The sequence below is a fragment of the Staphylococcus chromogenes genome, from assembly GCF_029024625.1.
Taxonomy (GTDB): Bacteria; Bacillota; Bacilli; order Staphylococcales; family Staphylococcaceae; genus Staphylococcus; species Staphylococcus chromogenes.
Map to the genome: position 1 here is coordinate 1960830 of NZ_CP118953.1, position 230686 is coordinate 2191515.

The 230686-nt window shown below is 38.7% G+C and carries 212 protein-coding genes, 10 tRNA genes, 10 rRNA genes, 1 other RNA gene, 1 pseudogene, 1 riboswitch and 1 other annotated feature (2 of these 236 only partly in view); of the genes and pseudogenes, 45 read left to right on the top strand and 189 right to left on the bottom strand.

The features are described 5' to 3' along the window. Positions 1-166: the 5' portion of a GNAT family N-acetyltransferase gene (locus PYW36_RS09550; protein ID WP_103159364.1), read on the bottom strand. Its footprint begins 284 nt before the window's first position; 166 of the gene's 450 nt are visible here — the first part of the coding sequence; it begins with the start codon at positions 164-166; the stop codon falls past the left edge of the window. A gap of 91 nt (positions 167-257) precedes the next feature. On the opposite strand from PYW36_RS09550, the gene PYW36_RS09555 reads away from it, so the two are divergent. Continuing rightward, positions 258-962, top strand: coding sequence for a DUF1129 family protein (locus PYW36_RS09555; RefSeq protein WP_103159333.1), 705 nt, complete (start codon positions 258-260; stop codon positions 960-962). Between the two features lie 202 nt (positions 963-1164). Here PYW36_RS09555 and PYW36_RS09560 read toward each other — a convergent pair whose 3' ends face one another. The 10 genes from PYW36_RS09560 to PYW36_RS09605 all read right to left on the bottom strand — a co-directional run bounded on the left by PYW36_RS09560 (position 1165) and on the right by PYW36_RS09605 (position 8797). Then, positions 1165-1653 (bottom strand): DUF456 domain-containing protein, encoded by a 489-nt coding sequence (locus PYW36_RS09560; protein ID WP_037572658.1) that lies wholly within the window; start codon positions 1651-1653, stop codon positions 1165-1167. Between the two features lie 18 nt (positions 1654-1671). Then, positions 1672-2874, bottom strand: a complete 1203-nt coding sequence (locus PYW36_RS09565) for a sugar efflux transporter (RefSeq protein ID WP_037572660.1) — start codon at positions 2872-2874, stop codon at positions 1672-1674. A gap of 18 nt (positions 2875-2892) precedes the next feature. After that, positions 2893-3759: a LysR family transcriptional regulator gene (locus tag PYW36_RS09570; protein WP_037572662.1), complete on the bottom strand. Its 867-nt coding sequence runs from the start codon at positions 3757-3759 to the stop codon at positions 2893-2895. Positions 3760-3846: 87 nt separating this feature from the next. Next, the gene (locus PYW36_RS09575; RefSeq protein WP_422784793.1) at positions 3847-4425 is read right to left on the bottom strand and encodes a ribonuclease FAU-1 family protein; all 579 of its coding nucleotides are present in this window, start codon (positions 4423-4425) and stop codon (positions 3847-3849) included. Between the two features lie 216 nt (positions 4426-4641). Beyond that, positions 4642-5355 carry a YebC/PmpR family DNA-binding transcriptional regulator gene (locus PYW36_RS09580; RefSeq protein WP_037572666.1) on the bottom strand — a complete coding sequence of 238 codons (714 nt, stop codon included), beginning with the start codon at positions 5353-5355 and terminating at the stop codon, positions 4642-4644. A gap of 74 nt (positions 5356-5429) precedes the next feature. Next, complete coding sequence (locus tag PYW36_RS09585; protein ID WP_103159331.1) at positions 5430-6428, bottom strand: ThiF family adenylyltransferase; 999 nt, start codon at positions 6426-6428, stop codon at positions 5430-5432. Then, a complete protein-coding gene (locus PYW36_RS09590) occupies positions 6428-7195 on the bottom strand; it encodes a thiazole synthase (RefSeq protein WP_037572670.1) in 768 nt (255 codons plus the stop codon). The genes PYW36_RS09585 and PYW36_RS09590 overlap by 1 nt, the downstream gene beginning before the upstream one ends. 1 nt (position 7196) lies before the next feature. After that, complete coding sequence (thiS, locus tag PYW36_RS09595; protein ID WP_037572673.1) at positions 7197-7397, bottom strand: sulfur carrier protein ThiS; 201 nt, start codon at positions 7395-7397, stop codon at positions 7197-7199. Further along, positions 7381-7980 (bottom strand): thiamine phosphate synthase, encoded by a 600-nt coding sequence (locus PYW36_RS09600; protein ID WP_103159330.1) that lies wholly within the window; start codon positions 7978-7980, stop codon positions 7381-7383. Before PYW36_RS09600 ends, thiS begins: the two co-directional genes overlap by 17 nt. Positions 7981-8038: 58 nt before the next feature. Further along, positions 8039-8147, bottom strand: a riboswitch (TPP riboswitch). A 14-nt stretch (positions 8148-8161) separates the two neighbouring features. Next, positions 8162-8797, bottom strand: coding sequence for a Bax inhibitor-1/YccA family protein (locus PYW36_RS09605; RefSeq protein ID WP_084275979.1), 636 nt, complete (start codon positions 8795-8797; stop codon positions 8162-8164). 281 nt (positions 8798-9078) lie between these two features. On the opposite strand from PYW36_RS09605, the gene PYW36_RS09610 reads away from it, so the two are divergent. Further along, entirely contained in the window at positions 9079-9900 is an 822-nt protein-coding gene (locus PYW36_RS09610) for a CHAP domain-containing protein (RefSeq protein WP_037572675.1), read from the top strand. Positions 9901-10126: 226 nt separating this feature from the next. Here the strand turns inward: PYW36_RS09610 and PYW36_RS09615 are convergent, their stop codons facing one another. The 3 genes from PYW36_RS09615 to PYW36_RS09625 all read right to left on the bottom strand — a co-directional run bounded on the left by PYW36_RS09615 (position 10127) and on the right by PYW36_RS09625 (position 13220). Further along, positions 10127-11128 carry an inorganic phosphate transporter gene (locus PYW36_RS09615; protein ID WP_037572676.1) on the bottom strand — a complete coding sequence of 334 codons (1002 nt, stop codon included), beginning with the start codon at positions 11126-11128 and terminating at the stop codon, positions 10127-10129. A gap of 14 nt (positions 11129-11142) precedes the next feature. Then, positions 11143-11760, bottom strand: coding sequence for a DUF47 domain-containing protein (locus PYW36_RS09620; protein WP_037572680.1), 618 nt, complete (start codon positions 11758-11760; stop codon positions 11143-11145). Positions 11761-12272: 512 nt separating this feature from the next. Further along, positions 12273-13220 (bottom strand): Rossmann-fold NAD(P)-binding domain-containing protein, encoded by a 948-nt coding sequence (locus PYW36_RS09625; protein ID WP_103159329.1) that lies wholly within the window; start codon positions 13218-13220, stop codon positions 12273-12275. A gap of 112 nt (positions 13221-13332) precedes the next feature. Here PYW36_RS09625 and PYW36_RS09630 point away from each other — a divergent pair, with 112 nt between their 5' ends. Next, complete coding sequence (locus PYW36_RS09630; RefSeq protein WP_037572684.1) at positions 13333-13839, top strand: GNAT family N-acetyltransferase; 507 nt, start codon at positions 13333-13335, stop codon at positions 13837-13839. Positions 13840-14068: 229 nt separating this feature from the next. Here the strand turns inward: PYW36_RS09630 and PYW36_RS09635 are convergent, their stop codons facing one another. The 9 genes from PYW36_RS09635 to PYW36_RS09675 form a co-directional block, all read right to left on the bottom strand. Beyond that, positions 14069-15109: an alpha/beta hydrolase gene (locus PYW36_RS09635; protein ID WP_103159328.1), complete on the bottom strand. Its 1041-nt coding sequence runs from the start codon at positions 15107-15109 to the stop codon at positions 14069-14071. A 42-nt stretch (positions 15110-15151) separates the two neighbouring features. Then, a complete protein-coding gene (locus tag PYW36_RS09640) occupies positions 15152-16219 on the bottom strand; it encodes a YkvI family membrane protein (RefSeq protein ID WP_037572688.1) in 1068 nt (355 codons plus the stop codon). A gap of 240 nt (positions 16220-16459) precedes the next feature. Beyond that, complete coding sequence (locus PYW36_RS09645) at positions 16460-17899, bottom strand: MDR family MFS transporter (protein ID WP_103159327.1); 1440 nt, start codon at positions 17897-17899, stop codon at positions 16460-16462. Positions 17900-18087: 188 nt separating this feature from the next. Further along, entirely contained in the window at positions 18088-18588 is a 501-nt protein-coding gene (locus PYW36_RS09650; RefSeq protein WP_037572694.1) for a hypothetical protein, read from the bottom strand. A 165-nt stretch (positions 18589-18753) separates the two neighbouring features. Then, the gene (locus tag PYW36_RS09655; protein WP_165806210.1) at positions 18754-19770 is read right to left on the bottom strand and encodes a FecCD family ABC transporter permease; all 1017 of its coding nucleotides are present in this window, start codon (positions 19768-19770) and stop codon (positions 18754-18756) included. Continuing rightward, entirely contained in the window at positions 19767-20726 is a 960-nt protein-coding gene (locus tag PYW36_RS09660) for a FecCD family ABC transporter permease (protein ID WP_051604946.1), read from the bottom strand. Before PYW36_RS09660 ends, PYW36_RS09655 begins: the two co-directional genes overlap by 4 nt. 64 nt (positions 20727-20790) lie before the next feature. Then, a complete protein-coding gene (locus PYW36_RS09665) occupies positions 20791-21597 on the bottom strand; it encodes an ABC transporter ATP-binding protein (protein WP_103159326.1) in 807 nt (268 codons plus the stop codon). 273 nt (positions 21598-21870) lie between these two features. Next, a complete protein-coding gene (locus tag PYW36_RS09670) occupies positions 21871-22704 on the bottom strand; it encodes a YitT family protein (protein ID WP_037572705.1) in 834 nt (277 codons plus the stop codon). A 552-nt stretch (positions 22705-23256) separates the two neighbouring features. Further along, positions 23257-24483 carry a NupC/NupG family nucleoside CNT transporter gene (locus PYW36_RS09675; protein ID WP_103159325.1) on the bottom strand — a complete coding sequence of 409 codons (1227 nt, stop codon included), beginning with the start codon at positions 24481-24483 and terminating at the stop codon, positions 23257-23259. Between the two features lie 270 nt (positions 24484-24753). Here PYW36_RS09675 and PYW36_RS09680 point away from each other — a divergent pair, with 270 nt between their 5' ends. Genes PYW36_RS09680 through PYW36_RS09690 form a run of 3 tightly spaced genes read left to right on the top strand, consistent with a single transcriptional unit; the run spans position 24754 to position 27150 of the window. After that, the gene (locus tag PYW36_RS09680; protein ID WP_103159324.1) at positions 24754-24990 is read left to right on the top strand and encodes a FeoA family protein; all 237 of its coding nucleotides are present in this window, start codon (positions 24754-24756) and stop codon (positions 24988-24990) included. Further along, positions 24983-26977 carry a ferrous iron transport protein B gene (gene feoB, locus PYW36_RS09685; protein WP_103159323.1) on the top strand — a complete coding sequence of 665 codons (1995 nt, stop codon included), beginning with the start codon at positions 24983-24985 and terminating at the stop codon, positions 26975-26977. Before PYW36_RS09680 ends, feoB begins: the two co-directional genes overlap by 8 nt. An 11-nt stretch (positions 26978-26988) precedes the next feature. Next, entirely contained in the window at positions 26989-27150 is a 162-nt protein-coding gene (locus PYW36_RS09690) for a FeoB-associated Cys-rich membrane protein (protein WP_037572717.1), read from the top strand. 50 nt (positions 27151-27200) lie between these two features. On the opposite strand, the gene PYW36_RS09695 is transcribed toward PYW36_RS09690, so the two are convergent. Beyond that, complete coding sequence (locus tag PYW36_RS09695) at positions 27201-28925, bottom strand: ABC transporter ATP-binding protein (RefSeq protein WP_037572719.1); 1725 nt, start codon at positions 28923-28925, stop codon at positions 27201-27203. Positions 28926-29182: 257 nt separating this feature from the next. Here PYW36_RS09695 and pbp4 point away from each other — a divergent pair, with 257 nt between their 5' ends. Continuing rightward, positions 29183-30466 (top strand): penicillin-binding protein PBP4, encoded by a 1284-nt coding sequence (pbp4, locus tag PYW36_RS09700; protein ID WP_103159322.1) that lies wholly within the window; start codon positions 29183-29185, stop codon positions 30464-30466. Between the two features lie 49 nt (positions 30467-30515). On the opposite strand, the gene tagD is transcribed toward pbp4, so the two are convergent. The 3 genes from tagD to PYW36_RS09715 all read right to left on the bottom strand — a co-directional run bounded on the left by tagD (position 30516) and on the right by PYW36_RS09715 (position 33132). Next, positions 30516-30914, bottom strand: coding sequence for a glycerol-3-phosphate cytidylyltransferase (gene tagD / locus PYW36_RS09705; protein ID WP_037572723.1), 399 nt, complete (start codon positions 30912-30914; stop codon positions 30516-30518). Positions 30915-31057: 143 nt separating this feature from the next. Continuing rightward, complete coding sequence (tarB, locus tag PYW36_RS09710; protein ID WP_103159321.1) at positions 31058-32149, bottom strand: teichoic acid glycerol-phosphate primase TarB; 1092 nt, start codon at positions 32147-32149, stop codon at positions 31058-31060. Positions 32150-32328: 179 nt separating this feature from the next. After that, on the bottom strand, positions 32329-33132 hold the full coding sequence (locus tag PYW36_RS09715) for an ABC transporter permease (protein WP_037573082.1): 804 nt from the start codon (positions 33130-33132) through the stop codon (positions 32329-32331). Between the two features lie 400 nt (positions 33133-33532). Here PYW36_RS09715 and tagH point away from each other — a divergent pair, with 400 nt between their 5' ends. Then, on the top strand, positions 33533-34327 hold the full coding sequence (gene tagH, locus PYW36_RS09720; RefSeq protein WP_037572727.1) for a teichoic acids export ABC transporter ATP-binding subunit TagH: 795 nt from the start codon (positions 33533-33535) through the stop codon (positions 34325-34327). Between the two features lie 153 nt (positions 34328-34480). On the opposite strand, the gene tarA is transcribed toward tagH, so the two are convergent. After that, positions 34481-35251, bottom strand: a complete 771-nt coding sequence (gene tarA / locus PYW36_RS09725; protein WP_037573084.1) for an N-acetylglucosaminyldiphosphoundecaprenol N-acetyl-beta-D-mannosaminyltransferase TarA — start codon at positions 35249-35251, stop codon at positions 34481-34483. Positions 35252-35543: 292 nt separating this feature from the next. Between tarA and PYW36_RS11390 the strand changes: the two genes are divergently transcribed. From PYW36_RS11390 to PYW36_RS09735, 3 genes and pseudogenes are all read left to right on the top strand, one after another. Continuing rightward, positions 35544-35651 carry a maltose acetyltransferase domain-containing protein gene (locus tag PYW36_RS11390; protein ID WP_105962920.1) on the top strand — a complete coding sequence of 36 codons (108 nt, stop codon included), beginning with the start codon at positions 35544-35546 and terminating at the stop codon, positions 35649-35651. Positions 35652-35926: 275 nt separating this feature from the next. Continuing rightward, positions 35927-36075: pseudogene (locus tag PYW36_RS11395) on the top strand (DapH/DapD/GlmU-related protein); the annotation flags it as partial. A 94-nt stretch (positions 36076-36169) separates the two neighbouring features. Continuing rightward, positions 36170-36916: a M50 family metallopeptidase gene (locus tag PYW36_RS09735; RefSeq protein WP_037572729.1), complete on the top strand. Its 747-nt coding sequence runs from the start codon at positions 36170-36172 to the stop codon at positions 36914-36916. Positions 36917-37491: 575 nt separating this feature from the next. On the opposite strand, the gene PYW36_RS09740 is transcribed toward PYW36_RS09735, so the two are convergent. Then, positions 37492-38142 carry a metal-dependent transcriptional regulator gene (locus PYW36_RS09740; RefSeq protein WP_103159320.1) on the bottom strand — a complete coding sequence of 217 codons (651 nt, stop codon included), beginning with the start codon at positions 38140-38142 and terminating at the stop codon, positions 37492-37494. Between the two features lie 120 nt (positions 38143-38262). Between PYW36_RS09740 and PYW36_RS09745 the strand changes: the two genes are divergently transcribed. Genes PYW36_RS09745 through mntC form a run of 3 tightly spaced genes read left to right on the top strand, consistent with a single transcriptional unit; the run spans position 38263 to position 40767 of the window. Next, the gene (locus tag PYW36_RS09745; RefSeq protein ID WP_103159319.1) at positions 38263-39039 is read left to right on the top strand and encodes a metal ABC transporter ATP-binding protein; all 777 of its coding nucleotides are present in this window, start codon (positions 38263-38265) and stop codon (positions 39037-39039) included. After that, positions 39014-39853, top strand: coding sequence for a metal ABC transporter permease (locus tag PYW36_RS09750; RefSeq protein WP_037572735.1), 840 nt, complete (start codon positions 39014-39016; stop codon positions 39851-39853). Before PYW36_RS09745 ends, PYW36_RS09750 begins: the two co-directional genes overlap by 26 nt. Beyond that, a complete protein-coding gene (gene mntC / locus PYW36_RS09755; protein ID WP_037573086.1) occupies positions 39853-40767 on the top strand; it encodes a manganese ABC transporter substrate-binding lipoprotein MntC in 915 nt (304 codons plus the stop codon). The genes PYW36_RS09750 and mntC overlap by 1 nt, the downstream gene beginning before the upstream one ends. Before the next feature lie 585 nt (positions 40768-41352). Here the strand turns inward: mntC and PYW36_RS09760 are convergent. From PYW36_RS09760 to PYW36_RS09795, 8 genes are read right to left on the bottom strand one after another with little or no spacing between them, the layout of a single operon-like run. Continuing rightward, a complete protein-coding gene (locus tag PYW36_RS09760; RefSeq protein WP_103159317.1) occupies positions 41353-41796 on the bottom strand; it encodes a Na+/H+ antiporter subunit G in 444 nt (147 codons plus the stop codon). After that, positions 41771-42073 (bottom strand): Na+/H+ antiporter Mnh2 subunit F, encoded by a 303-nt coding sequence (gene mnhF2 / locus PYW36_RS09765; protein ID WP_037572739.1) that lies wholly within the window; start codon positions 42071-42073, stop codon positions 41771-41773. Before mnhF2 ends, PYW36_RS09760 begins: the two co-directional genes overlap by 26 nt. After that, positions 42070-42552, bottom strand: coding sequence for a Na+/H+ antiporter subunit E (locus PYW36_RS09770; protein ID WP_037572741.1), 483 nt, complete (start codon positions 42550-42552; stop codon positions 42070-42072). Before PYW36_RS09770 ends, mnhF2 begins: the two co-directional genes overlap by 4 nt. Continuing rightward, positions 42549-44051: a Na+/H+ antiporter subunit D gene (locus PYW36_RS09775; protein ID WP_037572743.1), complete on the bottom strand. Its 1503-nt coding sequence runs from the start codon at positions 44049-44051 to the stop codon at positions 42549-42551. The genes PYW36_RS09770 and PYW36_RS09775 overlap by 4 nt, the downstream gene beginning before the upstream one ends. Beyond that, a complete protein-coding gene (gene mnhC2, locus PYW36_RS09780) occupies positions 44044-44388 on the bottom strand; it encodes a Na+/H+ antiporter Mnh2 subunit C (RefSeq protein WP_037572746.1) in 345 nt (114 codons plus the stop codon). Before mnhC2 ends, PYW36_RS09775 begins: the two co-directional genes overlap by 8 nt. Next, the gene (gene mnhB2, locus PYW36_RS09785) at positions 44385-44810 is read right to left on the bottom strand and encodes a Na+/H+ antiporter Mnh2 subunit B (protein WP_103159316.1); all 426 of its coding nucleotides are present in this window, start codon (positions 44808-44810) and stop codon (positions 44385-44387) included. The genes mnhC2 and mnhB2 overlap by 4 nt, the downstream gene beginning before the upstream one ends. Next, positions 44797-47181, bottom strand: a complete 2385-nt coding sequence (locus PYW36_RS09790) for a DUF4040 family protein (protein WP_037572750.1) — start codon at positions 47179-47181, stop codon at positions 44797-44799. Before PYW36_RS09790 ends, mnhB2 begins: the two co-directional genes overlap by 14 nt. Before the next feature lie 25 nt (positions 47182-47206). Beyond that, positions 47207-47758 (bottom strand): tyrosine-type recombinase/integrase, encoded by a 552-nt coding sequence (locus PYW36_RS09795; protein ID WP_037572752.1) that lies wholly within the window; start codon positions 47756-47758, stop codon positions 47207-47209. 144 nt (positions 47759-47902) lie between these two features. Between PYW36_RS09795 and sroA the strand changes: the two genes are divergently transcribed. Both sroA and PYW36_RS09805 read left to right on the top strand, forming a co-directional pair. Next, positions 47903-48106: a sigS mRNA-stabilizing protein SroA gene (sroA, locus tag PYW36_RS09800; protein WP_037572754.1), complete on the top strand. Its 204-nt coding sequence runs from the start codon at positions 47903-47905 to the stop codon at positions 48104-48106. A 14-nt stretch (positions 48107-48120) separates the two neighbouring features. Then, positions 48121-48336, top strand: coding sequence for a DUF2922 domain-containing protein (locus tag PYW36_RS09805; RefSeq protein ID WP_037572755.1), 216 nt, complete (start codon positions 48121-48123; stop codon positions 48334-48336). Between the two features lie 453 nt (positions 48337-48789). On the opposite strand, the gene PYW36_RS09810 is transcribed toward PYW36_RS09805, so the two are convergent. Further along, the gene (locus PYW36_RS09810; protein WP_051604942.1) at positions 48790-48975 is read right to left on the bottom strand and encodes a hypothetical protein; all 186 of its coding nucleotides are present in this window, start codon (positions 48973-48975) and stop codon (positions 48790-48792) included. 233 nt (positions 48976-49208) lie between these two features. Between PYW36_RS09810 and PYW36_RS09815 the strand changes: the two genes are divergently transcribed. The 3 genes from PYW36_RS09815 (at position 49209) to sarA (ending at position 52128) form a co-directional block, all read left to right on the top strand. After that, positions 49209-50132, top strand: a complete 924-nt coding sequence (locus tag PYW36_RS09815) for a DMT family transporter (protein WP_037572757.1) — start codon at positions 49209-49211, stop codon at positions 50130-50132. Positions 50133-50492: 360 nt separating this feature from the next. Then, positions 50493-51407, top strand: a complete 915-nt coding sequence (locus PYW36_RS09820) for a hypothetical protein (RefSeq protein ID WP_188351541.1) — start codon at positions 50493-50495, stop codon at positions 51405-51407. A gap of 349 nt (positions 51408-51756) precedes the next feature. Next, complete coding sequence (gene sarA, locus PYW36_RS09825) at positions 51757-52128, top strand: global transcriptional regulator SarA (protein ID WP_037566374.1); 372 nt, start codon at positions 51757-51759, stop codon at positions 52126-52128. A 190-nt stretch (positions 52129-52318) separates the two neighbouring features. Here the strand turns inward: sarA and PYW36_RS09830 are convergent, their stop codons facing one another. The 19 genes from PYW36_RS09830 to hemQ form a co-directional block, all read right to left on the bottom strand. Then, complete coding sequence (locus PYW36_RS09830; RefSeq protein WP_103159315.1) at positions 52319-53101, bottom strand: alpha/beta fold hydrolase; 783 nt, start codon at positions 53099-53101, stop codon at positions 52319-52321. Between the two features lie 158 nt (positions 53102-53259). Next, the gene (locus PYW36_RS09835; protein ID WP_037572763.1) at positions 53260-53976 is read right to left on the bottom strand and encodes a hypothetical protein; all 717 of its coding nucleotides are present in this window, start codon (positions 53974-53976) and stop codon (positions 53260-53262) included. A 163-nt stretch (positions 53977-54139) separates the two neighbouring features. Next, positions 54140-54646: an SA0570 family protein gene (locus PYW36_RS09840; protein WP_103159314.1), complete on the bottom strand. Its 507-nt coding sequence runs from the start codon at positions 54644-54646 to the stop codon at positions 54140-54142. A 92-nt stretch (positions 54647-54738) separates the two neighbouring features. Further along, positions 54739-55536: an alpha/beta fold hydrolase gene (locus tag PYW36_RS09845; RefSeq protein WP_103159313.1), complete on the bottom strand. Its 798-nt coding sequence runs from the start codon at positions 55534-55536 to the stop codon at positions 54739-54741. Next, on the bottom strand, positions 55536-56240 hold the full coding sequence (locus PYW36_RS09850; RefSeq protein WP_037572770.1) for an HAD family hydrolase: 705 nt from the start codon (positions 56238-56240) through the stop codon (positions 55536-55538). Before PYW36_RS09850 ends, PYW36_RS09845 begins: the two co-directional genes overlap by 1 nt. Before the next feature lie 96 nt (positions 56241-56336). Then, on the bottom strand, positions 56337-57302 hold the full coding sequence (locus PYW36_RS09855; protein WP_037572773.1) for a FecCD family ABC transporter permease: 966 nt from the start codon (positions 57300-57302) through the stop codon (positions 56337-56339). Beyond that, complete coding sequence (locus PYW36_RS09860; protein WP_037572775.1) at positions 57289-58173, bottom strand: ABC transporter substrate-binding protein; 885 nt, start codon at positions 58171-58173, stop codon at positions 57289-57291. The genes PYW36_RS09855 and PYW36_RS09860 overlap by 14 nt, the downstream gene beginning before the upstream one ends. A gap of 160 nt (positions 58174-58333) precedes the next feature. Further along, the gene (gene argS / locus PYW36_RS09865) at positions 58334-59992 is read right to left on the bottom strand and encodes an arginine--tRNA ligase (protein ID WP_037572777.1); all 1659 of its coding nucleotides are present in this window, start codon (positions 59990-59992) and stop codon (positions 58334-58336) included. Continuing rightward, positions 59979-60404, bottom strand: coding sequence for a YwiB family protein (locus PYW36_RS09870; protein ID WP_037572779.1), 426 nt, complete (start codon positions 60402-60404; stop codon positions 59979-59981). Before PYW36_RS09870 ends, argS begins: the two co-directional genes overlap by 14 nt. Before the next feature lie 110 nt (positions 60405-60514). Beyond that, positions 60515-61021 carry a YwhD family protein gene (locus tag PYW36_RS09875; protein ID WP_103159312.1) on the bottom strand — a complete coding sequence of 169 codons (507 nt, stop codon included), beginning with the start codon at positions 61019-61021 and terminating at the stop codon, positions 60515-60517. Positions 61022-61044: 23 nt separating this feature from the next. Next, entirely contained in the window at positions 61045-62346 is a 1302-nt protein-coding gene (locus PYW36_RS09880) for an HD domain-containing protein (protein WP_037572785.1), read from the bottom strand. Between the two features lie 21 nt (positions 62347-62367). Then, positions 62368-62850: a GNAT family N-acetyltransferase gene (locus tag PYW36_RS09885; RefSeq protein ID WP_037572788.1), complete on the bottom strand. Its 483-nt coding sequence runs from the start codon at positions 62848-62850 to the stop codon at positions 62368-62370. Between the two features lie 167 nt (positions 62851-63017). Beyond that, entirely contained in the window at positions 63018-63557 is a 540-nt protein-coding gene (locus tag PYW36_RS09890; protein ID WP_037572791.1) for a flavodoxin family protein, read from the bottom strand. Between the two features lie 388 nt (positions 63558-63945). After that, complete coding sequence (locus PYW36_RS09895; RefSeq protein WP_037572793.1) at positions 63946-64293, bottom strand: YuzB family protein; 348 nt, start codon at positions 64291-64293, stop codon at positions 63946-63948. 121 nt (positions 64294-64414) lie between these two features. Then, a complete protein-coding gene (locus PYW36_RS09900) occupies positions 64415-65956 on the bottom strand; it encodes an SLC13 family permease (protein ID WP_373368836.1) in 1542 nt (513 codons plus the stop codon). 702 nt (positions 65957-66658) lie between these two features. After that, entirely contained in the window at positions 66659-67126 is a 468-nt protein-coding gene (locus tag PYW36_RS09905; protein WP_037572799.1) for a threonine/serine exporter family protein, read from the bottom strand. Positions 67127-67130: 4 nt separating this feature from the next. Next, a complete protein-coding gene (locus tag PYW36_RS09910; protein ID WP_051604949.1) occupies positions 67131-67847 on the bottom strand; it encodes a threonine/serine exporter family protein in 717 nt (238 codons plus the stop codon). 78 nt (positions 67848-67925) lie between these two features. Next, on the bottom strand, positions 67926-69272 hold the full coding sequence (locus tag PYW36_RS09915) for an APC family permease (RefSeq protein ID WP_037572803.1): 1347 nt from the start codon (positions 69270-69272) through the stop codon (positions 67926-67928). Positions 69273-69503: 231 nt separating this feature from the next. Beyond that, on the bottom strand, positions 69504-70253 hold the full coding sequence (hemQ, locus tag PYW36_RS09920) for a hydrogen peroxide-dependent heme synthase (RefSeq protein WP_037572806.1): 750 nt from the start codon (positions 70251-70253) through the stop codon (positions 69504-69506). 248 nt (positions 70254-70501) lie between these two features. On the opposite strand from hemQ, the gene pta reads away from it, so the two are divergent. Both pta and PYW36_RS09930 read left to right on the top strand, forming a co-directional pair. Then, complete coding sequence (gene pta, locus PYW36_RS09925) at positions 70502-71491, top strand: phosphate acetyltransferase (protein WP_103159310.1); 990 nt, start codon at positions 70502-70504, stop codon at positions 71489-71491. Further along, positions 71491-72327 (top strand): lipoate--protein ligase family protein, encoded by an 837-nt coding sequence (locus PYW36_RS09930; protein ID WP_037572811.1) that lies wholly within the window; start codon positions 71491-71493, stop codon positions 72325-72327. Before pta ends, PYW36_RS09930 begins: the two co-directional genes overlap by 1 nt. A gap of 66 nt (positions 72328-72393) precedes the next feature. Here the strand turns inward: PYW36_RS09930 and PYW36_RS09935 are convergent, their stop codons facing one another. Both PYW36_RS09935 and PYW36_RS09940 read right to left on the bottom strand, forming a co-directional pair. Next, positions 72394-74142 carry a DHA2 family efflux MFS transporter permease subunit gene (locus PYW36_RS09935; protein ID WP_103159309.1) on the bottom strand — a complete coding sequence of 583 codons (1749 nt, stop codon included), beginning with the start codon at positions 74140-74142 and terminating at the stop codon, positions 72394-72396. Between the two features lie 18 nt (positions 74143-74160). Continuing rightward, positions 74161-74808 carry an HlyD family efflux transporter periplasmic adaptor subunit gene (locus tag PYW36_RS09940; RefSeq protein WP_037572817.1) on the bottom strand — a complete coding sequence of 216 codons (648 nt, stop codon included), beginning with the start codon at positions 74806-74808 and terminating at the stop codon, positions 74161-74163. A 125-nt stretch (positions 74809-74933) separates the two neighbouring features. On the opposite strand from PYW36_RS09940, the gene PYW36_RS09945 reads away from it, so the two are divergent. Continuing rightward, positions 74934-75491, top strand: coding sequence for a TetR/AcrR family transcriptional regulator (locus PYW36_RS09945; RefSeq protein ID WP_103159308.1), 558 nt, complete (start codon positions 74934-74936; stop codon positions 75489-75491). A gap of 267 nt (positions 75492-75758) precedes the next feature. Here PYW36_RS09945 and PYW36_RS09950 read toward each other — a convergent pair whose 3' ends face one another. From PYW36_RS09950 to PYW36_RS09970, 5 genes are all read right to left on the bottom strand, one after another. After that, positions 75759-76316 (bottom strand): GNAT family N-acetyltransferase, encoded by a 558-nt coding sequence (locus tag PYW36_RS09950; protein ID WP_037572822.1) that lies wholly within the window; start codon positions 76314-76316, stop codon positions 75759-75761. Positions 76317-76519: 203 nt separating this feature from the next. Continuing rightward, positions 76520-77971: an APC family permease gene (locus PYW36_RS09955; protein WP_103159307.1), complete on the bottom strand. Its 1452-nt coding sequence runs from the start codon at positions 77969-77971 to the stop codon at positions 76520-76522. A gap of 126 nt (positions 77972-78097) precedes the next feature. Then, complete coding sequence (locus PYW36_RS09960; RefSeq protein WP_037572828.1) at positions 78098-78460, bottom strand: DUF423 domain-containing protein; 363 nt, start codon at positions 78458-78460, stop codon at positions 78098-78100. Positions 78461-78476: 16 nt separating this feature from the next. Next, positions 78477-78821, bottom strand: a complete 345-nt coding sequence (locus PYW36_RS09965) for a DUF5327 family protein (RefSeq protein ID WP_103159306.1) — start codon at positions 78819-78821, stop codon at positions 78477-78479. Next, the gene (locus PYW36_RS09970) at positions 78814-79482 is read right to left on the bottom strand and encodes a uracil-DNA glycosylase (RefSeq protein ID WP_037572834.1); all 669 of its coding nucleotides are present in this window, start codon (positions 79480-79482) and stop codon (positions 78814-78816) included. The genes PYW36_RS09965 and PYW36_RS09970 overlap by 8 nt, the downstream gene beginning before the upstream one ends. Before the next feature lie 131 nt (positions 79483-79613). On the opposite strand from PYW36_RS09970, the gene thiD reads away from it, so the two are divergent. Continuing rightward, complete coding sequence (gene thiD, locus PYW36_RS09975; RefSeq protein WP_103159305.1) at positions 79614-80444, top strand: bifunctional hydroxymethylpyrimidine kinase/phosphomethylpyrimidine kinase; 831 nt, start codon at positions 79614-79616, stop codon at positions 80442-80444. A gap of 259 nt (positions 80445-80703) precedes the next feature. On the opposite strand, the gene PYW36_RS09980 is transcribed toward thiD, so the two are convergent. The 7 genes from PYW36_RS09980 to nagB form a co-directional block, all read right to left on the bottom strand. Next, positions 80704-80973 (bottom strand): hypothetical protein, encoded by a 270-nt coding sequence (locus tag PYW36_RS09980; RefSeq protein ID WP_103159304.1) that lies wholly within the window; start codon positions 80971-80973, stop codon positions 80704-80706. Next, on the bottom strand, positions 80973-81329 hold the full coding sequence (locus PYW36_RS09985; protein WP_037572843.1) for a hypothetical protein: 357 nt from the start codon (positions 81327-81329) through the stop codon (positions 80973-80975). Before PYW36_RS09985 ends, PYW36_RS09980 begins: the two co-directional genes overlap by 1 nt. Next, positions 81298-82443 carry a thiolase family protein gene (locus PYW36_RS09990; RefSeq protein WP_103159303.1) on the bottom strand — a complete coding sequence of 382 codons (1146 nt, stop codon included), beginning with the start codon at positions 82441-82443 and terminating at the stop codon, positions 81298-81300. Before PYW36_RS09990 ends, PYW36_RS09985 begins: the two co-directional genes overlap by 32 nt. Continuing rightward, on the bottom strand, positions 82436-83794 hold the full coding sequence (locus tag PYW36_RS09995; RefSeq protein WP_229717266.1) for an AMP-binding protein: 1359 nt from the start codon (positions 83792-83794) through the stop codon (positions 82436-82438). Before PYW36_RS09995 ends, PYW36_RS09990 begins: the two co-directional genes overlap by 8 nt. 134 nt (positions 83795-83928) lie before the next feature. Beyond that, the gene (hxlB, locus tag PYW36_RS10000; RefSeq protein WP_037572853.1) at positions 83929-84474 is read right to left on the bottom strand and encodes a 6-phospho-3-hexuloisomerase; all 546 of its coding nucleotides are present in this window, start codon (positions 84472-84474) and stop codon (positions 83929-83931) included. 1 nt (position 84475) lies between these two features. After that, positions 84476-85114: a 3-hexulose-6-phosphate synthase gene (gene hxlA, locus PYW36_RS10005; RefSeq protein ID WP_037572855.1), complete on the bottom strand. Its 639-nt coding sequence runs from the start codon at positions 85112-85114 to the stop codon at positions 84476-84478. An 83-nt stretch (positions 85115-85197) separates the two neighbouring features. Beyond that, complete coding sequence (gene nagB / locus PYW36_RS10010; protein WP_037572858.1) at positions 85198-85926, bottom strand: glucosamine-6-phosphate deaminase; 729 nt, start codon at positions 85924-85926, stop codon at positions 85198-85200. 236 nt (positions 85927-86162) lie between these two features. Between nagB and PYW36_RS10015 the strand changes: the two genes are divergently transcribed. The 3 genes from PYW36_RS10015 (at position 86163) to folE2 (ending at position 88178) form a co-directional block, all read left to right on the top strand. After that, entirely contained in the window at positions 86163-86522 is a 360-nt protein-coding gene (locus PYW36_RS10015; protein WP_037572861.1) for a YojF family protein, read from the top strand. An 11-nt stretch (positions 86523-86533) separates the two neighbouring features. Further along, a complete protein-coding gene (bshB2, locus tag PYW36_RS10020) occupies positions 86534-87223 on the top strand; it encodes a bacillithiol biosynthesis deacetylase BshB2 (RefSeq protein ID WP_103159302.1) in 690 nt (229 codons plus the stop codon). A 76-nt stretch (positions 87224-87299) separates the two neighbouring features. Continuing rightward, positions 87300-88178, top strand: a complete 879-nt coding sequence (folE2, locus tag PYW36_RS10025; RefSeq protein ID WP_103159301.1) for a GTP cyclohydrolase FolE2 — start codon at positions 87300-87302, stop codon at positions 88176-88178. Positions 88179-88235: 57 nt separating this feature from the next. On the opposite strand, the gene PYW36_RS10030 is transcribed toward folE2, so the two are convergent. The 3 genes from PYW36_RS10030 to tadA form a co-directional block, all read right to left on the bottom strand. Beyond that, complete coding sequence (locus tag PYW36_RS10030) at positions 88236-88802, bottom strand: NADPH-dependent FMN reductase (RefSeq protein WP_103159300.1); 567 nt, start codon at positions 88800-88802, stop codon at positions 88236-88238. 14 nt (positions 88803-88816) lie between these two features. Beyond that, the gene (locus PYW36_RS10035; RefSeq protein WP_103159299.1) at positions 88817-89686 is read right to left on the bottom strand and encodes a Cof-type HAD-IIB family hydrolase; all 870 of its coding nucleotides are present in this window, start codon (positions 89684-89686) and stop codon (positions 88817-88819) included. Between the two features lie 167 nt (positions 89687-89853). Then, positions 89854-90351: a tRNA adenosine(34) deaminase TadA gene (gene tadA / locus PYW36_RS10040; RefSeq protein WP_037572877.1), complete on the bottom strand. Its 498-nt coding sequence runs from the start codon at positions 90349-90351 to the stop codon at positions 89854-89856. Between the two features lie 67 nt (positions 90352-90418). Here tadA and PYW36_RS10045 point away from each other — a divergent pair, with 67 nt between their 5' ends. Both PYW36_RS10045 and PYW36_RS10050 read left to right on the top strand, forming a co-directional pair. Beyond that, the gene (locus PYW36_RS10045; RefSeq protein WP_103159298.1) at positions 90419-91036 is read left to right on the top strand and encodes a deoxynucleoside kinase; all 618 of its coding nucleotides are present in this window, start codon (positions 90419-90421) and stop codon (positions 91034-91036) included. Next, positions 91029-91694: a deoxynucleoside kinase gene (locus tag PYW36_RS10050; protein ID WP_103159297.1), complete on the top strand. Its 666-nt coding sequence runs from the start codon at positions 91029-91031 to the stop codon at positions 91692-91694. The genes PYW36_RS10045 and PYW36_RS10050 overlap by 8 nt, the downstream gene beginning before the upstream one ends. Before the next feature lie 36 nt (positions 91695-91730). On the opposite strand, the gene PYW36_RS10055 is transcribed toward PYW36_RS10050, so the two are convergent. Together PYW36_RS10055 and PYW36_RS10060 are read right to left on the bottom strand one after the other, a co-directional pair. After that, positions 91731-92420, bottom strand: coding sequence for an HAD family hydrolase (locus PYW36_RS10055; RefSeq protein WP_103159296.1), 690 nt, complete (start codon positions 92418-92420; stop codon positions 91731-91733). Positions 92421-92807: 387 nt separating this feature from the next. Continuing rightward, complete coding sequence (locus tag PYW36_RS10060) at positions 92808-93788, bottom strand: LacI family DNA-binding transcriptional regulator (RefSeq protein WP_037572892.1); 981 nt, start codon at positions 93786-93788, stop codon at positions 92808-92810. A gap of 86 nt (positions 93789-93874) precedes the next feature. Between PYW36_RS10060 and PYW36_RS10065 the strand changes: the two genes are divergently transcribed. Genes PYW36_RS10065 through PYW36_RS10080 form a run of 4 tightly spaced genes read left to right on the top strand, consistent with a single transcriptional unit; the run spans position 93875 to position 98073 of the window. After that, positions 93875-95113, top strand: coding sequence for a DegT/DnrJ/EryC1/StrS family aminotransferase (locus PYW36_RS10065; protein ID WP_037572894.1), 1239 nt, complete (start codon positions 93875-93877; stop codon positions 95111-95113). Next, positions 95110-95922: an HAD-IIB family hydrolase gene (locus PYW36_RS10070; RefSeq protein WP_037572897.1), complete on the top strand. Its 813-nt coding sequence runs from the start codon at positions 95110-95112 to the stop codon at positions 95920-95922. Before PYW36_RS10065 ends, PYW36_RS10070 begins: the two co-directional genes overlap by 4 nt. Then, positions 95915-96958 carry a Gfo/Idh/MocA family protein gene (locus tag PYW36_RS10075; protein WP_103159664.1) on the top strand — a complete coding sequence of 348 codons (1044 nt, stop codon included), beginning with the start codon at positions 95915-95917 and terminating at the stop codon, positions 96956-96958. Before PYW36_RS10070 ends, PYW36_RS10075 begins: the two co-directional genes overlap by 8 nt. 29 nt (positions 96959-96987) lie before the next feature. Then, entirely contained in the window at positions 96988-98073 is a 1086-nt protein-coding gene (locus PYW36_RS10080) for an MFS transporter (protein ID WP_259336263.1), read from the top strand. Positions 98074-98422: 349 nt separating this feature from the next. Here PYW36_RS10080 and PYW36_RS10085 read toward each other — a convergent pair whose 3' ends face one another. The 3 genes from PYW36_RS10085 to PYW36_RS10095 form a co-directional block, all read right to left on the bottom strand. Beyond that, positions 98423-99499, bottom strand: a complete 1077-nt coding sequence (locus PYW36_RS10085; protein WP_037572903.1) for a branched-chain amino acid aminotransferase — start codon at positions 99497-99499, stop codon at positions 98423-98425. Positions 99500-99768: 269 nt separating this feature from the next. Then, positions 99769-100728: an L-threonine 3-dehydrogenase gene (locus PYW36_RS10090; protein ID WP_103158760.1), complete on the bottom strand. Its 960-nt coding sequence runs from the start codon at positions 100726-100728 to the stop codon at positions 99769-99771. Between the two features lie 309 nt (positions 100729-101037). Next, entirely contained in the window at positions 101038-102228 is a 1191-nt protein-coding gene (locus PYW36_RS10095) for a glycine C-acetyltransferase (protein ID WP_103158761.1), read from the bottom strand. A gap of 108 nt (positions 102229-102336) precedes the next feature. Here PYW36_RS10095 and PYW36_RS10100 point away from each other — a divergent pair, with 108 nt between their 5' ends. Next, entirely contained in the window at positions 102337-103503 is a 1167-nt protein-coding gene (locus PYW36_RS10100) for a M20 family metallopeptidase (protein ID WP_103158762.1), read from the top strand. 546 nt (positions 103504-104049) lie between these two features. Here PYW36_RS10100 and tuf read toward each other — a convergent pair. The 30 genes from tuf to PYW36_RS10250 form a co-directional block, all read right to left on the bottom strand. Then, on the bottom strand, positions 104050-105237 hold the full coding sequence (tuf, locus tag PYW36_RS10105) for an elongation factor Tu (RefSeq protein WP_037572915.1): 1188 nt from the start codon (positions 105235-105237) through the stop codon (positions 104050-104052). Positions 105238-105427: 190 nt separating this feature from the next. Further along, positions 105428-107509, bottom strand: coding sequence for an elongation factor G (gene fusA / locus PYW36_RS10110; RefSeq protein ID WP_103158763.1), 2082 nt, complete (start codon positions 107507-107509; stop codon positions 105428-105430). Between the two features lie 143 nt (positions 107510-107652). Further along, entirely contained in the window at positions 107653-108123 is a 471-nt protein-coding gene (rpsG, locus tag PYW36_RS10115; RefSeq protein WP_014614746.1) for a 30S ribosomal protein S7, read from the bottom strand. Positions 108124-108205: 82 nt separating this feature from the next. After that, entirely contained in the window at positions 108206-108619 is a 414-nt protein-coding gene (gene rpsL / locus PYW36_RS10120) for a 30S ribosomal protein S12 (protein ID WP_037572921.1), read from the bottom strand. A 98-nt stretch (positions 108620-108717) separates the two neighbouring features. Then, on the bottom strand, positions 108718-108972 hold the full coding sequence (locus PYW36_RS10125; protein ID WP_103158764.1) for a ribosomal L7Ae/L30e/S12e/Gadd45 family protein: 255 nt from the start codon (positions 108970-108972) through the stop codon (positions 108718-108720). 137 nt (positions 108973-109109) lie between these two features. Then, positions 109110-112730, bottom strand: coding sequence for a DNA-directed RNA polymerase subunit beta' (rpoC, locus tag PYW36_RS10130; RefSeq protein ID WP_103158765.1), 3621 nt, complete (start codon positions 112728-112730; stop codon positions 109110-109112). Positions 112731-112872: 142 nt separating this feature from the next. Then, entirely contained in the window at positions 112873-116424 is a 3552-nt protein-coding gene (gene rpoB, locus PYW36_RS10135; RefSeq protein ID WP_103158766.1) for a DNA-directed RNA polymerase subunit beta, read from the bottom strand. 211 nt (positions 116425-116635) lie between these two features. Next, positions 116636-117244 carry a class I SAM-dependent methyltransferase gene (locus PYW36_RS10140; RefSeq protein WP_103158767.1) on the bottom strand — a complete coding sequence of 203 codons (609 nt, stop codon included), beginning with the start codon at positions 117242-117244 and terminating at the stop codon, positions 116636-116638. 81 nt (positions 117245-117325) lie between these two features. After that, the gene (rplL, locus tag PYW36_RS10145) at positions 117326-117691 is read right to left on the bottom strand and encodes a 50S ribosomal protein L7/L12 (protein WP_037572937.1); all 366 of its coding nucleotides are present in this window, start codon (positions 117689-117691) and stop codon (positions 117326-117328) included. Positions 117692-117745: 54 nt separating this feature from the next. Beyond that, positions 117746-118246 (bottom strand): 50S ribosomal protein L10, encoded by a 501-nt coding sequence (rplJ, locus tag PYW36_RS10150; protein ID WP_103158768.1) that lies wholly within the window; start codon positions 118244-118246, stop codon positions 117746-117748. Between the two features lie 45 nt (positions 118247-118291). Continuing rightward, positions 118292-118433: a sequence feature (ribosomal protein L10 leader region), on the bottom strand. A gap of 116 nt (positions 118434-118549) precedes the next feature. Further along, the gene (rplA, locus tag PYW36_RS10155) at positions 118550-119248 is read right to left on the bottom strand and encodes a 50S ribosomal protein L1 (protein ID WP_037572943.1); all 699 of its coding nucleotides are present in this window, start codon (positions 119246-119248) and stop codon (positions 118550-118552) included. Between the two features lie 205 nt (positions 119249-119453). Further along, entirely contained in the window at positions 119454-119876 is a 423-nt protein-coding gene (gene rplK / locus PYW36_RS10160) for a 50S ribosomal protein L11 (RefSeq protein ID WP_016424296.1), read from the bottom strand. A gap of 541 nt (positions 119877-120417) precedes the next feature. Then, positions 120418-120966, bottom strand: a complete 549-nt coding sequence (gene nusG / locus PYW36_RS10165) for a transcription termination/antitermination protein NusG (protein WP_037572959.1) — start codon at positions 120964-120966, stop codon at positions 120418-120420. A gap of 18 nt (positions 120967-120984) precedes the next feature. Further along, positions 120985-121164 carry a preprotein translocase subunit SecE gene (secE, locus tag PYW36_RS10170; protein ID WP_037572962.1) on the bottom strand — a complete coding sequence of 60 codons (180 nt, stop codon included), beginning with the start codon at positions 121162-121164 and terminating at the stop codon, positions 120985-120987. A gap of 86 nt (positions 121165-121250) precedes the next feature. Then, positions 121251-121394: a 50S ribosomal protein L33 gene (gene rpmG, locus PYW36_RS10175; RefSeq protein ID WP_084275986.1), complete on the bottom strand. Its 144-nt coding sequence runs from the start codon at positions 121392-121394 to the stop codon at positions 121251-121253. Positions 121395-121473: 79 nt separating this feature from the next. Next, a complete protein-coding gene (locus PYW36_RS10180) occupies positions 121474-122058 on the bottom strand; it encodes a sigma-70 family RNA polymerase sigma factor (protein WP_103158769.1) in 585 nt (194 codons plus the stop codon). A gap of 74 nt (positions 122059-122132) precedes the next feature. Further along, the gene (locus PYW36_RS10185; protein ID WP_103158770.1) at positions 122133-122657 is read right to left on the bottom strand and encodes an NYN domain-containing protein; all 525 of its coding nucleotides are present in this window, start codon (positions 122655-122657) and stop codon (positions 122133-122135) included. Then, entirely contained in the window at positions 122654-123409 is a 756-nt protein-coding gene (gene rlmB / locus PYW36_RS10190; protein ID WP_103158771.1) for a 23S rRNA (guanosine(2251)-2'-O)-methyltransferase RlmB, read from the bottom strand. The genes PYW36_RS10185 and rlmB overlap by 4 nt, the downstream gene beginning before the upstream one ends. Positions 123410-123415: 6 nt before the next feature. Beyond that, complete coding sequence (locus tag PYW36_RS10195) at positions 123416-123817, bottom strand: Mini-ribonuclease 3 (protein WP_103158772.1); 402 nt, start codon at positions 123815-123817, stop codon at positions 123416-123418. Beyond that, a complete protein-coding gene (gene cysS / locus PYW36_RS10200) occupies positions 123810-125210 on the bottom strand; it encodes a cysteine--tRNA ligase (RefSeq protein WP_103158773.1) in 1401 nt (466 codons plus the stop codon). Before cysS ends, PYW36_RS10195 begins: the two co-directional genes overlap by 8 nt. Then, positions 125194-125832 (bottom strand): serine O-acetyltransferase, encoded by a 639-nt coding sequence (gene cysE, locus PYW36_RS10205; RefSeq protein WP_258026740.1) that lies wholly within the window; start codon positions 125830-125832, stop codon positions 125194-125196. The genes cysS and cysE overlap by 17 nt, the downstream gene beginning before the upstream one ends. Positions 125833-126159: 327 nt before the next feature. Continuing rightward, a complete protein-coding gene (gltX, locus tag PYW36_RS10210; protein WP_103158774.1) occupies positions 126160-127614 on the bottom strand; it encodes a glutamate--tRNA ligase in 1455 nt (484 codons plus the stop codon). 76 nt (positions 127615-127690) lie between these two features. Then, positions 127691-128170, bottom strand: a complete 480-nt coding sequence (gene ispF / locus PYW36_RS10215; RefSeq protein WP_103158775.1) for a 2-C-methyl-D-erythritol 2,4-cyclodiphosphate synthase — start codon at positions 128168-128170, stop codon at positions 127691-127693. Next, positions 128163-128861, bottom strand: coding sequence for a 2-C-methyl-D-erythritol 4-phosphate cytidylyltransferase (gene ispD / locus PYW36_RS10220; RefSeq protein WP_103158776.1), 699 nt, complete (start codon positions 128859-128861; stop codon positions 128163-128165). The genes ispF and ispD overlap by 8 nt, the downstream gene beginning before the upstream one ends. Then, complete coding sequence (locus PYW36_RS10225; RefSeq protein ID WP_103158777.1) at positions 128861-129925, bottom strand: PIN/TRAM domain-containing protein; 1065 nt, start codon at positions 129923-129925, stop codon at positions 128861-128863. Before PYW36_RS10225 ends, ispD begins: the two co-directional genes overlap by 1 nt. A 16-nt stretch (positions 129926-129941) precedes the next feature. Next, complete coding sequence (gene radA, locus PYW36_RS10230; RefSeq protein ID WP_103158778.1) at positions 129942-131315, bottom strand: DNA repair protein RadA; 1374 nt, start codon at positions 131313-131315, stop codon at positions 129942-129944. Positions 131316-131441: 126 nt separating this feature from the next. Further along, the gene (locus PYW36_RS10235; RefSeq protein ID WP_103158779.1) at positions 131442-133928 is read right to left on the bottom strand and encodes an ATP-dependent Clp protease ATP-binding subunit; all 2487 of its coding nucleotides are present in this window, start codon (positions 133926-133928) and stop codon (positions 131442-131444) included. Positions 133929-133940: 12 nt separating this feature from the next. Beyond that, positions 133941-134945: a protein arginine kinase gene (locus tag PYW36_RS10240; protein WP_037573001.1), complete on the bottom strand. Its 1005-nt coding sequence runs from the start codon at positions 134943-134945 to the stop codon at positions 133941-133943. Further along, the gene (locus PYW36_RS10245; protein ID WP_051604952.1) at positions 134929-135435 is read right to left on the bottom strand and encodes a UvrB/UvrC motif-containing protein; all 507 of its coding nucleotides are present in this window, start codon (positions 135433-135435) and stop codon (positions 134929-134931) included. The genes PYW36_RS10240 and PYW36_RS10245 overlap by 17 nt, the downstream gene beginning before the upstream one ends. A gap of 44 nt (positions 135436-135479) precedes the next feature. Next, positions 135480-135941, bottom strand: a complete 462-nt coding sequence (locus tag PYW36_RS10250) for a CtsR family transcriptional regulator (RefSeq protein ID WP_103158780.1) — start codon at positions 135939-135941, stop codon at positions 135480-135482. Between the two features lie 164 nt (positions 135942-136105). Here PYW36_RS10250 and PYW36_RS10255 point away from each other — a divergent pair, with 164 nt between their 5' ends. Beyond that, positions 136106-137311, top strand: a complete 1206-nt coding sequence (locus PYW36_RS10255; protein WP_037573005.1) for a NupC/NupG family nucleoside CNT transporter — start codon at positions 136106-136108, stop codon at positions 137309-137311. Between the two features lie 186 nt (positions 137312-137497). Here the strand turns inward: PYW36_RS10255 and pdxT are convergent, their stop codons facing one another. Together pdxT and pdxS are read right to left on the bottom strand one after the other, a co-directional pair. Then, complete coding sequence (pdxT, locus tag PYW36_RS10260; protein ID WP_103158781.1) at positions 137498-138058, bottom strand: pyridoxal 5'-phosphate synthase glutaminase subunit PdxT; 561 nt, start codon at positions 138056-138058, stop codon at positions 137498-137500. Between the two features lies 1 nt (position 138059). Then, positions 138060-138947: a pyridoxal 5'-phosphate synthase lyase subunit PdxS gene (gene pdxS, locus PYW36_RS10265; protein ID WP_103158782.1), complete on the bottom strand. Its 888-nt coding sequence runs from the start codon at positions 138945-138947 to the stop codon at positions 138060-138062. A 109-nt stretch (positions 138948-139056) separates the two neighbouring features. Between pdxS and pdxR the strand changes: the two genes are divergently transcribed. Then, positions 139057-140472, top strand: a complete 1416-nt coding sequence (gene pdxR / locus PYW36_RS10270) for a MocR-like pyridoxine biosynthesis transcription factor PdxR (protein WP_103158783.1) — start codon at positions 139057-139059, stop codon at positions 140470-140472. A gap of 96 nt (positions 140473-140568) precedes the next feature. Here pdxR and PYW36_RS10275 read toward each other — a convergent pair whose 3' ends face one another. The 55 genes from PYW36_RS10275 to PYW36_RS10545 form a co-directional block, all read right to left on the bottom strand. Then, complete coding sequence (locus PYW36_RS10275) at positions 140569-142512, bottom strand: FUSC family protein (protein WP_229717265.1); 1944 nt, start codon at positions 142510-142512, stop codon at positions 140569-140571. A gap of 118 nt (positions 142513-142630) precedes the next feature. Continuing rightward, positions 142631-142745 (bottom strand): 5S ribosomal RNA (gene rrf / locus PYW36_RS10280). A gap of 117 nt (positions 142746-142862) precedes the next feature. After that, positions 142863-145789, bottom strand: a 23S ribosomal RNA gene (locus PYW36_RS10285). Between the two features lie 191 nt (positions 145790-145980). Continuing rightward, positions 145981-146057: transfer RNA gene (locus tag PYW36_RS10290), tRNA-Ile, on the bottom strand. Between the two features lie 98 nt (positions 146058-146155). Beyond that, positions 146156-147709 (bottom strand): 16S ribosomal RNA (locus tag PYW36_RS10295). 234 nt (positions 147710-147943) lie between these two features. Beyond that, positions 147944-148058: ribosomal RNA gene (gene rrf / locus PYW36_RS10300) — 5S ribosomal RNA — on the bottom strand. A gap of 242 nt (positions 148059-148300) precedes the next feature. Continuing rightward, a 23S ribosomal RNA gene (locus tag PYW36_RS10305) occupies positions 148301-151231 on the bottom strand. Positions 151232-151510: 279 nt separating this feature from the next. Continuing rightward, positions 151511-153061 (bottom strand): 16S ribosomal RNA (locus PYW36_RS10310). Between the two features lie 132 nt (positions 153062-153193). Further along, positions 153194-153269 (bottom strand) — tRNA-Ala (locus tag PYW36_RS10315). Between the two features lie 19 nt (positions 153270-153288). Continuing rightward, positions 153289-153362, bottom strand: a tRNA-Pro gene (locus PYW36_RS10320). Between the two features lie 9 nt (positions 153363-153371). Then, positions 153372-153448 (bottom strand) — tRNA-Arg (locus tag PYW36_RS10325). Between the two features lie 9 nt (positions 153449-153457). Continuing rightward, positions 153458-153546: transfer RNA gene (locus PYW36_RS10330), tRNA-Leu, on the bottom strand. 8 nt (positions 153547-153554) lie between these two features. Beyond that, positions 153555-153629: transfer RNA gene (locus PYW36_RS10335), tRNA-Gly, on the bottom strand. A gap of 18 nt (positions 153630-153647) precedes the next feature. After that, positions 153648-153720: transfer RNA gene (locus tag PYW36_RS10340), tRNA-Lys, on the bottom strand. 7 nt (positions 153721-153727) lie between these two features. Next, positions 153728-153803, bottom strand: a tRNA-Thr gene (locus PYW36_RS10345). A gap of 7 nt (positions 153804-153810) precedes the next feature. After that, a tRNA-Val gene (locus tag PYW36_RS10350) sits at positions 153811-153886 on the bottom strand. Positions 153887-153895: 9 nt separating this feature from the next. Further along, a 5S ribosomal RNA gene (gene rrf, locus PYW36_RS10355) occupies positions 153896-154010 on the bottom strand. Together the 16S, 23S and 5S rRNA genes with 9 tRNA genes alongside form the textbook arrangement of a ribosomal RNA operon. Positions 154011-154399: 389 nt before the next feature. Then, positions 154400-155887 (bottom strand): lysine--tRNA ligase, encoded by a 1488-nt coding sequence (lysS, locus tag PYW36_RS10360; protein ID WP_037576935.1) that lies wholly within the window; start codon positions 155885-155887, stop codon positions 154400-154402. A gap of 19 nt (positions 155888-155906) precedes the next feature. Next, positions 155907-156902, bottom strand: coding sequence for a tRNA dihydrouridine synthase DusB (dusB, locus tag PYW36_RS10365; RefSeq protein ID WP_037576937.1), 996 nt, complete (start codon positions 156900-156902; stop codon positions 155907-155909). 81 nt (positions 156903-156983) lie between these two features. Then, positions 156984-157463: a 2-amino-4-hydroxy-6-hydroxymethyldihydropteridine diphosphokinase gene (folK, locus tag PYW36_RS10370; RefSeq protein ID WP_037576940.1), complete on the bottom strand. Its 480-nt coding sequence runs from the start codon at positions 157461-157463 to the stop codon at positions 156984-156986. After that, positions 157456-157827, bottom strand: coding sequence for a dihydroneopterin aldolase (gene folB / locus PYW36_RS10375; protein WP_037576943.1), 372 nt, complete (start codon positions 157825-157827; stop codon positions 157456-157458). The genes folK and folB overlap by 8 nt, the downstream gene beginning before the upstream one ends. Continuing rightward, positions 157817-158608, bottom strand: a complete 792-nt coding sequence (gene folP / locus PYW36_RS10380; protein WP_037576946.1) for a dihydropteroate synthase — start codon at positions 158606-158608, stop codon at positions 157817-157819. Before folP ends, folB begins: the two co-directional genes overlap by 11 nt. A 313-nt stretch (positions 158609-158921) precedes the next feature. After that, positions 158922-159851 (bottom strand): cysteine synthase A, encoded by a 930-nt coding sequence (gene cysK, locus PYW36_RS10385; protein WP_037576950.1) that lies wholly within the window; start codon positions 159849-159851, stop codon positions 158922-158924. A 169-nt stretch (positions 159852-160020) separates the two neighbouring features. After that, complete coding sequence (gene hslO / locus PYW36_RS10390; protein ID WP_103159365.1) at positions 160021-160914, bottom strand: Hsp33 family molecular chaperone HslO; 894 nt, start codon at positions 160912-160914, stop codon at positions 160021-160023. A 144-nt stretch (positions 160915-161058) separates the two neighbouring features. Continuing rightward, positions 161059-163203: an ATP-dependent zinc metalloprotease FtsH gene (ftsH, locus tag PYW36_RS10395; protein WP_103159366.1), complete on the bottom strand. Its 2145-nt coding sequence runs from the start codon at positions 163201-163203 to the stop codon at positions 161059-161061. 145 nt (positions 163204-163348) lie between these two features. Then, complete coding sequence (gene hpt / locus PYW36_RS10400) at positions 163349-163888, bottom strand: hypoxanthine phosphoribosyltransferase (RefSeq protein ID WP_103159367.1); 540 nt, start codon at positions 163886-163888, stop codon at positions 163349-163351. Beyond that, the gene (gene tilS / locus PYW36_RS10405; RefSeq protein ID WP_103159368.1) at positions 163878-165161 is read right to left on the bottom strand and encodes a tRNA lysidine(34) synthetase TilS; all 1284 of its coding nucleotides are present in this window, start codon (positions 165159-165161) and stop codon (positions 163878-163880) included. Before tilS ends, hpt begins: the two co-directional genes overlap by 11 nt. A 71-nt stretch (positions 165162-165232) precedes the next feature. Continuing rightward, positions 165233-165610 carry a S1 domain-containing RNA-binding protein gene (locus tag PYW36_RS10410; protein ID WP_037576967.1) on the bottom strand — a complete coding sequence of 126 codons (378 nt, stop codon included), beginning with the start codon at positions 165608-165610 and terminating at the stop codon, positions 165233-165235. A gap of 219 nt (positions 165611-165829) precedes the next feature. Continuing rightward, entirely contained in the window at positions 165830-166219 is a 390-nt protein-coding gene (locus tag PYW36_RS10415; protein ID WP_037576970.1) for an FtsB family cell division protein, read from the bottom strand. A 24-nt stretch (positions 166220-166243) separates the two neighbouring features. Continuing rightward, on the bottom strand, positions 166244-166501 hold the full coding sequence (locus tag PYW36_RS10420; protein ID WP_037576972.1) for an RNA-binding S4 domain-containing protein: 258 nt from the start codon (positions 166499-166501) through the stop codon (positions 166244-166246). Then, positions 166488-167675: a MazG nucleotide pyrophosphohydrolase domain-containing protein gene (locus PYW36_RS10425; protein WP_103159369.1), complete on the bottom strand. Its 1188-nt coding sequence runs from the start codon at positions 167673-167675 to the stop codon at positions 166488-166490. Before PYW36_RS10425 ends, PYW36_RS10420 begins: the two co-directional genes overlap by 14 nt. Further along, positions 167672-169201 carry a polysaccharide biosynthesis protein gene (locus PYW36_RS10430; RefSeq protein WP_103159370.1) on the bottom strand — a complete coding sequence of 510 codons (1530 nt, stop codon included), beginning with the start codon at positions 169199-169201 and terminating at the stop codon, positions 167672-167674. The genes PYW36_RS10425 and PYW36_RS10430 overlap by 4 nt, the downstream gene beginning before the upstream one ends. After that, a complete protein-coding gene (mfd, locus tag PYW36_RS10435) occupies positions 169191-172691 on the bottom strand; it encodes a transcription-repair coupling factor (protein ID WP_371874994.1) in 3501 nt (1166 codons plus the stop codon). Before mfd ends, PYW36_RS10430 begins: the two co-directional genes overlap by 11 nt. An 11-nt stretch (positions 172692-172702) precedes the next feature. Next, positions 172703-173269, bottom strand: coding sequence for an aminoacyl-tRNA hydrolase (gene pth / locus PYW36_RS10440; RefSeq protein WP_037576985.1), 567 nt, complete (start codon positions 173267-173269; stop codon positions 172703-172705). A 144-nt stretch (positions 173270-173413) separates the two neighbouring features. Next, positions 173414-174088, bottom strand: a complete 675-nt coding sequence (locus PYW36_RS10445) for a 50S ribosomal protein L25/general stress protein Ctc (RefSeq protein ID WP_103159372.1) — start codon at positions 174086-174088, stop codon at positions 173414-173416. A 138-nt stretch (positions 174089-174226) separates the two neighbouring features. Continuing rightward, entirely contained in the window at positions 174227-175192 is a 966-nt protein-coding gene (locus PYW36_RS10450) for a ribose-phosphate diphosphokinase (RefSeq protein ID WP_037576991.1), read from the bottom strand. A gap of 75 nt (positions 175193-175267) precedes the next feature. Further along, entirely contained in the window at positions 175268-176635 is a 1368-nt protein-coding gene (gene glmU, locus PYW36_RS10455) for a bifunctional UDP-N-acetylglucosamine diphosphorylase/glucosamine-1-phosphate N-acetyltransferase GlmU (protein WP_103159373.1), read from the bottom strand. Positions 176636-176896: 261 nt separating this feature from the next. Continuing rightward, positions 176897-177211, bottom strand: coding sequence for a septation regulator SpoVG (gene spoVG, locus PYW36_RS10460; protein WP_037576996.1), 315 nt, complete (start codon positions 177209-177211; stop codon positions 176897-176899). A gap of 63 nt (positions 177212-177274) precedes the next feature. After that, on the bottom strand, positions 177275-177655 hold the full coding sequence (locus PYW36_RS10465) for a RidA family protein (protein WP_037576999.1): 381 nt from the start codon (positions 177653-177655) through the stop codon (positions 177275-177277). A gap of 17 nt (positions 177656-177672) precedes the next feature. Continuing rightward, positions 177673-178500: a pur operon repressor gene (gene purR / locus PYW36_RS10470; protein ID WP_037577001.1), complete on the bottom strand. Its 828-nt coding sequence runs from the start codon at positions 178498-178500 to the stop codon at positions 177673-177675. Positions 178501-178522: 22 nt separating this feature from the next. Beyond that, on the bottom strand, positions 178523-179371 hold the full coding sequence (gene ispE, locus PYW36_RS10475) for a 4-(cytidine 5'-diphospho)-2-C-methyl-D-erythritol kinase (RefSeq protein ID WP_103159374.1): 849 nt from the start codon (positions 179369-179371) through the stop codon (positions 178523-178525). A gap of 241 nt (positions 179372-179612) precedes the next feature. After that, positions 179613-179879: a biofilm formation stimulator Veg gene (gene veg, locus PYW36_RS10480; protein ID WP_037577007.1), complete on the bottom strand. Its 267-nt coding sequence runs from the start codon at positions 179877-179879 to the stop codon at positions 179613-179615. Between the two features lie 99 nt (positions 179880-179978). Continuing rightward, entirely contained in the window at positions 179979-180869 is an 891-nt protein-coding gene (rsmA, locus tag PYW36_RS10485) for a 16S rRNA (adenine(1518)-N(6)/adenine(1519)-N(6))-dimethyltransferase RsmA (RefSeq protein WP_103159375.1), read from the bottom strand. Positions 180870-180876: 7 nt separating this feature from the next. Further along, complete coding sequence (rnmV, locus tag PYW36_RS10490) at positions 180877-181416, bottom strand: ribonuclease M5 (protein ID WP_037577013.1); 540 nt, start codon at positions 181414-181416, stop codon at positions 180877-180879. 18 nt (positions 181417-181434) lie between these two features. After that, on the bottom strand, positions 181435-182214 hold the full coding sequence (locus tag PYW36_RS10495) for a TatD family hydrolase (protein WP_103159376.1): 780 nt from the start codon (positions 182212-182214) through the stop codon (positions 181435-181437). Positions 182215-182335: 121 nt separating this feature from the next. Further along, complete coding sequence (metG, locus tag PYW36_RS10500) at positions 182336-184303, bottom strand: methionine--tRNA ligase (protein ID WP_037577021.1); 1968 nt, start codon at positions 184301-184303, stop codon at positions 182336-182338. Between the two features lie 96 nt (positions 184304-184399). Beyond that, positions 184400-185236, bottom strand: coding sequence for a 16S rRNA (cytidine(1402)-2'-O)-methyltransferase (gene rsmI / locus PYW36_RS10505; RefSeq protein ID WP_037577026.1), 837 nt, complete (start codon positions 185234-185236; stop codon positions 184400-184402). Next, positions 185233-185487, bottom strand: a complete 255-nt coding sequence (locus PYW36_RS10510) for a GIY-YIG nuclease family protein (protein WP_037577030.1) — start codon at positions 185485-185487, stop codon at positions 185233-185235. The genes rsmI and PYW36_RS10510 overlap by 4 nt, the downstream gene beginning before the upstream one ends. Continuing rightward, positions 185480-186205 carry a tRNA1(Val) (adenine(37)-N6)-methyltransferase gene (locus tag PYW36_RS10515; protein WP_103159377.1) on the bottom strand — a complete coding sequence of 242 codons (726 nt, stop codon included), beginning with the start codon at positions 186203-186205 and terminating at the stop codon, positions 185480-185482. Before PYW36_RS10515 ends, PYW36_RS10510 begins: the two co-directional genes overlap by 8 nt. A 39-nt stretch (positions 186206-186244) precedes the next feature. After that, positions 186245-186598, bottom strand: coding sequence for a DNA replication initiation control protein YabA (gene yabA / locus PYW36_RS10520; protein ID WP_037577040.1), 354 nt, complete (start codon positions 186596-186598; stop codon positions 186245-186247). A 13-nt stretch (positions 186599-186611) separates the two neighbouring features. Further along, a complete protein-coding gene (locus PYW36_RS10525) occupies positions 186612-187415 on the bottom strand; it encodes a PSP1 domain-containing protein (protein ID WP_103159378.1) in 804 nt (267 codons plus the stop codon). 5 nt (positions 187416-187420) lie between these two features. Beyond that, a complete protein-coding gene (locus PYW36_RS10530) occupies positions 187421-188350 on the bottom strand; it encodes a DNA polymerase III subunit delta' C-terminal domain-containing protein (RefSeq protein ID WP_103159379.1) in 930 nt (309 codons plus the stop codon). 171 nt (positions 188351-188521) lie between these two features. Next, positions 188522-188851: a cyclic-di-AMP receptor gene (locus PYW36_RS10535; protein ID WP_037577055.1), complete on the bottom strand. Its 330-nt coding sequence runs from the start codon at positions 188849-188851 to the stop codon at positions 188522-188524. Between the two features lie 140 nt (positions 188852-188991). Then, complete coding sequence (gene tmk / locus PYW36_RS10540; protein WP_103159380.1) at positions 188992-189612, bottom strand: dTMP kinase; 621 nt, start codon at positions 189610-189612, stop codon at positions 188992-188994. A 1-nt stretch (position 189613) separates the two neighbouring features. Next, positions 189614-190954 (bottom strand): Orn/Lys/Arg family decarboxylase, encoded by a 1341-nt coding sequence (locus PYW36_RS10545; RefSeq protein ID WP_103159381.1) that lies wholly within the window; start codon positions 190952-190954, stop codon positions 189614-189616. 142 nt (positions 190955-191096) lie between these two features. On the opposite strand from PYW36_RS10545, the gene PYW36_RS10550 reads away from it, so the two are divergent. Then, positions 191097-191288 (top strand): hypothetical protein, encoded by a 192-nt coding sequence (locus PYW36_RS10550; protein ID WP_037577070.1) that lies wholly within the window; start codon positions 191097-191099, stop codon positions 191286-191288. Positions 191289-191533: 245 nt separating this feature from the next. Here PYW36_RS10550 and rrf (PYW36_RS10555) read toward each other — a convergent pair. The 15 genes from rrf (PYW36_RS10555) to gltB all read right to left on the bottom strand — a co-directional run bounded on the left by rrf (PYW36_RS10555) (position 191534) and on the right by gltB (position 211454). Further along, a 5S ribosomal RNA gene (gene rrf / locus PYW36_RS10555) occupies positions 191534-191648 on the bottom strand. A gap of 242 nt (positions 191649-191890) precedes the next feature. Next, positions 191891-194817: ribosomal RNA gene (locus PYW36_RS10560) — 23S ribosomal RNA — on the bottom strand. A 279-nt stretch (positions 194818-195096) separates the two neighbouring features. After that, a 16S ribosomal RNA gene (locus tag PYW36_RS10565) occupies positions 195097-196647 on the bottom strand. A 394-nt stretch (positions 196648-197041) separates the two neighbouring features. Then, positions 197042-197638: a recombination mediator RecR gene (gene recR / locus PYW36_RS10570; RefSeq protein ID WP_103158693.1), complete on the bottom strand. Its 597-nt coding sequence runs from the start codon at positions 197636-197638 to the stop codon at positions 197042-197044. Between the two features lies 1 nt (position 197639). Beyond that, positions 197640-197960 carry a YbaB/EbfC family nucleoid-associated protein gene (locus PYW36_RS10575; RefSeq protein ID WP_037564914.1) on the bottom strand — a complete coding sequence of 107 codons (321 nt, stop codon included), beginning with the start codon at positions 197958-197960 and terminating at the stop codon, positions 197640-197642. A 109-nt stretch (positions 197961-198069) separates the two neighbouring features. Further along, on the bottom strand, positions 198070-199758 hold the full coding sequence (gene dnaX, locus PYW36_RS10580) for a DNA polymerase III subunit gamma/tau (RefSeq protein ID WP_103158694.1): 1689 nt from the start codon (positions 199756-199758) through the stop codon (positions 198070-198072). Positions 199759-199823: 65 nt separating this feature from the next. Beyond that, a complete protein-coding gene (locus PYW36_RS10585; RefSeq protein ID WP_103158695.1) occupies positions 199824-200357 on the bottom strand; it encodes a GNAT family N-acetyltransferase in 534 nt (177 codons plus the stop codon). A gap of 179 nt (positions 200358-200536) precedes the next feature. After that, positions 200537-200806, bottom strand: an RNA gene (gene ffs / locus PYW36_RS10590) — signal recognition particle sRNA large type. Positions 200807-200899: 93 nt separating this feature from the next. Further along, entirely contained in the window at positions 200900-201625 is a 726-nt protein-coding gene (gene treR, locus PYW36_RS10595) for a trehalose operon repressor (protein WP_103158696.1), read from the bottom strand. Positions 201626-201640: 15 nt separating this feature from the next. After that, entirely contained in the window at positions 201641-203281 is a 1641-nt protein-coding gene (locus PYW36_RS10600; RefSeq protein ID WP_103158697.1) for an alpha,alpha-phosphotrehalase, read from the bottom strand. A gap of 16 nt (positions 203282-203297) precedes the next feature. Further along, positions 203298-204734: a PTS system trehalose-specific EIIBC component gene (treP, locus tag PYW36_RS10605; RefSeq protein ID WP_103158698.1), complete on the bottom strand. Its 1437-nt coding sequence runs from the start codon at positions 204732-204734 to the stop codon at positions 203298-203300. A gap of 301 nt (positions 204735-205035) precedes the next feature. Beyond that, positions 205036-205203, bottom strand: a complete 168-nt coding sequence (locus PYW36_RS10610) for a hypothetical protein (protein ID WP_157946084.1) — start codon at positions 205201-205203, stop codon at positions 205036-205038. Between the two features lie 115 nt (positions 205204-205318). Beyond that, a tRNA-Ser gene (locus tag PYW36_RS10615) sits at positions 205319-205411 on the bottom strand. Positions 205412-205477: 66 nt separating this feature from the next. Next, the gene (locus PYW36_RS10620) at positions 205478-206935 is read right to left on the bottom strand and encodes a glutamate synthase subunit beta (RefSeq protein WP_103158699.1); all 1458 of its coding nucleotides are present in this window, start codon (positions 206933-206935) and stop codon (positions 205478-205480) included. A 13-nt stretch (positions 206936-206948) separates the two neighbouring features. Beyond that, complete coding sequence (gene gltB, locus PYW36_RS10625; protein WP_103158700.1) at positions 206949-211454, bottom strand: glutamate synthase large subunit; 4506 nt, start codon at positions 211452-211454, stop codon at positions 206949-206951. A gap of 123 nt (positions 211455-211577) precedes the next feature. Here gltB and gltC point away from each other — a divergent pair, with 123 nt between their 5' ends. From gltC to PYW36_RS10645, 4 genes are read left to right on the top strand one after another with little or no spacing between them, the layout of a single operon-like run. Continuing rightward, entirely contained in the window at positions 211578-212453 is an 876-nt protein-coding gene (gene gltC / locus PYW36_RS10630; protein WP_103158701.1) for a glutamate biosynthesis transcriptional regulator GltC, read from the top strand. A 12-nt stretch (positions 212454-212465) separates the two neighbouring features. Beyond that, positions 212466-213578: a YibE/F family protein gene (locus PYW36_RS10635; RefSeq protein WP_103158702.1), complete on the top strand. Its 1113-nt coding sequence runs from the start codon at positions 212466-212468 to the stop codon at positions 213576-213578. Then, positions 213575-214405, top strand: coding sequence for a YibE/F family protein (locus PYW36_RS10640; protein WP_103158703.1), 831 nt, complete (start codon positions 213575-213577; stop codon positions 214403-214405). The genes PYW36_RS10635 and PYW36_RS10640 overlap by 4 nt, the downstream gene beginning before the upstream one ends. Beyond that, positions 214398-216659 (top strand): ATP-binding cassette domain-containing protein, encoded by a 2262-nt coding sequence (locus PYW36_RS10645; RefSeq protein WP_103158704.1) that lies wholly within the window; start codon positions 214398-214400, stop codon positions 216657-216659. The genes PYW36_RS10640 and PYW36_RS10645 overlap by 8 nt, the downstream gene beginning before the upstream one ends. A gap of 64 nt (positions 216660-216723) precedes the next feature. On the opposite strand, the gene isaB is transcribed toward PYW36_RS10645, so the two are convergent. After that, entirely contained in the window at positions 216724-217233 is a 510-nt protein-coding gene (gene isaB, locus PYW36_RS10650) for an immunodominant staphylococcal antigen IsaB family protein (RefSeq protein WP_037575569.1), read from the bottom strand. A 225-nt stretch (positions 217234-217458) separates the two neighbouring features. On the opposite strand from isaB, the gene PYW36_RS10655 reads away from it, so the two are divergent. Beyond that, the gene (locus tag PYW36_RS10655) at positions 217459-217731 is read left to right on the top strand and encodes a hypothetical protein (RefSeq protein ID WP_037575566.1); all 273 of its coding nucleotides are present in this window, start codon (positions 217459-217461) and stop codon (positions 217729-217731) included. Between the two features lie 235 nt (positions 217732-217966). On the opposite strand, the gene PYW36_RS10660 is transcribed toward PYW36_RS10655, so the two are convergent. Then, positions 217967-218578 carry a TetR/AcrR family transcriptional regulator gene (locus PYW36_RS10660; protein WP_103158705.1) on the bottom strand — a complete coding sequence of 204 codons (612 nt, stop codon included), beginning with the start codon at positions 218576-218578 and terminating at the stop codon, positions 217967-217969. Positions 218579-218722: 144 nt separating this feature from the next. On the opposite strand from PYW36_RS10660, the gene PYW36_RS10665 reads away from it, so the two are divergent. Continuing rightward, a complete protein-coding gene (locus PYW36_RS10665) occupies positions 218723-219970 on the top strand; it encodes a YhgE/Pip domain-containing protein (RefSeq protein WP_157946139.1) in 1248 nt (415 codons plus the stop codon). Positions 219971-220031: 61 nt separating this feature from the next. Here PYW36_RS10665 and PYW36_RS10670 read toward each other — a convergent pair whose 3' ends face one another. The 3 genes from PYW36_RS10670 to PYW36_RS10680 form a co-directional block, all read right to left on the bottom strand. Further along, complete coding sequence (locus PYW36_RS10670) at positions 220032-221033, bottom strand: LysM peptidoglycan-binding domain-containing protein (protein WP_103158707.1); 1002 nt, start codon at positions 221031-221033, stop codon at positions 220032-220034. Positions 221034-221328: 295 nt separating this feature from the next. Then, complete coding sequence (locus PYW36_RS10675) at positions 221329-222468, bottom strand: bifunctional cystathionine gamma-lyase/homocysteine desulfhydrase (protein ID WP_037575555.1); 1140 nt, start codon at positions 222466-222468, stop codon at positions 221329-221331. After that, the gene (locus tag PYW36_RS10680) at positions 222461-223372 is read right to left on the bottom strand and encodes a PLP-dependent cysteine synthase family protein (RefSeq protein ID WP_103158708.1); all 912 of its coding nucleotides are present in this window, start codon (positions 223370-223372) and stop codon (positions 222461-222463) included. The genes PYW36_RS10675 and PYW36_RS10680 overlap by 8 nt, the downstream gene beginning before the upstream one ends. Before the next feature lie 153 nt (positions 223373-223525). Here PYW36_RS10680 and PYW36_RS10685 point away from each other — a divergent pair, with 153 nt between their 5' ends. Together PYW36_RS10685 and PYW36_RS10690 are read left to right on the top strand one after the other, a co-directional pair. Then, positions 223526-223948: a GNAT family N-acetyltransferase gene (locus PYW36_RS10685; protein WP_103158709.1), complete on the top strand. Its 423-nt coding sequence runs from the start codon at positions 223526-223528 to the stop codon at positions 223946-223948. An 11-nt stretch (positions 223949-223959) separates the two neighbouring features. Then, positions 223960-225297 (top strand): carboxylesterase family protein, encoded by a 1338-nt coding sequence (locus PYW36_RS10690; protein WP_103158710.1) that lies wholly within the window; start codon positions 223960-223962, stop codon positions 225295-225297. Between the two features lie 92 nt (positions 225298-225389). Here the strand turns inward: PYW36_RS10690 and PYW36_RS10695 are convergent, their stop codons facing one another. The 3 genes from PYW36_RS10695 to ppdK all read right to left on the bottom strand — a co-directional run bounded on the left by PYW36_RS10695 (position 225390) and on the right by ppdK (position 230362). Further along, entirely contained in the window at positions 225390-226718 is a 1329-nt protein-coding gene (locus PYW36_RS10695; RefSeq protein ID WP_103158711.1) for a sodium-dependent transporter, read from the bottom strand. 211 nt (positions 226719-226929) lie between these two features. After that, entirely contained in the window at positions 226930-227736 is an 807-nt protein-coding gene (locus PYW36_RS10700; protein ID WP_103158727.1) for a pyruvate, water dikinase regulatory protein, read from the bottom strand. Between the two features lies 1 nt (position 227737). Then, positions 227738-230362: a pyruvate, phosphate dikinase gene (ppdK, locus tag PYW36_RS10705; RefSeq protein ID WP_103158712.1), complete on the bottom strand. Its 2625-nt coding sequence runs from the start codon at positions 230360-230362 to the stop codon at positions 227738-227740. Between the two features lie 212 nt (positions 230363-230574). On the opposite strand from ppdK, the gene PYW36_RS10710 reads away from it, so the two are divergent. Beyond that, on the top strand, positions 230575-230686 hold the beginning of the coding sequence (locus tag PYW36_RS10710) for an NAD-dependent epimerase/dehydratase family protein (protein ID WP_103158713.1). It continues 740 nt past the right edge of the window; 112 of the gene's 852 nt are visible here — the first part of the coding sequence; the start codon lies at positions 230575-230577; its stop codon lies beyond the right edge, outside the window.

Genomic DNA, 230686 nt, shown 5'->3' on the forward strand with positions numbered 1-230686 from the left:
CTACAAAGTCGTCACTCAAGTCAATCCGTCGTTGTATCATTTCTTCATAAAGGGCACAAGCCATTTTAGACTGGCGTGGCGCAAGAGGGTCATTCTGAAGCATTTGAACATGGATTTGTGCTATTTGTCGAATATATTCTATCTCTGTAGCAACCATTCTTTTCATTTCTTTTACTCCTTTAAGATTGATTTGTGGCTTCAAAATCGTCATAATATAATCATCTTAAATTATGCCATAATTTTGTAGGAGGTGTGTGATGAAGTCTGTCGAGCAATTAACACGTGATAACAATGTCAAAGCGTTACGCCTTAACAATACAGATAGACAAATTTTCGAAAGTTATATGACGTATGTCCGCGCCGATATGCGTGTCAATGCCTATGATTCTGAAAAAATGTTACAACAGATTTTGGAGCATTTATTAAAAGCCGAAGATAAAGGCACGCATGCGATGGACTTTTTCAACCACAATCCTAAAAAGCATGCGATACACACCATTAAAACGTTACCCAATCATACGATTATTAATATTTTTAGAACGATTTTGAAACATCTCATCTTACTACTTGGTGTTTTTTGTTTCCTAAAAGGGTTCCTCGGCTTTTTTATTAATGATACTCGTATTTACCTTTACACATTTCCTATTACCTTTTTAATAGGATTGTTTGTCTTATTTTTATTTATTTGGGCTTGTTATAAAATGGTGCAATTACAAGCCTTTAATTATTCAAGATTCTCGTGGTTTTTTGGCTATATTGTCATTATTGCTCTGTTTGTAACATTATTTTTACTCTTTTTCTTCCCTCAAAATTTTTTACAATGGGGGCCTTATATCAATATCGGTAACTGGACCTTTATACTCATTTCTTTTGTGATTGTTCCAATCGGTCTATATTTAAATGATCGTCAAGAAAAACAAAAAAGCACACAAACTGCTTCTTGGCGGTACAAAGGCACTTAAATCATGAATTTTAGGTAACCTATATTTTAGGCTTTTGTTTTAATCGGGTTAAAATTCCAATGAAAATTTCTTTATTAGAGAAAAGTTGTCCGAGGACCTCTTATTGTCTTAATTAAATTGTATTAAAAATAGCCATCAAAATTTATCTGAGAGTAAATTTTGATGGCTTTCTTGTTTAAGAAAGTGACAATTAAAAAATAATTCAGTTGATAAGTAAGGCATCGACAAAAAACCATATCACCATGATTAACATCACAAAAGCTTGGGTGAACGTACTTGAGAAGAAAGCGACTATAGACCCAAAGCTTGCTTTTAACGCTACATCAAATCGTTTTTGCTCTAGCATTTCAACAATAAGTACTAAAATAAAGGGAACAATAACAATTCCAAATGGTGGGAGAATAAATGATCCAAGAATCACACCGATTAATGCCGCCCATTCTCCTTTTTTGCTTCCTCCGAATCGATTAACAAAATAGCGATTCATTAATAAATCTGAAATGAAAATCAACAATGTTAAAAAAAGCATGCCTAGCCAAAATATCCAAGAGAGGGAAGTATCATCTATCCCCCATTGATAAATGATAAATCCTATCCATAAAAAGAGTACCGCTGGAATCACGGGTTTCAGTAATCCGATAAACGCGATAACAAAAGAGATTAGTACGAGAAGCCATAAAAGCCATATCAACTTTTCAACACATCCTTTCTATTGCATAGTGGGTTTAACGTTTGTTTTCGTTAACAAAATCAGAATAAATCCTAGCGCAAGCGATGATGCTGAAACATAGAATACGTTTCCTAAACCCACCCATTGGCTCATTGCGCCTCCTAATAAATTTCCGAGCAATTGTCCTACAACCATCGCATTCGCAAAAAGCGTAGAGGCATATCCAGGAAATTGAGGTAATATATCTTGGAAATAACTAATGCCAATCCCTAATAATACAGCTAAAAATGCGGCTAAAAATACTTGACCGATGAGCATCATCTTCACGCTATCAAAGATGCCAATACTTCCGAAAAATAAGCAACCACACACAGCAGCTATGGCAAGAAGTGTTTTCGTTTCAATTTTACTTGCGACCATCCCTAAAATAATCATAAACGGCACTTCCAGCCCAGCACATAAACTTGCGAGGTGGCCGACATATTTTTCGTCTTCATGAAGGTATTGTGTCACAAATAAAGGCATATTCAATGTGTACATCCATTGGCCAATATGTAATAAAATAAAAGCTAAAAATGGGATAATCAAATACGTATGCTTCAGCATGGAAGGCGCATTTTGTTCCATTTTATGCGTCCCTCGAATAGGTTTTTTGACTTTCGGTTCTTTAAAGAAAAACACTTGAAGGATTAATGTCATTAAAATAATTGCGACTGTCCCGCCAAACAAACCGTCGTAACCCCAAGACTGATTCAAAATATTTCCAACTAACGGTCCAAATAAAAAGCCGAATGAGAACATTGACCGTAGCACAGAGTTGGCAAATACTGCACGACTACTTGATGTTGATTGATTAATGGACTCTCTCGCAGACGCATATAGCTGAGGCATTGCTGGTGCAAATAAACCTTGAAACAGTGCATAAAGCACAATAAAAAGCGTAATATTATTCACAAAAAAAGGTAATGAAAAACTCAGTGCCCCCATGAATAAGGCGATAATAATGATGACTTTTCGATTGATGGCATGGGTATCTGAAAAACGGGCAACAATGGTATTCATGAGAAATTGGCAAATAGCGGCTAATGCCAATAGCAAACCAAACTGGTTGGTCGTCATTCCTAATTTATTTGTTGCGAATAAGACAAAAAACGGCACCGTCACCGCAATCCCCATACCAATGAGCATCATATTGACGATAAAGAGCTTGTAGTTTTTTATATGAAGAAGTTCCCGAAACATATTTTCCTCCGTTCATGATTATGTTGTAGGTCGACCTACGTGTTCTTTTAAAATATTAATAAATGAGCTCACTTGTGGGAGCTGTACCATACTCACATCATAACTTAAATAAGTAGAGCGAATTAAAGATTCTTCTTCGATATCGACTTTGACCATTTCAAATTCAGTTTCATCTAAGTCTTTAACCATGATTTCTGGTAAAATCGTAACGCCTACGCCACTTAAGAGTAGCGCTTTACATGTGGCCACTTGGTCAACTTTAATGCGTGCATGATAATCTTGAGACATATGATGATGGTACCATGTTTTGATTTGGTTAATATAGACCGGATCCGCTTGAAACTCAATAAACGGTAATTTTTGAAGTTCTTCTGCTTTATTTTTAGGATAAATAAAATAATGTTGATCATCCATTAAATGATCATTATGTAAATTCAAAAGTTGGTTCCCGCGAACAATCATTATATGATAATCGTTATGATGGGCTTTAATATGCTCACTCGAACCTACTTGCAATTGGATTTCAACGTTAGGAAATTCAGCGGTATATTTAGAGAGCACTTGAGGTAGCACTGTCTGACCGACTAGAGAGGAACACCCGATGGATAATGTCCCACTCACTGAACCAATATGGGCTTTAATTTTGTCTTGAAACACACGTTCTCGCTTGAGCATTTCCTTCGCATGTTCAATGACCATAGCCCCTTCAATTGTCGTAATCAGTTGTTTTTTTGTCCGTATAAAAATCTCTACACCAAAATGACGCTCAATAGATTTCAAACGTTGCGTGACAGCAGGTTGTGATATATAGAGGCGTTCTGCCGCTTTTCTTAAAGTTCTTGTTTCGTCTAGTGTAATTAACAATCGATAATCATCAATTTTCATGGTCACCCTCCTTATAAATAAAAAAGAAACACTAGACATCGAGTGTCCAGTGTGCAGAAGTCATCACGTAATATTATTCATATGAATTTAAGGTGTGTGATGTTTATCGCTGCGAACTTTTTCTATTTTGTGGTATTTTCGATTTATTTTTCTGAAGCAGTACATCGCTTTGTCGTGAATACTTTCAAAATCTTCATCGATTTGGATCATGAGTTGATGTGCGATAACATACGCTTCATGATATTGCTTTCGGGTAATTTGTTTGGATTTTAAGGCACGTTCTAAATCATCTTGATCCACAAGTTCATATTTCCCATTCGGCAGAACCAACACATCTAAACATAAATCTACCGTGCGAGCACGCCCTTTTTGTGTTATATTTTTCAAATTAATATCAAAGTAATACTGTAAAGGTTCTCCTTTATCGTTAAACATCACGGTTATACTATAACGTTTTTTTTCGGGTAAAATCTGTAGCCACTGAAAATGATCGTTTGCGACAACCATTTGTTTTCCAACAACAGTCACCTCCAAAGGTTCTTTCACCTTATTCATCGTTATCAAACCGATAATACCTTTAAACTTATTATTATTAACTTTGACTTCGATATAATCCCGATCTATGAGGCGACGCCAGTGACGTTTATCAATGTACTTTACTTTCACAGTCACCAACTCCCTTTTGTTCATTATATATAAAGTTCAGGATGATGTCACTAAAGAAAGGTCTCGGTCGATAGATTACGCCAAGTTTTATTCTTTTCCTTTTAGTCATAAATACCTATTTGAAGTCCTTTAAAGTAAAAAAACTGTCGACAAAGTACATGCCTTTGTCGACAGTGAAAACTGAGGTAACGTCCTGTGAACCTCTTTCGTTATTCATTAAAGTTCCACATTGTGGAAAACGTGTTGCACATCTTCTAAATCTTCTAATACATCAATCAACTTTTCAAAAGTCTCTTGGTCTTCTGCTGATAATTGCACTTCTGTTTGGGGAAGCATTTCAAATTCCGCCACTTCAAATTCGCTCACACCTAAATCTTTGAGCGCTTGTTGAACTGTCGCAAATTGATCTGGTTCAGCATATACAATCGTGAGGTCACCTTCTTCGATGACATCGCGAACATCGATATCCGCTTCCATTAAACCTTCTAATATTGTATCTGCGTCAAATCCTTCAAATGCAAAAGTGGCTGTATGGTCGAACATATAGGCTACAGAACCAGAAACCCCCATATTTCCGCCATTTTTACCGAAAGCTGCACGGACGTCTGAAGCCGTACGATTCACGTTATTGGTTAAGGCATCTACAATGACCATTGAACCACTTGGACCAAAGCCTTCATATCTTAGTGCATCAAAGTTTTCTTCTCCGCCACCTTTAGCTTTATCTATCGCACGATCAATAATGTGGTTCGGTACAGAATATGTTTTCGCACGCTCTAATACAAGTTTCAATGCTTGGTTTGACTCAGGATCAGGCTCTCCAGACTTTGCTGCAACATAAATTTCCTTTCCAAATTTTGCATAAATACGACTCGTATTTTTATCTTTTTGAGCTTTTTTCTCTTTAATGTTGTTCCATTTACGTCCCATTCTTTACATCTCACTTTCGATTGCTAATGAATATTCTTATTATACCGCTTTTAATTTACGATTATCAACTCGCGTTATCGTGAGGTCTCAAAAATGGATTGCGTAAGGTGAGCGGCTTCTTGTTTATCTGTACATCCATAAATCAATAAACGTCCATCTTGAAAAAAGGTCATGGTATATTGTTTAAATTTCAATTGTTTAACAAATGGATTTTGTTGAATGATATGAATGTTCGGTGAAAGGTGACGTTGGAAATCTTTCGCATCAAATCGAACTTGAATCACACCTCCACACAAGACTTCCATCCGTGTTTTTTTCGCCTGCATTAAGCGTGTAAAATGACGTTCGCTACATACAGGACACGTCGGTTCTTTCAACTCTAAAATAGAAGTCGTTTTCATAGTGTCTTTATATATATCCACATATTTCATCGTATACGTAAAAGTCCCTGTCATTAAATAGTGCATTAATTCAGCCACAGCCATACTACTCGCGATATGCACTGCCGGAGGTAAAACACCATGTACAGCACAACTTTCATAAGTTTCAGGGGGCTCTGGCATGAGACACTGCAAGCACGGACCATGCGCATCTATAGGAAACACACTCACTTGGCTACCGATGACTGCACTATAAATATATGGAATATTAAGGTATTGCGTCGCTTCATTCACTAAAAATCGTGTCTCATAATCGTCCAAACCATCTAACACCATATCAGGTTGGGTCTCTTTCATAAGACATAGGATATTTTCAGAAGTCACTTCAACATTTAATGGGATGATATTCACTTCATGATTCATTGCATGTAAACGCATTTTTAACGCGCTTACTTTGGGACGCATCTCTTTAGCATCTTCCTCGATGTAACCACTTTGCCGATGTAAGTTCGAAAAAGTCACTATATCTTTATCAATGAGTGTGAGTTTGCCCACGCCACATCTTGCAAGTTGTTCTGCAATCCCACTCCCTAAAGCCCCTACTCCCACTATAAGGACATGTAGCTGCTGGAGTTTGTTTTGCGTTTTCAAACCAAAAGCCGGGTACTTTATTTGTCTATCATAGCGATTCATTAAAGAAACCCTAACCCTGTGGATGGACTTGATTGGACAGCATTATAACGAATAGGAATACGCCCTGCTTCGTAACTAAGTCTGCCCGCTTCAATGCCTTTTTTCATCGCTTCCGCCATTTTGACAGGGTCTTTAGCACGAGAAACCGCTGAATTTAATAAAATGGCATCTGCACCTAGCTCCATGGCTTCAGCGCAATCTTTCGCAGAACCTATGCCAGCATCAACAATGACAGGCACCTGACTTTTTTCTATTATATAACGCAAATTGAGTGGGTTGCTAAGGCCGCGACCCGTCCCAATTGGAGAGGCCAGTGGCATAATCGCATGAACCCCCAATTGTTCTAAACGTTTAGCTAACACGACATCATCAGAAATATATGGGCAAACGATATAGCCCTTTTTCAACAAAATATCGCATGCTTTATACGTCTCAATCGGATCTGGTAATAACGTATCGTCATCGCCAATCACTTCAACTTTAATCATATCGCATATGCCAGCCTCATTCGCAATCTCTGCAATGCGCACAGCTTCCTCTGCCGATTTAGCGCCCGCGGTATTCGGAAAAGTGATAAATTGCTCTAAATCCACCTCAGCTAAAGGGTTCGGTAATGCTTCATCATATAAACTCATACGTCTTACGGCGAAAGTTAAGACTTCCGTTTCTGAAATATGAATGGCTTTTTTTTGAACTTCAGCATTTTCAAACTTTCCTGTTCCTAAAAATAATCTTGAGTTAAAAGTATAATCCGCTATTTTAAACAACTTAACCGCCTCCTACAAATTCTAAAATTTCAATCCGATCATTGTCTGAAAGAGATTGTTTATCCCATAAAGAACGTTTCACTACATGACCGTTTAATTCTACGACCATGCGTTTACTTTCTATACCGAATTGTTGAATGAGATCGAACACCGTTGCTCCTTCATTTAACAGTTGGGATTGCCCATTAATTTCTACATTCACTGCCTTCACCCCCTTTTTCATACCATTGCTGAACAATATACTTAAATTCATCTAAGTTTTGATGAAACGCACTACCAATCATCGCAATCCCCGAAAATTTACTAGGTATCTCTGCAACTGTTGTGTCATTAATACCGCCAATTGCGACGAGAGGAAAATGACAATTTAAAGCTTGTCTGACTTCACTCACCGTCCTTGGGGGCTGATTGTGTTTAGAGGATGTATTGAACAAATGGCCATAAAGTCCAAACTTTGCACCTTGTACTTTAGCAAATTCAATAGCGCTTTCCGAGTGAACGGACATGCTTACTTCCCACTCTTCTACACGAAATGCAGTTGGCCATTCATATTCACGAAAATGTATACGTCTAATGCCCAATTGTTCAGCACATTGCACGTTAGAATGGATGATGATTTTTGACTTTGGAAATCCTTTATTTATTAATGTTGTAACCCAAATCTTTAAATCATCAGCTTCAGTAGGTGTCCGTAAGATGACTCCGTCGATATAGGGTTCAATTAGAATTAAACGTTGTTGATGATGACGATGTAATAATTCATATGGTGTGACTGCAATAATCAAATTTTATTCCTCCAATAAAAAAAGCTACTTTTCTAGACATAGAAAAATAGCTTTAATGCATGAATACGTGCCACTTTCCTACGCCAGCATTATCTGGATCAGGTCCGGGAATTTTAAAATCACTATTTTAATCTCAGCCATTATTCATGGCACTTCCAGTGGAAACATCAATTATTTAATTTTATCGGCGAACGTAACGTGCAAGATTGAGCACGTAACGGATGATTCTAAATAAGTTTAAGAATAAATTGAAACCCATTTCCCTTGGAGAATAGGCCCCTCTTTTCATTCTATTAAAATCATACAACGTATAAAGTAAAAAAAGCAACAAGCCAACCACAGAAATAAGTGTATGATATATCGGATTATGGATAAACCAACCGACTAAACTCGCGACAATTAATGCGACAAGCGTGACAAACAAATATTTTCCTAAACTAGAGGCATCTTTTATCATAAAGAAACCAATCATTCCAAAAATAATAAATCCGACAATGGCTAAAAGAACATTTTTAAAGAAAACACTCGGTCCTAAATCTTGTAAAGCTACTGTAAAAGCCGCATAAGATAACAGTCCAGAAACGATTGTGTAGATATGTGACATGATGGGCCCACTAAATCGTGCCCTTTGTACAATCATCGTTAAGAGGATTAAAACAAGTAAAACAATAGACAAGGGTTTACGCCATTCAAGCGGCAAAAATTGTCCAAAATACGTGGCAATACCAAATATCACCCAATAATATGTGAAAAATAGCCAAACTTTTCCGTATTGAAATGGATGCTTCGACACCGATGGTCTTGTTTGAGCTGACAATACAATCCCCCCTTTTTGTTTCAAATTTACTATTTTATGCTAAAACAGTCTCACTATTATTACAACCATTTTAATATTTTGTCTATCTTAAAATAGGGTATAGGTCTAAAGTCCTATTGTGTCACCAGTTGCAAATGCTCATTAAACTGAATTTTGTTTTTTACAATATTACACATTTGTAACAAGTCACATATCACCCCTCATTTTTGATACCATGTAAGAGAATCTTAAATACGTATCAAATTTATGAGAAACAAATTATGAAATAAGGGGGCAATACCTTGAAAAAATTTGCTTTTGCACTTACATTCACTTCTGGAGCAGCGGCATTACTCGTTCATCAGGATGCGGAGGCATCAACACAACATACGGTACAATCTGGTGAATCTATTTGGTCTATCGCACAACAATATGGTGTTTCAGTAGATCAACTTACTCAAGACAATAACTTATCAAACCACATTATCTTTCCAGGTCAAGTATTGACGATTGGGTCAAGCAATGAGAATAATAGTCAAAATACAACAGCGCCTCAATTATCACAAGGTCAAACGCATACTGTACGTGCCGGTGAATCTTTGGATATTATCGCTGCGCAATATGGCGTAACGGCACAAGACATCATGAATGCAAACCAACTTAATGGTTACCTTATTTTCCCTAACCAAACATTGACTATCCCTGGAGGGTCAGGTGGTAATAGCACAACAATTTCTGGATCACCAAGTGGAACAACAACTCCAGATAGCGGCTATACATCACCAACATTTAATCATCAAAACTTATATGACTGGGGTCAATGTACATGGCATGTCTTCAACAAACGTGCAGAAGCGGGACAACCTATCAGTACATATTGGTGGAATGCAGATCATTGGGCAGCAAACGCTGCGGCTGACGGTTATACGGTCGACCACAATCCTACGGTCGGTTCAATCATGCAAAATTATGAAGGCCCTGTGGGACATGTCGCATACGTTGAACAAGTGAACCCAGATGGTAGTATTTTAATTTCTGAAATGAATTATAATACACCTCCTGGTACTCCGGATTATCGTACAATCCCTGCATCAATCGCATCATCTTACAATTATATTCATTAATTACATTTATTAAATTCTCTTCATCCACTGTTGAAGTATTTTAAATAAAAATAACGAGTGAGGCGTGGTCCTCACTCGTTATTTTTGTTGATGAACAATGTGGAAAATCAATATCATAAAAGAAAATGTTATAAATGAAGGCTCTTCCCCTTCATTCCCCTTTGCCGGGTGTTTTTGACATAGAGAAAAGACAGGTGCTCTTATACCACCTGTCCTTTATTAATATTTATAAAAAGAGATTCAAGATAAGAAAAAATATAGCTGCAATCACAGCGGTAATAGGCAACGTGATAACCCATGTGACAATCATACGTTTCGCTGTATTCCAATGTACACCTTTAATACGGTTAGCTGAACCTACACCTAAAATAGATGAAGATACAACGTGTGTCGTTGAAAGTGGGAAATGTAAATAAGATGCTGTGAAAATCGTTAAGGCTGAAGCTAAATCAGCCGCCGCACCATTAGCAGGACGAATTTTCATGATATTTCCACCTACTGTTTTAATAATGCGCCATCCTCCGACAGCGGTACCAATACCCATCGCAGCCGCACAAGAAATTTTCACCCATAACGCAGGTTCAACATTCGTTTGGAGATTGGCCACAATTAAAGCCATCGTGATAATCCCCATAGACTTTTGGGCATCGTTTGTCCCATGTGAAAACGATTGTAATGCTGCTGTGAAAATCTGGAAGAAACGGAAATTTTGATTTGTCCGTGCCAAATTTGCGTTTTTAAATACTTTTTTAACAATCGAATAGATAATAAAACCTACAATAAATGCAATCACAGGTGAGAGTAAAAGCACTAAAACAATTTTAGTGAAACCTTGAAAATGTAAAACACTGAATGAGCCCGCAGATGCAACCGCTGAACCTGCAATCGCTCCAATTAATGCATGAGATGATGAACTTGGAATACCAAAATACCAAGTCACAAGGTTCCATACAATGGCTGCTAAAATGGCTGCTAATACTACCACTAAACCATTTTTAATTGTAAATGGATCGACGATATCTTTCGTAATTGTCGTTGCAACACCTGTAAATGTTAATGCTCCAATAAAGTTCATGATTGCTGCTAATAAAATCGCGTGTCTTGGTGCTAACGCACGTGTAGAAACAGCAGTGGCTACTGCATTTGCAGTATCGTGAAATCCATTAATAAAATCAAACACTAATGAAAAGATAATAATAGCCACCGTTATCAGCACTAAAAATTCCATAAGATTGATACTCCTTAGCTATTTTTCATAATAATTGTTTCAAAATTATTTGCTACTGTTTGACAACGGTCAGCAATATTTTCTAAGCTCTCATAGATGTCTTTAATTTTAATTAATGTCACTGGATCTGTTTCACTGTTGAAAATATGTTTAATCGATTGACGTAAAATACCGTCACAGTTTGTTTCATATTCTTTGATATTAATTGAATGTACGCGCATGTGAGATAGTTTTTTCTCAGTCATTAAGCCAATCGCTAGCTTCATTTCACCGATTGCTTTTTGGATATTGTCTACGAATTCAGCCATATACTCATCTGTATATTCGATAGAATACATTTCGAACATTGCTGATGTCTCCTCCATCGCATCTAAGACATCATCAATGGCATTACATAAAGACATAATATCTTCACGTTCAATAGGAGTGATAAACGTTTGGTTTAAGTCTGTAATGACTTGATGCATTAAATCGTCTCCATGAGATTCATACGTTTTGATATTATCTGCATATGTACGTAAATCTAAATGCGAGTTGAAATCCATTTTGCCGAATTCTTCTGCAGCACGGTCAAGGTTATAAATCATATCCTCTAGGCGCTCCATAAACTTATCCTTCTTTTTTCTAATCATTTGAAATCCTCCGTTCAACTGTCGTCCTATCCCTTTTGTAAAAACTTCGTTGATTTAATTATAAATCAATGTTAATTCTTTGTTAACTCATTTGAGAAAGCCAATGCTTTCCAAATGGGCAAAACTTTGAAATTAATTGAGATTATAAGTTTTCACTCAAATTTCATAATCCTATTTGAAAATAGCATAAATCTTACACTAGCTCAATTAAATTTACAAAACCTTAACATTTCTATTTTATTATCGCTCTCATATTAGGATATTCCTTGAGTTGTATTTATAAAGATTTCTTATTTTTCAACTTTAAAGGGTAAAAGCGCAAGGGATATCAATGTTTTATCATAAAAACAAAATCTTCATAATTTACAGACTATTAATCATTTATTTTTATGACATTATATTTTTCTAATAACAAAAACTTATCATTAAACTTAAAATAAAAAACCAGAACAACTTTTGTACTGGTTTTTTATTCAGTGCTTATATGTTTTAAAGATGATGCGTCTTTCTTGTTATGATTCGTTCTCCTCTTGCGTCTCCTCTTTTTTGGTATAACTCAAAGGCTCTCCATTCAGTTGTCGGTGTTGCAATGTTTGAATGCGACATTTTGTATCAAAACCACGAATCAACATTTGGTAAAAAGGCACTTGAATCATATACACAATTGGCCAAAATGCCTTAGGTATATAATCAAATAGGTGCACGACAATCCAATTAAATTGCGCAATATATCTAAATTCAATACATGCACGTTTTCCCTCTTTTGTATGTGAAATTGAGCTCTCAATTGCTACTAAACGATAAAAATGATGATCCACGCGTTCAAGTTCGAAGGTAAATAAATGTTTATTATTTTTCTTCTTATAAAATTTGAAAACATCTCCTTCTCTAACTATTTTAACGCGTGTTCCTGTTGTTTGTGATAACCAGTGAGTCATCTGGTCGATACATTGATTTAAATCCCAATGCGGGGGTTTTGGAATATGATGCGCAATACGAATATCGTCATATTTGGCTGCTTGAAATTCTACAGAAATATGCGGTCTATTGATACGTTTACTTGTCGCACGTACATGAACTCCTTGGGATTGGAGTTGTGTTAGTGTTTCTTGATCAAACTTGCTTCCTCGGACATATAATATTTCACGTCCTCCACATACTTTAGCGGCACGTCCAAAATTATCTGCTGCAATAATGTTCAGTTCTTTCGCAAGTGCGCGTGTCATTTTAGCAGAATGTTTTGTCGGATCAATAAAAAATATCGCAAGATCCATACCATTCATCGCATTTTGAACATCATAATAATTATAAATATCTCCTTTTATCCATGTCACATTTTGAGTGGAATTCTTTTTAGGATATTTAGACATCGTGTAAATATCATAGTCAGGCGTTAAAGATTCAATTAAAGATTTTCCAATCGTACCGGTTCCTCCGGCTAACAAAATTTTTAAACGCATGGTGATGCTCCTTTCGAATAACTTTCTATACTTGTTAAAGTGCGTTACAATAAATGATGGTATCTTATTCCCTTTTTAAAGAAGTGTAAAATGAAGAAATGGAGTTGGAAGCATGTCTTTAGAAATTAGAGAAATTAGTATTAAAGACGTCGAGGCCTTTACAACCTTGATGCAACAAGTTTTCGAAGAATCAAAGTACATGCTTTATGATCCTGGTGAATATGTTCCGTCTCTTGAGTACGCTATTTCAAATTTAGAAGAAGTGATTACTTCACCCCACTTAGCCATACTCGTTGCCGAAAAAAATGATATGCTCGTCGGATACATTACCATTGTCTCTAAACGCCTCCATCGCATTGAACATAAGGCAAGAATCACTATGGGTGTTTTAAACCAAGAGCAAGGATTTGGTATTGGCCAATCGTTAATTCATGCATGTAAAAATTGGTGTAAAGCGCATGATATGTCACGTATAGAGCTCACTGTCGTCACAGACAATAAAGCAGCCGTTCACCTGTATGAGCGTGAAGGATTTAAAATTGAAGGCGAATTGCAACATTCGCTTAAAATTGACACGCAGTATTTTAATGAATACCTTATGGCCTATCTCCTTGACTAATCTCGTTTTATTTTAGCATTGCTCCATATTAATACCTATTATAACTAAAATCATACAATCAAAATAAGTAGAGACATCAACCCTTTTATCTATTTGTTTACAAGTATACGTTAAAACCCAATCAAAAACTCTTTTTATTTAAGTTGTACTAAAATAGCCATCAAAATTTATCTGAGGATAAATTCTGATGGCTTTCTCATTGAAAGAAGCACTAAGCCCCTATTTTATGCTATTCTGTAGGTTCCTCTTCATATGGATTCAAGTTGATTTCTGTTTGCGGTGATGCGTGGATGTCCGATTTTAAGTTTTGTTGAGACGTGTTACGACTTAAAAAGCTAAGAACACGGCGAATATTTTCTTTTGACTCTGGTTTTTCCATATGAAATTGATATTGATGTTTCAAATGATGCGATCCATCATAAAACAAAGTATCTACAGGAATTTGCTTTTCTTTAAGCGCCTGTGAGAAAGAATCATTTTGTGATTTAAATGGATCTGCGTCTCCTACCGATAAGTACGTAGGTGGAAAACTTTGCGTAATTTGTCGCTCAGTAGACATTTGATTAATGACTTTCAAATGTTTTTCCCAATCTTTAGCACCTGTATAACTTCTCATAAAGAGGTCAATACGTGGGAATTCAGTGGCACGTACAGTATGCATATCATAAAATCCACCAAAGAATACCGCTGCTTTAATATTTTCAGACGGAATTTGTTGATTGAAATCCATTTCTTCTCGCAATTTTGGATTTGTTTGAATAGCTGTATATTGGCTATTGATTTGAGCACCTGCAGAATCTCCGCCGAAAATCACTTGATTTAAGTCGATGGGTAAGTTTTTTTGATTATTTTTTATAAAAGCGACAGCGTGATCCATTTGCATTAATGGCGTTGGATATTGAAACTCAGGCGCTAACGCATAATTGACATTCACGACAACGTACCCTCGCTCAACAATATTTGCCAATAACGGATTTTTATATTGCTTATCTCCAGCGATAAAACCGCCACCATGAGCCCAGAAAATGACAGGCAATTTTTCGTGAGCGCTAATGTTTTTAGGCATTAAAATATCTAGTTGACTGTTAGGTAAACTTTTCATATATGAGATATCTGTCAGTGCTGTGACGTTATTATTTTGAATAGCAACTTTTTTATGTGCGCTTTTACTTGTGCGCTCATTATGTAAAAAATAGCCGACAACAAGGCCGGCTATAACAAGACAGATTACACATATCACTACAAGCCAACTCATCTTACGTTTCTTCATAAAAATTCTCCCTTTCGGAAAAATTTTATCATATCTTATGAATTAAGCAATGTGTTTCTTATCTTGAGATTTTCTATAAAAATATTTTACTATAACAGCGAGAACAATAAATAGACCGATAACACCCATCATAGGATAAACAAATGCAATTAAACCTTCGAATCCTACGAAACTTAAAGCGTAGGCAATCGGCATAATAATACTAATCATAATGTAATATTTTTTCGTATATGGACTCGTAAAGCGAGCTGCGAATGAATAGGATAAACCTAAAATCGTATTATACATCACCGCTAACATCACGATTGAGAACACAAACGTTAAAATAGGTGAAATTTGATTGGCTAATACGAGTGTCGGGATTGCAGAGTCTTTAATATTCGGATATTCAGTTTGTAGTGCAAAGTTGATTAATCCTAATAATATAAGGTAAACAACACCACCGATTAGTCCGCCTAGACCTGAGACTTTACGTTTAGAAGCATCTCCACCAATAGCTACTAACGTACTGAATCCTACTGCAAAAGCTAATCCACCGTAGTTGAAACCATTCCAAATCCCTTGAATTAAACTTGGTTTTTCAACCACACTATTGACCTCAGAAAATCCGATAGATCCTTTAAATAAGAATGTTGCCGCAATAATTACTACTAAAATAATTAAAACAGGTGTCACCATTCCTAATGCACCTACAATTTTATTGAAATCCATCAATAAAGTTAAATACACGATGACACACATAATTAGTGCACCTAACCATACAGGTACGCCAAAACTTTCAAAGAATGTTGAACCTGCACCAGCAATCATCGTTATAGTTACGGCATAGAGTGATAAAATCAAAATATAGTCAATCACTAATCCTAATTTTTTGCCAAATAAGTATTCCAAAGTTGATTCATGGTTATTAGCGTCAAATGCAGTTCCAATTTTCGCAACTTGACGACCAATAAATGTCAAAATAAGACCTGAAATAATAACACCAATGTATGAATAAATACCATACATACTAAAGAACTGTTTAACCTCTTGGCCTGTCGAGAATCCTGCACCTACGACAACACCAACATATGCAAAGGCAATTTTAATTGCTTCAGAATATTTGTGCATTTGTTTTGACCTCCTCATTTGCAAAACACGTTAAACATTAAACCATATTATACGTTTTATTTCAAATTAGCGTAGCCGAACAAAAACGCTGTAACCCTTGATATTACAGCGTTTACCGATGATATAAAATGATTTTTAGCAATGTAATTATACAAATTACCGTATAATCAATATGATTTATCTATGAATTACGAATATATATACACTTTTCAATTTTACTATTTTAAATATACCCCGTAATTATGACTTTTTAGCAGTTAAATTTGAATTTTTTCTTTCTTTTGATGCATTCGTTAAAGTCCAAGCAATGATGATAGCCATCACAAGCAATACAAGCGCAACATAATAAGCGATATGCATACCTGAAGTCATCGCTTGATCTTTAATAGCTTTCGTCACGTGAGCATGTCCTGCTATTTTCATATTTTGAACACCTGTAACAATCCCTACAAATATCGCAATGCCTGCTGCTCCCGCCACAGGTTGTAACACATTAAAAATCGCTGTGCCATGTGGATATTTTTCTTTAGGCAACGCATTTAAACCATTCGTGCTTGCTGGCATCATAATGGCTGCGATCCCAATCATTAAGACAATATAAGCAATCACTAATGTTAAAACAGATAATCCAGGATGAATCGTCGTATAAAATCCTGCAACAGCTAATAATAAAATTAAACCTGGTAGCACTAATTTACGCGGACCATATTTATCGAATAAGCCCCCCATAAAAGGAGAGAGAAAACCATTTAAAAGTGCGCCGGGAAGTAAAATCAATCCTGCAATTTTAGCTGAAAACCCCATCGGGCCTTGTAAATACATAGGCATGACAATTTCAGAGGCAAACATAGTCATAATGACGATGACGAAAATAATCATCCCTTTTGTATAGTTATGATATTGTAATACTCGAAAATCAAGAATAGGTTCATCTAATTGATATTGGCGACGAATGAAGAGGACAACGCATAGTCCCCCGACGATGAGTGGGATGAAAATAATCGGATTTAAAATTGCACCTTCTGTGGAACCCATTTTTGAAATACTAAAAATGATACCTGTAATCCCTAGCGTTGATAAAGCTACTGACCACACATCGATTTTCGGGCGCGTGACTTCTCCTACATTTTTTAAGAAAATAAATGCGAAAATAAATGTAAAGAGCATAAACGGTACAACGATAAAGAAAAGCCAACGCCAACCAAGATAATCAACGATAAAACCAGATAATGTCGGTCCTAACGCAGGCGCAAACATGATCACGAACCCGAAAGTCCCCATCACTTTCCCTCGAACAGATTCATCAAATAAAAGTAACATCGCATTCATAATGAGTGGAATCATTAATCCAGTGCCGATAGCTTGTATCATTCTTCCAGTTAATAACATTGGAAAATTCATAGCCGTTCCAGCAATTAACGTTCCAATTGTAAAAATCACAATCAGACCTAAAAATAAACGTCGTGTTGAAAACCATTGAATGATTAAAGCTGATAGTGGGGAGACAATGCCCATGATCATCATAAAACCACTAGCCATCCACTGAACGGTCGTACGAGAAATATTAAAGTAATTCATTAATTCTTGAAGTGCAATATTTAACAAAGTTTCATTCAAAATCATGAAAAATGCACCAATTAAAAAGACAATCATGATGATGCGCGAGTGATTGTTTTCCATAAACTTCCCCCTTTTTAAGATAACTTGCACATTATACATGATATATTGTGCAAAATAAAGCTCATTAACTCAAAAATCTCTTTATTTCAATTTTTGTAGCTCATCATCCTTTAACATATAAAAACTGCCCACAAAGCCAAATACTTTGTGGGCGTGTCAAAAATAGAATACCTAATTTTTATAAAGATTTATTTTGCGTCTTTAAAACCACCTAAGTCATCAAAATCTACAACGACTTGGTCCATACGTTTTGCTGTTTCTTTTAGCACGTTCCGTGCCACTTTATTCTCAGGGTCTAATTTTAAAATTTGTTTTGCAACATCAAAAGCTTTTTTATCCGAAATGACTGGTTCAGGAATCGCATGAAGTAATAACATTTGAAGCAGGCTCTTAACTTCTTTTCCTTCAGTCAATTTAATTGATGACTCTGCATGATAGTATGCCGCATCTAAAGCACCCGGTACCTCACTTAATGGGTAGACCAGTAATAAAAATGCAAGATCATGTATTTCTGATGTTTCTTCAGATTTAATCATATCGAGTAAACAAGTATAGTACATGACGCTTTCATCTTCATGAGCACTAGAAATGTAAGCTTCTTCAAATGCTAAGAAATCAGTCGCGGACATTAAGCTTTTAACAGCCGAAAATTCGCCATTTAAGACATGTTTTTGAATTAGTTCTTGCATAGCTTGTCCTCCTGAATTTGCATTTCATCATAGTTACACTTATTCTAACATAATTTAGAGAGAATTGCTTATATGTTTGGCATTTAATTTTCTTTATATATACATAAAGATGATTGAAATGCACCTACAATGCGTCATAGTACAAAACTTAAATAAAACCTTTCACTATAAACGTCGCACCCGATACATTAAGTATAAGAAATAAGGGGCACCAATAATGGCGACGACTACTCCAGCTGGCATGCCACTCGGTTGAATGAGTGTTTGTCCAATCGTATCTGAAATAATAAGTAATATTCCCCCTATCATCATCGCGAGCGGAAGAAAACTTTGATGTCTCGGTCCAATGATGGTTCTTGCAATATGAGGGCCCATAAGTCCAATAAATCCAATGGCACCAGCAACAGAAACTGCAACAGAGGATAATAATACCGCAATCACTACTAAAATAAGACGTTGACGATTTAAAGAAATCCCTAAACCGCGCGCTACAAGATCATCTGTGCTTAGAATGTTTAAAACTTCTGCTTGATAGAGAATAATGGGAATCATCACTACAAGCCATGGCAGAAACGCCCACACAAATGGCCACGTATCTCCCCAAATATTTCCAGCAAGCCAAGTAGATATAAATTCAGATTGACTTTTATCGAACGTAGAGATGATGGTGAGTGCGCCTCCAGAAAGTGCGGCTGATAAGCCAATACCGACTAAAACCATACTTGCGGGGGATAATCCTTGATCTCCTTGATAACTGAAATAGAAAATAAATACCGTCACTACGATGCCCCCAATTAAACTCACTATAGGAAGCATATAAACAAAATCATCGGCTTTAACGTGGCCAATGGCTATAAATAATGCAATGGCAAAGCCACTCCCCGCATTGATGCCTAAAATGCCTGGTTCAGCTAGAGGATTACGTGTAATACTTTGCAGAATCGCCCCACTTAAACTTAAAGCAATTCCAGCAAATAAGGTAATCAGTAAACGTGGCAAACGAAATTCGACAAGTATAAGTTCGGAGGCCCCATCGCCTAATCCTAAAAAAGTTTGCCCGATTTCTTTTAAGGTTAATGGGTACTCACCTACCATGAGGTTGACCATCATCGATAATACTAATATGATTGCGCCTATCCCTATTGCGAGACGACGTTTTTTCTTAACTTTTTCTTCAATCAATTGAGACGCCCCCCTTTCTTAATCAAATATAAGAAGAAAGGTACACCAATAAACGAAATGATGGCACTCATTGGCGTTTCCCCGAGGAGTCGCGCTAAAATATCAGCCACTAGAACAAGCGTACCTCCAAAAAGAGCTGAAAGGGGTAATATTTTTTCATATTCGGTTCCAATTAAAAAGCGCACTAAATGCGGGATAATCAAACCCACAAATGCAATTTGGCCAACCATTGCTACTGAAATCCCTGCGAGCAACATCGTTAACAACAGGGCACTGAGACTGATGATTTTCGTATTTTGGCCAAGCCCTTTAGCGATTGATTCCCCTAAACTTAGTATGGTCAATTGTCGCCGCATCAACATCAACAAAATAATGACAACTAGAATTAACGGCACACTGATATACAGGTGTTGCCAAGTCGTACTGGAAATCCCACCTGCATTCCAAAAATTGATGGATTGATTTAATCTAAAAAATAACGCGATGCCCTGACTCAATGCGGTTAACAAAGCACTTACCGCTGCACCAGCTAAAATGAGACGCATCGGATTAAATCCATCGCGTCTCGAATTACCTATAGTTAAAACTAAAGTTCCTCCGAAAATTGCACCGGCAAAACTGATTAAAATTAAAACTAAAAAAGGGGCGCCTGGAAGAAGAGCAAACGCGCATGCTAAAGCAAAAGCAGCCCCTGCATTCAAACCGATTAAACTTGGATCGGCAAGTCCATTTTTAGTGACACCTTGAATCACAGCACCTGATACAGCTAACGCCATACCGACCATCACTGCACCAATATCTCGGGGCAATCGAATTTCAACGATAACGTTATGTGCTTGGTTTGAAGGGTCATATTGGAGGATAGCTTGCCCAATTGTTTTAAGATCAACATGCGCTTCTCCAACAATAATTGACACAATAAAAGCAAAGAGTAATAACACGATGCCTAGCAACATATATCGTGTAAAATGGCTTTTTTTATGAGTTTTCCTTTGGACATTACTTTCTTTCGGCATCACTTTATTTTACCTTTTCATAGTGTTTGCATAATAAGTTATATGTGACGAGCATAGGTTTACCCGTACGTGGGTCAGTACTTAATTCAGCATCAATATTGAAAACTTCTTCGAGGATTTCGTTCGTCAATACTTCATGTGTTTCACCTTGTTTGACAATGTCACCTTTTTTCATCGTAATTAAATAATCTGAGAAACGAATCGCTTGGTTGATGTCGTGAAGCACCATGACAATGGTTGTCCCGTGTTCTTCATTTAATGATTGTACTAATTCTAAAATTTCAAGCTGATGTGAGATATCTAAATACGTCGTAGGTTCATCAAGAAATATAATATCTGTTTTTTGTGCAAGTGCCATAGCAATCCATACACGTTGACGTTGGCCCCCACTCAAATCATTCACCGCGCGATGTTTGAAATCATAAGTACCTGTGACACGCATTGCCCATTCAATCTCTTGCTTATCTTCATCTGACAAACGTCCAAATCCTTTTTGGTGTGGAAATCGCCCATAAGAGACCAATTCTCCTGCTGTTAGCCCATCTGCAACATCAGGGGATTGTGGGAGAATGGCGATTTTTTTGGCAATCTCTTTTGTTGATTGTGACTGAATATTTTTACCATCTAAGAAAACCTCGCCACTTTTTGTCGCTAACAATCGAGATAATGCTTTTAATAAGGTAGACTTACCGCACCCGTTTGGCCCAATAATAGAAGTAATTTTCCCATCAGGGATCGCAACATCTAAATTGTCGACGATTACGCGCTCTCCGTAACCTATTGTGACTTCTTTTCCTGTTAATCTACTCATTCTCATCCTTCTTTCTACGCTTCCACCGATTGAGCGTCATTTCTAATCTATATTAAAGTATATCTACATTTCTAATTGAGAATCATTTTCATGTCTGTACATTATATCATTTTTTAACATGCTTTTCTATTTGAAAATGATAAACAAAAATAAGAGCGGTATTGAAATATATCGCTCTCCTAAAGCTAAAAGCCATCAAAATTTACCCTTAGATAAATTCTGATGGCTATTTGATACAACTTATTTCAGTAAAAAGTGTCAGTAGATAACTCATTAATCCTCTACTAAAAATCCATTTCCATAAACATCACGCACATCATGCACCACTACAAAAGCATTTTTATCTATTTGACGAATGAGTCGTTTCGTACGTGAAAGTTGCGTTTTACTTATGACAGCATAAAGGACATCTGTTTCTTGTTTTGAAAAATAACCACGACCATTTAAAATTGTGACGCCTCGCCCGATATCTTCATCAATCATTTTCGCCACACGATCGGGTTCTTTGGAAATGATAGTGACTGCTTTTTTAGGATTTAAACCTTCGATGACGAAGTCAATCACTTTTGTGCCGATATATAAACTAATGAGCGTCACTAATACACGGTCTAAAGGAATCACTGTGAGTGAAATCAACACTACAATCACATCGAAAAAGAGCAATGCGTACGGTGTACTAACATCTAAATATTTGTTCGCAATTCCTGCAAGTATCGTTGTTCCTGCTGTTGTTCCCCCCGCAAGAATGATGATTCCAATCCCTAAGCCTACAGCTGAACCGCCAAATATCGCGTTCACCAAAATATTATCTGTTTGCACATGCCATGGCTCTGTTAAACTCAAGAAAATCGAAATTAGCACCGTCGCTAAAATCGTCAAGTACATGCTTCGTTTACTTAAAAATTTATACCCCACTGCAATTAGCACAGCATTGACAATAAAGTTTGTCCAAGCGGGTGAGATATGAAAAGCATAATATAAAATAATTGCTAAACCAGTGACGCCCCCTTCTCCAAGGTCGCCTGAAATTACAAATGCATTAACACCTGCTGCAAAAATGAAACTGCCGATAATAACCAAAATAATATCTCTAATTGTTCTTTTCACACCGACATCCCCCTTTTTTAATCTATCGTTGTAACATAGTCATATTATCACAATTTATTCACAATTCGTACCCTATCAACAATAAAGAAGAGACAAGCCACGGCCAATTTAATAGAATGAATAATAATAAACAGTGTCCCTAAAAATAAACTCCTACTTCTATTTAGAAATATATTCTCTTTAGTCTCTAGTAAATAAGAATTCACTTGATGAAGATTGACTAATCCCTTATATACAAGTTATTTCTAAGCTCGCGCAAATAAATTTTAAAAATTTCTGAATATTTAGTTTACTTATAGGGTGTCTTTATGTATAATAAGAATTACCTTATTTGTTGCAAAGCAACAAGAGGCCATCTCCTTTGTGTTGTTTATAGTAAGAGAGATTTTTGCTCGTAGGTTGATATTTTGCTCGAGTATCAACCCAATTATTCATTTCCCGTCAAGGCAGTTCGGCAACAGCTGAGCTGCCTTCTTTATATGAAAAAACAGCCCTCAAAGCTTTTAACTTTGGAGCTGTTAACACAACCGAAGTTGGCATCATCTCTATTTTTTACCAAGCAAACAAGCCTACAAAACCTGCTGTCAGTAACGATACCAAAATACCTGCCAATAACATCATTGGAACATATTTCGACACAAAATCCGAAGTCGATTCTTTAACAATCCCTTTTAATGTACCGATAATCATCCCTACTGTCGAGAAGTTAGCAAATGAAATTAAGAACGTCGAAATAATAGCACGTCGGTGTGGATCATAATTTTGCACCTCGCCCATAATTTCTCCCATGACGACAAATTCATTTGTCACAATTTTTTTAGCCATTTGTTGTGCCACAATCCATGCCTCATCAAATGGTAGACCGAGTAACAATGCGAAAGGATACATAAATACACCAAGAATTTGGTCTAAACCGATACTGCCTTTAATATGGAATAAAGAAGCAATACCACCAGAGATTAAATTAATGAGTCGATCAGCTAATTCTGCTAAGGCTACAAAACTAATGACGAATGCAATAATAATTAAAACCAGTTTTCCAGCATTTAAAACGGAATCTCCTAAAAATGAGAAGAAGGGTTGACGCTTTTCATTTGTACGTAATTCAAAAATAACATCTTCATCCGCTTCGATATGTATTGGATTCAAAATAGAAGATACAATCATTGCATTAATAATATTTAATGGAATGGCCGTCAATACAAGTTCTCCTGGCAACATCGTCACGTATGCGCCTACAATAGCTCCTGACACAGAACTCATGGACATCATTGCAATTGTGAGCACCCGCGCATCATTAATGCGTTTTACTTGCTCACTAGAAACCGCGATGGCTTCAGTATTTCCTAAAAACATCATTTCAATCCCAAAAAAAGCTTCGAACTTGGGTTGACGTGTGATTTTCGCTAATACCCAACCAATACCACGCATAAAGAATGGAAGTATTCTTAAATACATAAGAACATCAAACAAAGGGACAACTAAAAGAATCGGAAATAACGCAGCGACAGCCATGTCCATTTGCTTTGTTGTCGTCCAACTTTTAAAGGCAAATCCCACTCCAGAGAATGCCGCATCAATGACCCAGGAAATACCTGCAGCAGCATATTCAACCACTTTCGTTCCTGCGGGGAAGTAAACAAAAAACCATGCGAGAAGTAAATTCAGTAAGACTAAGATGCCTATTGAACCCCATTGTATATTTTTTCGATCTCTCGAGAACAATGCGGCAACACCCATAAATACAATTAATCCAATTATGTTGATAATTAAATACATAGGTTGAAACCCTATCCTTTCTCTGTTTTTAACACTTCAAGTATACCACGTGCCCTTAACGGTGAGAATAACTTTTTACATCGCTTTCTCTCCCTACACACCAAGCCAAATATCACTATTTATCGAAAATATTAAACGTTTTCAGTCAAACGCATAAAAAACACTCTTGTCACTAAATTTCCACACTAAAACTATTGTTAAAAAGTGTCAACGCGTATATAATTTTATTGAAAATGATTATCATTAACATTTATGGAATAGGTGATTTTAATGACACATGTGGCTGACGCTCAAATCGGCATTAATTATAGAGTAACGACACTTGATATGAACAATTCAAATTTAAAGCATCGTTTACGTGCTTTAGGTTGTATTGAAGGGTGTCAATTGCAAGTTCATCAAAAAGGATTATTCAAAGGCCCTTGTACAATTAATATTAACGGCCAACATATCTCTATCCGTCATTGTGATGCATGTAAAATTTGTCTGGAGCACTGCTATGAATAACGCATACTGTATTTTAGGAAACCCAAATGTCGGTAAAACTTCCCTTTTTAATGCGTTAACAGGCTCGTACGATTATGTAGGCAACTGGAGCGGTGTTACTGTTGAAAAAAAAGTTGGACAACTGAAAGCGCACTCTGGGCGTTTGATTGATTTGCCTGGCATTTACGACCTCGTCCCCATTTCCCGTGATGAAACGGTGGTTACTGACTACCTTATTCACGAGACGTTTGATGGGATGATTAATATTATTGATGCTGCTCAAATCAAGCGAAACTTTAATTTAACTATTCAATTACTAGAGTTTGGCGCACCGTTGCTTATCGGTTTGAATATGGTGGATGTTGCGAGTCAGCGTGGCATTCAAATCGATTACCAAAAATTAATGCGCAAATTACACCTCCCTATCATTCCAGTGATTGCTAGAACTGGAAAAGGGAGTACAGAAATGCTCAACGCTTTAAAAGATCATCATTTGTCACCACAACGTCCCTTAATCATTCAGTATGGGGAACACATAGAATCACTTATTAAAGAAATCATCGCATGTATTCCAAAAGACTATCCGCTTGCAAGTAAGCATCATCGCTTTATCGCTATTCAATACATCTTAGACAATCCATCCGTTAAAGCCTCTTTTGACGCTGCAACACGAGAAGCATTTAATAACTGCATGACGGCTTTTCACCGTACACATAATATAGATATTGAGCGAGAAATTCTGGCTACTCGTCAAAATTACATCGAAGGGTTGTTGAGTGATGTCGTTACCTATCCTAAAACAACAAAACATCACCTTACTGAACGTATCGATGCTTTATTAACACATAAAGTGTTAGGAATTCCTATCTTTTTAGGATTTATGTGGCTCATTTTCCAAATTACATTTACATGGATTGGAACGCCACTCTCTGATCAACTCGACGCATTTTTCGGCGGACCGTTAACCGATTTTGCGACAAAAGTAATGACTTCATTAGGTATTTATGCGCCGATTCAAGCGCTTGTAACAGACGGCATTATTGCTGGTGTAGGGGGCGTACTCGTCTTTGTCCCGCAAATTTTAGTATTATTTTTCTTTATCTCTCTGTTAGAGGATTCTGGTTATATGGCGCGCATAGCCGTCATTATGGATCGAATTATGGAGAATTTTGGTTTAAACGGAAAATCTTTTATTCCCATGATTATCGGGTTCGGTTGTAATGTTCCCGGCATCATGGCTGCTCGGAGTATTGAAGAAGAAAAAGAGCGCCTGACCACCATCTTAATCACGCCTTTCATGTCATGTTCAGCGCGCCTTCCTGTTTATGGTTTGTTTGTGGCTGTATTTTTTGCCCAACATCAAGCGCTTATCGTCTTAAGCCTTTATGTTCTTGGCATTGTCGCTGCATTAGTCGTCAGTTATATTTTGTCTAAAACGATACTGAAAAAAGATACGTCGATTTTTGTTGTTGAGCTCCCACCTTATCGCATGCCATCTATCAAGACGTTATGGCGTAGTACGTGGGAAAAAGGAAAAGGGTTTGTTAAAAAAGCGGGTACTTTTATTTTTGCGGGTTCTGTCATTATTTGGATATTAAATTATGCAGGTCCAAATGGCTTAGACGTGCCTGTCAATGAAAGCTTTTTGCATGCTATCGGTACAACCCTTGCCCCACTCTTAACACCGTTAGGTTTTGACAGTTGGCAAGCCGCTGCAACATTAATTCCAGGTTTTCTTGCCAAAGAAGTCATTGTGAGTGCGATGGCCATTATTTATGCGGTCAATGATAACGCCTTAGTCTCTATGATTTCATCACATTTCACAGCATTATCTGCTTATAGTTTTATGGTGTTCATTTTACTTTACACACCTTGCTTAGCAACAGTCGCTGCTATTCGTAAAGAAACAACGTCATGGAAATGGACCCTACTTGCGGTAACCTATCCTGTCACGATTGCCTATGTGCTTTCATTTATTGTCTATCAAGTGGGTTCACTTATTTTTTAGGAGGTGATACGATGACACTCGTCATCAATATCTTATTTGTACTCGTCATCATCAGTTATTCTGCCTATGTCCTTACGCGTTATTTTAAGAAATCTAAAAAAGGACAATGTAGCGCATGTGATATGAACGAAGGTTGCCAAACAAATCACTTGCCAAAACATCTCCAAAATTAAAGAAAGGTGGCATTGCCTTGTTGCATCAAACAAGGGCAATGACCACCTTTTTAATGTGTGGTTAAGTTTTGTGTTTCTACAAAATGTTGATATTTTTCATGCGTTTGCATTAACTCTTCGTGTTTACCTACGCCTGTGACACGTCCTTGATCTAGGAAAATGATTTGACCTGCCTTTTTAATTGTAGATAAACGATGGGCAATCACGACTGTTGTCCGATTTTCCATTAAGATATCTAATGCTTCTTGGATTTTACGTTCACTCTCGCTATCTAAGTTGGCTGTGGCTTCATCCAATAATAAAATATCTGGATCTTTCACAAAACTTCTCGCAATATCAATACGTTGACGTTGGCCTCCTGATAATTTTAAGCCACGCTCTCCAACAATCGTATCATAACCTTGTTCGAAGCTTGAAATAAATTCATGACAATTGGCAAGTTTAGCATAATGTTCAAGTTCTTCTTGTGAGACTTCTCGCTCTATTCCGTAAAGCATATTTTCACGAATAGTGCCATTCATCATGGCATTCGATTGCATCACATAACCAATTTTACGGCGCCAGTCACTCAAACTAATATCATAAATAGATTGTTGGTTATATTTAATATCACCGGTTTCAATTTCATACATACGTTCGATTAAACTGAATAACGTACTCTTCCCAGAACCAGAGGGCCCAACGAATGCCGTTACAGCTCCTCGTTGAATATTAAACGATACGTCATTTAATACAGGCTTAACCTCATATCGGAATGACACATGTTCAAACGTCAAGTCACCGTGGGCAAGGTGATAGGCATTATTTTTCGGTTCAATGGCTTCCAGAGGTTCATGTAATATTTCATAAATTCGACTGCTCGCACCGACCGCTTTTTTATAGTCTGTAGCTAATGTCGATAAATTGATTAATGGGACTGATAAATTAAGCACATAAAAAATCATTGCCACGAGCGTCCCTGCTGATATTGCACCAGATGAAATACGCAATCCTCCAAAACCAAGAATCATACCAATCGTAATCAGCATAATAATACCTGAAATAGGTTGAATAATCGCAGCTATTTTCGCTTGTTTTAGCCCTAATTTATAGATTTCATCTAAGTTGAAACGTGCTTTTTCTAATTCATAATGCTCCGTATTCGATACTTTTACAAGTCGCATTTCTGTTAAAACACGGCCTAATAGACCACTAAAATTAGCTATTTCATTTTGCGTATTCGTCGAAATTTTTTGCATAATCTTACCTAGTGGCGTAATGATCAGTGCAAAAATAGGAATAGTAATAAATGTGAGTAAGGTCATTTGCCAGTCTAAAATGAAAAGCATGACTAAGGAACCTATCACTGTAATGACAGATGGAAAAAAGCCTGGTAATTTTTGCGAAATAAAATCATTAATCACTTTTGTATCATCTGTTAGACGACTCATCAATTGTCCACTTTCATTTTTATCAAAAAATGGCATTTTCAAATGAATGATGTGTCGCCATAATACTGAGCGAATCGCATAAATCATTTTTTCGCCAATTTTATTTAATAAATAATATCCTAAACCGCTTAGTATCGCATTCATTAAAAAGACACCCACAAGAATTGCGATAAATGACGGATTAATTGTCGTTATCGTAAATTTATCTACTAATCGTCCAGTAAAAAGAGGGACGAGTAGACCTGTTAAACTCCCCAATGAGGCAATCATAACTGCAATAATAATCAAACCCACTGGCCATGAAATTTTTTTTAGTAAATAGATAAGTGGATTCTCTTTTTTCATAAATTCGTACCTCTTCAATCGTTTTTACTTGTGGTGACTTATCTGTGTCACGCAGTATTCTAACCCTCTTTTATAGCATCGCTCTAATCACGGTTTTTTTCTCACTCGGTGATAAGACATCCGATTAATATGTAGAAATGTCTCACTCCATTATTTTCAAACTACACCTTTAGATGCATACATCTCACAAAAAACTGTGGTAAAATAGAATTTCAGTTGTTCCAAACAAAAGTTTGAAGATGTTTGAAGGAGTGCGTATGAAAAAAGTAATTCTGAGTATTTTAGTTGTATTCTTCGCTACAACTATTATAACACCTTTTACTAAAGCGAATACAGTGACACCTGTAGATATCGCGAATCAATATGGGTATTCGGTCGGTTATGGCTTTCAACCTGAGGGACTCATTAACATTAGTGAAACAGGCCAAATCCTTTATCAATACCAAGATCAACAAAAATGGTACCCCGCTTCAATGACCAAGCTGATGACGATGTACCTCACGTTACAAGCAGTAAAATCGGGTGACTTAAGCCTTGATGACACTATCAAAATCACCGATGAACATTATAGAATGTCTACATTGCCAGAATTAAGCAATACAAAGCTCTATCCTGGAGAAACCTATACCATCGCAGAATTACTCCAAATTACCGTTTCAGCCTCCAGTAATGCCGCCTCGTTAATTCTTGCGAAAAAAGTATCTGGATCAACATCAAAATTTGTAGATGACATGAACCAAACTGCGAAAGATCTTGGCATGTCAAAAACGCATTTCGTTAATCCAACAGGTGCTGAAAACTATCGTTTACAAGAATTTGCGCCTAAGAAATATAAGAATGAGATGTCGTCAATGACCTCTCCTCACGATTATGCTATCTTGGCTTTACATACTGTCAAAGACACACCTAAGATATTAGATTTCACTAAGCAAATTGCACCGACTCAGCACGGGGTCACTTATTACACATTCAATGACCTACTTGAGGGTGGCAATATGAGTCTCCAAGGTACAGATGGTTTAAAAACTGGCTCAAGTGATCTTGCGGATTACAACAATTCTCTTACCACAAAACGTGGTAAATTCCGGATATTCCATATTATTATGGGCGCTGGAGATTATAAAAATCTCGGTGGTGAAAAGGAACGCAACATGATGAGTGCAAGTACCATTAATGCTGCTTTTGATCAATATGATTATAAAAAAGTCTTAGCCAAAGGTGAACACAAAATTAATGGAAAAGCTTATTATGTGACTGAAGACTTGTATGATGTTGTACCTAAAGGAATGACAAAACCCTACCGCTTTGTCATTGAAAAAGGTGAAGTTCATTTAGAATACGATCGACAGTTTATTTCTAAAGCGTATGGGCCACCTACAGTCACTGTAGAAAAACCAATAGTACATCAATCAAAATCATTTGTTGTGAGTTCTTGGAAAGATCATCCTATTCTCACCTCACTAGGATTGCTCTTTTTAATAGGGTTTTTATCAGTCATCATTTATTATCTACTCTTTTTAACTTTTAATCGCCGAAAATAACCGAATCTCAAAATATTAAAATAACGGATTGGGGGAGTCCCCCAATCCGTTATTTTGCGTCTTTGCCGTATAATTCTTTTTTAATTTGAGTAGTCGATATTCCTTCGGTACGTTTAAGGTAAATCACTTCACATTTGTCTTTGAGAAAGTCAAATTCGCCTTCCCAATCGTGACCCATCACAAAAGTATCAATTTCGTACTTTTCAACGTCGGTTTCTTTTTGACCCCAATCATTCTCTGGAATCACAAGGTCTACATAACGAATCGATTCTAACATCATTTTTCGTTGCTCATAATTATAATAAGACTTTTTATTTTTGATTCGATTAAACTCATCACTCGAAAGTGCAACTACGAGATAATCTCCCATTTCTCTTGCACGACGCAGTAATTCGATATGTCCATAGTGTAAAAGATCATACGTTCCATAAGTAATGACACGTTTCACGTTTACACCTCCTTAATATTTTTAATATGAGCTTAACATATGACCAAAGTATAGCACGCACGTCTAAGAGATACAATTCAAAATCTATATATTAGAGACTATACTCAAGTTTTAAAGGCTAATGGTCATCATGTTCGTTGAAATTAAATTTTTGTTAGTCGGTCTACATAAATAGCAATCTGATTTAACGTGGATTGTTTATTATACGTATGCCAATCTTCAAAAAGCGGTTGGAGGTCCTCAGATTCAAGACGACGATAGATGTCCTCTTCTCGATAGACCTTATAAGAGGTAGGGATATCATAAAAATAACGATTTAAGCCTCTCACTTTTTCATACGCTTGTTCGTCATAGACATAGAATAATGTCGGCGTTTGAATAAGGCTTGCTTCAATAGGTAAAGAACTATAATCAGAAATAATTACATCAGCAAGAACAATCAAATCAAAAATAGATAATCCATAATCCTCCGATAAGATATGTGTTGCTGGATGATAACGTGTTAACAGAAGATACTCCGGCATATTTTTTTCGAAGGCCTCTTTATTTAAGATTCGGTTGGTCATGCCTTCTTCTCGATAAGTCGGCAAATAGACGGCCACTTTTCGCTCTATCCCTAATTGCGCTCTAAGTTGGGTTTTTCGTGCGTCAGTATCTGTTTGAAAATACCTGGACATTCTCGGAACTCCAAAATTTACAAGCTGCTCATAATTTGCGTGAAAAGCGTTTTGAAAGCACGTAGCCATTTGGGCACAGCCTACAAGATATTTATCGGTTGTGGCATACACCTTTTGATATTGCTTGACACTTAAAACTTTGTCCTGATTGACCGCATGGTCTTCGAAACCAAATTGTTTTAACGCCCCTGCGGCATGCCAAGTCTGTATGACGGTTTGTCCTTTTTTCTTTTTAAATCCTGCCATAAATGCATATAAATTATCTATAAAAATAACTTTAGCACCTGCCATTGCGTATAATTGATGGCATATATTCATTTGATGAAGTTCATGGATGAGGACCCCATCTATTTGTTTTAACGCCTCAAGGTGTTGTCTTTTAGCAAATACAGTGACATGAAAGCCGCGCTCATTTAATTTTTGAATGACAGGTAATGTGTCTTCTTTAAAAGTCATTAAAACTACTATTTGTTTGGTATTGATATTCCTATTCTGAACAAAAAGCATTAAAAAACGAATCATTATGATGTACACTTCTTTGAACCAATAACGTAGCATTTTTAACACCGCCTTATAAGATTTGTTTATAGAAAAAAGCTGGACAACTCGTGCGCCAGCCTTTGAGAAATTATAATCCATCAATGACTGGGGGATATGCGTTTACCTCGCTCATCCACCCCTAGTCATTGATGACATTAGAAGATGCTCTTACCTCTAAGTAAGATTCTTTGTCTCAATTACATAAAATCTGCAAAATGATCTCTGTAGCGCATATGCAACATCGACCCAACAACAAAGAATACTACTGCAACAAATACATTATATAAAGCGAGTTCCCAGTGCTCAATAAAATACCACTCATGGAATAATATTGCGGCACGATAACTCTCTGCAATGAAATAAATTGGATTATACATCATAATCTTTTCTGGCAAAGACCCTGGTTTGGGTACCCAAAGAATTGGGGATGCATAGAAAAGAACCCTTAATAAAGCTTGCATTGCCATTTGCGTATCTCTCACAAGTACCCCTAACGTTGAAGTGAGCAACGCAATGGACATTGTAATAAAATAAGCAAAAGGAATATATATTAACAATTGGACAATATAAATTGAAGGGGGCACGCCCGCAATCATACACAATACCACAATGGCAAATACGAGTACGAGATGTCCATACAATTTACTCGTCACAATGTACGTAGGAATGATCGACAAGGGAAAATTCATTTTTGCCACTTGACCATATTTCATCGTAATCGATTTTGTCCCTTCTAAAATACCTTGGTTGATAAAGAACCACATGCTAATCCCAACGAGTAACCAGTATATAAACGGCACACCATCAATAGGATGGTTGCTACGAATTCCAAATCCAAACACAAACCAATAAACCATGATTTGAATAATAGGGTTAATAATCTCCCACGCTAACCCTAAATAGTTATTATGATTTGTAATTTTTAGTTGGAACTGTGCTAAACGTTGAATGAGATAAAAACTCGTCACGTGCTCTTTTAGCACGGTTAAGACAGACTTCATAACTGACCACGCTTTCACATACGACAACATTTGATCGTCAAACTAAAAATAACCTCCCACTTTATTTAAAGTTTGACCCATCCGTATCTATCGCATATTCTTTAATTGAAATAACTCATAGTTTTCAGTAAAATTAATACATTGTATCCTTAAATAATTTACAATAGCTTTACAAAATTAACAACTACTTAGTAATATGATTATAATCTAAAATTATAGTAGGTTGAAGTCAAACTGACAAAGATTTATACAATGATTTGTTAAATTTCACTATTCGGACATGATAACCCTATGAAACCATACTTACCCCATTCATGTTAGAATAAGATGCATCACACTTCAAATTATCATCAAATACTCAGTCAAAGAGATATAAACTTTTAGTTAGGAATGTTGAATTATGAAACCAACGGTAAACATTGAACATGTGACAAAAGAATACCGTATCTATCGCAATAATAAAGAGCGCATCAAAGACGCTTTATGGCCAAAACATAAAAATAAAACTTTTTACGCTTTAAAAGATGTGTCTATTCAAGCCTATGCAGGCGATGTTATTGGACTCGTCGGCATTAACGGATCAGGAAAATCAACTTTAAGCAACATGATTGGTGGCTCTTTAACCCCCACACACGGTCATATTGATAAAGTCGGTGATGTCAGCGTCATTGCGATTAATGCGGGTCTTAACGGTAATCTCACTGGCCTTGAAAATATCGAATTTAAAATGTTGTGCATGGGCTTTAATAAACATCAAATCAAAGCGCTCACACCTCAAATTGTTGAATTTAGTGAACTCGGCGAATTCATTTATCAGCCCGTCAAAAAATATTCAAGCGGAATGCGCTCTAAACTCGGCTTTTCAATCAGTGTCACCATTGATCCAGAAATTCTTGTCATTGATGAAGCGCTCTCTGTAGGCGACCAAACGTTCACTCAAAAAAGTTTAAAAAAAATATACGAATTTAAAGAAGCAGACAAAACCATCTTTTTTGTGAGCCACAATCTTCGTCAAGTCCGTGATTTTTGTACTAAAATTGCATGGATTGAAGCAGGACAATTAAAAGATTTTGGTTCTGTTGATGAAATATTACCAAAGTATGAAGCATTCCTAAAAGCGTTTAAGAAAAAATCTGTTGCAGAACAAAAAGCATTTAGAAAACAGTTAGATGAACATCGCTTTGAAATAAAGTAAGACCTAGCAAGTATGTGGTATCTCGCTTCTCTAGATTGCATCCACACACCATACTCCACCTTATGTAATCAACTTTACCCTATTAAACAGTGAAACATACATCTTAACTCTTAAAAAAACGTATTTCCGAACGTTGTATTCGGAAATACGTTTTTATACTTTAAAATACTTTTGTTTAAGCACAGCAAATAAAAATTTAGGAATACGTTTAAAGCGATGAATACGTTTAATGTCTGTAATACCTCTGTACACCCATTCTAAATTGAGCGCTCGCCAAATGTACGGCGCACGTTTAACTTCACCACTAAATACGTCAATTGAGCCTCCAACCCCCATCATCATTGTGTGATCAAAGTGATGACGATTGTGTTGAATCCATTGTTCTTGTTTAGGATAACCCATGCCTACAAATATAAAATCCGGATTAAAATCACGAATTGTATCTACCACTTCAGCATCAGCAATATCAATAAATCCATGATGCGTTTGAATCTCCAAATTTGGGTATTGACGCTTTATCCGACGCGCTGCTTTCTCAACAACAGGCGATGTTGCGCCAAGTAAAAATACTTTTCGGTGTTCAATATCCGCAATATCTAAACATTGCTCCATGACTTCAATACCTGGCACCCGCTCTTGTAATGGATGTCCTAAGATTTTAGCCGCCTTTACAATCCCTGTGCCATCTGGAATGATATAATCCGCTTTCGTAATAATGTTTTGGTACATCGGTTCTTCAGAAGCATAATGCACAATTTCTGGATTCGCCGTCACTACAAATAGATTATGTGGCGTAGGCGTATGCATGTAGCGTAAAATATTTTCGCGCATATCTAATAATGTGACGTTATCAAACTGAATATCTAGCACTTGAACTTGCGCTTTCACTTTTTCAAGTGGATATGACTGCTGCGTTGATTCCATTTCATGACTAGGAAAAGAGCGCTCACTTTGTATCTCTGGCAACACTTTTGCCATAGTCTCACCTTCATTCTCTTGATTTTTACATCAGATTTACATACCATTTATGTAACTTTAACACATTTTACACTTAAATCAAGTTATATCAACATTTTTAATACTAAAGTCTGAGCACCTATGACACCTTGCGGAACATTTTGTAAACATGTAAATATTATTGATGTCATCACTTTCGTATGCAGTGTATTAATCCACTGGAGTGATTAAAAGGTCAAATTTTAAAGGAGGTTATCATATGAAGGAATTCGACAAAATGATAGAGGGTCTTCCCTATCACGCAAACGATCCTGAGCTTGTAAAAGCACGTCAACAAACGGAAAGGTATTTACGACAATTTCCCTAGACGAAGATGAAGCACGTCAAGTGTTTTTAAGGCCACTCCTTGGCTCAACAAAAACGCATTTTACATTCACGCCCCCTATTCATATGGATTATGGATTTAATATTCATATTGGTGAATCGTTTTTTGCCAATGCCCACACAACATGGTTGGACATCGCCCCTATCTATATTGGTAATCATGTTAAAATTGGTCCAAACGTACAAATCATTACCGTCAATCATCCATTGGATTCTATTGACCGACGTTCTGGCATTGAACAAGGGCAACCCATTTCTGTTAAAGATGATGTTTGGATTGGTGCGGGCGCTATTATTTTGCCTGGAGTTACAATTGGCAAAGGGCCACCATTGCCGCAGGTAGCGTGGTTACAAAAGATGTTACCCCTAGAACCGTCGTTGGTGGAAACCCCGCAACAGTAATAAAACCCTATAGCCCCTTCCAACTACGACTGAAGTCTATAGGCGACAAAGGTCAAATTATTTTATAATACAGGTACTTACACAGAAAGGACTATCAATATGCAGGAACAATTCTGGCTTGTTTCTCCTGTTCCCATTTCACTCGTGTTATTGCTTTTTGTGACAACACTCTATTTAGTCAGTCACTATTATCAACGACAACCGCTCTTCTCCATGTTAGATATTTTCTTAAACTATATTCCGGTTTTAACGCATGAATTTGGTCATGTGCTCTTTAACCGTTTAAGTGGCGGTCGCGCTGTAGATTTTGTTGTCGTTGTTAAACGAAGCGAGCGTATGGCTACAGGGCAACAAGGCTATGCCATTACCAAATCACGAAGTCGCTTAGGTCAAATCTGGACCACTTTTGGAGGATATATTATGCCTCCCTTCATGTTGAGTGTGGGATTAATACTTCAAAGTAAGGGCTACGGCGCCTTATTTATACTGTTTTACATTCTTATCTTTTTATACTTTACCGTCGTCACATCAAGAAAAATAACACCTATTTTGATTATATTTATCTTAGGGTTAGCGACTTACTTTGGAGTTCAATCTGAAAATCTAACGAATTACTCGATGATTTATATGATGATTTATCATTTTTTACTCGGGACACTTTTAGGGGAAGTGCTTCAATCGACTGTGACAATTGCGCAACTTACCTTTGCAAGACCTAAACCGTCTTGGGATGGGAGTGCTTTAAGCGCATTAACACATATCCCTACTCTATTTTATGCTTCTATTTGGATATTATTGAATTTAGCCAGTCTCTATTTTCTATTTCAGCAATTATTTGCATCATAAGGCGCTAAGCATAAAGACCTTTTTTCATAAGTTGACGTTATAAGTTCTGGCTAAATGACGTTTTTAATTTATATTAAAGGTTCTATAATAAATCGGACTGATGTATAAATAACTTCATTTATTTGATTGTTCCATAAAGCCTCGCTTTTCTAGGCGCCTCACCTCTGCATGAAGACGTTACGAATGAAATGAGTTACGTATTCAGTACACCTATGAACATGGGTGAATAGGTGATCCATAGTTTAAGATTGAGATTATCTCAATCTTAAAATGGATTTTCGGTTTCGGCTAGATGCCTTAGAAGTCTCGGCTTAGGAATCAATCAAATACGCTATATATATTCACAAGCGTTATAAAATCTATTTTACGACTCAGTTTTACTGATTTAAAGAGTATTAAAATAACAAACAAAGTTCAAGAATTCGTACTCTTACAACAAAAAAGGAGTTTACTCCTTGATTTAATGTGACCAGTACGATTTGACAGAGAACTATATTAAAATAGCCATCAACATGTACTCGAGGGTAAATGTTGATGGCTTTCTAATTTATGTTAGAACTATGACCAATTATCTTTTAGGCTGCTCGTTCAGCAAAAATGACATTAGCATTTTCATAACTCAAGATTACCGTCTGTTCACCATTTTTAATTTCAAGCATTTGATTGGTTGCATCTTTACTTACAACCTCAATTGTCTCGCCTATTTGAATGTTTTTGCTTGAAAGATATATCAATAATTCTGATTTGTCACGGACACGTCTTAAAACAACTTTGTCCCCCGCATCAAATTCGATGAGTGGCGTATTATATCGTTCCACATAATCCGTACCTCTTGGAATGATGCCTCCGTGCGGACAAGTTTCAGGATAATTTAACAATTCATCTAGCCTTTGTACAAATAAGTCTGAAACTCGGTGTTCTAACACTTCTGCTTCTGCATGGACTTCTTCCCAAGTATAATTCATAACCTCTATTAAAAATAATTCTATTAAACGGTGTCGTTTAATGATCTCTAATGTCGCCACAAGACCTTTTTCAGAGAGTTTGACGCCTTTATACGGTTTCGTTTCAACGTATCCTTCTTTTTCTAAACGTCCCACCATTTCACTGACAGAGGGTGGTTTTATATTAAGAAACTGAGAGAGCGTTTTATTCGAAACATAATATGTTTTACCGTCATGACTCAGTATCGCTTTCAGATAATCCTCTTTTTCCTCAGTTAACATGTTTTCACCTCTTAAAAAGATTCACTTTATTGTATCACGAAACAACTTGACTTTGACAGAATACATTTTATAATATAAATTTATTAGGGTAACCTAAATAAAACAAAAGGTTGTGTTAAAATGATTGAGATTAACCACTTAAACCTAACCCTTCAGCATAAGCATGTTCTGAAAGACATCCATTTAACGCTTCCTTTAAATGGAGAAATTGTGGGTATCATGGGTCCAAACGGAAGTGGTAAATCCACTTTGGTCAAAGCATTGGTAGGCGAACTACGTTTTCAAGGCGAAATCAAGCTTAATGGCAAACCTATTAGTCAAGAGAGGCGACATATTGCCTATGTTCCTCAAAAAATGGCCTTAGATTTAGATTTTCCAATAGATGTTGAATCGTTAGTGCTCTCAGGGTGTTATGGTGAAATCGGTTGGTTTAAACGTGTTTCGCGTCAAAAGCGACAACAATGTCATCACTTATTGCAAGATTTAGAGTTATTCGATTTACGTAAACGCCCACTTCATACACTCAGTGGTGGACAATTACAACGTGTCATACTTGCACGTACATTAATGCGTACACATGAAATTTACATTTTAGATGAACCTTTTGTCGGCATTGATTTTAAAAGCGAAAAAATGATTATTCAAAAATTAAATGCGTTAAAACGTGAAGGCAAACTGATTATTATTGTTCATCATGATTTAACAACAGCAAAGGATTATTTTGATCGTGTGTTATTGCTTAACCAGAGTATCCAATATTTTGGTGCGACCGAGGAAATATTAACTCCTTCTAATATTGAGCACACTTTCCTCTCTGCATTACATACCGACACGCTGACACAAAAATATCAATCGAAGGAGCAGACAAATAATGGCATTCCTACAACATCTCGTTGATTATCCATTTTTAACACGCGCGTTATTAACCGCCATTTTCGTTGGCGCAGTCTGTGGCATTGTTGGCTGTTTTATCCTGTTAAGGGGCCTATCTTTAATGGGAGATGCTATGAGTCATGCTGTCCTTCCAGGCGTTGCGATTTCATTCATTTTACATATTCCTATGTTTATTGGGGCTTTGGTTACAGGTGTCTTGAGTAGCTTATGTATAGGTTATATTTCCGACACGACGAAAACCAAAAAAGACGCTGCTATAGGTATTATTTTCACGACGTTTCTTGCTACCGGGATTATCTTGATTAGTACGATACAGTCAACAACAGATCTTTACCATATTTTATTTGGTAATATTCTCGCCATTACGGATGATGCCTTTCATACTACTTTTTGGATTAGTCTTTGCGTTATTATTTTAATTTTAATCCTTTATCGTCCCCTTAAAATTTCAACTTTTGATCCAATATTTAGTCGTATGAACGGACTACCAACGCGTGCGATTCACTATTTAGTCATGTTGTTGTTAGCCTTAGTCATCGTCACAAGCGTGCAAACAGTAGGTGTTATTTTAGTCGTGGCACTTTTAATTACACCCGCGTCCACAGCCTATTTGCTCGCAAACAAACTATCAACGATGCTCATGCTTTCATGTATATGCAGTGTCGTAAGTGCCACGATGGGCATTTACTTTAGTTTTCAACTCAACTTACCAAGTGGTGCCGTCATTGTACTCATTGCTGCCCTACTCTATGTTTTAAGTTTTATTTATCACAAAATCAAATCTAGATTTCATAAAGGAGCTGTCCATACATCATGATTAAACGTATTCTTACTCTCTTACTTGTTGCTGTGATGCTTACCGCTTGTGGTTTTGGTAAAAGTGAAAAACAAGATAAGTTAAAGGTTGTTACAACGAATTCTATACTTTACGATATGACAAAAAATGTTGCAGGTGACCATGCAGAAATACATAGTATCGTGCCTATTGGTCAAGATCCGCACGAATACGAAATTAAACCGAAAGACATTCAAGCCCTCGCCGATGCCGATGTTGTTATTTACAATGGATTCAACTTAGAAAGTGGGAATGGTTGGTTCGAAAAAGCACTTAAAGAAGCTAATAAATCTTTAAAAGACAAAAATGTTATCCAAGCAACAGAAAACGTCAAACCGATTTATTTAAATGGCAATGAGAAGTCAGCCACTCATATTGACCCACATGCATGGTTAAGTTTGGAAAACGGGATTAAATACGTTGAACGCATTCAAAAAGGGTTAGAAGAGGCTGATCAAAAACATCAAAAAGATTATCAAAAGCAGGGAGATAAATATTTATCTGAATTAAAAACTTTAAATGCTAAAAGTCATAACCAATTCAATGACATTCCTAAAGACAAACGTAATATGATTACGAGTGAAGGGGCCTTTAAATATTTTGCAAAACAGTACGATATTCAACCTGGTTTCATTTGGGAAATTAATACAGAAAATCAAGGCACACCGCAACAAATGAAACAAGCGATTGATTTTGTCAAATCTCATAATATGAAACACCTACTTCAAGAAACAAGTGTCAGTGATAAAGCTATGAAGCGTTTAAGTGAAGATACAGGAGCTAAAATTTACGGCACTGTCTACACAGATTCTATCGGTAAAAAAGGCAGTGATGGAGACTCTTATTACAATATGATGGCATCAAACATCAAAACCATTCACGATAGTATGAAATAACTTGAGTTACATTTGCTTAACTCAATAAAAGCGGAGAAACACGCTTTATCCTACATAAATAGCCCTCAAAATTTATCTGAGAATAAATTTTGAGGGCTATTTTGATACAAATTAGTTCATACAAATAGAATTGATAATACAAATTTTATAACTTTAGAGCGGTGAATAATTATAGCAAATTTGATTGATTCCTAAGCCGAGACTTCTGAGGCATCTAGCCGAAACCGAAAATCCATTTTAAGATTTTTCACTTACCGCAATAAAATTAGTGGCAGTAGCTGACTGGATTACGTATGCGCTTTTCAAGCTTTACGCAACTTAAAATAAGGACCACCTATTCACGCATGTTCATAGGTGTACTGAAGACGTAACTCATTACATTCCTAACGTCTTCATGCACCGGCAGGCATTACTACGAAATCAAATAGATTTCTGTAATGCTCCAAGAAAAGCGAGGCTTTTTGGAACAATCAAATACATGAAATCAATTATGTCCCAGCCTCTATTTTACTACCACTTAAACAAGCAACGTTTAAAAATCACTTTCCATTCGATTTGTTTCATAAAGTATTAAAATCCGCTTCTTTAATCATCATCTAAACGAGAATATATTTTTTGACGCCGTTTTACTCTTTTTTCAACGCGTATTTTTCTTTGTTCTTCTGGATCTAAATCCGCTTTATTTAAATCAGAATCATCCTCCGTTGTCGGATGCTTTTGATACATATAAGCACCTGTCCGAAAAGCAGCCCGTGAAATCAAATGTCCTCCAACTGGAGACGTAATATTAATAAAGACGAGGGCGAGAATTGTTCTGACACTGACATATCCTTGGGCAAAAATAAAATAGATAAATACACCCACTAGCGTTAATAACACGGCTAACGTAGACGCTTTAGTTGCCGCATGGATACGTAAAAAGACATCTTGGAAACGCACCAATCCTATAGCACTAATCAGTGCAATGATACTTCCTGCAAAAACAAGAAAAGCGGCGAAGAGTTTAATGATTTCGTTTGTTGTTTCCATTAAACACGTTCCCCCCTTCCATGAAACGTGAAATTGTGACGGAACTCAAGAACGAAATAATCGCGATTAAAACAACCGAATCTAAGAATGAAAATGTTTTAAAGAGTAGACTCAAAACACCTACTGTGGACATTAAAATGGCACTCATCGCATCGAACGCGACGACACGATCGGCAGTTGTAGGCCCTTTAATGAGACGAAATAATACAATGACTAAAGAAATGGCGAAAATAATAAGCGCCCCTGATAATAAATATTCTGTAATGGTCGATATCATTTCGTCACCTCCACAATCAGTTCTTCATATTTTTTAATATTTTTTAGCAATTGTTTCTTCTCTTTTGCCGCAGTATCTATCGCATGGATTAAGAAAACGTTAGGGTCACGGTTGACTCTAATAATCGTGGAACCTGGCGTGATAATAATCAAAATTGTGAGGAAAGTAATTTCCCAATCTGTGTCTAATTGTGTTTCATACCAGACGAGTCCAGGGTCCATTTTATCTGTTTTGAAAAGTACATAATTAATAATTGAGAAAGTTGAAGTAAAAAGTTGATATAAGTACGTCATTAAAAATTTAAAGGACACCCATATCTTTTTCGGATAAAACTCTTGGTCAAAAAATTTATGTACTAAATAAATAATAACTAATCCAATAATGTACCCGACAGTAAAAGTTGGAAATCTAAAGGAATCCTCATCTTGAAAGAGCACCCATAATATAGCAATCATAAAATTCAATGCAATTTGTCTCATGAATGGTCACCTCGCAATTCTGGATTAACCATTTCAATATATTGGTCGACATTCATATTCATCGCTGTCGCTTGCTCAGTCGCTTTCATAATGACAGGTGCCGCTAACCCTATTAACAGAACAACCCCCGTCATAATCATAATAATCCGCTTACGCACAGGGCGAATAGGATGGTACGTTAACTCAGCCCCTTTTTCTTCGTTACCAGCATACATATAGAAGAAAACTCTAAATAAGCTATACATGCCGATAAGACTCGTGACAATCATTAACGTCAAACCAATAAAATGTTGATGTTCTATTGCGCCAATAAAGATAAATAATTTCCCGGGAAATCCACTGAAAGGCGGAACTCCTCCGATGGCGAGTGTAACTACGATGAACGCCACCCCTAACCACGGCTCTTTTCGTGCTAATCCTTTCAAATGGCGATATTGACGATATCCTGTTGTATAGACAATGATACCAATAACAAAAAATAGTAATGCTTTCACGACAATATCATTCATTAAATAAAATATAGCTCCATTAATGCCATTAAAGGTATGTGTTCCTAATCCGAAAATAACAAAACCGATTGATAAAATAACTTGATAAGCGGCGATTTTCTTTATATCTTTATACGCCACTGTTCCTACCGCACCAATAATCATCGTCATACACGCTAAAACGACAAATAATGGTTCTGTGACAGCCCCACTTTGGTTGAAAATAAGCGTATAGAAACGAATGAGTGCATAGGCCCCTACTTTTGTCATTAACGAGGCAAATAATGCTGCGAGTTCCGTATTTAAAACGGCATAGGCTTTTGGCAACCACATAAATAGCACTAACGCCGCTTTAGAACCGAACGCTACGATAAATGACATAGAGACTAAATGAATCGCTGTCGGATCATCCAGTTCACGAATTCTCATCGCAATATGTGTGTAATTTAAAGTGCCTAACTGACGGTACAACAAACCAATTCCAATCAGAAGTATCCATGAACCAATCACATTCAGTACAACATAGATGATACTTGCCCGTAATTGTTCAACGGATTGCCCTAATGTTACGAGCACAAACGAAGCAAGTAGCATGATTTCAAACATGACATAGAGATTAAATAAATCAGCTGTTAAAAATGAACCTACAACGCCCACCGTTAAAAATAAAACAAAGGACGGTAAGTAATAGCGACTGGCACGTTTTTCCCCACGACCAAAACCAAACCCAATAATCATAAAAACGACAAAATGGGTCGTGGTCACTAGTAATAAACTTAATGCATCACCTACGTATTGAATCCCAAATGGTGCTCTCCATCCTGAAAAATCTAATTTGAGCGGCTCATTGTTCACAACGTAAATCAACATCACCAATGAAGAGACAAAAGACACAAATACGATTATTAAAGAAAGCATACGTGATAATCTGACTTGTTTATTTAAAATGACCAGCAACAACGCCCCAATCAGTGGCAACAAAAATGGAATTGCTAAAAAATTGTCATTCATCTTCTTCACCACCTGTTAAAACGTTAATCTCATCTTCTTTCGTCACTTTAAATGTACGGTAAACAAGCACAAGTAAAAATGCCGTAATCGCAAAACCAATCACGATGGCCGTCAAAACAATCGCTTGAAGTAGTGGATCAACAAAATTTTCATGTCCTGTGACGATTAAAGGTTCGGTTTTATCCGATGTATACTCTCCCATGCTCATAATAATGAGGTTTCCCGCATGGGTATAAATTGCGATGCCGATTACAATTCGTATTAAATTTTTAGAAAGAATCATATACGTTGCGATAAACACTAAAAATCCTATCGTTAGGAGTAAGATAATATTCATGATCTCCCTCCACTCAATGAAAGAATTGTCGTCACCACTACACCTACAACGCTTAATGTAATCCCTGCTTCGAATAATGTAATTGTAGATAAATGCACTTCTCCAAAATAAGGAAATTTAAAATATGCATCTGCTTGGTAGAGGATATTTTTGCCGAAAAACAAAGGCGCCAAGGCTGTGCCTAATGAGACAAACGCCCCTACTATCATTAACTTTCTAAAATCAATAGGTAACGCTTCAAGCACTTGTTTCACGTTAAATGCTAAAAACATTAAGATAAATGCCGAACTTAAAATTAATCCTGCAATAAATCCTCCACCTGGATTGTTGTGACCGGCAAAGAATAAATAGAACCCGAAAGTCAAAATGATAAATACAACAATGCGTGTGACTGTTTTAAGGACTAAATCATTCTCTTTCATCTTGACCCCTCCGATCTCTAAAGTTAAGTAATGTATAAATACCTAATCCTGCAATAATTAACACTAATCCTTCCGCCATCGTATCTAACGCTCGGAAATCACCGAGTATCGCATTGACGACATTTTTCCCGCCTGATTTTTCATATGCATCGTGATAAAACACAGAAATCGTCTCTAATGCACTCGCTTGTTGAATCATAAACACAAAACCAACAACGAGAAACGCTGTTAAGAGAGAAACAACAATTTTCACCGATTCTTTTTTCATGTTGAAGCTTCCACGTGGAATATTTGGCAAGCGTGAAAAACTTACAATGAAGAGGACGGTTGTAATTGTTTCTGTCACTAATTGTGTCAATGCTAAATCGGGTGCACGCATTAATATGAAAAATAACGCAACGGCGTAACCAATACCTCCAGTTAATATAACCATCGTTAAACGTTGACGAATAAAAATAAGTGCAAAACCGATGACGATGACAGTGACTAATAAAAGCACATGAAAAATATGATAATCTGTCACGTCAATTTTATACATCTCAGGTATCCCTACGCGTATTAGTCCATAGACATTAATAATAAAATAAATCATCAATGTCACAATCAAGTATGAATTTAAACGATTATTCATAAGAGAACGTAAACCTATTCCTGAGTATTCCTCCATAGATTTATACGATCCGTGGAAAAGATTAACACTTGACCAACTCTTTTCTTTCACTTGTGTAAAACGTGTCCAATCCACGAATAACACACCTATAATACCGAGAACAATAACGGTCACACTCATCATAAGCGGAAGCGTAATACCGTGCCATTGAGATAAATGAGGCGCATAGGAGGCTAATTCATTTGAGGCTACGATATTTTCAAAAGCCCCTTTTAATATGGTATCTCCAACCACTTTAGGCATGATAAAAATAAGAGGTAAACAAATCGCCATCACGGCTGCCGGTGCTATAAATAGCTTTGGCTCATGAAGTGATTTATTGATTTTAAATTCTCCAAAAAACGTTTGTTTTATCATGTAACCCGAATAAATAAATGTAAAAATACTTGCGACAAAACCTATAAAGCTCACAATGACAGTCATGAGAACATTGAAGCCCTGAAGTTTATGCGCATTCACTAATCCTTCAAAAAACATCTCTTTACTTATAAACCCATTCAATAGAGGCACGCCTGCCATTGCTAATGACGCTAATATCATCACTGTCATCGTGATAGGTAACGCCTTTTTCAAACCACCTAATTTGCGAATATCTCGTGTACCTGTTTCATGGTCAATCAGTCCGACCCCCATAAACAAGGCTCCTTTAAATAAGGCATGATTAAGTAAGTGGAAGATAGCCGCAAATAAAATATAAGCATTCGCTTCAATGACAGCTGAATTTGTTGCAGTGGCAATACCGCCTCCAAGTCCTACCATTGACATAATCATGCCAAGTTGACTAATTGTGGAATAGGCAAGAATTCCTTTTAAGTCGTATTGACGAATAGCTGTGATTGAACCGTAAATCATTGTAATTAAACCAATCATCGTCACCATATAAATATAAAATTGGCTCTGACCTAAAATTGGCGTAAAGCGAAGCAATAGAAAAATACCTGCTTTTACCATCGTCGCTGAGTGTAAATAAGCACTCACAGGCGTAGGAGCTGCCATCGCTCGAGGTAACCAAAAATGAAATGGCCACTGTGCAGATTTTGTAAATGCCCCGAGTAAAAACATCAAAACAATCGGAATAAACAGCGGATGTGCCGCAATTTCATGACTTTGTGCAATCTGTTTGGTGATTGTATTCGTTCCCGTGACAACATAAAGCATGATAAAGCCCACAAGCATTGCCAAACCACCAAAAACGGTCACAACAAATGAGGTCATTGCCCCGCGTTGACTGTCAGTTTTATCGTACCAATAACTGATTAATAGAAAAGAGGAAACACTCGTGAGCTCCCAAAAAATGTACAAAATAATCGTGTTATTCGCTAACACAATCCCTAACATACTGAACATAAATAATACGAGGTAAATGTAAAAGCGTGGCAAATCATCGTATTTATGGGATAAATATTGTGTGGCATAAAAGAAGACCGCTACACCAATAATTGAAATGAGAAGGCTAAAGAACAAACTCAAGCCATCAAGTCTAAAATCAAAGTTAATATCGTATGTTGGCAACCACTTTAACGTGTAACTTAAATAATGATGATTTAAGACTTTTGGAATGTGATACAAAAAAACTACTGCTGACGCTACTGGCGCCATTAATGCGAGAAATCCTGGCCATTGTTTCGTATTGCCTTTCATCATAACAGCCAGAACGAGCATGATGATAATTAAAAATGACATTAATCCTAAAATAACCATCCTCTATCCTCCTTATAAACAAATTTTATAAATTTAATGCGATTGTCGTATTAATTTCCTTTTTCGTAATTCCTATAAATTTCATCGTTTCATAGGATGTTTGATGTCCTAAATATTTTTGAATAATGGAGATAGACACCCCAGAACGATACGTATGATAGGCAAATGTTTTTCGTAATGTTGTTAAACCAATATGTTCTATCCCTACCTTCGTTGCTGCCGCGTTTATTATGCGATAAGCTTGTTGTCGACTCAAACCATTTTTTGTTCGCTTTGATTGAAATAACAAACTTGTGTCCGTCAGTCTTCCCTCACGAATGTACCCTATCAATTCACCTCTTAGTTTTTCAGGAATAATGACTCGGATATCTTGTGAAGTTGACGTTACCCATACATGGACGACTTCATGTTGTGGATTTAATACATCCTCAACCTTTAAATTTAGTAATTCATTTAATTTGACACCTGTATGAATCGCAAACTTAAATAGTAAGTAATCTCTCATGGATTGGCTTTGTAAATACACATACATTTTATGTATATCTGTTTTATCTCGAATTGGATCTACAAAGTTCACATCTGCCACCTCATTTAATGTTTCTTATACAATGATATACTTTATTTTAGTAACATGAAAGAGTTATGTTCACATTTTTCAAAAAAATTTTTGGCCTTTTTGCGTTTTAAAAACGATATATATAGTGAAAGGAGGTCAGAAATCATGAACAACTTAAATCTTACACTCATTCTGACACAAACGACTTTATCTCCGGAAGGCAAAGCAACGAAATCCACGCGTCGATTCAATCAAATTAAATCGACAGCAACTGACCAAGAGTTACTTTCTTTTGCTAAAGCGATTGAAGCACTATCTGGAGAGCATTACGACAGTATCGAATCAGTGAAAACTGAACAAATTGGTTAAAAGGAGACTACATTATGAATACAAAAACATTAGAAATTACATTTGAAAATGCATTACAAAAACCTGTAAAACTTACCATCCCTAAATTAGCATCAACAATTACACGCGAATTAGTAGAAGTGCAAGCCGATAAAATTGTAAAATTAAATATTTTAATGTACAATGGCGTGCCTGTGACAAAAGTAAAATCTGCGCAATTGATAGATCGCACGGTCACAGTATTATTCTAAAATTAATCGCTGTATAGATTCATTTTCATTCTGTTTAAAGTCCTCAAAATGACCATTCAATTTTGAGGGCTTTTCTTATATTTTAAAGACGCTTATCCCTTTATCAATTTAGCATAGAATAGCCTGAATTCCCCCTTGAATCCTTAATAAAAAGCGTCTACGAGATTGCACGACCTAACGTGAGAAAGCCATCAAAATTTACACATAGATAAATTTTGATGGCTATTTTAAATTTAAATAGATAATAATGCAAAAAGACAGATGATGTAATAATTACTAGTAAGTAATGAACGCATATTCAACTCATTCTTAGTTGAAACTTCTGAGCAAAAACTGTAACAGAAAGTCTTAATAATCTAACTGAACTTGGCGTGCGCTTTTTACGTATACACTGCTTTATCTCTGCCCCCAACAAAGACATAAAAGTGTTTATGCCCCCTTTTACCGCACGATTTATGAGTCACTGTGGTATGAGCGAACTTTTTCACCATAAAATACTTTTGATGTTTCCATTTTCATACATAAGACATACTTCTCATAAACTTCACACACTTGTGCCAAAATCGTATGTGGCGATTTGACACTCAACACTTCTACATATTCGTCTTGTTGAAAGGTACAACATTCATCAACATTCACTAAGAAAAGCCCTTCATTGATGAGCCTAACAACTTCATGATTACACAAATGGATTCACCACACTCTCACTATTTCAAGATTATCATACTAAATTTATAAGACACTATGTTTCGTTTAAATTAAACTTATTCGAAAATTTACATTGTCTTTACATGATTGTAAAATGACTGAAAATTGATATGCCCATGGTCAAAAACAATGCGCTTACGTATAATCAAAGTATAGGAGGTCTTATGATATTACTATTACTTCTTTTAACGCTTTGTGCTGGTGCAGTTATTCCATTGCAAACTTCTATAAATGCACGGTTACACCATTTTACGCACAGTTCTTTTTATACATCTGCCATCTCTTTTTTAGTAGGAAGTCTCACGCTTGCCATCGTCATTCTTTGTTTTCAACCGCACTATTTTACACCACATACTTTAAGCACATTTCAGTTGGACTATCGATGGGTGATTGGAGGCTTAATGGGCGTCATTTTTCTAACGGGAAATCTACTTTTACTGCCGCGTATAGGGGCTTCCCTCACTGTAGTGACCACTTTGTCTGGTCAATTAATTATGAGCCTCCTCATTGATACGTTTGGCTGGTTTCATTTGCCGATGCGTCCGTTAACTATCGTTAAAATATTAGGCTTAATTTTACTGTTTACAGGCATCATTTTAATGAATTTGACTTCAAAGCAAGCCACAAACCAAATACACAATCGAATTTGGCTCATTGTCGGAGTTTTATTTGGAGCTGCTCCTCCCATTCAAACAGCAATCAATAGCAGTTTAGGACAACTTACACATTCGTCTCTATTTGCAGCGTTTGTTTCTTTTACGGTCGGGACAGCGACCTTATTTTTGCTTACCATAATATTCCATCGCAGATTTAAAATTTATAAACGCGACACAACTTCACGTCCTCTTCGTTGGTGGTATTTTACCGGAGGGATGTTGGGCGCTATATTTGTAACCACAAATATTATTGTCGCTCCTATCTTAGGGATTACTGTTTCTCTTATTATTGTCATGCTGGGACAAATAATCATGGGCTTATGTATCGATCACTTCGGATGGCTTAATGCACCCAAACAGGCAATACACCTTAAGCGTATTCTCGGCTTATTATGTGTTATTGTCGCGATATTCATCATTCAACTCAATTAATAATCCATGATTATCGCTTTACCGTTTTCATACCTGTTAGAATTAAAAGTCAGGACTCCTTAATTGACACCACAATCTTTAATTTATATTCTCCTATGGCAACACTATACCTCGCGTGAGGTTTGGTGTTGTCATATCCATTTGAAATGCAAACATTCTCCTCATAAACATAACTCTTAAAATCAGTTTAGGCTCTCCCTCTTAATTAATAACATATTTACAGTTAAATCAAGATTTTTTTCATTTTTTAAACCCTCAAATTAAATAGTTTTTGTGAGTTTGTTTATATTCACTCTAAGTCGCTTGCACCAAAATATTATTACATTATAATTTTTATCAAAATTATATTGAGGTGCATACATGAAAAAATCATTGCTTATCACTATTTTAACGGGTATTCTTCTCTTTAGTATGACTACAGGAGTTGTGATTCATTTATTTATCCAACCAAATCAATCGGATATCAAAACAATCCGTGCCACTTTAACACCTCCCCCTTATTTAATAGGGATTGTGCAATCTGACTATAACTATTTATTAAAATTCAATCCCACTTTGGGCTATATTCAAGATATTCACGTCAAAAATGGCGAACGCGTCGACATAGATACCCCTTTAGTGACCTATCACAATCCCGCAAAAATCCCCGAAATCAATGCATTAAACACGTTACTCAAACTTCCTCTTGATGCTGATCAAAGTTTTGAAACAAATAAAGAAATAATGAAACTCAAAGCAAATTTGTATCACACGATTCAATCACCTACTCAGGGAATCGTGCGTTTGCATGAATCTGTTCCAGAGCAAAATAAAGAAAAAATTTCAGAAATAACTTCTGAAGAACAACATATTCTCGTTAAAGTTCCGGAGAATTTATATACAAAATTTAAACAAGGAAACACTGTTAACCTACGGTCTCGTTTTAATGGAAAAGAGGCGAAAGGTACAGTTGTATCAAGACATTGGACCCCCATCTCTTCTTCAAAATCAAAGCATCAATCTTACTATTTCACCAAAATTAAAACGCCTAAAAACTATCCTATTGGGACTCATTTTGATATTCAATACTCTAACGCATTAATCGTTTTACCTAGTGATATATTAATAGATGAAAATTCAGTATTGATTTATAAGAAGGACAAATTGATTAAACGAATAATAAGTTATGATAAAATAAATGAGCAACTTATAATTAAAAATGGAATATTTGTTGGAGAGAAAGTCGTACGATTTCCCCATGATCAAAAAATTAAAATAGAGAATATAGAGAGATAGATGGGTTTTCTTTTTCTATTAAAATTATTTTAATGTAAAAGAAGACTTTCCGTAGAAGTTGAAATGACACGGCATATTGTTATAAAACTGCTTTTTTCCAACTTTCTACAAAAATTTTGTATCATAATCGAGTGCGGTTAAGCCTTCTTAGTTTACAATCTAATTCGAATTGGTTATAATTACAATCTAATTGCACTTAAATCAATTCACAAGTAATATTATTAATTACTTTTTATAAGAAGGTACAGATATTTCGTTTGAAATTAATAAGCGTCACTTTCTTAAATATGTTTTCCAAGACATGTTTTGAAAAATTATACGAGGGCAATGAAAACGGGAGGTTATGGAAATGGCTGTTACAAGAGTCAAAGATTGTTTCGAATTATTATCAATGGTTACGTATGCGGATAGATTAAAAAGCGTAATCAAAAAAGAATTCCAAATTAGTTTTGAGGAATTTGCTGTATTAACACATTTAAGCTATCGCATTGAAGATGAATATTACCTTAAAGATATTATTAACAACTTAAACTACAAACAACCTCAAGTAGTTAAAGCGGTTAAAAACTTATCTCAAGAAGGTTACTTCAACAAGCGTCGTAACGAACAGGATGAGCGTACTGTTCTTATTTTAGTAAACGATGAGCAACGTAAAAAAATCGACGAATTGTTAAATCGTGTTAACGAAACAATCAAAAGCACTGACATTAAACCACAATAATGAAAAAACCACTTCGCTTGAAGTGGTTTTTTTATGTGTTTTTATGTGGCTAGGGGTTAGTTTTAATGCCCACAACATCAATTCTCTCATTGATGTTGAGCCACTTGGAAAGTTCGCTTTATCAATCTTTTTTTACCCCTGTTTAATGTCTATCTTCCCCGTAATATAGGTAATATATTTAAAGGTTAGCTTAAATATTTTTAATAAACGTTTCAAAATCTACTAAAAACTTTTCTATCTCTTCGATATGCGGGGCATGCCCAGAGTGTTTATATTCTTTATAGTCAATGTGGCGCGCATTAACATCTGGTCTTTGCGCTGGATTATTTCTAAAAGGATCAAAAGCACCCTCAATCACCAAAGCGGGTACTGTGAACTTATTCACATATTCCTTTTGATATTCTTGATACGTGTGTAATGCCCGTGTGGCCACTGCCATATCATTTTCTGTTTCATAACTATATATCCGTTGTTGTTGATACCATTTCAATGCCGCTTTCTTATTATGATAAATATAAGGAAAGAGCACGAGTGTGGCTTCTAAACGTGTAAAACCTTTCGTCATTTCACGATGTTCATTCATAAGATGTGCCATCCCATTTACGATATTATTGTCGTATGCACCAATTAATGTCAGTGATTGAACATAATCTGAGGCTTCACACGCTAAAAGTGATGCGATAATCCCTCCCATACCATGTCCTAAAAAGTGTGCTTTTTTTATCTGAAGATGATCTAATAGTGATACCAAATCTTGTAAATGGTTGCTCATTTCATAATGGTTCGGTTTAGAGGACCTTCCATGCCCTCTCAAATCATAACAGATTAATGTGAAGTGTGGCTTTAATCTCTCGGCAAGCGCATCAAAACTCGCAATATTTCCATACAAATCATGTATCAGTACTAATGGTACACCTTGGCCCATTTTTTTCAAATGTATTCTACGTCGATCTTTGGTCGTGAAGTCTCCCAATATTCTCTCCCCTTCAAAAGTACAGGTAGTTCATCTATACCCTTATCATCATAAATATAACATTGCAAAATTATATTTCGTAAAATAATCTTATTCATTAAATATAAAAGAGAAGTGAAGATTAAATTTTCTTCACTTCTCTCAGTATATTTTTCAAATTATCCTTGCTTTTTAGAGGAGAGTTCAATCGTGTAAAAAATTATAAGTACTAAAATCATAATCCATATTGCAATCGAAATCAGTTGTGCCGCTTGTGGATCACGAATTAAAATATCAATTGTTTTTTGCACTAATAATAGGCCAACACCCGTATATTCTAAGCGTTTGCGGTAAAGGCCCCAAAAAGTAAAAAAGAGACCGAACAAAGCAATTATCATGTGAGTGTAGGTCGTTACAATATGAATACCTAAGGTGATATCAAAAGTATTCATTGCTATCAAAATCAAGGCAATGACAGCGAGCAATACGCCAATATAACTTTCTAAACGATTTTGATATAGATAACTCTTTCTCATAATACGAGAATAAATTATCACTGAAATCGGTAATAGCACGATAATATACAAAATCGATAAGCCCGTCGCCGCCCCGAACGGAACAAGTTGCTTATCATATAAATATGAAATCAAAATAAAGTTAATAATAAAAAAGACAACCGGATTAAACTGTAAAGTAAACAAATTCTTCTGAATCGTCAATATGATTTCAGCTGTTGATTTTTGTCGATACTCAATATAATCAACACCCTGTTTTTCAGATTTTTGGATGTCTCTTCTTAAATTTTCTTTGACATCATCAATTAACGTCGTCGTGATGCCTTTGTGCGTGAGATAATCTTCAACGTTATCAATCAATGTACGATCGTTTGGTCTCATAATGGCCTCCAAATTTTGTCAATGTGGCTATCTTATACTGAAATGTATCAAATGTAAACCATCATCTATGTATTATGGGCTTTAAAACATAAAAAAGGAGGGACAATAAAATCATAGTGATTTCTGTCCACCCCTTCATCTACCTTTATTGATTTAAAAAGGTCTATTTTTCTAAATCAATGCGATACAATTTAATGTTTTTATCTTTAGGTGATGGTGATGCAAATTGATATGAACGTTTGCCATCAATAATAAAGCCGCTATTTCCTGTCACTTTATTATAGTGCTCACGTGTTACGGCTTTAGCACTTACATTTTTCTTAACCTCTTTATAAGTGGGGCCGTCTGCTTTGTTATAGCTCATTGAAATTCGTGTCACTTTAGCATTCGGAGCTTTAGAATTCGCAGTGACAATCATCATTCCTTTATCAGTATGATACTCATAATATTGTTCTGTACCGAATCCAGCTTCAGTATGAATGCCTTCACCTTTGACACGAATCACGTCTGTCATATTTTGACCGATTTTAACGCCTTCAATAGTTTGATCTCCTTGTTGTAAGGCTTTAACAGATTGAAGTGTGTTCCCTTGCATTGCAGACGCAGATCCAGTTGCAACACCTGATAGAGTTAAACCAGTAATAATTACAGCACTGACGAGTTTTTTCATAAAGCACACGCTCCTTTTTCGCTCTTTCGATTCTGTGCTCACTACTAGTATACCCTAAATTTCAATATAATGACAGTTATATTACGAAACGATTACACACTTGCTTTCGAAGACTTTTCTACAAAGGCTTTTACTGTTTTTAAGAAACGTTCCTTTTCTTCTACAAACGGGTATACTCCTGATTTTTTAAATAAACAAAATTCCGAAACAGGAATTAAATCCGCCACATCTTTTGCTTCCATTGGTGTCACACGCTCATTAGCATCTCCTGCAATAACTAACGTACGTTTATGAACTTCAGTTGTCAGTTCCTTGATGTCAACATTCTGAAAAGCTTGATCCACTGCGCGGTGCTCATATTCAGTCAGAAGTTCTGCAGAATTATCTACACTTTTTAAAAACTTACGTACTTTATTTTTTGAGTAATATAAGTGTTTTTCAAAGAATTTTTCTTGTTCAGAATTATCCCATGTCCGTACTTTTTCTGCATATTTTAAGAACAGACGCTCTTTCGGTAACATCTCATTACTTGCCGTTGGATTGATTAACACGAGTTCCGTTACTTTTTCAGGATAACGTACTGCAAAATCCATCGCCACTGCACTCCCTAATTCGTTTGCGATTAACAAGCTAGATTTCAAATATAAAAATTCCATCAGTTCTTTAATATCTTGTGCAAACTGTTTAAAATCAATGCTTAAAGGTTTATCAGAGAACCCGTGGCCTCTCAGATCAATAAGAATCACTTGATATTTACGTGATATACGTTTAGCAATATCTTCAAAGACAGTATGATTCATATGTATCGTATGAATCATAATTACAGGGTCTCCCTGCCCCATTGAACGGTAATAAAGCGCTGTCCCATCAGATGTACGAAATAATTTCATTATTTTTCCTCCCCTTTAGATATATCCAGTATTTCTAATAATTCCTCTAATGTTGAAATTTCAAAGTCCATTTCTGAAGCTAGCGGTTCTAATTCTACGTCCCCTTCTTTATGACGATACCAAATACTCACCATTCCCATCGCTCTTGCAGGGGCGACATCATTTAATGCATCATCGCCAACATAGATTACTTCTGAAGGTGCAACATTTAGTTTTTCAAGAATATCCTCATAGATACGTGGATGTGGCTTACGAAATCCTACCGTTTCAGAAGTTGATAAATGATTGACATAATCTTCAATGCCTAAAGCGTAAATACGATAGTGCTTGATGTTGGATTTGCCATTAGCAATGACACCTATTTTATACCCTGCTTCTGTCAATTTTTGTAAAGTATAATGCGTATCATAAAATGGAAATACGTACCGATAGAAATGCATCTCAAAGTCATGAAACAAATCTTTCCAACTTAGGCGATCAATATTAAATTGCTTAATGATTTCTTTATATAAGTCAGGTTTATCATGGTCTTCATCATCGTCAAGTTCTATAAACTTTTTTCTGTAATCGGAAGCTTGCACGCGTACAAGATAATCATGAAAACGTTCATATTGTTCTTCTATGAATTTGTCTCTTGATTTTTTTCGATCCAGGAGTGTACCTTCTAAATCAAAAATAATCGCTTTAATAGGGTTTAAATCCATTATATAACCTTCTTCAATTTAAAATTATAGGTCTCAAAAGTTTTTCACCTTTTAACCTTATCGGTGATACATTATAACGATGTCCTTTAGCACTTGTTAAACATGATGTATCTTTTTGTTTTCCATCCACATGAGATAAAACATGAATGGAATACCTAATATCGCAAGCACAATACTTGCAGGTAATTGTATCGGCGCAAACAACTGGCTTCCTAAACTATCCGCAAACACCATCACTGTACCACCAATCAACAAATTAAAAATGATTTTTGTTTCTAATCCTCCAAAAGTAATACGCTGAACCAATTGAGGAATCACGATGCCGATAAATCCAATCACGCCGACATATCCAATAATTGTTGCGGAGAGCGCCGTGGCAATGACTAATGTCACCATGGATAGCCGCTCTGTTTTTACACCCAAACCTTGACTTGATAACACATTGAGTTGCAATAATTTTAATTGAGGTAACAATCCCCCAACCAATACTAATGCTAAGATGAGGGCCGAACCGATGAGGAGGACCTCACGCATTTCCGCTGCTGCAAATCCCCCAAACATATAATTTAAAATATTTTGCAACTTACGGGGATTGAACTGAACTAATAAATATAAACATGCATTCATCATAGCACCAATCATAATTCCCGACAAAATTAACATTCTGGTCGGGTATCCTTTTGAAATGATTTGTGCGACAAAGATGACAATCATTAGTGAGACAAGTCCAAACAAAATCGCAATAGGCGCTATCCAAATAAACGAGAGCCCTAAAAAAACAGTCACTGCGGCACCTAACGTTGTCCCATTCGCTAACCCAAGGGTGAAGCTATCGGCTAGAGGATTGTTCAGTATTAATTGAAATAAACATCCTGCTAAAGTGAGTCCCATCCCAGAGAGCAAGGCCAGTAACACACGGGGAAGTCTCACCTCTAAAACAAGGGTCTGTGCATAAGGGAATGTCCAGTCCATAAACCCAAATAGACTATAAAGTACAACTAAGATTAAAAGAAATCCCCATAAACCAAACGTTATGAGGTCTCTTTTTTTATTTTTTTGCATCAATAGCATCACTCAACTTTTTCATTGCTTCATCAATGCGTGGGCCTGGTCTCGAAAGTAAATCGTCATTTAAAGCTTCAACACGTTGTTTTTTAACTGCATTGAGATCTTCAAACCCGCTTCGCTGTTGTACAAGCGATTGATATTCTTTTGTGGATATACCAGAAGTCGTTAACATGACATCAGGATTCTTTTTAATAATGTCTTCTTTACTCACTGTAGGCCACCCTTTATGATCATCAAATACATTTTTAGCTTTGAGTTTTGTGAGCATGTCATTCATAAATGTTTGTTTTCCGACGGTATAAATTTCAGGTTCTGAAGCAATTTCGATAAAGACTTTCGGTTGTGCTTTACGAGATTTGGCTTTGTTGACCACCTTTTCTACATTCGCCTTTGTTTCTTTGACGAGTGTTTGTGCTTCTTTTTCTTTATTTGTGGCTTGACCAATTTGTTCGAAACTTTGATACATTTCGTTGAGTGACTGAGCATCTTTCACATACACCACTTTTATGCCACTGTTTTCAAGACTTTTTAACACTTTTTCTTGGGATGCTTTTTGAGATTCATGGGTCAAAATAAGGTCGGGTTGTGCTTTAATGAGCGCTTCTTTATTAAGCTTCATCGCATCAAATTGTGTTTTATGACGTACCTCTTTCGGATAATCATCTACTGTTGAAACCCCTACTACATGATCTCCCAATCCAAGTTCATATAATATTTCAGTATTGCTTGGTATGAGTGAAATAATACGATTAGGGACTTTATTCGTTGTTTTGCCCGTTTCGTCAGAATGGTCATCATTAAAATTACATCCAGCTAACAGCAAAAGACTCATAATTATGACATAAAAAATAGACTTCCCTTTCATGAATTCCCTCCTCAAGTGATTATTCACAAATTATATCAAATCACGGGTCACTTACCACCCTTATTTTATGAAAAATATAAAAAGACGAGTGCGCGTCGCCGTAGACATGTCTTTGGGCTTTCACACTCATCTTCAATAAAGTAAAGTTAAATCATCAATATTACATTTTTTCTGGTGCTGTAACGCCGACAAGTGTCAGTGCGTTACGTAGTGTGATGCGTGTTGCATCAATTAATGCAAGATGCGCTTTTGTTTTTGTCTCGTCGTCAGTAAGTACTTTTTCAGCGTTGTAAAATCTATGGAAATGTGCAGACAAATCTTGAATATAGTTTGTGACACGTTGTGTGGCACGCGCTTCTGCTGCGCCTTCAATCATTGATTCAAATTCTGCAATTTTCTTGAGTAATTCAATTGCTTTATCATTCGTGATAGTCGTATAATCCGCACCTTTTTGAACTTCAATGCCTTTATCCTTCGCTTGTCTTAAGATAGAGCAAATACGCGCATGGGCATATTGTGCATAATAAACAGGATTATCTTGAGATTGTTGCTTAGCAAGTTCCATATCAAAGTCAAAGTGCGTATCTGGACTACGCATGGATAAGAAGTAACGTGCCGCGTCAATCCCCACTTCGTCCATAATTTCTCTTAACGTAATTGCATTTCCCGTACGTTTACTCATTTTGACTTCTTCGCCATTTTGCATTAAACGCACCATTTGCATAATTTGAATTTCAAGACGCTCATGATCTACACCGAATGTTTCCATTGCAGCTTTTAAACGGTTAATATAACCGTGGTGGTCAGCGCCAAATAAATTAATCAACGTATCATTACCACGTTGAATCTTATCGAAATGATAAGCAATATCTGGTAAGAAATATGTGTACGTGCCGTCTTGTTTAATTAAAACGCGGTCTTTGTCATCATTAAAGTCCGTTGTACGTAGCCAAGTTGCGCCATCTTTTTCATAGATATAGCCCAGTTCTTTAATTTTATCTAATACAGCTTGTATGTCGCCTTTTTCATATAAAGATGTTTCACTAAACCAATTATCAAAATGAATGTTAAAATCCGCTAAATCTTTTTTCAGTTTAGCCATTTCATAGTCCACACCCAATTGTCTGAACGTTTTAATACGCGCTTCATCGTCTAAGTCTTTTAACTCGGGTTGCTTTTCAGCTAAATCTTTACCAATATTTTTAATATCTTCTCCATGATAGCCATCTTGTGGCATTTCTGCAGATTCACCTAAACTTTGGCGGAAACGTGCTTCAATGGATTTAGCCAAATTGGTAATTTGGTTCCCAGCATCGTTAATGTAATATTCACGTGTGACATCATAACCTGCCGCACTCAAAATGTTACACAACGTATCTCCAACAGCTGCATTACGTGCATGTCCAATATGCAAATCGCCTGTCGGATTGGCTGAAACATATTCTACTAAAATCTTTTCATTTTTAGGGGTATCTACGCGTCCAAAATGTGTATCTTTTTCAATGGCTTGATCAATCACTTCATACAAATAACCTGAATCAAGATAAAAGTTGATAAACCCTGGTCCTGCGATGTCGATAGATTTAACGTGTGCTGCTTCAGTATCAAGATTTTCAACAATTAATGATGCGATTTCTCGAGGGTTGCGTTTCGCAATTTTCGTTAAAACCATCGCAATGTTTGTCGCATAATCACCATTTTTTTCGTCTTTTGGAATTTCAATTTTAATCGCCGGTACTTCATCTGTGATGCCTGCTTTTTGGATACTTTTTTCAATTTCTTGTATCAATGTTTGTTTCACTTGATCAATTAAGTTCATCGTTTATCTCCTTATATTTAATTTCGTATTGGTACGTACCCATTTTTTCATCGTCCTGATACAATTCATAGTGTACTTTTAGTTTTCCACCTGTTTCACTCACAAAATGAATAATACTTAGCGTATTGACCACCAATAATATTTTCCCTTCTGGGAGATGATAAAATGTTTTCGTCGGTTGGCCTTCTTTGAAATGGAGTGTCATGTTGATATCGCCTTTGCGAATAATTTTGATTGCATCATTTGCGATTTTGACTGTTACATTTACATCGGCATTGTCAACGGCCTCATTATAGCGAATAAATGTCGCATTCTTCTCTGTGAGCGTGCCATCCACATGGTTCGTAAATTTCTCTTTGCTGTCCTCTTGTTTTACGATTTGATGTGTTTCAATTGCCACTTTTCGTTCCAATTCGCTTCACCTTATCTCTATAAATAATACACATCATTATAGCACAATGTTGAAGTGATAAAAAAGGGACTAAGACCTTCCTCTGTCTTACCCCCTTAAATATCTATCTATTAAGCTAACGCTGTTTTTAAGTCATCACTTGAATTATCCCACATTTCTTGATTGTGAGACACTAAAAACGATTTTAAAACTCGTTTGTTTTCTTCACCAATTTGATCAATAATCACTTTATGTTTCATCGATTTATCCATCATGTTTACGTGCTCTGGCATACTTTTGTATCCACGACGAATCGACTTGTTAACGAGCATATACGCTGCTGTTAATCCTGCATAGTAAGGTCCTTGTTCGCCGCGCTCTGTTGTCACCCAACATAACCAGTAGGCTTTCGCACCTTCAACATCCACTGTTTCTCTATCAGTAATCCATTTGACACCACGTTCTACATCTGCACGTGCATGCATCGCGCCAATATCTATAAAAGCTTCTTTTGCCTCAATATCAATAAATACAGGCGCTACATTATCAAGGCTAATGGAACCTATATTCGTTCCTTTATGACCATCTAAAGGGTCATTTTTAATAATATTAAATTTAAAACCTTTTTGTTCTGCCACAATAATTCCTCCTGTTTATGTTTTTATGAGTTAAGTTCATTTAACAAGTTAATAATGGCACCTTTCACTTCGGGGTTTTCGATTTTCATAATTAATTCTTTAGGATAATAAAGCTTGTAATCTTCACGTTTAATGCCAGTAATACTCGAAATAATTAACGACTGACTACTAATTTCCCGAATACCCCCTTTAGGTTGCAATAAATGGATGGGTTGTCGATTAGAACCTGGTCGGTCATAATCATAAGGTAAATCTGAAAATGAATCACTAACGAAATAATAGTCTGGATCAATATCTGCTTGTTCAAAGAGCTCACGCAATTCAGAGATAGTAATAATTGAACCATCAAACGGAAGATATTTAAATAAATCTCTATTAATAAATCGTTGTGCTAAATCACTTAAAATAGGGTCTGATTCACGCATCCAGCCTTTTAAATAATAAGTGACATCTGTTTCATCCAACTCCACATATTCCTCAACCGTTACACGTTCTTCGAAAAATGGGATAAATACCGTGGGTGCTGTGTCAAATTGATACCCTGTTTCGTACAAATATTTCGCCCGCTTAAAACAATTATTAAGTAATACTTCGCCCCCGCGACTTACCGCATGGAAATAAATTTGCCAGTACATTTGATAGCGACTCATAATAAAGTTTTCTACCGCATGCATCCCGCTTTCTTTAATCAGAACCTCATTTTCAGAAGGGCGCATTAATCTTAAAATACGTTCCATATCAAACATGCCATATGAAACACCTGTAAAGTAAGCATCCCGTTGCAAATAATCCATGCGATCTGCATCAATTTGTGATGAAATCATAGAGATAACAAGCTTATTCTCATGGGTCTTGTTAATCACTTCTGCTACAGCATTGGGAAAATCTGGACTGACACGCCGTAAAACTTCGTTAACCTCTGTCTCCCCTGTAATTATGGCTTGGGTAAACTTTTCATGATCAGTGTTAAATATCTTTTCGAAACAATGTGAAAAAGGCCCATGCCCTAAATCATGCAACAATGCTGCACACATGGCTAATGGACGATCATCGTCGGACCAAGCTTCACGCCCACTGAAAGATTCATCAATCATACGACGCACAATTTCATAAACACCTAGTGAGTGTCCAAAACGACTATGCTCTGCCGTGTGAAAGGCTAAATTGAGCGTACCGAGCTGTTTAATACGTCGTAACCTTTGGAATTCTTTTGTTTTAATCAAATCCCAAATCAACTGATCTTTCACGTGAATATAGCGGTGAATAGGGTCTTTGAACACTTTTTCTTCGGATAACTTACGGTTGACATACGGTATCTCTGTCAAGCGAGATCCCTCCTTAACTTCTTATGACGTTAATGGCTTTTTCATCAAAGCAAGGTGCATGATTTCTTTATGCATCTCTGAATCGTATGTACGAACAACGTTAAAGCCTTCTTTTTCATAGAATGCCACACCGCGTTCATTTTGCGTATCGACTTCTAAATAGACAGCGTCATATTGCCCCTCAAAATGCGCGATACCTTTTTCTAACAACAAACGACCGAACCCTTTGTGTTGAGAGTGGGGACGCACATAATGTGCAGACAAATATAACTCTGTACCACTAATGAAATTGGCAAATCCTACGACTTCCTCATCTTCTATCGCCACTAAAAAGAGTTGCTCTTTTAATCGTTTTAAAAGATGATTTTCATTATATGAAGCAGCTAATAACTCATTAACCGTTGAAGCTGCGTAAATATCTAAATACGTGTTGTACCACGCTTTTGTTGCTACATCTCGAATTCCGATGACGTCTTCAGGTGTAGCAATTCTAACTTCATACATACTCAAACCGCTCCTTAAATAAAAATCAATGCGCAGTGTATGGCATAAAAATACCCCGCATACAGTACGCATTAATCCAATTGAATACTTTATATTATAGCATAATCCCCTCGATTTGAGGCACGATTTAAACGCTATTTAAACTGTTTTAATCTTCTTTAACGCCCTTAAAATGAATACAGCTTATTCCATCGTTCTGCTTCTTTTATCGCATATTGATCGTGCAATATATCATCAGGTTTTTCCGCATAGCCAATCAGGTAATCTGCGAGATGCGCCCCTAAAAACTGTAAACTGTACTCGATTTGTTGCACGCACGGGAGTGCTTTGATTCTCGGGCTATCTCCGCCTACTAACACTAATCTAAACGTAATTTTTTGCATACGCTCTTTAAAATCTTGATATCGCGGATCTTGAAGTGTTTCAGACCAATGGTCAATAAAAGATTTTAACGTTCCGCTCACGCTATACCAATACACGGGCGACGCAAAAATGACTTCATCACTTTCGAGCACTTGATCAATCACACGTTGATAATCATCGTTGTATTCGAGAATTTGAATAGATTCATGACGTACATCTCTCACGGGATTAAACGCTAATTTCGTTAAATCAATCCATTGATAGCCATGACCCTTTAATATTTTTTTCGTCAATGTTGCAGTGTTTCCATTTTCTCGGCTTCCACCAAATAAAACTGTAATCATATGAACACCCTCAAATAGCAGTTTTTTATAGCACTAACCTTATTCCCTTTCTATTAACTTCTATTCATTGATAGCTCTTAAAATTAAGAATGAAATAGGCGCACCCAAGACTAACACTTTAATAGGGCGCTGTTCTAAGACTCATGTGCAAATATAAAAAACCCCTCACTAAAATGAATAGTGAAGGGTTAAATCATCTCATGAACGAATACCCCAATATATGAAACGATATGCTTTAACATAGACACGTTTGAAATCATATCTTCAATATCACGGCTTTCATGCTTAACATTTCTTTTATAAAAAGGAAAAAGCGCTAGAATTCTATTTTCAGTAATGTCTCACGAGACGTTCATGGCTAATATATTTCACACTGTTGATGACAATGTTATGATTCCGATTGTTGTTTGCGTTTGGCAAGTTTTTCTTTAAGTTTACGGTCTTGTTCTTCTTTACGTCGTTTACGTTCTTCATTTCGCTTACGTAAACGTTCTTCCTCTTCAGGATCTCGTGGTTTTTGAAGTTGTTTGACTACTTTTTCCATCAGTTCCTCTTCTGTGAGTGCAGCGAGAGGACGGTTATTGACAAAGGCGAAAGTTTTTCTACGACCTGGTCCACAATACGATTGGCAACCAATTTCGATTTCAGCATCAGGATCAATTTTTTTAAGTTTATTCGTGACACTTTTTAAATTAACCGCTTGGCAATCATCACAGACCATGAATTTATTTTTCAACTACGCCACACCTTTCCTTAAAATGATAACTCTACTTATTTTACTCTTTTTCATTATTTTTTCAAGGTATACGCAATATAAAAATAAGAATGATACTATCACTTGTGCCAAACGCCTTAGGTTAGTTTTTGATTGGTAAACTTTGTGTAATATCAATGCCTAAAATTGGAGGCACAAGGAAATAGACGACCAATATAATAACAACAATACTAATCATGTTCATGACGAAACCTTTTAATGCCATCTCTTTAATTTGAATTTTGCCTGTACCGAACACAATGGCATTTGGTGGTGTCCCGACAGGTAACATATACGCACAGTTAGCTGCCATCGCTGCTGGAATCATCAACAATAAGGGGTGCACATGAATCGCCACGGATAAGGTCGCAAGAATAGGTAAAATCATCGTCGCTGTTGCCGTGTTTGAAGTGATTTCTGTTAAAAATAGAATAAATACGGTAATGATAATGACGATGACAATCGGACTCACCCCATTTAATAGCGTGAGTTGTTCACCTAACCATTTAGCCAACCCGCTGTCTTGTATTCCTTTGGCAAGTGCAAGTCCGCCACCAAATAAAATTAATACGCCCCAAGGCAGGTCTTTAGCGATATCCCAATCAATAATACGGCGATGTTGATGTTTTGCCGGGATTAAAAATAAGAGGACAGAGACAAACATCGCAATTGTTCCATCGGCGACAAATTCTGTAGGCCCCCACTTGGCAAGTAAAAATTCACGAGAGACCCATAAAAAACTCGCGAGTAAAAATACTGTGAATACCACTTTTTCTTCATATTTTATTTTTCCTAAAGCCGTTAGTTTATCTTGAATGACTTTTTTTCCACCTGGTAACACTTTCATATCATGTTTAAAAGCGATAAATTTAAAATAAACCCACGCTAAAAACAACAACAAGATAACTGCTGGCACGCCGACCATCATCCAACGCGCAAAGCTTAATTCTTCACCAAAATGCGAGGCATATTGTCCTTTCAAAATGATGAGTGGCGGTGTACCAATGAGCGTTCCTAATCCCCCTATCGTTCCTGCATAACCAATGCCCAGTACGAGTGAACGTTCAAATTTTGAAATACTTTCATCATTTGCTTGATCTGTTTTTAACTCGTGCACCTCTTTTACAATCGCTAATCCAATTGGAATCATAATCATCACGGCGGCGGTGTTTGAAACAAACATTGACAAGCCGCCTGTTGCGACCATAAACCCGAGTAAAATACGGCCTGTACTTGTGCCAATGCCATTAATAATCGTCAAAGCAATTCGTGTATGTAAGTCCCAACGCTCCATCGCAATGGCTAAAATGAAGCCACCCAAAAACAAATAGATAATATCATTACCATATTGTGCTGCGACGGTTGCGCTATCCATTACCTTACCTAAAGGCAATAAGATTAAAGGTAGTAAGCTGGTTGCTGGGATAGGAATGGCCTCGGTAATCCACCACACCGCAATCCATGCTGTAATGGCTAAAACATAAATGCCTTGAAAGCCTAAATCATTCGGTTTAAAAAACAGTAGCGTCAATAAAAAAAGTAATGGCCCTAATACTAAACCTATCCCCTGTGCCATTGAATAGGATGGTTTTCGATCGGGTTGCTTTTTTGAAAAATAAGTTAAAAATTGAGACTGTTGTTCCACAATACCCCTCCCCTTTATTACAATACAAATGATAGCGCTATCAAAACGCTATATTTTAATTAGAATAGCACATTTAACTGTAAAATAATATATGCCAATGACAATAAAACGTATAGCAATAGTTAGGTAAGACGTTTAAGTTGTGTTCACAAAAAAGCTGAACGGCGCTTATTTACCGTTCAGCTTTTATATTATGGTTCTCTGTCAAATCGGACTGGTCACATTAAATCAAGGAGTAAGGCAATAATAAATTGCTTTAAGAGTATAAATTCTCGAACGTTGTTGGTTATTTTAATACTAATTAAATCAGTAAAACTGAGTCGTAAAATAGGTTTTATAACGCTTGCGAATAAATATAACGCATTTGATTGGTTCCTAAGCCGAGACTTCTGAGGCATCTAGCCGAAACCGAAAATCCATTTTAAGATTTTTCACTTACTGCAATAAAATTAGTGGCAGTAGCTGACTGGATTACGTATGCGCTTTTCAAGCTTTCCTCAATGTAAAGGACCACCTATTCACGTATGTTCATAGGTGTACTGAAGACGTAACTCATTACATTCCTAACGTCTTCAAGCACCGGCAGGCATTACTACGAAATCAAATAGATTTCTGTAATGCTCCAAGAAAAGCGAGGCTTTAAGGAACAATCAAATTAATGAAGTTATTTATACATTAGTCTGATTTATTATAGAACCTATATTATTCAATACGTTTTCGTTTCGGTTTAATAATTTGGACGGGCTTTCGAATAAATGATTTGGCAATTTGATCCGAAAAAAGTAGACCGACAGCAATTGCACCTGCAATTAGCGTCGCACGTATAAAAATATCGCTTGCCTGCACAAAATCTAACGTTAATAATTTTTGTGCGGCTTTAAAGAAAATACTTCCTGGCACTAGTGGAATAATCCCTGGAATCATAAACAGGATAACAGGAGATTTCACTAGGCGCGCCATAATATGACTGAGTATCCCTAAAGTAAAACTACCGAGTAAGCTTGCATAAATGCTATCTACATTCAGTAAAACTGTCGCTATATAATAAACAATATAGCCACAGCCCCCACATAACCCAGCGGGAACAAACAATCGCTTAGGTGCATCGTAAACAAATGCAAAACAAAAGGCGGTTAAAAAACTAAATATAAACATCAATATTAATATCATTCGTTTACCCCCCTATGATGAGAAACGCAGTCGTGATGCCTGCGCCAATGCCAAACGAGGTGACAATGGCCTCTAAAAATTTTGCGGTAAACATCAACATATGTCGTTCAAATAAATCTTGGATGGCGGTTGTAATTAACACCCCTGGCACAATAGGCATGACCGCCGCTGTTATAATTGCACCTAAATGGGGACTTTGTAGCCATAGGTTGATGGATAGAGCGACGAGACCGATGACTAACGAACCCACCATATCTGGAATAAACAGTGTCAATTGCTTACTTTTCATAAATTCTGTCACGACAAATCCTAATGCCCCAGCTAGAGCTGCTGGGAACAATTCTAGCCATCCACCCCCGACAAGATAGAGGAAACTCATCGAAATCATACCGGCAAACAACATTTTATGCCATAATTTGTATCGCTTCACATGTTTATCAATGTATTTGAGTTCCTCGTACGCTTTTTCAAAAGAAATCTCATTTTTAGCGATTTGACGCGACACTTGATTGACTAAAAATATTTTGCGTAAATTGGTATCATTTTTGTTAATTTTAACCATGCGTGATTCATGGTCTGGGGACAACGAAAAATCAATAAAAATATTTAAGGCATAACCTTGTACTTCGTGAAAACCATAGCTTGCGGCAATACGTACCATTGTATCTTCAATACGTTTTGCTTCAGCACCAGACTCGAGCAAAATGCGTCCTGCCAACATAATGATATTGGCTACCTCTCTATCTGAGGGCAAAGTATTCGACACACGGTCACCTTCCTTCTCTTTTGAATTTGTATCCTAGTGTTTTCGAATCGTCATTTTGTAGAGGGGCACGCCTATAAGTAGACCCACAACTGCGATGCCTGCCCCTAAAAAATCAGAAACGAGTGTATTCACTACGATGAATAATCCACCACAAAGCGCAAGAATAGGTAAGACTGGATAAAAAGGAACCGAAAATGCACGCGGTTTCCCTTTATTTTTACGTCTCAATATGAATAATCCTATAAATGCAGCTATGTAAAACAAATAAATAATAAAAATTGTAATTTCAGATAAATAATCTGCATCAAAGATTGTTGGAAACAGCAGATTCAACGCTAAAATTAATAACGTTAATACTGTCATAACAGCATGTGCGCCAATAGGTGTGGCTAATCGACGGCTCACATATTGTACCCATTGAGATCCAGGCAATAAGCCATCTTGTGCCATTGCAAATGGAATACGTGGAAAGGTCATCACTTTTCCATTCAACGTTCCAATGATGGAAATGATAAGCCCGATATTCACAATTTTAGCACCGATTTGACCAAACAGAACGGTTGCCGCTTCTGCACTGACTTCATTCCCAAACTTTAACACTTCAGGCGCAGGCAAGATTTTAAATACGGCAACATTGATTAATACGTAGACGAATGTCACTGTTAAAATCCCAATTAACATCGCAAGCGGTAAATGCTTTTGAGGATTTTTCATTTCTCCTGACATGGTCGTCAACATAATCCAACCATCATAAGCAAATAAAGTTGCTAGTACCGCACGACCGAAATTAACTGTCCCATTCTCATTCATAATTAAACGCGTGACGTCTTGTCCAAAAACACCTGATTGCCCGAAGATTAAACCGAACACCACAATCGCAAAAATAGGGATTAACTTAGCTAACGTCGTTAAATTTTGAACTGCGTTCGCATAATATGTACCGAGGACATTCATTGTAAGTAAAAATACGAAAATCCCTACACCTATAGGCATCACCCAAAATTGGGAAAGACCAAAGAAATTCGTCGTTAGTATGCCTAAAAAGAGAATTAGCGAAACGATAATTGCCGGTCCGTAAAGTACCGTTAGCGTGTAGCCTGTTAAAAACCCCCAAAACGAGCCATAAATATCTTTAATATAGGCATAGAGTCCCCCTGTTCGTGTAATTTGTGCACCGACCTCAGCAATGGTAAGCCCAGATGCTAAAGTTAAAACACCGCCAATGACCCACGCCCATAAGGCCATGTTGCTCGTTCCAGCATATTCTAGAACTGAACTGGGTTTGACAAATACTCCAGAACCAATAATTGTTCCGACGATAATTGTCACTGCTGTAAATAAACCTATGGTCGGCTTTAATGTTTGTTTTTCCGATTGCATTTCAGTGCCTCCTTATACGAATCTTAACGATACAACTATAACATGAATCGTTCGTAGAGATAGGAAGATTTGAGCTTTTTATCGAAATCGCGACATCGATACAGGATATCTAATAGAAAAACCCTCCAAAGCGACCATGTTTTATGGCTACTTTGAAGGGGGATACCCATAGGCTTATGGAATAATCAAATCATTGAAAATGTTTGTTTCTAAAGCCTTTTTCAAGCGGCATTAAATTTTAAAGAAGGCTTGTAAATCGTTAAACGCTAGGCGATTTCCGATAAAGAAACTACCAAATTCACCATATCGCGCTGTAGTTTCGTCAAAACGCATTTCATAAACGATTTTTTTAAATTGAAGGACATCTTCTGCAAAAAGTGTGACGCCCCATTCGTAATCATCAAATCCTACTGAGCCTGTGATAAATTGTTTAATTTTGCCTGCATATTTACGACCAATCATGCCATGGTCATACATTAATTTTTTACGTTCTTCCATGGATAACATATACCAGTTGTACGTTTCATTACGACGTTTGTTCATTGGATAGAAACAAATGTACTCCGTTGTAGGCAATTCTGGATATAAACGTGCTTTAATATGCGGATTTTCATAAGGGTCTTCGTCTGATTTACCCGCAAGGTAATTGCTTAACTCTACCACTGAGACATAAGAATACGTTGGGATGAGGTGATCCGCAATCGCCAATTTATTTAATTCATTTTCAATATTTGTTAATTCTTTCATTTCAGGTCGTAAAAACCACAATAAAATATCTGCTTTTTGACCTGTCACATTATACATCACATGATCGCCTTGACCTTGATCTTTAACCGCTTTTAATTGTGATAATTTATTTTCAAATTCTGTCACCATCGCTTGACGGTCATGTTCTGGTACAAGACGCCATGAGGCCCAATCTACTGCATAAAACAAATGAAGACTGTACCAACCATCTAAAGTCTCTGCTGCATGACTCATTTAAGAACACTCCTTTGATTTAATCAGATTACTTAAATTTTATCATACCCTACTTTAAAGACCGAACTAAACGATTAAGAACATTCTATGAACGTGGCTAGCTTTAAAATTTCGTCATAGTTTTATCATAAAGTTTTTTCTTATTTTTGAAGGACAGAATATCAAAAACGCCCCCTTGGAAAAGTCGTGATAAGTATCGTATAATTACTATGGAATTTATGTTCAGAGGAAAGTGAAGGAGGACAATTATGTCTAGTTTATTAGATGTTTTAAAAGAAAAATTATCAGGTCAAAATGTTCGTATCGTATTACCAGAAGGTGAAGATGAACGCGTCTTATCTGCTGCTGTTGAATTACAACAATCAGACTATGTGACTCCAGTTGTTTTAGGCAATAAAGCGAACATCGAAACGCTTGCAAAAGACAAAGGACTTTCTATCGATGCACTTGAAATCATTCAACCAGATACAAGTGACTTAAAAGCTGATTTAGTCGCAAAATTCGTTGAACGTCGTAAAGGTAAAGCGACAGAAGAACAAGCGCAAGAATTATTAAATAACGTGAACTATTTTGGAACAATGTTAGTTTATGCAGGCAAAGCTGACGGCTTAGTGAGTGGTGCTGCCCATTCTACAGCGGACACTGTACGCCCTGCGTTACAAATCATTAAAACAAAACCAGGTGTTTCTAAAACTTCAGGTATCTTCTTCATGATTAAAGAAGATCAACAATACATTTTTGGTGATTGTGCCATCAACCCTGAATTAGGCGCACAAGACTTAGCTGAAATCGCTGTAGAAAGTGCGAAATCTGCCCAAAGTTTCGGCATGGATCCACGTGTAGCGATGTTAAGTTTCTCAACAAAAGGTTCAGCGAAATCAGATGACACTGAAAAAGTATCTGAAGCTGTGAAAATTGCGCAAGAGAAAATTGAATCTGAAGGTTTATCAAATGTTGTTGTCGATGGTGAATTCCAATTCGATGCGGCGATTGTTCCTGAAGTTGCGAAGAAAAAAGCACCGGGCGCTAAAATCCAAGGTGACGCAAATGTCTTCATTTTCCCTAGTTTAGAAGCGGGTAACATTGGTTACAAAATTGCACAACGTTTAGGCGGTTTTGATGCAGTAGGTCCTGTTTTACAAGGATTAAATTCGCCTGTTAATGACTTATCACGTGGCTGCTCTACTGAAGACGTATATAATTTATCTATTATTACAGCAGCACAAAGCTTACAATAATGGACTTAGTCTCAAAATATTTTAAGGATGTCGCATGGCGTTACGTTGATCATGCAACGGGACTTGAGCCCATGCAATCCTTTGCTTTTGATGATACGTTTTCTGAAAGCGTGGGCAAAGACGCCTCACCCAATGTTGTAAGAACATGGATACACCAACATACCGTGATTTTAGGCATTCATGATTCTCGGTTGCCCCATTTAGATGAAGGCATCCGATTTCTTACAGATACGAAAGGTTATAATGCCATTGTTCGTAACTCTGGGGGATTAGGGGTCGTGTTAGATCAAGGTATTTTGAACATTTCTCTCATGTTTAAAGGTAAAACGGAAACGAGCATTGATGAAGCGTTTTCAGTAATGTACCTTCTCATTAGTAAAATGTTCGAAAACGAAAATGAAACAATAGAAACGTTCGAAATTACCCATTCCTATTGCCCGGGAAAATTTGATTTAAGCATCCGAAACAAAAAATTTGCGGGTATTTCGCAACGTCGCGTTCGTGGTGGCATTGCGGTTCAAATTTACTTATGCGTTGAAGGTTCAGGGAGTGAACGTGCACAACTCATGAAAGATTTTTATACGCATGCCTTACAAGGCAAAACGACAAAGTTTACTTATCCCGATATTTATCCGAGTCATATGGCATCACTACAAGAGTTATTTCAGTCAGACCTCACCGTACAAGAAGTCATGTTTAAACTCCTCTATGCCATTAAAGATTTAGGGGGCACATTAAATATGGACCCGATCACAAATGAGGAATGGTCACGCTACGAATACTATTACGAGCGCATGTTAGAACGTAATGCGAAAATGAATGCGCGTTTAAATTAAACAAAAAGGCCAGAGACGATAAATTCGCCTCTGGCCTTTTATACTCCCAATACTACTGCTCACATATTATTCATGTGACATGTAGTGTGATTTTCCTTTTAAGAAAAAGCTGAGAACAAATGCGAGAAAACTTAAAGCAGTCGCAATCCAAAAAGCACTGTTGACCCCATCGACTGAAGCAAGTTGGTTCACAAATTTCATAATTGCGCCCATCGCTTGTTCTTTGCCTCCCATTTGTTGCGCCATCATTTGAACTTGATCTTTAATAAATGGATTCGTTTGATCTAAGTCCTGTTGAAATGTTGCTAAATGCGATTCTGTTTGTTGTGTCATTACTGTGACTAATATTGCTGTCCCTATTGAACCGGCTAATTGACGCATCGTATTAATCAATGCATTCCCATGTGAAATAAGTCGTGAAGGGAGTGCATTCATTCCTGCTGTCATAATCGGCATCATGACAAAACTCATTCCAAATGAACGAATAATATAAATCATTAAAATTGAAGTATACGGCGTGTCCATGGTCAATCGTGTTAATTCCCATGTACCGTATGTCGTGACTGCAAGACCGAAAATGGCAAGAGGCTTAATACCAATTGTGTCGAGTAATTTCCCGGCTATAGGCCCCATGAGGCCCATAATAATCGCTCCTGGCAGTAACAACAGCCCAGAATCTAACGCTGTAAAGCCGCGCAAGCTTTGAAGATATAATGGTAATAAAATCATACCGCCAAACAAACTCATTGTTACAATCATATTGATGATTGCCGTTAAGGTATAACCAGAATATTTAAGCACACCAAAGTCTAACATCGGTACTTTCATTGAAAGTTCGCGTATAACGAAAGCAATCGTAAAAATGCCTCCGATAATAAACATTGCAATGATTTCAGGCGATCCCCATCCTTTGTTACCGGCTTCACTGAAACCATATAACAAGGCGCCAAATCCAAGCGTACTGAAAATGATGCCTGGAACATCGGCACGTGGATGAGTCGTTTTTTGATAAATTCCAAACCATAAAAAGGCGATGATAAAGGAAATGAATCCTACACCAAACATGCCATAGAACATAATATGCCAATCAAAATTTTCAACGATATAACCTGACAATGTCGGTCCGATAGCAGGAGCTAAAATCATAGCTATCCCTAAAACCCCCATTGCCATTCCACGTTTTTGTGGAGGGAAAATCGTCATAAATACATTCGTTCCAAGTGGCATCAAGACACCTGCACCAATGGCTTGTAATACACGTCCTGTCATCATCACAGGGAAATTCCAAGCTATAGCGCAAACGAACGAGCCCATGGTAAAAATAATCATTGCGACTAAGAAAAGACTTCGATATGAAAACTTATTAAATAGATACGCACTGATTGGAATTAAAATCCCATTGACCAACATAAATCCAGTCATAAGCCACTGGCCTGTGGAGGCGGAAATATTAAAATCCGTGTTAATGACCGGTAAGGCTGTATTGAGGAGGGTTTGGTTTAAAATCGTAATAAACATCCCAAAGACCATTGCGACTAAAATTTTATTACGAGTAATCCCTTTTTTAAATACATAGTCTTGGGCAGCATCTCCCACTTCTTCATTGACCGGACGATGCTCAGGAGTATTATGTTGTTCCTCCTCTTCATCTAATCGAAATTGATGCGATGTTTCATCTTTAGATTCCGTTTCTGTTTTTTGATGCGTTCTTTCTAACGCATCCTTTTGCGTATTGCGTTTTTTTCGCTTCAATAAGAAGAGATTTAAAACGGCAATCACAATAAGGGCAACAATGACATATAACGTAACGAACATCTTTTGTCCTCCCTTATTTTAGTTTTTGTGAATGCTCACTTCCGCGTTCATACCAGGGACAATACCTTTTGAAGGTTGATTGTCTAATTTAATTTTAACTGGAACAACTTGTGTTACTTTTGTATAGTTACCATCACTATTAGATGAAGGCATTAATGAAAAACTTGAAGCTGTTGCATTACCGATACGATCCACACGACCTTTGATTTGTGAAGATTGACCATCAATAGAAACATCAACTTTTTCATTTTCACTTAAATCTTTGACATCTGTTTCATCGATATTCGCTGTAATGTATAAATCATTCATGTTGTAAGCGTAAGCCATAGGTTGACCGGCTTGAGCCATTCCATTTTCTTGGCCGTCCATTTTAGCAATTGTGCCATCTTTAGGCATTTTAATCTCCATTTTTTGAGGTTGACCATCTTGTCCTTTTCCTGTCACTTCCGCAACAGTATCACCCTCATTAAGTTTGTCCCCTTCTTTGGCATTTAATTTCGTAATTTGGCCAGGAATAGGACTTGATAACTTCATTTGTTCACTATCTACTTTAGCGTTATCCGTTTTAATATAATTTGCTGACTGATTGTAAAAATAAAACGCAACTGCGCCAATAATCAATATTAATAATATCGTTACAATATTAATTGTGATAATTTTCTTCATTCTCTTAACTCCTCCTTTAAAAATAACACGTTACATTATATAACCATTTGGATGAGAATTCATACAGACAATCTTTATAAATGTGTCGGATTTGAAATTATACTATAATAACAAAAGGTGATGATATGAATAAAAGCAATGCTAGAATAGCAATTCTAAAAGCGATGGTCGCGCTTTTAGAAAAAGAAAAATTTGATCAAATCACAATTAAACAAATTTGTGTAGAAAGTGGGGTCCATCGTTCAACATTTTATGCACATTTTGAAGATAAATATCAGTTAATGGAAACCATCAAATCATATCATATGAAACGTTATAGAAACTTAATGCAATATATGAAAAACATTATCGTTTCTTCTCCGATTCAAGAAGCGAAACAACGGATGATTCAAGTTTTTAGGGTGTTGTTCAAATATATTCTAAGATTTAAAACGTATTTTTCGGGATTAGTACTGACACAGAGTCAATATGATTTTATTCGGGACTATATTCAATTCACAAAAGAAGGCTATACTTCCATTCTAGAAGTTCTTCCTACAATGAATTATTCCAATTATTTCATTGATTACACGCTTGGGGGACAATTGGCGATTATTTATTCGTGGATTACGCGGGGATGCGAAGAAGATAGCGACACAATGGCTATGATTCTATACAACAATATCATTAAGTTGAATCGTTAAGCGTCACGACGTAAAATGGATGACGCCTAAATTAAAAATCGTTATAAAATGTTAATAAGCCTGCTCATGAAAGACAGTCGCTACGCTATCTTAATGAGCAGGCCTTTATTGGAGAACTTTTTGAAAATGAAAAACACAAAATGATATGTATGACTGTGCATATCATTTGCTTAAATCTAATGTAACATGTTTTCTAAATATTTGGGATACCAATGTTGAATATTTATTAATTTTTTATGAATATATTACGTAATTAACATAAAATGTTCACAATTTAAGCGGTTTAAAATCTCTTTTTAAAAGTTCATAATGATACATTGTGACATAGTCCCCTTGACGGTAGACTTCCTCTCGCGCTTCCCCTATGAAACGAAATCCTCCCTTTGCAGCGACACGTTGACTCGCTTTATTTTCTTTTTGCGCGCGAATTTCAAGGCGGTTCAGTAATAAATCATTAAATGCTAAGTCACATAACAGGCGCACGGCTTTAGTCATCACCCCTTGTCCTGTCACATGTTGACTCAGCCAGTAGCCGATTTCTCCTGTGTGATTCTGTGTATCTATGTTATGAATATCGACAGTACCAATCAATTGATTCTTCTCATATATAGCGTAAACTCGAACTTTATTCTCGATTTCTAATGTCATCATTTTTTTCAAAAACCGAAGTTCATCTTCAACAGAATTAATGTGCGGTACCCAATCTAAAAAAGCGTTCAAATGCGCGCGCTCCCGGTTGATGACGTCATAAACTTCACCCGCATGCATAAGTTCAAGTTTAACAAGGCTGTATGTTTCATCTATTGGCAATTTAAAATAATGCACCAGCAACATCCCTTTCACATAAAAATTATATTACATTAAATCATAAATAAACTGAAAAGTCAAAAAACTACCGATGCAATTAGAACCTGTAAACCGCACTTCCCCTCATGCTCCTAAAAAAGCATTATAAGAAAAGCCCACAAAGCCAAAACTTTGTGAGCCCTTCAATCCATTGAGTGGTCCTATTTTTACTCAAGAGATAATTATTTTTCAATCATTTTTTCGACGTCTTTATTATGCGCATCTAAAATGAGTCGTGATAAATCCTCTTTATCAATACGTCGTAATTTTGAAAAACGAATGATAAAAAAGATAAGTCCTAACACAGTCCAACCTAGAAGTGCGATGTACGACGGTCCAGATAGCGCGGCAGGTGACCATGGGAAAAGTAATAAAAATAAAAAGATAAATGAAATGACTGCGCCCACAATCGCAAATGTTTTATAAACAGGTCCGTATGAAGGACTCGTTTTGTCATAACTAAATAATTTTGCGGCTGCTAAACATGTGACAAAATAGGCGACAGACACACCTGTTGAAGACATATCGACAATCCATGTAAGGGCTGTACGTCCTAGCCAAGGTGCAATGAGTGTCAACGCCACTAAAAAGATAATTGAAACGTAAGGTGTTTTATATTTAGGATGCAACTTGCTAAACACCTTAGGCATAATACCTGAACGTCCCATTGAAAACAATAAGCGGCTCGCACTTAATAAAAAGCCATTTAAGCCGGTAAATATCCCCATAATAATCGCAATGGCGAGTACACCGAGGCCAATCGTGCCGAAAGCTTCTCGTGTCACAGAACCTGTGAGCCATAAATCCTCACTTGCGCCACTTAGCCAACCCGTATACAAAATCATCATTGTATACGTCATACCCGCAGCAATCAGACTGTACACGATTAATTTAAATGTTTTATTTGGAGAAAAATTGAATTCTTCTGCCGTTTGAGGAATATTATCAAATCCCACATAAGCCCATGGCGCAACAGCGACAATCATAATAATCGCTTGAAACCAACCATATTTTGGCCCGTTTAACGGTTTTAAGTTATCTAATGAGAAATTCGAACCAAAAAATGAGCTAATGAAAAGTAAAACAACGACCGTCACCATCGCAATACAAAAATAGTATTGTAATGATCCGGATACGCTTGCACCTTTAATCGCAATGAACATAAAAACAAGTAATAGGACAGTAGCAATAACGATTTCTGTGATGTAAACGTCCCAACCTGCAATCGTATATAATTTTCCTACTTCTAAAACATCGGGTAATAAAAATTTAATTAAGAGACTAAACGCGGTTGCATTCAAGGCAACGACACAAATATATCCAAATGTTAAAAACCATGATGAGAAAAAGCTCACATAGCGTCCAAATCCTAAATAACTGAACGCAAATCCTCCACCCGAAACTGGAAAGCGTTCAACTAATGCGCCATAACTCACGGCAATAATAATCATAAGTAATGCGCCAATTAAAATTCCAATTGATGCAGCAATTGGTCCTGATTGGGCAATCCAATCTCCTGGTAAAATAAATGACCCCCAACCAATACAAGAGCCATACGCAATGGCCCATACAAACTTCTCTGATAAATTTGCTTGTAAGTCGCCACGGTCAATTTGATCGTGCTTATTTTGCATATCTTACTCACCCCTTGTTACATTATACCGATGCCTAAAAATTTAACAATCATTTTCTTAAAGAAATCAAAAACACACATTTATTCAATGTTTGATAAATCAAAAGAATAAATGTGTGCTATATTTTTATATTTTAAAAGCAGCAATCGCAAGCATAAGCCAACTGACTACAAATAATACGCCGCCTATAGGGGTGATGGCACCAAGTACGCTCACACCTGTGAGTGACAGAATGTACAATGAGCCACTAAAGAACACAATACCTAAAAACATGAGCCAGCCTGCCCAACTCACGTTTAGGTCAAATGCACCACCAATAATCCCAATTAAAACTAAACCTAGCGCATGATACATTTGATAAGTGGTCGCTTTTTCCCAAACGGACATATAATGTTCTGAGAGCTTGCCATCTAACGCATGCGCCCCAAATGCGCCGGTACCCACAGCAAATAAAGCGTTTAACGCACCTAATATAATAAATACTTTCATCTATAATCCTCCTTCATTAAAAATCGAACAGCGATTCCCCATTGCCGATTTCATCATCTGTGACCATACGTGCATTTGACGTCGTGGTCTTACTTGGAGACACTTTTCCACCCATTAATCTAATTTCCTCATCTGTGACAGCCTGAGAGGAAGTGTCCTGTTTCGTTGAGGTATTCGTCTGTACAGCGGTATGGGTGATATCACGTGATGACGCGGACTTCTCTCGAGCATCCGTGTTCGTGTACAATGCAGTCAATGTGTGAATCGCGTAAATATGTTTATCAAAGGCGACATCATTTTGAGCTTGATCTGCCTTAACTAACTCTGCTTCAATCATTTCGATGAGTTTCTCTTTATTCACGGGTCTCTTCCTTTCTTTCACACCAATGTATTGGGGATTTTCCATGTTGGCTTAAATAAGCATTCGCCTTTGAATACGGTTTTGAACCAAAAAAACCACGATGTGCCGATAAAGGGCTTGGGTGCGGGGCTTTGATAATTTCATGCTTTGTCGTATCAATCAGACGCTCTTTTTGTTGTGCCGGTTTTCCCCATAGAATAAAGACAACCCCTTCACGATGATCAGAAACCGCCTGAATAATTTCATTCGTAAATGTTTCCCAACCTATATCTCGATGTGAATGGGCTTGACCTTGTCTAACGGTCAGTACCGTATTTAATAATAATACCCCTTCTCTTGCCCAGTCTTGAAGGTGCGGAGAAGTCCGATGACAACCAATATCGTCTTCCAATTCTTTATACATATTACGTAAGGAAGGTGGAAATTTGGCGTGTGGCTGTACTGAAAAAGCGAGGCCATGTGCTTGATTCGGTCCGTGATAGGGATCTTGACCTAAAATGACCACTTTAATCTCTTCAAAAGGCGTTAAATCAAAAGCTTGATAAATATCTTTACGTTCAGGATAAACGATTTCTGTCGCATATTCTTTCTCTAAAAAATCATGCATCGCTTTAAAATCATGTTTTGTTGTAATCTCATGAAAAATGGTCGACCATTCCATTATGTTCACCTCAGTCCACATTTTAACATAATTCACTGAAAAACTCGCCTCGGCAAAAACGAATATATTTTCACTTTGAGCCGTGCGTGATATGATATGAATAGTAACTGAAACTGAGGAGTGTATGGATTATGGCATTAAAAAAAGTATTAACAATTGCTGGCTCTGATACAAGTGCTGGGGCAGGGATGCAAGCAGACTTAAAAACATTTCAAGAGCATGATACGTATGGCATGGTGGCGCTTGCTGCCATCGTAACGATGGATAAAGCCACATGGTCACATGATGTAACACCGATTACTTTTGATGTGTTCAACAAGCAACTTGAAACAGTCATCAGTATTGGACCTGATGCGGTCAAGACAGGGATGCTCGGTACTGAAGAAGTCATTAAACGCGCAGGAGAAGCATTTACAGAATCTGGTGCCAAACATTTTGTTGTCGACCCAGTGATGGTATGTAAAGGGGAAGATGAAGTATTAAACCCAGGTAATACGGATGCAATGATTCAATATTTATTACCAAAAGCAACCGTGGTAACACCTAACCTTTTCGAAGCGGGTCAACTTTCAGGATTAGGAACATTAAAATCTATGGATGACATGAAAAAAGCAGCAGAAATTATCCATCAACAAGGGGCACAACACGTCGTTATCAAAGGTGGCAAAGCGTTAGACCAAGATAAATCATACGACTTGTATTACGATGGTCAAACTTTCTATCAACTAACAACAGATATGTTCCAACAAAGTTACAACCACGGCGCAGGTTGTACATTTGCAGCTGCAACAACAGCCAACTTAGCTAATGGTTTAACACCAAAAGACGCAGTGATTAACGCCAAAGCGTTCGTAGCTTCAGCGATTAAAAATGGTTGGAAAATGAACGATTTTGTAGGTCCAGTCGATCATGGTGCTGCGAATCGTATTGAAAAAATTGACGTAGATGTCAAAGAAATATAATCGTTAGAAAATAACGTCCATCTATCATTCGAAAGCCATCAAAATTTATTTAAGCATAAATTTTGATGGCTATTTTAATGCTAGCAAGGGACAAAAAGTTAGATGTTGCATCGTTACTTATGAATAAACATCGCCCCTAAGCTGAGATTTCTCAATGATCAGTTCGAAAACAAACATCCATTTTATAGACAGAAACTGACAAGCTGACGTCTGCGCTTTTCAGGGTTTATAACACTTACTTTAAAACAACTAAACCAATCTATGTCTCAGTCCGCTTCAATATAATTTCTAACTTCGTGTCTCCTGCCACACTTTTAAGTACCAGGTGTTGATCCTTTTGTTCAATTGTATATTGCGTGTCTACATACACGGGCTTTTTATACTTCACTTGATAATGAGAAGGCATCCTCTTTAATGTACTCCATAGACGTTCCACAACCAGTTGGCCAGGAACAATTTCAGGATGAAGTGGGTTTTCATCTCTTACTAGTGCGACATATTGTCGAACTTCTTCCCTTTTAAATTCCATTACATCACCTTTTGTATAAATGTTTGCCGTATTTTATTTTGGCCGGGTAACGAAAGTTCAAAGCGAAAACGTTTAAATCTTTTAAGGTCTTGCGCTACACTCCATGTTAATGTAGCTTGAAGCGAATCTGTGAATGGAATAGGTTCCCTTTTCACGACCTCTGTTTCAACTAACAGGATGGGGGCTTTTACAAATGGCGCAAATATATCAAACTCTCGCCAGTATCGCGACAAAAATAATAACGGAATTTCTTCAGTTTCTGGGCAACCACACAACCGCTGATATTGACGCACGGCTTCTATATCAATTTTTAGCATTTTTGTTTCAGACTGACCAACGTTCGAAGAGTGCTGCATTCCCCATGCCACCTCCAATCCCCATCGTCGCAAGTGTACGATGCGCTTCTGTCATGTGAAAAAGTCGCGTCACGAGAATAGCACCACTTGCACTGTACGGATGCCCCATCGCAAGAGCGCCTCCATAACGATTCAGTTGGCGCTTTGTTATCCCGAGTTCGCGTTGTGAGGCCAAAACTTGTGAACTAAATGCTTCATTTAATTCTACCGCATCAATCTCAGAGAGCGTCAGTTGCTGTTGATGTAATAAACGCTTCACAGCAGGAATAAGTCCTATCCCTAGTATTTCAGGTGGAACGCCTTCGATTGTATAGCCTTTAAACACAAGGCCTTCTGTTAAGCCTAACTTTCGTGCTTTCGTATCAGACATGACAACCACAAGTGCTGCACCATCGTGTTTTAAACAGCAATTGCCGACGGTCACGGTACCATTCGGAAGCAATGGTTTTAAGCGATGGAGACGTCTTAACTCAATCGTCGGACGAATCCCCTCATCTTGCGTCATCCATTCCCCTTGAACTTTTAAAGGAACGATTTCTTTGTCAAACTGCTGTTGTGCCTGCACTCCACTTGCCTTCATATGGCTCTCGTATGCAAATACGTCTTGATCTTCTCGAGAGATATGAAATTGTTCCGCAACATTCTCTGCCGCCTCAATCATTGAAGGGTCTTGCCCCCCTGGCGCGAATGCAGCACGTTCAAAAAATTGTGGCGGTTCTGAAGGATAGAGAGACGTCGGGCGTTTCATTTTCCATGGGGCTCGACTCGTGCTTTCAACGCCGCCTGCGATATAAAATTCACCTGCTCCACTTTCTACGAGACGACAGGCAAGCTGTATCGCTTCTAATCCTGAACCACACTGTCTATCTACGGTTAACCCCGAAACACTATGATGAATCCCCGCTTCAAGTAAACTTTTACGAGCAAGATTCCCACCGTTCCCGACCACATTTCCTAAAATCACATCATCCAATTCCTCTAGAGGACAAGATAACGTCGTCTTAAAATGTCGAAACAACGGTTTCAACAAATCTTCAGTTTCCCATTTGTGGAGCTTGCCTCCATATAAACCAATAGGTATCCGTTTCGCGGCTACAATGACAGCTTTATTCATTAAAATCCCCTCCTTCGTATAAATGTTGCGCTATGCGGCGTGAAACTTTACCGCTTGAGGTATAAGGTAACTTTTCAACCCGTATCCACTTAGAAGGGGTTTCATAACGTGACACGACTTTTTCAAGTTGTGCTCTCATATGGCGGTACGATATGGTTTGAGTTCCTGTATATAAAGCCACCGCCACCTCCCCAAATTTTGTATGTGGTTGACGCACGATAATCACGTCTTGAACTCCTTCGAGCTGCTTCAATTGTTGCTCAACCACGGAAGGATACACATTTTTACCCCCGATAATCAATCTATCTTGAAGCCGTCCATGTAAATAAAGATAGCCCCCTTTTAAGTGGGCATAGTCGCCTGTTTTGATCCATTGAGAAGCAATGTCTCCTAAATATCCCGAAAATGTCATTGGACTTTTTACAAAAAGTTGACCAATCCCTTTTTCATCTTGATGTCGAATATCTATTTGGACATTCGGAAATACTTTTCCGACCGAATTGAGGGGAGCTGTTTGATTCATATTCACACTAATAAAACTTGCTTCTGACGTTCCAAAAAACTCATAAATGGCGGCTGACGGAAGGGTTCTCTTTAACAAACGATGGCGTTGTTCAGTCAGTTTATCTCCTGAAATAAACACTTCGCTCACGTGATTATTTTGAGAGGCGTGTTGTAGCCAATCATAAACCATTGTCGGCACTAAAAAGAGACTACAATTGTCCGTGTAATCCGCAATACGAGAAGCACAACGTTCAATGTGATAGTCATTTTGTCCTAGAAAAGTGCGTCCGTAAAACAAGGCATAAATGACGACATATAGCGTTAAAGAATGAGCATAAGGTCCTAAGGCGACGAGCATATGGTTTTTTCCTCGGCCTCTCGTCATGAGCTTTTCATTTTGTTCAAAAGAGGCGATCCACGAAGCTTCATCTCTCAAAAAGGCTTTAGGTAAACCCGTCGTCCCTGAAGTAAAGCCCACATGTAACACCCCACTCGCGAGAGACTTCCGAAATTGCTTTTGTCTTTGATAAAATGTCTCATCCTCCCATAGATAAGGGATGTCATACGTTTCATATAATGCTTTTTTGCGAGCGACCGACCAATTGGTATCCATGACCCAAGGTGTCCCTCCTTTAGAAAGCACCGCCAAATACGCCACCACAAAGTCTTGTATGCGGGAAAAAGACAAGGCGACATTGAGAGGCAGGTCGTATTCCGGGAGACGCGAAGCCGCATCTTTAACACGCTCATGCAAAGTGGCATAATTTAATTGTTCATCATCGATGTATAATGCCACACGTTGTGCTTCTGTTTTGGCATAGTGTTCAATTCGTTTCAACAATTCCATTGAGATGCTCACTTCTTTTCTACATTTTGTTCATTTTATCATAGAAGCCTTTGTCTCAGCATCTCTCTCAAAACGAAAAAACTTCTATCCTATAGCCTTAATTCAAGACTATAGAGATAGAAGCTTTTACAATTTTATTCTAAATTCGCGTGGTTTTGTTGCATCTTTTCTTCTGATATCTTTAATTGTTCTTGTAAATTGAGGACCAGACTATCAAGTAAAATCAATGCACTTTGTTCAAACAAACTCCCTAAAGGTTGATCTGAACCTTCCGCATCATGTTTTGTTCCAGCTGGAAGTTCGATCGCAAGGTCTGCCAATGAACCTATCGGAGAATCGGGTTTTGTAGTGATGAGCAGTACTTCTGCCCCCACTTCTTTGGCTTTTTCAGCTAGTAACTTTAAGTGCGCAGTTGAACCAGAACCCGAAATAATGATAAAGACATCCCCTTGCTGAATCGATGGCGTTGTCGATTCACCGACAACATAAGCACGTTGCCCTAACTGATTCAAACGCATCGCAAAACTGTTTGCGACAAATCCAGAGCGTCCTTTTCCTGAAACAAAAACGGCATTAGCCTCTAAAACCTTTTGTTCAAACGTATGGGCATCCTCTGCATTAACAGCACTTAGTGTTTGTTCTAGTTCATTTAAAATCAAGGTATAATTCAGTTTTGCCATCTTATTTACCTTCCATGATGTCACGGCATTGTTTTGCTGCTTCTGCTGGGTCATCTGCATTTGCAATACCGCCACCAACAATAATTAAGTCTGGATTTTCCTCAACGACTTCTTTAATTGTATCTGGTTTAATACCACCCGCTACTGCCACTTTAGATTGACTAATCACTGATTTGACTTTGCGTAAACTTTCAAGTGGTGATTGGCCTTGTGCTTGTAAGTCATAACCTGTATGCACCGCAATATAATCTGCACCCATAGCGTCAATTTCTTTTGCACGTTTTTCTAAATCTTGAACTGCAATTAAGTCAACAAGTAATTGTTTGCCATGTTTATGTGCTTCAGCGACAGCATTTTTAATAGATTCATCTTCAGCCACACCTAAAATCGTTACGACATCCGCACCGAATTTAATCGCTTGGCTCACTTCATAGTCTGCAGCATCCATAATTTTTAAGTCCGCTAATACTTTAACGTCTTCATCTTTCACATTATCTTTTAAATGTTGTACTGCAGGGAGACCTTCATTAATCACAATCGGCGTACCGATTTCAACGATATCTACATAATCTGTCACTTTTTTAGCTAATTCTGCTGCTTCTTCTTTATTTAATAAATCAATCGCTAATTGTAATTCCATGATAAAATCATTCCTCCATTAGTATATCTTTTTCACTACAGTTTCAGAATATACCCTAAAATATGTGGGTTCAAACGTTCTGCCTATGCATCAGGCATGGCAGCATCATCTACAAACACTTCTACATTAGGATGTTGATGTAAGATGGAAGCGGGTAAATCCTCTGTGACACGTCCAGATGTTAGTTTTGTCATTGCTTCTTTTTTTGAACTCCCCAGTGCAATTAAAATAATACGTTTCGCTTTCATAATCGACTGTAAACCCATGGAAATCGCTTGTCGCGGAACGTCTTCTTTATTCTCAAAATATCGGCTATTTGCTTCAATTGTACTTTCAGTTAAATCCACACAATGGGTAATACTCTCAAAGTCTGTGCCAGGTTCATTAAATCCAATGTGCCCATTTTGACCAATACCTAGAATTTGAATATCAATTGGACCTTCTTCATCAAGTAAAGCTTCATAATGTTTTGCCTCTTGGGTAATATCTGTAGCGACACCATCTGGAATATGCAGAAAAGATGCCGTAAATTTCGGATAGCGATGAAATAAAATATCATGCATATAATAGTCATAACTCTCTGGATGTGATTTAGGCAATCCGACGTATTCATCAAGATTAAATGTATGCACTTTCGAAACATCCAGTTGATTTTTATTCAGTAATTCCACCAAATAAGCATACATATCAACCATCGTTCCTCCTGTCGCCAAGCCTAAACGACTGTTTGGATGACGTAACATTTGTTGATAGAGTTCAGTAGCAACATAAAATGAAACACGGTCTCGTGTCCCCAAATTTGTAATCTTCAAACAACTCACTCCCTATTTGATACGCACAAGCGCCTATCTTGTACCTCAATGATTTGTTTCTCTCTTTAGTATTACCATACAACGTGAACTCCTTTTACGCCAAACAAATACAGTTAAAATCTCACCGGAGAAATCTCTTTTTGGATTTTACAACATAAAGTGAGCATACATATACAAATTTGTCACATTTTTTAGTAAAATAGACAGATAATCATATCGGGGAGGCAGTGAACGTTTTGCAACTTATCACAGAAGACAAACTCCAATCTTTATTGGATCAATATGCAAACCAACCTGTCTATTTACACGTTGAAACGACTAATGGTGCGTATGCGAGCCATTTCGATCAACGTGTTTTCAATGCAGGTACTTTTTTACGTAATATTCAAGTTAATTATCAGCATGCACAATTAAAAGGTGGCGGCAAAGAACCCTACCGTATCGGTCTAAAATTAGATAATCTCGGTTGGGTCTATGTGCAAGGATTAACCCATTATGAGGTCGATGAGAACGATGCTTTGCTCATCGCAGGGTTTAATTTTGAAGGACAACTTGCGGCTGCACTTGAAATTAGTCGACAAGCTTTTGAAATATAGGAGGCATTTTTATGGCAATGGAACAACATGTATTAGTTATTTTTCCCCATCCAGATGATGAAACTTTTTCGTCAGCGGGTACATTAGCACGATTTGCAAGTGAAGGTGTTCCTGTCACGTACGCCTGCCTGACACTTGGGCAAATGGGACGTAATCTTGGGAATCCTCCTGTTGCAACACGTGAATCTTTGCCTCATATTCGTGAACGCGAATTAGAAAAAGCAGCTGAAGTTATTGGTATTACGCATTTACGTAAAATGGGTTTACGTGACAAAACGGTTGAATTTGAGCCTCACGATGAAATGGATGCCATGGTCCAACAACTCATTGACGAAACACAGCCAACAACGATTATTTCATTTTATCCTGGCTATGCTGTACATCCTGATCACGAAGCGACAGCAGAGGCTGTTGTACGTACGGTTCAACGTCTCCCTGAAGCCAAACGACCAAAATTACAACTTGTCGCATTTAGTAACGATGCCGTTGACGAGCTAGGGGAACCTGATATCGTGAACGACATTTCTGAATATAAAGAACGTAAATTAAAAGCATTTGAAGCCCATCAATCTCAAACGGGCCCATTTTTGGCACAACTTGCGAATCCACAAGGCCAAGCTTCAGGTGCGCCCGCGGATGCAACGGCATTTTTAACACGAGAGACCTTTTGGACGTATCATTTCAACGACACGCCAAAATAAAAAAGATGAGTCAGTAAGAGAAAGTAAAACACTCCTCTCTCTTACTAGAAAGAGCAAATAAAGTGGAGGAAGAAATATGACTGAATTTGATTTATCAACACGAGAAGGTCGTTGGAAACATTTTGGTTCTGTAGACCCTATACCAGGAACAAAACCAACGACGAAAGCTGAAATGACAGACCTTCAAAGTACACATAAAAACTTTTTATTTGAAATAGAAGAAGTCGGAATTAAAAATTTAGTATACCCTGTGTGGATTGATGCCTTTCAAACGGCTGGCAACTTTAGCTTTTCAACAAGTTTGAACAAAGATGAAAAAGGCATTAATATGAGTCGTATATTAGAAGCGGTCGAAGCTGAATACGATAACGGTATTCGCTTAGATTTTGAAACATTGACTCAATTGCTTAACCGTTTAAAATCACACATGAAACAACATAGTGCTGGCGTCGATGTTTCAGGAAAATGGTTTTTCGAACGCCGAAGCCCGGTCACTGATATTAAAGCCCTCGGCCATGCGGATGTCACTTATGGATTAGCAGTTAAAGGGGATACAACGACGCGCAAAGAATTGACTATCGAAGCCGCAGTGACAACGCTATGTCCTTGTTCTAAAGAAATTAGTGAGTACTCTGCGCACAACCAACGTGGTATCATTACGGTGAAAGCGTACATCGATAAAGCAGCGTCACTTACGCAAGACTATAAAGAAATCATTCTAGATGCGATGGAAGCCAATGCAAGCTCTATGCTTTATCCCATCTTAAAACGCCCTGATGAAAAGCGTGTAACTGAACGTGCTTATGAAAACCCACGTTTTGTCGAAGATTTAATTCGTTTAATTGCCGCTGACCTTGTAGAATTAGACTGGTTAGATGGTTTTGATATTGAATGTCGTAATGAAGAATCGATTCACCAACATGATGCATTCGCAAAATTAAAATACCGTAAATAAAAAAACAGCCTGAGTTGAAGGTGCCCTTTTTGGCATCCCTTCACTCAGGCTTTTTCTCTATTTTAAGTGTTCATAAGGACTGTTATTCGCAAATGATAAAATTTGGTCGATAAACAGTTTAGCACGAAGTTGTAACTCATCGTTACTTAAATATAAAGTGCCATCTTCTAACTTGTCATAATCTGAACTGTGCGTCGCAATTTGTGTTGGAACGGCAATGCCTAATAAAGAACGGACAATAATTCTGAGATGAGAAAGCGGTTCGGCACTCACAATGCCGCCACTGTTGTTCACAAGACCCACAGGTTTCATTTTAAAGTCATCCATTGTGAGATAGTCTAATGCGTTTTTGAGACTGCCTGAGAATGACCCATGATAGTTCGGCGTTCCTAAAATAATGAAGTCTGCTTCTCTCGCAAGTGTTTTCAATTGTTCCGCATTATTTTGATAAGCCTCTGGTACAGGATTTTGACCTGAGAAATCCAACATATGCAATGGACGTTCAGCTAAATCAAAAATTTCAACTTCATGATATTGTTCCTCAATTTGTCCTTTTAAATATTGCGCTAGCGCACGTGTATGTGAATTGGGAGTTGCGCTCCCAACGAGAATTAAACCTTTCATAATTTTTTCCACTCCTAGTTTTTTGATTTTTCAATGACATGATAAATAGCTTTCGCAACGCCACTTTGTTCATTCGTATCTGTGACATACGATGCAATGTCTTTTAATTCAGGTAATGCGTTTTCCATGGCGATAGGATAGCCCACCACTTCTAACATTGATTTATCGTTTAAATTGTCTCCGACAGCCATGACATCCTTCATATCAATACCTAATTGGTCCGCTATTGTTCTAACGGCCAGGCCTTTTTGTGCATCGATATGTGTGATTTCAATATTACCACGTGCAGATGAGGAGACCGCCAAGTTTCCACTTTTTTCTAAACGGGCTTTCGCACGAGTTACTTTTTCAAGATCGACATCATGTGCGAGTACTTTCATAATTAACTCTCCAGGAATATCTTCTACTTGGTCATAATTATCGACCACTTTCAAAGACCCCACATCAATACGGTGTTGAATATGTTCACGAATTTTTTCAACATTCGGGGTTTGACCTGCCTGTTTCGCAATATCTAAATAAATCGCTAAATCTCGTTCAGGATCTTCTGTATAAATCCCTAAATTTGTATAGACTTGATAAAAAATATTTTCTTCAGCTAACACATCACGAATGCGTTGATAGAGCTCATGATTTAAATTGGAGGTATGCACAATATCGAAACATTCATCACGTACTTCTGCCCCATTCAAACAAATATAAGGCACTTTTAAGCCTGTGGGTTGGATGGGGTCATTCGCTTCATAAAAAGCGCGTCCTGTCGCAATAACAACAGTAATGCCTTGTTCTTGTGCATATTGAATCGCTTTTACATTTTCCTCTGAAACTTCGTGAGCAGCGTTTAATAATGTCCCATCCATGTCAGTTGCTATTAATTTTACCATCTCATTTACCTCACTCTATTTATGTCCTTGACTACGTTTTAAGTTGGCGCCGTTTTGCTTTGTTCTTATACATTTAACAGAGAATAGATTGCCTAAACGTGTCCTTATTGGAACTTTAATATCCTCTCGCACGAATCAATACGGCGCATAATATGCTTTATATTTTATCAAAATTGCGTTGAATTGTACTCCGATTTGTTTGTCCGCTTCTTTTCTTCCCTCAAGCGCTTAAAAAAGTTTTTCAACAATTGCCCACAAGAATAAGCCAGCACACCTGTGACGAGTGTGACACGATGATTCATTCGAGGATCTTGTATGAGATTCATCAAACTCCCACTACATCCCCCCTTAGGATCTTTTGCGCCATAAACGACAGTGTCAATACGACTCATAACAATGGTGCCAGAACACATGACACATGGCTCAAGTGTCACATACAACGTGCAACCTTCTAATCGCCAAGTCCCCAACTTTTGAGCCGCACGTTCAATCGCGATATGTTCTGCATGCGCCATCGGTAATTGTGCAGTTTCACGTAAATTATAAGCCGTGGCAATGATTTCATCGTCTTTCACTATCACTGCTCCAATCGGAACTTCACCTAATTTTTCGGCTTCACGTGCCGCCTCAATCGCAATCGACATATAAAATTCATGACTTCTCATACAGAAACATCCTAACTTGTGATAAAATTTGTAATACTGATGAAAATAAAAATTGGAGATAGAAACTATGGACAAACCCTTTATAGCTATAGAAGGCCCAATTGGTGTGGGCAAATCTTCGTTAGCGCATAAGTTGAGTCAATCTTATCATTTTTACGAAGCAAAAGAAATTGTAGGCGAGAACCCCTTTTTGTCCGATTTCTATGAAGATATCTCAAAATGGAGTTTTCAAACCGAAATGTTCTTCTTATGTCATCGCTACAAAGATTATCAAGACCTTGAAGTAATGGATCAAGGTATCGTAAGCGACTATCATATTTATAAAAATAAAATTTTCGCACGAAATACGTTGTCAACTTTAGAATTCGATAAATTTTCAAGAATTTTTGATATTTTAACGGAAGATTTAAAGATGCCCGATTATATTGTCTTTTTAGATGCTGACCTTTTTCGTTTGAAAGAGCGCATCAAAACAAGAAATCGAGATTTTGAAGTTCACATTGAAGATGACTATTTGCTCAAATTAAAGGCCGATTATCTTGCATATTATAAATCACTAAAAGCAAACGGACATCACGTCTTACGCATCGATACAACAAATTTAGATTTCGTCAATCATCCAAAAGATTATGACACAATTTTAAAACAAATTAACGAATTAATTGGAGGACAAACTTTTGAATAACTATGGTATCCCCTCAAATGCGGTCATCACGATTGCAGGCACTGTCGGTGTCGGTAAATCGTCGTTGACACAAGCACTTGCGGACAAATTAAACTTTAAAACATCTTTTGAAAATGTAGATCACAATCCCTATTTAGATAAATTTTACGACGATTTCACACGTTGGAGTTTCCACCTTCAAATCTACTTCTTAGCAGAGCGTTTTAAAGAACAAAAACGCATGTTTGAATATGGCGGTGGCTTCATACAGGACCGTTCAATTTACGAAGATGTCGATATCTTTGCCAAGATGCATGAAGAACAAGGCACTATGACACCGGAAGATTTTGAAACGTATTCTAATCTTTTCAACGCAATGGTTATGACACCGTATTTCCCTAAACCTGACGTTTTAATTTATTTAGAATCGGACTATAAAAGTGTGTTAAATCGCATTCATTCACGTGGGCGCGAAATGGAAATGAATACGGATCCTGAATATTGGAAAAAATTGTTTGCGCGCTATGATGCATGGATTAATCAGTTTAACGCGTGTCCCGTCGTACGCGTCAACATCAATGAGTATGATTTATACGAAGACCCAGATTCTATCGATGCCGTTCTTGAAAAAGTCGGTCACATTATTCAAACGCATCGCCAAGTCGATCAACGAAAATAATCAGCAAACCCATTGAACGTTCATGTTCAATGGGTTTTATTTTAATATAGTTGGAAGTTCTGTGACATCATTGATAATCACGTTTGCCTCTTGAAAAGTTGCTTGAGACCCTAATCCTGTTTTGACCCCTATCGTTTGTTTGGCATTGACATTTTTCCCCGTCAACATATCATTATCTGTGTCGCCAACAAAAATGAGAGACTTTCCTTGAACGCCTCTCTCCCATAACGGCTGTAAAATACGGGGATCCGGCTTTTCAAAATTATCCCCGTTGGTTGAAATCACGATATCAAACAACGGCTCAAAATGTGTTTTATCAAAAAAATGTTGCATCCCCTTACGATTATCACTCGTTAAAATACCTAAACGATAGCCTTCTGATTTTAAGGTGTGAAGCATCGATTCAATCCCTTCAATAACATTGACTTCAGGTTCTCGTGTATCAATCAATGCTTGGCTCTTTTGCGCTGTATAATGCAAAGTATCCTCATCAGTAGATTCATTAAAAACTGCGACCATATCCTCTAACGTCCCTGAAGCCATGATACTTCCCGGTTGAAAGGCCTCACCCTCGATGCCTAGCCGTTTTTTAACCTCTGCGCTCGCTTCAATTTGAAAATGATCACAGACCGCTTCGACTAATTGAATCCCTATTTTCACCCAACTTTCATCAAAATGAATTAATGTTCCGTCTTTATCAAATATAATCCAAATGTCTTCTGACATATTAGCACCTCCTATTTGATGATAAAAAATACAAAAGACAATATTCACACATGTTTCTCTTTAAAATTTAGTCTCCTTATCACTAATGTTCTATATTCGTATCAAAAAGTTAAAAATTAAGACTTCAATAGGAGAAATATTAGTATTGATTATTGTCATTTTAGATAGGGAAACCACTAAAAACGTTTCAAGTAAATATGAAGATATCAGAATAACCAGATATTGAAGTAATAATTATTACATCGAAAAATAAACTAAGAGACAATGAAAGTATTTATGGACTATTTAAAGAGAAGCACACGTCTCTTCAGAGCTATATTTCTTAGTCGTCACGAAATCAAGCATATATAGTTTAGTTACGGTAAAACAAATATGTTTAATCAATGATTAACTATATTTTGAGGTGATTGCAACAGAATCACTAATAATCCTATAAGAATATAATTTATCTATTACCTCTTTTTCATTTAATGACAGTTGTTTGATTACGTGACTACTTATATCTTTTGCCATTCTTTCAATAGGGAGGGAAACACTGGAAAGTTGAGGAGTTAAAATTTTGCATATATCATGATTGTCAGTTCCAATTAAAAACACTTCATTTCCTAGAACCCTAAAAATCCCTGCTGAAACGTAATCATTGCCAGTATATATTCCTTGTATTTCTTTATGACTTTCTCGGATTTTCATACCAATCTTTATACCATCATCAATAGTAAACGCTGATGAAAAAATGTATTCTTCTTTAAAATTTATTTTATTTTCTAAAAGAGCTTCTTTATATCCTTCTAACCGCAATTTTTGAGCGCCATTAAAAGGATTGTCAATGCATATTGCAATATTATTTATCCCCTTTTTTATTAAGTATTCAGTAGCATCTTTTCCTATATTAAACTCATCAAAATGAAAATTAGATATACTCTTAGTTTGATTAGTATCATTACTAGATATAATCAACCCATATTTAGAGTATTCTTCAATAATATCAACTTGATTTTCTACTGAACACAAAATGACTGCGTCAATTTCATTTTTCTTTAATGATATCAATACTTCTTCTTCTTTATTTGGTGAACAAAATGTCTGATGAATAAATGATTTATAACCATCTTCATAAAAATTTTTGGTTAATTCATATGAAACTTTAGAAAAAAAGGGGTGATCAATATAAGGTATTGAAATACCGATTGACTTAGTAGTTCTATTTCTAAAATATGTAGCAATGTTATTAGGAACATAATTATTTTCTTCAATGTATTGTAGGACTCTTTTTCTTTTCTCCTCATTAACATATGGATGATTATTTAATATCCTAGACACAGTAGATTTTGAAACATTGCACGCTTTAGCGACATCAAAAATATCCATTTATTCCCCTCCAGAAAAAAACTCTATTGACATGGGAATGTTCCCATAATTTAAGATAAGTTTATCATAATCAAGGCGGTGTAGCTATGACATTAAAATCTAGTAGTATTTTTAATTTTCGCAATAATATTCAAGAGTTAAAAAAACACTCTGAAATCCATGCAAACAAATTTCTTTGTAGTGAAATCAACAACACAAAACAAACCTTGTCAGTGAATAGGGATGTTCAAAACGTAGAGTTCATGCCAGTAAATCGTTTGATAAGAGAAGATGAGACAGAGAAAATCATGAATGTATTAAAAAATTTTTTACCTACTGGAAAATATACAAGTGGCAAATATATTGATGAATTTGAACAGTACCTTTCTGAGTATCTATCCATTAATCATGTAATTGCATTATCTAGTGGAACTGCAGCTTTAACAATTGGATTACTCTCTCTAGGAGTAACGGCGGGTGATGAAGTTATTCTACCTTCAAATAGTTTTGCAGCAACAGAAAATGCTGTTGTATCTATAGGAGCCACGCCTGTTTATGCTGATGTCAAAGACGACTTTACTATTTGTCCTACATCAATTAAAAACCTGATCACCTCAAAGACAAAAGCTATTTTACCTGTTCATTTATATGGTCGTTTTTGCAATATGTTAAAAATTAAAGAGATAGCTTTAGAATATGACATTAAAGTAATTGAGGATGCCTGTCAGGGAATTGGCTTAGAAGAGGTAGGAATGCATTCTGATTTAGCTGCATTGAGTTTTAATCCGTATAAAAATTTAGGTGTTTGCGGTAAAGCGGGAGCTATAATAACTAATAATGCCGAATTAGATTATAAATGTAGATTAATTAGTTATCACGGATTTGACTTAAAAGAAAAAAACAAGAAAATCATCGATTTTGGTTTTAATTCAAAAATTGATAACACACAAGCACTAATAGGAATTGTTAGAATGGAATATTTAACCTTTAATCAGTACAGAAGACTAAAAATTGCAGAAAAATATAATCAAAAATTAAGCGATATGGAAAATATTATTCTTCCTACATTTGATGATAAATCTGTGTGGCATCTATACCCTATCAGAATCAAAAATAACAAGAGAGACTTTGTAAAATCAGAACTTGAAAAAGTTGGCATTCAATCCGAGATATATTATCCATACTTAAGCCACGAACAAATAACTTACAAGAAAATAATTTCGCTTCCAAACACCGAAAAAATACACAAAGAATTATTATGTTTACCTTTATATCCTGATTTGACGAATGAAGAACAAGAATATGTTATTAGCAATTTAAGAACGATACTGGAGGGATTAAGGTGACAAGAAATTTAATATTATTTGACTTTGATGAAACGTATTACAAACATAATACTAATCAAACTGATATATATTATTTAAAAGAAATGGAAGAATTATTACAGAAAATTTCTGCTAATAATAATGCTATTACGGCGATTTTAACAGGAAGTACTATAGAGAATGTACTTGAAAAAATGCTAAAAGCTGGTATGTCATATAAACCAAAACATATTTTTTCCGACTTAAGTTCTAAAATGTACACATGGAATAACTACGAATATATAGAATCGGATGAATATAAAAAAGAAGTATTAACTGAAACATTTCTATTAGAAGATATATTAGATATATTAAATTATATTTCTTTTAAACATAAAGTGGAGTTTATACAACAAAGAGATTTTCGCGAAAAAGAAACACTGTACAATTTTTATTTTTATTCTTCAGGAGATACTAATTTAGATAAAGCAATCTTAAAAGATCTTATCCAGTATTCTGAAACAAGAAATTATACTGCGAGGTTTAATCGTTGTAATCCTTTAGCGGGAGACCCAGAAAACGCTTACGATATTGATTTTACTCCTAAAAATGCTGGAAAGTTATATGCAACAAAATTTTTGATGCGTAAGTATAGTATTCCTCGAAAATCAATTGTTGGTTTTGGGGATAGTGGGAACGATGAAGAGTTCTTACAATACTTAGACCATGCATTTATTATGTCTAACAGTAAAGATGAGGAAATGAAAAGCAAATTTAAAAACACAAAATATCCTTACTACAAAGGTATATTTACACATGTCAGAGAATTCATAGGTGATAAAAATGATTAATTATGGAATTATTGGTACAGGCGGTATTGCTAAAATACACGCTGAAATTATAAAAGACCTCCCTAATGCATACCTTTTTGGTGCCCATGATATAGTTGAAGATAATTTAGAAAATTTTTGCTTAAAATTTAATACGACTCCATTTGAAGATATTCATTCTATGTTAGAAAAAGTGGACATTGCTGTCATATGCTCGCCAAACTTTTGTCATGTAGATCATATTGTTAAATCTTTAAATCATAATTGTGATGTATTATGTGAAAAGCCGTTAACCAGTAATCTTACTGAAACAAATATAATAAGACACTATAATAATATTCAAAACATAAAAAGTATAAACCTAAATTATAGAAACTTGACTGTTGTTAAAAAGATTATGGATCTAATAAAGGATGATAAAATAGGTGAAATTATATCTATTCATATGGCATTTCTAAAAAATAGTGCTTATAGAAGAAAAACTTTTACTTGGAGAGACGATGGAAGTTCAAAATTAAGTAGTGGTGCCTTAGGAGATTTGGGGGTTCATCTTCTCGATTTAGCGACTTATATTACTGACAGTAATGTAAAGGTAGAAACAATTAAAACTAAAATGATGACTAAAGTAAAGCAAAAAAGTGATAATAGAGTACAAGTTGATGATCATTCAGAAACATTTTTTATGACTAGTAACGGTCAATATATTCATATAGAGACTTCTAAAGCTTGTGATGAAGATTTATGTGGTTTCTACATTTCTATTTCAGGTCGTAATGGTGAAATCAAATTTTCCTCAAAAAATGGTGGAGTAGTTACTGTGAATAACGATGGTATTCAAGAGATAGTCCAATTAGATGAGAGAACATACATTGATCCAGAAAATGAATTCTACGGGTGGAAAGATAGCTTTTATCATACACATATAAAATTTTTAGAGGCTATCAAAAATAGAAAAGAAACATCAATCTCAACTTTTGAGGATGGTTTGAGAGCCCAAGAAGTTTTAGAGCACTGTATTAATAGCCACCAACAAAAACAGTATATCGAATTCAAATGAGTAAATCCCATGTTCTTTATTTTTCTTTAATGTATTTTCTCATTGGTATGATACACACTTTTGTCGGTTCATTTAACCAATTCTTAAAAATAGAGCTAAATATGAATCAATCAGATGTATCAAATTTAATCAGTATTCAATTCATAACATTTATGGCTGGAGTGTTTCACTCAATTTTCTTAGTTAATAAAGATATTAAGAAATTTTTTAAAATAACACACCTATCCATTCTATTAATCGCTTCTGTTTTCCTTATTTCTGAGTATTACTTAATTGTATATCTGGTTGTAGCTATATTAGGTTTTTGCGCTGGATTTATCGAATCTTCTATTGCATCATATATTTTTAATACTAAATTTGAATCTGCCAAAACTTTTGGTTATATAGAATCATTTTTTGCAATAGGCTCATTTCTGCTCCCTATGATTGTGAAGATATTTGAATATCATTCAGATACAAAATACGCTATTATCTTTATACTCATAATGAATATCATTTCATTTTTTATTCTCTATTCAATAGAGTTTGAATTAAGTAGTAGCGATAGATATAAGATACCAAGGCCTTCTTTTAATAAAAAGTCAATGCTAGTTATAATTATTCTTACATGGTGTTTCTTTTATATTAGTATAGAAACGAATTTTTCAAATTTACTGCCATATATCAACTTAGTTTCTGATAAATTTAGCTATATTACTGTAAGTATATTTTGGATTGGAATAATTATAGGACGGTTTTTATATACGTTAATATTGCCAATAATTAGATTCAGGCTTGAAACATTGCTATTGGCTTATACAGTAATCTCCCTTTTTCTATATATTATGTTGATATATTTGAATACCCAAGATGAAATCAGGTTAATAATTCTATTTTTACTCACTCTATTTTTAGCACCCATGTTCCCTTTAGGTGCTAGTATCATTAATCAACATAGTAACAATAAGAGTTTATTTACTAGTATTTTTATCGCTGTAGCAGGATGTGGTGGTGCAATTGGAGCAGTGATTATAAAAACAGCTTTATCCATTCATATCCCTGTATATCTATCTATTTTATTAATATTAATTACTTGCTTATTTTTAAATACTATAATTTTAAAAACAAGCAAGTGAAATCCTATTTATTAATAGAGAAATCACATCGAAGTAACCACTTTTACTGAAGTGATTTACAAAAGTGTAACCTAATAATACACAAAATAGTAATTGAATGTTCATTTCGCTTTATCTTTTAGTGTATGAGAAGTTTTTACTTTTTGAATAAAAGAGCGGATAAAAAATAGTTATTTCGGCTCTTTGTAAACATCGATTGGTAAAGATATAATGTACTAAGTTGCAAATTTTTGTTGCTTAGTATGGTTTTAATATTCACTCATGTATAATCTTGAAATGATTGATTACATCACAAAAGAACTAGGAAGCCTATCATATTATAGCTTCCTAGCTTTTCTTTTATTACAAATTAATATTTCGGTACAACGACTCTCCAACCATATGGATCTTCGAGTTTACCGCTTTGGATACCTGTATAGTTGTCATACAACTCTTGCGTAATAGGTCCTGTTTGGTTGTCATTAATGATAATTTTTTCATCTTTGAATTGTAGTTCGCCCACTGGAGAAATTACAGCTGCTGTTCCTGTGCCAAAGACTTCTTGAAGGCGTCCTTCTTTATGGTATTGATACAGTTCATCAATAGCTACGCGGCGTTCTTCAACTTCATAGCCTAAAGATTGCGCAAGTTCTAGAACAGTTTTACGTGTGATGCCTGGTAAAATACTGCCGTTTAATTCAGGCGTCACAACTTTACCGTCAATGACGAAGAAAATGTTCATACTGCCCACTTCTTCGACATATTTTTGTTCTACCCCATCTAACCATAAAACTTGGTCAAAGCCTTCTGCATTGGCATTAGATTGTGCTAATAAACTCGCGGCATAGTTTCCAGCGACTTTCGCATAACCCACACCACCACGGACTGCGCGTACGTATTCATCTTCTACGTATATCTTTGTTGGACTTAAGGAATCTCCTCCATAATAAGAACCTGATGGCGATAAAATAATGAGTAAGCGATATTCATGTGAAGGATGCACACCTAAACCTTCTTGTGTCGCATATACGAATGGACGTATGTATAACGATTGTCCTTCACCTTCTGGTACCCAGTCACGTTCGACATCAATGAGTTGCTTAAGTCCTTCTAGTAGTAAGGATTCGTCTAATTGTGGCATTTTTAAGCGATCTAACGATAAATTAATACGCTTAAAGTTTTCCTCAGGTCTAAATAATACAACTTCATCGCCGTGCTTGTATGCTTTTAACCCCTCAAATACTGATTGGCCATAGTGGATACATTGGGCTGCCGGTGCAAGTTCGATTGGACCATAAGGAATAATCTTTAAGTCGTGCCATCCTTTATCTTGGGAATACTCAAAGCTAAGCATATAATCCGTAAAAACTTTACCAAATGTAAGTGAGGACTGATCTGGCTTTTCTTTAAGTTGGTCTCGTTGTTGAAATTGAATCTTTTCTGACATGATTATTCCTCCTATTTGACTGTAATACATGCATTATATCAATGCATTTACGACAATTCAATAAGTTTTCCGAAAATTAGCATTAATCTGATTTTTAGAAAACGCTTTCATATTTTTTTGATGATGTAAATCTAACTCCACTCCCAATGATTCATTATACAAAGTTTAAAGGGGTTATGAAAATAATTCGAATATATGAAAAAGAGACATGCCCGTCACATGTCTCTTCACGCATCTATGATATTATGAGATTTTGCTCATTCTCTTGATTAAGCTTTATGTGTTTCTTTTTCTTGAATCGCCTCTAACATACGTGCTGTCATCGCTTTAAGGTCATATTTCGGGTTGAAGCCCCATTCACCACGTGCACAGCTTGTATCGATGCTATCTGGCCAACTTTCAGCGATACCTTGGCGCACTGGATCCACATCATAATCTAATGTAAAGTTAGGCATATGTTCTTGAATTGCTTCTTTCACCATTTCAGGTTCAATGCTCATCGCACTTAAGTTATACGCATTGCGGTGAATTAATTTTCCGCTATCGGCTTCCATTAATTGGATAATGGCATCAATCGCATCATCCATAAACATCATATCCATATATGTGTCTTTGGCAATATAGCTTGTATAACGCCCTTCACGTACAGCTTTGAAGTAAATATCAACTGCATAGTCTGTTGTACCGCCACCTGGTTCTTTCACATAAGAAATCAATCCTGGAAAACGAACGCTACGTGTATCCACACCAAATTTCGTGAAATAGTAGTCACATAACAATTCGCCTGACACTTTGTTCACCCCATACATTGTGTTTGGACGTTGAATTGTCACTTGTGGCGTATTCTTTTTCGGTGTATTTGGGCCAAATGCGCCGATAGAACTTGGAGTAAAGAATTGTAAATGATGTTTACGCGCAACTTCGAGTGCATTCACTAATCCACCCATATTTAAATGCCATGCGAGTAATGGCTTTTGTTCTGCTGTTGCTGATAACAGAGCCGCCATATGCATCATTGTGTCCGGTTGGAATTGTGCTACCAATTGTTCCATTTTATCCGCATCAGTAACATCTAAAATTTCAAAAGGCCCTTCAGCCACAATAGAACCTTCTTCTGGCTCACGAATATCTGTTGCTAATACATTTTCATTCCCATAAATTTCACGACACTTCGCGACAAGCTCTGTTCCAATTTGTCCTAATGCACCTGTTATAAAAATCTTTTTCATAAATACTCATTCTCCTCATTGTCTTTTCGAGACGGACATACGTCTTTTCTAAATAGTCATTTTCTTGTTTTACAGGGTAATTATATCATTTAAGCGCTTTCTTGTACATCGTGAAAAAACAAAAAAGACGTGGTTAAGCGCAATATTTCTCATAGAGAGTAAACAAAACCCTCTAAATTTTTCTTAGAATGGTTGCTGAATAAATATTGAGAAACGTTGTTTGAGAAATAATCTACAAAAAAACTGCCTACAAAATGCATAGTTTTGTAGACAGTTTGAAGCATTGTGTTTTAACATAGCTTCAGTTTATTATTGAATTACGCCGAGTTCTTTACCTACGCGCTCGTAAACTTCTAATGCTTGATCTAACATTTCTTTCGTATGCGCTGCTGTAGGCATATTTCTCACGCGCCCTGTACCACGTGGCACTGTTGGGAAGACGATTGATTTTACATAAACGCCTTCATCCATTAAACGCTTACTAAATTCTTGTGTTTTCTTTTCATCACCAATAATGACAGGTGTGATTGGTGTTTCTGAGTCACCAATATCAAATCCTAATTTTGATAAACCTTCTTTAAGGTATTTCGCATTATCCCAAAGTTTATCGTGTAACTCTGTTGAAGCCATTAATTTATTCACAGCTTCTGTAATGGCTTTTGTATCTCCAGGAGCTAATGATGTTGAGAATAAAAATGGACGAGATTGCACTTTTAGCCAATCGATTAATTGTTGTGTTCCGGCAACGTAACCACCTACGACACCAATTGCTTTAGATAATGTTCCGATTTGGAAATCGATTTTATCTTGTAAACCAAAATGTTTTACAGTTCCTGCACCTTTACCCATTACACCTGAGCCGTGGGCATCGTCGACGTAAATCATAATACCTAAAGGTTCACAAATTTCTACAATTTCAGGTAACTTAGCAACATCGCCATCCATACTGAAGACACCATCAGTAATGTACATCACTTTATTGTATTCCCTAGATTCTACAGCTTCTTTAGCTTTTTGACGTAAATCATCCATATCTGAATGTTTTACACGAATAATTTTAGCTTTAGATAAACGGCAACCGTCAATAATAGACGCATGGTTTAATTCATCAGATAAAATTGCATCATTTTTATTCATCACTGCAGAGATAGCAGCCATGTTACAGTTAAATCCTGATTGATAAGCAATTGCTGCTTCTGTACCTTTAAATTTAGCTAATGTTTGCTCAAGTTCATCATGCAAATCTAAAGTTCCGTTAATTGTACGGACTGCACCTGCGCCCACCCCATGAGAGTCAATTGCACTTTTCGCTGCTTTTTTAAGATCGTCGTTTGTTGCTAATCCTAAGTAGTTGTTTGATGATAAGTTGATATATTTTTTGCCTTTGATTTGAATTTCAGGACCATTGGCACCTTCGATTGAATCAATTTCATTGTATAGGCCGTTGTCTTTTAAATAGTTAATGTTTTCTTCCAAAAACGCATTTAACTTTTGAACCATGTTCATTCCCCTTTCAAATATAAATCATCTTTATCATACCCTATTTTGAACAAACTTCAAAGCATGTGTATAATATAAAGACAACTATTTAATTAAGGAGAGATCGCTTTGACGGATTGGTTCCAACTTGCGCGTGAAAAAGAAACTCAAATGATAGAAACACGTCGCTATTTACATCAATACCCTGAAGTTTCATTTTTTGAGAAGCACACGCATGCTTACATTTTACAACGTCTTGAACAACTCGATTTTGATATAAAGGCTCCCGTAGGTCAAAACGGGATTATTGCGACAATTTCTGGCGCTACGAGTGGACCGACCATTGCGTTACGTGCTGATTTTGATGCACTTCCTATTGAAGATTTAAAAGAGGTGCCTTATCGCTCTAAAGTTCCAGGTGTCATGCACGCCTGTGGTCATGATGGCCACACAGCCATTTTATTGACGGTAGCAGAACTCTTGCATGAGTATCAGTCAAAACTCAAAGGGACGGTCGTACTCATATTTCAATATGGAGAAGAAGTCACTCCCGGCGGTGCGCAAGAGATGATTGCAGATAATGCGTTAATGGGGGTCGACAAAATATATGGCAATCATTTATGGAGTGGTTATCCAACTGGCACGATCCATACGCGGTCAGGTCCGATGATGGCGCAACCTGATGAATTTAATATTCAAATTCACGGTAAAGGTGGACATGGCGCAAAGCCACATGAAACGATAGATCCTGTCGTCATATTAGCTGAATTTATTTTAAGCACGCAAAAAATTGTTTCAAGAACGATAGATCCTGTAAAACAAGCCGTCATTTCTTTTGGTAAAATCCAAGCAGGCGAAGCTGATAATGTGATTCCGGATACGGCTATATGTCGTGGTACTGTTCGTACGTTTGAACCAGAAGTTCAAAATCATATTTATCATAAGATGGATAAGTTATTGCAAGGGTTGGCACTTGCCAATGATATTACGTATGAATTTGACTATACTAAAGGCTATCTTCCTGTATATAATCATGCAGCTTCAGCTGAGGTGGTGAAACAAGCCGCTAACCAATTGAATTTTAGGTATCAAGATTCAGACTTAATGATGGTCGGTGAAGACTTTTCATTCTATCTTAAAGCACGTCCTGGTGCCTTTTTCTTCACAGGATGTGGCAATCCAGAAAAAAATAGTGAGTGGCCACATCATAGTCCTCATTTTGATATTGATGAATCAGCGATGAAATATGCAGTGAGTACGTTTATGAAAATTTTAGAGCTTGAACATGTTATATAAATAGGGCTCTTTATAAAATAGGACTAATCACATTAAGGAGTTAGGCAATTACGGATTGCAAAACTCCTTTTTTCGTTGTAGGAACTTAAAGACTTAGCCATTGATGGCTATTTTAATAACACTTAACTCCGTTAAACAGTTTTTATAACTTAGGCATGCGAATAAATATAACGCATTTGATTGGTCCCTATGCCGAAACTTTTGAGCCATCTAGCTGAAACCGAAAATCCATTCTTTAGATTTTTCACTTACTGCAATAAAATTAGTGGCAGTAGCTGACTGGATTACGTATGCGCTTTTCAAACTTTTCTCAATGTAAAGGACCACCTATTCACGTATGTTCATAGGTGTACTGAAGACGTAACTCATTTCATTCGTAACGACTTCATGCACCGGCAGGCATTACTACGAAATCAGATAAATTTCTGTAATGCTCCCAGAAAAGCCTCAAATCGTCACGCAAACAACGATTTGAGGCTTTAAAATGTAAAAAAAAAGAGTTGGCACAAAGCCAACTCTTTTTATCTATCTCAAAGATAAATGATATTATTTTTCGATAGCTGTTACAACGCCTGATCCTACAGTACGTCCACCTTCACGGATTGAGAAACGAGTACCGTCTTCGATAGCGATTGGAGAAATTAACTCAACGTCCATTTCTACGTTATCGCCAGGCATAACCATTTCAGTACCTTCTGGTAAGTTAACAACGCCAGTTACGTCAGTAGTACGGAAATAGAATTGTGGGCGGTAGTTAGAGAAGAATGGAGTGTGACGTCCACCTTCGTCTTTTGATAAAACGTATACTTCAGCTTTAAATTTTGTGTGTGGTGTGATTGAACCAGGAGCAGCTAATACTTGACCACGTTGAACGTCTTCACGAGCAACACCACGTAATAAAGCACCAATGTTGTCACCAGCTTCAGCGTAGTCTAATAACTTACGGAACATTTCTACACCAGTAACAGTTGTTTTAGAAGATTCTTCAGATAAACCGATGATTTCAACTTCTTCACCAACTTTGATTTGACCACGTTCAACACGGCCAGTAGCAACTGTACCACGACCTGTGATTGAGAATACGTCCTCAACAGGCATCATGAATGGTTTGTCAGAATCACGTTCTGGAGTTGGAATGTAGTTATCTACAGCTTCCATTAATTCTAAGATTTTAGCTTCGTATTCAGCGTCGCCTTCTAAAGCTTTTAATGCTGAACCAGCGATTACAGGGATGTCATCGCCTGGGAAGTCGTATTCAGATAATAAGTCACGAACTTCCATTTCAACTAATTCTAATAATTCTTCGTCGTCAACCATGTCAACTTTGTTTAAGAATACAACTAATGCTGGTACACCAACGTTACGTGATAAAAGGATATGCTCACGAGTTTGTGGCATTGGACCATCAGCAGCAGATACTACTAAGATACCGCCGTCCATTTGCGCAGCACCAGTGATCATGTTTTTAACATAGTCAGCGTGTCCTGGGCAGTCAACGTGTGCATAGTGACGTTTTCCAGTTTGGTACTCGATGTGAGAAGTGTTGATTGTGATACCACGTTCTTTTTCTTCTGGAGCGTTGTCAATCATGTCGTATGATTGTGCAACTGAGTCACCGTTTTTCGCTAATACTGTAGCAATTGCAGCTGTTAAAGTAGTTTTACCATGGTCAACGTGACCGATAGTACCAATATTGGCATGTTCTTTTGAGCGATCGAATTTTTCTTTTGCCATTATGAAATCTCTCCTCTTCAAATTAAGAATTAATATTTAATATCTCTCATGAAAGTTACTCACCTTCATGAGATAGATAATCTTTATTACCTTTATAAATCATTTTACTAAAAAAATCAATTTTAAAAGAGCATAAAGTGTTGATGACATCTCACAAGATGAACATCACATAGACGGGTTGGGTAATCTATTATTCACCTTTGTTCTTTTTGATGATTTCTTCAGAAATTGATTTAGGTACTTCTGCATAGTGATCAAAGTACATTGTGTAAGTACCGCGACCTTGTGTGTTAGAACGTAATGAAGTTGCGTAACCAAACATTTCTGAAAGTGGTACAAATGCGTTAACAACTTGAGCGTTACCACGTGGTTCCATACCGTCAACACGGCCACGACGTGCAGTAACGTCACCCATGATGTCACCCATGTACTCTTCAGGCATTTCGATTGTAACTTTCATCATTGGTTCTAAGATAACTGGATCACATTTTTTAGCAGCTTCTTTAAGTGCCAAAGATGCAGCAATTTTGAAGGCCATTTCAGATGAATCGACATCGTGGTATGAACCATCAAATAATTTAGCTTTAACATCGATTAATGGATATCCAGCTAACACACCATTTTCCATAGCGTCTTTAAGACCTTGTTCAACTGATGGGATGTATTCACGAGGAACAACACCACCAACGATAGCGTTTTCGAATTCGAAACCAGCACCTGTTTCGTTAGGTGTGAATTCGATATGAACGTCACCGTATTGACCACGACCACCAGATTGACGAGAGAATTTACCTTGAACAGCAGCCGCTGATTTGAACGTTTCACGGTAAGATACCATTGGCGCACCAACGTTTGCTTCTACGTTAAATTCTTTTTTCATACGGTCAACAATGATGTCAAGGTGAAGTTCACCCATACCACCAATGATAACTTGACCTGTTTCTTCGTCTGTGTGCGCTTTGAATGTTGGGTCTTCTTCTTGAAGTTTCACAAGCGCTTGTGTCATTTTATCTTGGTCAGCTTTTGATTTAGGTTCTACTGATAAGTGGATAACTGGCTCTGGGAATTCCATTGACTCAAGGATGATGTCATTTTTCTCTCCACAAAGCGTGTCACCTGTACCTGTATCTTTAAGACCCACAGCTGCTGCGATATCACCTGAGTATACGCTGCTGATCTCTTGACGAGAGTTCGCGTGCATTTGTAGGATACGACCTACACGTTCACGTTTACCTTTCGTAGAGTTTTTAACGTATGAACCAGAAGTTAATGTACCTGAGTACACACGGAAGAATGTTAATTTACCAACATAAGGGTCAGTCATAACTTTGAACGCTAATGCTGCGAATTCAGCATCGTCATCCGCTTTCGCGATAACTTCTTCGTCAGGATTGTCTGCACGATGACCTACGATTGGCTTAACATCAAGTGGTGATGGTAAGTAATCGATAACGGCATCTAACATTAATTGAACACCTTTGTTCTTAAATGCAGTACCACATAATACTGGATAGAATTCTACGTCTGTTGTAGCTTGACGGATAGCGTCTTTAAGCTCGTCAACAGAGATTTCTTCTCCACCTAAGTATTTTTCCATTAAGTCATCGTTTGTCTCAGCTACAGCTTCGATTAATGCTTCACGTGCTTCTTCAGCACGATCTTGCATATCTTCAGGAATATCTGTTTCCTCGATATCTGTACCTAAGTCATTATTGTATTTGAAGCATTTCATTGTCACTAAGTCAATGATTGCTTGGAAATCATCTTCAGCACCAATTGGTAATTGGATTGGAGCTGCGTTCGCTTGTAAACGGTCATGTAAAGTGCTTACTGCGTAGTCGAAGTTTGCACCCATTTTGTCCATTTTGTTTACAAATACGATACGTGGTACGCCGTAAGTTGTTGCTTGACGCCAAACTGTTTCAGTTTGAGGTTCTACACCTGATTGTGCATCAAGTACAGTAACAGCACCATCAAGTACACGTAATGAACGTTCAACTTCAACTGTGAAGTCTACGTGTCCTGGTGTATCGATGATGTTAACACGGTGATCATTCCAAGCAGCTGTTGTTGCAGCTGATGTAATTGTAATACCACGGTCTTGCTCTTGCTCCATCCAGTCCATTTGTGAAGCACCTTCATGTGTTTCACCAATTTTGTGGATACGTCCAGTGTAATAAAGAATACGTTCAGTAGTAGTCGTTTTACCCGCATCGATGTGAGCCATGATACCGATATTACGCGTGTTCTTCAAAGAAAAGTCTCTTCCCATGGGTATTCTTTCTCCTTCCAGAATATAGGATAATATAATCAGATATAGCTTTACCCTAAGCAAACGCATGACAAACGTTCAATATGCAAGTAGCATGTTGATGGTTGTCGAAGTCATTAATGCTCAGGGAATGGGCTTCTATCTTACCAACGGTAGTGAGCGAATGCTTTGTTCGCTTCAGCCATTTTGTGCGTGTCTTCACGTTTCTTAACGGCACCACCAGTGTTGTTAGCAGCGTCTAAGATTTCGTTAGCTAAACGCTCTTCCATAGTTTTTTCACCACGAAGACGCGCATAGTTTACTAACCAACGTAAACCTAAAGTAGTACGACGCTCTGGACGAACTTCTACAGGTACTTGGTAGTTAGAACCACCTACACGGCGAGCTTTAACTTCAAGTACTGGCATAATATTGTTGATAGCTTCATCGAAAACTTCCATTGCATCGCGACCTGAACGTTCTTGAACTAAGTCGAATGCAGAATAAAGAATACGTTGAGCTGTCCCACGTTTACCATCTAACATGATCTTATTGATTAATTTTGTCACTAACTTAGAGTTGTGAATTGGATCTGGTAACACATCTCTTTTAGGTACTGATCCTTTACGAGGCATAATACAAGTCCTCCCTTCCTATTATAGTATATTTATAATCTATCAGTCATAGTAACCGACGAAAATTTACATGAATTTAACCTTATTTTTTAGGTTTTTTAGTTCCGTATAATGAACGTCCTTGTTTACGTCCATCAACACCAGAAGTATCTAACGCACCACGTACGATATGGTAACGCACACCAGGTAAGTCTTTTACACGTCCACCACGTACAAGTACAACACTGTGTTCTTGTAAGTTGTGTCCGATACCAGGGATGTATGCGTTGATTTCAATGTTGTTTGATAAACGCACACGTGCATATTTACGTAACGCTGAGTTAGGTTTTTTAGGAGTCATAGTACCAACACGAGTACAAACACCACGTTTTTGTGGAGAATTTAACTTCGTGAATTGTTTCTTTTGACTGTTGAAACCTCTGTTTAAAGCTGGTGAGTCAGATTTCTTAGTTTTGCTTTGTCTTGGTTTACGTACTAATTGGTTAATAGTAGGCATTTATGTTTCCTCCTCTCTCATTTTTTAATCCCACACATCCAGGTGGTTCATTTTTGGGTTAAATAAAATTTAGTAAGTCCAAATCGTCCTTACTAATCTCATTTGAGCAAAGCAACCACAGTTGCCTTTACATTAATACCAACTCGTTCTCCTAGAGCCACTTGACTCTCGCAAAAAGTGATTGGTATGTTATTTTGATTGGCAAAGCTTAACACGCGAGCTAAGAGATGCACATTAACATCTTCGCCGATAATCAATTGGGATACGTTATGATTTTTCAACGCTTTAAGCGTTTGTTTCAAACCAACAACGTAGGTCTGTTTGTTTAAGCGTGTGACTTTTTCATTAGACATTTACATATCCTCCAAAGTACTGCTTGCATCAACCTTTTCTATATTATCATCTCATGTTGTTCAAGTCAACATATTTTCAGACAATATTACAAAAAGTAAAGGCGCAGCATTTGCGTGCTCACTGCGCCTTTCATTTATTAAGATTCCGTCACAATATGTTCAGGAGTTTCAATCGTTGCATTTTCTTTTTCGATATCTACTTGGCTGTAACGTTTCATACCTGTACCTGCTGGGATCAGCTTACCGATAATAACGTTTTCTTTGAGTCCAAGTAAGTCATCACGTTTACCTTTAATCGCAGCGTCTGTAAGTACACGTGTTGTTTCTTGGAAGGATGCTGCAGATAAGAAACTTTCTGTTTCAAGTGATGCTTTTGTGATACCTAAAAGTACTGGTTTAGCCGTCGCTGGGCGTTTACGGTCTTTAAATGCTTCACGGTTCGCATCTGTAAAGTGGTGGATGTCCACTAATGAACCTGGTAATAATTTCGTGTCACCTGCTTCGATAATACGAACTTTACGTAACATTTGACGTACCATAACCTCAACGTGTTTGTCGTCGATTTCTACCCCTTGCATACGGTAAACTTTTTGAACTTCTTTAAGCAAGTAAGCTTCAGTCGCTGTTAAACCTGCTACTGCTAAGAAGTTTTTAGGCTCAATTGAACCTTCAGTTAAGACTTCACCACGTTCAACCGCTTGACCGATTTCAACTTTCAAGCGTGACGTACCTGGCGCAAGGTATGAACGCGTTTCGTTCGCACCTTTTACGACGATTTCTTGTTGTCTATCTTTACCAATTGTAATGTTATCGATTGTACCTTCGATTTCTGTAATGACCGCTTGACCTTTCGGATTACGTGCTTCAAAGATCTCTTGGATACGTGGTAAACCTTGTGTGATATCGCTACCGGCTACCCCACCTGTATGGAAAGTACGCATTGTTAACTGTGTACCTGGCTCACCGATAGATTGTGCTGCGATTGTACCAACCGCCTCACCAACTTCAACTTTTTCACCTGTTGCTAAGTTTTTACCGTAACATTTTTCACATACACCATGACGTGTGTTACATGTAAATGCAGAACGGATGTACATTTCTTCAATGCCAGCATCTGTAATTTCTTTTGCGATATCAGGTGTGATTAATTCGTCTGGGCGAATGATGACATTGCCTGTTTCAGGGTGACGAATCGTTTCTTTTGCGTAACGACCTTCGATACGTTCGATGAATGGTTCGATCATTTCAGTACCTTCTTTAATGTCTGAAACGAGTAAACCACGGTCTGTACCACAATCTTCTTCACGCACGATAACGTCTTGCGCCACGTCAACCAGACGACGTGTAAGGTAACCTGAGTCCGCTGTTTTAAGGGCTGTATCGGCAAGACCTTTACGCGCACCGTGAGTAGAGATAAAGTACTCTAATACCGTTAAACCTTCACGGAATGAAGACGTGATTGGAAGTTCGATAATCTTGCCAGATGGTGCGGCCATTAATCCGCGCATACCTGCAAGTTGCGTAAAGTTTGAGGCGTTACCACGGGCACCAGAGTCACTCATCATAAAGATTGGGTTTGTTTTTTCAAGTGATTCCATCAATTCTGCTTGAATTTGGTCTTTCGCATTGGTCCAAATTTCGATAACCGCGTTATAACGTTCTTCTTCAGTTAATAAACCACGGTTAAATTGTTTTTGTACACGTTCAACAAGTCTTTCTGATTCATCAAGAATATCTTTCTTGTCTGGTAATACCACAATGTCAGCGACACCTACTGTAATACCGGCTTTTGAAGAATATTTGAATCCTAAGTCTTTCATTAAGTCAAGCATCATAGAAGTATCCGTAATGCTGAAGCGATTGAATACTTCTGCGATGATATTTCCTAAGAATTTTTTGTTAAACGGTGGAACAAGTTCTGTTTTTTCAAAGTACTCAGCTAAACCGCCTTCACCTAGTTCTGAAGCTGAGACAAAGTACTTGTCTGGTGTGTTCTTTTCAAGGTTAGTCGCTGTCGGTTCATTGATGTATGCAAATGAATCTGGAATGATTTCATTGAAAATTACTTTACCTACTGAAGTCGTTAAGATCTTACGGTTTTGTTCTTCAGTAAATGTTGGGTTATTAAATGATGCTGCTTGTACCCCAATACGTGTATGAAGGTGAACGTAACCGTTCGCATAGGCTTTAATCACTTCGTTGGCATCGTTAAACAATAAACCTGTATTGACCGCATCTTTACGTTCTAAAGTTAAATAGTAGTTACCTAATACCATGTCCTGAGACGGTGTAACAACTGGTTTACCATCTTTAGGGTTCAAGATGTTTTGTGCTGCAAGCATTAACATACGTGCTTCTGCTTGGGCTTCTTTTGATAATGGAACGTGAACGGCCATTTGGTCACCGTCAAAGTCCGCATTATAGGCCGTCGTTACAAGTGGATGTAAACGAATCGCACGACCTTCAACTAATGTTGGTTCGAAAGCTTGGATACCAAGTCTGTGAAGCGTTGGCGCACGGTTAAGAAGTACTGGGTGCTCTGTAATAACATCTTCTAAAACGTCCCAAACTTCATCTTCTGTACGTTCGATTTTACTTTTCGCATTTTTAATGTTTGTTGCGATTTCACGTTGAACTAATTCTTTCATAACGAAAGGTTTGAATAATTCTAACGCCATTTCTTTTGGTAAACCACATTGGTACATTTTCAAGTTAGGACCTACGGCGATAACTGAACGACCTGAATAGTCCACACGTTTACCGAGTAAGTTTTGACGGAAACGACCTTGTTTACCTTTTAACATGTGTGACAATGATTTTAATGGACGGTTACCTGGACCTGTCACTGGACGGCCACGACGACCGTTGTCGATTAATGCATCAACAGCTTCTTGTAACATACGTTTTTCGTTTTGAACAATAATGCCAGGAGCACCAAGATCTAATAAACGTTTTAAACGATTGTTACGGTTGATGACACGACGATATAAATCGTTCAAGTCACTTGTTGCAAAACGTCCCCCATCTAATTGCACCATTGGACGGATTTCTGGTGGAATGATTGGAAGCACGTCTAAAATCATCCAAGCTGGATTGTTTCCAGAGTTACGGAATGATTCTACAACTTCTAAACGTTTGATTGCACGTGTTAAACGTTGACCTGTTGCAGACTCAAGTTCGTCACGTAACATTTTCAATTCTTCGTCTAAATTGATTTCTTCGAGTAAATCTTTGATTCCTTCCGCACCCATTTTGGCTACGAATTGTCCAGGGAATTTATCATAATACTCACGGAATTCAGCTTCAGAGAGTAATGTTTTCTTTTCTAGACCCGTTGGACCTGGATCTACCACGACGTAAGAAGCAAAGTAAATGACTTCTTCTAAGGCACGCGGAGACATGTCTAATAATAAGCCCATACGGCTTGGGATACCTTTGAAATACCAAATGTGTGATACAGGTGCCGCAAGTTCGATGTGACCCATACGTTCACGACGTACTTTTGATTTTGTAACTTCAACGCCACAACGGTCACAAATCATCCCTTTATAACGTACACGTTTGTACTTACCACAACTACATTCCCAGTCTTTTGTCGGTCCAAAAATACGTTCACAGAATAGACCGTCTTTTTCTGGTTTTAAAGTACGATAGTTAATTGTTTCTGGCTTTTTAACCTCACCGTATGACCAAGAACGGATTTTTTCAGGTGAAGCGAGTCCTATTTTCATGTAATGGAATTTATTTACATCAATCAAGGAGCCTACCTCCTTTATTTTAATTAGCTGTGCTAGTTGATTGATTCCTTAAAACAATGGCACACATGTTGTTGTAAATGGGAGATCCCCTCTTAAAAGGCCCCATTCACAATACATGTTATTTATTCAGAAGATGCAAGATTTATTCTGTTAAATCTTTTTGTGATTCTGGAACAGAAGATTGTTGTAAGTTGACTTTGCGATCAGGAATATCGTCATCGTCCAAGTCACGCATTTCAATCTCGTTATCTTGTTCGTCCATCACTTTAACATCTAAACCTAAACTTTGAAGTTCTTTCATCAATACGCGGAATGATTCTGGAACACTTGGTCTAGAAATATTTTCACCTTTAACGATAGATTCGTATGTTTTCACACGACCGACTGTATCGTCAGATTTGTATGTGAGGATTTCTTGTAATGTGTATGCTGCACCATAAGCTTCAAGTGCCCATACCTCCATCTCACCAAATCTTTGTCCACCGAATTGTGCTTTACCACCAAGTGGTTGTTGCGTAACGAGTGAGTATGGACCAGTTGAACGTGCATGGAGTTTGTCGTCTACCATGTGTGCAAGTTTCAACATGTACATAACCCCTACAGAAATACGATTATCGAATGGTTCGCCTGTACGGCCATCGTAAAGGACAGTTTTACCGTCACGTGCCATACCTGCTTCTTCAATTGTTGACCATACGTCATCATCGTTGGCACCGTCAAATACCGGAGATGCAACGTGAATACCTAAGTTTTTCGCAGCCATACCTAAGTGAAGCTCTAAAACTTGTCCGATATTCATACGTGATGGTACACCTAGTGGGTTTAACATGATATCGATTGGACGTCCATCTGGTAAGTAAGGCATGTCTTCTTCAGGAACAATCTTAGAGATGACACCTTTGTTACCATGACGACCACACATCTTATCCCCAACGTGAATTTTACGTTTTTGAACGATGTAAACACGTACGAGTTGGTTAACACCTGGAGATAACGAATCGTCGCCATCTTCACGGTTGAAGACTTTAACATCTAATACGATACCGCCTGCACCGTGTGGTACACGTAATGACGTATCACGTACTTCACGTGCTTTTTCACCAAAGATGGCATGTAAAAGACGTTCTTCAGCAGTAAGTTCAGTAACCCCTTTAGGTGTAACTTTACCGACTAAGATGTCACCATCTTTAACTTCCGCACCTACATAAACAATACCACGATCATCTAAGTTTTTAAGGGCATTTTCAGAAACGTTCGGAATATCACGTGTAATTTCTTCAGGTCCAAGTTTCGTGTCACGCGCTTCAGATTCGTATTCTTCAATGTGGATTGAAGTATAAACGTCATCTTTTACAAGGCGTTCACTCATGATTACGGCATCCTCGTAGTTATAACCGTCCCAAGTCATGAAGCCAACAACAACGTTACGACCTAACGCCATTTCACCTAATTCCATAGATGGACCATCGGCAAGAATTTCGTTTTTCTCAACAACGTCTCCTGCAGCGATGATTGGACGTTGGTTATAACATGTACCAGAGTTTGAACGTTTGAATTTAGCTAAAGGATAGCGATCTAATTCACCTTCAACCTCTTTGCCATTTTCTTCAATTAAGCGACGTACAAGAATTTCACTAGATTGAACGTGCTCTACGCGACCACGGTATTTTGCAAGTACTGCCGCACCAGAGTCACGTGCAGCTACGTGTTCCATACCTGTACCTACAAATGGTGACTCAGGATTTAACAAAGGCACCGCTTGACGTTGCATGTTCGCACCCATTAACGCACGGTTAGAGTCATCGTTTTCTAAGAACGGAATACATGCAGTTGCCGCAGAAACAACTTGCTTCGGTGATACGTCCATGTAATCCATTTTTTCTTTAGCCATTGTTGTATTGTTCCCACGGAAACGACAAACGATTTCGTCGTCGATAAAGCGTCCATTTTCATCTAAACGTGAGTTCGCTTGGGCAACAACATAACTGTCTTCTTCGTCCGCAGTTAAATAATCAATTTGATCAGTAATTGCGTTCGTTTCAAGGTCTACTTTACGATACGGCGTTTCAATAAAACCAAATTCATTAACACGCGCATAACTTGAAAGTGAGTTGATTAATCCAATATTTGGACCCTCTGGTGTTTCGATTGGACACATACGACCGTAGTGAGAATAGTGAACGTCACGCACTTCCATTTGAGCACGTTCACGTGTTAAACCACCTGGTCCTAAAGCAGATAAACGACGTTTGTGAGTTAACTCTGCTAATGGGTTCGCTTGGTCCATGAATTGTGATAATTGTGAACTACCAAAGAACTCTTTCACAGATGCAATCACTGGTCGGATGTTGATTAATTGTTGTGGTGTGATAGATTCTGTGTCTTGAATAGACATTCTTTCACGTACGACACGTTCCATACGAGATAAACCAATACGGAATTGGTTTTGTAATAATTCACCCACAGAACGTAAACGACGGTTACCTAAATGGTCGATATCGTCTGTGTAACCAATGCCATGTAATAAGTTGAAGAAATAAGACATAGAAGCAACAATATCCGCTGGTGTAATACATTTCACTTCTGAATCAGGGAAAGCATTACCGATAACAGTTGTTGTACGTTCTTCGTCATCGTTAGGGACATAAACTTTGATAGATTGAACTTCTACAGGTTCATCTACAATGCTATTTGGAAGCTCATAAACTTGTGCGTTCGCATTCGATTCTAAGACATCCATAATTTCGTCCAATTTACGACGATCTAACACTGTGCCTTCTTCAACAACGATTTCGCCTGTTTCAGTGTTGACGATTGGTTCAGCTAATTTTTGATTAAATAAACGATGTTTTAAATGTAATTTTTTGTTTGCTTTATAACGTCCTACGCTAGCTAAATCGTAACGTTTTGGATCAAAGAAACGAGAGTATAATAGACTCTTCGCATTTTCTACAGTTGGTGGTTCACCTGGGCGTAAACGTTCATAAATTTCAAGTAAAGCTTGTTCTGTATTTTCAGTGTTGTCTTTTTCTAAAGTATTGCGTAAATATTCGTTATCTCCAATTAAATCAATAATTTCTTGATCTGTAGAGTAACCTAACGCACGTAATAATACAGTTAATGGTAATTTACGTGTTCTATCGATACGGACATATACTACATCTTTAGCGTCTGTTTCATATTCCAACCAAGCACCACGGTTAGGAATCACAGTCGCATCATAGTTCACACGACCATTTTTATCTAGTTTTTCGTTGAAATAAACGGATGGTGAACGTACTAATTGTGAAACGATAACACGTTCTGCACCGTTGATGACGAAAGTACCCGTTTCAGTCATTAATGGGAAATCACCCATGAACACTTCTTGGTCTTTCACTTCGCCCGTTTCTTTACTGATTAAACGGACTTTAACACGTAAAGGTGCCGCGTATGTTGCATCACGGTTTTTTGATTCTTCTAAGTCGTACTTAGGTTCACCTAATCTATAATCAACAAATTCTAAAGAAAGGTTACCTGTGAAGTCCTCAATTGGAGAAATGTCTCGAAGCATTTCTAAGAGTCCTTCTTTTAAAAACCAATCATATGATTTTGTTTGAATCTCAATTAAATTAGGTAATTCTAATACTTCTGAGATTCTTGCGTAGTTTCTACGTTTACGATGTCTTCCATATTGGACAAATTGACCTGCCAAACAGATTCACCCCTCAAAAATTGTGTGTCTCTCTAATAAAAGTGTTATGCAACAAGACAAAAAGAAAACGGTTGTTCACGATACGATGACACCATTTTCTATTCTAATTGCGTATTTATGAAATGTTACAATGAAACTTTAGCGGTAAAAGTACACACTTATTGAACATAATTTTTTCATCTTAATACTTTACCATACAAAAAGGATTTAATCAACCCTTTACACTTTTCAAAATATGATAACCCTTGCTATTTTTAACAGATTCTACATTGCCAAAAACAGCTTCCATTTTCTTCTTAGCAGAGGGCATGCCTTGCTTTTTCTGAATCACAACGTATAAAGCACCTTTGGCTTTTAGTTTTGAATAGGCGTCTTCTAATATTTGATGGACTACTTTTTTCCCGGCACGAATAGGAGGATTCGTTAATATAAAATCCGCTTGCGCTTCTCCTATTTTAGATAAGCCATCGCTTTCTAAGACTTGAACATTATGAATATCATTGTGTTTAGCATTTTTTTCAACAAGTGAGAGCGCGCGATGATTGACATCAAGCATAGTGATGCGATCATGTGGTGCAACCTTCGCTAACATCAGACCAATGGGACCATACCCACAGCCGACATCTATAATTTGTTTAACTTCACCTGGCGGATGCGCGTTCAAAAATGTTTGAATAAGTAAATCAGAACCAAAATCGACGCGATCTTTTGAAAATACGCCTGTATCTGTTGTGAGGATCAGTTGATGATGATGGACTTGATATGTGATTGTTTGTTCATTCGTTTCACTGTCTGGATGTGAATCATAATAATGACTCATCGCATTCACACCTTTTTAAGTATAATATTGATAAAACCCGCTATTTACAGGAAATAGCGGGTTTTTCACTTATCAAAAGAATTATTTTAATTCTACTGAAGCGCCAACTTCTTCTAATTGTTCTTTAAGTTTTTCAGCTTCTTCTTTTGGTAATCCTTCTTTGATTACGCTTGGAGCGCCGTCAACTAATTCTTTAGCGTCTTTTAAGCCTAAGCCAGTTGCTTCTTTAACAGCTTTAACAACTTTGATTTTTGAAGATCCAGCTGAAGTTAACTCAACGTCAAATTCAGATTTTTCTTCTGCTGCTTCTCCACCTGCTGCACCTGCTGCTGCAACTGGTGCTGCTGCAGTTACACCAAATTCTTCTTCGATTGCTTTAACTAAATCGTTTAATTCTAAAACTGACATTTCTTTAATTGCTTCAATGATTTGCTCTTGATTAGCCATGTTTATATTCCTCCATTATTTTAAAGTTTAATTTTTTACGGCATGCAATAATAATTACTCTGCACTTTCTTCTTTGCTCTCACCAACAGCTTTAACTGCATAAGCGAAGTTGCGCATTGGTGCTTGTAATACTGATAAAAGCATAGAAACAAGACCTTCGTGTGATGGTAAAGAACCCACTGTCTTAACTTGATCAGCAGAGATAACGCTACCTTCCATAACACCTGTTTTGATTTCTAAAGCTTCGTGTTCTTTTACAAATCCAGCGATTACTTTTGCTGGTGCAACTACATCTTCAGTAGTGAATGCTACGGCAGTAGGACCTGCTAAGTATTCATCTAAACCTTCGATGCCCGCTTTTTCAGCTGCACGACGTAACATAGTGTTTTTATATACTTTGTATTGAACACCTGCTTCACGTAATTGTTTACGTAAGTCTGTTACTTCTGCTACTGTTAAACCACGGTAGTCAACGAAAACAGTTGAAACTGAACTTTTAAGTTGCTCAGCGATTTCATCAACGTGTTGTTTTTTCGCTTCAATAATTCCAGACATTTAGACACCTCCATCAAATTTTTTGGTGCTTTGTAAATTTGTTTAACAACAAATAAAAAAGCACTTTTTACCCACAGCAAAAAGTGCTTGAATGTTTATCACGTTCAAGTCAATTTTAGCCTCGGTAGGATCATGTATTAAGTTCTCAATGAACTCCTACTGTCTTAGGTAAAATATACAACATATATAAATATAACGGCTTTCGTGTAATTAGTCAACCGTTATTTTTAAATCATAACCTAAAAATTCAGGGAGTGCGATACCACTGTATCTGTACTCCCTTTTATCTATAGTTACTGATGATTAGTTTAATTTAAAGTTAGAAGTATCTACTTTAATACCAGGGCCCATAGTTGTTGTTACAGCTACAGATTTGAAGTACGTACCTTTAGCTGAAGATGGTTTCGCTTTCGCTAAAACATCTTGTAAAGTTTTGAAGTTATCAACCAATTTGTCAGTATCGAATGATACTTTACCAATTGAAGCGTGGATGATACCTGCTTTTTCAGCACGGTATTCAACTTTACCTGCTTTGATTTCTTCAACAGCTTTTTTAACGTCCATTGTTACTGTACCTGTTTTAGGGTTAGGCATTAAACCTTTAGGTCCTAATACACGACCTAATTTACCAACTTCGCCCATCATATCTGGTGTTGCTACGACTACATCGAAGTCGAACCAACCTTGTTGGATTTTGTTAACATATTCAGCATCACCAACATAGTCAGCACCTGCTGCTTCTGCTTCTGCAATTTTGTCACCTTTAGCGAACACTAATACACGTTGAGATTTACCAGTACCGTGTGGTAATACAACTGCACCACGGATTTGTTGGTCGTTTTTACGTGTATCAATACCTAAACGGAATGCTACTTCAACAGAAGCATCGAAGTTAGCAACGCTTGTTTCTTTAGCTAAGCTGATTGCTTCTTCTACTGAGTAGAAAGCTTGACGGTCAACTTTGCTTAAAGCTTCTTGATACTTTTTACCTTTTTTAGCCATTGATTTTTCCTCCTTTAGTGGTTTTAGCGGAATGTCCTCCCACGTTGGGAGCGGGACAGAAATCTCATAGTTTAGATAATTTCCGTAGCCCGCCCCTCGAGCATAGATAACGCGTTCATTTAATTATGTTATCTATGAGTGTCTATCAATTACATGTAGCGATAGACGTTTTTCATGTTTGCTTTATTGTCATTAATTACGAGAATTACTCAACAATGATACCCATGCTACGTGCAGTACCTTCAACGATACGCATAGCTGCTTCTTCGTCAGCAGCGTTTAAGTCAGGCATTTTAGTGTTAGCAATTTCACGTACTTGATCTTTAGTTACTGTAGCAACTTTAGTTTTATTTGGTTCACCAGAACCTTTTTCAATACCCGCTGCTTTTTTAAGTAATACTGCTGCAGGTGGTGTTTTAGTGATGAATGTAAATGAACGATCTTCATATACATAAATCTCAACCGGAATAATTAAACCTGCTTGTTCTTGCGTACGTGCATTAAATTCCTTTGTGAAAGCCATAATGTTCACACCGGCTTGACCTAATGCAGGACCAACTGGTGGTGCTGGGTTTGCTTTACCTGCTGGAATTTGTAACTTAACTACTTTTTCTACTTTTTTAGCCACGATGTGCACCTCCTTGATATCGTGATGTGGTCACAGGGCTCAGTTTTGCCCTCCCACTCGTTTAACATTTCGTGACGAAATGTAGCGCTTTTTACGCGCGACTTCGTTATTATAACATTACTCATTACACTTGACAATAAAAAAATTAAGTTTTATCTCTCTAACAGAGCAAGTCCTTTTAATGATGAGTAAATCGTAATAACTCCTTAAAATTAATATTTTAATCTTTAGCGTACGCTTTAGAATATTATGTAGACACATAATCTCTCCATTATTATTCGTTGGGTCGCTCATCATCCATAGAAAGGATTGAGCTTTTTTCATTCATAAAGAAAATCGGACTAGTGGGATGAATTTTCATTCCACCAATCCGATTGATTATAGCACCTTTGAATACAACCTTTATTAGTAAAAAGAGCTATTAAAACATGGCAACGTACAATTATGAAGATACATCGCAATTTTGATTATCTCTTAAGTCGCGCCTTTATAGAACAATCAAATTAACAAAAGCACCGATGTCTTCCTCTCTCATGCCATCTTATAACTTTTCAATTTGATCAAATTCAACTTCGACAGGTGTTTCACGTCCAAACATGTCCACAAGAACTGTAAGTTTGAATTTACTCGTTTCGATTTCATCGATTTCGCCCACTTGATTTGCAAAGGGACCAGAAGTAATTCTCACTTGTTCTCCAAGCTCTACTTCGACATCGATTGTTTTTTCTTTCATTCCCATTTGTTTTAAAATGAATCGCGCTTCTTCTGGTAATAATGGGTTGGGTTTTGAACCTGCCCCTGCTGAACCCACAAAGCCTGTGACACCTGGAGTGTTACGTACAACGTACCATGATTCATCCGTCATAATTAATTCAACTAAAACGTAGCCAGGGAACGTTTTCTTTGTTTGTGTTTTCGCTTTGCCATCTTTAACTTGTGTTTCCTCTTCTTCAGGAATCACAACTCTAAAAATTTGCTCAGTCATGTTCATTGATTCAACACGTTTTTCTAAATTCTTTTTAACTTTGTTTTCGTAACCTGAGTAGGTATGAACGGCATACCAACGTTTAGCTCCTAACTCTTCAGACATGCTGACAACTCCTCATTTCTATTTTATCATTTCAATAATTTGGCCTATGCCAATGTCTAGACTCCAGAAAAATACTAAGAAAAAGATTACTGTAAACACGACAATTGTCGTATATTTCACAAGCTCTTGCCCAGTTGGCCAGCTTGTTTTTTCCATTTCTGATTTGACGCCTTGGAAGAAGTTTTCTTTTTTAGCCATTTGGATTCCCTCCAATTCATTTATACTTAGGAGTGGGGCATGAATGAACCCCTATTCTCCATGCGAATTTGCATATGCGCACTGAACTATTTGGACTCTTTATGCAATGTGTGCGTTTGACAGGTCGCACAAAATTTTTTCAGTTCAAGTCGTGTCGTATGTTGACTTGATTTCGGTACATGATAGTTTCGATTGCCACACTTTTCACAGCTAAGTGGTACTTTTCTCACATTAACTCACCTTACTCCTATAATACCAGTTTACTATACATAAGATTGCGCCCAATTGTCAAACAACTTTTCACAATCATTACGGCTTAAATCGTTCCAATAACAAAGCACCTTTCAACTTTCTTCTTAATCTATAAATGCCGTTATACACACGTTTAACGGAAACATTGAGTTGATGCGCTATCTCTATGGGTGTCCATTCTTCAATCAGATAATACAGAAGTTTTAACTCAAAAGCGCTCAAAATTTGTGCTTGATTTTGTACCTCTGAAAAATTTTCTTCAATGAATAAATCTCCCTGTGCTTTATGGATTTGATACGCATATTCCGCTTCATAAGTTTCAATAAATTGCGAAAGGAAGTGATGTTGATGGGCTCGCTTTCTGCGATGGTCCATTTTCTTATAGTACAATGTTTTATTAATGTAATGATGGAGGGGAATGTGCAAGTGAAATTCAGGTTGGCATATTTTTTGATAAATCCCCCAAACCGTTTCTTGTACAATATCTTCAAAGTCTTGAGGGGAAATACGCGTATCATTTAATACGATAGCAGCACGCTGTTGGACGATGGCAATCAGTTCACATAAGGCTTCATGCTGGTTGGTTCTGAGGTCTACCACAAATTGCTTAAAATCTTCTTGATGATTGGGCTTCAACGTCATTGAAATGTTCCTCGCCTTCACTCGATTTGCATCATCATATCGAGTGCGCCGCTTTCAATCAAGTTTCGATTGCGCTATTTCTTATGCTCCCCACGTCTAATTTTTTCAAATTCTGATAAGACATCTTCCGACAAAGGAATGCGTGTGCGTGGCTTACGTGATTCAAATGTAGAGATGGATTTTGTGACATCGGTTTGCGTCTCTTTTAACGCTCTCCACATTTCTCGAGAGGACATACGGTAAGCGCCCGTCCCAAAAATAGCATGTTGTTCACTCATATCGCTCGTGACAACTGTAATGTGTGTGGTGTATTTGTGGTAAATATTATGGACGTAACGCTCTATAAAACTATCGGCTGTTTCATTTTCTTTCGTAAAGACCACATGAATCCCATGGTAAACCGTTTCAGTTTGAGGTGTATCGGTCTCATAGGCATCAAATACGCAAATAATTTTACCTTTGACATGGGCATTATAGTTAGAAATCGCTATCAGTAGTTGTTCTCGTGCCTCTTCTAAACTTTCTTTGGCATATCGACTCAACTCTGGAGATTGCCCAATCATATTATAGCCATCAATAATCACATAGTAATCAATCATTGTGAAATATCACCACCGACAGGCACCCGTTTCCGTAACACTTCATACATTAATAAACTTGCTGCTACAGAGGCATTCAAACTATTCACATGCCCCACCATAGGAATCTTAATATAAAAGTCACACTTATCTTTTACACGTTTGCTCATCCCTTGGCCTTCGCTACCGATAACAATCGCAAGAGGCATATCTACTTGCATTTGACGATAATCTGTAGCGTTATTGGCTTCTGCACCAGCAATCCAATACCCTTGATCTTTAAGCGTGTCCATCGTTTGTGATAAGTTTGTCACTCTTATCACAGGCACGTGTTGGATGGCACCTGTAGAAGCTTTTGCTACCGTTTGTGTTAATGCGACTGAGCGTCGTTTTGGAATGATAATACCGTCCACTCCTGTAGCATCTGCTGTTCTCAATATCGAACCAAGATTGTGAGGATCTTCGAGACCATCTAATATAATCACTGTCGATAACGTCTCTTTGTTCGCTTGTTTAGCTAAAAAGTCATCTAACGACGCATATTCATAAGGGGCAATGTAGGCGGCTACCCCTTGATGAGGCGCATTCGCAATTTGATCTAATTTAGATTTTGGGACCGTTTGTATGACAAGTTTTTGTGATTTTGCAGATTTTAATATGTCATCAATTTGTTGCTTTTTCACTCCTTCTTGGATGAGCACTTTATTGATGGCATGCCCTGATTGAATCGCTTCTCTTACCGCATGACGTCCAACGATGATTTCCGTTTCCAAATTGGCTCAACTCCTTTCTTCTACTAATTTTACGATTTGATCTAACAATGTATGAAGACGTTCTGTTTGGCCCTCTAAATATAAAAATCCAATCACCGCTTCTAATGCCGAACTTTTACGATATGTTTGAACGTCAGTGTTCTTTGCTTTCGTATAACTTTTAGCATTGCGACCGCGTTTTAAAATATCCGTCTCCTCTTCTGTAAACCACTTTGTCTCGATTAAAGTTTCTAACGTGATGGCCTGGCTTTTCGCAGAGACAAATCGTTTTGCTTCTTGATGCAAGCGATTAGGTTTACTTTGGAGTTTTAGAATAATATACGTTCTGACGTGTTGATCTAAAACTGCATCTCCGACGTATGCCAGAGAAAGCGGATTTAAAAGTTTCGCATTTATCGATTTATCCACGTTTATATCTCACACCTTGTGGCGTATCTTCTAAAATGATGTTTTGCGCTTTTAATTGGTCGCGAATTTCATCAGCACGCGCAAAGTTTTTCGCTTTTCTCGCTTCATTACGTTCTTCGATTAATTTTTCAATTTCGTCATCTAGAAGTTCAGATGTTTGTTGAGAGGCTAGCGGCACTCCTAATACGTCACTAAAGATTTCAAATACTTCTTTAAAGCGTGCTATAACTTTTGTAGAAGTTTGGTTTTCTAACAAATATTTATTGGCTAATTTGACAAGGTCATACCAAGCCGTAATCGCATTGGCTGTATTAAAGTCATCGTCCATCACTTTTTCAAACTGAGTTAATGTGGCTTCAATTTGTTCCAAATAGTTTTCGTCTTCTTTTAAATCAGTGGCGATCGCTTCACGTTCTGTGAGTGCTTGATAACTATTGCGTATACGTTCTAAACCACTGCGCGCCGCTTCAACCAACTCAATATTATAATTGATAGGACTACGATAATGTACGCTAATCATAAAGAAACGTAACACGTCTGGATCCACTTCTTTAATGATGTCGTGCACTAAAATGAAGTTTCCTAAAGATTTACTCATTTTTTCATTATCAATATTAATAAAACCGTTATGCATCCAATAATTGGCGAATGGCGCATGATTGTGCGCTTCGGATTGCGCAATTTCATTTTCATGATGTGGAAATTGTAAATCGCTTCCGCCCGCATGAATATCAATGGTAGGGCCAAGCTTTTCGAAAGCCATGACTGAACATTCGATATGCCATCCAGGACGCCCTTCTCCAAATGGGCTTTCCCAACTGATTTCACCAGGCTTTGCTTTTTTCCATAACGTAAAATCAAGTGCATCCTCTTTTTGTTCCCCTTGTTCAATACGTGCACCGACTTTTAAATCATTTAAAGATTGGTGGCTCAATTTACCGTAATCTTCAAACTTGCGTGTACGAAAATATACATCTCCACCACTTTCGTAAGCATAACCTTCGTCCACTAACTTTTTAATAAATTTAATTATGTCGTCCATATGGTCCATGACGCGTGGGTTGGACGTTGCTTTTTTAATGTTAAGCGCTTCTGTATCTTCGTAAAAGGCTTGAATATAGCGGTCTGCAATCTCTGGCACGGATTCTCCTAGTTCTTGAGAACGTTTAATGAGTTTATCATCAACATCTGTGAAGTTTGAGACATAATCCACTTCGTATCCTTTGTATTCGAAATAACGGCGTACGACATCATAATTAATCGCTGGTCTTGCATTACCGATATGAATATAGTTGTAAACGGTAGGCCCGCACACATACATTTTTACTTTTCCTGGTTCTAACGGTTTAAATGGCTCTTTTTGACGCGTTAACGTATTATATAATGTAATCATCTTTAATCTCTCCATTTCTCGTTTGTTCAAGTTGTCGTTCGAGTTGTTTTAGTTGTTCATAAATTGGGTCTGGTAAATTAAGGTGATCAAATGTTTTACCAATACGTTGGCCATCTTGACGGACAATGCGCCCAGGTATGCCGACCACAGTGGTATAACTTGGCACATTACGAAGAACGACAGAATTGGCGCCAATGTTCACGTTAGAATCCACTTTGATATTCCCTAAGACCTTTGAACCTGCTGCAATAAGAACATTGTCTCCAATATCCGGATGACGTTTTCCTTTTTCTTTACCTGTTCCACCTAAAGTTACACCTTGATAGATTGTGACATTGTCACCAATGGTACATGTTTCACCGATGACTACGCCCATCCCATGGTCAATAAATAAGCGGCGCCCAATTTTAGCACCTGGATGTATTTCAATACCTGTAAAAAAGCGGGAAATTTGAGAAATTGTTCGTGCTAACGTATAACGTTTTTTATTGTATAAACGATGGGCAATTAAATGAGACCACACGGCATGTAAACCTGCATATGTGGTAATTACTTCAAATGAAGAACGCGCAGCGGGGTCTTGTTCAAATACCATTTTCACATCATCTCTAATTCTGCTTATCGCAGCAAACACTTTTCTTATCACAGCAAATCCTCCTTTAATTAAAAAAGCACCTCTAACATCATGTCAGAGGTGCTTTGGCACGGTTCCACTCTTATTAGTATACAAAGTGCATACTCACTTATTTATTCGTATTCTCTTTATCTCATAAAGGTGCATTCGACAAAATTCGTGGTGTACTCGCAGCTTACGTACACTCTCTGAGACACGTCATTTGTTTACTCTTCCTCTATGTTTAAAATCACTTATATCGTATGCTATTTGGACCGTGAATGCAAGCTTAAAAACTCAGTTTCTTAAGAAGTTATACTTGATGATTAATTGCTTCTATAGCAAGGGTTGGATACGTTTTAAAACTTTATCTTTTCCTAAAACTTCCATCGTATTAGGAAGCTCTGGACCATGCATTTGACCTGTAACTGCTACACGGATAGGCATAAACAATTGTTTACCTTTAATGCCTGTTTCTTTTTGTACGGTCTTAATTGTTTTTTTAATTTCTGCTGCTTCAAACGGTTCAAGGGCTTCTAATTTTCCATAAAGCGCGTTCATCAATTCTGGTACTTGTTCTCCGTTTAAAACTTCTTGAGATGCTTCGTCTAATTCTTTTTCATCTCTAAAGAATAATTCAGAAAGTGGCACGATTTCTCTAGCGTAACTCATTTGTTCTTGATATAACGCAACAAGTTTACGTCCCCATTCTAATTCTGCTTCAGATGGAGATTCAGGTAATAACCCTGCTTTAATCATGTGTGGTAACGTCATTTCAAATACCGTGTCTAAGTCTTTTTCTTTCATGTATTGGTTGTTAATCCACTCTAACTTTTGCTTATCAAAAAAGGCAGGCGACTTAGACAAACGTTTTTCAGTAAAGATATCAATAAATTCTTGTTTACTGAAGATTTCTTCTTCACCTTCTGGAGACCAACCTAATAAAGCAATGAAATTAAATAACGCTTCTGGTAGATAACCTAAATCGCGATATTGTTCGATAAATTGAAGGATTTGGCCGTCACGCTTACTTAACTTTTTACGTTGTTCATTAACGATTAATGTCATGTGACCAAAACGTGGAGGTTCCCAACCGAATGCTTCGTAAATCATTAATTGTTTTGGCGTATTTGAAATATGGTCATCACCACGAATGACATCAGAAATTTCCATGTAATGATCATCTACTGCAACCGCAAAGTTATAAGTAGGGATGCCATCTTTTTTCACAATGACCCAGTCTCCAAAATTATCAGATTCGAATGAGACTTCGCCTTTAACCATATCTTCAAATTTATACGTTTTATTTTGTGGCACACGGAAACGAATCGCTGGTTTACGGCCTTCTGCTTCAAATTGTTGACGCTCTTCTTCAGTAAGATGCGCATGTTGACCCCCGTAACGAGGCATTTCACCACGTGCAATTTGTGCTTCGCGCTCTGCTTCTAATTCTTCTTCTGTCATATAACATTTGTAAGCTTTATCTTCAGCCAACAATTGGTCAATGAGAGGTTGGTAAATGTGGCCACGTTCTGACTGGCGATAAGGGCCGTAGCCTTTATCTTGATCAACGGATTCATCCCAATCAAGACCTAACCATTTTAAGTTGTCGAATTGTGAAGATTCTCCATCTTCTAAGTTACGTTTTGTATCTGTATCTTCAATACGGATAACAAAATCGCCACCATAATGTTTGGCGAATAAATAGTTAAATAATGCTGTACGTGCATTACCAATATGCAAATAGCCTGTTGGACTCGGTGCATATCTCACTCTCACTCGGTTACTCATTTCGTTCACTCCTGTTTATATTTTCAATATGATTATTATAGCACGGGATATCACACATGCCTATCCGGTGCGACTCTTATTCACCTTGGACAAGAGAAACAATCGCCTCTGCAGCAATGCCCTCTTCTCTTCCAGTAAAACCAAGTTTTTCACTTGTTGTCGCTTTCACATTGATGCGCTGAAGTTCCACGTTAAATAGTTCTGCAATCACTTGGCGCATTGTGTCAATATGCGGTCTGAATTTTGGTTTTTCAGCAATAATTGTCGCATCCACATTATTTATCACATAGCCTTCTTTTTTGACAGCTTCATACGCTTCAGTCAGTAATTTTTTAGAATCTGCATCTTTAAAAGCAGGGTCTGTATCTGGAAATAATTTGCCGATATCGCCTAATGCACATGCACCGAGCATCGCATCTGTAATCGCATGTAAAAGAACATCTGCATCACTATGTCCTTTTAACCCTTGTGTATGAGGGACTTCAATACCTCCAATGATTAAAGGTCTTGATGTATCAAATGCATGAACGTCATAACCTAATCCCACTCTAAACATGATTGTCACTACTCCTTTTATTTAAAAATGCTTGACCCATCCATAAATCATCTTCCGTTGTTATCTTTATGTTTTCATAGTCGCCTTCCACGACGTGTACCGTTTCTCCTGCATGTTCAAGCAAGGAGGCATCATCTGTTCCCTCGAACTGTGTTTGCTCAGCTTGTTGATACGCATTAAGTAACGTTTTATAAGTCGCCCCCTGAGGCGTCTGAATTTGCCAAAGAACTGACCGATCTAGTGTTTTTGTAACCGTATGGTGTTGTACTTCTTTGATAGTATCTTTCGCTTTGACGCCCACAATGGCAGCCCCTTGTTGTTGAACCGCTTCACACAACCTATTTATAGTCTCATGAGAGACAAAAGGACGTGCGCCATCATGCACGAGGACAAGGTCATTGTCTTCTAGTGAAACAGCTTGAAGTACACGATGGATACTGTCTTGTCGGGTCGCTCCCCCTTCAATGAGCGTGCGTACTTTATTGAATTTTTGACATAGCGCTCTCATCTCCATGTAATCTCTCGGATGCACTGCTAAATGGATGCCTTGACACTGTACATCATTTTGAAATACAGCTAAAGTGTGTGCCAGTATTGGACGGCCCGCGAGTTCGATAAACAGTTTATTATAATCTCGTTTCATGCGTGTTCCCTTACCCGCTGCCGGGATAATGACATGATAATTTTGCATTATGCTTCCTCCACCTTTTTCGCAAAAATGATACGTCCTGATGCGGTTTGAAGTAAGCTAATGACTTCAAGATGCAACGTTTCATTTATGTGTTGTTTGGCATCGTCAACCACGACCATTGTACCATCGTCAAAATAACCGACACCTTGTCCAGGCTCTTTCCCCACTTTTGTAATCATTAAATCAAAGCGATCTCCTTGATGCACTTCAGGAATGATAGCCTCAGACAAATCATTGACGTTTAACACTTTAATATCTTGAATGGCACACACGCGGTTGAGGTTGTAATCCGTCGTAATCACATGCGCACGGTAATGTTGTGCAAGTTTGACAATTAGCGCATCGATATCTTGATGGCTTTTTTGAGGATAAATAATACGTGTAGGATGTTTTGAATCATGAATCGCATTTAATATTTCTAAACCTCGTCGCCCTTTATCTCTTTTTATACTATCATTCGCATCAGCGACGACTTGTAACTCATTGATAACGCCTTGAGGAATTAAAATTTCACCATCGATAAAGCCAGCTTCCATAATTTTATAAATACGCCCATCTATAATGGCACTCGTATCAATAATTTTAGGGACTGCGTTACGGGCATTAATGGCCATTGAACGCGCCATATTCTCAGGTAAAAACAACAACATTTCGTCGCGCTTTTTCAAACCAAACTGAAAACCGAGATACCCTAATAACAACGTGACAATAATCGGCACGATGCGGTTGATAAAATCCGTCCCGATAAATTCTAAAATAAATGAAATCATGACTGAAATCATCAAACCAGTAAACAAACCAATCGTCGCAAAAATGATTTCTATAGCGCTATAACTTAAGATAAACTGTTCCACATTTTTTAATGTATAGGCAATGCGAGGAATAAACCAACCAAAAATAAGAAAGAAAACAAGCATCCCTATAATTGCTGTGACATAACTATTTTCCATAATAGGAGGATGACTGACATGAAAATCAATCAGTATGCCAGGAATTAAAAATAACCCTAGTACACTCCCAATAATCATGAAAGAGATGACCACTAAAAATTTAACAAAATCCATGCTTTTCCTCCTTTCTTTATTTAGATTTCAAAGCATATTTTAATGCTTCGTTTGTTGAGGTCACACCGATAACTTCAATGTTTTCTGGGAAGGTCCATCCCCCAATATTCGTTTTCGGTATAATCACACGTTTAAACCCTAATTTTGCTGCTTCTTGAACTCTTTGCTCAATTCGAGAGACACGGCGTACCTCACCTGTCAAACCAACTTCACCAATAAAACAGTCTAACCCATCAACGGCTTGGTCTTTAAAGCTTGAGGCTGTCGCAATAATGATGCTTAAATCCACAGCAGGTTCACTTAATTTGACGCCACCTGCCACTTTGATGTAGGCATCTTGTTGTTGTAACAGATACCCCTCTTTTTTCTCTAATACGGCCATCAATAGACTTAAACGGTTGTGATCAATCCCCGTCGCCATTCGTCTAGGATTATTAAATGTGGTCGGTGTGACGAGGGCTTGGACTTCTATTAATAGCGGACGTGTCCCTTCCATAGTGGCGACAATCGTCGACCCCGGAACATTCGTTGATCGCTCTTCTAAAAACATTTCAGAAGGATTCGGGACACTTTTAAGACCTGCTTGTTTCATTTCAAAAATGCCCATTTCATTCGTTGAACCAAAGCGGTTTTTCACCGCACGTAAAATACGATAAGCATGATGCTCATCACCTTCAAAATAAAGCACGGTATCCACCATATGTTCTAATAATCTAGGACCCGCAATTTGTCCTTCTTTTGTCACGTGCCCCACGATAAACGTGGCAATATTCATCTGTTTGGCAATATGCATTAAACTTTGTGTACTTTCACGTACCTGAGACACAGAACCAGGTGCAGAACTAATTTCTGGGTGATAAATCGTTTGAATAGAGTCTACAACGATGAGCTCGGGTTGTACTTTTTTTACTGCTTCATGAATCACCTCTAAATCCGTTTCTGCAAATACATTTAAAGCACTCGCATCTTCATCTAAACGATCGGCACGTAATTTAGTTTGGTTTAATGATTCTTCTCCAGTAATATATAGCACTTTCTTTCCTTTTGATAACGCAGCGCACATTTGAAGTAACAATGTTGACTTTCCTATCCCTGGGTCTCCTCCGATTAAAACAAGAGAACCTTGGACAATACCGCCACCTAAAACACGGTTAAACTCTTGGCTATTCGTTAAAATACGTGGTGTTTTTTCATTCTTTACTTCGTTGAGCGTTTGAATTTTTGATTGTGTCGTCTTTTGTGTATGTACCCCATGTTTCGGGTGTGCTGTTTTTTGTTCTAACGATTCTTCCATGGAATTCCATGCGCCACAGTTAGGACATTTCCCCATCCACTTCGGAGATTGATAACCACATGCAGTACATTCAAATATGACTTTTTTCTTGGCCACATTGCCACCTCCTTTTTCGGCTATAACAAATCTATTTTATACTTGTGTCTTCAATCTGACAAATGAAGAATTTAAAAAGCCTTTAATGCGCCACTTACGCATTAAAGGCTGAGGTGTTCAGATTATTTATGATTTCGCTTCGTCTTTATCTTGATCTTCTTCAGAAGTTATTACTTCTGTTTCAGATGCACGTTCTTGAATATCATACTTGAATGACTCACCATCATAATCCACAGTGACATCTTTGCCATCTAACTCTTTACCTTCTAAAATAAGTTCACTTAAGTTATCTTCTACTGTTTTTTGGATGGCACGAATCAATGGACGTGCACCATACTCAGGGTCATAACCCTCAGAAGCAATTTGTTCTTTTGCTGCATCTGTCACGTGAATATTAATGTTTTGTTCTGACAAACGAGAAGTCAATTTGTTCACCATCATCGTAACAATTTCTTTAAGTTCATCTTTGCTTAATTTATGGAAAACAATAATATCATCGACACGGTTTAAAAATTCAGGACGGAATGCATTTTTCAGTTCTTTCATCATTGTTTTGCGGATAGACTCGTAATCTTGTCCTTCACCTTGACCACCAAATCCTGCAAATCGTTGGTCTTGAAGTTCTTGTGCCCCTACGTTAGAAGTCATAATGATGACTGTATTTCTGAAATCGACACGACGTCCTTTGGTATCAGTAAGATGTCCGTCATCTAAAACTTGTAATAAAATATTAAATACATCTGGATGCGCTTTTTCAATTTCGTCGAATAAGATGACAGAATAAGGTTTACGACGCACTTTTTCAGTGAGTTGTCCGCCATCATCGTGACCCACATAGCCTGGAGGGGCACCAACTAAACGACTTACCGCATGTTTTTCCATAAACTCACTCATGTCAACACGAATCATCGCGTCTTCTTCGCCAAACATAGATTCTGCTAAGGCACGCGCAAGTTCCGTTTTACCGACACCTGTTGGGCCTAAGAAGATGAAACTACCAATAGGACGTTTCGGATCTTTAAGTCCAGCACGCGCACGACGTACCGCTTTAGAAATTGCTGTAACCGCATCTTTTTGACCGATGACACGTTCATGGAGGGTATCTTCAAGGTGAAGTAATCGGTCAGATTCTGTTTCATTTAGACGTGTTAACGGAATGCCTGTCCAACCTGCAATCACTTCTGCAATATCTTCAGCAGCTAATGTTGTGTGTTGGCCACCTTGATTATTTTTCCATTCATTTTTAGCTTCTTCGTATTGTGTTTCAAGTTTCGTTTGTTTATCACGAAGATTTGCGGCATTTTCAAACTCTTGCGCATGAACTGCAGCATCTTTTTCTTTTTTAACTTGTTCGATTTGTTGCTCGATTTCTTTTAAATTTGTTGGTGTTGTATGATGTCTTAAACGTACTTTTGAACTTGCTTCATCGATTAAATCGATGGCTTTGTCAGGTAAAAAGCGATCCTGAACGTAACGGTCACTTAATTTTGCTGCCGCTTCAATTGCCTCATCAGAAATATTAATACGATGATGCGCTTCATAACGGTCACGTAATCCTTTTAAGATTTTAACTGTATCTTCAACACTTGGTTCATCGACTTGTACCGGTTGGAAACGACGTTCTAATGCCGCATCTTTTTCAATGTGTTTACGATACTCATCTAATGTTGTGGCACCGATACATTGTAACTCACCGCGTGCTAAAGCCGGTTTTAAAATGTTAGAGGCATCAATCGCACCTTCAGCGCCTCCAGCACCAATCAATGTGTGCAATTCATCAATAAATAGAATCACGTTGCCAGCTTGGTGAATTTCTTCCATCACTTTTTTCAAACGTTCTTCAAATTCACCACGATATTTTGTACCCGCGACAACTGTGCCCATATCTAAAGACATCACACGTTTATCTTTTAATGTTTCAGGTACTTCATTGTTTACAATGGCTTGTGCTAAACCTTCTGCAATTGCTGTTTTACCTACCCCAGGTTCACCGATAAGTACAGGATTGTTTTTCGTACGTCGACTTAATACTTCAATAACACGTGTAATTTCTTTGTTACGACCTACTACTGGATCTAACGTACCGTCTTTAGCGATGACTGTTAAATCTCTCGCAAGTCCATCAAGGGTAGGGGTATTGTTTGATTTTGACGTTTGTGCATTTTTATTAGACATTTCAGGATTGCCTAGGGCTTTAACGACTTGTGCACGTGCTTTCGTAATATTCAAATCTAGATTTGCAAATACGCGTGCAGCCACCCCTTCGTTTTCACGAATTAAGCCAAGTAATATATGCTCTGTACCCACAAAGTTGTGTTGTAATTTGCGTGCTTCGTCCATAGACAGTTCAATGACTTTTTTCGCACGTGGCGTATAATGTAAAGCGCCCATATTGTCTTGACCGCGACCGATGAGCTTTTCAACTTCTGCAACGACTTTTTCTTCAGTAATATCAAAACTTTCTAGCACTTTTGCAGCTATGCCTTCAGGTTCTTTCATTAAACCTAATAATAAGTGTTCTGTTCCAATGTTAGAGTGATTCAGGCGAATCGCTTCTTCTTGCGCATGTGCTAATACACGTTGCGCACGTTCAGTTAGTCTTCCAAATAACATAATCGAACCTCCTTAAATGTGTGTTCGTAAAATTTCAGCTCTTTTAGCTTCTATTGATTGTTCTTCATCTTCATCTATTAAAAATGGAGATTGTATTGCTATCATTAATTCATTAAATTGAAAATCTTCAATATCTAAAATACCTAAGTCTACCCCAAGTTTAATATCGCTCAAACGATAAGAGGCTTCTTCGACTGAAATGAGTCGACTGTATTTCAATATACCGAGAGAACGATAAATACGGTCGAGCGTTTCAGTATGCTTGTGTGTATTTAAACGCGTTCTAAATTCAAGTTCTTCAGTAATAATTTGTTGAACCAACTCAGTTAATGCTTCGATAATTTCTTGTTCACTTTTTCCTAAAGTTAATTGGTTGGACACTTGATAAACATGACCATAAACTTGAGAGCCTTCCCCATAAATACCCCGTATTGTAAATCCAAAACGGTTAATCGACTGTGCAATACGTGACATCCGTTTCATAATGGACAATGCGGGTAAATGGAGCATCACACTTGCTCTCATCCCTGTCCCAACATTCGTTGGACAAGTCGTTAAATATCCTAAATCTTCATCGTAGCTAATGGTTGTTGCAGCATCGAGTTGGTCATCGATTTCGGATGCTTTGTCATACAGTGTATTTAAAGATAAATCTGTTCCCATTACTTGAATGCGCACATGATCTTCTTCATTCACCATCACACTTACAGACTCATCTTCATTTAATAACACTGCAGAGGCAGGTTGCTTAGTCAATTCAGGACTGATGAGATGTTTGGCCACCAGTTTGTATTTACTCTGTTGGTCAAGAGCATCTAGTCGCGTCACCTTTAAATCGGTAAGTGCATCTTGGACTTCATTAATAACGCGGTGTCCTTCTTCTTCAGAGGGAAACATCAGCGGATGCACATAGTTTTCAAGATTACGTGCTAATCGTATTCTTGAGGACATGACTACTGGTGACGAGTTCGATTCTTGAAGCCAACCACTCATTGAATGTTTAAGATTGTCCGTCATCGTGAGACACCTCGCTTTGTTTAGCTTCAAGTGCTTTGATTTCATCACGTACAATGGCTGCTTCTTCAAAGGCTTGTGTTTCAATGAGTTCTTGTAATTGTTGACGTTTGCCTTCAATTTGTTGCTTTAATGCCCGTTTTTGATGCGTGGATTTCGGATATTTGCCCGAATGACGCGTATGGCCACCTTGTACGCGACGCACAATATCATAAACATCATCTTTAAAAGTGGCATAGCAGTCGTGGCAACCAAATTTCCCTACATGGGCAATATCTTTTAGAGACATTTGACACGTCGGACATCGTTTTTCTTCACGATAAACGAGCTGATCAACGTTAATGCCATATTTGGCTGCAAGATGTTGTAAAATTTGTTGAACGACAAACGTCCCTTCAACATCTTCGCCCCCGTGCCAATGTTCATCAGATGACCCTTGATTGTGTGCCTGGTACAAAGTTTCTTTATTTTGTTTTTGTTGTGTTAACTGCACGAATTCCTGTTCCTCGCGTGTCAATAGCATCACCTTCTCGTAGTCTAGTAATAGTTAATGACTGGAAGTAATCGTTTTAAAATGTTCGCTCGAATAATGTCTCGAGATTGGACATCCATCGTAAGCGTTTCTCTATCTACGACTGCTGCAATCAATTTAGCTTCGCGTTCTGTAATTAATTGATTATCAAATAATCCATCTATAATGTAATAAGCTTGTTGTTGTGAAATAGAGGGGCCAATTAACTCCATCAAACGTTTAATGTAGGAGGCATGATCTTTCGTTTCAATTTTAGTGATGCGAATATATCCTCCGCCACCACGTTTACTTTCGATTTCGTACCCATGTTCATTGGTAAAACGTGTTTTTATAACGTAATTCAGCTGAGATGGTACACAATCAAAACGTTGTGCGATATTGGCGCGCTGAATTTCAACAACATCATCATTTGTTTCTTCAAATAATTGTTTAATGTATTGTTCTATGATGTCAGACATATTGTGCATGGTATCACCTCTTTTGACCATCTTTGACTATATTATAGAAGGTGGTTTGACCTTTTTCAACCAATTTGTTTGTAAGGTTCGAAAAATAGTTATGTTACTGCTTACATTTTTAGTGTATGATAGTCTTAGTTAAAATTTATAAATTGAACAGAGGTGTTTATTTAATGCACATTTTAATTGGGATTGTCGGCATACTTGTGTTTTTGGGATTGGCTTGGCTCGCAAGTTCTGACAAGAAAAATGTTCGTTGGCATTACATTGGCTTATTGTTATTAATTCAATTGATATTTGCGTTTATTTTATTAAAAACGAACTTCGGTGTCATTGTTGTAGGCGGAATTGCGAATGGCTTTGCCTATTTATTGAAACAAGCGGCTGAAGGGGTCAACTTTGTCTTCGGTGGTTTAGCAAATAAAGGTGAAATGCCATTCTTCTTAAATGTTTTATTACCAATCGTATTTATTTCAGCATTAATTGGGATTTTGCAATACTTAAAGATTTTACCTATCATTATTAATGTTTTAGGATTTTTAATTTCTAAAGTCAACGGTATGGGACGTTTAGAGTCTTACAACGCGGTTGCCTCAGCAATTTTAGGTCAATCTGAAGTGTTTATCTCACTAAAAAAACAATTGCCTTACATTCCAAAACATCGCTTGTATACCTTAACAGCATCCGCGATGTCTACTGTTTCAGCATCTATTATTGGTGCATACTTTACAATGGTCAAACCTGAATACGTCGTAACTGCAGTTGTTTTAAACTTATTTGGAGGATTCATTGTTGCCTCAATTGTCAATCCTTATAAAGTAAATGAAAAAGACGATAAATTACTTATTGAAGAAGAGAAAAAACAACAATCTTTCTTTGAAATGTTGGGAGAATATATTTTAGACGGTTTCAAAGTCGCAGTCATTGTTGGTGCCATGTTAATTGGTTATATCGCTTTAATCACTTTCTTAAATGGCATTGTCGGCGGTATTATCCATTTCGTATCTGGCGGTTCCCTTGATTGGAACTTCCAAACATTAATCGGTTTTGTTTTTGCGCCACTCGCTTTCTTAACAGGTATTCCTTGGCATGACGCTGTAGAAGCTGGTTCCATCATGGCAACAAAACTGTTATCCAATGAGTTTGTAGCGATGACTGAGTTAGGTAAAGCAAATGGACTTTCTGAGCGCGCACTAGGTGTTGTTTCCGTGTTCCTTGTGTCATTTGCGAACTTTAGCTCTATCGGTATCATTTCAGGGGCCATCAAATCTTTAAATGACGAAAAAGGTGACGTCGTTGCACGTTTCGGTCTTAAATTATTATTTGGTGCGACGCTCGTATCATTCATTTCAGCAACTATCGCAGGATTCTTCTTATAAAATTAATCTAAATACCTCTCTTTTACTTATTTAGGTTCTATAAAAATAGCCATCAAAATTTACGCTTAGATAAATTTTGATGGCTTTCTTATTATAAATGGGCACTTTGACATAGCCCTACTTTTTCATATAAAAAACGTGAGAATAATCATCCATTGATGGCTTATCCTCACGTCTGTTTAATATTTATCCTTTTGACACAACTTCGTTAATAAAATAGTTGATGATACTATAATCTTCCGTCAATTCAGGATGGAATGAGACGCCTAAATACTTTCCTTGGCGAACCGCTATCATTTTATCATCGATGACCCCTAACACATTCACTTGATCTCCAACGGATTGAATATGTGGGGCTCGAATAAACACCCCTTCTACTGGGTGATCGATACCTTTAATCGTTAAATCCGCTTCGAAACTATCTACTTGTCTTCCAAATGAATTACGTTCAACGGTAATATCTAATTTTTTAAGGTAACCTTCTTCTCCAACGATATCTTGTGCAAGGACAATAAGACCCGCACATGTCCCAAACATCGGTAGCTCTGATTGTTGAAGCGCCTCTTTAAAACCGTATAAATTCATCAAGCGACGTAACGTTGTCGATTCTCCGCCTGGAATAATCAAGCCGTCAATCTTTTCAAGTTGTTCTACTTTTTTAATATAAATCCCTTCATGACCACTCGCTTCAATATGGCGAATGTGTTCACGAACGGCCCCTTGTAAGGCGAGTACTCCAATTTTCATTTTACCAACCACGCTCTTGCATACGTTCTTCTAATGAAAGTGAATTGATATCTAAACCTTTCATCGCTGTGCCAAGGTCTTTTGCTAATTTACCGATGAGTTCATAATCTTGGTAATGTGTTGTCGCTTGAACAATTGCTTTTGCGAATGTTTCAGGATCTTCTGATTTGAAAATACCAGAGCCAACAAAGACCCCATCTGCACCTAGTTCCATCATTAATGCCGCATCTTGAGGTGTCGCTACACCACCTGCCGCAAAGTTAACTACGGGTAAACGTCCAGTAGATTTAATCGTTTTCAATACATCATAAGGTGCCCCTAGATTTTTCGCTTCTGTCATTAATTCATCGTCACTCATCACTGTAATACGATTCACTTCTTGGTTGACTTGACGCATATGACGTACCGCTTCAACAATGTTTCCTGTACCCGGCTCACCTTTTGTACGTAACATTGCAGCACCTTCGCCAATACGACGTGCCGCTTCACCCAGGTTACGACAGCCACAAACGAATGGAACAGTGTAATCACTTTTCTTAAGGTGGAACACTTCATCCGCAGGTGTCAATACTTCAGATTCATCAATATAATCGACACCCATCGCTTCTAAAACACGTGCTTCTGTAATGTGACCGATTCGACATTTCGCCATAACTGGAATAGACACGGCATTCATCACTTCTTCTACAATTTTAGGATTACATGCACGTGCAACACCGCCTGCTGCTCTGATATCAGAAGGTACACGTTCAAGTGCCATGACTGCCACTGCACCTGCTTCTTCTGCGATTTTCGCTTGTTCGGCGTTAACCACATCCATGATTACGCCACCTTTTTGCATTTCTGCCATACCGCGTTTAACGCGCTCTGAACCAACTTGTTTAGACATTTTAAATTGTCCCCCTTTTCTAATATACAACAGTAGCTTATACTATTATCTGAACCTTTAAAAGTGTCAGAATTAAACATTTTTAAGTGGTCAGATTGGAGAGAAAGCTATGGAAATGTTAATGTTCGATATTGATAAAAAGCATGCGCAACCCATTTATCAACAACTTTACGATAATATTAAAAACAGTATCATTAAAGGCGTTCTACGTGAAGGAGAAAAACTCCCATCAAAACGTCAACTCAGTCAATATTTGTCAGTCAGTCAAACCACCATTGAACATGCTTATTTACAGTTGATTGATGAAGGGTTTATCGTGAGTAAACCAAAATTTGGCTATTTCGTGAGCGATATTGAATCCCTACCATTTATAACGAGAACTCCGATAACGCCATTAGACAATCAGAATACAACTCTAGACGTTCCCGAATTTCACTATCGTTTTCAACTCGGTGCCATTGATGAAGCGCATTTTCCATTTGATGTCTTTCGAAAATTTGCGAAAGAATCTTTTGAAGAACCCCAATTTCATCTCATTGACACCGGCCACAAGCAGGGAGATTTCGCATTACGCAAAGAAATCAGTCAATATTTATTTCATAGCCGGGGCGTTCATGCGACCCCTGAACAAGTCATAGTGGCTTCTTCTACGGATCAAATTTTATCGATTATCACCGATTTGCTATCTTCCACAAGTCATTATCTTTTAGAAGACCCTTTATATCCACAAGTCCATGAGCTACTAAAAAGAAAGCATATCAACTATTCGTTTTTAAAAGTGCACGCAGACGGCATACATATTGAACCTCATCAAGGTGCGCAAGATGTGGTCTATATTACACCGAGTCATCAGTTCCCGACAGGCATCATTATGAAATTAAAACAGCGTATTGCGTTGCTCAAATGGGCTCAAGCCAAACCTGAACGCTATATTATAGAAGACGATTACGATTCTGAATTTCGTTATGAAGGAAAACCTATTCCAGCGCTACAAAGTTTAGATCCCTCTGGAAGTGTGATTTATGTTAGTACCTTTTCTAAATCAATCGCCCCTTCCATACGTATCGCTTATGCCGTTTTGCCTGTTGCCTTACAAAAACAATACCAACAAAAACAAAACATTGAAGGGGGCAGTGTTCCAAGACATACACAATATATGGTCAGTCAATTTATGGCGAGTCATCATTTTGAACGTCACTTGAATCGCATGCGTAAAATTTATAGGCAAAAGCGAGATCTTTTAATTTCAAAATTAGAAAAGCACCCTGAACACCTCTCAATATCAGGTGAATTAACAGGGATGCATTTTGTGATTTCCATAAAAAATGGTTGGTCTGAAGAAAAATGTCTGAAACAATTTCATCAACATAGTATTGAGTTAAAACCCTTGTCCTCCTATTGCTATCATTCAAAACCTCAAACGCCGCAATTTGTATTAGGTTTTGGAGGTATTCCATTAAGTGAAGTCGAGACGCATGCCACACAATTATTGAAGAGTCTAGAAATAGAAGAAACTTCTAATTAAAACAAAAACCGTTCAACCCTTGATTACAGGGATTGAACGGTTTTTGTTATTTTGTATATTCATTTTGTCAAATACAGATATAGTATTAACGTATTGCTAATCTTTGAGTAAGTTTGGATTACGTTCATTTTGATAATCATATAACTCGATTTCTTGAAGTTGCATTAAAAACTGGCGTAATTGGACATAATGTTTGAGTTCAGGTAAATCAATCAACTCATTGTGATGTTTGCCACACTCAAATAATTTAGCGATATTTTCAAAGACGACCAAATAATCACCTAAGGCACGATTATCTAAATAGACACCACGATCATCATATAAAATTTGCGTCAACTTAAAATGAATTTGTTGCAGTAAGAAAATTGCAGGATAATAATACTGTGTCCGCTTATGGTTAGAAGAAATTTCCCCGTACGCACGGTTATACATCATTTCCATATTTTCTACTTTTAGTTTCATACGCAATTTATCTTTAAGTGGATTATATCCCTTATAAGTTTTAGGATATTGTTGATTTGAGAATACATAATGAAAAATTTGCGCTTCTACACGTGCAACCTCCGCCATGATTTCTGGTAAGTGCTTAGAAGCGATATTCCGTCCAATAATCATAACGCCTATCACCGCAATAATAATCCCCACCGTTGTATCTAACAAGCGCGGGATGGCAATCATCGGAGTAAACACACCTTGTGCCAATCCACTGAGCAATAAGACTTGTGAAGTAATCGTCACCATCGCAAGCGCATAATTCGCACCTACTAACGCTTCAGTGATTGCACCGCTTAATGCAAGAACAATAATAATAATACCAATATGCGGATCTAAGCTTAAAAAGCCGGCTGTTAAAATAACACCTACTGTTGTGCCTAACCACCGTGCGACAGCGCGTTGTAAGCTTGCGATATTTGTGCCACCAAGCAAGACGGTATGGGCACTTAAAGGCACCCAATAAGCGCGCTCTAAATCAAAAACAAGCGCAACTAAAATTGAGATTCCCATGATTAATGCATATTTCATCGTCGCTACAAAAGCTGCTGATTCTGGAGTCAGGTGGTTTAATAAGCGGTGACTATATTGTGGAGAACGCACCACGATATTTTCTTTAACTCTCACGTCTGTAGAAGAAAGAGTTTCATCGATTTTAAATATCAAATTCACTAACTCTTCAAATTTATCATCAATGTCAATTTGTTCTTTCCAAACTTCCCGTGTGGATGTTGGATTGACAATGGTATCGGTCACATGATCAATCATATTTTTAATGACTGGTGGCATCGGTCGAATCCCTTTTGCGTTCAATTCAAGTAGTTCAGAATACACCCCTTCTGCCCATTGATGAAGTAATACAGCTCTTTGATAGTCTACAGAGCGTTTTTGTAGGGAGGAACCTGTTGTATTTAACGTTTCAGATGTGGTAATCAATGTCTTAACAGCTACTTTAGTCAAATCATTGAATTGGGCTTGATCATTAAAATGATGTACCAATTTTTGTAAGAGTTGGTACTCACTTTTAATTGCGTTCGCTTCTTGAGAATCACGCTTAATTAAATGATCTACTACAATAATGAGCAGTGATAGCAAGCCACCGACACCGACCATTGCACCACGATATAAAAAGTCTTCAGGGTGTTGTGGCATCACAATAGAAAGACTGTAAGCAATGATAAAAAAGGTAGACGAAGGACCCGGGACATTTAAGGTCGTAAAAATATAATAAGGAATGACCGAAAACATGAGTAAAAAAATCGCAAATACAATTGGATTTCCTGTGGTTAACGTTCCTAACATCATCGCAATGACAAAGCTGAGGGAAGTCAATGAAACAATCCGTATACGCGATGTAAACGTCCAATCAAATGCATATATGTGAGCCAATGTGCCAATAGACATCAGTAGAGCTGAAGGAAAATCATTAAACAACAATCCATACAGTAAAGGAATAAACATGACAATCCCTTGGCGCACGCCTTTTCGAACATCTATTTTTTTCTTATCAATATAAGCGAGTTGCTTAACGTATGCTTTCAATTTCATTCACCTAAATTCTCTCTTATTTCTATACATACTCTCCTACTAGAATATCATTTTTCTTAGAATAAAAAAAAGAGACCTCTCGGTCTCGATTCGGCTCATCGCATCACTTATGATGTTTGCTTGGCAACGTCCTACTCTCGCGGAACGTAAGTCCGACTACCATCGGCGCTAAAGAGCTTAACTTCTGTGTTCGGCATGGGAACAGGTGTGACCTCTTTGCTATTGTCACCAAACAATTTTTTTACTTCGTGACAAACGTTCGCATACGTTTTCACTTCGTAAAATGAATGATTATACATTCAAAACTAGATAGTAAGTATTGTTTCACAAGCATCACCTTATGAACTAAATTGATTAAGTCTTCGATCGATTAGTATTCGTCAGCTCCACGTATCGCTACGCTTCCACCTCGAACCTATTAACCTCATCATCTTTGAGGGATCTTATAACCGAAGTTGGGAAATCTCATCTTGAGGGGGGCTTCATGCTTAGATGCTTTCAGCACTTATCCCGTCCATACATAGCTACCCAGCTATGCCGTTGGCACGACAACTGGTACACCAGAGGTATGTCCATCCCGGTCCTCTCGTACTAAGGACAGCGCCTCTCAAATTTCCTACGCCCACGACGGATAGGGACCGAACTGTCTCACGACGTTCTGAACCCAGCTCGCGTACCGCTTTAATGGGCGAACAGCCCAACCCTTGGGACCGACTACAGCCCCAGGATGCGATGAGCCGACATCGAGGTGCCAAACCTCCCCGTCGATGTGAACTCTTGGGGGAGATAAGCCTGTTATCCCCGGGGTAGCTTTTATCCGTTGAGCGATGGCCCTTCCATGCGGAACCACCGGATCACTAAGTCCGTCTTTCGACCCTGCTCGACTTGTAGGTCTCGCAGTCAAGCTCCCTTATGCCTTTACACTCTATGAATGATTTCCAACCATTCTGAGGGAACCTTTGAGCGCCTCCGTTACACTTTAGGAGGCGACCGCCCCAGTCAAACTGCCCGCCTGACACTGTCTCCCAACTCGATAAGAGTTGCGGGTTAGAAATCCAATACAATTAGGGTAGTATCCCACCAATGCCTCCACGTAAGCTAGCGCTCACGTTTCTAAGGCTCCTACCTATCCTGTACAAACTGTACCGAATTTCAATATCAGGCTACAGTAAAGCTCCACGGGGTCTTTCCGTCCTGTCGCGGGTAACCGGCATCTTCACCGGTACTATGATTTCACCGAGTCTCTCGTTGAGACAGTGCCCAAATCGTTACGCCTTTCGTGCGGGTCGGAACTTACCCGACAAGGAATTTCGCTACCTTAGGACCGTTATAGTTACGGCCGCCGTTTACTGGGGCTTCGATTCGTAGCTTCGCTAATGCTAACCACTCCTCTTAACCTTCCAGCACCGGGCAGGCGTCAGCCCCTATACGTCACCTTACGGTTTAGCAGAGACCTGTGTTTTTGATAAACAGTCGCTTGGGCCTATTCACTGCGGCTCTTCGAAGCGTGAACCTCAAAGAGCACCCCTTCTCCCGAAGTTACGGGGTCATTTTGCCGAGTTCCTTAACGAGAGTTCGCTCGCTCACCTTAGAATTCTCATCTTGACTACCTGTGTCGGTTTGCGGTACGGGCACCAATCTTCTAGCTAGAGGCTTTTCTCGGCAGTGTGAAATCAACGACTCGAGGAAAACATGTTTCCTCTCCCCATCACAGCTTGACCTTAATGAGTGCCGGATTTGCCTAACACTCAGTCTTACTGCTTGGACGTGCACTCCAACAGCACGCTTCGCCTATCCTACTGCGTCCCCCCATCGCTTAAAACGAATCATGGTGGTACAGGAATATCAACCTGTTATCCATCGCCTACGCCTGTCGGCCTCAGCTTAGGACCCGACTAACCCAGAGCGGACGAGCCTTCCTCTGGAAACCTTAGTCAATCGGTGGACGGGATTCTCACCCGTCTTTCGCTACTCACACCGGCATTCTCACTTCTAAGCGCTCCACATGTCCTTGCGATCATGCTTCAACGCCCTTAGAACGCTCTCCTACCATTGTCCTAAAGGACAATCCACAGCTTCGGTAATATGTTTAGCCCCGGTACATTTTCGGCGCAGTGTCACTCGACTAGTGAGCTATTACGCACTCTTTAAATGATGGCTGCTTCTAAGCCAACATCCTAGTTGTCTGGGCAACGCCACATCCTTTTCCACTTAACATATATTTTGGGACCTTAGCTGGTGGTCTGGGCTGTTTCCCTTTCGAACACGGACCTTATCACCCATGTTCTGACTCCCAAGTTAAATTATTTGGCATTCGGAGTTTGTCTGAATTCGGTAACCCGAGAGGGGCCCCTCGTCCAAACAGTGCTCTACCTCCAATAATCATCACTTGAGGCTAGCCCTAAAGCTATTTCGGAGAGAACCAGCTATCTCCAAGTTCGATTGGAATTTCTCCGCTACCCTCAGTTCATCCGCTCACTTTTCAACGTAAGTCGGTTCGGTCCTCCATTCAGTGTTACCTGAACTTCAACCTGACCAAGGGTAGATCACCTGGTTTCGGGTCTACGACCAAATACTCATTCGCCCTATTCAGACTCGCTTTCGCTACGGCTCCACATTTTCTGCTTAACCTTGCATCAGATCGTAACTCGCCGGTTCATTCTACAAAAGGCACGCCATCACCCATTAACGGGCTCTGACTACTTGTAAGCACACGGTTTCAAGTTCTCTTTCACTCCCCTTCCGGGGTACTTTTCACCTTTCCCTCACGGTACTGGTTCACTATCGGTCACTAGAGAGTATTTAGCCTTGGGAGATGGTCCTCCCAGATTCCGACGGAATTTCACGTGCTCCGCCGTACTCAGGATCCACTCAGGAGGGAAGATGTTTTCGACTACAGGATTTTTACCTTCTCTGATTAACCTTTCCAGGTTATTCGTCTAACATGTTCCTTTGTAACTCCGTACAGAGTGTCCTACAACCCCAACAAGCAAGCTTGTTGGTTTGGGCTCTTCCCGTTTCGCTCGCCGCTACTCAGGGAATCGATTTTTCTTTCTCTTCCTCCGGGTACTAAGATGTTTCAGTTCTCCGGGTCTACCTTCTCACATGCTATGTATTCACATGCGGATAACACGACATAACTCGTGTTGGGTTCCCCCATTCGGAAATCTCTGGATCACAGCTTACTTACAGCTCCCCAAAGCATATCGTCGTTAGTAACGTCCTTCATCGGCTTCTAGTGCCAAGGCATCCACCGTGCGCCCTTAATAACTTAATCTTTTGATGTTTTGGCAATTGTTTACATTCGGCTTTCGAATTAAACAATAACCAACATCCACCAGTTATTAATTATTGTGAGTCGTCTGTCGACGACTAGCGATAATTTTTGTTTCAAGCTTTTCGCTTGTCACTCGGTTTTGCTTGGTAAAATCTATACTTACTTATCTAGTTTTCAATGTACAATTTAAATGGTGGGCCTAAGTGGACTCGAACCACCGACCTCACGCTTATCAGGCGTGCGCTCTAACCAGCTGAGCTATAGGCCCATTGTAATGAATCCTCAAAATGAGCATTCAAAACTGAATACAATATGTCTCCGTTATTCCTTATCGCTTAAAAGCGACATTCCGTATATTATCCTTAGAAAGGAGGTGATCCAGCCGCACCTTCCGATACGGCTACCTTGTTACGACTTCACCCCAATCATTTGTCCCACCTTCGACGGCTAGCTCCAAATGGTTACTCCACCGGCTTCGGGTGTTACAAACTCTCGTGGTGTGACGGGCGGTGTGTACAAGACCCGGGAACGTATTCACCGTAGCATGCTGATCTACGATTACTAGCGATTCCAGCTTCATGTAGTCGAGTTGCAGACTACAATCCGAACTGAGAACAACTTTATGGGATTTGCTTGACCTCGCGGTTTCGCTGCCCTTTGTATTGTCCATTGTAGCACGTGTGTAGCCCAAATCATAAGGGGCATGATGATTTGACGTCATCCCCACCTTCCTCCGGTTTGTCACCGGCAGTCAACTTAGAGTGCCCAACTTAATGATGGCAACTAAGCTCAAGGGTTGCGCTCGTTGCGGGACTTAACCCAACATCTCACGACACGAGCTGACGACAACCATGCACCACCTGTCATTTTGTCCTCCGAAGAGGAAAAACTCTATCTCTAGAGTGGTCAAAAGATGTCAAGATTTGGTAAGGTTCTTCGCGTTTGCTTCGAATTAAACCACATGCTCCACCGCTTGTGCGGGTCCCCGTCAATTCCTTTGAGTTTCAGTCTTGCGACCGTACTCCCCAGGCGGAGTGCTTAATGCGTTAGCTGCAGCACTAAGGGCGGAAACCCCCTAACACTTAGCACTCATCGTTACGGCGTGGACTACCAGGGTATCTAATCCTGTTTGATCCCCACGCTTTCGCACATCAGCGTCAGTTACAGACCAGAAAGCCGCCTTCGCCACTGGTGTTCCTCCATATCTCTGCGCATTTCACCGCTACACATGGAATTCCACTTTTCCTCTTCTGCACTCAAGTTTTCCCAGTTTCCAATGACCCTCCACGGTTGAGCCGTGGGCTTCACATCAGACTTAAAAAACCGCCTACGCGCGCTTTACGCCCAATAATTCCGGATAAACGCTTGCCACCTACGTATTACCGCGGCTGCTGGCACGTAGTTAGCCGTGGCTTTCTGGTTAGGTACCGTCAAGATGTGCACAGTTTACTTACACATTTGTTCTTCCCTAACAACAGAGCTTTACGATCCGAAGACCTTCATCACTCACGCGGCGTTGCTCCGTCAGGCTTTCGCCCATTGCGGAAGATTCCCTACTGCTGCCTCCCGTAGGAGTCTGGACCGTGTCTCAGTTCCAGTGTGGCCGATCACCCTCTCAGGTCGGCTACGTATCGTTGCCTTGGTGAGCCGTTACCTCACCAACTAGCTAATACGGCGCGGGTCCATCTATAAGTGACAGCAAGACCGTCTTTCACTATCGAACCATGCGGTTCGATATGTTATCCGGCATTAGCCCCGGTTTCCCGGAGTTATTCCAGTCTTATAGGTAGGTTACCCACGTGTTACTCACCCGTCCGCCGCTAACGTCAAAGGAGCAAGCTCCTCGTCAGTTCGCTCGACTTGCATGTATTAGGCACGCCGCCAGCGTTCATCCTGAGCCAGGATCAAACTCTCCATAAAAGAAGTAAGCTTGATATAGCTCGTTGATTGGTTCAGCCAATCACTCTTGAAAGTACGTTACGTACTCAAAATTATTGGAATTAACGTTGACATATTGTCATTCAGTTTTCAATGTTCATATGCCGTTTCTTTTGACTCGACAAGAATTAATTATACAGACTTTCATATTAAAAGTCAACACTTTTATTTAATTTTTCCAAAGAAAAAATGACCGCTAGGTCATAATAAAAGTTTGCTTGGCAACGTCCTACTCTCGCGGAACGTAAGTCCGACTACCATCGGCGCTAAAGAGCTTAACTTCTGTGTTCGGCATGAGAACAGGTGTGACCTCTTTGCTATTGTCACCAAACAATTTTTTACTTTGTGGCAAACGTTCGCATTCGTCTTCATCGCTACGTCATCACTCAGTTGTTTACGCTAAGTAAACGCCTTCGTTCTTTCTTGCGATTCATAGACTTCAAACGTTTTCACTTCCTAAAATACGGTGAGTGTCAAACGTCTTATCGAACATTTCACTTCGTAAAATGAATGTTTATACATTCAAAACTAGATAGTAAGTATTGTTTCACAAGCATCACCTTATGAACTAAATTGATTAAGTCTTCGATCGATTAGTATTCGTCAGCTCCACGTATCGCTACGCTTCCACCTCGAACCTATTAACCTCATCATCTTTGAGGGATCTTATAACCGAAGTTGGGAAATCTCATCTTGAGGGGGGCTTCATGCTTAGATGCTTTCAGCACTTATCCCGTCCATACATAGCTACCCAGCTATGCCGTTGGCACGACAACTGGTACACCAGAGGTATGTCCATCCCGGTCCTCTCGTACTAAGGACAGCGCCTCTCAAATTTCCTACGCCCACGACGGATAGGGACCGAACTGTCTCACGACGTTCTGAACCCAGCTCGCGTACCGCTTTAATGGGCGAACAGCCCAACCCTTGGGACCGACTACAGCCCCAGGATGCGATGAGCCGACATCGAGGTGCCAAACCTCCCCGTCGATGTGAACTCTTGGGGGAGATAAGCCTGTTATCCCCGGGGTAGCTTTTATCCGTTGAGCGATGGCCCTTCCATGCGGAACCACCGGATCACTAAGTCCGTCTTTCGACCCTGCTCGACTTGTAGGTCTCGCAGTCAAGCTCCCTTATGCCTTTACACTCTATGAATGATTTCCAACCATTCTGAGGGAACCTTTGAGCGCCTCCGTTACACTTTAGGAGGCGACCGCCCCAGTCAAACTGCCCGCCTGACACTGTCTCCCAACTCGATAAGAGTTGCGGGTTAGAAATCCAATACAATTAGGGTAGTATCCCACCAATGCCTCCACGTAAGCTAGCGCTCACGTTTCTAAGGCTCCTACCTATCCTGTACAAACTGTACCGAATTTCAATATCAGGCTACAGTAAAGCTCCACGGGGTCTTTCCGTCCTGTCGCGGGTAACCGGCATCTTCACCGGTACTATGATTTCACCGAGTCTCTCGTTGAGACAGTGCCCAAATCGTTACGCCTTTCGTGCGGGTCGGAACTTACCCGACAAGGAATTTCGCTACCTTAGGACCGTTATAGTTACGGCCGCCGTTTTACTGGGGCTTCGATTCGTAGCTTCGCTAATGCTAACCACTCCTCTTAACCTTCCAGCACCGGGCAGGCGTCAGCCCCTATACGTCACCTTACGGTTTAGCAGAGACCTGTGTTTTTGATAAACAGTCGCTTGGGCCTATTCACTGCGGCTCTTCGAAGCGTGAACCTCAAAGAGCACCCCTTCTCCCGAAGTTACGGGGTCATTTTGCCGAGTTCCTTAACGAGAGTTCGCTCGCTCACCTTAGAATTCTCATCTTGACTACCTGTGTCGGTTTGCGGTACGGGCACCAATCTTCTAGCTAGAGGCTTTTCTCGGCAGTGTGAAATCAACGACTCGAGGAAAACATGTTTCCTCTCCCCATCACAGCTTGACCTTAATGAGTGCCGGATTTGCCTAACACTCAGTCTTACTGCTTGGACGTGCACTCCAACAGCACGCTTCGCCTATCCTACTGCGTCCCCCCATCGCTTAAAACGAATCATGGTGGTACAGGAATATCAACCTGTTATCCATCGCCTACGCCTGTCGGCCTCAGCTTAGGACCCGACTAACCCAGAGCGGACGAGCCTTCCTCTGGAAACCTTAGTCAATCGGTGGACGGGATTCTCACCCGTCTTTCGCTACTCACACCGGCATTCTCACTTCTAAGCGCTCCACATGTCCTTGCGATCATGCTTCAACGCCCTTAGAACGCTCTCCTACCATTGTCCTAAAGGACAATCCACAGCTTCGGTAATATGTTTAGCCCCGGTACATTTTCGGCGCAGTGTCACTCGACTAGTGAGCTATTACGCACTCTTTAAATGATGGCTGCTTCTAAGCCAACATCCTAGTTGTCTGGGCAACGCCACATCCTTTTCCACGTAACATATATTTTGGGACCTTAGCTGGTGGTCTGGGCTGTTTCCCTTTCGAACACGGACCTTATCACCCATGTTCTGACTCCCAAGTTAAATTATTTGGCATTCGGAGTTTGTCTGAATTCGGTAACCCGAGAGGGGCCCCTCGTCCAAAACAGTGCTCTACCTCCAATAATCATCACTTGAGGCTAGCCCTAAAGCTATTTCGGAGGAGAACCAGCTATCTCCAAGTTCGATTGGAATTTCTCCGCTACCCTCAGTTCATCCGCTCACTTTTCAACGTAAGTCGGTTCGGTCCTCCATTCAGTGTTACCTGAACTTCAACCTGACCAAGGGTAGATCACCTGGTTTCGGGTCTACGACCAAAATACTCATTCGCCCTATTCAGACTCGCTTTCGCTACGGCTCCACATTTTCTGCTTAACCTTGCATCAGATCGTAACTCGCCGGTTCATTCTACAAAAGGCACGCCATCACCCATTAACGGGCTCTGACTACTTGTAAGCACACGGTTCAAGTTCTCTTTCACTCCCCTTCCGGGGTACTTTTCACCTTTCCCTCACGGTACTGGTTCACTATCGGTCACTAGAGAGTATTTAGCCTTGGGAGATGGTCCTCCCAGATTCCGACGGAATTTCACGTGCTCCGCCGTACTCAGGATCCACTCAGGAGGGAAGATGTTTTCGACTACAGGATTTTTACCTTCTCTGATTAACCTTTCCAGGTTATTCGTCTAACATGTTCCTTTGTAACTCCGTACAGAGTGTCCTACAACCCCAACAAGCAAGCTTGTTGGTTTGGGCTCTTCCCGTTTTCGCTCGCCGCTACTCAGGGAATCGATTTTTCTTTCTCTTCCTCCGGGTACTAAGATGTTTCAGTTCTCCGGGTCTACCTTCTCACATGCTATGTATTCACATGCGGATAACACGACATAACTCGTGCTGGGTTCCCCCATTCGGAAATCTCTGGATCACAGCTTACTTACAGCTCCCCAAAGCATATCGTCGTTAGTAACGTCCTTCATCGGCTTCTAGTGCCAAGGCATCCACCGTGCGCCCTTAATAACTTAATCTTTTGATGTTTTGGCAATCGTTTACATTCGGCTTTCGAATTAAACAATAACCAACATCCACCAGTTATTAATTATTGTGAGTCGTCTGTCGACGACTAGCGATAATTTTTGTTTCAAGCTTTTCGCTTGTCACTCGGTTTTGCTTGGTAAAATCTATACTTACTTATCTAGTTTTCAATGTACAATGTTGAATCCTCAAAATGAGCATTCAAAACTGAATACAATATGTCTCCGTTATTCCTTATCGCTTAAAAGCGATATTCCGTATATTATCCTTAGAAAGGAGGTGATCCAGCCGCACCTTCCGATACGGCTACCTTGTTACGACTTCACCCCAATCATTTGTCCCACCTTCGACGGCTAGCTCCAAATGGTTACTCCACCGGCTTCGGGTGTTACAAACTCTCGTGGTGTGACGGGCGGTGTGTACAAGACCCGGGAACGTATTCACCGTAGCATGCTGATCTACGATTACTAGCGATTCCAGCTTCATGTAGTCGAGTTGCAGACTACAATCCGAACTGAGAACAACTTTATGGGATTTGCTTGACCTCGCGGTTTCGCTGCCCTTTGTATTGTCCATTGTAGCACGTGTGTAGCCCAAATCATAAGGGGCATGATGATTTGACGTCATCCCCACCTTCCTCCGGTTTGTCACCGGCAGTCAACTTAGAGTGCCCAACTTAATGATGGCAACTAAGCTCAAGGGTTGCGCTCGTTGCGGGACTTAACCCAACATCTCACGACACGAGCTGACGACAACCATGCACCACCTGTCATTTTGTCCTCCGAAGAGGAAAACTCTATCTCTAGAGTGGTCAAAAGATGTCAAGATTTGGTAAGGTTCTTCGCGTTGCTTCGAATTAAACCACATGCTCCACCGCTTGTGCGGGTCCCCGTCAATTCCTTTGAGTTTCAGTCTTGCGACCGTACTCCCCAGGCGGAGTGCTTAATGCGTTAGCTGCAGCACTAAGGGGCGGAAACCCCCTAACACTTAGCACTCATCGTTTACGGCGTGGACTACCAGGGTATCTAATCCTGTTTGATCCCCACGCTTTCGCACATCAGCGTCAGTTACAGACCAGAAAGCCGCCTTCGCCACTGGTGTTCCTCCATATCTCTGCGCATTTCACCGCTACACATGGAATTCCACTTTCCTCTTCTGCACTCAAGTTTTCCAGTTTCCAATGACCCTCCACGGTTGAGCCGTGGGCTTTCACATCAGACTTAAAAAACCGCCTACGCGCGCTTTACGCCCAATAATTCCGGATAACGCTTGCCACCTACGTATTACCGCGGCTGCTGGCACGTAGTTAGCCGTGGCTTTCTGGTTAGGTACCGTCAAGATGTGCACAGTTACTTACACATTTGTTCTTCCCTAACAACAGAGCTTTACGATCCGAAGACCTTCATCACTCACGCGGCGTTGCTCCGTCAGGCTTTCGCCCATTGCGGAAGATTCCCTACTGCTGCCTCCCGTAGGAGTCTGGACCGTGTCTCAGTTCCAGTGTGGCCGATCACCCTCTCAGGTCGGCTACGTATCGTTGCCTTGGTGAGCCGTTACCTCACCAACTAGCTAATACGGCGCGGGTCCATCTATAAGTGACAGCAAGACCGTCTTTCACTATCGAACCATGCGGTTCGATATGTTATCCGGCATTAGCCCCGGTTTCCCGGAGTTATTCCAGTCTTATAGGTAGGTTACCCACGTGTTACTCACCCGTCCGCCGCTAACGTCAAAGGAGCAAGCTCCTCGTCAGTTCGCTCGACTTGCATGTATTAGGCACGCCGCCAGCGTTCATCCTGAGCCAGGATCAAACTCTCCATAAAAGAAGTAAGCTTGATATAGCTCGTTGATTGGTTCAGCCAATCACTCTTGAAAGTACGTTACGTACTCAAAATTATTGGAATTAACGTTGACATATTGTCATTCAGTTTTCAATGTTCATCTAAAAATAAAAATGGTGGAGACTAGCGGGATCGAACCGCTGACCTCCTGCGTGCAAAGCAGGCGCTCTCCCAGCTGAGCTAAGCCCCCATAAGGTGTTTTTAAGAAGTCGGGAAGACAGGATTTGAACCTGCGACCCCTTGGTCCCAAACCAAGTGCTCTACCAAGCTGAGCTACTTCCCGTTATTAAAATGGCGCGCCCGATAGGAGTCGAACCCATAACCTCTTGATCCGTAGTCAAACGCTCTATCCAATTGAGCTACGGGCGCTTTATCGAATGGTGCCGAGGACCGGAATCGAACCGGTACGGTGATCTCTCACCGCAGGATTTTAAGTCCTGTGCGTCTGCCAGTTCCGCCACCCCGGCAAAAATAATGGAGCAGAAGACGGGATTCGAACCCGCGACCCCAACCTTGGCAAGGTTGTATTCTACCGCTGAACTACTTCTGCTCAATAGTATTCGAATGATGAGCCATAGAGGATTCGAACCTCTGACCCTCTGATTAAAAGTCAGATGCTCTACCAACTGAGCTAATGGCTCACATAAATGGTGCCGGCCAGAGGACTTGAACCCCCAACCTACTGATTACAAGTCAGTTGCTCTACCAATTGAGCTAGGCCGGCTCATAAATGGTGGAGAATGACGGGTTCGAACCGCCGACCCTCTGCTTGTAAGGCAGATGCTCTCCCAGCTGAGCTAATTCTCCATAATTATTGCCTGGCAACGTCCTACTCTCGCGGAACGTAAGTCCGACTACCATCGGCGCTAAAGAGCTTAACTTCTGTGTTCGGCATGGGAACAGGTGTGACCTCTTTGCCATTGTCACCAGACAACTTATTTAATTCGCAACTCGTTTTGGCTACCTTTTTATAATACACAGTTTGCAAACACTTTTCAATAGTTAATTTTACACTTTCTTAAAGTTTTTTACAAACATTTTAAATGTGTATGCCGCTTGTTTTGACGACTTTTATATATTACATAATTTCAAGAGAAGTGTCAACACTTTTCATTAACTTATTTAAAGTTTTTTTACTTTAAAATTCAGTCCGCTTATTTCGTGCTCACTTTGAAATATTTTAAAGGGTTTTGTCGTAAATAGCAAGCGTTTTTTAATGTTTTTCAAAATTTTTTATGGCTATGTTAAGAATAAATAAAGCACACGTTGCGTTGAAGGGTTTGCCCTTTACAACATGTGCTTTGACTTTTAATATTCTAATTATTTTTGACGCATATACGGGAATAATAATACGTCACGAATAGACGGTGCATTCGTCAATAGCATCACTAAACGGTCTATTCCGATACCTAAGCCGCCTGTTGGGGGCATACCGTATTCTAATGCTTCAATAAAGTCTTCATCCATCTCATGCGCTTCATCATTACCTTGTTCTTTTTCAACAAGTTGCGCTTCAAAACGTTGACGTTGATCGATTGGGTCATTCAACTCTGTGAATGCGTTGGCATGTTCACGCCCAACAATAAATAATTCAAAACGATCTGTAAAACGTGGGTCTTCAGGATTTTTCTTTGCTAGTGGTGAAATTTCGATTGGATGTCCATAGATAAATGTCGGTTGAATTAATGTTTCTTCGACTTTTTGTTCAAAGAATTCATTCAAAATATGGCCGTACTTCATATTTTTGTCTACTTCAATGCCATGTTCTTTAGCTAAAGCGTGGGCTTCTTCATCTGTTTTCACATCAAAGAAATTCACACCTGTGGCTTCTTTAACGGCATCTACGATATGGAGACGACGCCATTTTGGTTCTAATTCTATTGTATTATCACCGTATTGAATTGAAGTTGTTCCTAACACTTTACGTGCAACGTGCGCAACAAGTTCCTCTGTTAAGTTCATCACATCTTGGTAATCTGCATAGGCTTCATACAATTCAATCATTGTAAATTCAGGGTTATGGCGCGTAGATACACCTTCGTTACGGAATACACGACCGATTTCGTATACTTTTTCCATACCGCCGACAATCAAGCGTTTGAGGTGTAGTTCAATTGCAATACGCATGTAAAGTGTTGCATCTAGTGCGTTATGGTGCGTCACAAATGGACGTGCAGCGGCACCCCCTGCAATTTGGTGCATCATTGGCGTTTCAACTTCGAGGAAGCCTTTTTCATTTAAGTATGTACGCATTTCTTGAATGATGCGACTACGGTTGATGAATGTTTGTGTACTTTCCTCGTTCGTAATCAAGTCTAAATAACGTTGACGATAGCGTTGTTCGATATCTTGAAGACCATGGTGTTTGTCTGGTAAAGGACGCAATGCTTTTGATAGTAATTTAAATGATTTTGCCTTCACTGAAAGTTCACCCGTGTTCGTTTTAAACATCACACCTTCGACTCCGACAATATCACCTAAATCCGCTGTATTCCATATATGAAATTGTTCTTCTCCAACTTGATCTTTTCGAACATAAATTTGAATTTGACCACTTAAATCTTTAATGTGTGCAAATCCTGCTTTACCTTTACCACGTTTAGTCATAAGTCTTCCTGCAATGACCGTATGACTTTCTGATTCTTTGTCAGCCAATTCTTCTTTTGAAAATTGGTCCCATTGTGTTTTTAATGTTTCTGCATCGCCTGTACGGTCAAATTTTTCGCCAAAAGGGTCGATTCCTAAATCGCGTAATTCTTGTAATTTTTGACGGCGTACCTGCATTTGGTCATTCATTTCTTCTGACATGCTTACCTCTCCTTTTTGTCTATGCTTCTACTTTCGTTTGTTGTGCTAACATTTCATCGCGAAATTGCGTTAGGATTTCTATCATTTCCGCTTCAGTCTCAGCTTGGTTCAATGCTTTACGTGCTTTACCATTCCCTCTGACACCTTTTAGATACCAAGAGGCGTGTTTGCGCATTTCCATAACGCCGACTTTTTCACCTTTTAAGTCCACTAATCGACGTAGATGTAATAAAGCAATTTCAACTTTATCATCGACTTCTGGTTCATCGATGAGCTCACCAGTTTCTAAGTAATGTACCGTTCTATAAATCATCCATGGGTTCCCAAGTGCTTCGCGACCAATCATTACCGCGTCTACACCCGTTTCTTTTAACATTTTTTCAGCAAGTTCTGGGCTCGTCACATCTCCATTACCAATCACAGGGATGTTCACCGCTTCTTTCACTTGTCTAATAATGTCCCAATCAGCTTTACCTTCATACATTTGCACACGTGTCCGTCCGTGTAAGGAAATTGCCGCTGCACCTGCACGCTCTGCAGCTTTTGCATTTTCAACTGCGTAAATATGATCTTCATCCCAACCAATGCGCATTTTACATGTCACCGGTTTACTCACACGTTCTGTCACTGCAGAAACCATTTCATAAATTTTGTTAGGATCAAGCAACCAACGTGCGCCTGCTTCACATTTTATGATTTTAGAGACTGGGCATCCCATATTGATGTCGATAATATCAGCTGTTGTATTTTTATCAACATATTCTGCAGCTTCCACAAGTGTTTCTTTTTCTCCACCAAAAATTTGTAGCGATAGTGGACGTTCATTTTCATCAATATATAACATTTTCATCGTCTTTGGATTGTTAAATAAAATCGCTTTATCACTCACCATTTCAGCGCACACCAGTCCAGCGCCGAACTCTTTGACTGTGAGGCGAAAGGCTGAATTACATACACCCGCCATCGGTGCAAGTACGACTCTATTTTCTATTTCGACGTCTCCAATTTTCCACATATGTCGTGCCTCCAATAAATTAATATAACGAACTAGTCACTGGTTTCAACATTTACTGTTGAAAGAAGGTCTAAATTTAAATCAACCTTTATATTTTACAACTGTTGCATCAGGTTGAACAAGAGATTGAATCGTTTGTTGGCTACGTGGTTCAACGACTTGTGATGCAATTTCGTTAAGCGGTATCATAACGAACGCACGCTCCGTCATTCTTGGATGTGGTACAGTTAAACGTTTTGTCTCAATAATACTATCCCCGTACAATAAGACATCAATATCCATTGTTCGAGGCCCCCAACGTTCTTTACGCACACGATGTAAAGCTTGTTCAATAGACAAACAACGGTCTAATAAATCCTCAGGTTCCAAAGTCGTTTGCACCTGTACACAAAGATTTAAAAAATCTGGTTGTTCTACGTACCCTACCGGCTTGGTTTCATACATGGAGGATACATGCTTCACTTCAATGTGTGCTTCAAGTTGAAGTCGCTCAATTGCTTCTTTGAGCTGTTGTTCACGGTCACCTATATTACTACCTAAACCTAGATAAGCTTCAACCACGATGATTCACCCTCACTATTTCGATTCCCACGCCATTATAAATGCCATGAATCGGTGGGTTTTTTTTCGTAATTCTAACTTTCGTTTCCATTACACGATTATAGTGTGAATTTATACGCTTTGCAATACGTTCAGCGAGATATTCAAGTAAATTGACAGGAGGCCCTTCCATAATCGCTTTTACATCTTCATAGACTTCTCCGTAATGGACTGTGTCTTCAACACGATCCGATTCACCCGCTTCAGATAAATCGACTTTCATTTCAATATCCACCATAAAAACTTGGCCTATTTCATTTTCAGCAGGGAGCGCGCCATGGTAGGCATAAAATTCTAATCCTTGTAAAAATATATTATCTCTCATCTTCATATCCTTTCAATGTGTCCATCGCTTTGGCGAGTCTTGCGTTCATCTGAACATGATGGACACGCACCCCATCGACACCTTTCATAATGCCATAGGCTGTTGTGGCTGCGGTCGCTTCATCTCGCTCAGTAACTTTGTTGTCGCCACCTAAAAGTTCTTTAATGAAACGTTTTCGACTGGTTGCGAGTAAGACTTTGTACCCTGTTGCGACAAGTTCATCTAAACGCGCCATCACTTCTTGTTCTTCTTCTCGTGTTTTGGCAAAACCAATGCCTGGATCAAGCCAAATTTTATCTTTTGGAATGCCAGCCAAAACAGCTTTATTCGCTTGTTTGAGTAACGTAACCAACATTTCTTCTACGACAGGCGTCTCACGATGTCCATCTCCATTGTGCATTAAAATAATCTCAGCATTATACTTCGCGACAACATCAAATATTTTTTCATCGTAAATTCCTGCCCATTGATCATTGATGATATGTGCGCCTGCTTTCAAACTTGCTTCGGCCACTTCACTACGAAATGTATCAACCGAAATGCGCAACGGTAAATGGCTCAAAGCTTTGACAACAGGAATGACTCTGTTCATTTCTTCTTCCACGGTCACTTCTTCATGTCCAGGACGCGTAGAAACGCCCCCCACATCAATAATGTGTGCACCGTCTTTCATCATTTGTTCCGCATGCGCAACGGCTTTATCCACCTCATTATACTGTCCGCCATCAGAAAATGAATCGGGGGTCACGTTTAATATTCCCATGATTTGTGTGGTATGCATCATTGGTCATCCTTTCTCTATGAATACGTTCATTATAGCAAATTTAAGCGCTATTCGTATTAATTGAACGTCAGTACCAGATGCCCAAAACAAAGCCTATGTTTTTCAACACACCTTTTATTACTGTGACTATAAAATTGCATCATTTCTTGTTTTTATACTTTTAGGTGTTAGTCTCTTTACCCTTCAGTTCATTCCTTACGATGACGAACATGTCGTTTAAAAACTAGTGTTACGGGAAGGCTACTTTTGTTTTAAATACCTCTTCAACTAAAAAAACTAGGATACCCCCTGGCATCCTAGTTATTTATGATTATTCGAAGTTATATAATGGTGTAGATAAGTAACGTTCACCATTACTAGGTAAGACAGTCACTACTGTTTTACCTTTACCTAATTCTTTTGCTTTTTGAATCGCTGCATAAATCGCTGCACCTGAAGAAATACCACCTAAAATTCCTTCTTCTTTTGCAACACGACGAGAAGTTTCCATCGCTGTTTCATTGCCTACAGTAATGACTTCATCATAAATTTCAGTATCTAAAGTGTCCGGAACAAATCCCGCACCTAAACCTTGTAATTTATGCGGACCTGGTTCGCCACCGCTTAATACTGGAGAAGCTTCTGGTTCGATGGCTACAAGTTGAATATCAGGATATTTTTCTTTTAAAACTTTACCTGCTCCTGATAATGTACCACCTGTACCGACACCCGCTAAAAAGGCATCGATTGTTCTCCCTTCGAATTGTTCTACAAGTTCAGGACCTGTTGTTAATTCGTGAATTTTAGGGTTCGCTGGGTTTTCAAATTGTTGTGGTTCAAAATAACCATGTTCTTCTTTAAGTTCTTTTGCTTTTTTAATAGCACCTTTCATCGCTTCTGCGCCTGGTGTTAATACTAATTCAGCACCATAAGCTTTTAACAGGTTACGACGCTCTTGGCTCATCGTTTCAGGCATTGTGAAAACAGCTTTATAACCTTTGGCTGCACATACAAATGCTAAACCAATTCCTGTGTTACCACTTGTTGGTTCAACGATAGTGTCACCAGGTTTAATCTTACCGTCTTTTTCAGCTTGTTCAATCATCGCAAGCGCGATACGGTCTTTAACAGAGCCGCCCGGATTTTGATATTCTAATTTGACATAGATGTCTGCTGCATCTTCACCAGCTTGATGTCTTAATTTAACGACAGGAGTTTGACCAATAATTTCAGTAATATTTTCTACAGGCTTTCTTACCATTTTAAATAACCTCACTTTAATTTAATATTCATTTCTGGAATACATAGTTATCAAATCGGATTTACAAATAGTATACCATTTTTCTGACAATTAAAAAAGCGTATTGCAAAATTTTAAATAAAACAGTCTTGGCAACCTCACCATTCATCCCGTAGCTTCATATTATCTGTTATCCGCGTTGATGTTTTAGCTCATTCAAAAGACCTTGTAATTCATCTTCAGTGTATTGATATTTAGAACGACAAAAATGACATTCTGCTTCTGCACCATGATCTTCTTTAATCATATTCTCGATTTCTGCTTCACCTAAACCTCGCATCGCATTTAAAAATTTGTCGTGCCCACATTGACATTCAAATTCAGCTGGAATTGTTTCTAAAAATTCGACATTTCCTTCGCCTAAAATGTGCGTCAACATTTCCTCAGGTGTTACACCTTCATCGATGAGCGTAGAAACAGGGGTCATTGTAGCGATGGCTGCTTCAAGGCGATCAATCGTTTCTTCTTTTGCACCAGGCATCACTTGAATAATAAAGCCACCCGCTGCTTTAATGGAATTATCTGGATTGACGAGAACGCCGACACCGACAGAAGAGGGTGTCTGTTCACTATTCGCAAAATAATAGGTAAAGTCTTCTCCGAGTTCACCTGAAACAATTGGACTATTGCCTGTGTAGTAATCTCTCATACCCACATCTTTAACGACATTAATAGCCCCTTGTGTCCCTACTGCGCGGCGGACATCTAATTTTCCTGCTTCATTTAAGGGGAAATGGGTTTGTGGATTTGTTACGTAACCACGCACTTTCCCTTTTGCATTGGCGTCCGCTATAATTTTGCCGATAGGACCATCGCCATCAACTGTGACAGTTAATTTTTGATCACCTTTTAACATAGCCCCCATCATGAGCGTTGCTGTCATAGTACGACCTAACGCTGCAGAGGCTGTAGGCCATGTATAATGACGTGTTTGTGCCTCTTGTATTGTGTCCGTTGTAATCGAACTATAGGCACGTATTTCGCCATTATAAGCTAACGCTTTGACGATATAGTCTTGAGTCATTTGAATTCGCTCCTTCATATATTTCATTTTTTTATCATAATCGCATTAGGCTATCCACTCAACAAATATGACTTGAATTTAAGCTAACTTTAACATAAAAAGAAACCGTCTCGAAAATGATAGATTTCGAGACGGTTAACGCGATTAACGAGGAGGTTGATTGTCTCCTGGACGATCGATGTTTGCTTCTCCTTCGTAACCTGTTGTATCCTCAGAAGATTGATCTTCGTGCTCATTACGACGTTTATCTTCTTCTGAATGATGTTTTTCAGATGGTGTGTCATCTTCTGGATGCGCTGTACGTTGTTCATCTTTATCACGTTCAGATACACCTGCACGTGAACGATTTGTTAATTCTTCTTGTTCACGTCGAATTTCATCGTAGGACTTTCCATATTTACCTTCTTCAAATTCGTCGTCATGACGTTCGACCACTTTGGCATCATCGTAATTCACGACAGGTAAATGACCTTCATGGAATAAGGATTGAATTTGTTCTGCGACTAATGTTTCTTCTGTGAGCAATGTTTCAGCAATTAATCTTAATTGTGATTCATGTTTTGTAAGAATTTCTTTACAACGTTCGTATTGTTCTTTGATGATACGTTGAACTTCTTTATCAATTTCATAAGCGATTTGACCAGAGTAGTCAGGTTGACCTGACATATCTTTTCCTAAGAACACTTGGCCTCCACTATGTGAAAATTGTAATGGCCCTAATTTTTTACTCATACCGTATTCAGTAACCATTTGACGCGCTAACTGAGTCGCACGTTCAAAGTCGTTAGAAGCACCTGTTGATACTTCGTTGAAGATAATATCTTCTGCAACACGGCCCCCTAAAAGACCACAAATTTTATCGAGCATTTCTGGTTCAGTCATAAGGAAACGGTCTTGTTTAGGTAACATCATCGCATAACCACCTGCTTGACCACGTGGCACAATCGTTACTTTGTGTACGACTTCTGCTTCATCAAGCACCATACCGATGACAGTATGACCCGCTTCGTGATGTGCAACAATGTTACGCTCTTTGTCAGAAATAACACGAGATTTTTTAGCAGGTCCGGCAATCACACGGTCCGTCGCTTCTTCAATATCTCGCATATCAATTTTTTTCTTGCCGCCACGAGCCGCTATTAATGAGGCCTCGTTCAGCAAGTTTTCAAGGTCGGCACCTGAAAAACCAGGTGTACGTTGCGCAATCGCCTTTAAGTCTACCGTTTCGTCTAAAGGTTTGTTTTTCGCATGTACGTGTAATACAGCTTCACGACCTTTCACATCTGGACGACCTACTTGAATTTGTCGGTCGAATCGACCTGGACGTAATAACGCAGGGTCTAAAATGTCTGGTCGGTTCGTCGCTGCAATCATAATAATGCCTTCGTTTTCACCAAAGCCATCCATTTCAACAAGTAATTGGTTTAACGTTTGTTCACGTTCATCATGACCGCCACCAACACCTGCACCACGTTGACGACCTACTGCATCAATCTCATCTATAAAAATGATACACGGCGCATTCTTTTTCGCGTTTTCAAATAAGTCACGGACACGACTTGCACCTACACCCACAAACATCTCAACAAAGTCAGAACCACTGATTGAGAAGAATGGGACGCCTGCTTCACCAGCAACGGCACGTGCAAGTAATGTTTTACCTGTACCTGGTGGGCCAACGAGTAAGACCCCTTTAGGTATACGTGAACCCATTTGTTTAAATTTCTTGTTGTCTTTCAAGAAATCTACAATTTCAATTAATTCTTGTTTTTCTTCGTCAGCACCTGCAACGTCTGTAAAACGAATGCGACGTTTTTGGTTGTCGTACATTTTGGCTTTTGATTTACCGAAGTTCATCATACGACCGCCACCGCCGCCACCTTGGGCTTGACTTAAGAAGAAGATAAATAGTAGTGCGATGATTAAGACAGGAATCAAGGTAGTCAGAATGCTTACGAATACACTTTGACCTTCTTCTTCTTTAACCGTAAATTCTAAATCTTTCTGATCTTTAGCGATATCAGTAACCTGTTCTAGCTCTTTGTCATTATTAAATAAAATCGTTGATGAATAATCATCTCCGTTGTTTAACTTACCGCTCACTTTGTACACATTATTAGATGGTTGTACTTCCAATGTTTTGAGTTTGCCATCTTTTAATTCTTGTGTAAATTGCTTGTACGTAAGTTCTTTAGGCACTTTCCCATTTCCATTAATCCAGGAAAAGAGCCCAAAAATAACAACGCCGATTAAAGCTATAAAGAGCACATTACGAAAAGCTTTTTGCATGCGTCGTTTCCTCCTACTTCAAATATAAAACTAACAAAAATTTTACCATAACTTAAACGCGACTGGCTAGTGATTGACATTGACTTCCAAGCTACTTCTATTAAATGTAGCAAAGTGCACAATATTGAATCGTCTTTTTTAAAGTTTATTGTTCATAAATTGCTGGCTTTAAAGTCCCAATGTAAGGTAAGTTACGATATTTTTCTTTGTAATCTAAGCCATAACCTACAACGAACTCATCTGGAATTTGGCGACCTACATATTTTGCCTCGATGTCTGCTTTGCGACGGTTAGGTTTATCGAGTAATGTTACAATTTCTAAAGAATTCACACGACGAGACGCTAATAATTCAGTAATTGATTTCAATGTTGTGCCTGTTTCTAAAATATCCTCAATAATAAGAACGTCTTTGTTTTCGATAGACGTACTTAAATCTTTTAAAATTTGGACTTCACCTGTAGATTCCGTCCCACCATGGTAACTCGAAACATCCATGAAATCTATAGAAAGTGGCGTGTCGATACGTTTGATTAAATCTGTCATAAACAATACAGAACCTTTTAAAATCCCAACACATAATAAATCTTTGCCACGATAATCTTCCGTAATGGCATGACCTAATTTATCACAAATATCATAAATTTCCATTTCTGTAAGTAGTACGTCCTTCAAATCATTTCTCATGTTCTTCATCTCCTAAAAAAACTATATTTAATAAATGGTTGTAATTGGCATGTTGATACAGCGTTCCGACGGCCAAAATCTGTCCGTTCGCATCCACCACTAAAGGGATACGTTCCCGATCTTCTTGCGGAATTTTGGCATCAATCATTAAGCGTGACACCTTTTTATGACCTTGTGGCATCAGTTCAACGCGATCTCCATTTTGACGTGTCCGTATGTAAAGTGGAAAACATATTTCTCCTTTTGAACTCAATTCAATTTGGTAGGCGCCAAATTTATAACGTCCTTCTTGATTCATTTGGACAACATCAAGCAATGGGGAACCCTCTTCCGCTGACAAAATTAATTTATCATACACGATAAGGATGCGCCACGTGTTTGTAGCATAAAGTAAAAGTTGCGAGATAGGTTGCGCCATTTTAGCAAACCAATCTTGATATTGCGCGTCGCTCATCGTTGCAAAAGCATCCCATTTTTGTATCAATTTGTCCAGAATCATCATTTTAACATGCTCTGGGCATTTATTGAATGATGACAGTGACATTTCATACTTTTCGTGCGTTTTTTTTACATGCGTTTGTATATATTCCTCAGCCATAGTTTCAAATTGAGCCAGTGCAGCTTTATGCATCTCATATAATTTGTTAAGATGTTCTGTTTTCAATTGAGGTTGTTCTTCAATCATCGGCATTAACGTGTTTCTAATTGCATTTCGTGTATATTTGACGTCTTGGTTACTTTCATCTTCAAAATATGGCACGTCGTGGGCTTGTTGAAACGCGCTAATGTCCGATTTCGGTTCATCAAGCAAAGGACGTACAATGCGATAACCGTTCCGTTGCTCGATTTTTTTCATCCCTAAAGGACTTCGAAACACTCTTCCGGTAAAAATGCGGTGAAAAATAGTTTCTAGTTGATCATCAAAGTGATGGGCAGTTAATAGCACATCTCCACCAACTTTTCGAATCATATTTTCAAACCATTGATAGCGTTCTTTCCGAGCTTCATTTTGAATACTGCGCCCGGCTTGTATTGTGGCGCTTAAGTCCAATCGATGCACATAAACTTCGATTTGATGCTGTTGACAATAATCTTTCAAAAAACCTGCCTCTCTATCTGAAGCACGGCGAAGTCCATGATGCACATGGAGTACGGTCAACTTTTGATAGGTTGATTTGTACTGATGGAGTAACCGATAGAGAAGAACCATACTATCAATGCCAGTTGAAACGGCCACAACTAGATGCTCCTCTTTATTCCATTGAATGTCCATGACGTCACCTCCACACAAATAGGGGTTGAGATTCAAAGTCAACCTTCGTCTCTCAACCCCTTGCATTAAATTTAACGACGTGCGCCTCTTCCACCACGTCTTGATTCTGTTTGACGCTTAATAGAAGTAAGTTTGTCCTCACTATCTTTTAAGAAGTTTGATAGTTTTTTCTCAAAGTCTTCTGGTTTTTGTGCCGGTTTTTGTCTACGCGGACGTTCTTTTGCTTTTTTGATGGATAAACTGATTTTACCATCATCCGCGATAGATAATACTTTAACTTCAACTTCATCCCCGACAGTTAAGTGATCTTCGACGTTCTCCACATAATTATCAGCAACTTCACTGATATGAACTAATCCACTTTTTCCTTCAGGCAACTCCACAAATGCACCGAATTTTTTGATACCAGTGACTTTACCTTTGACCTTACTTCCTACTTCGATTGACATTGTTTGAATGCATCCTCCCGAGTTCGATATTTAGTTCTATTATACGTATCTTTCTCCATTTTCACAATGACAAATTGATGATTCACTATTTTATTTACGTATTTTACTAAATCTGTCTCTTTATCGAATGAATAGACAAAAAAGCTGCCTCCCTACATCATAAGACTGGAGACAGCTCAAACAAATTAGTCCTTGCGCAATTTGTTCTATTGAATGAATTTATTCTTGTTTCTTTTTACTTTCTTTCGATTGATCTTCAGGCAACTTAAAGATGACTTCACCGTCATTACTTAAATAATACTCATCACGGGCGACTTTTTCAATGTACGATGGATCGTTTAAGTTATTGAGTTGTTCTTTAAGTTCAATCTCTTTATCTTGTAATTTTTGGTATTCTTCTTCTTTTGCTTGACGTTGCGTTGATGCTTCGTTATTACTTTTAATTTGTGCAAACACCATTAACAATAGAACAACAATAATCGCTAATAAGATGCCTCCAAAAACTGTAATACGTTTTTTGACAACCTGTTTTCGTTTTTCTTGACGGCGTTTTTTTGCATTTTTTTGCGATGTGTACTGATTGCCGATATTTTGAATTTTATCATTCATGCGGCGTCACCTTTCTTTGTTTCCCTAATCCATCCGTTCTTCTTTGACGACTTCATACATCCCTTTAGCATTTTCTTTCGTCGCGTGTTCATTGAGTCCAGTCACGTTAATCGTCACAATTTTTTGTCCAAACTGAATTTCAATGGTGTCGTCTACTTTAACATCTGTTCCCGCTTTGGCTGTTTGCCCATTCACTTTTACGCGTCCTTGATCACTAATTTCTTTAGCTAATGTACGACGTTTGATTAAGCGAGAAACTTTTAAATATTTATCGAGTCTCATGATGCCCTCCTCGTTCAATATAATCTTTCAATTGTGCTTCTGACAAATCTTGATTTTTGACTTCATCATACAATTTTAAAAAATGTGTCGCAAATACTTTTTCAAATTTCACACGTTCAGGTTTACCTTCTGCTGCTTTTTGCTGTTGCCAAATGTTTTTCACATCTTCGACGGTTTGTGCCTCACTTTCATCAAAAATGTGTGGATGACGGCGAATCATTTTTTCAGATAAGCTTGCAATAACTTCTCGCGTATCCATATATCCTTCTTTTTTGCCGATATTTGTATGCAAGAGCACTTGCAATAAGATATCTCCCAATTCTTCTATCATATGCCAATCATCTTCATGATCAATCGCTTCAAAGAGTTCGAATGTTTCTTCTAGTAAATAGCGTTTTAATGATTCGTGTGTCTGCACTTTATCCCATGGACACCCTGTCTCATCATCTACTAATTTTGCGATGACCTGATCTGCAAATTCGAAGTCTCCATATAATCCGTGATCTTCTGTGACTTTAGGCACAATGACACTCGTTAAATTTGTAAACACATCTTCATGATCGAGTTCATATAATGCACACGTATAACGTTGGGCCGCACCTTGACGTGCTCCGTCTACAATATGCACCTTAAAATCATCTGGATAACGTTGCATTAATGTGAGTTTTAAATCCCCTGCCACCATAGCACTGTACACTTGCGTGATTAATGTCGTCGTTCTCGGATTGAGTGCCGCTTCGGATAACGCAGTGGCATCTAACATCGTAAACCCGTCATTTGGATCCACTTCGACCGCTTCAAATACATCATCAATGAAACTTCTGCCACCAATGACTTTCACTGACACATGATGGGCATTTGCTTTTTGAAACAACAATTGTGTTGTCGTTTCTGCCACTCTCGGATGTCCAGGAACAGCATAAACGATATCTTCAGATTGTGCATACTTAAGTAATTCGTCTGTGATTGAGTCATAGACGGGCTCAAACGTATCAAACTGTTCATAAATTGCATCAAAACTTTCGATGTCGATGCCTTCAAGTTCAGAAAGTACGGGGTGTTCTTTCGTTCTTACGTAAATTTTTGATTGCGCTTGTAAAAAGCGATACACGCCTAACGGCAAATCGTCTAAACCATAATTGCCTAATCCAACAATTGAAATTTGATGTGTCATGACTGTCTCCTTTTCATCATCTCTATGATTTTATCGCCAAATGGTAAATGAATCCATTCTTTTTCGTTTAAAATGCGTAACCACACAAGGCTGATAAGCATCGCTGTGACACCTATCGTGGCACTGATTAACAACTCAACCAACCCACCAAATCTTGACATAGACGGAATCAGGTAATGTGTTAATTGTACACTAGCTGTCATGACCAATAAAGCGACAACTAATTTTAAATAAAACTTTCTTAATGCGATGAGCGTATAGATGAGCATAATGTGACGATGAAGATATAGCGTAAAGACGATAAGCGCGAGCACAGTAGCTAAACTCGCCCCTAAAATCCCCATCGTTGAAATAAAGAAGAGATTAAAAATCACTTTTATGAGTAGCCCAATGCCAAACCCAATTAAAATCACACGATAGCGATGTTGAACTTCAAGTAATGCAATATACATCATAATGAGTGATACAAAAATCACTGTTAACATATAAAGGGATAAGGTGCCAATCAAATCGTTACTTTTAAAGAAAACCTGATTAAGTAACGGCAATAAATTAATAAGGCCAATCGCACTGGCACTACTGATAACGATGGTGATTTTTAAGGAGGCATTCGCATAACTATGCATTTGTTCGAACTGCCCTCTTTTTTGGGTATCCGTCAATAACGGAATCAAGACAAAACAAAATGTCGTCGTCACAATTAAACCCATTTGTATAAATGATGCCCCACGATCATATATCCCTTTTTGGGTGATGGCATGATTAAATGATAAACCTTGTCCATGTTGCAACAGGTTGATAATCGTAAAACTGTCGACCACCTGCCATAAAATCACGATGAGTTGACTGAGCGCAAAAATCACTGTCGCAATGACAAACTGCCTCCATTGGATAGTTTGATTGAGCGATGGTTTAGGTAATTTGACACATCCCCATAAGAAGAGTGTCGCACCTAAAAAACCCATCGTAGAAGCGAGTATGGCCCAAGTCCCCGCTTGATAAATTGATAACTGATGTTGTGTGAAAAGCAATATAACGATACCAATCATACCGACCCGAATCATTTGTTCAATGACTTGTGAAAATGCAGGCGGATTCATTTCAAATTTAGCTTGAAAATATCCTCGTAACACCCCAAGCATCCCTACGATTAGAAAAGAGACGCTCGCCATGCGTATCATCGGCGTGAGGGCTTCATCTCCCATGATTTTCGCTATGCCTTCTGCGCTGATAAAAAGAACTATGCAACACAGCGCCCCTATTATTTGTAGGACCATCATTAATTTTTTTATAAAGGGGCGTTGGGCTTCGGCTCCCCCCAGTATTTGTGTCAATGCGCTTGGAATCGCATTACTCGCAAGCACGACACCTAGGGCGACAATGGGATATATTTGTTGATACGCATATAACCCTTCATCTCCTAGAATATTTTGGTAAGGGACGCGGTATAACGCACTTAAAATTTTTACAATGATGAGCGATAGAGTTAAAACGACGACGCCATTAAATGCAGATTTAGTCGACATAATCTAACTTCAGACTTTCTTCCATTGTTTTCGCTAAATATTTTAGGGATTCAAGCCATTGCGCACCTTTTGTGAGCGTTACTTTCATACAACCGGCTTCTACGCCGACTTTCATACTTCTTCCTAACGCTTCTGTGTTTTTAAAGAGCGCTTCTCCATCGATACGGTTTGTACCTTGTTCTGTTAACACCACTTCTACTGTTTTCCCTTTATCTTTAACATATTGCACGCCGACATTTAGGAGATGTACTTTAATCTCAACAGAATCTAACAGTTGGGCCACTTCTTTCGGATAATCATTAAAACGATCCAATAATTCGTCTTTGACATCCATGAGTTGATCAATCGTTTCTGTCGCCCTCAATTTTTTATAAATTTCGATTTTGGCTTGCTCATTTCGAATGTATTCAGCAGGCAAGTAAGCATCTAGGCGTAAGTCCATCTCAAGTTCAGGTGTGGCTTGAACTTCTTGGATGCCCCGTTTTTCATTTACCGCTTCTTCTAACATTTGAGAATATAAATCAAAACCAACAGAATCGATAAAGCCATGTTGCTGTTTACCTAGTAAATTACCGGCCCCTCGGATGTTTAAATCACGCATAGCAATTTTAAAGCCGCTGCCGAGTTCTGTGAATTCTTTAATGGCTTGGAGTCTCTCTTCTGCTGTTTCATTGAGCACTTTGTTTTGCGCATGTAAGAAGTAAGCATAGCCAATACGACTTGAACGTCCAACGCGTCCGCGTAGTTGGTACAATTGACTCAAGCCGAAACGGTCTGCATCTTCTATAATCAGTGTATTCGCATTAGGGACGTCTACGCCTGTTTCGATAATCGTCGTTGTGACTAAAATGTCATATTCTCCATTAATAAAATCCAGCATCGTTTCCTCTAAATCACGTTCTGGTAATTGTCCATGCGCAACACCAATAGACGCTTCTGGCATCAACATTTGAAGTTGCTCTCGTTTTTCATAAATAGATTGTACTTTGTTGTATAAATAGAAAACTTGCCCTTCACGTGATAATTCCCGTTCTAAAGCCTCTTTAATAAAATTGCCATTTTGTTCTAAGACATAAGTTTGGACAGGAAAACGGTTTTCAGGAGGAGTTTCAATGACAGATAAGTCTCTTACCCCTAACATACTCATATGCAACGTACGTGGAATCGGTGTTGCGGTTAACGTCAATACATCCACATTGGCCTTTAAAGATTTAATCTTTTCTTTGTGACGCACACCAAAACGTTGTTCTTCGTCGACAACCAATAACCCTAGATCTTTATATTCTACGGTTTTACCTAAGAGTTTATGGGTACCCACAACGATATCTACAAACCCTGACTTCAGTCCTTCTTTCGTTTCGCGTATTTCTTTTGGTGTTCTAAAACGACTCATCAAATGTATTTCTACAGGGAAATCACGCATACGCTCAATCAGCGTTTCGTAATGTTGTTGCGCTAAAATAGTCGTAGGCACGAGAAAAGCCACTTGTTTTCCAGACATCACTGCTTTAAAAGCAGCACGCACCGCAACTTCGGTTTTGCCGTAACCTACATCTCCACATAACAATCGATCCATAGGTCGGGCCCGTTCCATATCTTGTTTAATTTCATCAATGGACTTGGCTTGGTCTTCTGTTAATTCATATGGGAAATCCATTTCAAACGCATGTTGTTCTTCTGTATCTGGCCCAAATTGGTAACCTACAGATTTTTCACGCTCTTTATATAAAGCAATCAGTTCATCGGCAATATCTTCCACGCTACTTTGAACTTTAGCTTTTGTTTTCTTCCATTCGCTGCCACCAAGTTTATACAATTTTGGCGTTTTATCTTCGGAACCGACATATTTTTGGACTTGCTCCATTTGGTCAACTGGAACAAATAATTGGTCTGTGCCTTTATATTGAATTTTAATATAATCGCGGTGGACGTCTCCAACTTCTAACGTCTCAACCCCTAGGTAACGACCGACACCGTGGTGAATGTGGACAACATAATCTCCAACGTTAAGTTCTTGATAGGATTTAATTTTTTCAGCATTACTAATGGTTTTTCGACGTTTTTTGGACGCTTTCTTTTGTTTCGATTTGAAAAGTTCACGTTCCGTTATCACCACTAATGACATGTACGGCAATTCAAATCCTTCTGACAAACTCCCATCAATGATTGCCGCGTGCCCTTCTTCGAGTTGTGTGATATCCGCATTCAACAATGTCGGAACATGAATCTCATTTAACATGGCTTGAATACGGTCTTTTTTTGTTTCAGATTCTGCAATAATAACCATACGGTAGCCTTGTTTCATATAACGCTGAAATTCAGAGGCCATAATATCATATTGACCATAAAATTGTTGCACAGGCTTACAAGAAAACTTCACCATATGATTTAGTTTGACAGACATAGAAGCTGTAAATAACGTGAAATAGGTCACTGCGCGCTGTGAAAGTAAATGTTCAATTGTCTCATGTACCATAAATCGTTGACCAATAAAGCCTTTACCAGATTCAATTAAGTTTTGTAAAAACTCTTCCGATTCAGCCAGTAATGTTTCTTCTGTCTCTTTGATACGATTAAATTCATCAACCATCACAACGGCATTGTCTTTAAAATAGTCGAATAAAGTTGTTTCTTCGTCATACATGAAAGCAATCAAACGTCTTAACACTTGAGGGTCAAATAACTCATCCTCAACAATATTAAAACCGTCATATGTGTCTTTCAATTCTTGGCGTACCGATTTATCAATTTTAGGACGTGTCATTTCATATGCTTTTTTAAGCTCGAGTATTAAATGTTGGCGCACTTCTTTCGTCATAATATAATCGTGTGCTGATGTAATATCCACTTGTTGCATGTTCTCAGAAGAACGTTGCGTCTCAACATCAAATTTACGAATGGAATCAACTTCTGTATCAAACAATTCAATGCGGACAGGTTCTCCTAATAATGGATAAATATCGATAATGCCGCCTCGTAAAGAAAATTCTCCTATATTAGAAACTAAGGATTCACGACGGTAACCCATGTTGACGAGACGTGTTAAAAGCGCATCAACATCTATATCTTTACCAACTTCAAGTTGTAGTTGATGCGCTTGCCACATTGCTTTGGGCGTCACTAATTTTTTTAAACCGTTAAGGGGTATGACAAATAACCCGCGACGCTCATGAGCCAGTGCCGTTAACGTACGGACACGTTCGCTCATCAGTTCCGGGCTTTGCGTTGAAAATTCTTCGGTCATAATGTCTTGCACAGGATATTTATAAATTTCATCATCTGGAACGAATTGCAGTAAATCAGCTTCTAATTTATCCATTTGGTATAAATTATTTGTAATGAGTAACACTTGACGATGACTGCTTTGGTACGTTTCTGCAATCATCGCGGCTTTCGCACTCGGCATAAGCCCTGTCACAAGCACATTATCTTCTCCAACATGGTCTATCAATTCATTAAATTGTGTATCTCTATTGATTATTTCATTAATTATTGATTTCACTAGACTTCACCATTATATCGATTCATTATATTTTCAAACTTTTCATTTTGAATGAAAGCTTCTACTGCATCTGCTACATGTTCAATGACAGGTTGCATTGTTTTCATTTCTTCTGTAGAAAACTTCTGTAAAACATAGTCAACGACAGGTATGCGCGAAGAACGATCAATCCCTATACGAATCCGTTTAAATTGTTGCGTTCCGAGATGTTGAATAATAGATTTAATGCCATTATGGCCGCCAGCACTGCCTTTTTGGCGTAACCTAATATGCCCTTGTGCAAGATCCAAATCATCATATAAGACCAATATATCTTCTACATCAATTTGATAGTAGTCCATCAACGGTCTCAAGGCTTCACCTGATAAATTCATATATGTGAGCGGTTCTAAAAACAGTACTTTTTCACCAAACAAAAATTCAATCGTATACGCACCACGAAATTTTTGTTTATCTAATTTAAATTGATGCCGTTCTAAAAGATAATCTATCACTTCAAAGCCAATATTATGGCGTGTTTGTTCATATTTTTTTCCGACGTTGCCTAATCCAACGATGAGTTTCATTAAGTAACCTCCTTGCACTCGTCACGCGCTTTTAATCACTATTCCATACTAACATATTTCAAGTAACACCGAGAGCTAAATGCTACAAAAAAAGACATAACAACGGCACTCGGCTCGTCATTATGTCTTACAGAATGATAAAGATTATTCTTCGTCTTTAGACGCTTCTTTATCTTCTTCTTCGCTTTCTTCAGTAGATTCACCAACAACTTCTGGTTCTTCTGTTTCAGCGTCGCTTTCCATCGCAGCGATTTCTTCTTCAGTTGGTTCTTCAGTTGGAACAACAACTGATACAACTGTTTCGTCTTCAGCAGTTTCGATTGTGAAGTCGCCTGATACTTTGATGTCAGCCACAGATAAACTATCGTTAACATCTAAGTCTGTAACGTCAACTTCGATTGCTTCAGGAATGTTGTCAGGTGTAGCAGTTATTTCGAGGTTGAATAATGGTTGTTCAACAACGCCACCTTCGTTAGCACCTTTTGCTTCACCAACTAAGTTTACAGGTACTTCTACAGTACGCTCTTCGCTCATGTTGATTGCTAAGAAGTCGATGTGTGTGATTTGGTTTTTAAGTGGATCGTATTGGTAATCAGATACCATAACTTTGATCTCTTTTGAACCTACGCCTAATTGGATAACACCGTTACGTCCAACTTCACGAATTAATTTGATGAATTCAACTTCATCAACTTTTACAGATACGTTTTTAGTACCGTATCCATAAACGACTGCAGGGACTTTACCTGCTTCACGGATTTTACGTAAATCACCGCGAGTTTGTTTACCTTGACGAATAATAGACTTTAATGAAGCCATATTTCGTTTCCACCTTTCTTCATGCACCTATGTGCAAGCACTTGCCCATCAACGATACGTTGCTTGCAAGTGTGTATTTGTCCGTAATGACACGAACAGAAATATTTTACACAAATTTTACATATAAGTCAACATCGATTAATCAAATAATACACTTACAGATTCACGTTCATAGACACGTACAATCGCTTGTGCTAATAGTTCAGCGACAGATAGCTCAATGATATTATTTGGTTTTTGTTCCTCTTTTAATTGAATTGAGTTTGTCACAATCAGTTCTTTAATAGCTGATTTTTCGATACGTTCTTTAGCAGGACCAGATAGTACAGGGTGTGTACAACATGCATAAACTTCTGTTGCCCCTTTATCTTTTAAAGCTTGTGCAGCTAATGTAATAGTACCCGCAGTATCAATGATGTCATCGATAATAATTGCAGTGCGTCCTTCAATTTCACCGACAATATTCATAACTTCAGCCACGTTCGGTTTTGGACGTCTCTTATCGATGATAGCAATCGGTGCTTTTAAGAAGTCGGCTAATTTACGTGCACGTGTTACGCCACCGTGGTCAGGTGAAACAACAACATATTTGTCTGGATCAATATCTTTATTTTTCAAGAAATAGTCTGCCAAAATCGGCACACCCATTAAATGGTCGATTGGAATATTAAAGAAACCTTGAATTTGAGGCGCATGTAAATCAAGTGCAATCATGCGATCTGCCCCAGCAGTTTCAAATAAATCTGCCACTAATTTTGCAGTGATGGGTTCACGACTACGCGCTTTACGGTCTTGTCTCGCGTAACCATAGTATGGGACAACAATAGAAATATTCGCAGCTGATGCACGTTTACACGCATCAATCATAATCAATAATTCCATGAGATGAACGTTCACTGGATTAGATGTCGGTTGAATAATAAAAACATCACAACCACGGATACTTTCCTCAATATTAATTTGAATTTCTCCATCGCTAAAACGTTTCACCGTACATTTTCCTAATTCTACACCTACGTGATCTGCTACTTCTTGAGCAAGGGGTTCATTTCCTTTTAACGAGAAAATTTTTAAAGACGAATTTTTATATTCGGTGTTTAACATGTTTTATCCTCCAATATAATTTAGGGTTTGGTAATTGATATTGATCCGTTTTGTTCATACATAGTCGTTATATATTTATTTTTTATCTTTGTTTAAATAACCAGGTTTCGTAGTTTGTCTTACTCGGGCTAACGCCAAGCTATCTTCAGGAACATCATCTGTAATCGTAGAACCTGCTGCAATTAGCGTGCCATCTCCAATTGTAACCGGTGCCACTAAGTTCGAATTACAGCCAATAAAAGCATCTTTACCTACGACGGTTTTAAACTTGTTAACGCCATCATAATTGACTGTTATTGAACCACAGCCAATATTAGTGCGCGCACCAATTTCAGCATCGCCAATATAACTTAAGTGAGAAACTTTAGCCCCATCGTCTAGATGAGCTTTTTTAACCTCTACAAAGTTACCAATTTTAGTTTCAGTGCCAAGATGAGTACCTGGACGTAATTGTGCAAATGGGCCTATTTTAGATTTTTGACCTACAATAGCTTCAGTAATCACAGATTGTTTAATTGTGACACCGTCTTCAATGACACTGTCGTGAATTTCAGAGTATTGACCGACCACAACATCTTCGCCAATTTTTGTATGTCCTGAAATTTTAACTCCCGCTTCGATAACGGTATCTGCTCCTATCGTGACATCCGCACCAATATATGTCGTGTCAGGGTCAAGTAACGTGACACCGTTCTGCATATGTGCCTCATTCGTACGACGACGGTAGAGACGCTCTGCACGACTCAGCGCTACACGGTCATTCACCCCAATAATTTCATCAAAATCATCGGTTTGAAAAATCGCCACGTCTTCGCCATTTTGCTGAATTAAGGTTAAGACTTGTGGCAAATAATATTCACCTTGCGCATTGTCATTGTCGACCTCATGTAAAAGTTTGAATAACGTTGCATTATCGAAAGCAAAAATTCCAGAACTGATTTCAGTGATTTGTTTTTCTTCATCGTTCGCATCTTTTTCTTCCACGATGCGATTCAATGCACCTGTATTGGCATCACGCACAATGCGCCCATAACCAAACGGTTGCTCTGTCGTAGCTGATAATACAGTGGCTTTTGCATTTGAGGCTTCGTGATGTGTAATGAGTTGAGATAATGTGTCACCTGTAATGAGTGGTGTGTCACCACAAACCACTATCGTTGTGCCGTCTAACTGACCTAAGTGTGTTTCTGCTTGCTGTACAGCATGCGCTGTGCCGAGTTGTTCTTGTTGAAAACTGTACTTAGAAACATCCCCTAATGTTTCTTTTACGCTTTCAGCACCATGACCTACAATTGTGACAATATCGTCAATGCCTGCCACTTTGACTTGATCAATGACGTGCGCAATCATAGGTTTTCCAGCAACTTCATGAAGCACTTTATATTTTTTGGACTTCATGCGTGTGCCTTTACCCGCTGCTAAAACGACTGCATGTTTTTGCATGGAATGAACCCTCCAGTTTTTTTACACTTCTACATAATTATAATTTAAGCGAAGTGTCACTTTCAAGACGTAAACGAAGAATTGAAGTGACTCTCCAATATTTGACTAAATCTTTTCATCATAATCACCTATTTTTTCATTTTTTGAAGTGTTTATGTATCAAAAATATTGATGATGTCTCAATCTCTTCACACCTATAAAAGAAGGGTTTTATGGCTGTTGAGACCTTCAACCATAAAACCCTTTCTATCTTTTCGGAATTTAAGCTTCCTCGTTATTTTCTGATTCTTCTTGTTCCTGGTCATTTTGACTCGGAATGACTTCATCAGTTTCATCATATACTTTCATTACGGCATCTTGAATTTCTTGACGCATGTCTGAATTGATAGGATGCGCAATGTCGCGGAATTCACCATCTGGTGTACGCTTACTTGGCATTGCTACGAAAAGTCCTGAGTTACCTTCAATTACGCGCAAGTCATGGATGACGAATGATTCATCTAATGTGATAGACACTAGTGCTTTCATTCTCCCATCCGTTTGTATTTTTCTAAGTCTGACATCTGTCACTTTCATGTAGTGAGCCCCCCATAGTATATAAGTTAAAAAATGTAGTTAATTAAGAAGTTCAAGTCTGTATTATATATCCTTAACTTCAGCGATGACTTCGATTTCAATTTTAACATTTTTTGGTAAACGAGCGACTTCCACCGCACTTCTCGCTGGTTTATGCGATGTAAAGTACGTGCCGTAGACTTCGTTTACCTTTTGAAAATTTTCCATATCTGATAAAAATACGAGAACTTTAACAACATGCTCTAAATCTGAGCCTGCTGCTTCAAGTACAGCTTTCAAATTTTCAAACACTTGTTTTGTTTGAGTTTCTACATCATCACTGACAATGTTTCCTTCTAAATTTAAAGGGATTTGACCTGATGTGTAGACCAATCCATTCACAACGGATGCATGTGAATAAGGTCCTACAGCTGCAGGTGCTTGTTGGGTGTTAATTGTTTTCATGTTGAATCGTCACTCCTCTAATTTTCGAATTTAGAAAGGCAATTCCCCGCTTCGACTTTAAATGTTTGATTATACTCGTCGACATCGGATAAGCGTACTAAGGAAGTATAGTCCTCGATTAAGCGTTGCTTGACTTCTTTAGATTCTACAAGTACCGATACCCCTTTTACTTCTGCCTTAAACTCATTCATTAAATTGATAACCCCGTTAATTGAACCGCCCGCACGCATAAAATCATCTACGATTAATACTTTGGAATGTTCTTTTAACGTTCGTTTGGATAAAACCATCGTTTCAATTTTTCGAGTTGAGCCTGAAACATAATTAATCGAAACGGTAGAGCCTTCTGTCACTTTGTTGTCTTTTCTGATTACCACAACTGGCAAATTCAAAACACTAGCTACAGCATTTGCGAGTGAAATCCCTTTTGTCGCAATTGTAACCACTGCATCGAGTTCTTCTTGCCTATATAATGTCGCAATCAATTTACCCACACGCTTCAATAAAGGGGGATTCCCGACAAGATCGGATAAAAATAAGTAGCCTCCTGGTAATAGTCTTTCTTTTTCTTGAAGCAAGTGAATGAGTTCATTGATCACTACTTTTGCTTCTTCTTTTTGCATTTCAGGACGATAGCGTACGCCACCACTTGCACCTGCGACTGTTTCTATCGTTCCTAATCCTTCCTCAACTAGCGTATCTTTAATAATTTGGACATCTTCACTAATAGAAGACTTCGCTTGTTTGAATTTATTTACAAAGAACGTTAATGGCACTAATTTATTGGGATGATTGATTAAATATTGTGTCATAAAGACGATACGTTCACTTCGCTTATATCTCATGTATCATCAGTTCCTTTCGTCGTTATCCTAACGTACGCACTAAGTAGACATCATTACAGCAGCCACAAATGGCATTATAAATGTGGCGTGCTTGTCGCTCACGTTGGGCAAATCCATACACAGTTGGACCACTTCCGCTCATGAGCGCACCATCTGCTCCGTTATTCAACATATTTTCTTTTATTTTTTGTATTTCGGGTTGTAAAGCCATAGACACGGGCTCTAAACGGTTCGATAAACTTTCACAAACGCTGATATAATCATTGTTTTCAATGGCACGCATGCAGTCTTCCGTATGAACTTCGAACGGTTGATTCAAATCGAGTCCTTGATAAATATCCGGAGTAGATAATCCCGATTGAGGTTTCGCCACAATCACCCAAGATGAAGGGGGGCGATCAAGTAGCATAATCTTTTCACCACGTCCCTGACATAAGGCTGTTGTTCCATAGACACAAAACGGGATATCCGAACCGATTTCAGCTGACAATTCGCTCAGTTCATCTAAACTGCGATTCAACTCAAACAAACGGTTCATCCCACGCATCGTAGCTGCTGCGTCACTAGACCCCCCTGCTAACCCTGCAGCCACCGGAATATTCTTTTCTAACGTAATTGTCACACCTTCTTTTATTTGGTACGTTTCTTTCATCAAAAGTGCTGCGCGATAGGCTAAATTACGTTCATCAGACGGAATATAAGTTTCGTCGACATGAAGTACGATTTTACCATCTTGACGTTTTTCAAATGACAATCGGTCATTGAGATCAATAGTAGTCATAATCATTTCTACTTCGTGATAGCCGTCTTCACGTTTAAACAATGTATCTAAAGTTAAATTGATTTTAGCTGGAGCCGTTTCATAAATCATACTATCATTTCCTCTTTTTATATGGTATTACTGTGATTTTACCATAAGTCTCATAGGATGCGTGTGACTCATAACGCTATTTTATAAAAAAGATCTCCTCGCCTCAACCTTATCTATTAAGACAGAATCAGCGGTTCAAATATACTGTTATCGCACACAAAAAAGAGTGCGACATTGCAATCTGATACGACAGATTACACGCCCACTCTTTAATATGTACAACTTATCAATTTAATAAGTATTATTGAGCCGTCGCTTCTTGTTGTAAGTCTTCCTCTACAAAGGATACGTGTACATTCTCTGTGAGTACATCCGCATAAGTATAGGACACACGTTCAAAATTATGTTTATCTTGGTCTAGTTCAACAATGAACACAGATGGATATGTTTCTTTTAACACACCAGAACGTTCAATTGTTTTTTTACGTCCCCCATTAGCTTTAAGTACAATACGATTTCCTAAATGACAATCAAGACGATTTTTGATGTCTATAATAGATTTTGGCATATTGCTCCACCTCGCTACTAGTGTAGTATAACACATTTAGGGCGCCTAGGTCAAGCAAAATTTTAATTTTATCAATGCGAGAATAGAAAGTCAATCATTTTATAATATCAATTTTGGGAAATTTTCCAACTCGTCATACAATCGTGCATATTCTTGTATTGAAAGCGTTTCTCCACGACGCTTAGGGTCAATCCCCGCCGCTTCTAACCATGCCATAATATCCGATTTCACACTTTTCCCCTCAACAAATAAGTTCTGGTAATTGTTGAAAATGGTTTTACGTCGTTGACTAAAAGCCCCTTTCGTCATTTTGAAAAACTGTGCGGTATTTTCTACTTGAACGATAGGTGTGGGTCGCTTCATTAATTTAACGACAATAGAATCTACATTAGGTGGAGGCATGAATACCGTTTTTGGGACCGTCAACACGCGTGACGTTTCCGTGTAATATTGTGCCACAATGGACAATGAGCCATACGCTTTCGTTCCCACTGTCGCGTTAAGGCGTTCTCCAACTTCTTTTTGCATCATGACAACATAGCCATCAATATTTAAATCCGCTTCGAGGAGCGATAATAAGATAGGCGTCGTAATGTAGTAAGGTAAGTTGGCTACGACCATGATTTTATCACAGTCACTTAAATGGGTGTGAATCGCTTCGGCCACATTCGCTTTTAAAATATCTTCGTTAATAACCGATACATTATCGTATGGGGAAAGTGTTTCTTTTAACACTGGTATTAAACGCTGATCGATTTCAAATGCGAGCACTTTTTTGGCATTTTTTGCCAATTGCTCGGTGAGTGACCCCATACCTGGACCTACTTCGATGACACCTGTACGTTCATCAATGCCACTTGCATCGATAATTTTGTTGATGATATTCACATCAATCAAAAAGTTCTGTCCCAAACTCTTTTTAAAACTAAAACCGTGTTGTTCTAACAATGCGCGGGTTCTAGATGGTGTAGCAATATCTTTCTCATGCATAAATGTGTTACTCCTCTTCTCCTAATGCGCGACGCACGTCTTCTTCTGTATATCCAAACGCATTGAGTTTCTTTAATAATTGTTTCCCATTTGAATGGCCGATATGTAGTTTCCGACCTATAATATCTCGGCGATGTCTTGCATCTGGCCCAATAATAAGCCCTAAATCAATCAAAACTGCTTTATCTATCGTTTCATGCGATTCAGATAATGGAGAGGAGACATGCATGAGCGCTTCACGAATCGCCTCAAATGACGCATGTTCGACTCCGATTTTTCCTCTTTTATTTTTGGCTTTTTCACGGTCAATATAGGCGTGTTTGACGCCCGGTACTGCATCTCGTATGATGGTGCGAATTTTATCACCTGGGAAATCAGGATCAGTTAACACAATTACCCCTCGTGTTTCTTGCGCTTGACGGATGACATCTAACCGTTCACGATCAATTGCACTCCCGTTCGTTTCAATCGTGTCGCATTCTACAGCCCGTTGGACACGCTCTGTATCGTCCCTACCTTCTACAACCACAAATTCATTGATTTTCACTGAGACACCTTCTTTTTATCATAATGACGTATTTAAATGAAATAATCGTTCGGCGTTTTCCGTTGTTTGTTGTGCGACCTCTTCGTAGGTGATGCCACGAAGTTCAGCAATTTGTTGTGCAACGAGCGTGACATGTGCGGGTTCGTTACGTTTGCCTCGATAAGGGTGTGGTGTTAGAAATGGCGCATCTGTTTCAACGAGCAATCGCTCGAGGGGCACGTGTTTTGCGACCTCTTTGGGTTGCTTAGCATTTTTAAATGTCACTGGACCCCCAAGAGAAATATGGAAGTTTAATTTATGAATCACCACATCAGCAATTTCAGGTGAGCCACTAAAGCTATGCATAATTCCTCCGACTTCTTCTGCATGTTCTTCCATAAGTATATCCACGCAGTCTTGTGTCGCTTCTCTATTATGAATTACGATAGGCAATTTCACGCGCTTAGCTAAAGCAATTTGTTTTCTAAATACTTCTTTTTGAATCTCTTTAGGTGATTTGTCCCAATGATAATCCAAGCCCATTTCTCCAATACCGATGACTTTAGGGTGTTTTGCCAATGATTCAATCCACGCTAAGCGCTCATCCGTACAATCAATAGCATCCACTGGGTGCCAGCCAATTATGGCATAGATAAAATCATACTGGTCAATGAGTGCCATCGCGCGTTCAATCGTTTTCGTATCAAATCCCACGACAAACATACGATCCACCCCAGCTGCACGTCCGCGTTCAATCACTTCATCCAAATCTTCATCATATTGGTCTGCATTTAAATGTACATGTGTATCGATTAACATCCTCATTCCTCCTCTTTCGTCAAAAAAGAGTGAGACTGCGCTCAAATTGAATCAATTTGAAATTGCGTCTCACTCCTAAGTGTCATTTCACAAGTCTAACTGCAATGTGTCGTTACTCGAATTATTTGATGATTGCTCCATTTGGAACTGCATTCGGTAAGCTAACGAGAGTGAGTACACCGTCTTTTTCAGCAGATAAAATCATGCCTTCTGACTTTTGTCCCATTAATTTTGCAGGTTTTAAGTTTGTAACAACAGCCACTTTTTTACCAATGATATCTTCAGGTTGATAAAACTTAGCAATACCGGAAACAATCTGGCGTTGTTCGTGGTCTAAGTCGACTTGAATTTTTAATAGTTTATCTGATTTTTTTACGTGTGCAGCATCAATAATGGTAGCTGCTTTAATTTCAACTTTGTCGAAATCTTTAATGTCAATTTCTGCTTTAGAAGGTACATCTTCTTTCTCAGGCTTCGGCGGTTGCATACTTTCTTTAATATATTCTACTTCCGCTGCAACGTCTAAGCGTGGGAAAATAGGTGTCGGTTTTTCCGTCACAGTGATAGGCTCCGTCAAATGACCATATTGAGATAGACTGTCAAACTCATGGAGCGCCTGATTGTTAATGTTCAGTTGTTCAAAAATTTGATATGGCGCATTCGTTAAGAACGGTCGTAGCAATACCGCTGCAAAACGTATATTTTCTACTAAGTGGGTCATCACGTTGCCTAACATGTCTTTTTGCGTTTCATCTTTTGCTAAAACCCATGGCGTAGTTTCATCGATATATTTATTAGTCCGACTAATAAATTTCCATACGGTCGCTAAAGCAACTGAGAATTGTAAGTTTTCCATGCTTTCATGGTAGGCTTTCACTGTATCTAACGCCATTTGTTCCATCTCGGCATCAAGCTCATGTTGAGGGCCTTGGTAAGCAGGAAGTTCACCATCAAAATATTTATTAATCATTGAAATCGTACGGTTCACTAAGTTCCCTAAGTCATTCGCAAGGTCATAGTTCGTACGTTCCACAAAGGCTTCAGGCGTAAAGACACCATCTGAACCAAATGGCAACTCACGCATGAGATAATAACGCGCCGCATCTAAACCGTAACGATCGATGAGCACATTAGGATCCATCACATTACCTTTTGATTTACTCATTTTTCCATCTTTCATTAAAATCCAACCGTGCGCAAACACCTTTTTCGGTAATGGTAAATCAAGCGCCATTAAAATGATTGGCCAAATAATCGAATGGAAACGTACAATTTCTTTTGCCATGAGATGGATATCTGCCGGCCAATATTTTTGGAACAATTCGTCATCGTCTGTCAAATAACCGAGCGCTGAAATATAGTTAACTAATGCATCTAACCAAACATAAACCACATGTTTAGGATTTGATGGAACTTTGACACCCCAATCAAATGAGGTACGGGATACCGCTAAATCATCGAGTCCCGGCTTAATAAAGTTATTAATCATCTCATTTTTACGTGATGGAGGCTGAATAAACTCAGGATGCTCATCATAAAATGCCAACAAGCGGTCCGTATACTTTGAAAGTTTAAAGAAGTAACTTTCTTCTTTCACAAGTTCAACTTCGTGGCCTGAATCTGGGCTTTTTCCACCCACGATTTTCCCATTTTCATACACAGGCTCTACGAGTTGCGTTTCTGTGTAGTAAGTTTCGTCAGGGACGGAATACCAACCTTCATATTCTCCAAGGTAAATATCCCCTTGTTCTAATAACTTTTCAAATATTTTTTCAACGACAACCGTATGACGTTTTTCTGTTGTGCGGATGAAATCATCATTCGAAATGTCCAACTTTTTCCATAACGCTTTGATGCCATCAATCATTTCATCTAAATAGTCTAATTCAGACATGCCTGCTTTTTGAGCTTTTTCTTGAATCTTTTGTCCATGCTCATCTGTTCCCGTTAAATAACGTACATCGTACCCTTGTAAACGTTTGTAACGTGCGATAACGTCTCCTGCAACCGTTGAGTATGCATGGCCAATGTGTAAATTACCGCTTGGATAATAAATCGGTGTAGTAATATAAAATGTATCTTTTACCATCAGCGCTCCTCCTCATTTCTTATCTTATTTAATATAACGAAATTTACCGTCTTTTTCAATCTTACAACTTGACATCTTCTCTTGTTTTCGCCAAGTTTACGCTTCTATATCGTGGTAAATATTGTAAACTGATTTACTCGACATGTCGCGTTCTTTTGCCACTTGTTTAATCGCTTGTTTGGGTTTCATATTTTGATGGATATAGTGGTCGACATGTTCAACAATCGAAAGCGTTTCAAACCACTGTTCGGCAACCTTTGCTTCTGCACCTTCAATAATAATGACAAATTCCCCTTTTAAAGGAATCGTTTCATCCAATAGAGGTAAGAGGTTTCTCACTTGATCCGTCGAAATTTGTTCGAATTTTTTAGTCAACTCTCGTCCTAAGGTAATGCGTCTTTCCGGGTCAATCTCTTGAATCACTTCTAACGTTTCTTTCACACGAAATGGAGATTCATATAATAACAACGTACTCTCTTGAAACATCCGTGTTTCTAAAATTTCCGTTTTTTCACGTGCTTTTCGCGGTAAAAACCCTATAAAGGTATACACAAATGAAGGCAAACCACTCGCCATCAACGCTGTTAGCCCTGCATTAGCACCCGGGATAGGTGTGACATCTATTTGTGCCTCACGTGCACGTACGACCAACTCATAACCAGGGTCTGAAATCAACGGTAACCCTGCATCTGACACGAGTGCCACCGTTTTTCCTTCTAATAAACTTGAGATTAATGATTCCGTTTTTTGTGCTTTATTATGTTCGTGATAGGACACAAGAGGTGTTGTAATCTCAAAATGATGACAGAGTTTTTTAGTGACACGTGTATCTTCACAAGCGATGACATCAACACGTTTCAATGTGTCAATCGCACGAAATGTCATATCCTCTAAATTTCCTATAGGGGTTCCCACTAAATATAGATGTGTCATGCTTGTGCTCCTTTAATCAGACGTAATTTATCGTGACGGCTAAGTTGTTTAATCGCATATTCTCGCTTTAGCGCTTCAGATTTTGTTTCAAATGATTCCTCATACATTAATCGCACAGGACGACGCGCCTTCGTGTACTTGGCTCCTTTACCTTCATTATGTTTCGCGATACGCGCTTTGACATTTGTGGCATACCCTGTATAAAGCGAATCGTCACTACAACGTACGATGTAGATATAATGTTTAGCCATAATAGATCGCCTTCATTTCATCGGTATAGTGCCCTGAGGCATCATACATATAAAAAGGCGGTGCCAGTTTTAAACCTTCATTGCCACCTTTCCGCCCTTCTACGACAATGGTCTGCGCCTCTTTACCCACTTTGCTATAAATCATATGTAATTGTTTTGGTTCGATTTGGTAGCGGCGCATTGCTTCAAAAATGTCCAACAAGCGTTCCGCACGGTGTACCATCACCAGTCGTCCCCCTTGTTTCAATGCATGTCCGCTCACCCGCACACAATCATCTAACGTACAATAAATCTCGTGACGTGCAATTTTGTGTGCTTCAATTTGATGTTGGTTCACTTGGTTGGCTTTAAAATAAGGAGGGTTACACGTGATTAAGTCAAAAGATGAAGGTTTATAGCGTTGCGTCACATGTTGAATATCGTCGTGAATGATGTCAATTCGGTCGTCTAACGCATTATAGGCCACACTACGCTGTGCCATATCCACCAATTGTTCTTGGATTTCGATGCCAGTTATTTGGTTGTTCCCTTTTGCAGATAATAACAAAGGAATCACGCCATTCCCTGTGCACAAATCTAAAATACGGTCACGTTTTCTTGGAATCGTAAAATGTCCAAGAAGTAACGCATCTGTTGAAAAAGAAAATACGGCATCATTTTGAATGATTCTTAAATTTTCTTTCATTAAATAATCTAATCGTTCCTCTTGTGTTAACACGTTGCCACCTCTACTTCATTACAACCCAACCTCGTTTTGTTACTCGTTGTCTTTCATACTATTTAAAACATTTAAACAAAAAATGCAGTCTTCACCTTTTCGATGTTTCCCGAAGACGTCATGACAAATGTGAAATCCTTCATGGTATAACTTTGCGAAATATTCACGACTTTGCAGTTGCTTTGTTGGCCGCTTTTTCGTCTTTGAGGTTTCTTGTTCAGGAACTGTTTGTTGTTGAAGTAAAGACTTTAAATTATCATTTTCTGTTTGTAATGCCACGTTTTCTTCAACCAATTCTACCGTCAATGCTTTTAAAGCTTGCATATTATCTTGAATCATCGTCACGTTTTGCTCCAATTGCATTAAACGGTCGAAAAGTTCATTTCGATCCAATGGGCCTCTCTCCTTATTTAATTGTATTCAGTTCTTCGATATGATATTCAAGTGGTTGCTCCAATCCTTCCACCTTTACATGCATAGAAACATTGATGACATTCAAACTCACAACTTCTCCACGGCCTTCTGGTGTGTCGACGATTTCCCCAACATCTGGTAATTGTTCACGCGCTTCTTCGTACATATCATCTTCGTATTTAAGACAGCACATGAGTCGCCCACACGCGCCAGAAATTTTCGCCGGATTTAAAGAAAGATTTTGATCTTTCGCCATTTTAATAGAGACCGGTTCAAAGTCCCCTAAAAATGTTGAACAGCATAGGGAACGGCCACAAGGCCCAATGCCACCGAGTAATTTCGCTTCATCTCGAACACCAATTTGTCTCAATTCAATACGTGTTTTTAATTTTTGAGCGAGTAAACGGACTAATTTACGGAAATCAATGCGTTCATCGGCAGTAAAGTTAAAAATGACTTTCGAGCGATCTAATGTATATTCACAGTTAACAAGACGCATATCTAAACCGAGTTCAGCAACATACGTTTTACATAACGATAAAGCTTCATCGGCCGCAGATTCATTAGACATTTGCGTCTCCAAATCTTGTTCAGATGCAATACGCACCACAGATTTTAATGGTTGCGCGACGTCCTCTCCGTTAATGGTTTTCGGCTCATGTTTGACACTGCCAAGTTCAAAACCACGATGAGATTCTACAACGACATATGTTCCTTCACATAAATCCCCTTCACAAGGCGCATAATATTCTAGGGTATTCGCTTTTTTAAAATAGATTCCTACCACTACACACATGCGCTTCACCCCTTTACTTTAATTGCAATTTGCTCAAATACCAGCGTTGGATTCACATTTTGATTGAGCTTTTTATGTGCTTCTGTAATTTGTTCAATAATATACGTTAAATGCGGATAGCTTAATTGTTGTGCACGCATTTCATAATACGATTGAAGCTCTGAAAACGTAATACGTTCTATTAAACCTGATTTGGCATACATCATATCTTGGAAAAAAGCATTAACGGCTGCCAACGTTAACAATTGCAGTCGTCGGTTTTTTGCTTGTTTTAATAAATCTACAATCCCAATTAAGGCCATTTCACGTTGCTTAAGTAACCGATCACACCATTGTAAAATAGTTTTTCGCAATGTCACTAAATCCGCTTCCTCATTCAGTTGTTGCGCTTCTTCAAATTGGGTGGTATAGGTACTCAGTAATTCTGCCACCGGTTTAGTGATGTCTTCTTTTTCAGAGAGTCGCGTGACAAACGTCTCTCTCGGCATCGGTTTAAAATAGACATGTTGACAGCGAGAATGTATCGTATCTAAAATTTGTTCAGGCTTAGAAGAAATTAAAATAGCTACTGTATTCGTTGGTGGTTCTTCTAAAAATTTTAATATGCTATTTTCCCCTTGCACGGTCAACCGCTCAAAATCTTGAATCACATAGACTTTATAATCACTTTCAATCGGTAATTGATTCATGTGATGTACGAGTTGTTCAATGCGCTCTTTTTTTATCGTCGTTTCATCCGTTTTAACATAATGAAAATCAGGATGATTCATCTCTTTAACTTTAGTAGCACATTGGCTATTCGTCTGACATAAAATATGGGTCGCAAACGTAAAAGCAGTTGAGGACATCGCCTCTAGATCATCCCCTTCAAATAAATAGGCGTGCGAAAGTTTTTGATTTTCGTAGGCTTTAAGTAATTGATCAATCTCCTTCATGTCACGTCTCCTTTATTTTTTCTCGATGATAGCATTATGTGTATGTAACAGTAGCTTAAACATACCGATTTATGGGTGTTGCTTCAAAATGATTCTTCAAATAAAAAAGGTTGTACAGTCGTACACATTGCCTTAAAGACCCGCATACGCTGCCACAACCTTCGTTATCATCTAAAATTGGTGAAACGATTCGACTGGCATTACAAAAACGGTTGCCCCGCCAACTTCGACTTCAACTGGGTATGGAATGTAAGAATCTGCACTACCACCCATAGGGGTAATTGGAGAAACCAATTGTTCGCGGTTTCCACATGTATGGCCAATGACTTCTAAAATTTCATCGACACGATCATCATCGACCCCACTCAAAAATGTGGTATTCCCTGCGCGTAAAAAGCCCCCTGTTGAAGCAAGTTTCGTCGCTCTAAAGTTATTTTCGACGAGTCGGTCTGAGAGTTCTTGACTGTCTTGGTCTTGAACAATAGCAATTATCATTTTCATAGTCTCATGCACCTCTTGAACATTATTATAGCATATGTCATTCGCTTACTTCACTGAAGAATTATTAAAAAATGGGTGTGTATTTACAAATCATTATATACCATTTTAACACGCGATGACATTCGTTAAGGTCATGACATCTATGAATTATAAGCAAGATGCGCTTGAATCACCGTCATGACGTCGGCAACAACATTTTCAATCGATTGCGTCGCATCAATCACTTCATACCGTTCTGGATGTGCTTGAATTAATTGTTGGTAACCTTCAATCACCCGCGCATGAAAAGCTTCATCCTCTTTATCAAGACGATTTTGTTCACGTTGATTTTGTAAAATACGGGCACGACCCACTTCAGCCGGGATATCTAAATATAATGTCACATCCGGATAATGTCCTTCTATCGCAAATGCATTGATGGTTTCAATAGCATTCACACCAATTTCTCGAGCAAATCCTTGATAAGCTAATGAACTATCGATGAATCGATCACAAATAACAGTCGTTCCTTTGTTTAATGCGGGTAACACTTTTTCAACTAAATGTTCACGACGCGCCGCTGCAAATAATAATGCCTCCGTCCGCGCGTCCATCGTATCGCCTTCTAATAAAATGTTCCGAATGGCTTCAGCTGTTTTCACGCCACCGGGTTCGCGTGTCGCAATTACATCATAATCTTTGGATAATTGTTCTACAACTGCTTTAAGCACTGTCGTTTTACCTGAGCCTTCAGGGCCCTCTATTGAAATAAATAATGCCATTCTAGTCATCCTTCACTTTAATTTTGTCTTTATAGAGTCCTTCAACGCGTAACCCTTTATCGTACCAAGCATTGATTAACGCTATCATAGATGCTGTCAACTTCTCTCCTTTTAATAACGTAGGCACGCCTGGCGGATACACTGTTAAATGTTGTGCTAAAGTGGCCCCTTCTGCCTCATGGAAAGAGATTGTGCGCGTTTGTTCAAATGTATCAGGCACATACTGCCCTTCTCCTGTGTATAAAGTTTCAAGCGCGAAAATATTTTGTCGCTGTTTGTCTGGAAGTTTCATTTGTTGAAGTCGTCGCAACAAATCCTCCATTGGAAACGTATCATTCGCATGCCACAAAGGAAGTATCCAAAGGACATGTTGATCATCTGCAAGCTCTGCATAAATATGCAATGATTCCATCCGCTTTTGCAGTTCATACCCTGATAATCCCGAATGATAAATGAGTAGTTTTAATGGATCATCCACAGTTTTTACGTGTAATCCTTTTTCTTTTAATGCCTGTATCACTTGATGACGCCGTTCAAAAAAGCGCCCACTTTCGTACGATACATAAAATGCATTTGCAGATTCTAAACTTGTCATCAATAAATAGGAAGGGCTTGAAGATTGAAATGTTTGTAATAAATGAATAACTTGATCCCGTCTAGGCGCCTTTTTATGTATATATAACACTGAACTCATCGTTAAACTAGGTAATGTTTTATGAAACGATTGGACGACATAATCGGCCTGAGCATTTAATGCAGAGGACGGGAACCCTTTTAATCCAAAATGAGCTCCATGCGCTTCATCAACTAAAACAGGAATGCCACCTTGATGAAATGCTTCAATCGTACGCGCAACATCAAATGTTTGACCATAATAATTAGGATAAGTGATGACCCCTAATTTACCATTATCTAGCTTTATATTTTCTGGGCGCGGCGTTAAATATTGATAAGTTTTTTCGTGAATCTCTGTCGGTAAAATGAATGCCTGTTGATGTCCTAAATCCAGCGCATTAAACACCGATTTGTGGACATTGCGTGCCATTATGACTTGTCCTGGTAAAGATTGAAACGCATGAATCGTCGCCAAAATACCACTCGTCGTCCCATTGACTAAAAAATAAGCATCATAATCCGAATGGCGTTGAATCGTCGCCATACTGTCTTTCAAAACATCTTCTGGATGATGCAAATCGTCAAACCCTGTTATTTCAGTAATATCATAGTGGCCTGATAAAAAAGATAAGTCACCAATCGTTTGATTTTTATGTCCAGGCACATGCATCGAGATGGGTTGTGCTGTTGCCCACGTCTCTAAACGTTGATATAAAGGACCTTTCATCTTTTATCTCCTTCAATTTATTTGAATATCTCTATCCTATCATTGATTGATAAACTTGACTATAGTAGGGCATCTCATCTATCATTACAGCTTAGTTCCCAAATACGTACATATGTTCTATAATAAAAGTGAGGTGAAATTCATGCACATTAATTTAGATTGGAATAAAGATTTTCAAGAGTTCCAAGACATTTTAAACTCTGGTATTCATCCTAAATGGCTCTATGCTGCAACGACGAATTTACTTTTAGAACCCGCCTATACTGGGCAAGGCAAACAATTCTTTTATACGAAAGATATCATCAACGCAAGTAAACATATGCCGTTTTTTTGAAATCATATACATGAAGGTGTTACGAATAAAATGAGTGACATTTTCAGTCCGACTATGCACAAGGGTGAATAGAAGGTCTTTAGTTTGAGTTCTATTAAAATAGCCACCAAAATTTATCTAAAGGTAAATTTTGGTGGCTATTTCATTAGAAAGGAAAAGGATAGTCTCTTCTATGTATATCCATTTTCAAACAAAAAAGAGACCTCTCGGTCTCGATTCGGCTCATCGCATCACTTATGATGTTTGCTTGGCAACGTCCTACTCTCGCGGAACGTAAGTCCGACTACCATCGGCGCTAAAGAGCTTAACTTCTGTGTTCGGCATGGGAACAGGTGTGACCTCTTTGCTATTGTCACCAAACAATTTTTTACTTTGTGGCAAACGTTCGCATACGTTTTCATCGCTACGTCATCACTCAGTTGTTTACGCTAAGTAAACGCCTTCGTTCTTTCTTGCGATTCATAGACTTCAAACGTTTTCACTTCCTAAAATACGGTGAGTGTCAAACGTCTTATCGAACATTTCACTTCGTAAAATGAATGATTATACATTCAAAACTAGATAGTAAGTATTGTTTCACAAGCATCACCTTATGAACTAAATTGATTAAGTCTTCGATCGATTAGTATTCGTCAGCTCCACGTATCGCTACGCTTCCACCTCGAACCTATTAACCTCATCATCTTTGAGGGATCTTATAACCGAAGTTGGGAAATCTCATCTTGAGGGGGGCTTCATGCTTAGATGCTTTCAGCACTTATCCCGTCCATACATAGCTACCCAGCTATGCCGTTGGCACGACAACTGGTACACCAGAGGTATGTCCATCCCGGTCCTCTCGTACTAAGGACAGCGCCTCTCAAATTTCCTACGCCCACGACGGATAGGGACCGAACTGTCTCACGACGTTCTGAACCCAGCTCGCGTACCGCTTTAATGGGCGAACAGCCCAACCCTTGGGACCGACTACAGCCCCAGGATGCGATGAGCCGACATCGAGGTGCCAAACCTCCCCGTCGATGTGAACTCTTGGGGGAGATAAGCCTGTTATCCCCGGGGTAGCTTTTATCCGTTGAGCGATGGCCCTTCCATGCGGAACCACCGGATCACTAAGTCCGTCTTTCGACCCTGCTCGACTTGTAGGTCTCGCAGTCAAGCTCCCTTATGCCTTTACACTCTATGAATGATTTCCAACCATTCTGAGGGAACCTTTGAGCGCCTCCGTTACACTTTAGGAGGCGACCGCCCCAGTCAAACTGCCCGCCTGACACTGTCTCCCAACTCGATAAGAGTTGCGGGTTAGAAATCCAATACAATTAGGGTAGTATCCCACCAATGCCTCCACGTAAGCTAGCGCTCACGTTTCTAAGGCTCCTACCTATCCTGTACAAACTGTACCGAATTTCAATATCAGGCTACAGTAAAGCTCCACGGGGTCTTTCCGTCCTGTCGCGGGTAACCGGCATCTTCACCGGTACTATGATTTCACCGAGTCTCTCGTTGAGACAGTGCCCAAATCGTTACGCCTTTCGTGCGGGTCGGAACTTACCCGACAAGGAATTTCGCTACCTTAGGACCGTTATAGTTACGGCCGCCGTTTACTGGGGCTTCGATTCGTAGCTTCGCTAATGCTAACCACTCCTCTTAACCTTCCAGCACCGGGCAGGCGTCAGCCCCTATACGTCACCTTACGGTTTAGCAGAGACCTGTGTTTTTGATAAACAGTCGCTTGGGCCTATTCACTGCGGCTCTTCGAAGCGTGAACCTCAAAGAGCACCCCTTCTCCCGAAGTTACGGGGTCATTTTGCCGAGTTCCTTAACGAGAGTTCGCTCGCTCACCTTAGAATTCTCATCTTGACTACCTGTGTCGGTTTGCGGTACGGGCACCAATCTTCTAGCTAGAGGCTTTTCTCGGCAGTGTGAAATCAACGACTCGAGGAAAACATGTTTCCTCTCCCCATCACAGCTTGACCTTAATGAGTGCCGGATTTGCCTAACACTCAGTCTTACTGCTTGGACGTGCACTCCAACAGCACGCTTCGCCTATCCTACTGCGTCCCCCCATCGCTTAAAACGAATCATGGTGGTACAGGAATATCAACCTGTTATCCATCGCCTACGCCTGTCGGCCTCAGCTTAGGACCCGACTAACCCAGAGCGGACGAGCCTTCCTCTGGAAACCTTAGTCAATCGGTGGACGGGATTCTCACCCGTCTTTCGCTACTCACACCGGCATTCTCACTTCTAAGCGCTCCACATGTCCTTGCGATCATGCTTCAACGCCCTTAGAACGCTCTCCTACCATTGTCCTAAAGGACAATCCACAGCTTCGGTAATATGTTTAGCCCCGGTACATTTTCGGCGCAGTGTCACTCGACTAGTGAGCTATTACGCACTCTTTAAATGATGGCTGCTTCTAAGCCAACATCCTAGTTGTCTGGGCAACGCCACATCCTTTTCCACTTAACATATATTTTGGGACCTTAGCTGGTGGTCTGGGCTGTTTCCCTTTCGAACACGGACCTTATCACCCATGTTCTGACTCCCAAGTTAAATTATTTGGCATTCGGAGTTTGTCTGAATTCGGTAACCCGAGAGGGGCCCCTCGTCCAAACAGTGCTCTACCTCCAATAATCATCACTTGAGGCTAGCCCTAAAGCTATTTCGGAGAGAACCAGCTATCTCCAAGTTCGATTGGAATTTCTCCGCTACCCTCAGTTCATCCGCTCACTTTTCAACGTAAGTCGGTTCGGTCCTCCATTCAGTGTTACCTGAACTTCAACCTGACCAAGGGTAGATCACCTGGTTTCGGGTCTACGACCAAATACTCATTCGCCCTATTCAGACTCGCTTTCGCTACGGCTCCACATTTTCTGCTTAACCTTGCATCAGATCGTAACTCGCCGGTTCATTCTACAAAAGGCACGCCATCACCCATTAACGGGCTCTGACTACTTGTAAGCACACGGTTTCAAGTTCTCTTTCACTCCCCTTCCGGGGTACTTTTCACCTTTCCCTCACGGTACTGGTTCACTATCGGTCACTAGAGAGTATTTAGCCTTGGGAGATGGTCCTCCCAGATTCCGACGGAATTTCACGTGCTCCGCCGTACTCAGGATCCACTCAGGAGGGAAGATGTTTTCGACTACAGGATTTTTACCTTCTCTGATTAACCTTTCCAGGTTATTCGTCTAACATATTCCTTTGTAACTCCGTACAGAGTGTCCTACAACCCCAACAAGCAAGCTTGTTGGTTTGGGCTCTTCCCGTTTCGCTCGCCGCTACTCAGGGAATCGATTTTTCTTTCTCTTCCTCCGGGTACTAAGATGTTTCAGTTCTCCGGGTCTACCTTCTCACATGCTATGTATTCACATGCGGATAACACGACATAACTCATGCTGGGTTCCCCCATTCGGAAATCTCTGGATCACAGCTTACTTACAGCTCCCCAAAGCATATCGTCGTTAGTAACGTCCTTCATCGGCTTCTAGTGCCAAGGCATCCACCGTGCGCCCTTAATAACTTAATCTTTTGATGTTTTGGCAATTGTTTACATTCGGCTTTCGAATTGAACAATAACCAACATCCACCAGTTATTAATTATTGTGAGTCGTCTGTCGACGACTAGCGATAATTTTTGTTTCAAGCTTTTCGCTTGTCACTCGGTTTTGCTTGGTAAAATCTATACTTACTTATCTAGTTTTCAATGTACAATGTTGAATCCTCAAAATGAGCATTCAAAACTGAATACAATATGTCTCCGTTATCCCTTATCGCTTAAAAGCGATATTCCGTATATTATCCTTAGAAAGGAGGTGATCCAGCCGCACCTTCCGATACGGCTACCTTGTTACGACTTCACCCCAATCATTTGTCCCACCTTCGACGGCTAGCTCCAAATGGTTACTCCACCGGCTTCGGGTGTTACAAACTCTCGTGGTGTGACGGGCGGTGTGTACAAGACCCGGGAACGTATTCACCGTAGCATGCTGATCTACGATTACTAGCGATTCCAGCTTCATGTAGTCGAGTTGCAGACTACAATCCGAACTGAGAACAACTTTATGGGATTTGCTTGACCTCGCGGTTTCGCTGCCCTTTGTATTGTCCATTGTAGCACGTGTGTAGCCCAAATCATAAGGGGCATGATGATTTGACGTCATCCCCACCTTCCTCCGGTTTGTCACCGGCAGTCAACTTAGAGTGCCCAACTTAATGATGGCAACTAAGCTCAAGGGTTGCGCTCGTTGCGGGACTTAACCCAACATCTCACGACACGAGCTGACGACAACCATGCACCACCTGTCATTTTGTCCTCCGAAGAGGAAAACTCTATCTCTAGAGTGGTCAAAAGATGTCAAGATTTGGTAAGGTTCTTCGCGTTGCTTCGAATTAAACCACATGCTCCACCGCTTGTGCGGGTCCCCGTCAATTCCTTTGAGTTTCAGTCTTGCGACCGTACTCCCCAGGCGGAGTGCTTAATGCGTTAGCTGCAGCACTAAGGGGCGGAAACCCCCTAACACTTAGCACTCATCGTTTACGGCGTGGACTACCAGGGTATCTAATCCTGTTTGATCCCCACGCTTTCGCACATCAGCGTCAGTTACAGACCAGAAAGCCGCCTTCGCCACTGGTGTTCCTCCATATCTCTGCGCATTTCACCGCTACACATGGAATTCCACTTTCCTCTTCTGCACTCAAGTTTTCCAGTTTCCAATGACCCTCCACGGTTGAGCCGTGGGCTTTCACATCAGACTTAAAAAACCGCCTACGCGCGCTTTACGCCCAATAATTCCGGATAACGCTTGCCACCTACGTATTACCGCGGCTGCTGGCACGTAGTTAGCCGTGGCTTTCTGGTTAGGTACCGTCAAGATGTGCACAGTTACTTACACATTTGTTCTTCCCTAACAACAGAGCTTTACGATCCGAAGACCTTCATCACTCACGCGGCGTTGCTCCGTCAGGCTTTCGCCCATTGCGGAAGATTCCCTACTGCTGCCTCCCGTAGGAGTCTGGACCGTGTCTCAGTTCCAGTGTGGCCGATCACCCTCTCAGGTCGGCTACGTATCGTTGCCTTGGTGAGCCGTTACCTCACCAACTAGCTAATACGGCGCGGGTCCATCTATAAGTGACAGCAAGACCGTCTTTCACTATCGAACCATGCGGTTCGATATGTTATCCGGCATTAGCCCCGGTTTCCCGGAGTTATTCCAGTCTTATAGGTAGGTTACCCACGTGTTACTCACCCGTCCGCCGCTAACGTCAAAGGAGCAAGCTCCTCGTCAGTTCGCTCGACTTGCATGTATTAGGCACGCCGCCAGCGTTCATCCTGAGCCAGGATCAAACTCTCCATAAAAGAAGTAAGCTTGATATAGCTCGTTGATTGGTTGAGCCAATCACTCTTGAAAGTACGTTACGTACTCAAAATTATTGGAATTAACGTTGACATATTGTCATTCAGTTTTCAATGTTCATGCGTCGTTTTCTTTTGACTCGACAAGAATTGATTATACACACTTTCGACTCTCAAGTCAACAACTTTTTAAAATTATTTTTTTAAGTTGTTTTGCAAGCACCTCAGTGCCGCTCAACAAGATATAACTATACAGCCATTTTGCCACAAACACAACACTAAAAATTACACTCTATAACTCCTTTTGAAAACAAAACACCTTTTTTACATAAACTTTTAAAAGGAAACTGAGATTGCCGACCTTATAGACTACAATCTCAGTGCCTTTATTTTATCTCTACATCTCTGTTCTTCCAGATATTGCTTTAGATAAAGTCACTTCGTCTGCATATTCTAAATCGCCACCGACTGAAAGTCCTTGTGCTAATCGTGTCACACGTACCCCTAGTGGCTTCACCAGTCTCGAAATATACATTGAAGTCGATTCTCCTTCTAAATTAGGATTCATCGCTAATATTAATTCTTGGACTTCTTCATCTTTTAAACGTTCGATAAGCCCAGGGATGTTGATATCTTCTGGACCAATCCCGTCCATCGGAGAAATCGTACCATGTAAAACATGATATAACCCTTTGTATTCTTTCATTTTTTCCATCGCAATCACATCTTTATCATCTTCTACAACACAAATAATTGAGCGATCACGTTGTTTGTCTTCACATATATAACATGGATCTTGCTCTGTAATGTGGCCGCATGTACTGCAATAGGTCAGTTCACGTTTAACGTCAACGAGTGCTTTGGCAAATTGAACGACGTCATCTTCTTTCATATCTAATACATGAAAAGCCAGACGTTGCGCCGTTTTCGGGCCAATGCCTGGCAGTTTCATGAAACTGTCAATCAGTTTAGAAATAGGTGCTGGATAATGCATCTTACATCATTCCTGGGATGTTAAGCCCTTTAGTATGTTTACCTAAACGTTCAGCTGTTAAGTCGTCCGCTTTAGACATTGCTTCATTTGTTGCAGCTAATACAAGGTCTTGTAACATTTCTACATCTTCAGGGTCTACCACTTCTTCATTAATTTGAACGTCGACCACTTCTTTATGACCAGATACGATTACTTTCACCATACCGCCACCCGCAGTACCTTCGACTTTTTCTTCTTTTAATTTTTCTTGCTCATCTGCCATTTTCTTTTGCATTTTTTGCATTTGTTTCATCATTTGTTGCATATTTCCGCCACCGCGCATAGTAATTTCCTCCTCGATAATTCCTTATTCAGACATTTAACGTCTTTTAATAGTGAGGGGGGCTCCCTCTAAGATTCGTTTACAATTATACATACCTTTATGGCGATTGTCATGTTTCGTCTTCGATAATATGAACGGTTTCTTCACCGAACAAATCTTTCGCCTTTTGAACCACATTGTCTTGTTGAGGTTGCGTGGTTGTTGCCGATTTTGAGTGCCCTTGTTTACGTTGGTCAATATAATCACTACGCACTTGCATCCATTTATCCGCAGGCACGCCCACAACTTCTACAGATTTATTAATAATGTCTCGAACGACATTTTCAACGCTCGCTTTCTTTTCATTATCTTTCTTTAAAATTTCACAGTGGATTTCTTCTTCAAATTTCACCAGTACTTTGTCTTCGCTCGCTGCTACAGGTTCTGAATTTTGTAGTAAGCTCACTAAAGATTTTTGGTCACGATCCTTAGCATATTGAATCACATCTGCCCAACGTTCTTTAATTCGTGCAATATCCTCTTTATTCGCTTTATCTAATACTTTTGCAATTTGTTCAACAGAATACGTCGCATGGCCACCTCGTCGCATAGACGGTTTTGGCTTAGAAGGGGCACTCGGTGCAGTCACGCCTTGACTTTTTAATGTACGAAGTTCTGATTCGAGGGCTTCCATCCGTCTCATCATAGCATCGTTTGTTTCAGACGGTGCGTGATTAACGACGACTTCTCCTGTTTGTGACACTTCTTTTACCATTTCAGAAAGTTTCACGAGCAATACTTCGAAATGAACATTTTGGTTAACGCTAAAACGAATAGAAACAAGGGTGTCATTTATGATATCTATCATCTTATAGAGTACTTCTAAATCAAATGCTACGAGCGCATCAAACGTGGGCGTCTCCCCTGTCGTTTTAACCATAATCGTATCACGCACAAAATAAATCATATCGTTAATTAAACGATTCACTTCTTTACCTTCGCTGACAAATCTGTGATAACGTTCAAAAGCTGCGTGAACATCCCCCTGTACGACATCATTAAATAACGCATTTAAATCTGATTCATCTAAACTCCCTGTGACGTCCAATGCATCTTTTAAAGTCAACCGTTCATCTCCAAAGGCAATCGCTTGGTCCATAATACTTAAAGCATCCCGCATGCCGCCTTCAGACACTTTGGCAATGAAAGCGAGCGCTTCTTCGTCATAAGCAATATTTTGAGATTCCGCAACATAACGTAATCGTTCTATAATATGATTTGTATTGATGGCTTTAAAATCAAAACGTTGCGCACGTGAAATAATCGTTGGCGGTATTTTATGCGGCTCCGTGGTTGCCAAAATAAAAATCGCATGGGCAGGGGGTTCTTCTAATGTTTTCAACAATGCATTGAACGCACCTGTTGTAAGCATATGTACCTCATCAATAATGTAAACTTTATACTTAGACTGACTCGGTGCATATTTAACTTTATCCCGTATATTTCGGATTTCATCTACACCATTGTTACTTGCAGCATCGATTTCAATAACGTCTGAATTGGTCCCCTGTGTAATCCCCACACAACTGGCACATTCATTACAGGGTTCTCCATCTGAACGTGTTTCACAATTCATCGCTTTTGCAAATATTTTGGCAATACTCGTTTTTCCTGTGCCTCTTGGGCCACTAAAAATATAGGCATGGGATTGTTTGTTTTTCGCAATCGCATTTTTTAATGTTTTTGTGACATGCGTTTGACCGACGACGTCTTCAAAACTTTGCGGTCGATACATCCGGTACAATGCTTGGTAATTCACTTTGGCACCTCCGATTTTACAATAGTCTCATTATAGCATGTTCACTCTAAAAAGTATGTGCATGCTCAATCAAAAAAGGGTGCTGAATAAATGACCTCTCCATGAGGCGGATTTTCTAATGTATCCCATAAAAATTTCACTCTCACATAACTCTCCGGCACTTCGAAGGAAGTTTTAATCCCATGCTCTGAAGCTAACTCGTACCCTAAAACTTTATAATAATCCGGATGCCCAAGCACGACAATTGTTGTATATTCTAGCTCTTGTGCTCGCTCTTCTAAGGCATGAATGAGCGCTTTACCAATCCCTTTTTGACGATAAGGCTTTTTCACTGCAACCGGAGCCAAAGCTAATGCATCAAAAGTTTCCTCGTGACTTTTGATTTGGATAGGGGAACATAGCGCATGACCAATAATTTCTCCCACTTCATCTTTCGCTATCACTTCAAGTTCATAGTGATACCCAGGTTCAAGACGCAATTTTCGAACCAACGCTTGCTCTTGATGATCTGACTCAGGCATCTCTTTAAAAGCCTCACGAATCATATTAAGAGAAGGCTCATAATCATTTTCAGTTAACGTGCTAATATAAATCGACATCTCATCCCTCCTTATTTCTATACGTACAATATCCTATACATATTATAACAAAGTTTAGACAAACCTCATCTGTTTCTCACTGGCTCAGACATCACAGAATACAATAAAGGGGTTGAAACATAAATTGTCTCAACCCTCATCATCTATTTATATAGTTAATATCATTTCCTTTAAAAAAACCGCGCACCTTTGTGTTGTATGTGCATCACAAACGTTACCAAAGTCGATAGCTAAATCTCGGCTACCCCACGGCACATATGAGAATCCACTTAATGCTGCTTCCGTCAGGACCTGACATGGTTCATGGGTTCATATTGCATGGGACCGAAATCTTCAAACACCTCGTGCTTTGGGCAGACTTCACAAATACACATCCGCGACAAAGGAATTCAGCCTCGCATAAAGCGGTTTTCGAGAACAGGGAACCGCTACCTCCCCGCTTAGCACGGTAAAATTAATATTACTATATCCTATAAGGCAAATGCAAGTCCTAACTCATTCTATCTTTGACAATCCTTTGAACAAGCGACAAATAGACATCTTTAAATTTTATGCCGTCTTGAAAAATCTATAAACTTAAACTCCGTCGCAATATGTTTAGAGACGTTATATTGAAATTTCGTTGTATCTTTCAAATGAACAATCCCACGAACGGTCGCCGTATATTCTGGTGACATTGTGCCAAATGCTTCACGTTCGGCATCTCCAAAGGGTTCGAAAGTAATCGACTTACTTGAAAAACTAATTTCAAAGCCTTTTTCATTCTCAATGTAATCATAGAGAGAGTTTTGAACGACCTTCTCAGTTAAATCCGGGAACAATTCAAAGAGCACATAATCTTCATCTATGATTTTGGTCACGCCTTCTACTTGGCGATAGCGCACAAAATGCCACAAAGGCGTATCTAAAGCTATGCGAAGGGCTTCTTTCACGTGTGGCACTTCACTAGCTTGTACCTTTTCAAACGTATGGACAACGGTTTGATGTTGTAAGTGCAAAGCGCTCTTAACTTCTTTAAAGCTCATTAAGTCCGCAAATGGAAACTCTGTGACCCCTTGATAGATCACAACAGATCCTTTACCTCGAATTTTTTGAATCATCCCGTCCGCAACAAGCATATTCAAACTTTTACGGACTGTTTCACGTGACACGTTGTAATTTTCTACCAGTTGATGTTCAGAGGGGAGTTGATCACCATAATGATAGTTCCCCTCTAAGATGTCGTGTCGCATTTGCTCGTATATGAGTTTGAATTTGTTTTGTTTCATGTTCAGTTCCGCCTTTTATTCTTTTTCTTTTGCGACGACAATCGCTCCGTAAGGTCCAATTTCATGCTTATCCACTTTACCATTTTCAATCACAGGTCGCCCTTCAATATTCAATGTCTCGGGTAAAGTCACCGTATCTTTTGTCATGTTAGCCACAATCGTCCATATCTCCCCGTGATAGTGTCGTTCATACACAAAAAGTGAAGGGTGATCCATCAACCGCGGTATAATATCTCCATACGTGATAATATCATATTCATGACGCAATCGTATCAATTCCCGGTAAGTGTGAAAAATAGAATTTTTATCTGCGATGGCGTCTTCAGCATTAATCGTCGTATAATTATGCGCGACTTCTATCCAAGGCGTTCCAGTTGTAAAACCTGCATGTGACGTCTTATCCCACTGCATCGGTGTTCGAGAGTTATCACGCGATTTTTGACCAAGAATAGTTAAAATTTCAGCTTCTGTATAACCTTTTTCTTGCATCATTTCATAGGCATTTAAGGATTCCACATCGCGGTATTGCCCAATGGAAGTAAAATGAGGATCTGTCATGCCGATTTCTTCCCCTTGGTAAATGTAAGGTGTCCCTTGAAGCATATGCAACACGATCGCAAGGGTTTTCGCACTTGTTTGTCTGAGCGCTTCATTTTCATCACTTCCAAATCGTGATACGACCCGAGGTTGATCATGGTTACACCAAAATATCGCATTCCATCCTCCGCCATCGTATATTCCGCGTTGCCAATCCATTAATATAGATTTCAACTGTTGTAAATCAAATTTTTGATTGGACCACTTTTCACCGTCTTTGTAGTCTACTTTTAAATGATGAAAATTAAACACACTGCTCAATTCTTGTCGGTCTTCACGTGTGTATTGAATACAATGCTCGAGCGTAGTAGACGACATTTCCCCCACCGTCATCATCTCTTTATCACCGAATGTGTTGCGATTAAGTTCATGTAAAAACTCATGGACACGAGGCCCATCAGTATAAAACTCTTTCCCTATCGCTTCTGAATTTTTAAATTCTCCTTTAGAAATGAGATTAATCACATCAAAACGAAATCCATCAACACCTAAAGCTATCCAATGATTCACAATTTTATACACTTCATCACGCACGCGAGGGTTGTCCCAGTTCAAATCCGCTTGAGTGACATCAAAAAGATGTAAGTAATATTCATCTGAAGCCTCATCGTATTCCCATGCATTGCCTCCGAATTTGGATTCCCAATTGGTTGGCGGACCGTCTTCGCTCGGTTTGAAGAAATAAAAATCACGATAAGGACTCGCCTTTGACGTTAAGGCTTCTTGAAACCATTGATGCTCTGTCGACGTATGATTGACCACGATATCAAGCATAATTTTAAGATTTCTCGCATGCGCTTCTTGAATGAGCGTTTTTAAATCCTCCTCATTCCCAAAACGTTCGTTAATTTTGAAATAGTCGCGTATATCATAACCATTGTCATTCATTGGCGAATCATAAATAGGCGTTAACCATAAATAATCCACCCCTAAATAAGCTAAGTAATCTAACTTTTCAATGATACCTTGTAAATCCCCTTCACCGCTTCCGGTAGTATCATTAAATGATTTCACATAAATTTGATACACGACAGACTTTTTCCAATCTTGTTGTGACAATTCAATCCCACCTTAATTAAATCGTTTCATCGACCATTTTTTTCGCTTTTTCACGACTAAATCTTGAGAAAATAATCGTTAATATAAAAGGCACAATCATTGAAACGAGTGTTCCAATAATATACACGCCCCAAAATTGTTGTTTAATAGAAAGGATCGCTGGTACACCACCAACACCAACATTACCAATCACGCCCGCTGCACCGATAAATGCACCTACAAACATTGAAGTCACAATCGCAGCAATGAATGGATATTTCAGCGGTAAGTTGACACCAAACATCGCCGGTTCAGTGACCCCTAAAAAGCCAGAAACACCTGAAGTGATGGCTAAACTTTGTTCTTTTTCTAATTTACGTTTTTTATAAATGTACCATGCCCCAAAAGCTGCAGAACCTTGGGCAATATTTGACATTGCGACAATTGGCCATAAATACGTTCCGCCTACGCTACTACCCATTAATTGGAAGTCGACAGCTAAAAACATATGATGTAATCCTGTAATCACAAGTGGCGCATAGAGTAAACCATAAATAGCACCGCCAAGCCATCCCGCATTTTGGAATAAGAACGTCACCGCACCAGTGATGCCTTTACCTACGATTAATGCAAGAGGTCCAATAATCAGAAATGCTAAAAAGCCCGTTACTAATAACGCAATCGGCCCAACGACTAACAATTTCACAGAGTCATGAACGACTTTATTTAACGCTTTTTCTATTTTCGCAAGGACATATGCCGCAAGTAATACAGGTAAAACTTGTCCTTGATAATTTAACTGTTCGATTTTCAAACCGAAAATATGCCAAGCTGGAATTTTATCTACCTTTCCAATGTCATATTGTGATAATAATTGTGGATGCATAAGCACGAGCCCAAGAACTAAACCAAGTACTGGATTTCCACCAAAGACACGCATTGCACTCCAACCAACAAGGGCGGGTAAGAAAATAAATGCCGTTGTGGCTATCACATTAATAATATTCGCAAAATCTGCAATTTGAGGCACACGCTCGACAATCGATGGTGATTGATTGATGAGGGGCATCGTTAATACGTTGTTAATCCCTAGTAATAAACCGGCCGTCACAATGGCAGGCAAAATCGGAATAAAAATATCTCCTAGTAATTTAATGAGCCGCTGTAAAGGATTCCCTTTCTTCGCAGCCATGGCTTTCGCTTCATCTTTCGACGCTTCTGATGTTCCTGTTTCGTTGACTAACACTTTGTAAGCTTCATCAACAGTTCCCGGTCCAATCACAATTTGGTATTGATTGTCTGCTTTAAACTGTCCTTTTACAAGCGGGTTTTCCGCCAATTTTTCTTTATCCACTTTTGTATCATCATCTAAAACTAAACGTAAACGCGTCACACAATGTGTTGCTGTTTGGAGGTTTTCTTTTCCTCCTATGGCATCGATAATATCGCGCACATCTGACTTTTTCACAGCCATCCCATTCACTCCCTCATATTTGACTTGTCTATACAGATTATAATTTGTATAGACAAGTTTTGTAAAGGCTTTCATGAATGTTTGGTCAAATGTCCATAAATAACTTATAGAAAATGGTGACCTTCTGCTTTTTCATTTTGGAGACGCTAGTAGACACCCTTTCTTCCATATAATGAAGAAATATATCAATACGGCTAATAAAACGCATATATACACCAAATCTCTTAAGTAAAGCATTAAAAAACAAACTATCATTCGCTTTCAAACGCGCACAATAGTTTGCTTCTTTTTCATCAATATTTTACTTTTGTTGTCGATAAGTGATATAGAAGACCATCCAAGCGCTAATTAATGAGATGAGTGAAAGTGTCGGTGTAAGCACTTCTCCTTGAAAATAGAGCCACGGGACGGTCACGATACTGAGAAGGGTAAATATAATCATCACGCCGATTAAAACTTTGAATGACATCAAACTATCCGCTCCTTATCCACGGGGTTACTTTATGATAACGTAAAAAAGCCAAATGTTTAATCATGTTAAACATTTGGCTTTTATATCTATTAGTCTTGGATTTTACTTATAATGGCGGAGGAAGAGGGATTCGAACCCCCGCGGGCCGTTAAGCCCCTGTCGGTTTTCAAGACCGATCCCTTCAGCCGGACTTGGGTATTCCTCCGTGTTACGAGCACAATAAATATAATATTATAGCCCGCACACAATGTCAATAAAAATTTTACAAAAATTAAACAAAAGTTTTAGCACTTAAGTGTGAATGTACGGAAGCTGCGACTTCACGCCCTTCTTTGATGGCCCAGACTACGAGACTTTGACCTCTACGTGCATCCCCAGCTGCGAAATATTTAGGCTGATTTGTTTTGTAATCTGACGTATCTGCCATAATTTTTTGACGGTTCACTTTTAAATTTAATGCTTGTGTTAGTTGAGACGTTACACCTTCAAAGCCAATCGCAAGCAATACCAAATCTGCAGGAATTAAAATCTCTCGATCATCTCCTACAAGTGAACCGTCCGCTTGATCGCGTTGGACTTGTGCATAAATGCCACGTACTTGAAACATCTCATCTACATCGAACCGCATCGTTTGAATTCCGTATGCTCTGGGTTCTACACCAAAGACGGCTTCATATTCTTGGTGGGCATAATCCTTTTTCAAAATCGGTTCAGGAAATGGCCAATGCTCATTCATCTCAAAACTTTCTGGTTTTTTTGCTTTACGGTTAAATTGTACAACGGATTTACATCCATCACGCAGTGCTGTTGCCACACAATCTGCTCCTGTGTCTCCGTCGCCAATCACGACTACATTTTTTCCTTTGGCAGAAATCGTTTGTTTTGTAGTTTCGCCCATCAAAAGTTGTGTTTGTTCTGTTAAATAATCCATCGCAAAATGAATCCCTTGACCCATTCGTCCTTCTAGCGGAAGATCCCGAGGTTTTTCAGCACCTGTGCAGACGACGATGGCATCATATGTGTCATCGAGTTCTGCTTTAGTCATTTCTTTACCGATTTCAACATTACAGTGAAAACGCACGCCCGCTTCTTCCATTAATTTCACGCGACGTAAAACGGTCTTTTTATCTAATTTCATGTTCGGGATGCCATAAGTTAATAATCCTCCGGGTTGCGCTTGTTTTTCAAATACATCTACCGTATAACCAAGGACATTCAGTTCTTCTGCTGCAGCGAGCCCGGCTGGACCACTCCCAATAACAGCGACTTTTTGGTTGAAACGCACTTTTGGTCGCCGTGGCTTTACCCACCCCTTGTCAAAGGCTTCATCAATAATCGTACGTTCAATGCCTTTAATCGCCACTGATTCGCGATTAATTTTCATTACACAAGACGCTTCACAAGGGGCAGGACAGACATACCCCGTGAAGTCTGGAAAGTTATTCGTCTCTGAAAGCCGTTCATAAGCAGTTTTAAAATCCCCACGATAGACCAAATCATTCCATTCCGGGATATAGTTGCCTAAGGGACACCCTAAAGTTTCACGTTCGATTTGGACCCCTGTTTGACAAAACGGCGTCCCACAATCCATACAGCGTGCGCCTTGTTGCGCTGCGTCTTCATTAGTAAATCGAGATTGGTAGGGGTCAAAATTTGAAATGCGGTCTTTCAAAGGTAACTCATCAAGTTTTTGTTTTGAATATTTCATAAACCCTTTAAATTCACCCATGCTATGCCCTCCTTTAATACACCGAAATCGTTGACGCGTGTTCTCCTGAATGCGCGACGTCCGTCTGATCATTAAATGCTGCCAACCATGCCTCTTGGCGCTCATATTCTTGCTCAAAATGATAAATTTTTTGCATCATATGCTTGTAATCTTTCGGAATCACTTTAATACATTGTGCTAACTGTGCGTCAAAATCATCTAAAATACGACGTGCTTTTTGACTTTGTGTCTGTTTAACATGTTTTAATAACATCTGCTTTAACATGTCTTGTTCCTTCAAATCTGTCACAGTATCAAAATCTAACGTTTCTAATGCATGTATTTCTTTGAACGCGGCCACATCTGTTGGGAAAATATAACTCACACCACCACTCATGCCTTGTCCGAAGTTTTTACCGACGTCGCCTAAAATCACGACGCGCCCTCCTGTCATGTACTCTAAGCCGTGGTCACCAACGCCTTCTACGACCACATGTGCACCACTATTTCGGATGCAAAAACGTTCACCTGCACGGCCATTAATATAGGCTGTTCCGCTTGTAGCTCCGTAAAAACATACATTGCCTACAATAATCTCATCTTCTCGCTCAACATTTGGGGCATTGACGATGATTTTACCTCCTGACAAGCCTTTACCGACGTAATCGTTGGCATCTCCTGTATGATGTATCATCAGACCTCGAGGCATCCAAGCGCCTAAGCTTTGACCCGCATGCCCAGTGGTATAAGCTTTAATAGTGTCAGCAGTCAAACCTGCTAAGCCATAATGTTGGGTAATTTCACTACCTGTAATCACGCCGACATTTCGTTGTTCGTTGCCGATTTTAAATGTGCCTGAAAATGATGTCCCGTTCGCTATCGCCTGTTGCGTTGCTGGTAAGAGTTCCGTTAAGTCAAACCCATGTTCCAGTCCGTGTTGTTGCGCGATCTGTTTTGTTCGGTCACCTTCATTTTGGTGCAACAAGGCTTGAAGGTTTAACTCACGCGCTTTCGGATGTTTGTGTGCTTTATGTGAGGGGCGTAGTAAATCTGTACGACCGACAAGTTCATCAACTGAACGCAGTCCGAGTTCTGCTAAAATCTCACGTAACTCCTCTGCAACAAAGTGCATATAATTCACCACATGGTCAGCTTTACCAGTGAACAAGGCACGTAAATCACCATTTTGCGTTGCAATGCCAACGGGGCACGTGTCCTTATGACATACTCGCATCATGATACAACCTAAAACGACAAGTGGCGCTGTGGCAAAGCCAAACTCTTCAGCTCCGAGGATGGCGGCATAGGCCACATCACGGCCTGTCAGCAACTTACCGTCTGTCTCTAGACGCACACGTGAACGTAAACCATTTAACATTAACGTTTGATGCGTTTCTGCGAGTCCTAACTCCCATGGCAAACCTGCATGTTGAATACTCGTTTTAGGTGAAGCTCCAGTACCTCCGTCATAACCTGAAATCACAATTTTGTCTGCAAAGGCTTTGGCCACACCTGCTGCAATCGTGCCAACACCTGATTTAGAAACTAACTTCACTGTAATATCGGCCTGACGATTCACATTTTTCAAATCGTGAATTAACTGTGCTAAATCTTCAATCGAATAGATGTCGTGATGCGGTGGAGGTGAAATTAATCCAATGCCTGGAGTGGAACCTCTGACTTCTGCAATCCAAGGATATACTTTTGTACCAGGCAATTGACCGCCTTCCCCTGGTTTAGCCCCTTGTGCAACTTTGATTTGAATTTCTTTAGCATGTTGCAAATAGTGGCTCGTCACCCCAAAACGTCCCGAAGCAACTTGTTTGATGGCACTCTTATAGTCCGCGCCGTTGTCTTGAACTTCATAGCGCTCAAGTGCTTCTCCGCCTTCACCACTATTGCTTTTACCCCCTAAACGGTTCATGGCTTCTGCGAGTGTTTGATGTGCTTCTTGTGAAATAGAGCCGTAACTCATCGCCCCAGTTTTAAAACGTGTCACAATTTTTTCCACGGGTTCAACTTCATTTAAAGGAATCGCTACTTGTGCTTTGAAGTCAAATAAATCACGTAAATGACTTGTGGTATGTGTATTTGCGACCTCTGAAAAACGTTTAAACTGAGCATAGTCATTATCTCGACACGCATGTTGCAACAATTGAATCGTCATCGGATTAAACGTATGGTATTGTCCTTGTTGACGCCACTGGAACGTACTTCCCGGAGCAAGATAAGGACTATCCACCGTTTGACGCCGTTTGTTTTCGGCATCTATCGTTTCAATAGAAATTCCCGATAATTTTGAAGGTGTGCCTGGGAAATAAGATTGAATCACTTCATCTCCAAGACCGACCGCTTCAAATATTTGCGCGCCATGATAGCTTTGCACCGTTGAAATTCCCATTTTAGCCATCACTTTAATGAGCCCTTCAGAAAAAATTGTATTAAGTTTTTCAACGTTAGCCGTGACATCCCCTTGTAAGCGCCCAGCTGTCGTTAAATCAGCGATAGTTTTTTGTGCAAGATAAGGCACTGTTGCATTCGCCCCATAGCCAATGAGACAAGCCAAGTGATGGACTTCACGCATCTCTCCGGACATCGCCACAAGACTCGTTTGCATCCGTAATTGCTTACGAATCAACAATTGATGAATATGACTGACTGCAAGCAACATAGGCATCGCATATTGTGTTTCATCTCGCACGGATTGATCTTCTAAAACGATGACTTCTACCCCTTGTTGAACGGCTTCTGTGACCGCTTCCCCTAATTTGTTTAGCGCCTCTTTTAAGTTATGGGTATAACCTGTTGAAAAATAAGCTGTTTTTAATGCATGTGTCGCAATATGTTCCAGTTGTTGTGCCGTAAGTACTGGGTGCTTGAGTTGGATGCGTTGTAACGCGTCAGGACCCGGCTTCAGTAAATTACCTTCTCCGCCTAAATAAGTCATTTCACTGGTCACGATTTTTTCACGATACGCATCAATTGGCGGATTCGTCACTTGTGCGAATAATTGTTTGAAATAATTGAACAAAGACTCAGGTTGTTCATTTAAAACTGCAAGTGGCGCATCATACCCCATCGCACCAATCGGGTCTTTACCCCCTGTCATCAGCTCCGTTAAATATTTATCGATTTCTTCTTTCGTATAACCGAACCGTTGTTGTTGGCGGAATACCTCATCTTTAGACATCTCTAAGTCTGTGTATTGAACCGATGCTAAGTCTAATGAAGGGCGTTGTTCTGTCAACCACGCTTGATAAGGATGCTGACACGCGATTTGTTGCTTTAAGGCTTCATTGCCAATGACTTTATTTTGATTGAAATCGACAAGCAATAATTTTCCTGGATTAAGTTGCCCCTTATAAACCACATCAGTTTCATCGACGTCTACCACACCTACTTCAGATGAGAAGATAATTTCATTGTTTGTCGTAATCGTGTAGCGCCCTGGACGTAAACCGTTCCGATCTGTTAATGCCCCTAATTTATCACCATCACAGAATGAAATCATCGTCGGGCCATCCCAAGGTTCCATTAAATAACTATAAAACTCATAAAAGGCACGGACATTGGGGTCATTGCTTTCGTTATATAGCCATGGCTCAGGAATCAATAACATCGCCGCTTGTTCAGGCGGCATCGCTAAGCTTAAAAATTCCAGGGCATTGTCTACAATTGCCGAATCACTTCCCGTTTCATCGAGAATATGTTGCACTTTACGAGCTTCGTCCCCAAATACCGTTTTAATCAAGCGTTGTTGACGTGCGCGCATCCAATTCACATTCCCTTGAATCGTATTAATTTCCCCATTATGCATTAATAAACGATTCGGGTGCGCCCGTTTCCAACTTGGAAAGGTATTCGTACTAAAACGAGAGTGTACAGAGCCAAATTTAGAAACATAATCTTCATGTTGTAAGTCTTGGTACAATTTTTTGATTTGGTCTGAACGTAACCACCCTTTATAGACGATTGTTCGTCTTGATAAGCTCGTGAAATAAAGATCCCATCCTTCTTTAGCACTTAGCTGTTCAATTTGTTTTCGCGCGAGATACAATGCACGATCAAAATTGTTCGCACTCACGTTTCCCACAAACATTTGTTGGATGATAGGCATCGTCTGTGCCACGTGTTCAGCTAAACAAGACGTATCGACCGGCACTTGACGAAAACCAAGCAATTGTAATCCTTCCGACTTGAAAATGTCTGCCACTTGTTGACTGAGAGTTGCATCAGAAAGGTCTTGATTCACAAAGTACATGCCTACCGCATAGTCCCCTTCTTGCGGTAATTCAAATGCGACTTGTGCGTCAAAATAAGCGTACGGAATTTCTGTCATAATACCGGCGCCATCTCCAGTGATTCCATCTGCACCAATACCTCCACGATGATCAAGACGACGCAGCATCTCTAACGATTTTTCAACAATATGGTGAGACCGTTTGTTATCCATATTGGCATAAAAGCCTATACCACACGCGTCATGCTCTTCACGCGCATCATAGAGTCCATTTTGAGCATACGTTAAATTGTTAGACATTTCTGACACCTCTCTTCAGTAATACAATCTACTATATAGAAGTACATTCATCACATCAATATATAATTGAGATGAAATCAATCTCAAATTGAGATAATATAAAGAGGAATGGGGGGACTGAATTTGGAACTGAAACAATTAAAATACTTTGTAGAAGTGGCAAAACGTGAACATATATCAGAAGCAGCACTCGAACTTGATGTGGCACAGTCGGCGGTGAGTCGTCATATTCGTAATTTAGAAGACGAATTGGGCACCGCTCTTTTTCATAGAAAAGGACGTAATGTTGTTTTAACGACTGAGGGGAAACATTTACTACAAACGGCTTTGCCTATTTTAGAGCAAGTCGATCAAACGGTAGCTTTTTTTCAAATGCATCAAGAAGCACGCGCAAGTATGATGATGATTGGATATGTGGATGGAGCCGTGGGGCAAATTTTGCCTCAAGTGTTAGAGAAAATCGAATCCGAACTGGACATCGCAGTGGTGCCTCTTCTTCTGGATACTGATACTTTAAATTCATCACTGATCAACAATGATATTGATATCGCGATTACTAATGAACCCATTGAAGACCTTCATTATGTCACGCAACCCTTATTTGAAGAAATCTATATGCTCTATGGGCCACCGCACCACCCTTTAATGACTGTACCTAACCCACCTTTGTCACATATTTTAGAGCACCAACTTTATATTCATGAACCGGTGGCACCTGACTTTGCTGCCTACATCGAAACACATGCCAATCGCCCTGTTTATCGGTGTAATCAAACACCTTTAGCACGATTTATATTAAAACGCGAAAAAGGCTTTGTCGTTGCACCGTCTTATATAAATCTATATAGTCATACACAACAATGGTCTAAAATTTCGCTTTCTCATATTGATTTTAAAAAGACGATTTCACTCGCCTATCCTAGAGAAAGTGATCATTCTGTCCAACAAGTTGTTGCCGTGTTACAGGCGCACTTACAACAACATACAACTTATCATTAAAAGGAGGGCTTTATGAGTCGTTTTAACATGAGCCGTTCATTTTTGGTGACACTACTCGTGGCGATTTTCATCGCCATTGCCGGCATTACTTTCACTTTTTTTAATGCGCGCTTTTATGCGTCTCCTATTGGAAAAGTGACTGAAATTACGAAGCATCATGTAGAATCATCCATCGATGAACATCATAATAAAGATAAAAAATATAACGATACATTAAAAGTTCAATTACTCAACACGAAAGATGCCGGTCGAACGATAACGGTGCACCATTCCTATAATCAATCGAAATCTGAAGAGCAAGCGTATCATCCCGGCGACCAAGTATTATTACATATCGGAAAAAGTACCAATGACCATTTTATCCAAGAAAAGAAACGTGATACATTGATTGCAACCATGCTCAGTTTGTTCTTTTTGTCACTTCTTATTATTGGTCATCGTGTCGGTATTCAATCTATCTTGTCTTTAATACTCAATACCGCAGCGATTTTAACCGCTATTGGCATCTACAATGCGCATACACAGCTCAATTTATTTTTAGTGATGAGCCTTGCTGTGTGCCTCGCCACCACCATTACCCTATGGCTTGTGATTGGATGGACGAAGCGGACAGTGATTACAATTTTGAGCACCCTTATCGGGACATGGCTTTGTGTAGGTATTTCTTGGGGCGTCATCATGTTGACCCACGCCCAAGGCATTAAATATGAAACGATGAGCTTTTTAACGTTACCTCCTCATACGGTATTTTTAGCGTCTGTGATGGTGGGAACACTTGGCGCAGTGATGGATGTGGCCATTACCATTTCTAGTGGTATGCACGAAATCATCCAACGGTCGCCCCACATCACGCGTGCGCGTTGGATTAAAGCTGGACGTAATATCGGAAGTGACATTATGGGGACGATGACCAATATCTTGTTGTTTTCGTATTTAGCAGGCGGTCTTCCGATGCTACTCCTGTATTTGAAAAATGCAAATACGCTCACTTATAGTATTTCTATGAATTGGTCATTAGAAATTGCGCGTGCCATCACTGGCGGCATAGGCATCGTACTTACTATCCCGATCACCATTGCATTGATGCAACTTTGGTATCAATGGGAAGGAGGACGTCAACAATGAACGCTGTAGTCCTTCTCGGCTTAATTTTATTTTTACTTATGCTAATCTTCGGTGGTAAATCTGGCGCAATTGCATTTGGGACATTATTTCTCAATTTTATTTTTCTCGTCATCGCCATCATTATGATGATATTCGGGATTCCTATTTATATTGTCACTTTACTGTTCTGTATTGTCGTAGCAGCCATCAATTTATTTGCGTTAAACAGTTTTAACATTAAAACCTTTGCCGCTTTTATTTCAAGTATCGTCACAACAGTCATTATGCTTGTCGCGATTTATTTATCTGTACATCTCGGTCACTTACAAGGGTTCACCCAAGAAGAACAAGATGAAACATACATTTTTTCAATGAATATTGGCATGGATATGGAACAATTTATGATTTTTGTGGTCATTCTCGCTGTGATTGCTGCGGTCATAGATTTAGCGATTACGATCAGCTCACCTATGTATGAGTTATATGCGACTAATCCGAAACTGTCTGCGCGTACACTTTTCAATTCAGGGATACGTGTCGGCCGTGAAATTTTAGCAACTTCAGCGAATACTATTTATCTCGCGTTTCTCGGAGGCTCGATGACACTCGTCTTTTGGTTTTTCAACTTGCACTATCGTTTTGGTCATTTAATCAATGCCAAACTGTTCGTTCAAGAGATGATTACAATCATCTTAGGCGGTATTGCCATCGCGATATGTATTCCGATTACCGCCGCACTCACTACTTGGCTTATTCAACATCATCATCGTTTACCTTTCGACTTAAAAGTCCATACATTAGATGACGACTTTAGGGTAAAGGAACAACGAGGTGAACGTCATGACTAATATACGTATACGCGGCGCGCGTCAAAACAATTTAAAAAATATTAATATCGATATACCGAAACATCAACTCACAGTAGTGACAGGACGCTCAGGTTCAGGTAAATCTTCCCTCATCTTTAACACAGTAGCGGCTGAATCTGAACGTTTACTGAATGAAACTTATTCTAGTTATATTCAGCATCAACTTACACAATATGATAAGCCTGATGTCGATGCCATTGAAAATTTGCCTGTGGCCATGATTATTAATCAAAAACGTCTCGGCGGTAATTCACGTTCCACTGTCGGTACCATCTCAGATATTTACGCTTCTGTCAGACTTTTATGGTCTCGTATCGGGGCCCCCTTTGTGGGATATTCAGATGTTTTTTCATTTAATAATCCGAATGGTATGTGCGAAACGTGTCAAGGTCTCGGCTACGTTGAAGATATAGATTTAAACGAACTATTAAATTATGATAAGTCACTCAACGAGGGGGCCATCAATTTCCCTTCCTTTAAACCCGACAGTTGGCGTGGAAAACGGTACCGTTATTCTGGATTATTTGATAACGATAAAAAATTGAAAGATTATACTGAAGAAGAAATGAACATCTTTTTATATACAGAGCCGAAAACACTTAAAAATCCTCCTTCAAACTGGCCAAGAACAGCCAAATTTGAAGGTTTGATTCATCGGTTCAGACGCTCATTTCTCATTAACGATAATTTTGAGAAGAAACGCTTTTTAAAAGATGTGAAACGTGTTGTGACGACGCATCAATGTCCGACATGTCACGGCCAACGCCTGAATCAAAAAGTACTCAGTTGTAAAATTAACGGACTCAATATTTCAGATTTTACATCACTGACTATTGAAGAAGCGATTCCATTTTTAAAGCACATTGATAGCGCGAAAGCGAACTATATCATTGAGCCTCTATTACAACAATTAGAAGCATTGAATGATATCGGTTTAAATTATTTAACACTCGGACGTGAAACGACCACGCTTTCAGGCGGAGAATCACAACGGATCAAACTTATTCGCCATTTAAACAGTCCTTTAACGGATTTAGTTTATATAATCGATGAACCTAGTGTTGGATTACATCCTGAAGATATTGAAAAAATCAATCAAATTATGTTAAATATTCGAGATAAAGGCAACAGTGTGATTATTGTGGAGCACGACCCAGATGTCATTAAAATTGCAGATCATGTCATCGATATCGGACCTGGTGCAGGTAAAAACGGTGGAAATATCGCTTTTGAAGGCACGTATGAAGCATTATTGTCTTCATCAACGGATACAGGAAAAGCCTTAACGCGACATCACCAACTTAAACAACACGTGCCCAAGCATTATGACGACATGTTCACTCTTTCGAATATTTCTCGTAACAATTTACAAGATGTGACGGTACAATTACCACAGCACGCCTTAACTGTACTGACAGGCGTCGCGGGTTCGGGTAAAAGTTCCTTAATCAAAGCCGGATTCGAAACCCATGAAGATGCGATTTTTATTGATCAGAAACCGGTGCATGCTTCTCACCGTTCAAACTTGTTAACTTATATGGATGTGTTTGATAACGTACGGTCATTTTTTAGTAAAGCGACAGGCCTTAAAAAAAGCATGTTTAGCTATAACTCAGAAGGTGCCTGCCCAAACTGTCACGGCAAAGGGGTGTTAAAAACCGAACTTGCTTTTATGCCTGATTTTTCACAAGTCTGTGAAGTTTGTGGGGGCACACGTTATAAAAAAGAAGTGCTAGAAGCAAAAGTCGACGGCCAATCAATCGCAGATGTTTTAGCGCTAACCGTCGAAGAAGCCATCGCTTTATTTAAACATGAACCAACGATTGTATCACGGCTAGAGGCATTAAAATCAACAGGTCTTGATTATATGACGCTCGGTCAATCCCTTGATACCCTGTCTGGGGGAGAGATTCAACGAGTCAAGCTGAGCCGTTACCTCACAGACACAGTCACAAATAAAATTTTCATTTTTGATGAGCCGACAACAGGATTACACGAAGACGATATCCCAATTTTACAATCACGCTTTGAACAGCTCATTCAAGATGGAAATACTGTGATTCTTATCGAACATAACTTAACCATGATGACACAAGCGGATTGGATCATTGATGTCGGTCCTGGCGCAGGCACACAAGGCGGTCGTATTTTATATAGCGGGCCTCCCAAAGACTTGCTTAAAGTCACTTCGTCCATTACCGCTAAGCATCTTGCGCGCTATACGACCCCTTAACTTAACACAAAAAGCCGTACACGCAACTCTTTAAGATTGCATGTACGGCTTTTCTTTTTTATCTTTATTTTGCTTTTATGACGATGGAGTTTCCTGGATAGAAGGCTACTTGTGTTGTTTTCGCATTATAAATTTCGCCTTTTTTCACGTGTTTTTCAATAGATTTATCACTATTTTTAATATGATTAATACGTAATGTTAAATTTACAAGTTTATCGTTATGGTCAAAACCGACAATCACGCCATTTTTTTCGTAAAACGTTAATTCTTTTTTACCATAATATTTTTTAAAGTCAGAACCTAGGGCTTTAAAAACATCCGCTTTCGTAGATTCTCCGACTTTTAAACCGTTAAATATAAATTGATCCGCTTTAAGTCCCGCATAAAAATTGTTGTCTTCTAAGGCATTGTTATTAGGGATATTAAAAAGACCTTTGTACGTATAATAAGGTGTTTGTTGCTGAGCTGTCGCTGCATGGGCTTGATCAAATCCTTGACCAGTCACACTTGTTGCACCCACTAAGACACCTACAGATAATCCAGTCGCTAATAGTGTTTTTGAGATGTTTTTCATTTTCAATTACTCCTTTTGTTTTTATAATTTTGTTTCGTTATAAAAACATTCCCTTATTATTATGTGTTTCATTCTAACAAAACGTTATGAAAATATCATCTATTTTCACATCATATTTTAGCTGTATGTGGGTATACTACTAGAGACGGACTTCCGTTAAAGATGACATTTCCATATGAAATGTTATACTATTACAAAGACTACGTAAGTGTAAGGAGAGTATTTATGGCTAAAAAAGACAATTCAACATTAAGTGCAGTGTCATTCGTCCTATCAAGTGCAACAGTGGCGATTGACTCATATAACGAATCTCAGTTTAACAACAAAAACAAACAATTAAACTATTTATCATTAGGTATCGGTGTTAGCGATATGTTACTTGACTTCTATTTAACATTCGGCGCTAAAAGTGGCATTGCGAAAGCTTGGTCATTGCTTTCATTAGGACGCCAATTAAAAGCATCTTTAGAACGTTACAAAACCATTAAAGCTTCTTAATTCAAAGCGTAAACACCCATAAAACTCGGGTTGAGACCTCATCAAGGTTGACACTTTCACACCCGAATGTTTGTCATTAATCTAAAATATGAATTATGATCATCGCCATCAGAATTGACGTTAAAGTGAATTTGATGGCGATTTTAATCTATCTTAAACGAAAGACCTCCCTCGTGGCCTTCCTGATTTCTATCTCTTTCTTTATTAAATTTCGGCGTGGGGACATCTACCTCACTTATATGTCGTGCTTCTGACTTTCTTCGATAATATTGCTCCATGGTCCTTGATACATCAATTGCGAGATGTATGCGGCTTGTTGCTCTATTGACGGTCGATGCTCATCTAAAATCCACGTTTTAATAACTGAAAACATACTCCCTACAACAAAGGCATGAAAATAACGAAACGGCACTCCATTAATGACCTCTGCTCCTGGGAACAAGCTTTTCAAATTACTGGAAATGGCCTCTCCTATTTTTCGTTCCATTTCTCCATTTCGTTGGACATTGAGTAAAATTTGGAACCGTTCCAAATCTTCTGAAATGATGTGAAGTACCCCTTCTGGAATCACGGATAACAACACTTTTCTTTCTTGTTCATCTGATTCTGATAAAACTTTTTGCGCATTTTGCTGAAAATTCCGCTGTATTTGAAATAGCACTTCATCTTCTATTTGATCTAATAAATCATATTTATCTAAATAATGTTGATAAAAGGTGGCTCTATTAATATCTGCTTCATCTGCAATATGCTGAATGGTGATTTGTTCGAATGGATGTTGTTTTAATAATTGAATGAGTGCGCCTTTAATCGCTTTTTGCGTTTTTCTTACTCGACGGTCTGTCATGTTATCACTTTCCCAACAATTTATTTGATGATGTTGTTTATACAATAGATGTTAAAAATTTGCGTATTGTTTCTCTTTATGAACTCATTATAATAACACTATGACAAATAAACAACACTATGTTGTAAAAAAGAGATGTTTCAATTGAAAAACAAACAAATTTGGATCATTCCTATCATGACAATGCTCATTTTAGTGCTTCTTGCAACGGCATTTTATCCAGCATATAACCCAAAACCTAAAGAGGTCCCTATGGCCATCGTCAATTTAGATACAGGAACACAAGTCCAAGGTAAAAAAATCAATATCGGTCAAAACATTGAAAAGAAAATGACAGAAAGTGACCAAAAAACCTTTAACTGGACGACATTGAAAGACAAAGATGTGGCTACACAAAAGGTACAAAACGGCACCTATGCGGGCGCTATCGTTATTGAAAAAGATTTTAGTGCACATGCGTTCAGCCCCGCACAATCACTCATTATGAAAGATAAAACACAAGAAATGCAGGAGAAAGTTGCAACTGGTGAACTTCCTCCTCAAGTGATACAACAATTACAACAACAGGCACCAAAACCTGTAAAAATGAGTAAAGCTCAAATCAACACTTATTATAATGAAGGAGCACAAGGTCAACTTGGTCGCGTTGTCAAACAAGCACTCGATCAAATGACACAAGGAATCAATACCACAATTAGTCAACAAAACCGCAAAGCATTAGCTCAAAATCATGTATCCATTCCGGTAGACCAACTCGATGCTGTGATACAACCTGTCAAAACACTATCGAAAGCGTATCATCCTATCAAAGACAATCAAGCTAACGGAAATGCAAGTATGGTTTTATTTATGCCTGTATGGTTAGCCTCTATGATTACGGCGGTGCTATTGTATTTTAACTATAAACGCAACAAAACATCCGAACACCCACATTCTCGCCTCGCTTTGGCTAGTTTAACGATGCTCATTGACTTTTGTGCCAGTCTCATCGGTGGTTTTGCTTATGTTTATTTCTTACATGGTGTTCTTCACTTTGATTTTCCAAATCCATTCGTAACAGCCTTATTTGTTAGTCTTGCTGTCGCTGGATTTTCACTGCTCATCTTAGGATGTATGGTATGGGTCGGTATTTTGATTGCACCTCTCTTTTTACTGTTCGTTTTTTTCTCAATGCAGGCGGTCATGTTACCGTACGCTATGGTGCCAAAATTTTATCAACAGTACATTCTTCCGTGGAACCCATTTAAATACTATACACGTGATATAGCGCATTTAATTTATGTCAATCCATCATTGAGTTGGAATACGAGCATTTTCATATTTATCGCTTTTATTCTCTTCGGAGCTTTCTCCATTTTCATAGCCTACACATTCAAAAAATTTAAATCATAATAAAAACGGTGATTGCGTTGATATGGAATTTTTCCATTTACGCATCACCGTTTTTCGTTCACTAATGAATATATTTAAATTGTGCAACGCTGTAAGCAGGAATCGTACGATAAGTCATAATTCCTGGGCTTGCACTGTAGTTCATTTCTGAAACTAAAATACTTCCGTCCGCATTCACACGTTCAACATAAGCCACGTGACCATAATAGCCGACATCTGTTTGTAAAATAGAGCCCACTGCAGGACGATTGTTAATTGTGTAACCATCACGTGCGGCATTATCATCCCATGCATTCGCATTCCACCAGTAGGTACTAATCCCTTTACCAGCAGCTTGGCGTTTGTTGAAAACGTGCCAAGTACATTGACCCCAGTCATACAGATTTGAATGATTGAACACTGGAGAATAATATCCAGAGTTTGTTGGTGTCGGTGTAGAAGTTGATGTTGGTGTCGTACTCCCACTCACTTTTAACGTTTGGCCTGGGAAAATTAAAAATGATGTTAGACCATTTAGGTTCATAATATTTTGATACGTTGTCCCATAACGTGCGGCAATAGAGGACAATGAGTCACCCGCTTGCACAGTATATGTAGACTGCGCACCTGATGTAGGACGTGTAGGTGCGGATCTTGAAGGTGACGTTGTTGTTGCACGACCACTCACTTTCAACGTTTGGCCTGGATAAATCATTGTACTTGATAGGCCGTTTAAACGCATAATATTCGTGTAAGATGTTCCATAACGTGCGGCAATAGAGGATAATGTATCTCCACTACGCACTGTATACGTCGAACCCGACGCTGTCCCCGTTGTACGATTGTTTTGTGTTGTCGTTGATGTTCTTCCTCCAGATACTTTTAATACTTGATCTGGGAAAATTAAGTTTGAATTTAAGCCATTGTATGACTTAAGTTGAGCGATTGAAATATTGAATTTGTTCGCAATTGACCATAATGAATCGCCTGCTTGAACACGGTACGTTGCAGCTTCTGCATCATATGCAGCCACTGCGGTAACAGCTGATGTCCCAATCACCGCTGCAATTAATTTTTTACGCACGCGCTTCCCCTCCTAAATAGTGTAGTTGCGTTATGCTTTATAGTTATACAAACTTATTATACACAGACTTATGCGAAAAACATATGTCCGTTATATAACATTCTTATTACAAATACTTCTACCTAATTTACGCCATTAATCAATATTGTCATTTCGTATTATATTCTAATAGGGTTTAACAGGATTTTCTTTAATTTTAAATTTCGGGTAAATCGTGTCATAAAAAAGGCCCTACAAAGACGACAATCCTTTTTCCATCTTTGTAGGGCCACGCAAAGCGCTATTCATACCAATGTTAAGCGTTTAATGCTTGTTCTAAATCTTTCACTAAATCCTCTGTATCTTCAATGCCAAGTGACAAACGTACGAGACCGTCGGCAATCCCTTCTTTTGCGCGAACGTCTGCTGGAATAGAAGCATGCGTCATTAAACTTGGAACTGAAATTAAGCTTTCAACAGCACCTAAACTTTCAGCTAATGTAAAATATTTCGTTTTTGTAACTAATTTTTTAGCTGTTTCTACATCTTTGACTTCAAATGACACAATCCCTGGCATACCTTCAGCTTGTTGCTGATGAATATCTGCATTCAAATGTTCCTCAAGACTTGGGTGATACACTTTGACAACAGCCTCATGTTGTTTTAAAAGCTCAACGATTGCTAAGGCGTTACGTTGAATTTGATCAAGACGTAAACCTAACGTTTTCATTCCTCTAACGAGAAGATAACTGTCTTGCGGTCCTAAAACGCCACCTGTTGAGTTTTGGATAAAACCAATGCGCTCTGCCAACGCATCGTCTTGAACCACCACGAGTCCTGCAACAACATCACTATGGCCCCCTAAATATTTTGTTGCTGAATGAACTACAATATCCGCACCTAATGTTAACGGTGTTTGGTAATAAGGGGTCATAAAAGTATTATCAACGACAGTAATTAACTCGTGTTGCTTTCCAAGTTCACTCACCGCTTTAATATCTGTCACACGTAATAAAGGATTAGAGGGTGTCTCGATAAATAACATTTTCGTATTCTCTTTGATTTTAGCTTTAACATTATCAATGTCTGTCGTATTTACGAAATCAAATTCAATCCCATAACGGTTGAACACTTTCGTCATAACACGATACGTTCCCCCGTACACATCAGAACCGACAATAATGTGATCACCTTGATCTAACAACATAATGACTGCACTGATGGCTGCCATGCCTGATCCAAACGCAAAACCGTGCGTCCCATGTTCAAGTGCCGCAATCACAGATTCAAGAGAAGTACGTGTTGGGTTTGCTGAACGAGAATATTCATACCCTTGACGCAAATCACCAATCGCATCTTGTTCATAAGTGCTCGTTTGATATATCGGCGTCGTTACCGCTCCTGTATAAGGATCTGTTGTTTGGCCCCCATGAATTAATAGCGTCTTTTTATTCATCTTGCATTCCTCCATACGTAAAAATATTTTTAGATAAGTAACGGTCGCTTCCATCTGGAAAAACAACGACAATCTTTCCTTTTTCGAGTCGTTTCGCTGTTTGAAGTGCCCCCTCTAGTGCCGCTCCTGAAGAACTGCCTACGAGTAATCCTTCATAGCGCGCCAAATCTTTCACATGTTGGAAAGCTTTGGCATCGGAAACCACTTCGACAGCATCAATCCACTCTCGTTTTAAAAACGTCGGCCACGTTTCCACGCCAATACCTTCAGTGTCGTGTCGCCCTTTCTCATTACCACTTAAAATCGACCCCCTAGGTTCAACAACGACACATCGAATGCCTTGACTGACAAAACGTTCAGCGACACCTGAAAAAGTGCCACCTGAACCCGCACCAGCCACAAAACAATCGATGTCCGGTAAATCGGTAAGAATTTCTGAAGCTAATGTATGTTGATACGCTTTTGGATTGTCTATCGTTTCAAATTGATTCGTATAAAACGCATGATGCGTTTGTGTGTAAGCCTGTGCTTGTTGTCGCGCACCCACCATCCCCTCTTCTCGAGGTGTCCGATAGATGGTTGCCCCTAAAGCACGCATCGTTGCCATTTTCTCTTCCGCAAAACCTTCTGGAGCGAAAATGACACAGTCGATATGATAAGGGATTGCAGCCATCAATAAACCAATGCCCGTATTGCCTGCAGTCGCCTCTACGACTGTTCCCCCTTCAAGTAAATCCCCTCTGTTTAACGCCTGTTCGATTAAATATTTTCCTAAACGGTCTTTAACGCTTCCGCCAGGATTATACATTTCTAATTTCGCATAAATTTGCACATCGTCCGTACTATAATGTGATAAGTTTACTAACGGTGTATTTCCGATTAAATCCAATTGCCGTAACTTCATACATGTTCATCCCTAATTCTTAGTTTTCAAATATGGATTATATTATATACAGCCATTTGATTCAATCGTTATAAATCATTTCTTTTATATTCAAACTATTCTGATAATAAAACGTCTTTCATTACGTTATACTATTTATAAGGAGGGAGCGCCATGATTCATCTTCAATTTAAAACAGACCTTACGAATGACGAAGCTATCGCACTTGCGCACGTATACCACTCAGTCGGCTGGAGGAGACATACGCCTGAAAACATCTCATTGATTTATCATCGAAGTACACATATCGTCTTAGCATATGACGACCATCAAATTATCGGTTGCGGACGTGCTTTATCTGATGGCGTCTTCAATGCGGCGATTTATGACATTGTAGTCCGTCCTTCATATCAAAATCAAGGCATTGGACAGCGCCTTGTTCATCAACTTGTCGAGGTTCTTGGTCCTTTATCTTGTATTCATTTAATTAGCACATTAGGTAATGAAACATTTTATACACATTGTGGCTTTAAAAAATTAACCACTGGGATGGCGATATATCAAAACCCTGAGCTCGCATCACAATATTTAGAGTAGAGGTGATTGATTTGGTTTATGTTCACACTGACTTGGGCACAATTAAAGGCGTTGCTAATGAGCATTATGAAGCCTTTAAAGGGATTCCATATGCAGCGCCTCCTATCGGTGAATACCGTTTTAAGAAAGCCCAGCCTTTCGCTCAAAGTTTAGAGGGCTTTGAAGCTGTGAAATTCAGTGCTGTCCCTATTCAACCCCCTAACAGTTTAGAAAGTTTTTTTAATGTCCAGACAACACATTACAACCAAGATGAAGATTGCTTAACCTTAAACATTTGGCGTCCTAAACAAACTACAGCGTCAGATCGACTCCCTGTCATTGTCTATTTTTATGGGGGCAGTTTCGTCAATGGACATAGCGCACTTGATTTGTATGACCCTGCGTCGATTGTGTCACAACAACGTGTTATTGTCGTGACATTGAATTACCGTTTAGGCGCGCTTGGATTTTTAGATTGGTCAACTTTACATCCAGATTGGGAAAATAACTTAGGCCTCTCTGATCAACACTGCGCGCTCCAATGGGTCACGCATCACATCACTGACTTTGGCGGAGACCCTCAGTGCATCACGGCGATGGGCCAGTCTGCCGGAGCGATGAGTGTACAAGCGCTTCTGTTACATCCGACTTCTCGGAAAATGATACATCGCGCCATTTTATTGAGTGGTGCGCTCCAGTGGATGCCCCCTCAAGAAGCAAGCGTGAAAGCTCAAGAGTTCAAAAGCATAAAAAAAACATTGTATCCCAACATCCCATGGTTAGCGTTAAGTGCGTCTCAAATATTAATCCTTATGGAAAAGCTTCAAGCAAAGTATGGCAAATCAAAAGGCCTTGAATTTTTATATGCCCCGATTAAAACCGATGCATTTGAAGACGATTTTTCAAATTTAAGACTGCCGGTACTTATTAGTCAAACACAATCTGAAGGCGATATTTATATTAAATCAGAAAATCGTACGTTGGATCCCCAACAATTTCAAAAAGTGGCACGACGAACGCATGTAGACGTCCCTCACGCTATTGACATCCAAACCGCACAACAACAAAGGGACTGGATTACAAAGCATTATTTTCATCGCCCTATCTATACTTTGACACAAGCACTAGCACGCTACACCGCTACTTGGTCGACTACATTTACTTGGTGTCGCCCGGAACATCCGTACTATGCGAGTAGTTACCACATTTTAGACGTCCCCTTTTGGTTCGGGCGTCTTGAAATTTTAGCCGCCCATAGCCTCACACTAAAAGATAAAGAGTGGCAGTTAAGTCATGAGATGATACAAGACATGTGTACATTTGCTAAAACTGGAAAATGTAATTGGATAGGCACAAAACACTATCATTAGAAGAAAAAATTGATCATAAAACACCATTGATAAATACCCCAATCTATGAAAAAAACCCATTGATGTATGATTTACACCAATGGGTTCAAATTTTAAATGAGTTGTAAAATAAAGACGGCCAAAATCACGAACGGCAATACAAATTTAATTAAGAAATACCAAGGATAAATAAGTCTAAAACGGTCGGGACCAAACCCTTCTTTTAGGGCGTTAAAATCAATTAGGTAACCGACGACTAACGTGGTCGCCAACGCCCCGAGTGGCATGAGTAAATTCGAAACTAAAAAGTCCATGTTATCAAAAATCGTTCCTGCCCCAAACGTTACGTGGCTTAATGTTCCAAACGACAACATAGCCGGAATACTAATCACGAAAACTGCGATACTCACGATGAGGGCCACCGGACGACGCTTTTGATTATCGTTACGCGTAAAGTTAGATACATTGAGTTCTAATAACGAAATCGATGAGGTCAATGCAGCAAATAAAAACAAAATTAAAAAGACAAGATAAAACAGAATTCCTAAATGCATACTTTCAAATACGAGCGGCAGTACTTTAAATAATAAACCTGGACCTTCTTCAGGTTTGTAGCCAAATGTCTGTAAGGCAGGGAAAATCGCTAAACCTGCCAATACGGAAATGAAGATATTCATGAGCACAATCGTTACAGCGGATGTTTTAATCGTCATGGCTTTAGGCGCATAACTCGCATACGTAATCATCCCCGTTGTTCCTAATGAAAGGGCGAAAAAAGATTGACCTAAAGCAAACAACATGGATTCCATTGTGATGTCTTCCACACGAGGCTGTAGTAAATAACGGACCCCTTCCATCGCGCCATCTAAAGACAATGCTTTGATGACAATAATCAATAAACAGATAAATAATAAGGGCATCATCAGTTTCGATGCTTTTTCTAGCCCTTTTTCAACGCCTAACATCACGATAATACAAGTCAAACCGATAAAAATAAATTGACCGAGTAGAGTATAAACCGGATTACTAATAATGGATTCGAATTGTATGTCTCGCAGACTTGAGGGTAAAATTTGAAGTAATTGAAGTAAGACAATCCCAATATAGATAATAATCCAACCACCGATAACACTGTAAAAACCAAACAGTACAAAGACCGCTAAATTTCCGTTCCATCCAATAAGATTAAGCCATTTTTTGCCAGTGAGTTTACCATAAATTTCGGTCGTATAAGTACGTCCTAACTTCCCAATTGTAAATTCCATCACTAATAATGGTAAACCAACGAGTATTGTGAATATTAAAAACATCAATAAAAACGCTCCGCCACCATACATACCTGCCATGTATGGAAACTTCCACATAGCCCCGAGGCCAATCGCAGACCCAGCGCTTGCAAGGATGAACCCCGTAGATGTTTTCCACTGTGACTGTTTAGACACAGAATAACCTCCCTTTTGCTTTAAAGCGATAAAGTTTCAAAATTGAATTGTTGAAAATATACCATAAAGTCATGGAATTATCAATTGTTATTGAAAAATTTAAAATTGCCATTTCTCATTTTTTCACACCACATGTTTGTCTCCATTTCTCTACATATAATAGAAAACAACGGCCTAAGCGTGGAGGCACTTAGACCGTTGATGCAATAGGTTATTGTAGAAATTTTTCAATGTAAAATGCGGACTCTTCGATTGAACGATATTCCGTATTGATGACGGTTGCGTTCAATCTTTCAAAAACTTCCTCGGCATAAGCAAGTTCTTTTTTGATACGTTCGAGATCATTGTAGTTGGCTTTGCCTTTCATGCCCAATACTTTCACGCGTTCTGTGCGGATATTCATGATGTATTGGGGACTGGCAGTTAAACCAAACACTTTTAAGTTTCGATGTTTAAACACATCTTCTGGAATGCCCACCTCTGGCACGAGGGGAATATTCGCGATTTTATATCCTTTATTGGCTAAGTACATGCTGAGTGGAGTTTTAGATGTGCGTGAGACCCCAACAATCAGCGCATCCGCTTCACCGATGTCCGTAAAATGTTTGCCGTCATCGTACTTCACGGAGTATTCGATGGCATCGATACGTTTAAAATAATCGTCATCGAGCTTACGAATTCGTCCTGTTTCTTTTGCAGGTTCTAAATGTGTTTTCTCTTCAATTAATGCCATGAGGGGGGACATGTAATCGACGTACGGAATGCCATGCGCTTTCGCATAGGCTTGCCCTGCAGCGTTGTACTCTTCCGTCACGAGTGTTGTGACAACAATGGCTCCTTTTGTTTCCGCTAGCTTTAAGACATTTAACAATTCGTCTTCATTTTTGATAAAAGAAAACTTCTTAATTTCAATTTGCGTTAAATCTGGAAACTGGCTGATGACCGCATGAATCATGCGTTGTGCCGTTTCTCCAATCGAGTCCGACACCACAAAAATGGTAAGTTGCTTTTCTGTCACATTATCGCCCGCTTTCAACAACACTTTGAGCAGTCGCTAAAATCGCACCTGGTACACGGAATGGAGAACATGACACATAATCAAGATTCATCCCATTAAAGTGGTGAATCGATTTAGGGTCGCCGCCAAGCTCACCACATACCCCAATTTTAATGCTTGGCTTCGCTTGTTTTGCTTGATCGACCGCATTTTGAATCATCACGCCGACACCGTTCACATCAAGCGTTTGGAAAGGGTCAACTTCTAAGATGCCTCCTCGAATATAGTCATTAATAAACTTACCGGCATCATCACGTGAGAACCCGTACGTTAATTGCGTTAAATCGTTGGTGCCGAAACTAAAGAAGTCACATTCTTTTGCGAGTGCACCTGCGACCATACAAGCACGTGGTGTTTCAATCATTGTGCCAATGAGGTAGTTTAACGATTGTCCTGATTGCGCTTCGATGCCTTTAATGCTTTCCACAATTTGAGATTTTAGCGTCGTAAACTCTTCCACCGTTGACACAAGCGGAATCATAATCTCAGGTTGACACGCGATACCTTCTGCTTTTAATCGTGCAACGCTTGTCATGATGGCTTCTGCTTGCATCACGTATAACTCTGGATACGTAATCGCTAAACGACAACCCCGGTGACCGAGCATCGGATTCGTTTCATGAAGCTCTACGATACGTTTATTTAATTTGTCTTCTGAAATGCCCAATTGTTGCGCGACATTTGTGACTTCTTCACCCGCTTTTGGTAAAAATTCGTGTAACGGCGGATCTAACAAGCGCACAATTGAAGGGCGTTCGCCTGACAAACGGAAAATTTGTTCAAAATCTTCTGTTTGATATTCACGTATTTGATTTAATGCTTGAATGCGTGTCTCTTCATCTGAAGATAAAATGAAACGACGCATTTCAACGAGACGTTCAGCGCCAAAAAACATATGCTCCGTACGTACAAGTCCAATTCCTTTCGCATTAAATTGGTAACCTGCTTCAATATCTGGTTTTGTCTCCGCGTTCATACGCACATTGAGACGCGCAATATCCTCTGCCCATCGCATAAATTGCTCAAATTCGTCACTATGCTCTGCGTTCGTTGTTTCAACTTCTCCTGCGTAAATATCACCATTCGCACCATCCACAGAAACAATATCCCCTTCGTGCAATGTGCCACCTGGATACGTAATCACTTTTTCAACTGTATTAATTTCTAAATTTGAACATCCTGTCACACAACATTTTCCCATACCACGGGCAACGACCGCCGCATGAGAGGTCATGCCACCATGTGTTGTGACGATGGCTTCACTCGCAACCATGCCTTCGATATCTTCTGGTGATGTTTCAGGACGCATTAAGATGACGTTTTCCCCTTGTTCAGCGCGCGCTTTTGCTTCTTCTGCGGTAAACACAATGTGACCTACCGCGGCACCAGGACTTGCAGGTAAACCAGATTGCGATACAATTTCAGCATTTGCGAGTGCTTTTTCTTCAAATGTCGGATGGAGTAACGTATCAATCGATTTTACATCGACTTTGCTCATCGCTTCCTCTTTAGAAATTACGCCTTCTTCTACGAGATCAACCGCAATTTTCATCGCTGCTTTCGCGGTACGTTTCCCATTACGCGTTTGTAAAATGTAGAGTTTTTCGTTTTCAATAGTAAACTCAATATCTTGCATATCTTTATAATGCGCTTCTAACTGTTCAGAAACCGCTACAAACTCTTGATGCACATGTGGCATTTGATCTTTTAACGTTTGAATATCTTTTGGTGTACGAATACCCGCCACCACATCTTCACCTTGTGCATTTAATAAATATTCACCAAATAGTTTCGCTTCTCCAGTGACTGGATTACGTGTAAACGCAACTCCTGTCCCACTTTGGTCACCACTATTTCCGAATACCATCTCTTGGACGTTCACAGCTGTCCCAATGTCATGCGGAATATCATTTAAATCACGGTACACACGCGCACGATCGTTATCCCAAGACTTAAATACCGCTTCAATAGCTTCCGTCAGTTGTTTTAACGGATCTTGAGGGAACGGTTTATACACTTCTTCTAAATAGACATCTTTATATTTTTCACAAATGGTTTTAAGACCTTCAGCAGGAATGTCTGCGTCCGTCTCATAGCCATGTTCTTTTTTATAGCCGTCAAAATATGTTTGGAACGCATGCATTGGAATGTTGTAGACAACTTCACCAAACATTTGAAGTAAACGACGATAACAGTCATAAGAAAAACGCGCGTCATTTGTTTTTTGCGCTAACTTTTCAACGTTGTCGTCATTGAGCCCTAAGTTTAAAATCGTGTCCATCATCCCTGGCATAGAAATTTTAGCCCCACTCCGTACAGAAACAAGAAGTAAATTTTGATCATCTGAGAACGCTTTACCTGTACGTGTTGAAAAAGCCGTTAATTGTTCTTTTAATTGGGTAATGACAGCTTCAGGAAGTGTCTCACTTTGTTTTAAGTATTCAATACATGCTTCTGTTGTAATCGTAAAACCATCAGGCACAGGTAAACCTAGGCGTTTCATTTCAGATAAGTTCGCCCCTTTACCTCCAAGCAAATCCTTCATGTCTTTTTGACCCTCATCAAAAGCATAAATGTATTTTGTCATACTGTTTCACCTCAAATAGTTTAATATGTCATACTAATAAATATGAGTATGTCACATTATTTTTGAAAACGCAACGAAAAATATATAAATTCTATAAAATTTATGACACAACGACACAAAACCGTCGTTTTTCTGTCCATAAATTATAGGTTTTCTATGTATTTCGAAAAAAATAACGGGAATAATTAAAGATAGACAAAGGAGTGTATAGTATGGCAAATGTATTTGTGACAGGCGCAACAGGTCTCATCGGCACCCGTTTAACCGAACGTTTAGTTCAAGAGGGACATCATGTGGCCGGCTTTACAACGTCAGAACGTGGAA

Bases quoted from the DNA above. Each gene is read 5' to 3' on its own strand.
- bshB2 (WP_103159302.1), top strand. From the start codon at position 86,534: ATGGCAATGGAACAACATGTATTAGTTATTTTTCCCCATCCAGATGAT.
- ispF (WP_103158775.1), bottom strand. From the start codon at position 128,170: ATGTTTAGAGTGGGATTAGGTTATGACGTTCATGCATTTGATACATCA.
- PYW36_RS10675 (WP_037575555.1), bottom strand. From the start codon at position 222,468: ATGAATAAAAAGACGCTATTAATTCATGGGGGCCAAACAACAGATCCT.
- rplA (WP_037572943.1), bottom strand. From the start codon at position 119,248: ATGGCTAAAAAAGGTAAAAAGTATCAAGAAGCTTTAAGCAAAGTTGAC.
- PYW36_RS10045 (WP_103159298.1), top strand. From the start codon at position 90,419: ATGGACAAACCCTTTATAGCTATAGAAGGCCCAATTGGTGTGGGCAAA.
- PYW36_RS09625 (WP_103159329.1), bottom strand. From the start codon at position 13,220: ATGCGTTTAAAAATTTTGTTAGCCGGAGGAACCGGTACGATTGGAAAA.
- PYW36_RS09555 (WP_103159333.1), top strand. From the start codon at position 258: ATGAAGTCTGTCGAGCAATTAACACGTGATAACAATGTCAAAGCGTTA.
- dusB (WP_037576937.1), bottom strand. From the start codon at position 156,902: ATGTGGAAAATTGGAGACGTCGAAATAGAAAATAGAGTCGTACTTGCA.
- purR (WP_037577001.1), bottom strand. From the start codon at position 178,500: ATGAGATATAAGCGAAGTGAACGTATCGTCTTTATGACACAATATTTA.
- PYW36_RS10645 (WP_103158704.1), top strand. From the start codon at position 214,398: ATGACTAATATACGTATACGCGGCGCGCGTCAAAACAATTTAAAAAAT.
- PYW36_RS10430 (WP_103159370.1), bottom strand. From the start codon at position 169,201: ATGTCGACTAAATCTGCATTTAATGGCGTCGTCGTTTTAACTCTATCG.
- PYW36_RS09650 (WP_037572694.1), bottom strand. From the start codon at position 18,588: ATGCAAGAACTAATTCAAAAACATGTCTTAAATGGCGAATTTTCGGCT.
- veg (WP_037577007.1), bottom strand. From the start codon at position 179,879: ATGCCAAAATCTATTATAGACATCAAAAATCGTCTTGATTGTCATTTA.
- PYW36_RS10635 (WP_103158702.1), top strand. From the start codon at position 212,466: ATGAGTCGTTTTAACATGAGCCGTTCATTTTTGGTGACACTACTCGTG.
- recR (WP_103158693.1), bottom strand. From the start codon at position 197,638: ATGCATTATCCAGCACCTATTTCTAAACTGATTGACAGTTTCATGAAA.
- gltB (WP_103158700.1), bottom strand. From the start codon at position 211,454: ATGTCTAACAATTTAACGTATGCTCAAAATGGACTCTATGATGCGCGT.
- cysS (WP_103158773.1), bottom strand. From the start codon at position 125,210: ATGATTACATTATATAATACGTTAACGCGTCAAAAAGAGCCATTTAAA.
- PYW36_RS09910 (WP_051604949.1), bottom strand. From the start codon at position 67,847: ATGTTGGCAGGACGCATTTTGCTCGAGTCTGGTGCTGAAGCAAAACGT.
- PYW36_RS10075 (WP_103159664.1), top strand. From the start codon at position 95,915: ATGATTAATTATGGAATTATTGGTACAGGCGGTATTGCTAAAATACAC.
- argS (WP_037572777.1), bottom strand. From the start codon at position 59,992: ATGAACTTAATTGATCAAGTGAAACAAACATTGATACAAGAAATTGAA.
- secE (WP_037572962.1), bottom strand. From the start codon at position 121,164: ATGGCTAAAAAAGAAAACTTCTTCCAAGGCGTCAAATCAGAAATGGAA.
- tarB (WP_103159321.1), bottom strand. From the start codon at position 32,149: ATGCTACGTTATTGGTTCAAAGAAGTGTACATCATAATGATTCGTTTT.
- PYW36_RS10425 (WP_103159369.1), bottom strand. From the start codon at position 167,675: ATGACACATCAAATTTCAATTGTTGGATTAGGCAATTATGGTTTAGAC.
- PYW36_RS10240 (WP_037573001.1), bottom strand. From the start codon at position 134,945: ATGACGGACAATCTTAAACATTCAATGAGTGGTTGGCTTCAAGAATCG.
- PYW36_RS10275 (WP_229717265.1), bottom strand. From the start codon at position 142,512: ATGAAATTGAAAGCATACGTTAAGCAACTCGCTTATATTGATAAGAAA.
- tilS (WP_103159368.1), bottom strand. From the start codon at position 165,161: ATGGACATTCAATGGAATAAAGAGGAGCATCTAGTTGTGGCCGTTTCA.
- tarA (WP_037573084.1), bottom strand. From the start codon at position 35,251: ATGGAATCAACGCAGCAGTCATATCCACTTGAAAAAGTGAAAGCGCAA.
- PYW36_RS09735 (WP_037572729.1), top strand. From the start codon at position 36,170: ATGCAGGAACAATTCTGGCTTGTTTCTCCTGTTCCCATTTCACTCGTG.
- PYW36_RS09935 (WP_103159309.1), bottom strand. From the start codon at position 74,142: ATGTTCGTTACGTTATATGTCATTGTTGCCCTTATTGTGATTGCCGTT.
- PYW36_RS09680 (WP_103159324.1), top strand. From the start codon at position 24,754: ATGACACATGTGGCTGACGCTCAAATCGGCATTAATTATAGAGTAACG.
- PYW36_RS10585 (WP_103158695.1), bottom strand. From the start codon at position 200,357: ATGTCGATTTATATTAGCACGTTAACTGAAAATGATTATGAGCCTTCT.
- ispE (WP_103159374.1), bottom strand. From the start codon at position 179,371: ATGATTTATGAAACGGCTCCAGCTAAAATCAATTTAACTTTAGATACA.
- PYW36_RS09990 (WP_103159303.1), bottom strand. From the start codon at position 82,443: ATGAATAAAGCTGTCATTGTAGCCGCGAAACGGATACCTATTGGTTTA.
- PYW36_RS10090 (WP_103158760.1), bottom strand. From the start codon at position 100,728: ATGAAAAAGATTTTTATAACAGGTGCATTAGGACAAATTGGAACAGAG.
- PYW36_RS10660 (WP_103158705.1), bottom strand. From the start codon at position 218,578: ATGACAGACCGTCGAGTAAGAAAAACGCAAAAAGCGATTAAAGGCGCA.
- PYW36_RS09570 (WP_037572662.1), bottom strand. From the start codon at position 3,759: ATGAAAATTGATGATTATCGATTGTTAATTACACTAGACGAAACAAGA.
- PYW36_RS10655 (WP_037575566.1), top strand. From the start codon at position 217,459: ATGGCTAAAAAAGACAATTCAACATTAAGTGCAGTGTCATTCGTCCTA.
- PYW36_RS09640 (WP_037572688.1), bottom strand. From the start codon at position 16,219: ATGCACAAATATTCTGAAGCAATTAAAATTGCCTTTGCATATGTTGGT.
- hpt (WP_103159367.1), bottom strand. From the start codon at position 163,888: ATGAGAAATGATTTGAAGGACGTACTACTTACAGAAATGGAAATTTAT.
- nusG (WP_037572959.1), bottom strand. From the start codon at position 120,966: ATGTCTGAAGAGTTAGGAGCTAAACGTTGGTATGCCGTTCATACCTAC.
- PYW36_RS09930 (WP_037572811.1), top strand. From the start codon at position 71,491: ATGGACTTAGTCTCAAAATATTTTAAGGATGTCGCATGGCGTTACGTT.
- fusA (WP_103158763.1), bottom strand. From the start codon at position 107,509: ATGGGAAGAGACTTTTCTTTGAAGAACACGCGTAATATCGGTATCATG.
- mnhC2 (WP_037572746.1), bottom strand. From the start codon at position 44,388: ATGAATATTATCTTACTCCTAACGATAGGATTTTTAGTGTTTATCGCA.
- PYW36_RS10250 (WP_103158780.1), bottom strand. From the start codon at position 135,941: ATGCACAATATGTCTGACATCATAGAACAATACATTAAACAATTATTT.
- PYW36_RS09760 (WP_103159317.1), bottom strand. From the start codon at position 41,796: ATGGAAACAACAAACGAAATCATTAAACTCTTCGCCGCTTTTCTTGTT.
- thiD (WP_103159305.1), top strand. From the start codon at position 79,614: ATGGCATTAAAAAAAGTATTAACAATTGCTGGCTCTGATACAAGTGCT.
- mnhB2 (WP_103159316.1), bottom strand. From the start codon at position 44,810: ATGAAAGAGAATGATTTAGTCCTTAAAACAGTCACACGCATTGTTGTA.
- PYW36_RS09815 (WP_037572757.1), top strand. From the start codon at position 49,209: ATGATATTACTATTACTTCTTTTAACGCTTTGTGCTGGTGCAGTTATT.
- tadA (WP_037572877.1), bottom strand. From the start codon at position 90,351: ATGAGAAGTCATGAATTTTATATGTCGATTGCGATTGAGGCGGCACGT.
- PYW36_RS10085 (WP_037572903.1), bottom strand. From the start codon at position 99,499: ATGTCAGAAAAGATTCAATTTCAACAACGAGACCAACTTAAAGAAAAG.
- PYW36_RS10080 (WP_259336263.1), top strand. From the start codon at position 96,988: ATGTATTTTCTCATTGGTATGATACACACTTTTGTCGGTTCATTTAAC.
- PYW36_RS09750 (WP_037572735.1), top strand. From the start codon at position 39,014: ATGGCATTCCTACAACATCTCGTTGATTATCCATTTTTAACACGCGCG.
- spoVG (WP_037576996.1), bottom strand. From the start codon at position 177,211: ATGAAAGTGACAGATGTCAGACTTAGAAAAATACAAACGGATGGGAGA.
- pta (WP_103159310.1), top strand. From the start codon at position 70,502: ATGTCTAGTTTATTAGATGTTTTAAAAGAAAAATTATCAGGTCAAAAT.
- hemQ (WP_037572806.1), bottom strand. From the start codon at position 70,253: ATGAGTCATGCAGCAGAGACTTTAGATGGTTGGTACAGTCTTCATTTG.
- PYW36_RS09840 (WP_103159314.1), bottom strand. From the start codon at position 54,646: ATGAAAAAACTCGTCAGTGCTGTAATTATTACTGGTTTAACTCTATCA.
- PYW36_RS09695 (WP_037572719.1), bottom strand. From the start codon at position 28,925: ATGAAAAAAGAGAATCCACTTATCTATTTACTAAAAAAAATTTCATGG.
- hxlA (WP_037572855.1), bottom strand. From the start codon at position 85,114: ATGGAATTACAATTAGCGATTGATTTATTAAATAAAGAAGAAGCAGCA.
- folB (WP_037576943.1), bottom strand. From the start codon at position 157,827: ATGAGAGATAATATATTTTTACAAGGATTAGAATTTTATGCCTACCAT.
- folP (WP_037576946.1), bottom strand. From the start codon at position 158,608: ATGCATACCACACAAATCATGGGAATATTAAACGTGACCCCCGATTCA.
- PYW36_RS10445 (WP_103159372.1), bottom strand. From the start codon at position 174,088: ATGGCTTCATTAAAGTCTATTATTCGTCAAGGTAAACAAACTCGCGGT.
- PYW36_RS10610 (WP_157946084.1), bottom strand. From the start codon at position 205,203: ATGTCATTCAAAGTTTTAATCGGCGTGATGATTATATTTACCCTTCTC.
- PYW36_RS09585 (WP_103159331.1), bottom strand. From the start codon at position 6,428: ATGAATCGCTATGATAGACAAATAAAGTACCCGGCTTTTGGTTTGAAA.
- PYW36_RS10450 (WP_037576991.1), bottom strand. From the start codon at position 175,192: ATGTTAAACACCGAATATAAAAATTCGTCTTTAAAAATTTTCTCGTTA.
- PYW36_RS10410 (WP_037576967.1), bottom strand. From the start codon at position 165,610: ATGTCAATCGAAGTAGGAAGTAAGGTCAAAGGTAAAGTCACTGGTATC.
- pdxR (WP_103158783.1), top strand. From the start codon at position 139,057: ATGGAAATGTTAATGTTCGATATTGATAAAAAGCATGCGCAACCCATT.
- tagH (WP_037572727.1), top strand. From the start codon at position 33,533: ATGAAACCAACGGTAAACATTGAACATGTGACAAAAGAATACCGTATC.
- PYW36_RS09690 (WP_037572717.1), top strand. From the start codon at position 26,989: ATGACACTCGTCATCAATATCTTATTTGTACTCGTCATCATCAGTTAT.
- PYW36_RS10095 (WP_103158761.1), bottom strand. From the start codon at position 102,228: ATGGTTCAAAAGTTAAATGCGTTTTTGGAAGAAAACATTAACTATTTA.
- treR (WP_103158696.1), bottom strand. From the start codon at position 201,625: ATGAAACAAAACAAATTCAAACTCATATACGAGCAAATGCGACACGAC.
- PYW36_RS10415 (WP_037576970.1), bottom strand. From the start codon at position 166,219: ATGAATGATAAAATTCAAAATATCGGCAATCAGTACACATCGCAAAAA.
- PYW36_RS09835 (WP_037572763.1), bottom strand. From the start codon at position 53,976: ATGAGACCAAACGATCGTACATTGATTGATAACGTTGAAGATTATCTC.
- rplJ (WP_103158768.1), bottom strand. From the start codon at position 118,246: ATGTCTGGAATTATTGAAGCGAAAAAACAACACGTTGATGAAATCGCT.
- PYW36_RS09790 (WP_037572750.1), bottom strand. From the start codon at position 47,181: ATGGTTATTTTAGGATTAATGTCATTTTTAATTATCATCATGCTCGTT.
- PYW36_RS09770 (WP_037572741.1), bottom strand. From the start codon at position 42,552: ATGAGACAAATTGCATTGAATTTTATGATTGCTATATTATGGGTGCTC.
- PYW36_RS09635 (WP_103159328.1), bottom strand. From the start codon at position 15,109: ATGAAGAAACGTAAGATGAGTTGGCTTGTAGTGATATGTGTAATCTGT.
- cysK (WP_037576950.1), bottom strand. From the start codon at position 159,851: ATGGTAAGAAAGCCTGTAGAAAATATTACTGAAATTATTGGTCAAACT.
- PYW36_RS09805 (WP_037572755.1), top strand. From the start codon at position 48,121: ATGAATACAAAAACATTAGAAATTACATTTGAAAATGCATTACAAAAA.
- PYW36_RS09630 (WP_037572684.1), top strand. From the start codon at position 13,333: ATGTCTTTAGAAATTAGAGAAATTAGTATTAAAGACGTCGAGGCCTTT.
- PYW36_RS09855 (WP_037572773.1), bottom strand. From the start codon at position 57,302: ATGCAAAAAAATAAAAAAAGAGACCTCATAACGTTTGGTTTATGGGGA.
- metG (WP_037577021.1), bottom strand. From the start codon at position 184,303: ATGGTAAAAGATACATTTTATATTACTACACCGATTTATTATCCAAGC.
- PYW36_RS10030 (WP_103159300.1), bottom strand. From the start codon at position 88,802: ATGAAAGGTTTAATTCTCGTTGGGAGCGCAACTCCCAATTCACATACA.
- PYW36_RS10055 (WP_103159296.1), bottom strand. From the start codon at position 92,420: ATGTCAGAAGACATTTGGATTATATTTGATAAAGACGGAACATTAATT.
- PYW36_RS09890 (WP_037572791.1), bottom strand. From the start codon at position 63,557: ATGATTACAGTTTTATTTGGTGGAAGCCGAGAAAATGGAAACACTGCA.
- PYW36_RS09665 (WP_103159326.1), bottom strand. From the start codon at position 21,597: ATGAGTAGATTAACAGGAAAAGAAGTCACAATAGGTTACGGAGAGCGC.
- ispD (WP_103158776.1), bottom strand. From the start codon at position 128,861: ATGCAAAATTATCATGTCATTATCCCGGCAGCGGGTAAGGGAACACGC.
- PYW36_RS10550 (WP_037577070.1), top strand. From the start codon at position 191,097: ATGCACATTAATTTAGATTGGAATAAAGATTTTCAAGAGTTCCAAGAC.
- PYW36_RS10685 (WP_103158709.1), top strand. From the start codon at position 223,526: ATGATTCATCTTCAATTTAAAACAGACCTTACGAATGACGAAGCTATC.
- PYW36_RS09620 (WP_037572680.1), bottom strand. From the start codon at position 11,760: ATGATTAGAAAAAAGAAGGATAAGTTTATGGAGCGCCTAGAGGATATG.
- treP (WP_103158698.1), bottom strand. From the start codon at position 204,734: ATGGCTGTGAAAAAGTCAGATGTGCGCGATATTATCGATGCCATAGGA.
- PYW36_RS09740 (WP_103159320.1), bottom strand. From the start codon at position 38,142: ATGTTAACTGAGGAAAAAGAGGATTATCTGAAAGCGATACTGAGTCAT.
- PYW36_RS10620 (WP_103158699.1), bottom strand. From the start codon at position 206,935: ATGGGTGAATTTAAAGGGTTTATGAAATATTCAAAACAAAAACTTGAT.
- pth (WP_037576985.1), bottom strand. From the start codon at position 173,269: ATGAAACTCATCGTTGGATTAGGCAACGTCGGAAAAAAATATGAACAA.
- isaB (WP_037575569.1), bottom strand. From the start codon at position 217,233: ATGAAAAACATCTCAAAAACACTATTAGCGACTGGATTATCTGTAGGT.
- hslO (WP_103159365.1), bottom strand. From the start codon at position 160,914: ATGACTCAAGACTATATCGTCAAAGCGTTAGCTTATAATGGCGAAATA.
- sarA (WP_037566374.1), top strand. From the start codon at position 51,757: ATGGCTGTTACAAGAGTCAAAGATTGTTTCGAATTATTATCAATGGTT.
- sroA (WP_037572754.1), top strand. From the start codon at position 47,903: ATGAACAACTTAAATCTTACACTCATTCTGACACAAACGACTTTATCT.
- PYW36_RS09945 (WP_103159308.1), top strand. From the start codon at position 74,934: ATGAATAAAAGCAATGCTAGAATAGCAATTCTAAAAGCGATGGTCGCG.
- PYW36_RS09970 (WP_037572834.1), bottom strand. From the start codon at position 79,482: ATGGAATGGTCGACCATTTTTCATGAGATTACAACAAAACATGATTTT.
- PYW36_RS09985 (WP_037572843.1), bottom strand. From the start codon at position 81,329: ATGCAGCACTCTTCGAACGTTGGTCAGTCTGAAACAAAAATGCTAAAA.
- PYW36_RS10140 (WP_103158767.1), bottom strand. From the start codon at position 117,244: ATGAGTCATTATTATGATTCACATCCAGACAGTGAAACGAATGAACAA.
- PYW36_RS10235 (WP_103158779.1), bottom strand. From the start codon at position 133,928: ATGTTATTTGGAAGACTAACTGAACGTGCGCAACGTGTATTAGCACAT.
- PYW36_RS10180 (WP_103158769.1), bottom strand. From the start codon at position 122,058: ATGACGTTGAAGCCCAATCATCAAGAAGATTTTAAGCAATTTGTGGTA.
- PYW36_RS10465 (WP_037576999.1), bottom strand. From the start codon at position 177,655: ATGAAAACAATTAACACCCAACAAGCACCTGCAGCTGTAGGACCTTAT.
- PYW36_RS09860 (WP_037572775.1), bottom strand. From the start codon at position 58,173: ATGAAAGGGAAGTCTATTTTTTATGTCATAATTATGAGTCTTTTGCTG.
- PYW36_RS09660 (WP_051604946.1), bottom strand. From the start codon at position 20,726: ATGTTGCTAGGCATCGTGTTATTACTCTTTGCTTTTATTGTGTCAATT.
- PYW36_RS10535 (WP_037577055.1), bottom strand. From the start codon at position 188,851: ATGAAAATGATAATTGCTATTGTTCAAGACCAAGACAGTCAAGAACTC.
- PYW36_RS10185 (WP_103158770.1), bottom strand. From the start codon at position 122,657: ATGATTGATTACTATGTGATTATTGATGGCTATAATATGATTGGGCAA.
- PYW36_RS09980 (WP_103159304.1), bottom strand. From the start codon at position 80,973: ATGGAATTTAAAAGGGAAGAAGTTCGACAATATGTCGCACTAGTAAGA.
- PYW36_RS09845 (WP_103159313.1), bottom strand. From the start codon at position 55,536: ATGAAATTATTTCGTACATCTGATGGGACAGCGCTTTATTACCGTTCA.
- glmU (WP_103159373.1), bottom strand. From the start codon at position 176,635: ATGCAAAAACATGCAGTCGTTTTAGCAGCGGGTAAAGGCACACGCATG.
- PYW36_RS09820 (WP_188351541.1), top strand. From the start codon at position 50,493: ATGAAAAAATCATTGCTTATCACTATTTTAACGGGTATTCTTCTCTTT.
- pbp4 (WP_103159322.1), top strand. From the start codon at position 29,183: ATGAAAAAAGTAATTCTGAGTATTTTAGTTGTATTCTTCGCTACAACT.
- PYW36_RS10125 (WP_103158764.1), bottom strand. From the start codon at position 108,972: ATGTCTAATGAAAAAGTCACACGCTTAAACAAACAGACCTACGTTGTT.
- PYW36_RS10575 (WP_037564914.1), bottom strand. From the start codon at position 197,960: ATGCGCGGTGGCGGAAATATGCAACAAATGATGAAACAAATGCAAAAA.
- PYW36_RS09745 (WP_103159319.1), top strand. From the start codon at position 38,263: ATGATTGAGATTAACCACTTAAACCTAACCCTTCAGCATAAGCATGTT.
- PYW36_RS09565 (WP_037572660.1), bottom strand. From the start codon at position 2,874: ATGTTTCGGGAACTTCTTCATATAAAAAACTACAAGCTCTTTATCGTC.
- PYW36_RS09885 (WP_037572788.1), bottom strand. From the start codon at position 62,850: ATGTATGAAGTTAGAATTGCTACACCTGAAGACGTCATCGGAATTCGA.
- PYW36_RS09995 (WP_229717266.1), bottom strand. From the start codon at position 83,794: ATGGAATTGTTGAAACGAATTGAACACTATGCCAAAACAGAAGCACAA.
- gltX (WP_103158774.1), bottom strand. From the start codon at position 127,614: ATGAGTAACCGAGTGAGAGTGAGATATGCACCGAGTCCAACAGGCTAT.
- folE2 (WP_103159301.1), top strand. From the start codon at position 87,300: ATGACTGAATTTGATTTATCAACACGAGAAGGTCGTTGGAAACATTTT.
- ppdK (WP_103158712.1), bottom strand. From the start codon at position 230,362: ATGACAAAATACATTTATGCTTTTGATGAGGGTCAAAAAGACATGAAG.
- PYW36_RS09675 (WP_103159325.1), bottom strand. From the start codon at position 24,483: ATGTATTTAATTATCAACATAATTGGATTAATTGTATTTATGGGTGTT.
- PYW36_RS10545 (WP_103159381.1), bottom strand. From the start codon at position 190,954: ATGAAAGGTCCTTTATATCAACGTTTAGAGACGTGGGCAACAGCACAA.
- PYW36_RS10525 (WP_103159378.1), bottom strand. From the start codon at position 187,415: ATGTGTGTAGTGGTAGGAATCTATTTTAAAAAAGCGAATACCCTAGAA.
- PYW36_RS10060 (WP_037572892.1), bottom strand. From the start codon at position 93,788: ATGGATATTTTTGATGTCGCTAAAGCGTGCAATGTTTCAAAATCTACT.
- PYW36_RS09960 (WP_037572828.1), bottom strand. From the start codon at position 78,460: ATGAAAGTATTTATTATATTAGGTGCGTTAAACGCTTTATTTGCTGTG.
- hxlB (WP_037572853.1), bottom strand. From the start codon at position 84,474: ATGGCAAAACTGAATTATACCTTGATTTTAAATGAACTAGAACAAACA.
- PYW36_RS10065 (WP_037572894.1), top strand. From the start codon at position 93,875: ATGACATTAAAATCTAGTAGTATTTTTAATTTTCGCAATAATATTCAA.
- PYW36_RS10225 (WP_103158777.1), bottom strand. From the start codon at position 129,925: ATGGATTTTGTTAAATTTTTAGTGGTCATCTCTTTCATGATTATTGGG.
- PYW36_RS09715 (WP_037573082.1), bottom strand. From the start codon at position 33,132: ATGAAGTCTGTCTTAACCGTGCTAAAAGAGCACGTGACGAGTTTTTAT.
- mnhF2 (WP_037572739.1), bottom strand. From the start codon at position 42,073: ATGATATCGACCATTACAGAATATTTATTATCAGGGGCGCTTATTATT.
- tmk (WP_103159380.1), bottom strand. From the start codon at position 189,612: ATGGCATTATTTATTTCAATAGAGGGCCCTGAAGGCTCAGGTAAAACG.
- lysS (WP_037576935.1), bottom strand. From the start codon at position 155,887: ATGTCAGAAGAAATGAATGACCAAATGCAGGTACGCCGTCAAAAATTA.
- rplL (WP_037572937.1), bottom strand. From the start codon at position 117,691: ATGGCTAATCAAGAGCAAATCATTGAAGCAATTAAAGAAATGTCAGTT.
- PYW36_RS09955 (WP_103159307.1), bottom strand. From the start codon at position 77,971: ATGCAAAATAAGCACGATCAAATTGACCGTGGCGACTTACAAGCAAAT.
- ftsH (WP_103159366.1), bottom strand. From the start codon at position 163,203: ATGCAAAAAGCTTTTCGTAATGTGCTCTTTATAGCTTTAATCGGCGTT.
- PYW36_RS09940 (WP_037572817.1), bottom strand. From the start codon at position 74,808: ATGAAGAAAATTATCACAATTAATATTGTAACGATATTATTAATATTG.
- PYW36_RS09615 (WP_037572676.1), bottom strand. From the start codon at position 11,128: ATGGAATTTTTAGTGCTGATAACGGTGGCTATTATTATCTTTTCATTA.
- PYW36_RS10495 (WP_103159376.1), bottom strand. From the start codon at position 182,214: ATGTTAATCGATACACATGTACATTTAAATGCAGACCAATATGATGAA.
- PYW36_RS10640 (WP_103158703.1), top strand. From the start codon at position 213,575: ATGAACGCTGTAGTCCTTCTCGGCTTAATTTTATTTTTACTTATGCTA.
- pdxT (WP_103158781.1), bottom strand. From the start codon at position 138,058: ATGAAAATTGGAGTACTCGCCTTACAAGGGGCCGTTCGTGAACACATT.
- PYW36_RS09580 (WP_037572666.1), bottom strand. From the start codon at position 5,355: ATGGGACGTAAATGGAACAACATTAAAGAGAAAAAAGCTCAAAAAGAT.
- pdxS (WP_103158782.1), bottom strand. From the start codon at position 138,947: ATGTCTAAACAAGTTGGTTCAGAGCGCGTTAAACGCGGTATGGCAGAA.
- rpsL (WP_037572921.1), bottom strand. From the start codon at position 108,619: ATGCCTACTATTAACCAATTAGTACGTAAACCAAGACAAAGCAAAACT.
- PYW36_RS10530 (WP_103159379.1), bottom strand. From the start codon at position 188,350: ATGAAGGAGATTGATCAATTACTTAAAGCCTACGAAAATCAAAAACTT.
- PYW36_RS10680 (WP_103158708.1), bottom strand. From the start codon at position 223,372: ATGAAGTTACGGCAATTGGATTTAATCGGAAATACACCGTTAGTAAAC.
- PYW36_RS09850 (WP_037572770.1), bottom strand. From the start codon at position 56,240: ATGGATTTAAACCCTATTAAAGCGATTATTTTTGATTTAGAAGGTACA.
- rsmA (WP_103159375.1), bottom strand. From the start codon at position 180,869: ATGCATGAGAAAGATATTGCTACACCATCTAGAACCCGCGCATTGTTA.
- PYW36_RS11390 (WP_105962920.1), top strand. From the start codon at position 35,544: ATGAAGGAATTCGACAAAATGATAGAGGGTCTTCCCTATCACGCAAAC.
- PYW36_RS10035 (WP_103159299.1), bottom strand. From the start codon at position 89,686: ATGGTAAAATTAATAGCAACTGACATGGATGGGACATTATTAAACGCT.
- PYW36_RS09775 (WP_037572743.1), bottom strand. From the start codon at position 44,051: ATGAATGACAATTTTTTAGCAATTCCATTTTTGTTGCCACTGATTGGG.
- feoB (WP_103159323.1), top strand. From the start codon at position 24,983: ATGAATAACGCATACTGTATTTTAGGAAACCCAAATGTCGGTAAAACT.
- PYW36_RS10510 (WP_037577030.1), bottom strand. From the start codon at position 185,487: ATGGCTAAACATTATATCTACATCGTACGTTGTAGTGACGATTCGCTT.
- PYW36_RS09905 (WP_037572799.1), bottom strand. From the start codon at position 67,126: ATGATATTAATATTGATGTTTATATTTAGTTTTTTAACCGCCTTTTGT.
- PYW36_RS10255 (WP_037573005.1), top strand. From the start codon at position 136,106: ATGCACATTTTAATTGGGATTGTCGGCATACTTGTGTTTTTGGGATTG.
- PYW36_RS09915 (WP_037572803.1), bottom strand. From the start codon at position 69,272: ATGCAATCGGAAAAACAAACATTAAAGCCGACCATAGGTTTATTTACA.
- PYW36_RS09645 (WP_103159327.1), bottom strand. From the start codon at position 17,899: ATGGAAAACAATCACTCGCGCATCATCATGATTGTCTTTTTAATTGGT.
- PYW36_RS10420 (WP_037576972.1), bottom strand. From the start codon at position 166,501: ATGAGACTCGATAAATATTTAAAAGTTTCTCGCTTAATCAAACGTCGT.
- rsmI (WP_037577026.1), bottom strand. From the start codon at position 185,236: ATGACACATCTATATTTAGTGGGAACCCCTATAGGAAATTTAGAGGAT.
- rpsG (WP_014614746.1), bottom strand. From the start codon at position 108,123: ATGCCTCGTAAAGGATCAGTACCTAAAAGAGATGTGTTACCAGATCCA.
- tuf (WP_037572915.1), bottom strand. From the start codon at position 105,237: ATGGCAAAAGAAAAATTCGATCGCTCAAAAGAACATGCCAATATTGGT.